Here is a 230,686-nt window from a genome sequence, read left to right as displayed (position 1 = left end):
GCAGTCGCCTAGACGGCCCGAGGGGACGTGGGGGTATGTGCGCACGGAGCACATGAGAAGACCGAGGCAAGGAAGCAAGTCCGGTAGCGGTCATCTGGGACGGCGAGTACGCACATACCCCCGCGGCCCCGCCCCCACGACGAACCCAAGGCGCCCCCGCCCCCACCGAGCCCCGCGACCCCGCCCCAAAACTCATGCAAGCACGCTTGCTTGTTTCGGGGTGCGCTGGCATGCTCCCAGGCACACCGCCGTCCCCCGAGGGGAGCGTCCCGTGTCCGATGTTCTGCCTGTGCTCGTCGACTTGCGCCGTGAGAGTGAGGAACTCGACCGGCTCGTAGGCCAGTTGCCGCACGAGCGATGGGCGGCAGAGACCCCCGCCCCCGGCTGGACCGTCGCGCACCAGATCGCCCACCTCGCCTGGACCGACCGCGCCGCACTCCTCGCCGCCACCGACCCCACCGCCTTCGCCGACGAAGTCGCGAAGGCCGCCGCCGCCCCCGACTCCTTCGTGGACGACGGGGCCGAGGAGGGCGCCGCCCTCCCGCCCGCCGAGCTCCTCGCCCGCTGGCGCGCCGCCCGCGACGACCTGTGGAACGTCCTCAGCGAGGCCCCCGCGGGCACCCGCCTGCCCTGGTACGGCCCACCCATGGCCGCCCCCTCCATGGCCACCGCCCGCCTCATGGAGACCTGGGCCCACGGCCAGGACATCGCCGACGCCCTGGGCGTGGCGCGCGAGCCCACCGACCGCCTCCGGCACGTGGCCCGCATCGGCGTACGGGCGCGCGACTTCGCGTACGCCGTGCGGGGACTGACCCCGCCGCAGGAGGAGTTCCGGGTGGAGCTGACGTCCCCCGTGACGGGGGAGACCTGGCAGTACGGACCCGCCGACGCACCCCAACGCGTCACGGGCCCCGCCCTGGACTTCTGCCTCCTCGTCACCCGCCGAGCCCACCGAGCGGACCTCGGCGTGCGAGCCCAAGGGCCGGATGCCGACCGGTGGTTGGACATCGCTCAGGCGTTCGCAGGGCCGCCGGGGGCAGGTCGCCCTCCGCGTAAGGGGGCCGCCCAGTGACCCCTGCCCCCGCCCCCCTCCGCATAGGCAACGCCTCCGGCTTCTACGGCGACCGCTTCGACGCCATGCGCGAGATGCTCACCGGCGGCCCCCTGGACGTCCTCACCGGCGACTACCTCGCCGAGCTGACCATGCTGATCCTCGGCCGCGACCGCCTCAAGGACCCGGCGCGCGGCTACGCGAAGACGTTCCTGCGCCAGTTGGAGGAGTGCCTCGGACTCGCCCACGAACGGGGAGTCAGGATCGTGGCCAACGCGGGCGGCCTGAATCCGTCCGGACTGGCCGCGGCGACAAGGGAGTTGGCGCGCAGGCTCGGCATCCCGGCCGAGGTGGCGTACGTGGAGGGGGACGACCTCACCGACCGCTACCCCGGCGCACTCACCGCCCACGCCTACCTCGGCGGAGCCGGAATCGCCGAGTGTCTGCGCGCGGGCGCGGACATCGTGGTGACGGGCCGCGTGACGGACGCGGCCCTCGTCACGGGACCGGCGGCCGCGCACTTCGGCTGGGCGCCGACGGACCACGACCGTCTGGCGGGGGCGGTGGTGGCGGGCCACATCCTGGAGTGCGGAACGCAGGCCACCGGAGGCAACTACGCGTTCTTCGCGGAGCGGGACCCCCGCGACCTGCGCCACCCGGGCTTCCCGCTGGCGGAGATCCACGAGGACGGCTCCGCGGTCATCACGAAGCACGACGGCACGGGCGGTTTCGTCGACGTGGGCACGGTCACCGCGCAGTTGCTCTACGAGACGCAGGGGGCGAGGTACGCGGGCCCGGACGTCACCGCGCGGCTCGACACGGTGACGCTCACGGAGGAGGGGCCGGACCGGGTGCGGGTGACGGGCGTACGGGGTGAGGCGCCGCCGCCGACGCTGAAGGTGGGCCTGAACCGTCTGGGCGGCTTCCGCAACGAAGTGGTGTTCGTGCTGACGGGGCTGGACATCGAGGCCAAGGCGGCACTGGTCAAGGCGCAGGTGGAGGACGCGTTCGGAAGAGTGAAGTCCCGTCCACATGACGTGAGTTGGGAACTGGCCCGTACCGATCAGGTGGACGCGGCGACCGAGGAGACGGCGAGCGCCCTGCTGCGGCTCGTGGTGCGTGACGCGCGGGAGGAAGCGGTCGGCAGGGCGCTCAGCGGCGCGGCGATCGAGCTGGCGCTCGGCAGCGTTCCCGGCTTCCACGTGACGGCCCCGCCGGGCAAGGGCGCGCCCTACGGGGTCTTCGAGGCGGCGTACGTGGAGCGGGGCGCGGTGGAACACGTGGCCGTGCTGCCGAGCGGCGAACGCAGGCCCGTCGCCGAGGGGGCGTCGGGCGGCACATCGGGCGACCCCCTCGTACCGCGCGAGCTGCCCACGAAACCCTCGCTCCCCGAACCCCTCCCCCCAGGCCCCACCCGCCTCGCCCCTCTCGGCCGCGTCGCGGGCGCCCGCAGCGGCGACAAGGGCGGCGACGCCAACCTCGGCGTCTGGGTGCGCGATGACGACGCGTGGCGGTGGCTGGTCCACGAGCTGACCGTCGACAGGATCCGCGAACTCCTGCCCGAGGTGAGGGGCTTGACCGTCACGCGCCACGAGCTGCCCAACCTGCGCGCCCTGAACTTCGTCGTGGAGGGGCTGCTCGGCGAAGGCGTCGCCGCGCAGGCCCGTTTCGATCCGCAGGCCAAGGGCCTGGGGGAGTGGCTGCGCGCCCGCCACCTGGACATACCGGAGGTTCTGCTGTGACCGTCCTCGCCTCCTCGCTCGACCCCGCGAGCACCGAGTACGCCGAGCATCGAGAGGCCATGCTCGCCAGGCTCGACGAGCTCGGCACCGAGCAGGCCAAGGCCCTCGCGGGTGGGGGTGAGAAGTACGTCCAACGCCACTACAAGCGCGGCAAGTTGCTGGCGCGCGAGCGCATCGAGCTGCTGCTCGACCCGGACACGCCGTTCCTGGAGCTGTCGCCGCTGGCGGCCTGGGGCAGCGACTACCCCGTGGGCGCCTCGATGGTCACGGGCATCGGCGTCGTCGAGGGCGTCGAGTGCCTGATCACCGCCAACGACCCGACCGTACGCGGCGGTGCGAGCAACCCGTGGACGCTGAAGAAGGCGTTCCGGGCGCATGAGATCGGGCACGCCAACCGGCTGCCCTCGATCCACCTCGTGGAGTCCGGCGGCGCCGATCTGCCCTCGCAGAAGGAGATCTTCATCCCGGGAGGCGCCCTCTTCAAGCACCTCACGCAGTCGTCGGCCGCCGGGATCCCCACCGTCGCCGTCGTCTTCGGCAACTCCACGGCGGGCGGCGCCTACGTGCCCGGCATGAGCGACCACGTGATCATGGTCAAGGAGCGCGCGAAGGTCTTCCTCGGAGGGCCGCCGCTGGTGAAGATGGCGACCGGCGAGGAGAGCGACGACGAGTCGCTGGGCGGCGCCGAGATGCACGCCCGCACCTCGGGCCTCGCCGACTACCTCGCCGAGGACGAGCACGACGCGCTGCGCCAGGCCCGCAGGGTCGTATCGCGCCTCAACTGGCGCAAGGAGTACGCCGATCCGGACCCGGTGTCCGTGGCGGAGCCCAAGTACGACCAGGACGAGCTGCTCGGCATCGTCCCCGGCGACCTGAAGAAGCCCTTCGACCCGCGCGAGGTGATCGCGCGGATCGTCGACGGCTCGGACTTCGACGAGTTCAAGCCGCTGTACGGGCCGAGCCTGGTCACGGGCTGGGCCGCGCTGCACGGCTACCCCGTCGGCATCCTCGCCAACGCGCAGGGCGTGCTCTTCAGCGAGGAGTCCCAGAAGGCGGCGCAGTTCATCCAGTTGGCCAATCAGCGGGACATCCCGCTGCTGTTCCTGCACAACACCACCGGCTACATGGTCGGCAAGGAGTACGAGCAGGGCGGCATCATCAAACACGGCGCGATGATGATCAACGCGGTCAGCAACTCGCGGGTGCCGCACCTGTCTGTCCTCATGGGCGCCTCCTACGGCGCGGGGCACTACGGCATGTGCGGGCGCGCCTACGACCCCCGCTTCCTCTTCGCCTGGCCGAGCGCCAAGTCGGCGGTGATGGGCCCGCAGCAGCTCGCGGGGGTGCTCTCCATCGTCGCCCGCCAGTCCGCCGCCGCGAAGGGGCAGCCCTACGACGACGAGGCGGACGCCGCGCTGCGCGCCATGGTGGAGCAGCAGATCGAGTCCGAGTCGCTGCCGATGTTCCTGTCCGGGCGGCTCTACGACGACGGGGTCATCGACCCGCGCGACACCCGCACCGTCCTCGGCCTGTGCCTGTCCGCGATCCACACGGCCCCCTACGAGGGCGCGCGCGGCGGCTTCGGCGTCTTCCGGATGTGAGGGCTCCCATGACTTGTGAGGAACTGCCCATGATTGCCTCCCTGTTGGTCGCCAACCGGGGCGAGATCGCCTGCCGCGTCTTCCGCACCTGCCGGGAGCTGGGCATCGGCACGGTCGCCGTGTACTCCGACGCGGACGCGGACGCCCTGCACGTACGCGAGGCCGATGCGGCGGTACGGCTGCCGGGGGCCGCGCCCGCCGACACGTACCTGCGCGGCGAGCTGATCGTGAAGGCCGCGCAGGCGGCCGGCGCGGACGCCGTCCACCCCGGCTACGGCTTCCTCTCCGAGAACGCCGACTTCGCGCGCGCCGTCATCGACGCGGGCCTGGTCTGGATCGGCCCGCCGCCCGAGGCGATCGAGGCCATGGCGTCCAAGACGCGCGCCAAGGAACTGATGGGCATCGAGCCGCTCAAGGACGTCACCGAGGGCGACCTGCCCGTCCTGGTGAAGGCGGCGTCCGGTGGCGGCGGACGCGGCATGCGTGTCGTGCGAGAACTGTCTGCTCTGGAAGGCGAGTTGGCGGCCGCGCGCGCCGAGGCGGTCAGCGCCTTCGGGGACGGTGAGGTCTTCGTCGAGCCGTTCGTCGAGGGCGGGCGGCACATAGAGGTGCAGATCATGGCCGACGCGCACGGCACGGTGTGGCCGCTCGGCACCCGCGACTGCACGCTCCAGCGCCGCCACCAGAAGGTCATCGAGGAATCCCCGGCGCCCGGACTGCCCCCGGAGCTCGTCGAGGAACTGCACGCGCAGGCCGTGCGGGCCGCGCGCGTCACGGAGTACCGGGGCGCGGGCACGGTGGAGTTCCTCGTCGCGGAAGGCCGGGCGCACTTCCTGGAGATGAACACCCGGCTCCAGGTCGAACACCCCGTCACCGAGGCGGTGTTCGGAATCGACCTGGTGGCGGCGCAGATCCGGATCGCCGAGGGGCACCCGCTCGCGGCGGAGCCGCCCGTCGCGCGCGGGCACGCCGTCGAGGCCCGTCTCTACGCCGAGGATCCGGCGGCGGACTGGGCCCCGCAGACCGGAACGCTGCACCGCCTGACCGTGCCCGGGGTGCGCCTGGACACCGGGTACGCGGCGGGTGACAGCATCGGCGTGCACTACGACGCCATGCTCGCCAAGGCCGTCGCGCACGCCCCCACCCGCGCCGAGGCCGTGCGCAAGCTCGCCGGGGCGCTGGAACGGGCGGCGGTGCACGGTCCGGTGACAAATCGCGACCTGCTCGTACGCTCCCTGCGGCACCCCGAGTTCACCGGCGCCCGCATGGACACCGGCTTCTACGACCGGCACCTCGCCGACCTCGCGGCCGCCGCCCCCGACCCGCACGCGCCCCTGGCCGCCGCCCTCGCGGACGCGCACGGCCGTTCCCGGTTCGGCGGCTGGCGCAACCTCCGCTCACAGGGCAGCGTCAAGCGCTACCGCAGCGAGCCCGACGGCACCGAGCACGAGGTCCGCTACGACCACACGCGGGACGGCCTGACCGCCGAAGGGGTGCGGGTCCTCGTCGCGACATCGGCTCGCGTCGTGCTCGAAGTCGACGGCGTACGACGGGAGTTCGAGATCGCGCGGTACGGCGAGGGCGGTGACGACCGCGTCCACGTCGGCACGCCCCGAGGCGTCACCGTCCTCACCGCGCTGCCGCTGCTCCCCGAGCCGACCGCCCGCCGCGAGCCAGGATCGCTGCTCGCCCCGATGCCCGGCACCGTCGTCCGCGTCGCCGAAGGGCTCACCGAAGGGGCGCGGGTCACCGCCGGGCAGCCCCTCGTCTGGCTGGAGGCCATGAAGATGGAGCACCGCGTCTCCGCTCCCGCCTCCGGAACGCTCACCGCCCTGCACGCCGCCCCCGGCCATCAGGTCGAGGTCGGCGCGCTGCTCGCCGTCGTACAGGAGGAAGAGTCCGTATGAGCACCGCACGCAGCGCCACGCGAAACACCAGCCGCGGCACGGTCCTGGAAACCGAGGAGCACCAAGCCCTGCGCGCCGCCGTCGCGGCTCTCGGCAAGCGGTACGGCCGCGCGTACATGACCCGCGTCGTCCAGGAGGAGGGGCACCCCGACGAGTTGTGGGCGGACGCCGCCAAGCTCGGCTACCTGGGGGTGAACCTGCCCGAGGAGTACGGCGGGGGAGGCGGAGGAATCGCCGAACTCTCCATCGTCCTGGAGGAGTTGGGTGCGTCCGGCGCTCCCCTCCTCATGATGGTCGTCTCGCCCGCGATCTGCGGCACGGTCATCGCCCGCTTCGGCACCGAGGAGCAGAAGCGGCAGTGGCTGCCGGGGCTCGCCGACGGCTCCCGCACCATGGCCTTCGGCATCACCGAGCCCGACGCGGGCTCCAACTCGCACCGCATCACCACCACGGCCCGCCGCGACCCCGACACCGGCGACTGGCTCCTGACCGGCCGCAAGGTCTTCGTCTCCGGCGTGGACATCGCCGACGCCACGCTCATCGTCGGGCGTACGTCCGACGCGCGGACCGGCAACCTCAAGCCGTGCCTGTTCATCGTCCCGCGCGAGGCCGAAGGCTTCCAGCGGCGGCGGATCGAGATGGAACTCCAGGCCCCGGAGAAGCAGTTCGAGCTGACGCTCGACGATGTCCGGCTGCCCCCCGAGGCGCTCGTCGGCGACGAGGACGCGGGCCTGCTCCAGCTCTTCGCGGGCCTGAACCCCGAGCGGATCATGACCGCCGCGTTCTCCCTCGGCATGGCACGCTACGCGCTGCGCCGCGCCACCGAGTACGCCAAGGAACGCACCGTCTGGAAGGCCCCCATCGGCGCCCACCAGGCCATCGCGCACCCGCTCGCCCAGTCCCACATCGAGATCGAACTGGCGCGTCTGATGATGCAGAAGGCCGCCGGGCTCTACGACGCGGGGGACGACGTCGGCGCGGGCGAGGCCGCCAACATGGCCAAGCTCGCCGCGGCGGACGCCTGTGTGAAGGCCGTCGACCAGGCCGTGCACACGCTCGGCGGCAACGGCCTCACCAAGGAGTTCGGGCTCGCCTCGCTCATCGTGGCGGCGCGGGTGGCCCGGATCGCGCCCGTCAGCAGGGAGATGATCCTCAACTACGTGTCCCACCAGACGCTCGGCCTGCCCAAGTCCTACTGATCCCCCTGAGGAGATCCCCCATGAGCCTGTCCGTCTCCTCACCCGCGCGCGGCGTCCCCACGCTCACCCTGGACCTGCCCGAGCGGCGCAACGCGCTCTCGGCGGACCTGGTGGGGGCCCTCGCGGAGGCGCTCGGCGCGCTGGGCGAGGACCCCGGCGTACGCGCGGTCCTGCTCACCCACACCGGCACGACGTTCTGCGCGGGCGCCGACCTGAAGGACCCGCCGGACCCCGCGGCCTTCGTGGCGCTGCTGCGACAGCTCGTCGCACTGCCCAAGCCGGTGATCGCCCGGGTGGACGGGCACGTGCGGGCGGGCGGGCTCGGTCTCCTCGGCGCCTGCGACATGGCGGTCGCGGGCCCCGCGTCCTCCTTCGCGTTCACGGAGGTGCGCATCGGGGTCGCGCCCGCCGTGATCTCCATGCCGCTGCTGCCCCGCCTCGACCCGGGCGCCGCGTCCCGCTACTTCCTCACGGGGGAGCGGTTCGACGGCGCGGAGGCGGCGCGGATCGGCCTCGTCACGGCGTACGCGGCCGAACCCGACGGCACGGTCCAGGCCCTCCTCGACGGGGTGCGCGAGGGCGCCCCCGTGGCCCTGGCCGAGACGAAGAAGCTGCTCACGGCTAGGGTGCTCGACGCATTCGACGACCACTCGGACGCCGTCATCGCCCTGGCCGCGCGGCTCTTCGGCTCCGCCGAGGCCCGGGAGGGGATGGCGGCGTTCCTCGAACGACGGGAGCGCCCATGGGCGTTGTGACCGCCGCCGACCGCGCGCCCAAGCAGGACCGCAGCCGCGCCACCCGCCTCAAGCTCCTGGAGGCCGCGGTGTCCTGTCTCGCCGAGCACGGCTGGACGGGCTCGACGGTCTCCGTGGTCGCCGAGCGCGCGGGCGTCTCGCGGGGCGCGGCCCAGCACCACTTCCCGACGCGCGAGGACCTCTTCACGGCGGCCGTGGAGTACGTCGCCGAGCAGCGCTCCACCGCGCTGCGGGAGCTGCCCGCGCAGGACAGGGCTGCGGTGGTCGCCGCGCTCGTCGACCTCTACACGGGCCCCCTCTTCCGCGCCGCGCTCCACCTGTGGGTGGCCGCGTCCAACGAACCCCAACTGGGCTCGCGCGTCACGGAACTGGAATCCCGCGTGGGCCGCGAGACGCACCGCATGGCGGTGGAACTCCTGGGCGCGGACGAGTCCCGCCCCGGCGTCCGCGAAACGATCCAGGGCTTCCTGGACATGGCGCGGGGCCTGGGCCTCGCGAACCTCCTGACGGATGACGGGGCGCGCAGGGAGAGGGTGGTGACCCAGTGGACAAAACTCCTGGACTCGGCCCTGTGACCTCTCTGACCCCTCTGGCCCCTGTGATCCCTGTGAGCCCGCTGACCTCTCTGTCCCCTCTGACCCCTCACCCCGATCCACCCACCCGGCTCGTCCACCCTCTGAGCCCCCTGAACCGGCAAGGCCCCCGAGCCCGCGCCCACCGGACCTGGCACGGCCCTCTGACCCCCCGCCCTCGGCCCCGCACCGCAGGCGCCTCCTCCCACCCGCCCGCCCCCTCCCGTCGTGCCTTCACGCCACCGGCTGCTGGGCGCCAGCCCGGGGCGGGCGGGTCTGCGCCGACAGGATGCTGGAGCCACCCGGCCTCTCGGAGCGCGTCAGTTCCGGTCGGGAAGCAGAGCGGGCCGCGCCACACCAAGCAGAGGGCACTGGTTCACGCATCACGAGTGGGCCCCACCGCGCGTGCTGCGCCACGTTGCGTGTGGGCTCTACCGTGCGTGGTGCTCCACGTTGCGTGTGGGCTCTACCGCGCGTGCTGCGCCACGTTGCGTGTGGGCTCTACCGTGCGTGGTGCTCCACGTTGCGTGTGGGCTCTACCGCGCGTGCTGCGCCACGTTGCGCGTGGGCCCCACCGCGCGTGCTGCGCCACACCCCACCTCGGCCGCACCGGCCGCGCCGCCCTTCACCCGCGACCCCCGCCCCGCGGGTCGACGCCGACCGGCCGCCCCGGAGGTGAGGCGGCAGGGTCCGCGCCGGTGGGCGCCTTACCCTTCGGCTCCCCTTTCGTCGCTGCGCGGAACTCCGCCACCACTTCCGACAGAGCCGGGCGGTCGTACGGCTCGTAGCTCAGCATCCGGTCGACCATGACGCCGAAGGACCCCGGTAGGTCGAACGGGCGTCGCTTGTTGTCGACGACGGCCTGCCGTTGTTCCTCGCGCTCCGCGTGGTCCGGGTACTCCATCGGCCTGATGCCGGTGGCAGAGATCAGCAGGGACGCCCCCAGGGCGTACACGTCGGCCGCTGGGGACGGTGTGGCCGTGCCGGTGGCCAGCACGGCGCGGGAGATCTCGGGTGCCTCGTAATGGACGAGGCACCCCGGATACGGGAAGTCGTAGCGGGAGTTGACCGAGCCGCCGTGTGCGAACGCGAGGTCGATGAGGTGGACGATGCCGCCGTCCGCGATCAGGTGGGCGGGTTGCATGTCGCCATGGACCCAGCCGTCGCTGTGGAGCCGGTTGAGGGCTTCCGCGCACTGAGCTGCGGTTTCGTAGTCGATGGGCGCCTGGGGGCCCTTCCTCCGGTACTCCCAGAGAGGCCAGAGGGCCACCCCGTCGTACCAGGGCTGCACGCTGAACGTGCCCCGCTCCCATGTGCCGTAGGCGATGTGCGGCCTTCCCAGGGCGCGCAGAACGGATGCCTCGCGAGCGGGGGCGAGAGCTGTGTACCCGCGCTTCCCGTCGACGGCGTACCCGACCTTCACCGCTACCCGGCCGTGAGGCGACTCGGCATCCCACACCATGGAGCCGCGCCGGTCGGCAACGACCCTCATGGCCCTAGGCCGCACGACCGCCTCGACCTCCGACGGCAACTCCGTGAGGGTGTCAGCCATTGCTGTCCTTCCTGGGGAAATCGGGAGACGGGGAAACGGGAGACCTCCGCAGACCGGCCCTCGGCGCGAGGACCGGTCCCGGCGCAGCTCCTAGTAGGGGCGTCCGTCGTCGGAGTCGCACTGCGAGACCCCGCCGTCGACGTGCGCCCAATACTTGTCCTCGACGACGAAGCCCCCTCTCGGGGTGCGGCTTGTGGTGCAGGAACCTGACGGCGATGCGGTCGAAGAGCGCTGCGGCGTCCCTGGTGTGCAGGTAGACGCAGTAGATGCCCCGGTCCACCGCGTCGGACGGCATGAGCGGCAGGCCGTCGTGTACGGCCACCGTGCCGAAGTAGGCCAACGCCTGGTCCACGATCCCGGGAGCATGCCGGGGGTCCTCTCCCATGTCGTTGATCAGGAAGAGCACGAAGCGCCCGAACGTCTCGTCGTCGACGAGTGAAGCGCCTGTCCTGTACTCCACTGCTGTGGTCATGCCCGTACCTCCGTCAGTTGGGGGGAACATGCCTGATGGTTCCGCTGTCTGCCGGGTCACCGCGACGTCATGTCCGGTGTCCGACCGACGTCGGTTGAAGGGCGTCAACTCGGTGTCATTCAAGGGTGATTGGGGCTAGCGTGCATCACATGACAGCCACGGACACGGAGCCGAACGACACCCTGCGCGCCGTCCGCATCGGCATGCGCATGAGCCAAGAAGATCTGGCCCGGGCCCTGCGTCGGGCAGGTGAGGAGACGGGGGAGGCCAACGAAGCCAGCAAGCGGCTGGTGCAGCGTTGGGAGGCCGGAGTCAGCCGATCCCCCCGGGGCGTGTACGTGAGGGCCCTGGAGCGCGTCACAGGACGCTCCATCGAGGAGCTCGGGTTCACACTGGCTGTCATGGCGCGAGTGCACGACGACGGAGCTGGGGGACACGACCTGGAACCCGGTCCGGAAGGCGTGGCCGCAGCGTCCGGCGGCACCGATGCGGTGACCGAGGCTCAGGGGCAGTACGGGGGAGTCTGGCTGTCCAGGTACGAGTACTACTCGTCCGGCCGGGACCGTTCGTACGAGGGCAAGCACTACGTCGTGCTGGTGCAGTCCGGCAACCGGCTCACGGTGCGGAGTCTTCCCGGGGCGTCCAGCAATCCGGACAGTCCGCTCTCCATCGACCTGACGGTGGACCAGTCCGTCGTCACCGGATCGTGGACGGAGCAGACGGCTCCTGGTGGCTACTACCAGGGAGCCCGGTATCACGGGGCCGTCCAGCTCCTGGTGGAGCCGACCGGGCGCAGGATGGCCGGGAAGTGGGTCGGGTTCGGGAAGGAGTTCGATGTGAACACCGGGCCGTGGGAGCTGCTGCTCATGGATCCGTCGACCCGCAAGGCGACGCTGGAGCGCTACAGCCGACCCCCTGAGTAGGGCCAGCACGTTGCCCCGTGAGCACAGAAGCGGCCCGGCCACCCCTCGGAGTGGCCGGGCCGCTTCAGCGGTGTGACCTGAGCTGACCTGAGCTGACCTGACCTCTGTCAGCCCGTGGCGTGGGGCCAGGCTTGGAGGGGGCGGGTGGGTGGGGTGAGGCGTCGGCGGGGCGGGGCCGAGGGCGAGTGCCCCCGTCCCGGCCCCACCCCGCACAGCTCAGCGCGCGATCTCGTCGTACCCCTCGATCGCCTGCGGCCCCCGCGACGAGGGGCCCATGTACCGGGCCGAGGGGCGGACCAGGCGGCCCGTCCGCTTCTGTTCCAGGATGTGTGCCGACCAGCCCGCGGTCCGCGCGCACGTGAACATCGACGTGAACATGTGCGCGGGCACCTCGGCGAAGTCGAGGACGATCGCCGCCCAGAACTCCACGTTGGTGGCGAGGACGCGGTCGGGACGGCGGGCGTGCAGCTCGTCAAGGGCCGCCTTCTCCAGCGCCTCCGCGACCTCGAAGCGGGGCGCGCCCAGCTCGCGGGCGGTGCGGCGCAGGACCCGTGCGCGAGGGTCCTCGGCACGGTAGACGCGGTGCCCGAAGCCCATGAGGCGCTCGCCCTTGTCCAGGGCCTGCTTCACGTACGCGACCGCGTCCCCCGTGCGCTCGATCTCCTCGATCATGCCGAGGACCCGCGACGGGGCACCGCCGTGCAGCGGTCCGGACATCGCGCCCACGGCCCCGCTCAGCGACGCCGCGACATCGGCCCCCGTGGAGGCGATGACGCGCGCCGTGAACGTGGAGGCGTTCATGCCGTGCTCGGCGGCCGAGGTCCAGTACGCGTCGACGGCCTGGACGTGCTTGGGGTCGGGCTCCCCGCGCCAGCGCTTCATGAAGCGCTCGACGACCGTGTCGGCCTTGTCGATCTCCCGCTGCGGGACCATCGGCAGGCCCTGGCCGCGCGCGGACTGGGCGACGTAGGAGAGGGCCATGACGGCGGCGCGGGCCAGGTCGTCACGGGCCTGCTGCTCGCTGATGTCGAGCAGCGGACGCAGGCCCCACACGGGGGCGAGCATCGCGAGCGCGGACTGGACGTCGACGCGGATGTCGCCGGAGTGCACCGGGATCGGGAAGGGCTCGGCGGGCGGCAGGCCGGGGTTGAAGGCGCCGTCGACGAGCAGGCCCCATACGTTCCCGAAGGAGACGTGGCCGACCAGGTCCTCGATGTCGACGCCCCGGTAGCGAAGGGCGCCGCCCTCCTTGTCCGGTTCGGCGATCTCCGTCTCGAACGCGACGACTCCTTCAAGTCCGGGTACAAAGTCGGACATCAGGCGGCTCCTCGTGATGTGTTCGACAAAATGGTTTCGAGAGACGGGGTGCGATCAGCTCGTGACCATGTGTCAGATGTGGGCAATATCGGTCCGGTTCCGCGGTCGATTGCGTCGAATTGGCCGACTCGCGGTCCGGAACGGTCATCCCGGTGATGCCCCGTGAGGCTGGTGGTCACCCAACCGATTCGGCAGCAGGACGATATCCCTTGGTGCCACCTTTGGCGATGGAATGCGGCACTCAGTGCCACACGTCACCTCTTGTTGGCGCAGTGCGCCCCGTCGAGCGCCCCTTCGTATACGGCAAGTACGGCAAGATGACCGCGTGACCGACTCCAGTGCCCCCGTTCCCGAACCGGCCTTCATGCGCGAGCAGTACGTCACCGACGGGCTCGCCGAGACCGGGCTGCCCGGCGATCCCCTGGAGCAGTTCGCGCTCTGGTTCAAGGAGGCGGCGCGCGAGACGGACGCCATCCACGAGCCGAACGCCATGGTCGTCTCCACCGCCGACGCCGAGGGCAGGCCCAGCTCCCGCACGGTGCTCCTGAAGGGCTTCGACGAGCGCGGCTTCGTCTTCTTCACCAACTACGAGTCCCGCAAGGCCCGCGAGCTCACCGCCAATCCGTACGTCTCGCTGCTCTTCCCCTGGCACCCCATGGCCCGCCAGGTCATCGTCTCGGGCACGGCGGCGCGCGTGGGCCGCGAGGAGACCGTCGCCTACTTCCGCACCCGCCCGCACGGCTCCCAGCTCGGCGCCTGGGCCAGCGCCCAGTCCTCCGTACTCGCCTCACGGGTCGAACTCGACCGCGCGTACGCGGATTTGGCGGCCCGCTACCCCGAGGGCGAGCAGGTCCCCGTCCCGCCGAACTGGGGCGGCTTCCGGGTGACCCCGGCCGCGGTGGAGTTCTGGCAGGGCCGCGTGGACCGCCTGCACGATCGTTTGCGGTACGTGCGGGAGGAGGAGGGACGGGGATGGCGTGTCGAGCGCCTCAGCCCCTGAGTGTCGAGCCCGCCCGGCACGTATCCCGCCCGTCCCGGCACGTACCCAGCCCGTCCGGCACGTACCCAGCCCGTCGCCCGACACGTATCCAGCCCGTCCGGCACGTACCCAGCCCGTCGCCCGGCACGTATCCAGCCCGTCCGGCGCTTGAGGACGAGTAGGCCGAAGGCCACGACAGACACCGCCCCCGTCACGGACCAGCCGCACTACCCCGTCAGGACCCCGTCCAGAAACGGTTCGATCGCCGCGCGCCACGCCTCCGGCTGGTCGTAGTGGACGAGATGGCCCGCGTCCACCACTTCCGCGTACTCCCCGCGCGGCAGCACCCGCACCATCTCCTGCGACTCGGCACGGCCCAGCTCGCCGTCCAGGCCGCGTACGACCAGGGTGGGGCAGCGGACCTGGATCAGCTCCTCCCAGTGCGCGTCGTGCACCCACGTCTCGCGGGACTTGAGCATCTGGGCGCGGTCGAAGACGGGCCGCCAGCCGTCCGGGCCCTCCGTCATCACCTCGGCGAAGAACTCGCCGCGCGCGGGGTTGGGGCGCTCCACCCAGGGGTCGTCCTCGCCGAACCACCTGCGGACGTCGGCGAGGGTGGCGAAGGGGACGGGCCAGGACTTGAACCAGTCCTCCCACTCGCGCTGCGAGGCGGCGCCGAGGGCGGAGGCCCGCATGTCGCAGATGATCAGGCCCCGGACGAGGTCGGGGCGGCGCGCGGCGAGCTGCCAGGCGGTGAGCGCGCCCATGGAGTGGCCGATGAGCACGGCGGGCGTGAGGCCGAGCTGGTCGAGGGCCGCCTCGGCGTCGTCCACGTAGGCGTCGCGGCTGTAGGGGCCCTCGGGGGGCTTCTCGCTCTGCCCGTGGCCGCGCTGGTCGAGTGCGACCGCGCGGTGCCGTTCGGAGAGCCAGCGGGCGGTGGCCGCCCAGTGGGACGCGCGGCCCATGAGGCCGTGCAGTAACAGCACTCCGCCGGACGAGCCCTCGGCCTCCCTGAGCTTGGGAGGGTCGGCGTACTCCCAGGCGGCGAGGCGTACGCCACCCGCGCCCGTCACGTCGATGCGCCGCACCATGATTCCTGGCACCCCCCTTGATTCCGCTCGGGTTCCACGCCTGGTCCTGCTCCGCACCCCCGCACGCTATCGAACTCCTTTTCGAAAGCGCCCGGATCGGCGATAACACCCCTCGTTCGGGTGACCGGCCTCAAGGATTGGCCGGCGCTGCCGAGGGGAGATCTTCATCGGGGGGCGGGCCGCTCGGGGAAGCCGGTCCGAGGGGAATGACCTTGAGAGCTCGGGGCTCCAGGTCAGCACAGGGGAGGACAGGCCCCGGCGCTTCAGGGCGCCGGGGCCCTCTGCTGGTCCGCGGGTGGTACGCACCCGCCCATCCGACGGACGTTCGTGCTCACCAGACGGGCACATCCTCTGCCCCCTCTCCGGCCGTGCGGCCAGACCCGGTGCCGACACGGTCAAGAGCCCTCAGGTCATATGCCTCTCGCGACAGCCTTGCACGCAAAACGCTCGGGCGCTGCGATTCCACACACTGAATCTTGGACTCCGAGAGATCTCGTGGAGATCTCGGGGTCTTGCCAACTTCCTCTCCGGTAACGGAAGTTGACCTCAGTGCCCGCATCCGGCGACGTACGCCCCAACGGCCGGTGGCCGCCGCCCGACGCGGACCCCTCAGCACGCGGTCGGCGCCATGGTCGGCGCCATGCTCGTCGCCGTGGTCAGCGCTTGGCGACGAAGACGTGCGAAGCGATGTCCGAGGCCAGCTCCGCGGCCTCACCGCTGCTGCCCACGAGCACACCGCCCGCGGACTCCGTCACGCTCACCACGGAGCCGGGCTGCACGCCCGCGCGCCGCAGCGTGTACATCAGCTGGGCGTCCGTCTGGATCGGCTCGCCGATGCGGCGGACGACGACGGTCTTGCCCTCGGCGCCCGGATCGAGCTCCGTCAGCGAGACCATGCCCTCGTCCAGGAACGGATCCGCGCCGTCCTTCTCGCCCAGCTCCTCCAGGCCCGGGATCGGGTTGCCGTACGGCGACTCGGTCGGGTGGCGGAGCAGCTCGAGGACACGGCGCTCCACCGCCTCACTCATCACGTGCTCCCATCGGCACGCCTCGGCGTGCACCTGCTCCCACTCCAGCCCGATCACGTCGACGAGCAGGCACTCCGCGAGGCGGTGCTTGCGCATCACACGGGTGGCCAGGCGGCGGCCCTCCTCGGTGAGCTCCAGGTGACGGTCGCTCGCGACCGCCACCAGGCCGTCGCGCTCCATGCGCGCCACGGTCTGGCTCACCGTCGGTCCGCTCTGGTCGAGCCGCTCGGCGATCCGGGCGCGCATGGGGACCACACCTTCCTCCTCCAGCTCGAGGATGGTGCGCAAATACATCTCAGTGGTGTCAATCAGCCCCGACATGGGTGCCCCTCAGAATTCGCTCGTGCGCTGGCCCTGCCCTCAATTCTGACGCATACCACTGACAACCGTGCCGCGCCGGTGGAATTCCCGCCGCTGAGGGGCCTGCGACAGTGTTGACAGGGCACAGGTCCAGACCGCAACGTGATGCGAATGAGCTCCAAGAGCGAGAGCAAACTGGTCGAGCGGTACTTCGACGCCACCGTGGGACTGCTCCAGCGCGTCCGCGACGAGGAGTCCGGGAACATCGCGGAGGCGGGCACCGTCCTCGCCGACGCCGTCGAGGCGGGCGGGCGGCTCTTCGCCTTCGGCGCGGGGCACTCCTCGCTCGCCGCGCAGGACGTCGTCTACCGCGCGGGCGGCCTCGCCCTGATGAACCTGCTCGCCGTGCCGGGCGTCGTCGGCGTCGACGTCATGCCCGCCACGCTCGGCTCCGCCCTGGAGCGGGTCGACGGGCTCGCGGGCGCCGTCCTGGACTCGTCCCCGGCCCGCTCCGGCGACGTACTCGTGATCATCTCGCTCTCGGGCCGGAACTCGCTGCCGGTGGAGATGGCGATGAACGCCCGCGCGCTCGGCCTGCGGGTCATCGGCGTCACCTCCGTGGCGTACGCCACGGAGACCAGGTCGCGGCACGTGTCGGGGACCTTCCTCAAGGACCACTGCGACGTCGTGATCGACTCCAAGATCGCGGTGGGTGACGCGGAGCTCGCCCTCGACGGGGTCGATGCGCCGTTCGGCCCCGCGTCCGGTGTGGTCGCGGGCGCGCTGATGCAGGCGATGATGGCCACCGCCGTCGAGGAGCTCGCCGCCCGTGGTGGGCAGCCGCCGGTGCTTCGTTCGGGGAACGTGGAGGGCGGGCACGAGTGGAACGGGCGGGTCTTTGAGGAGTACGGGGACCGGATCTTCTATCGCCGATGAGCGTCGCGCTGCGCTTGGCTTGAGCGGTGTGGGCTCGTGGGGCGGTGCGGGTTCGTTGTGGCTGGGCGCGCAGTTCCCCGCGCCCCTTACGGGGCGCACCTGATCCGCGCCGTAGCCCTTACGGGGCGAAGCTGATCCGCGCCGTAGCCCTTACGGGGCGAAGCTGATCCGCACTGTCAGGCCGCCGCCCGCCCCGTTCGCCTCCGCCGTGGCCTGCGCCCCGTGTGCCCGTGCGATCGCCGCCACGATCGACAGGCCGAGCCCCGCGCCCTCCCCGCGCGCGTGGGTGCGCTCGTTCAGGCGCCGGAACGGTTCGAAGAGGTGCGGGACGGTCTCCGGGGGGACCTCGGGGCCCGTGTTGGTGACCTCCAGGGTGCCGTCCCCCTCGACCCGGACGGTGACGGTGCCGTCCGGCACGTTGTAGCGCACCCCGTTGGCCACCAGGTTGTGGACGAGGCGGTCCAGGAGCACCCCGTCGCCCTCCACCGTCAGCGGCTCGGCCTCCACCGTCACGGTGACGTGCCAGGCGGCCGCCTCCGCGCCGAGGCCGTCCGCGACCGCGTGCGCGAGGACGTCGAGCGCGACGGGCTCGCGCCGCTCCAGGCCCTGCTCCGACGCGGCGAGCAGCAGCAGCCCCTCGATCAGCTCCTCGCTGTCGTCCGCCACGGAGATCAGCTTCTTGCGGATCATCGCCACCCGTTCCGCGTCGGGCTCACCCGCGAGGCCGATCTCGGCGGCCGCCCGCTGCACGGCGAGCGGCGTGCGCAGCTCGTGCGCCGCGTTGGCCGCGAACCGCTGCTGCGCGCCGACCAGACGCTCTATCCGGTCCAGCATCTCGTCGAAGGTGTCGGCCAGCCGCTTCAGCTCGCCCTGCGGGGCGTCCAGGGCGATCCGCTCGTGCAGATTGGCCCCGGAGAGCCGCCGCGCGGTGCCGGTGATCACCGCGACGGGGCGCAGCACCCGGCCCGCCATCCACCAGGCGAGGGCGATCGACACCACGGCGTACGCGGCGAAGACGATCACGGAGACGGTCAGGAGGCGGTTGAGCGCGGCCTCGCCCGCCAGGTCGCTGATCTTCGTGACGGCGATCGCCCCGGTGTCGTCGTCGGCCTTCTCCAGGGGTTTCGTGCGCTGGGCGGGGACGGCGGTGACGAGCGGCAGGGGAGTCGACCGCCACGGCGGCACGGGCCCGCGCGGCACCGCGGTGGTCACCGCCGTGCTGATCGACGAGTAGAGGCCCTGCTGCACGAGCAGGTACACCACCCCCGTCAGGAGCGCGCCCGCGAGCAGGAGCAGCCCGCCGTACAGCGCGGTGAGCCGGGACCGCTCGCTGCTCATCCCCATCGACGAAAGGCGCCCGCGCCCCGGCCTCACAGGGACCGTCCCGTGATCCGGTATCCGGCGCCGGGCACCGTCTCCACCACCGTCGGCTCGCCCAGCTTCGCGCGGAGCTTGGAGAGGGTGACGCGGACCGCGTTGGTGCGGTAGCTGGTGTCCTCCTCCCAGACCTGTTCGATCAGGTCCTCGCCGCTGACCACCGCGCCTTCCGCCCGCAGCAGCGCCTCGAGGACCGCGAACTCCTTGCGGGACAGCGCGAGATGACGCCCGTCCCTGCTGGCCTGGCGGCGCGCGGTGTCCAGGACGAGCCCGGCCCGTTCGAGCACGGGCGGCAGCGCGGGCCTGGCGCGGCGGCCGAGCGCGATGACGCGGGCGAGCAGCTCGTCGTACGCGAACGGCTTGGTCAGGTAGTCGTCGGCGCCGAGGCCGAGCCCGGCGACGCGGTCACGGACCGTGCCCGCCGCCGTCAGCATCAGGACCCGGGTGAGCAGCCGCTGCTGTACGACGCGGCGGCACACCTCGTCGCCGTGCAGGCCCGGCAGATCGCGGTCCAGGACGAGCACGTCGTACTCCCCGAGCTGCAGTTTGCGCAGCGCGGTCAGGCCGTCGGAGGCGATGTCGACGGCCACCGCGTCGCGCCGCAGCCCCTCGGCGATCATCTCGGCCAGGAAGTCCTCGTCCTCCACCAGCAGTACGCGCATGCCGACCTGTGTACCGGAGAGTGACCTTTCGTCGGTGTAAGCGTCCCCGTGGAGAGAAACGAAACCCCGCTTCCCGCCAGCCTGTGGCCGTCACGCACGCCCCACGTGAAGGGAAGCCACGTCATGAGCCACGCCATGAGGAACCGCAGGCGCTCAGCAGTCCTCGCGTCAGGATTCGCCGCCCTCGCCCTGTTCGCCAGTGCCTGCTCGGGGTCGGACGGCGGATCCGATCCCGAGAAGAACAGCGCCGACGGCGGGAAGGGCGCCGACGCCGACAAGGCGTTCAAGGAGCGCGAGTGCCTGCGCAAGCACGGTCTGAAGGTCGCCGAGCCCAAGTCCGGCAAGGACGCCGCGGGCATCACCATCGGCGGCGACATGACCAAGGAGAAGATGCAGAAGGCCATGAAGGACTGCGGCCTGGGCGCGGGGACCAAGGGCGGCGGCACCTCGCAGGCCGACAAGGACAAGATGCTCAAGTACGCCCAGTGCATGCGCAAGAACGGCTACAACATGCCGGACCCGAAGTTCGACGGCGGAGCCATGCAGGCCCAGCCGATGCCCAAGGGTGCTGAGGCCAAGAAGATGGAGAAGGCCGCCAAGGCGTGCAAGGACATCTTCGGATGAGGCGGCGCACCGCCGTCGTCGCGACGGTCGTGGCCCTGCTCGCGGTCACCGGCGGCGGCATCGCCGTCACCGCGCTCGCCGACGCGGGCGGCAAGGACGACTCCCACCGCAGGGACGCGGACCTGCCCGCCGCCACCGCGGCCGTCGAGCGCGGCGACCTCACGAGCGGCACCCAGGTCGACGGCACCCTCGGCTACGCCAAGGAACGCAAGGTCAACGCGGGCGCCACCGGCACCCTCACCTGGTCCGCGGAGACCGGCTCCACGGTGGGCAGGGACGGCCGTCTGTACGAGGTGAACGGCGCTCCCGTCCGTCTCATGTACGGCACCGAGCCGATGTACCGCACGCTGAAACCGGGCGACAAGGGCAACGACGTACGGCAGTTGGAGCAGAACCTCGCCGCCCTCGGGTACGGGGCGTGGCTCACCGTCGACGACACCTACACCGACGGCACCGCGGCCGCGGTCAAGCGGTGGCAGAAGGCCCACGACCGCAAGCAGACCGGGCGCGTGGGGCCCGAGCAGATCTCCTTCCAGCCCTCCGCGGTCCGCGTGAAGTCCGCGGAGTCCACGGTCGGCGACCAGGTCGCGCCCGGCAAGCCCGTGCTCTCCGCGACCGGTTCCGAGCGGGTCGTGCGCGTCCAGCTCGACGTCGCCGAGGGCAAGCTCGCGAAGAAGGGCGCCAAGGTGAGCGTCACGCTGCCGGACGGCACGACCGTCGACGGCGAGATCGCCTCCGTCGGCAGGACCGCCAAGCCCGGCGACGACCCGGGCGACAAGAGCCCCAAGGTTCCCGTCACGGTCACCTTCGCCGACCCCGGCGAGGTCAAGGGCTTCGACCAGTCGCCCGTCACCGTGAACCTCACCGGCGAGAAGCGCGCGGACGTCCTGTCCGTGCCCGTCAACGCGCTCCTCGCGCTGCCCGGCGGCGGCTTCGGCGTCCAGGTCGTCGAGGGCGGCCGCACGCGCGAAGTGAAGGTCGAGCTCGGCATGTTCGGGCAGGGCAGGGTCGAGGTGAGCGGTGGGAGGCTGCGGGCCGGGATGAAGGTCGGGGTGCCGAAGGTATGAGTACCGAGCTTACGTCCGTGGCGAGCGACGTGGGTCAACCGCCGCCGCACGTAGTGGAGTTGAAGGGCGTCACCAAGGAGTACCCGGGTGGCGTCGCCGCCCTGCGTGGAGTCGATCTGACCGTCGCGCAGGGGGAACTCCTCGCCATCGTCGGGCCCTCCGGGTCGGGGAAGTCGACGCTCCTCCACATCGTCGGCACCCTCGACCGCCCCACCGCGGGCTCCGTCGCCATCGCCGGACACGACGTCGCCGCCCTCGCCGACCGCAGCCTGTCCGCGCTGCGCGCCCGGCACATCGGCTTCGTCTTCCAGGCGTTCCACCTGGTGCCCGGCATCAGCGCCCGCGACAACGTCGCCGAGGGGCTGCTCTACTCGGGGCTGCCGCGCGCCGAACGCCGCCGCAGGGCCGCGGACGCCCTGGAGCGCGTCGGGCTCGCCGACCGCATGAGGCACCGGCCGCACGAACTCTCCGGCGGCCAGAAACAGCGCGTCGCCATCGCCCGCGCCGTCGTCGGCGAACCGGACCTGCTCCTCGCCGACGAGCCGACCGGCGCGCTCGACTCGGAGTCCGGCGACGCGGTCATGCGCCTGCTGCACGATCTGAACGCGGAGGGCGCGACCATCGCCGTCATCACCCACGACTCGGAGATCGCGGGACGGCTGCCGCGGCAGGTGCGGATCAGGGACGGGCGGGTCGTGTGATGCGCGGTCGTAGTGAGCGGTTGAAGGCAGCCAGGCTCGGGCCCCGGGACGTGCTGCACGTCGGCTCCGCCGGGCTGCGCAGTCGGCCCGTACGCGTGGTGCTGTCCGCCCTCGGGATCGCCATCGGCATCGCGACCATGGTCGCGGTGGTGGGCATCTCGTCGTCCAGCCAGGCCAAACTCATGCGGGAACTCGACGAGTTGGGTACGAACATGCTGGTCGCCGCCCCCGGTGAGCCGATGTTCTCCGGGGAGAAGGTGACCCTGCCGCGCGATGCCGTCGGGCGGGTCGGGCGGATCGACGGGGTCCAGGACGTCGGCGCCACGGGGGACCTCGAACGGTCCGTGCGGCGCAGCGAGAAGATCTCCGAGGAGGAGACGGGGGGCATCTCCGTGAAGGCGGCCACGGAGGGGCTGTTGAAGGTGCTGCGCGGGGAGATGGCGCGCGGCACCTGGTTCAACGCCGCCAACAGCCGCTATCCGTCGGTCGTCCTGGGCGGCGTGGCGGCGGAGCGTCTCGGCATCACGTCGCCGGGGCAACAAGTGTGGCTCGGCGACCGGTACTTCACCGTCATCGGCATCCTCGGCCCGCTGCCGCTCGCGCCGGACGTGGAGCGGTCGGCGCTGACGGGCTGGGACGCGTCGAGGAAGCTGCTCGGCTTCGACGGCCATCCGACGTCGGTGTACGAGCGGTCGACCGATGCGTCGGTACGTGACGTGCGGAGCCTGCTCGCTCCCTCGATCGACCCGGAGAACCCGCGCAACGTCCAGGTCACCGATCCCTCGTCGGCGCTCCAGGCGAAGGCGGCGACGGAGGGCGCGTTCTCGACGCTGCTGCTCGGTCTGGGCGGGATCGCGTTGCTGGTGGGCGGTGTCGGTGTCGCCAACACCATGATCATCTCGGTGCTGGAACGACGCTACGAGATCGGCCTCCGACGCTCGCTGGGCGCGACGCGGGGGCAGATCCGGATCCAGTTCGTCACGGAGTCACTGATGCTGTCCGGGCTCGGGGGCCTTGCCGGGGTGGTGCTGGGTGCGGGGGCGACGGCGGTGTACGCGGTGTCGGGCGGGCTGCCGTGGGTGGTGCCGCCGTGGTCGATGGCGGGGGGCTTCGGGGCGACGCTCCTGATCGGCACGGTGGCGGGTCTGTACCCGGCGGTGCGGGCGTCGCGGTTGTCGCCGACGTTGGCGTTGCATGCGGTGTGAGGGGGGCGGGGGGGTGCGCCTTGGGTTCGTCGTGGGGGCGGGGCCGTGGGGGTATGTGCGTACTCGCCGTCCCAGATGACCGCTACCGGGCTTGCTTCCTTGCCTCGTTCACTTATGTGCTCCGTGCGCACATACCCCCACGTCCCCTCGGGCGCGCTCGCGGCCGCGGGCCGGTGGGGGTGGCTCCGCCTCCGACTCCCGCCGCCCTCGCACGCTTGCGACTGCGGGCCGGTGGGGGATCACCCCCACCGGCCTGCAGCCGGTGGGCGACGGGAGGGGACGTGGCGGTATGTCCGCCCGGAGCACTCGCGGCCACCTGCCGAGGTGCCTGACCGCGGCGGTCATCTGGGACGGCGAGGACGGACATACCGGCGCGGCCCCGCCCCACAACCGGACGGCAACCGCCAGACGCGGACGGAAGGAGCCCCCACCCACCCCAGCAGCAACGCGACGGGGGCCCCTTCAGGGGCGCGGGGAACTGCGCGAAACCCCGTCTGCCACCACACCGAACGCGGGGAAGACGCCCCGGTGCCGAAAGAGGCGGTCGGTCAACGTGGCAGGGCCTGGGCCAAGTCCAGCGCCGCCGCCACCCGCGCCGTCACGCTCTCCGCATACGTCGCGTCGGGGCGTTCGAACGCCACCCGCCCCGGCCCCCGAAGAAACGTCACGACGCCCAACGTCCGCCCCCTGCTCCGCAGCACCGCGCACAACGCGTGGACCGACCCCTCGGGCCACTGCCGCACCGAGGCCCAATCCGTCACCCCCGCCCCCGCGCTGGCCCGCACCGAACCCACCCGCGCCACACACTGCGGCGCGGGATGGCCCTCGGGATAGCGCACCGGAATGCCCGCCTTGCTGACCGGCAGGCACGGCCCCGGCGCCCCCGCGGGCGTCGCCGCGACCCGGACCAGGCGGACCGGGTCCTCGCCCGCGAGCAGGTCGACCAGCGCGTGATCGGCGAAGCCCGCGAGGGCGAAGTCGAGGTGGACCGTGGCCGCCTCCATCGGGTCCTCGCACTCGGCGGCCGCCCGCGCCGCCCGGTGCAACTGTTGGGAGCGGAAGCGCAGTTGGGACGCCTCCTGCTCCGTCTGCTTGGCCTCGGTCACGTCCAGGAAGAGCCAGCCGACACCGAGCGGCACCGGCTCCTCGGCCAGCGGCGAAGCCAGTCGTACGAAGCCACTGCGCCAGCAGCGCCGCTCGAAGCCACCGCCTTCCTTGTCGGCGGCGGCGCGTACGGAAACCCACAGCTCGGCGGGCGCGGGCGGTGAGCCCTCGCCCAGGACGTGGGCGAGCGCGCTCTCCAGCTCCTCCACGCCCTGCCCGAGCAGATCGGCGAGCGGCCGTCCGAGTACGGCGGTGCGGCCGACCCCCAGCGCGCGCGCCGCGTGTTCGTTGACGACGGCGGGCCGCAGGTCGGCGTCGACGAGCACGACGCCCCAGGACGCGTGCTCGAAGAGGGCCTCGCTCAGGGCGATGGACCGCTCCAGGTCTATCTGCGCGTGGACCTCGCTGAAGGCGCAGTACACCCCCGCGGGCTTGCCGTCCCCGCCCCGTACCGCGGCGGACTGCATCCGCACGAGGACCCGCCCGCCGTCCTTGGTGACCAGCGCGAACTCGTGCACCTGCCGCCCGGGGGCGTCCATCGCGGACAGCAGCCGCCCCTGGATCTCCTCCGCGTCGGCGGCCCGCACCGCCCAGCCGGAGAACCCCTGCCGCCCGACGGCCTCCGCCGCCGTCCAGCCGAGGATCCGCTCGGCCTCGCGGTTCCAGTGCGTCACCACACCGTCCGCGTCGAGCGCGCACAGCGCCGCGTCCATGCCGTCGAGCAGCGCCGCGAGCAGCTCGGCGCCGCCGGGATCGGGCTCTTCGGGGCCCAGCGCGTCGGTAGTTCCGCTCCGTCGGGAAGCACTCACCCGGGACCCCCTGCAGGCCGTGTCCTCGTCCTCATGAGCCGCCTGTACTGCATGAGCCGTGCCCACTGCGTATACCGCACGTCAGATCATTCAACTCGAACGTGACGCACCCCACAGGGAGTTCCCGGAAGTTGGAGGGAAATGAGGGAAACGGAGGGAAGTTCGGGGCGGCGGACCGGAGGAAATTAAATCGGTTGAGCGTCGCAGGGCCGCTTCCTAGTGTGTACACCACTCGACGAAAGGAGGTGATCCGGCAGTGATTTCATTGCGGACGCGAGAGGTGGCTGCGGGCTAGCGGCCCGTCACCACACCGAGTGCGGTGCCGGACCAGTGCGCGATACGAGCGTGCGGCCGGCCCAATCCCAAGCAGTCACCCGACCCGCGAGCCGCCGGTACGTCCGGCCGGCTTCCGCCCGTCTCGTACGGGCGGAACCACATGGCTCGCGGGTCGCCTGCGTGTCGGCCCCGCTGACCGCCGACGTGTCAGCCCTTGCTGACCGCGGCGAGGATCTCCGGAAGCCGCCGCGCGAGGCGGGGCGCCGCGAGCCGCGCGCCTCCCTCGGTGATCGCCGCTCCGTAGACCGCGCCCACGGGGAGCAGCAGCCAGCTCCAGGACGCCGAGCCCGAGGCGTGCAGCCAGATGGCGAGGGCGATGACCGGGGCGCAGAGCAGGGCAGCCGCGACCATGCCGCCGAAGATCGAGATCCAGGCCAGGCCCGCCTGACCGGGGGCCACGTTCTTGTAGCCCTCCTGCGGGATCGAGTAGGGGAAGCGCGCCGAGGACCACGCGCCGGTCGCCAGCATCGCGCCGAGCAGCGCGAAGGAGAGCCCGAGCACCTCGGGCAGGGCGTGCCACTCGCCGAGCAGCGCCGTCGTGAGGGCCGAGACCAGCGTGGCGTACGGCAGGGTGATCAGGAGGAGCGCCAGGGCCCGGCCCCTGAGCTCGACGTACGCGTCGCGCGGCGACGAAATCGTCATCGCGACCATCCAGAACGCCGAGGTGTCCTGGCCGAACTGGTTGTACATCAGGATCCCGAGCATCCCCGCCGCGAAGCACGCGAAGTAGACGGACCCGGTGCCCTGGAGCGCGTTGAACAGCGGCACGATCAGGCCGATGGCCAGGGACGTCACCCAGGCCGCCTTCGTCTTCGGGTCGCGCCACACGTAGCGCAGGCTGCGCTCCATGACGGTGCCCGTGCGGCCCTGGGGGAGCAGCGCGCCGAGGGCGCCGGACGTCCGTGACGTGCCCTTGTCCGGCTCCGCCGCCAGCGTTGAGCCGTCCGGTGTCGTCATCAGGCGCGTCAGGCTGCGCTGCCAGAGGGCGAGGAGGGCGAACAGGGCGAGGGCGGAGAGGACGAGTTGGGCCGCCCCTTTCGCGTACGACCCCTGGCTGACCGAGTCGACCGCGCCGAGCGCGGCGGCGGGCGGGATCCAGCGCACCACGTCCGCCGCGGGGTCGAGCGTGTCGAGCCCGGACGAACCGAGCTTCTGCGCACCGAAGTTGACGACCTGAGCGCCCACCGCGATGACCAGACCGCTGAGTACGGCCAGGTCGCGGCCCTTGCGGCTGGTCAGCAGGCGGATGTTGGCGGCCGCGACCGCCCGCGCGAGCGCCACGCAGACAAGGACCGTCAGGGCGACGGCGAGCACGGCGACGAAGGACGCCGCCGCGCCGTGCGCGAGCGCGATCGCCGCACCGAGCGCCAGACAGAGTGTGAACAGCGGCCCGATGCCCACCAGCGAGGCCACGAGCAGCGCCCGCACGAGCGGCTGTGGACGCAGCGGCAGCATCACCAGACGCGTGGGGTCGAGGGTCTCGTCGCCGCTCGGGAAGAACAGGGGCATCACCGCCCAGCCGAGCGCGAGGAGCGCGACGAGCAGCACGCAGACCGTCGCGGCGTGCTCGTTGCCGCGCAGCGCGATCAGGCCGAGGAGTTGCAGCGCGGCGAAGAGCAGGGCGACGGTGACGGACGCGATGTAGGCGGCCCGGCGGCCCGCCGACTGGCGCAGGCCGTTGCGGAGCAGGGACAGCTTCAGGCGTACGAAGACGGGGGTGATCCCCGGGGCGGCCGCGGCGCTCATCGGGCGCCGCCGCCCAGCCAGTCGAGGTCGGAGCCCGCGTCGCGCCCGTGCGCGCCGACGAGTTCGAGGAACGCCTGTTGCAGGGACGGCGCGGCGCCGCGCACCTCGGCGAGGGTGCCCTGCGCGCGGATGCGGCCCGCGGCCATCACGGCGACCCAGTCGCAGAGCGATTCGACGAGCTCCATGACGTGCGAGGAGAAGACCACGGTGGCGCCGGACGCGGTGTAGCGCTCCAGGACGCCGCGGATGGTCTGGGCGGAGACGGGGTCGACGCCCTCGAACGGCTCGTCGAGGAAGAGCACTTCGGGGTTGTGCAGGAGCGCCGCGGCGAGGCCGATCTTCTTGCGCATGCCCGTCGAGTAGTCGACGACCAGTTTGTGCTGGGCGCCCGCGAGGTCGAGTACGTCAAGGAGCTGGGTGGCGCGCTTGTCGACCTCGGCGCCCGGCAGTCCGCGCAGGCGCCCGGTGTACCCGAGCAGTTCGCGCCCCGAGAGCCGTTCGAAGAGCCGCAGGCCCTCGGGGAGTACGCCGATGCGGGCCTTGACCTCCACCGGGTCGCGCCACACGTCGTGTCCGACGACCTCGACGGTGCCCTGGTCCGGCCTGAGCAGTCCGGTGGCCATGGAGAGCGTGGTCGTCTTGCCCGCGCCGTTCGGGCCGACCAGACCGATGAACTTGCCCGCGGGCAGGCTCAGATCGATCCCGGCGACCGCGACCTGCTCGCCGAACCGCTTCCAGAGCCCTGCCACCCGTACCGCTGGTGCTGCCTCGGTCACGCCTCTGCCCCTCGTCCGTCCGGCCCGTGCTCGGCACGATACGTGGGGCTTCCCGACGTCGACTCCCGGCTGGTCCGCACCGGGGGCTGTGCCCACCCGTTCCGCCCTTGCGGAACGCCTGCCCACAGCAGGGGCGGTGCGCCCCGTCAGGGGCGCGGGGAACTGCGCGGCCAGCCACCGCCGGCCCGCAGCCGAGGTACGAGCAAGGCGCAGCCCGACCGCGGAGCGCCTAGCGTCGCGCTTCCCTGCCGCAGGCGTACGCCAACGGAGAGATGATCTCCTCGGCGTCGGGAAGCCACCGATTGGCCGCGGTCGGGCGACAAGCCCACTGCACCGCGCCCGACGCCCCGAAGCGGGTCGGCGGCGCCGCCACGTACGTGCCCTCGCCGAGGGTGACCAGATCGATCGCGGCGGGCGGCCAGCCCAGCTTGCGGACCAGGTCGGGGACCTTGGCCGTGGCGCCGGGGAGCACGAAGAACTGCATGCGCCGGTCGGGCGTGCAGGTGACGGGCCCGAGCGTCAGCTCCATGCGCTCCATGCGGGCGAGCGCGAGGAACCCGGCGGTCTCGGGCACGTCGATCGCGTCGAAGGTACGTCCGGTGGGCAGCAGGATCGACGCGGTGGGCTGCTTCTGCCACAGCCGCCTGGCCACCGTCGCGCTGCCGGTGGCCTGCGTCGCCCAGTCCTCGCGCGCCGGGTGCGCGCCGGGCGAGGCGCACGCCGTGTCCCCGCACGAGCACTGCTCGGCGCCCTCGGCGGACTCCAGCCAGGTGCCGGGGAACACGTCCCAGTGACGCTCTTCCGCGTATCGCACGGCCGTGTCCAGCAGGGCTTCTCCGCGCTGCTTCGGGATCTGCGCGGCTGACGTGACTCCGATGGTCTCTTCCACGGAGTTCTCAACTCCCGCCGCCACCTCGGGTTACGGGCGCACGCGAGGGCGGAGGAGGAGCATCGATCCTGCGAACGGGGCGCATGGGTGCACGGGCGGGGGCGCGCAGGGGAAATGGCTTCCATGTGCGGGTAGCCAGGTCAGGGGCAACCAGAGGACGCCCGGGTTTGCACTTATCGCCCGTTTGTGGCGCATCTTCCGTTTGCTCCAAGGGCATTGATCATCGAGAAACGGTCCACGGTGGCCGTCCGGTTCGATGGTCCCGGTGCACACAGGGGGTACGCCATGGCCGCCAGGCCACTCGTCGCGCGGCAGCCCAACGAAAGGCTGCAAGCGCTCATTCAGGAAGCCGGCTGCTCCAACGCCGGACTGGCCCGCCGGGTCAACATGTGCGGTGCGGAGCACGGTCTCGACCTGCGCTACGACAAGACATCGGTGGCCCGCTGGCTGCGCGGGCAGCAGCCGCGCGGGCGGGCGCCCGGCATCATCGCGGAGGCGCTCGGCCGCAAGCTCGGCCGCACCGTCACCATCGACGAGATCGGCATGGCGAACGGCAAGAACCTCGCCTCGGGCGTGGGACTGCAGTTCTCGCCCACCGTTCTCGGCGCCATCGAGCAGGTCTGCGAGCTGTGGCGCAGCGACGTGGGCCGCAGGGACTTCCTCTCCGGCTCGTCCGTGGCCGCCTCCGCGCTCGTCGAGCCCAGCCGCGACTGGCTGATCTCCTCGCCGGACCCGCAGGTCGGACGCACGGCGGGGCCGCGCGTCGGGCTCTCGGACGTGGCGGCGGTCAAGGCGATGACGGAGGCGCTGACCCAGCTCGACCACCAGTTCGGCAGCGGCCATGTGCGTCCCGTCGTCGTCCACTACCTCAACTCCGTGGTCTCCGGTCTGCTCGCGGGCTCCTACCGGGAAGCGGTGGGCCGTGAACTGTTCGCGGCCGTCGCGCGGTTGACGGAGCTCGCCGGTTACATGGCCGTCGACACGGGCCAGCCGGGACTCGCCCAGCGCTACTACATCCAGGCGCTGCGCCTGGCCCAGGCGGCCGGGGACAGGGGGTACGGCGGGTACGTGCTCGCCGCCTCGATGAGCCACCTCGCCGCCCAGCTCGGCAACCCGCGCGAGATCGCGCAGTTGGCGCGCGCCGCGCAGGAGGGCACGCGCGGCCGGGTCACGCCCCGCGCGGAGGCGATGTTCTACGCCGCCGAGGCACGGGGCCACGCGCTGCTCGGCGACGCGCGCGCGACGCAGGTGGTCGCGGGCCGCGCGGTCGACGCGATGGACCGGGCGTCCGGCGAAGCGGGGTCCGGTGACGATCCGGTGTGGATCCGGCACTTCGACCACGCGTATCTGGCCGATGAAATGGCGCATTGCCACCGTGACTTGGGGCAGGCCGACGCGGCGGCCCGCAGCGCGCAGGAATCGCTCGAAGGCCACCCGGAGACCCGGGCGCGGCGCCGCGCGATCGGCCTCGTGCTGCTCGCCACGGCACAGGTGCAGCGGCGCGAGGTGGAACAGGCCTGCCACACGGGCCTGAAGGCCGTGGAACTCCTCGGCACGCTGCGGTCCAACCGCGGCGCGGAGTACCTCGACGACTTCCAGCAGCGCCTGGAGCCCTACCGGGAGGAGCCGGTGGTACGGGAGTTCGGGGCGCGCGTCGACCTCCAGGCGGCGTGAGGAGCTGACCTCGCGCCCATAGACAGCGTCGGGGCGCGAGGTTTTGTTACTGCCGGCACCGAGCGGAAGGCGGCGTTCTGAGCTGCGTGGCAGAGGGATGTGGCGACCCGGTAGCGTGACCCGACGGTTCCGTAGGTCCCCCATATGTAGGAGTCCCGGTGACGCAGCAGAGCGGTCAGGGCGCTGCTTCCTCCGATCCGCAGCAGCCCGCGGACCGGCCCGCCCACGAGGGCGTCGTGCTGCCCGCGGACGGCAGCGAACCGCTGCTGCCCGGGTCCGCGGGCCGCCACAGCGCCCCGGCGGGCGGCAGCCCCTGGGGTCAGCCCTGGGGTCCCGAGACGGCGGGTCCGCCGCCCGGCCACGGCCAGGGCCAGGCATGGGGCGCGCCCGAGTCCCCGCAGGGACAGGCGATGCCCCTCCCTCCGGAGGGCGCGGCTCCGTCCGCCGACCCGTACGCGTCGCAGCAGGGTGGCTACGCCCCCGCGGCGAACACGGGCTACCCGGGGACCACCGATCCTTCGTACGGCTACCCGGCCCAGGCCGCCGGGCAGGGCTCGTACGGCGGGCAGCAGGGCCAGGGCGCGTACCCGGCGCAGCCCGCGCACGGCGCGCACGCCGGTCAGCCGGAGCAGGCCCAGGGGGCGTACGGCTACCCGGCCCAGGCTCCCGGCCAGGCTCCGTACGGTGAGCAGCCCGCCCAGGCCGCGTACGGCTACCCGCCCCAGGCAGGGCAGGGCTCTTACGGCTACCCGCCCCAGGCCGGGCAGGACCCCTACGCCGCCCAGCCCCAGCCCCAGCCCCAGCACGGCGCCCACGCCGCCCCCGCCCAGCCCGGTCACGGGAGACACGGGGCGGCCGGTCAGGAGCTGCCCCCGGTCGCGCAGGCGCAGCAGTTGCCCGCCGCCGGAGCCCCGCAGAGCATGCCGCTGCCGCCCGTCGCCGCGCCCGGAGCCGGGTCCGACGCCGACGCGACGCAGTTCATCGCCCCCGTGCCCGCCGCTCCCGGCGGCGACGAGGGGGCCACGCAGTACATACCCCCGGTGGGACCCGGCGCCCTGCCGCCCGAGGCTCCCGCCGCCGACGCCACGCAGTTCCTCGGCCGCGCGAACACGCCCGCCGCGCCCGCGCCCGGCGCCCCGCTGTCCGACAGCGACCCCACCCAGTTCATCGCGCCCGTCCCCAGCGGGAACACGCCCCCGCCCGAGCCGGGCGCCGCGCCCTACGGCATCCGCCCCGGCGCCCCCGGCGACCGCCAGCCGCCCGCCGAGTTCGACAGCCTCTTCCGCACCGAGTCGGCGGCCGAAGGCCCCGCCTCCACGCAGCAGATGCCCCGCGTCCAGGCCCCGGACCACCCCGCGCCCGTCCCCGCCCCCGAGCCGGGCGGCAGCGGCGGCGGCCGGGGCGGCGGGCGTCGCGGCGGCACCGGCTCGAAGGTGCCGCTCATCGCCGCCGTCGGCATCGGCATCGCCGTGCTCGGCGTCGGCGCGGGCGCGCTGCTGAGCTCCGGCGGCGACGACGACGAGAAGAAGGACGACGGCAAGCCGGTCTCCGCGTCCGCCCCCGCCGACGACAAGCCCTCGCCGACCGCCGACCCGGCCAAGGAACAGGCGGTCGCCCTCGACAAGCTCCTGGCCGACAGCAACAACAGCCGTGACTCGGTCATCGCCGCCGTACGCAACGTCGGCAAGTGCCAGAACCTCGGCCCCTCGGCCACCGACCTGCGCAACGCGGCCAAGCAGCGCAACGGCCTCGTCAGCAGGCTCGCCGGGCTGAAGGTCGACAAGCTCCCGGCCAACGACCAGCTGGTCAACTCGCTCAACAAGGCGTGGAAGGCGTCGGCGGCCGCCGACAACCACTACGCGGCGTGGGCGCACCAGGTGGCGGGCAAGAAGGGCTGCAAGAAGGGCCACGCCCGCACCACCTCGCAGACCGTGGCGGGCAACAAGCAGAGCAACGCGGCGACGACGGCCAAGGAGCAGGCCGCCAACCACTGGAACGCGATCGCCCGCAAGTACCAGCTGACCGAGCGGAACAAGACCCAGCTCTGAGGCGGCTCGCCGCTACGCCGTCTGTTCCAGCGTCTTCTCCACGTTCACGAACCCCTGGCGCGCGGGGACGAGCCGTCCGTCGCGCACCACCTGGAACGTGACGTCGGAGTTGATCAGGCGCGGGAACTCGCTGGCCGCGAGCATGTCCTCGAAGCGCCAGCTCAGCGTGGGCGTGAGGCCCCCGGTCTCGACCTTGAGCCCGTCGTCGAGGGCGCGGCGCAGCGTGGCCGCGGTGACCTCGCCGCCGTCGAGCGACTCGACGACCTGCTTCAGGACGGTGTACGCGATCCAGGTCGTCTGCACGCCCGCGTCCGCGGGGTCGACCCGGTTGTCGCCGAACGCCTGCTCACGGACGACCTTGCGCATCTGGGACCACCGGGGGTCGCCGGACGCGGGGTACCAGCCGGTGACGTACGCCCCTTCGTAGGGGCCCGTCGCGCCGCCGGTGCGGTCGATGAGGGACTGGTCGACGCTGCCGAGCACCGAGGAGATCCGTACCGGCGGATAGTCGTCCTTGGTGCGCCGGAACGAGTCGTAGAAGGTGTCCGTGCGCGCGCCGAGCGCCGCCGTCACACAGCCGTCGGCCGCGCCCGCGTGGCGCAGGGCCTGCTCGGCCTGGGGCGTGAGGTCGGTGCCGTCCTCGGGCGCGCGGATGTCGGCGACCGGCTTGTGGTGGCCGTCGGCGAGGCCGGAGTTGAGCAGCTTGGGCAGTTCGTCGCCGGCCAGGGTGTCGGGGCGTACGAGGGAGACGCGGTCGCAGCGGGCGGCGAGCTGGCGGCCGTTGCCCGCGAGGAGCGCGGGCTCGCCGCCGTTGACGGGGTACGAGAGCGGGCTGCTGAACTCGTCGTCGGTGATCCCGTAGCCGCCGATGTAGGGGATGCCCGCGACTTCGAGGGGGGAGAGGAAGGACCGGCCGTGCTGGCTGTAGGCGCCGACGACCGCCGCCACGTCCTTGTCGACGGCCTCGCGCGCGCAGTCCGCCGCGCCCGCCGAATCGTTGTGGTCGTTGCAGGTGAGAACCTTCAGCTCGCGGCCGTCGAGGCCGCCGTGCGCGTTGACCCAGCGGGCGTACGCCTGGGCCATCGCGGGGACGCCGGGTTTGTTGGTGGCCTTGGTCTTCTCCGGCGCCCAGGTCATGACGGTGATGGGGTCTTCCCTGGAACCCCCCGTGGCTCCAGGGATGACCCCGCACCCGGCTGTGAGCGTCGTACACGCCGCCGCCACGGCCGCGGAGAGCGCTGCGGTTCGGAAGGGGCGGGGGAAGGAGGTGCGTCGCCTGCCGGTCATGGGTATGCACGATTCCGGTGGCAGCCCAACCGTGGCGTGACGCGTTCCCAACGGACAGTGACATCAACGTGAACGTGCGGGGGCCGGTTCGAGTGCAGAGAGTGGGAACGTACGATCGATGACCGTGCAAGGTTCGGAGAAGTCTTCCCGTCGCGGCCGTCGCTCTAGCACCATGGGCGGCATGCCGACCAACGACATGCCGTGGTGGCGCTGGCGCAGCAACGTGCGCTCGGCGCTGCACATGCTCTCCGACCCCGAATTCCAGCGCGAGTGCTGGCTCGCGGGGCGCGAGGAGTACGGGGACGTGACCGATGCCGTGTACCGGCTCGTCGAGGACACGTGGCTGGACAACTGGTCCGCGGAGAAGTACGTGGGCACGATCTTCCGGGACGCGCAGGAGGCGGCGCTCGTCGACGCGGCGGTGCTGCGGGTCCTGCGGATCATGCACGAGGTCGGGCCCGACGCGCTGGTCTCCGTCTATCTGGAGCACCCCGGGTGGCCCGAGGCGGTGCACGCGGCGCGCGAGGCGCACGTTCGCCTGGCGGTTGGCGATGGGGAGGATCCGGATGTGGCTCCCCGGACCCTCGAGGTGCTGCGGATTCTGACCCGGTCCGCCTGAGCTGGGGCGGGACGCGGCCCGTGGCGGGCGGCGTGTGTGGGAACCTTGGGCGCATGAACGAGCAGTCCGCCGCCCCCGTCGCGCCCGCTGACCAGTACGTCCTCACCCTTTCCTGCCCCGACAAGCAGGGCATCGTGCACGCCGTGTCGAGTTATCTCTTCATGACCGGATGCAACATCGAGGACAGTCAGCAGTTCGGCGATCACGACACCGGGCTGTTCTTCATGCGGGTGCACTTCTCGGCCGAGGCTCCGGTGACCGTCGAGAAGCTGCGGGCCAGCTTCGCCGCGGTCGGGGACTCCTTCCACATGGACTGGCAGATCCACCGCGCCGAGGACCGGATGCGGATCGTGCTGCTCGTCTCGAAGTTCGGGCACTGCCTGAACGACCTGCTGTTCCGCTCGCGGATCGGCGCGCTGCCGGTGGACATCGCCGCGGTCGTCTCCAACCACACGGACTTCGCCGAGCTCGTCGCCTCGTACGACATCCCCTTCCACCACATCCCGGTGAACAAGGAGAACAAGCCGCAGGCCGAGGCGCGGCTCCTGGAGATCGTGCGCGAGGAGAACGTGGAGCTCGTCGTCCTCGCCCGCTACATGCAGGTGCTCTCGGACGACCTGTGCAAGGCGCTCAGCGGCCGGATCATCAACATCCACCACTCGTTCCTGCCGAGTTTCAAGGGCGCGAAGCCGTACCACCAGGCGCACGCGCGCGGTGTGAAGCTCATCGGTGCCACCGCGCACTACGTGACGGCCGACCTCGACGAGGGGCCGATCATCGAGCAGGAGGTCGAGCGGGTCGGCCACGACGTGACCCCCGACCAGCTGGTCGCGATCGGCCGCGACGTGGAGTGCCAGGCCCTGGCCCGCGCGGTGAAGTGGCACGCGGAGCACCGCATCCTGCTGAACGGGCGCCGCACGGTCGTCTTCGCGTAACCCCCGCCGGTCTACCTCTACATCCGGCTCAGCGAGGCCGCCGCGAACAGCACGTCGCGGATGGCCTCGCGGTCGCCGTCCTGACCCGCGGCCGCCTCCTCCGGCGAGACGTGACCCGCGGCCAGGCGGCAGAACTCCACGCCGTCGAGCGCCACGTGCGCCACTTCCTGCTCGGCGGACGCGCTCGCGGCGGGGGAGTCCAGCGGGATGAACCACTCGCCGCCGCCGAGCCCCTCGATCTCCAGGCGCAGACTGCGGCCCGGCGCGCCCGCCGCGACCAGGCCGCGGGACGGGGCCGCGAGCCCCGAACGGCGCCGGTCGGCCAGCGTGCCGGGGAGCATCCGCGCGGCGAGGTCGATCATGCGGTGCAGATGGCGCGGCGCGGGCGGCGCGTACGGGTAGTCCACGGCGTCGGCGATGTCGCCCGCGTGGATCCAGCACTCGAAGGCGCGGTCCACCATCGAGTCCCGCAGCGGCAGCTCGACCTTCTGGACCCCGTCGGCTCCCGCGTCCGAGTCCGGGTCGGGTCCTGGCAGGGCGACCGTCCCGTACGGCACGGGGAGCCTTCCCGAGCCGCCGCCCGCGAACGACACCGTGCGGATCACCTCGTGGGTCTGCTCGCGCCAGGGGCCGCGCACCGCGCGCGTGGGCGGGAAGTACGACGCGCGCCAGTACGCCTCCGTGCGCTGGGACGGGTCGCGCGGGCTCTTGGTGTCGGGGCCCAGCGGGTCGTCGAGGCCGAGGGCGAGGCCGACCAGGCCGTCGACGGCCAGGAGGTGCGCGATGACTCCGGCCACGGTCGTCTTGCGGCTCACCGGGCCGTTCTCCTCGAACCAGCGCAGCCGCACGGGAGCGTGCCACTCCGAGTCGCCGATGTCCTGGAGGAGGGCGTCGAGCCGGGCGGTCTCCGCGTCGTAGGGCACGGCCCACTCGGGCACCGGGATGCGCGGCGGACGGCGGCCCAGGCAGCTCTCCAGGACCCGGGTGCGCAGACCCGGGTCGAGATCGAGGCTCTCCTCGGGGTGCAGCAGGCCGACGGCGTCGCGCAGCCGCAGCGCCTCCTGCGCGCAGGGGCCGCAGTCGCCCAGGTGGTCCTCGACGGCCGCGGACTCCTCCGCGGAGCACGCGGCGAGCGCCCAGGCGCCGAGCAGGGACTTCAGGACGCGGTGCTCCAGGACGAGCGGCACCACGGGCTCCGGGGGCGGCGGGTCGGGCAGGGGCTCTCCGGTGTCCTCTATCGAGGAGCGCGGCATCGGTATGCGCGGCACGGCCGCGCCCTCCGGAGTGCCGGTGCCGGCCTCCTCGGGGTGGTCGGGGTGCTCGGGGCGGTCCGGACCTTCGAACGGCTCGGGGGTGTCGGCGCCGCTCACAGCGCCGTCCCGTATCCGGACGAGGTGCCGGGCGGCGTGCCGTGGGCCAGGCCCGCCGACGCGTCGCCCGCGTCGTTCGCCGTGGACAGGAGTTGCAGGCCGAGGCGGAGCCTGCGCCGGGCCTCGTCCTCGGTGACGCCGAGGTCGGCGGCGGCCTGGCGGTAGTCGCGCCGCTGGAAGTACGCGAGTTCAAGGGCGGCCCGCAGCGGGGTGGGCATGGCCGTGACGATGTAGTCGGCGCGGGCTGCGGCGGAGGCGCGGCGGACCTTGCGCTCCAGGTCCTCCTTGGTGCCCTCGCCGCCGCGGGCGAGGGCGGCCGACTCGGTCTGGCGGAGCCTGCGGACGGCCTGCTGGTGGGCGAGCGTGGCGATCCAGGAGCGCAGGGGGCCCTGCTTGGGGTCGTACGCGTCGGGGTTCTCCCAGACGTGCGAGAAGACCTCGCGGGTGATGCGGTCGGCCGCGCTCTCGTCGCCGAGGACGCGGTGGGCCAGGCCGTGCACCAGCGAGGCGAAGCGGTCGTACAGCTCGCCGAGCGCGGCGGCTTCCCCGTGCGCGAGCCGCTGCTGCATCCTGCGGTCCCAGCGCCGCGGCGCGTCCTTCGGCATGCGGCCCCCTCCTGCGTACCGTTTCTGACCCTCACTCGAATGTAGTCGGCGCCGCTGACAGCGCACTCCTGTTTACGGCAAAGCGCGCCCCCGGCAGGCACCGGATGATAGTGACGGTGACCTGCTGGTGTTTCATGGGAGACAGGTGGGGCAGCCGAAGCAGAACGAAGCGTAGGAACTGCTTCCGGATCAACGTGCTGAGCAGGGCGGACAGACCGAGTCGGCAGAGCAGGGCAGGGCGAGCGAGAGGCGTGACGCGTGACGCTCAAGGTGACGACGGACGAGCAGGCGGGCTGGGCCGTGCTGTGCGTCTCCGGCGAGATGGACCTGCTGACCTCGCCCGTGGTGCGTCAACACGTGCACGACTCCGTGGCGGAAGGCCGCCGCAGCATCGTCCTCGACCTCTCCGAAGTGCTGTTCTGCGACTCCAGCGGCGTCGGCGTACTGATCGCCACGCGCCGCCTGATCCGCTCCTGCCAGGGCAGGCTGCGCCTGATCCTGCCCGCGCGCGGCGCGGAGGACGGCTCGCACGTGAACCGCGTCCTCGCGGCCCTCGGCGTACGACGGCTCTTCGAGGTCTATCCGGACGTGGGGTCGGCACTGGACGAAGAGGCCGCGCCGCTCTCCGCGTGAACGGTCACACGTGCCGTGTGAACGGTCACATGTGCCGTGTGAACGCTCACACGTGCCGCTTGGCCGTCGCCACGAAGGAGTTGATGGCGTCGCGCGAGACCCGGCGCCGCTCGGCGAGCGCGTCCCTGTCGGCCGCCTTGTGCACCTCGGCGACGTGGTCGAGGGCCTCCGCCGCCTGCCGCACGAGCGCGTCGTCCGCGGTCAGCAACTGCACCCGGAACAGCGCCTCCTGGGCCTCGGAGCGCAGCTCGTAGGACTGGAAGCGCGCCGCCTCGCTCTCCTCGATGCGGTTCTCCTCGCGCCGGAACCAGCGGTCGACGAGGAGCCGCCGGTAGCTGACGAGCGCGCCCGCGTACGCGCAGTACGCGTCGATCCGTTCCTGCCGCAGTTTCTCGCCGCGCGTGAACTCCTCCGTCCGTTCGATCGCCCGCCGCTGAAAGGAGTGCGTGACCCCCGCGCCGAGCAGGGTTCCCAACACCGCTATGACACTCGCCGCAACCGCTTCCACGCGGAACAGTGCAGCACATCACGGCTGTGCCACACCCGTGTCGCAGAATTTCCGCGGTCTTGGCACAAGCGCCGGTTTCCCGCCTCCCGGGCGTCTGCGAAGACGTACGCTCGCTGCGAGAAGTACCAGGCAGTACCCGGAAGACACCCCCCAACCGCGGAAGTGAGGCGGCCCGAAGATCATGGACAGTGCCGAGTACGAGCGTAGGATCGCGGCCCGGTTCGCCACCTTCGACCAGGACGGCAACGGCTACATCTCCCGTGAGGACTTCAGCACGGCGGCGGCCGCGCTGTGCGCGGAGTTCGGGGCCACGGCGCGGTCCGAGAAGGGCCAGGCCCTCTACATCGGGGCCGAGGCGTTCTGGCAGGGCATGGCCGGGATCGCGGACCGGGACGGGGACCAGCGCATCACCCGGGACGAGTTCGTGGGCGGCGCGGTGAAGCGGCTGCGGGACAATCCCGACCGGTTCGCGGAGCTCGCGCGCCCCTTCCTGCTCGCGGTGCTGCGCGTCGCGGACGGCGACGGCGACGGCGCGGCGAGCCCCCAGGAGGCCCAGCGCGCGCTGAAGGCACTCGGCGTGCCCGAGGACGTCGCGGCCGCGGCGGCCGCCGCGCTCGACTCCGACGGCGACGGCCGGGTCTCCGAGGAGGAGATCGTGCGGGCCTTCGCGGCGTACTTCACGGTGCCCGAGTGACCCGCCGCTGAGCCGCACCGCACCGGCCCGGCCCGGCCTAGGGCCGTGAGAAGCGTTCCCGCAGGCGGTACTTGAGTACCTTGCGCAGCGTCTCGTTGCGCGGGAGGGCCTCCACCACCTCCAGTTGCTCCGGCAGCTTGTAGGTGGCGAGGCCCTCCCCGCGCAGGTACGAGGTGACCGCCTCCAGCGTCAGCTCCGGTGCCCCCGGCGGCTGTTCGACGACCGCGCAGACCCGTTCCCCGCGCTCGGGGTCGGGCAGCCCGATGACCGCCGCGTCGCCGACGGCCGGGTGCTGGTGGAGCAGGTCCTCGATCTGCTTGGCCGAGATGTTCTCGCCCTTGCGGATGATGATGTCCTTGGCCCGTCCGGTCAGGACCAGGTGGCCGCTCTCCTTGACGTGCCCGAGGTCGCCGGTGATCAGGAAGCCGTCCGCGTCGAAGACGTCCGCGCTCTGCCCGGGGTCCAGATAGCCCTGGCAGACGGCCTCTCCGCGCAGCCGCACCTCGCCGTCCGTCCCCGGCGGCAGCTCCGCGCCCTCGGCGTCCGTGATCCGGATCCGCATGCCCTCGGGCGGCAGCCCCTCGGTCGTCGCGAGGTTCTCCGCCGTGTCGTCGGGCGCGCCCATCGTGATCATCGGCACTTCGGTCATGCCGTAGCCGTGGGTGAGCTGGCAGCCCATCTCGCGTACGACGGAGTGGTAGATCTCCGGAGGCTTGGGCGCCCCGCCGCCCGCGAGGAGGCGCAGCGTCGGTATGAGCCGTTCGCCCGGCGGCAGTTGGCGCTGCTGGGTGAGGAACATCGAGTAGAACGCGGTCGAGCCGCCCGCCACCGTCACGCCGTGCCGCCGGTAGCCGTCGAGCGCGTCGGGCAGCGCGAACCGCTCGAACATCACCGCGGGGAAGCCGTAGAGCAGCAGCATCACGGTGTAGTCGGGGCCCGCGATGTGCGCGAAGGGGAACGCCATCGAGCCGACGTCGGAGGAGGTCAGGTGCAGCGCGTGGGCCAGGCACGAGCCGCCCGCGATCAGCGAACGGTCGGTGTGGAGCACGCCCTTGGGGTCGGAGGTGGTGCCCGACGTCCAGTAGATCCAGCGTACGGACGTGCCGTCGGCGGGCGGCGCGGGCAGCACCGAAGGGTCGCCGTCGGGCAGCTCGTCGTACGCCTCGAAGACCGTGAATCCGCCCTGCTCGGCGAGGCTTCGGGCCATCGCGGTGTGGTCGAAGCCGCGCCAGACGCCGGGCACCGCGAAGAACTCGGCCTTCGACTCGCGCAGCGCGAAGCCGACTTCGCGGTCGCGGTGGAAGGGGATCACCGGGGACTGGACCGCGCCGACGCGGGCCAGCGCGAAGGAGAGCAGCGCGGTCTCGATGCGGGTGGGCAGCTGCCAGGCGACGACCGTGCCGGGGCGTACGCCCTTCGCGTACAGGCCCGCCGCGACGCGTTCGGCGCGGTCCCTCAGCTCCCCGAAGGTGAGCGTGCGGTCGTCGGCGGGGTCGTCGGCCGACTGGATGAGGACGGGGGCGTCGGGGGTGAGCGCGGCCCGGCGCTCGATGAGCTCCCAGAGGGTGCGGGAGGCGCCCAGTTCGTACGCGGTCTCGTTCTCCGAGGTCCTCATGCGCTCCAGATCCCCTCGTGAAGAGCTGAACTGACGGCTAGTCAGATTAGGTCGAGAGCGTAAGCCTCGGTGCCTTGTCGGTCCAGGGGTGCGGGGCTAGCCTGACTTCTGACGGGTCATCAGATAGCCCGGTGGGGCTGTGGGAGGTAGGCGCCGCGTGGACCTCACGTACACCGCGGAGGAGGACGAGTTCCGGGCGCGCCTGAGCCGGTGGCTGGCCAGGACGCTGCCCGAACTGCCGCCGCCCCCCGACCCGCTGGACTGGCCGGGGCGGCGCGCGTACGACACGGGGTGGCAGCGCAGGCTGTACGACGCCGGGTACGCGGGCCTGCACTGGCCCGTCGACGCGGGCGGGCAGGGCGCGACGCCCACGCAGCACCTGATCTTCCTGGAGGAGACGGAGAAGGCGGGCGCGCCCTACGTAGGGGCCAATTTCGTCGGGCTGCTGCACGCGGGCCCGACCATCGCCTCCGAAGGGAGCGCAGAACAGCGCGCGCGGTGGCTGCCGCCGGTGCTGCGCGGCGAGGAGGTGTGGTGCCAGGGCTTCAGCGAGCCCGACGCCGGGTCCGACCTCGCGTCGCTGTGCACGCGCGCGTGGCGCGACGGCGACCACTACGTGGTGAGCGGCTCCAAGATCTGGACCTCGCACGCGGAGGTCGCCGACTGGTGCGAACTCCTGGTGCGCACCACCCCGGTGAGCGGGTCCGTCCCCAAGCACCGCGGCATCTCCTGGCTCGCGATGCCGATGGACGCGCCCGGGATCACCGTGCGCCCGCTGCGCACGCTCGCCGGGTCCACGGAGTTCGCCGAGATGTTCCTCGACGAGGTCAGGGTGCCGGTGTCCCACCGCGTGGGGGACGAGAACGACGGCTGGCGCGTGACGATGGTGACCCTGTCGTACGAGCGGGGCACCGCCTTCGTGGGGGAGGTGGTGGCCTGTCGGCGCGTCCTCGGCGAACTCGCCCGCGAGGCGCGCAAGAACGGCCGCTGGGACGACGCGGTGCTCCGCCGCAGGCTCGGGCACCTGAGTGCGGAGTTCGCCGCGCTGTGGCGGCTCACCCAGTGGAACGTGAGCGAGTCCCAGCGCACCGGCGGGGTGCCCGGCGTCGGCGGCTCGGTCTTCAAGCTGCACTACTCGCACGCGCGCCAGGAGCTGTACGAAGCGGCCGCCGACGTGCTCGGACCCGGCGCGCTCGACCTCGGCCACCCGTGGAACCACGACCGGCTCTCCTCGCTGTCCTACACGATCGCCGCGGGCACCTCGCAGATCCAGCAGAACATCGTCGCCGAGCGGATACTCGGCCTCCCGAAGGGGCGGTGAGGACCGTATGGACTTCCAACTCACCGAGGATCAGCGCGCGTTGCGGGACGGCGTGCGCGACCTCCTGGAGGGGCGGTTCGACCGGACGGCGCTGCGGGCCGCCGTGGACGCCTCCGAGCGGGCGGGGGCCGCCGCGCTAGACAGGGAGCTGTGGCGTGAGCTCGGCGCCGCCGGGTTCTTCTCGCTGGCCCTGCCGGAGGCCGACGGCGGCGTCGGGCTCGGGCTCCCCGAGGCGGTGCTCGCCTTCGAGGAGGCGGGGCGGGCGCTGCTGCCCGGACCGCTGGTCGCCACATTCCTCGCAGCCGGGGAGATTCCGGGCGCCGCGTCCGGCGACGTGATGGTGACGGCCGCCGACGGGCCGCTCGTCGCCTGGCTCGACGAGGCCGACGTGGTGCGCGGGGACGTGGCGGGCGCCGTCCCCGCCCGGTCGGTCGACCCGCTGACCCCGCTGCACCGGCTGCCCGCCGATGCGCCCCGGGAGGACGGCGGCCCCTTCCTGGACGGCGCCGGTGCCCTGCTCACCGCCGCCGAGCAGCTCGGCAGTGCCGCGCGCACCACGGAGATGGCCGTTCAATATGCCCGCGAACGCGTACAGTTCGGACAGTTGATCGGTGCCTTCCAGGCCGTGAAGCACCTCTGCGCACAGATGCTCGTACGCGCCGAGATCGCCCGCGGCGCCGTCTACGCGGCGGCCGTCACCGGCGACCCGCTGGAGGTGTGCGGGGCCAAGCTGCTCGCCGACGACGCCGCGGTGCGCAACGCCAGGGACTGCCTCCAGGTGCACGGCGGCATGGGCTTCACCTGGGAGGCGGACGTGCACCTGCATCTGAAGCGGGCCTGGGTGCGGGCCGGTACCGGGCGCTCGGCGGGCGACGCGGAGGAGGCGCTGGCCGCTGCGCTGTGACCGTGCGACGTGACGCTACGGAGCGTCGATATCGGGTTGTGTCCTACGCGTGACTCGTCACGGCACGGAGTCGGTGTCCGCCTCGGGTACCTTGTGTGAGATGCGAGTGGTTCTGAGCCTGAGCCATCCCGGTGTTGCCCCTGAGGCCGCGCCGGACCCGGCAATGCGCGCCGCTCGCAGGGCGGGACGCGGATCCGTGCCTGCCTGTTCGACCCCCCGCGGCGCGCGTCGCACAGTATGCAGCACGCGTACTCCTTCGCGCTGGAATATGCCCGAAGCGCTTGTTGGGGTGACTGAACGTCAATCATGCTGTCTCCCAAGGGGATCACGTTCCGTGACCCTGTGGAGTCGCGAGGCGATGTGTCCGCCGGTTCGGATGGTGTGAGCGGTGCAGGTGCTTCAAGTTCAGCTGGAGGTCGGGGCCGACCCCGCAGAGGTGGGACGGGCCAGGCGTTGGGCCCGTTCACGGCTCGCGGGCTCGGGGATACAGGCGGACGAGCCGGTGGCCGAGACGCTCATCCTGCTGATCTCGGAGCTCGTCACCAACGCCGTTGTGCACACGGGCTGTCCGGCCGTTCTGCGCATGCTGCTCCCCGGCATGCCCGGCCCCGCCGACGCGCCGGGCACGGTCCGGGTCGAGGTGGCCGACCGCAGCGCCCGCCCGCCGAGGCCCCGGCACGCCGAGGGTGACGACACCAACGGCCGCGGCCTGGAGCTCGTCGACGGCCTCGCGGACCGCTGGGGCTGGCAGCACGAGGGCGCGGGCAAGAGCATCTGGTGCGAGATCGACCGGTGCGACGCGGGCGTCGCCGCGACCACGTTCGACGGGACGACCTACGACGACGCCGACGCGGATGCCGCGTACGAGGCGGTCTGAGCCCCCTGCCTGGACTTCTGCCCCCGTATGCGCCGTCACGTGCCACGATGCGCGCGCCCGTGCGCGGGTAGGCCAAAGCGTGCATAAGCCACTAATTGCCGAGCGGGTATTGACGTAGCGTGTCCGATTGATCACGCTTGTGACAGCGATTCGCCGCGAGGGGACGTCGAGGATGCTCAGTGACGGGAGAGTCCTTGACGAGATGTGGGTCGTGATCCGGCGTCAGTCCCTTCGGGGTCGCGAGGGCCCTCCGGGGCCACGAGGGTCCTTCGGGGTCGCGAGGGGCAGGGCCGAGCGCCGGAGCCGGATGGGCGGCGCGCGCGGCATCGCGCTCGGGGCGGAAGCCGACGCGCCGCCTTCCGGGAGGGCCTCGGGGCCCGCTACAGGACGGCGACCGGCGCCACCGGAGTCCCCGTACCGCCGATGAACGGCTCGGGCATCGCCGAGAGCAGGAAGGCGTAGCGGGATTCTTCCGCACAGGCTGTGGACAACTTTTCCAGATCCCAGTTCTGGCCCTGGAGCATCCCCATCTCGACCAGGTCGAGCGCGTGCACGGGCAGCCACAGGTTCTCGATCTCCGGCGGGAAGATCTCGAAGGTCAGGGTGTCGTTGGCGACCGCCGCGACGTCGTGGGCGTGGAACCACTCGGGCGTGCGCAGCGAGAGCCCCGGCGAGGGGTAGGCGTACGCGTGTTTGTCGCCCGCCAGGTAGACCTGGAGCTGCCCGGTGCGGACGAGCGCGATGTCTCCCGCCCGTACCGTCACGCCCCCGAACTCCGCCGCCTCGTCCAGGTCTTCGGGCGTGACCGCGTGGTCGCCGGGCAGCCGGTCCAGGCCCTTGGCGCGCGCGACGTCGAGCAGGACGCCGCGCGAGACGACGTAGGGCACCTTGTCGATGCCGCTGTGCCGGGCGCCCGCGTGTGCGGTGATGGTGTCGGCGGGGCGGCCGTTGTAGATCCTGCCCGAGTGCGAGACGTGGGTGAGCGCGTCCCAGTGGGTGGCCGTCTGCAAGCCCATCGTGACCGCGTCGTCGCTGGTGGCGACCGTGCCGGGGCCGAAGATCTGCTGGTTGATCTGCACCATCGTGTGCAGCGGGTTGACCCGCCCGGGGATCATCCCGGTCTGTACGCCGTCCTCCTTGAGCGGCAGCGCGAGCGGCACGCGCCGGCCGCTGCGGACGGTCGCGGCGGCCTCGCGCACGACCTCGTCGGTGACGAGGTTGAGCGTGCCGATCTCGTCGTCGGAACCCCAACGGCCCCAGTTGTTCACGCGCTTGGCGATGTCGTGGAACTCCGGCGGCAGGCCGCTGGGTGCCGCGTCCGCGCCTGGTGAGTCTGACATGAGTCCTCCCCGGGGCTTGTCTTTCGGTATCTGACGGGTCATAGAATCTAACGGTCCGTCAGAAACCGCGGGAAGGGGCCGGACGTGGGGAACTTCTTGGCAGGCAAGGTGGTGGCCGTGACCGGTGCCGGGCGCGGCATCGGCAGGGCCGTCGCGCTCGCCGCGGCAGCCGAGGGAGCGAGGGTCGTCGTCAACGACTACGGCGTCTCCATGGAAGGCGGCGAGCCGACCAGCGAGATAGCCGACGCCGTGGTCAAGGAGATCCAGGCCGCGGGCGGCGAGGCCGTCGCCGTCGCCGACGACATCTCCACCATGGCGGGCGGGCAGCGCATCGTCGACGTCGCGCTCGCCGAGTACGGGCGCGTCGACGGCGTCGTCTGCGTCGCCGGGATCCTGCGCGAACGCATGCTCTTCAACATGTCCGAACAGGAGTGGGACCCCGTCGTCGCCACCCACCTCAAGGGCACCTTCACCGTCTTCAGGGCCGCCTCCGCCGTCATGCGCAAGCAGGGCGCCGGCACGCTCATCGGCTTCACCAGCGGCAACCACCAGGGCTCCGTCGCGCAGGCCAACTACAGTGCGGCCAAGGGCGGGATCATCTCGCTGGTGCGCAGCGCGGCGCTCGGCCTCAACAAGTACGGCGTGACCGCCAACGCCGTCGCGCCCGTCGCCCGTACGCGGATGTCGGCGAACGTCCCGATGGAGCTCAAGGAGATCGGCGAGCCCGAGGACGTCGCCGCCCTCGTCACCTATCTGCTCAGCGACCGGGCCCGCGAGGAGAAGATCACCGGGCAGGTCTACACGATCGCGGGCCCCAAGATCGCCGTATGGGCGCAGCCGCGCGAGCTGCGCGCCGGGTACGCGGACGGCGCCTGGACGCCTCAGAAGATCGCCGACTTCCTGCCGGGGACGGTCGGCGTCGACCCCATGCCGATGCTGGCGCACCTGGAGGCCATGGCCAAGGCGGCGGCCGCCAAAGACCGGCCGAACGCGTAGGCGGGGCCGTGGAGTTCGGCTTCTCCGCCGCCGACGAGGAGTTCCGCGCCGAGGCGCGGGCCTGGCTCGCCGAGCATCTCACCGGCGCCTTCGCCGCATCGGTCGGCCGTGGCGGCCCCGGCAGCGAACACGAGGACGGCACCCAACGCCGGGCCTGGGAGCGCGAGTTGGGGCGCGGCGGCTGGATCGGCATCGGCTGGGACTGTGACGCGTACGGGAACCGGCGGGCCACCCTGACCCAGCAGGTCGTCTGGGCCGAGGAGTACGCGCGCGCGGGTGCCCCCGGACGCTACGGACACATCGGCGAGAACCTCCTGGCGCCCACCCTCATCGCGCACGGCACCCAGGAGCAGCGGGACGAGTTCCTGCCGCCCATCGCGCGCGGGGAAGCCCTCTGGTGCCAGGGCTACAGCGAGCCGGGCGCGGGTTCCGACCTGGCGGGGCTGCGTACGGCCGCCGTGCGGGACGGGGACACCTACCGGATCAGCGGTCAGAAGGTGTGGACGTCGCTCGCCCACGACGCCGACTGGTGCTTCGTCCTCGCGCGTACGCGGGAGGGCTCCCAGGGGCACCACGGCCTGTCGTTCCTGCTCGTCCCGATGGACCAGCCGGGACGGATCGAGGTGCGCCCCATCCGGCAGTTGACGGGCACGAGCGAGTTCAACGAAGTCTTCTTCGACGGGGCCCACGCGCGCGTGGCTCACGTGGTGGGCGGCGAGGGCAACGGCTGGCGCGTCGCCATGGGGCTGCTCGGCTTCGAGCGCGGGGTCTCCACGCTCGTCCAGCAGATCGGGTTCGCCGAGGAGCTCGCTGGCGTGCTGCGCGAGGCCGTCGCGGGCGGGGCGGCCGACGATCCCGTGCTCCGCGACCGTCTCGTACGGCAGTGGGCGCAGCTGCGGGTGATGCGGTGGAACGCGCTGCGGACGCTGGGGGGTTCGGGAGCCGGTGGGGCCGCCGACACGGGGGCGCCGAGCGTCGCCAAGCTGCTGTGGGGGCGCTGGCACCAGCGGCTCGGGGAGCTCGCGATGGGGGTCAGGGGCGCGTCGGCCACCGTCGGGCCCGCGGACTGGTCCGAGGCGTCCCCGTACGAACTCGACGCCCTGCAACGGCTCTTCCTCTTCACCCGCGCCGACACGATCTACGGCGGCTCGGACGAGATCCAGCGGAACATCATCGCCGAGCGCGTGCTCGGTCTGCCGAGAGAGGCCAGGGGGCCTCGGTGAGGGGTGCGTGGTGAGGGGTGTCGTCTTCGATGGCAAGCGCGTCGAGGTCGTGGATGACCTGGAGATACGTGATCCGGGTCCCGGCGAGGTCCTGGTCGCGATCGCCGCTGCCGGGCTCTGTCACAGCGATCTCTCGGTGATCGACGGGACCATTCCGTTCCCGCCGCCCGTGGTGCTCGGGCACGAGGGGGCCGGGGTCGTGGAGGCCGTGGGGGCCGGGGTGGGCCACGTCGCGCCCGGCGACCACGTGGCCCTGTCGACCATCGCGAGCTGCGGGGCCTGCGCGGAGTGCAACAGGGGGCGGCCGACCATGTGCCGCAAGGCCATCGGCAGGCCCGACAAGACGTTTTCGCGCGGCGGGCGGCCGATCTACCAGTTCGCCGCCAACTCCGCCTTCGCCGAACGCACGATCGTCAAGGCCGTGCAGGCGGTGAAGATCGCCGATGACATTCCGCTGACCTCGGCCGCGCTGATCGGCTGCGGCGTGGTCACCGGCGTCGGCGCCGTGCTCAACCGGGCGAAGGTCGACCGGGGCGAGTCCGTGGTGGTGATCGGCACGGGCGGCATCGGGCTCAACGTCCTGCAAGGGGCGCGGATCGCCGGTGCGACGCGCATCGTCGCGGTGGACGCCAACCCCGAGAAGGAGGCCGTGGCACGGCAGTTCGGGGCCACGCACTTCCTGCGCTCGACCGAGGGCGTCAAGGAGATCCTGCCCGATGGCGCCGATCACGCCTTCGAGTGCGTGGGCCGCGTCGAGCTGGTGCGCGAGGCGATCGACCTGCTCGACCGGCACGGCCAGGCGGTCCTGCTCGGCATGCCCGCCGCCACGGCCGAGGCGTCGTTCGTGGTCGCGTCGATGTTCCTCGACAAGTCCATCCTCGGCTGCCGCTACGGATCGGCGCGCCCCCAAAGGGACTTCGCGCTCTACGCCGAGCTGTACCGCTCGGGACGGCTCATGCTGGACGAACTGGTCACCGCCACCTACCCGGTCGAGGACTTCGCCAAGGCCGTGCAGGACGCGGAGGCGGGGCGGGTGGCGCGCGGGGTGCTGACGTTCTGAGGCCGGTGGCGAGACGGCTGTGGATAAATCCGTGGGCGATGTCAGTGCCGTCCCCTAGCTTCGGAACATGAGCTATCGCGAGGTCATGACCAAGGAGGTCGTCCGCTGGGGCGTCGTGGCCGTCGGCGCCCGGATGCCGGTGGCCGCGGCGCCGCTCGCGGTGGTGTTCCTCGTGCGCGAGCGGCCGGGCGGCTATGCCCTGGGCGCGGTGCTCGCCGCGGTGTACGTGATCGGGGAGATCATCGGGGCCCCGCTGCTCGGCGTGCGACTGCGGGCCGAGCGGGCGCGGCCGCAGCTGGCCGTCGGGCTCGCCGTGGGCGCGCTCGGGTTCGCCGCGCTCGGCGCGCTGCCCGCCGCGCACCCCGTGCTGCTCGGGCTCTTCGCCTTCGTCGCGGGCGCGGCGCCCGCCGCCGCGACCGGCGGTCTGCGCGCGCTCCTGAACAGCGTGGTGCCGGAGAAGGCCGTCGCGCAGGCGCTGTCCGTCGAGTCGATGCTGACCTTCGGGATATGGGCCGTCGCGCCCGCCGCCGTCACCGGACTCGCCCTCGGCGTCTCACCGGCGCTCCCGCCGCTCTTCGCCGCCGCGCTCATGGCGTCCGCCGTCGCGGGCCTCTGGCTGCTGCCCGTCGGCTGGGATTCCGACGCGGACGACCGGGGCGGCGAGCCGATGACGCGCATCCTCGTGCGGGCCTGGCCGATCTACGTCACGGGGGCGGCCAGCCTGTCCATGCTCGCCCTCGCCGAGCTGGTGCTGCCCGCGCTCCTGGAACAGCGCGGCATCGGCGTCGGCTGGGCGGGCCCGCTCCTTGCCGGGCTCGCGGTGGGCTCCGCGGTCGGCTCGTTCGTCTACGGACTGCGCTCCTGGCCGGGGCGGCTGCGGACGCAGAGCATGGTGCTGATGTTCGCCGTCTCGGGCTGCCTCGCCCTGGTCGCCCTGCTGCCGTCCCTCGGCTGGCTGTTCGCCGCCCTCGGCGTCGCGGGCGTCCTGCAGGCGGGCGCGATGCTCACCCGGAACCTGTCGCTGCGCGAGGCCCTGCCGCCGAGCGCGCTCGCCGCGGGCTACTCGGTGATGTACGCGGCCGTGGGCGCGGGGTACGCGGCGAGCGGGTCCCTGGCGGGCGCCCTGCTCAGCGTCGCGTCGCCGTCGACGGCGATCCTGGCGGGCGTCGGCCTCAGCGTGGTCCTGACGGTGGCCGGGCTGCTCGGCGAGGTGCGGCCCGCACCGACGACGGCGCCGGTCATGTCCTCCGGGGGCGGTGCCGCGTCGGCTTCAGCGGACGCCGTCGGCGTCCGGGCCGACGACATCGCGGAACGTACGGCGATACGTGGTGGGGGTGACACCGAGCGCGGCCTGTAGGTGCTGGCGCATCGACTGCGCCGTGCCGAAGCCCGCGTCCCGCGCCACCTGGTCGACGGTGAGGCCACTGGACTCGAGGAGGTGCCGCGCCCGCTCCACGCGCTGCTGGGTGAGCCACTGGCCGGGGCTGATGCCGACCTCCTCGCGGAAGCGGCGGGTGAAGGTCCGCACCGACATGGCCTCCTGCTCGGCCAGGTCCCGCAGTTGGAGCGGCCGGTCGAGGCGGTCGAGCGCCCAGGCCCGCGCGGTGCTCGTGGTCGCCAACTGGGGCTCGGGGACCGGGCGTTCGATGTACTGCGCCTGGCCGCCGTCGCGGTGCGGGGGTACGACGGTGAGGCGGGCCACCGCGTTGGCGACGGCGGTGCCGTGGTCGCGGCGCACGATGTGCACGCAGAGGTCGACGCCGGAGGCCACGCCCGCCGACGTCAGGACGTCGCCGTCGTCGATGAACAGCACGTCCGCGTCGACCTTGATCTTCGGGAAGAGCCGCTGGAAGTGCTCGGCGGAGCGCCAGTGCGTGGTCGCGGGGCGGCCGTCGAGGTATCCGGCGGCGGCCAGCACGTACCCGCCCGTGCAGATGGAGATCAGCCGGGTGCCGGGCCTGACGTGCGCGAGCGCCGAGGCGAGCTCGTCGGTCAGCCGGCCCTCCTCGTACACGGGGCCCAGTTCGTACGAGGCGGGCACCACGACGGTGTCCGCCTCGGCGAGGGCCGCCGGCCCGTGCTCGACGAGGATCGCGTAGTCCGCGTCCGTCCGCACCGGCCCGGGTGGCCGGACGGAGCAGGTCACCACCTCGTACAGCGGGTAGCCCGCGGCGTTCCTCGCCCGCCCGAAGATCCGCTGGGGGATGCCCAGTTCGAACGGGATGACGCCGTCGAGGGCGAGGACGACGACGCGGTGGCGCCGTACGGCGGACGGGTCGGGGCCAGTGGCTCGCTCGGGGCTTTCGGTGGCCATGGCCCGATCCTAGCGAAGGATGACCCTCCGGCCACTCGTTCGGACCGGACCATTTCCGGATCCTGATGACGTGACCCAGACAACCGAACCCGCGGAGCTGATCCCCGAACCCGGGCAGGAGCGCCGCACGCCGCGCGCACGCCGCGCGTCCCGCATCCACCGCGCGTGGTTCGTCGCCGCGGTGACCTTCGTGACGATCATCGGCGCGGCCGCCTTCCGCTCCCTTCCCGGGCTGCTCATCGATCCGCTGAACGACGAGTTCCACTGGTCGCGCGGCACCATCGGGCTCGCGGTCTCCATCAACCTCGCGCTGTACGGTCTGACCGCCCCGTTCGCCGCCGCGCTGATGGACCGCTTCGGCATCCGCAGGGTCGTCGCGGTCGCCCTCGTCGTCATCGCGTTCGGCTCGGGCCTGACGGTCTGGATGGACTCCGCCTGGCAACTGCTGCTCTGCTGGGGGCTGCTCGTGGGCCTCGGCTCCGGGTCGATGGCGCTCGCCTTCGCGGCCACCGTCACCAACCGCTGGTTCACCGCACGGCGCGGCCTGGTCACCGGCATCCTGACGGCCGCCTCCGCCTCCGGCCAGCTGATCTTCCTGCCGGTCCTCTCCTGGATCGTCGAGAAGCACGACTGGCGCCCCGCCGCGGTGACGGTCGCGCTCGCCGCACTCGCCGTGGTCCCCTTCGTCTGGCTGCTGCTGCGCGACCACCCGGCCGACGTGGGCCTGAAGCCGTACGGCTCCCAGGAGTTCGTGCCGAAGCCGCCGCCGGTCACGGGGGCCGCGCGGCGCACGGTCGGCGTGCTGGCCAAGGCGGCGCGCACGGGCCCCTTCTGGCTGCTCGCGGGCACCTTCGCGATCTGCGGCGCCTCCACGAACGGCCTGGTCCAGACGCACTTCGTGCCCGCGGCGCACGACCACGGCATGAAGATCACGACGGCCGCCTCGCTGCTCGCCGTCATCGGGGTCTTCGACGTCGTGGGGACGATCGCGTCCGGCTGGTTCACGGACCGCTTCGACGCCCGGCGGCTGCTCGCCGTCTACTACGCGCTGCGCGGCATCTCGCTGCTGTTCCTGCCGATGCTCCTCATGGAGACCGTGCATCCGCCGATGATCTTCTTCATCGTCTTCTACGGCCTCGACTGGGTGGCGACGGTCCCGCCGACGCTGGCGCTGTGCCGCGAGCAGTACGGCGACGACAGCGCGATCGTCTTCGGCTGGGTCCTGGCATCGCACCAGGTGGGCGCCGCCCTGGTGGCCTTCCTCGGCGGTCTGGCGCGGGACACCTTCGGCTCGTACGACGTGGTCTGGTACGCCTCGGGCGCGCTGTGCGCGGCGGCGGCGCTGATGGCGCTGGTGATCCGGAGCGGCGATCAGCCGAAGGCGCTGCCCGTCAGCTCGTGAAGCGGCCGAACCTGCCCCGGTGGAAGAGCAGCGGCTCGCCGTCGGCCTCGGCGGCCCCGGTGCCGAGCGCGTCGACGCGGCCGACCACGATCAGGTGGTCGCCGCCGGTGTGCACGGCCTGGACGGTGCAGTCGATCCAGGCGGGCGCACCGGCAAGGCGCGGCGCACCGGACACCGGGGCCGCGTCGTAGGCCACCCCCGCGAACTTGTCGGCGCCGCTCACCGCGAAGCCGCGGCAGAGTTCGCCCTGGTCGGCGCCCAGGACGTTCACGCAGAAGACGCCCGCGCGCGCGATGCGGGGCCATGTCGTCGAGGTGCGCGCCACCATGAAGGAGACCAGCGGCGGGTCGAGGGAGAGCGAGGAGAAGGACTGGCAGGCGAAGCCCGCGGGACCCGGCTCGCCGTCCGCGGCGGGTGCGGTGATGACGGTCACGCCCGTCGCGAAGTTGCCCAGCACGCGCCGGAATTCACCGGGGTCGAGCGGCGCCCGCTCGTCGTCGCCGACCGCGCGCAGTCGGGGGCGCGGCGGGCCGTAAGGACCGGCCGCGTCCTGGTGAGCTTCGACGGGTCCCGTGGTGGGGGCCCCGACCGACCTGAGGTATCGGACGGCGGTGGCCGCCATCCCTGCGTGTCCCATCACATCCCCCATTGAAGCTGACGGGGTGTCAGATGGGAAGGGTGCTGCCGGACCTCACCGGACCCTTGCGTATCTTCAGGCCCATGAACTGGGGGAACGCCGTCAGAACCGCGTCGCGCGGCGGCACCGGAGACGTCCGGGGCGGCACGGGAGACGTCTGGGACGGCAGCACCATGACAGCCGCCGCGGCCGCGTGCGCGGCGCAGTTGCCGGTGGCCGGATTCCTCGCGTACGTCCTGTCGCTCGACAACGACGACTACGGAGCGGGCGGCGGCCCCTACCTCGGCCTCGCCTGCGCGATCGTCTTCGCTCCGCTGCTCCTGCCGCTCGCCGGCGTGGTGCACTCCGCGCTGCAGACGCTGCCCGCGATGGCACTGGGGCGCCTCGCGGACCGGTGGCGGTGGCGGCGTCCGCGACGGGGCGGGGGCCGGGAGCGGGCCTGGTCCCTGGGGCTCGCGCTGGCCGCGCAGGTGCCGGTCGGCGCCGCGTGGGCGGCCTTCTTCGCCCTCTTGGGCGGCCCGTTCGTCGCGCTGACGCTGGGTGCCGCGGCGAGCGGCGTGGTGCCCGTCCTCGCGGTCGCGTACTGGCGGCGACAGGGCGAACGCCTCGGCGGCATGCCACGACGGCGCAGGATCTGGCTCCGCTCGGCCCTCGCGTCCGTGGTCGTCGGCGTGGCCGTCGTGGGGCTCGCGGTACTCGCCACGGTGACGGGCCTCATCAAGGAGTACGAGCCGCCGCAGCCCTCACCCCGGCAACTCGCGGGAACCTGGCTGTCCGACGACGGGAAGACCGCGTTCACGCTGGGGGACGACGGGCGAGCGGTGGTGCCACGCGCGCGTGGGGAGTGCGGGGGCGCCGGAACGTGGACGGTGAGCACCGACGAGCCGATGAACGGCGCGCCGCCGCGCCCGACGGTCGTGATCGAGGTCGACGGGTGCGAGGGCGCCCGGTCCTGGATGATCGGCGGCACGGAGGACGACCTCGAACTCTTCGTGGTGAACGGGGACATGGACGCGCCGGACGTGGAGAAGCTGCATCGGGGATAGGACGGATCGACGGCTGGGGGGGGGAAGGGGGCGTCAGTACGCTCCGTACGTATCTGCGCGGTCCGTCCGCAGCGGTCGTCAACGCCTCACCTGCGTAGCAGTCGTCACGCCCCACCTACGCAACAGTCGTCAACGCCCCACGTACGGAGCCGTCTTCAGCGCCCTTCGTACGAAGGTGACCGGCGCTCCACGAAGCTCGCCACGCCCTCGTTCGCGTCCGCCGTCGTCATGTTGATCTCCTGCGCCGCGGCCTCGGCGGCGAACGCCGTGGCGCGGTCCGACTCCAGCGCGGCGTTGACCAGGTGCTTGGTCATCGCGAGCGCGCGGGTGGGTCCGGCGGCCAGGCGCTCCGCCCACTCCCGGGCCGTCTTCTCCAGCTCCTCGGCGGGAACGACGCGGTTGACGAGTCCAAGGCGCTCGGCGTCCGCCGCGGACACCGCGTCACCGAAGAACATCAGCTCCTTGGCCCGCTGCGGCCCGATGAGCCGGGGCAGCAGATAGGCGCCGCCGCCGTCCGGCACCAGGCCGCGGCGCACGAACACCTCGATGAACTTAGCGGGTTCGGCGGCGATGACCAGGTCGCAGGCGAACGCCAGGTGGGCGCCGATCCCGGCCGCGGTGCCGTTCACCGCGGCGATCACCGGCTTCTCGCAGTCGAGTACCGCGGCGATCAGCCGCTGCGCGCCCCGCTTGATGGTGCGGGCGACGTCGCCCGGCACGCGCTCGCCGGTGGCGGGCGCGCCGCGCAGGTCGGCGCCCGCGCAGAACCCCTTGCCGGTGGCGGTGATCACCACGGCCCGCACTGCGGGGTCGGCCGAGGCGTCGGCGAGTAGCGCGATGACGCGTTCGCGCTGGTCCCAGGTGACAGCGTTCATGGCGTCGGGGCGGTTGAGCGTGATCCACGAGACGCCGTTGTCAGTGGTGTGGAGTATCAATGAGTCGAGGGGATCACGGGGATCGCGGGGGGCTTCGGGGGAGGGTGTCATGGGGGATCGGCTCCGTTTCGTGCGGACGGTGGCGCGGCGGCGACGCGGGCCGGGCGGGCCTGCGCGCCGGGTGGAAGGACTGGTGGGGCGGGCCGTCGGCGCGGTCCGTTCAGCGGCAGACGGCGAGCGCGTCGAGGGCCACGGCGCCCTGCCCCCGGGGCAGCACCATCAACGGGTTGATGTCGAGTTCGGCGAGGTCGTCACCCAGTTCGAGGGCCATCCGCTGCACCCGCAGGACGACTTCGACGAGCGCGTCGACATCGGCGGGCGGCGCCCCCCTGACCCCGTCGAGCAGGGCGCGCCCGCGCAGTTCGGACAGCATCGCCTTCGCCTGGTCCTCCCCGAAGGGCGGCACGCGCACGGCCGCGTCCCTGAGGACCTCGACGAGCACGCCACCGAGCCCGACGGTCACCGTGGGTCCGAACAGGGAGTCGTGGGTGACGCCGACGACCATCTCGACCCCCGGCTCGACCATCTGGCAGACCAGTACGCCGTCCAGCGCGATGCCCTCGTAGCGGGCGATGTCGGTGAGCTCCCGGTAGGCGTCGCGGATCTGGCTCGCCGAGGTCAACCCGACCTTCACCAGGCCCAGTTCGGTCTTGTGCGCGAGCTGCGGGCCCGACGCCTTCATGACGACGGGGTAGCCGACGAGCCCGGCCGCACGGACGGCCGCCGCGGCGCTGGTCACCAACTGCTCGCGCGGTACACGAATCCCGTACGCGCGCAGCAGTTGCTTCGCCGCGTGCTCGCTGAGCTGCTGGCCCGGCCGCATCAGGGCCTGGGCCTTGCGGAAGGAGGGCGAGGGGGAGCGCGGCGCCTCGTCGAAGGGCGAGCGGTAGGCGGCCGTGAAGCGGTGGTGGTCGAGATAGGCGCCCACCGCCGTGATGCAGTTGGCGAACGTACGGAAGGTGGCGACGCGCGAGGAGCCGAGCAGCGTGTGGCGGTACGCGTCCTCGGTGCCGACCGGCGAGCCCCACACCACGCACACCAGCTTGTCCGTCTGCTCCGCCGCGTCCACCAGGTCCTGCGCGAGCTTGTCGCTCATCGGCGGGAAGGGCCCGGTGATCGGACAGATCAGCACCCCCACCTCAGGGTCGTCGAGGAGGGCGTCGATGATCTTGCGGCCGCGCCAGTCGCCGACCGGGTGGCCGCCGTTGTCGACGGGGTTGGCGACGTTCAGGTACTCCGGTATCCACTGGTGCAGTTCCGCCTGCTTGGCGTCGGAGAGCGTGGGAAGCCGAAGCCCGCGCTCGCTCGCCAGGTCGGAGAAGTGCGCGCCCGTGCCGCCCGAGATCGAATAGACGACGACGCCGTCGGCGCTCGGCCTGCGCGCCCTCGCCAACAGGGCGGAGGTGTCCTGGAGTTCGTCGAGCCCGTCCACGCGGATCACGCCGAACTGCCGCATCGCCGCGTCCACCACCGTGTCGGCGCCGGTCAGTTTGCCGGTGTGTGAGGCGGCCATGCGGGCGCCGGTCTCGGTGCGGCCGACCTTGACCGCGACGACGGGCACCCCGCGCCGGGCCGCCCGGTCGGCGGCGAGCAGGAACGAGCGGCCGTCCTTGAGGCCCTCCACGTAGCAGGCGATGGCCCCGACCTCGGGGCGCTCGGCGAAGTAGGAGATGAAGTCGGCGGTCTCCAGGTCGGCCTCGTTGCCGGTGGGTGCCCAGTGCGAGAGGCGGACGCCGAGTTCCTGCATGGTGAAGACCGGGCGGCCCTGGTGTCCCGACTGGGTGATCAGCGCGATGGCGGGGCCTTCGAGGTCGTCGCGGAAGTGCTCGAAGGCGTTGAGGTTGGTGTTCGGCCCGAGCAGCCTGAGCCCGGAGCGTCCCACGGCCGCGGCGAGCCTGGCCTGGGCGGCCGCGCCCTCCTCGCCGGTCTCGGCGAACCCGGAGGCGAAGGCGACGGCGAAGCGCACCTTCTCCTCGGCGAGCTGCTCGATCACGGGGCCCGGGTCGCCGACCAGCAGAACGGCCAGGTCGACCTGTTCGGGCAGGTCCGCGACGGAAGGGAAGCAGGGGATGCCGAAGACGGACTGACGGGTGGGGTGCACGGGATGCAGTCGCGCGCCGACCCGCTCGGCCCAGGCGATCAGTTGCCGGGTGATGCCGGTGTTGGGGCGGCCTTCGGCGTCCGACGCGCCGATGACGGCGACGGACTCGGGCCGGAAGAAGCGGTCGAGGTCGGGTACGTCGGCGTGCAGCGGTCGGCCGCTGACGTCCAGGTCGTCCGCCGTGGCGGCCCTGCCGTGGACGGCGGGGGGTGGGAGTTCGCCGCAGGCCACAACATGCGCGCGGCGGGGGTCGGTGGTGAAGGTGCCGTGAGTCGATCCAAGCATCGGTCCGCCCGCTCCTGTGTGACAGCATTTAACTGACGCACAGTCAGATTACTGAACTGACGCTGTGTCAGGAACAGGGCTGCAGGCAAAGGCTGGCGGGGGCGCCTTGGGTGGGGGCGGGGTGGGGTGGTGCGGTGCGGCGCTGTGCGGGGTGGGTGCGGGCTCGTTGTGGTTGCTCGCGCCGTTCCTCGCGCCCCTTGCGCCGTTCCTCGCGCCCCTAAAAGACTGCGCAGTTCCCCGCGCCCCTAAACGGCTGCGTCGTTCCTCGCTTGTTCCTGGGTGGCCGCGTCGTTCCTCGCGCGGATCAAGGATTGCGCAGTTCCCCGCGCCCCTGAGCGGGGGGAGGGGCTAGGTGTGGTGGCGGCGGGCTATTGCCTTGGCGATCTTTTCTGCGTCTCGGGAGAGTTCGCGGAGCATTCCGCTGATGGGGTTGGTGAAGCCGGTGAAGTAGAGGTCGGGGGACTGGGGGGAGGTGCGGGGGCCGTGGGTGGTGGGGCGGCCCCGGGCGTCCAGGGGGGTGAGGGTGCCCACCAGGGGTTCCAGGGCGCGGCGGTAGCCCGTCGCGGCGATGACCGTTTCCGGGGCGATGAGCGTGCCGTCGGCGAGGGCCACCTTGCCGTCCTCGAAGGACTCCACCGCGGCGACCGGCTCGACGCGCCCCGCGCGCACCGCGTCGATCAGGCCCACGTCCTGGACCGGGATCGCCCCCTCGTTGGCCCGCGAGTACAGGCCGGTCTCGGGGCGGGGCAGGCCCTTGGCCGACAGGTCGGGGACGCTGATCCGGGCGAGCGGGCCCGACAGGCGGTCGACCAGGGCGACCGGCAGCCGCCGGCACAGGATGCCCGTGCGCTGCGCGGGCCACCCGGCCGTGGACCTGCGCACGATGTGCGGCGCCGTGCGCACCGCGAGCCGCACCCGGGACGCGCCGCCCTCGACGAGGTCGACGGCGATCTCGGCGCCGGTGTTGCCGACGCCGACGACCAGGACGTCCTTGCCCGCGTAGGGGGCGGGGTCGCGGTAGGCGCTCGCGTGCAGGAGTTCGCCGGAGTAGGTCTCCAGGCCGGGCCAGTCGGGGAGGTGCGGGGTGTGGTTGTAGCCGGTGGCGACGACGACCGCGCTGCCCGTCAACTCCCGCCCGCCGGTGGCGTGCAGGAGCCAGCCGGTGCCGTCGGGGGCACGTTCGAGGCCGGTCACCTCGACGCCGGTGACGACGTCGAGGCAGTGGTACTCGGCGTACTTCTCCAGGTAGCGGACCACGTTGTCACGTGCCACCCAGCGACCGAACGACCTGGGGATGGGCAGGCCGGGCAGGCCGGAGAGCCGGCGGGTCGTGTGCAGCCGGAGGCGGTCGTAGTGGCCGCGCCAGGAGGCGCCGACGCGTTCGGACTTCTCCAGGACGACCGCGCGTATGCCGCGTGCGCGCAGGGCCGCCGCCACGGAGAGCCCGCCGGGACCGCCGCCGATGACGTAGACGGGGCGGTCCTGCTGGGTCGTGAGCGGAGGTGTCGAGTCGGCCATGACTGGAGAGTAACCGCGCGATTACTTGATGGGTGACGGTCAAGTCCGGAACCGGTTGCGAATTGATCACGGGGTGTGCGCGGCTCCGGCCCCTTGCGCACCGGCCTTCCCTTGCGCTGAACTGACGTACCGTCAGAAACGCGTGACCGCCGACCGACGTGCGCGTACCCGTAAGCCGAAGGAGAAGAGGCCACGGCATGGACTCGATCTGGCTCACCGGCGCCGAATGGCTCGCCGTGCTCCGCATAGGTCTCGGCCTGTGGTGGCTGGAGGGCTGGCGCCACAAGGACAAGAAAGGCTGGTTCGAGCGGGGTACGGGCATCGCGTGGGCGTCCGACGTGGCCGCCGAGCACCGGTGGAACGCGGTCCGCAGCGGCTTCGACACGGTCGTCGCGCCCCGGCCGAGGACGATGGCGTACGTCGTCGTCTATGCCGAACTCGCCCTGGGCCTCGGCCTGATCGTCGGCTTCCTCACCCCGATCGCACTGATCGGCGGCCTGCTCCTCAACCTCATCTATCTCGTCCTGATGATCCACGACTGGGCCGAGCAGGGGCAGAACGCGATGATGGCGCTCGCCTCGCTCGTCGCCCTCCTCGCCATGTCCTGGCAGAGCTGGTCCCTCGACAACACGATCGGACTCTTCTGATGGGCGGCGGCATGGGTACGGACGGCATGCGGTTCGATCTTCCGGAGGCCGATGCCTTCACCCGCCCCTACTGGGACGCGGCGGCGGAGGGCCGACTCCTGATCCGCCGCTGTGGGGCGTGCGGCGCGGCGCACCACTATCCGCGCGAGTTCTGCCCGCGGTGCTGGAGCGAGGACGTCACCTGGGAGCGGGCCAGCGGCCGGGCCACGCTCTACACGTGGTCGGTGGTCCACCGCAACGACCTGCCCCCCTTCGGCGGCCGCGTCCCCTACGTCGCCGCGGTCGTCGACCTCGCCGAGGGCCCGCGCATGATGACGGAGATCGTCGGCTGCGCGGTGGGGGAGGGGCAGGGAGAGGGAGAGCTGCGGGTCGGGATGGCGGTGGAGGTGGCGTTCCGGGAGGTCGGGGACTACGTGGTGCCCGTGTTCGAGCCCCCGGGGCGCGTGGGGCGCGGGTAGCGAGCGACGGGGCGGGGGCTGGGGTCGGCGCCGGGGTGGTGCCTCGGGCGACCGGGCCGGGACACGTCCCCGAAATGCTTTTGTGCGGGTGGAGACGCTCCGTGCACCATGGGCCATGCCCTCCGAACCGCATCCCGCCTGGCAGTTGACTACCGATCTCGACGGGTTCCTCGCGCACGCCGAAGCGTTCCTGCACTCCGCGCCCGCCCCGCACACCGCCCTGCTCAGCGTCACGGACACCCTGCGCGCGCGGGGGCTCCAGGCGTACGGGAAGGGGGCGCCGCTCTTCGGTACGTACGCCGGTGCCGACGGCGATGTCCGTGGCGCCTTCGTGCGGACCCCTCCGCACCGCCTCTGCCCCAGTCCGCTCGACCCCGAGGCCGCGGAGGCCCTCGCCCGCCAGCTCGCCGACGTGAGTCCGGACCTGCCGGGGGTCGCCGCCGATGCCGCCACGGGGGAGGCGTTCGCCCGGGCCTGGGAGAAGCAGACCGGGGCCACCGCGTCGGCCGTGATCCATCAGCGGCTCTACCGGCTCGGCACCCTCACCCCGCCCGAGCCCGCGCCGCCCGGCCGCGCCCGCGTCGCCACCGGGGCGGACCGTGAGCTCCTGTCGCGCTGGCACGAGGAGTTCGGCGAGGCGGTCGGTGAGCGCCCGGCGATGGGCCCCGGCGCGTGGGTCGACTCGCGCCTCGCCTACGGAGGCATCACCCTCTGGGAGACCCCCGACGGCACCCCCGCCGCGATGGCCGGTGTCACCCGCCGCACGGCGGGCCAGGTCCGCGTCGCCCCCGTCTACACCCCGGCGGCGCTGCGCGGCCGCGGCTACGGGGGCGCCGCCACCGTGGCGGTCAGCCGCGCCGCCCTCGACGCGGGCGCGTCCGAGGTCCTGCTCTTCACCGACCTCGACAACCCGACCAGCAACAGCCTCTACCAGCGCATCGGCTACCGGCCCGTCCGCGACTACATCCAGTACGAGTTCACTTCCTAGGAGGGAGTCGGCGGCGACGCTAGGGCCACAGCAACTCGCGCACCCAGGCGCCGTGTTCGGTGGCTTGGTCAGCGTCCCACCGGTAGCGCAGCCGCACGTGCCGTCGCCGCGCGTCCCCCTGGAAGTACTCCACCTCGACCGGGTCGAGCACGTACAGCGTCCACGACGCCGCGTCCGCGTCCGGCTCGGCGGCCGCCCGCTCCCAGGCGTCCGCCGAGGCCCGCGCCAGCTCGTCCGAGGACGACAGGACTTCGCTCTGGTGACCCACGAGCGCCGCCGCGAGGGCGCCGGTCGAGCGGGCGTGCAGATCCGCGATCCCCTCGTGGTGGGGGGCCTCGGTCACCCTGCCGCGTACGCGGATCTGGCGGGCCAGCGCGGGCCAGTAGAAGTGCAGGGCGGCGGCCGGGCGGGCGGCGAGCTGGCGCCCCTTCGCACTGCTCGCGTGCGAGGCGAAGTGCCAGCCGCGCCGGTCGGCGTCGTGCAGCATCACCGTGCGTACGTCGGGCAGCCCCGCCTCGTCCACGGTCGCAAGGCCCATGGTGTGCGGCTCGGTCTGCCCGGCGGCCACCGCGTCCGCGAACCACGCGTGGAAGAGGGACAGCGGCTCCGCCGGTGCCGCCGCCGCGTCGAAGGCGGGCAGGTCGATGTCCCAGACCCGCTGCTCCCGCAGGAGCCGCTGGAACTCAGAGGATGACGTCATGGGCCGATTGTGACGCGTGAGGATCCGCTGTGACGTGTGAGGATCCGCCGACCGCGCCCCGGCCTGCCGAGTCCCTTCCTCTCACCCCCGCCCCAACACCACCGTTCCCGAAGAGCAGAACCACCCACCCGTCCCCGAAGCCACCGCCAGCTTCGGCAGGTCTCCGTCCGGGCGCCGCACCTGCCCGTCGCCCGCCTGCCCCCGCAGTTGACGTACCGCCTCCACCATCAGGAACAGCCCCCGCATGCCGGGGTGTTGGGCCGACAGGCCGCCGCCGTCCGTGTTGGTCGGGAGTTCGCCGTCCCGGAGGAGTCTGCCCTTCTCCACGAAGGCGCCGCCCTCGCCCTTGGCGCAGAAGCCGAGGTCCTCCAGGGTCACCATCGTCATGTAGGTGAAGGCGTCGTAGATCTGTGCGATGTCGACGTCGGCGGGACGCACGCCCGCGCGTTCGAACGCCAGGCGGCCGCTGACCGCCGCGGGGGAGACCGTGAAGTCGTCCCACTCGGACATCGTGGTGTGCGAGACGTGCTCGCCCGCGCCGAGGACCCACACCGGTTCGGACGCGCAGTCCGGTACGTAGTCCTCTGCGGCGAGCAGCACCGCGCAGCCGCCGTCGGAGCGTATGCAGCAGTGCAGTTTGGTGAACGGGTCCGCGATCATCGGGCCGCTCAGGACGTCGTCGACGGTGATCGGGTCGCGGAACATCGCGTCCGGATTGGTCGCCGCGTTCGCCCGCGCCTGGACCGCCACCGAGGCGAGCTGTTCGAGGGTCGTGCCGTACTCGTGCATGTGGCGGCGCGCGGCCATCGCGTACTTCGCGATCAGGGAGTGCCCGTAGGGGACTTCGAACTGCAACGGGCCCCGCGCGCCGAACGACAGGTTGGACGTACGCCGTTTCGCCTTGATGTCCGCGCGGGCCGTCGAGCCGTACACGAGCAGAACGGCGTTGGCGCGGCCCGCCGCGATCGCCTCCGCCGCGTGCGCCGCCATCACCTCCCAGGTGGCTCCGCCGACCGACGTCGAGTCCACCCAGCGGGGTTTGATCCCCAGGTACTCCGCTACCTCGACCGGTGCGAGCGTGCCGAGGCCCGCCGACGCGATGCCGTCGATCACGTCGCGGCCGAGCCCCGAGTCGGCGAGCGCGCGACGTGCGGCCTGGGCGTGCAGGGCGTAGGGCGTGGCCTCGTCGACCCGGCCGCAGTCCGAGAGGGCCACGCCGACGACGGCGACCTTGCGGGAGGTGGAGCGGGTAGCAGTAGCCATGAATCTGACGGTACATCAGATATGGGGTGGTGGAGGAGGGGCGGGATCGCCCCGCCGACCCGTGGTGGGATCCCCCCCCCCACGCGGGCGCTCGACCCGTCGCCGCTCTGTGCATATCGCCGCCACCGTCCTAACATGACGGCCCGTCAGATCCGGGTCCGGGCCGTCCGGCGCCCGGGGGAGGAGCCTGCCGATGGACGCCGCCTTCAGCGCGGAGCAGGGCGAGATCCGCCGCACCCTTCGCGAAGTGATCACCAAACGCTGCGGCCCCGACGAGGTCAAGGCCGCCGTGCGCACCCCGGCCGGGTACGACGGCGCCCTGTGGGCCGCCCTCGCCGAACAGCTCGGGCTCCCGGGGCTCGCGCTCCCGGACGCGTACGGAGGCGTGGGCTGCACGGCGGCCGAACTCGCGCTCGGGTGCGAGGAGTTGGGGCGAGCCCTAGCGCCTTCTCCGCTCTTCGCCACCGCCGTGCTCGCCGCCCCGCTGATCCTCGCGCTCGGCACCGAAGAGCAGCGCGCCGAACTGCTTCCCCGCATCGCGTCGGGCGAGCTGACCGCGACGCTCGCCGTGCCCGGCACCGGGCTCGCCACGGCGCTCGGCCTGGTCGGCGACAACACCGGCGACTGGGCCGGTGGCGGGCGCGCGGGCGGGGTGCAGGCCCGGCTCTCTAAGGGCGCGTGGCGGCTCTACGGGCAGGCCGAGCAGGTCCTCGACGGGCACAGCGCGGGCCTCCTCGTGGTGGCCGCGCACGCGGGCGGCTTCGCCCGTTCCCGTACGCTCCTCTTCCTCGTGCGCGAGGGGGCCGAGGGCATGGCACGGGCGCGCCGGACCGCGCTCGACGAGACCCGCACCCAGGCCCGGATCGAACTGCGCGACGTGGCGGCCGAGTTGCTGGGCGGCGACGGGGCCGACGTGCCCGCCGCGCTCGCCGCCGTCGGTGACGTCGCGGCCACCGTCGTCGCCGCGGAGGCCGTCGGCGCCGCGGACCGGGTCATGGAGCGGACCGTCGAATACGTCAAGCAGCGCGAGCAGTTCGGGCGCGCGATCGGGTCCTTCCAGGCGGTCAAGCACCGCCTCGCCGACGTGTACGTCCAGGTGCAGGCCGCCAGGTCGGCCGCCTACTACGCGGCGTGGGCCGCGGGTGCCGAGGCCGCGGGCTTCGGCGGGCAGGGCGCCGAAAGGGCCGGTGGGCTCGCCCTCGCGCAGGGCCTCGACGCGCTGCGCACGGCCGCGTCCGAGGCGGTCCAGCTGCACGGCGGGATCGGCTTCACCTGGGAGCACGAGGCCCATCTGTACTTCAAGCGGGCGTCGAGCGACGAGCTGCTCTTCGGCCCCGTGCACCGGCTGCGGGCGCGCGCGGCCGAACGCGCGGAGCTGTTCGAGGAGGGCGTACGGCAGGAGGCGGCCGATGTCCACGCCGCCGCCGACCTGGGAGAGGCCGTCTGATGCCGCCGGGCATACGCCTGATGCAGAAGGTGTCGTCCACCCGGACGTTCGCGAAAGTCGCGCCGCGTTTCATCCCCGCGATGGACCGCGCGGTGCACCGCCTGACCCGGGGCAAGGTGCTGCTCAGCGCGAAGATGCTGCCGGGGGTGATCCTGACGGCGCGGGGGGCCAGGAGCGGCCTTCCCCGGCGTACGCCACTGGCGTGCATGCCGCAGGAGAGCACGGGCGGCTGGGTGCTCATCGGGTCCAACTTCGGGCGGCAAGGACACCCGGCCTGGACCGCGAACCTGCTGGCCAACCCGGACGCCGACATCAACTGGCGGGGCGCGGACATCCCGGTGCGGGCGCGGCTGCTGGAGGGGGAGGAGCGGGCGGCCGTGTGGAAGGAGGCGCTGGCGTTCTGGCCGCCGTACGCCGCGTACCAGTCCCGGATCGAGCGGGAGATCCGTCTGTTCAGGCTGGAGCGCCGCGCCTGAGGAGTACCGAGCACGGAGACCACAGCGGCGGATCACCTCCATGAGGCTGATCCGCCGCGGGGCTGACAGGAATTGTGTGCTACTTGGTCGGCTTCTTGCCGGTCACGCCCAAATGCACCAACAGTGCCAGATTCGGCTTCAGTTCGGCCTGCTTCACGCCCCAGGTCTGGAAGCCGCGCTGGTGCGAGGCGACCGCGGCGAGCATCGCGACCAGGGAACCGGCCATCGCCGCGGGGCTGACGTCCTTGTCGACCTTCCCCTTGGCCTGGAGCTCCTTCACCGTGTCGGTAAGGGAGTTGTTGACCGAGTTGAGGATCTTCATCCGGATCTTGTAGAAGCGCTTGTCGCCCTCGGCGGCGCCCAGGTCGACGACGCGCAGGATCGCGTCGTTCTTGCGCCAGAAGTCGAGGAATCCGTCGACCAGGTCCTGGGAGGTCTGCCAGCCGGCCTTGCCGACCCAGGATCGGCCGTCGAGCAGCTGGGTCAACTCGGCGCCCTCGGCGGCCATTTGCTCCGCGATCTCCAGGACCGCGCCCTCGACGTCCGGGAAGTACTGGTAGAACGTCGCGGGTGAAGTCCCCGCCTTCCGGGCGACGTCGATGACTTTGACGTCCCGGTAGGGCGAGGAGCTGAGCATCTCGCTGAGGCAGTCGAGCAGTTTCTGACGTGTCGCCTGACCACGTCGACCGGCCACACGGCCGTCGACGGTACGTACCTGTCCTGTCATGCCGTCAGCTTACCGAGGGGTGATCGGAGCGCGATTCGGCCGAGTGCAAATGGGGTTGGGGCGCGTGGGGGCGGCCCTCGGCGCGCTCGGGAATAATTGAGCAAGTGTTCGAATCTGGGTGGAGCGGGGGCGGGGATTTGTCCTTAGACACCCCGATCCCGCCCCGGGTTCGCCACGACCGGCTCGGACAGGAAGAATCAGGGTGCGTGCCGCCGTAGCGGCTCGGTGGTGAGACGCTGCACGGGGCTGCCTTGTACGGCGGTCGCGTACGGGGAGGTGGCAGGGCAAGTGGTGGATCAGCTGACGCAGCACGATCCCAGGCGGATCGGCCCGTTCGAGGTCCTCGGCAGGCTGGGCGCCGGAGGCATGGGCCTGGTCTATCTCGCGCGTTCCGCGTCGGGACGGCGCGTGGCGATCAAGACGGTGCGGACCGAGCTCGCCGAGGACCAGCTGTTCCGTGTCCGCTTCACGCGCGAGGTGGAGGCGGCGCGGGCCGTGTCCGGCTTCTACACGGCGGCCGTCGTGGACGCCGACCCGCGCGCTGCGGTGCCGTGGCTGGCCACGGCGTACGTCCCCGCGCCCTCGCTCGAGGAAATAGTGAATGAACACGGGCCGCTGCCCACCCAGGCGGTGCGCTGGCTGGCGGCGGGCGTGGCCGAGGCCCTGGAGTCCATCCACGGCGCGGGCCTGGTCCACCGTGACCTCAAGCCGTCCAACGTCCTCGTGGTGGAGGACGGGCCGCGCGTCATCGACTTCGGCATCGCGTCCGGCGTCTCCAACACCCGGCTGACCATGACCAACGTCGCCGTGGGCACCCCCGCGTACATGTCGCCGGAGCAGGCCAAGGACTCGCGCAGCGTGACCGGCGCCAGCGACGTCTTCTCGCTCGGCTCGATGCTCGTCTTCGCCGCCACCGGGCACGCGCCCTTCCACGGCGCGAACCCCGTCGAGACCGTCTTCATGCTGCTCCGCGAGGGTCCTGACCTGGAGGGACTGCCGGACGAGCTGCGTCCGCTCATCGAGACGTGCATGCAGATGGAGGCGCAGCTCAGGCCCACCCCGGCCGACCTCCAGGCCCAGCTCGCCCCCCACCTCTTCGCCTCCGAGAGCGCCGACGGCGACGACAGCGGCACCGCGTCCGCGTGGCTGCCCGAGCGGGCCGTCGCGCTCATCGAGGCGCGCAGGGGCGGCCGCCCGCCCGCGCGGGCCGCGGTCACCGGCGCGCGCAGCGGCGGCCGTGGCGCCGCCCCGGTCACCGCGCCGCCGCCCCCGCAGCAGCCCCCGCCGCCCGCGCCGTCCCAGGCGCCGTTCGCGCCCGCGCCCGACGCCGGGCCCGTGCGGCTCGCCGGGGCGAAGGTGTCGATCGGCCCGGGACCGCGGGTCGCCGCGGCCCGCTCGGCCCCCGGGCCCGGCGACACCGGGCTCGCCGCCTCCTGGTCGCGCTCCAAGGTCGCGGCCAACGGCATCGCCCCCGCGGCGCCCGCCCCGGTGCCCGCGCCCGCCCCGGCCCCGGACGCGACGTCCTGGCGGCCGTGGCGCTTCCGCATGTCCAACGACGTGTGGGGCACGCCCGCCGTCGCGGGCAACCTCGTCTACGTCACCTCCTTCGAGGTGCACGCCCTGGACGTCTCCACCGGCCGCCGCAGCTTCAAGACGCGGGACGTCGCCTGGTCCCTGTCCGTCGCCGACGGCCGCATCCACGCCTCCGACGGCCCCACGCTCTACGCCCTGGACGGCACCGACGGATCCGACCTGTGGCGCCTGCCGACCGACGCCTGGGTCTACTCCCTCCAGGCCGACAGGGGCACCGTCGTCACCGGCACGCGCGGCGGCGGCGTCCAGGCGTGGGAGGCGGCCAACGGCGAGAAGCTCTGGGAGATCACCGGGGCGCAGACCGACTTCGAGACGCCGGAGGCCGGGCCCGCCGTGTTCGACGGCACGGTGTACGTCTGGAAGGACGCGCGCCTGCGCGCCCTGGAGGCACGCACCGGCGAGGAACGCTGGTCGTACCCCGTCGGCGACGCGGCCTCCTGCGGCGGCGTCCCGGTGCGGCTCACCCAGGCGCAGGACGGCTACGTGTACGTGGCCGCGGGCAGCCGCGTCCTCGCGATCGACGTGGCGGGCGGCCACGTCCGCTGGCACTTCGAGGCGCCCGCCGCCTTCCTGTGCCCGCCCGCGTTCGCGCCGGGGCCCGCCGTGACGGGTGGCGGCGTCTACCTCGCCGACTACCTGGGCACGGTGTACGCGCTCGACGCGACCGACGGCCGCGACCGCTGGCGCATCGCCACCGAGTCCCGCTCCTCCATCGAGCCCGTCCTCGTCGCCGACGGCCACGTCCACGTGGGCAGCGGCAAGGGGCTCTACACCCTGGACGCGGTCACGGGCACGCCGAAGTGGCGGTTCCAGGCGGGCGGCGAGATCGTCGGCGCGCCCGTCGTCGCCGACCGGCGCATCCACTTCGGCTCCACCGACCACCTCCTGTACACGCTGAAGGCCGACGACGGCCGACTGCGCTGGAAGCTCGCCACGGGCGGGGAGATCACCGGGGCCCCGGTGGTGCGGGACGGGGTCGTGTACGCGTGCAGCAAGGACCGCTGCGTGTACGCGCTGGACGCGGAGCGGGGGACGGGGACGTCGCCTCGGTCCTGACCTGGTCGCCCCGGTCCTGACCTAGGGGGTGCGCGGGGGCCAGCCGTCGCCGTCGAGCGTCGGGGCCGTGGAGGTCGGTTCCGGTGCCGGTTCCGGTGTCGGTTCCGTACGGCGGGTGCGGCGGCCGCGCCCTGCCATGACCGCCGCGCCGAGCAGCAGGAAGACACCGCCGCCGAGGCTGTTCAGGAGCCCCTGACCGAGGCCCGAGCCGTCGCCCGCCACCGTGAGGCTGCCCTCGGCCTGGCCCTGGCGGACCATCCACAGCACCGTGAAGCCGAGGACGAGCACGCCCGCGAGCGCCACCAGGAGGCGAGCGCGCAGGACGACGCCGACCAGCGCGAGCAGCGCGGCGACGGCGAACGGCAGGAACACGGAGCCGAGGAGCTCGGCCTTCGCGTCCGTGATCCCGGCGCCCGAGAAGAGCTCGTCGAGGCGGAAGTACCGTCCGTGACGGCCGTCGTACCAGGCTTGGAAGGGGCTCCAGACGGCGGCCGTCGCTCCGATGAGAGCGAGGATCGACCCGAGGACGTTGCGGACCATGGCGGGCCTCCTCGTGGGTGTCTCTCAAGATCGACGCTACGCCGGGTGCGTGACCCCCGCCAGATGACGACACTTGCCCCATGGACCCGCACTCGCGCGCCTGGTGGGCGCACCGCCAAGGGCTCGACGGCACCCTGCTCGGCGCCGCGCCCGCCGACGTGCTCGCCCGTACCGGCTGGGCCCGCTCCGTCGGCGGCTCGGGCCCCTATTTGGGGCTGCGCGCCCGCTGCGGCGCCTCTCGCGAGGAGATTGACGCGGCCGTCGCCCGCCTGGAGATCCACGAGCTGCCCGCCGCCCGCGGCTGCGCCTACGTCCTGCCGGCGGCCGACTACGCCCTCGGTCTCACCGTGGGCGCCCACGCCCCGCAGGCCGAGGCCCGGCAGGCCGCGAAGCACCTGGGGGTGACGGAGGCCGAGGTGGAGGGCCTGTGCGCCACCGTGCACGACGCGCTCGGCGACGTCCCCCTGGACCCCGCGAAGATCAGGGCCGCCACGGGCGACGCGGTCAGGAGCCTCGGCGCCGACGGCAAGAAGCGGGGCCTGAGCACCACGCTGCCGCTCGCGCTCGGGCTGCTCCAGGCCCGCGGTCTGATCCGCCGCGTCCCGGTGAGCGGCCGCCTGGACCAGCAGCGGTACGGGTACGTCCGCTGGGACCTGGACCTCGGCTCCCGCACGGCGGAGGAGGCCCGCGCGGAGCTCGCCTCGCGCTACTTCGGTTGGGCGGCCCCGGCGACGCTCGCGCACTTCCGCTGGTTCTCCGGGTTCACCGTGGCGGCGGCCAAGGAGGCGGTCGCCGGGCTCGGGCTCGTCGACCTGGGGGAGGGCCTGCTGATGCCGCCGGAGCTCGTCGACGACTTCAGGGCGTACACACCGCCCGCCACCCCTTCGTACGCCCTGCTCGCCGGGCTCGACGGCATCCACCTGCTCCACCGCGACCTCGCAAGGATCCTCGAACCGGCCGACGCCGAGCGGGAGTTCGGCGGCAGGAGGCTCGGCGGGCTCGCGGACGCGCCCGCGCACGTCATCGTCGACCGGGGGCGGATCGTCGGGCTCTGGGAGTACGACGTGGCGGCGCGGGAGGTGGTCTGGCGCGTGTTCGACGGAGTCGGCGATCGCGGGACGGCGGCCGCCGCGCTGCGGGCCGCCGTCGCCGACACCGAGGCGTTCGTGCGCGACGAACTCGGTGACGCGCGCGCCTTCAGCCTCGACTCCCCGAAGAGCAGGGAGCCGCGGGTGGCCGAGCTGCGCGGGTGATTCAGCGGGTGCGGAAGCCACCGCCGCGCCGGGTGCCGAAGAGTTCCGCCTGCCGGTCGGGAGGCAGGTTCCCGAGGGCGATCAGGTGCGGCGCGTGCGCGAGGGCCTGCGAGCGGGCCGCCTCCTTCGCCGACCAGAGCGCCCGGACCGTGCCCTGCACTGCCTCGGTCGGGTACGAGGCGATGACCTCGGCGGCACGGGTGGCCGCCGCCAACGCCCCGCCGGGAGCGGTGAGTTCGGAGACGAGCCCCGTCTCGTGGGCGCGGCGCGCGGAGATCCGCTCGGCCGTGCCCATCAGCGCCATCCTGGCCACCTCGCCGAACGGCATGCGTTGCGCCATGTGGATGGTTTCGAAGGCGCTGACCATGCCGTACGTGGTGTGCGGGTCGAAGAACGTGGCGTGCTCGTCCGCGACGACGAACTCCGCCTCGCCGATGAGGTAGAAGGCGCCGCCGCACGCCATGCCGTTGACGGCCGCGATCACGGGCTTCCAGAGGTCGTTGGTCTTCGGCCCGATCGCGATCAGCGGATCGTCGATCGTGTACGGGGACGCGGGCTGCGGCACGTCGACGCCGCGGTCGATCCCGGTGCAGAAGGCCCTGTCGCCCGCGCCGGTCACCACGATGGTCCTTACGCTCTCGTCGAACCTGAACTCACGCCAGGCGTCCGCCAGTTCGCCCGCCGTCTCCAGGTCGATCGCGTTGTGCCGCGCCGGGCGGTCAAGCGTCAGGGTGGCCACGCCCGTGTCCTTGTCGATGGCCTTGCGCAGCGCGCTCACGGCCGCTCCAGGATCCAGCGCGGAACCGTGTGGCCGTCGTCCAGGGTGGTGAAGGCGACCTGCACCTTGGCGCCGATGCGGAGCCGTTCGGGGGCGATGGAGTTCAGAGGGGCGTCGGGGGCGGTGACGAGGTTGCCGACCAGGCGGATGCGGGGGGCGTCGGCCAGCTCGACGACGATCGCGTTGTAGCCGGGCTGCGCGGCGTAGGCGGGCAGCAGGGGCGGGTGCGGGAAGACGTACGACCAGATGCGGCCCCGGCCGCTCATCCTGCGCCACTCGCTGTCGAAGGACTGGCAGTGGGGGCAGCAGGGCCTGGGTGGGAAGCGGAGCTCGGCGCAGGCGGTGCAGGCTTGTATCCGTAGTTCGCCTCGGGCGGCGTACTGCCAGAAGGGGGCGCCGTCGTCGTCGACGGTGGGGGTCAGAAGGGGTTCTTGTTCCGTCGTCGCGTCTGCCATGTGAGTGTCCTTTTGACGGGTGCGGGACTCGTTGTGGTTGCTCGCGCAGTTCCCCGCGCCCCCTACGGGGCCCTCAGCAACACCGCTGAAGTGGGGACCCCCTCGCCCGCCGTCACCAGGCAGGTGGACGCGTCCGGGACCTGGGCCGTGCTCGTGCCCCGTAGTTGCTTCACGCCCTCGTTGATGAGGTTGAAGCCGTGGACGTACGCCTCGCTGAGGCCGCCGCCGCCCGTGTTGATGGGCAGGCGGCCGCCGCTCTCCAGGGCGCCGCCCTCGGTGAACGCGCCGCCCTCGCCACGGCCGCAGAAGCCGTAGCCCTCCAGGGAGAGCGGGATGAGCGGGGTGAACGCGTCGTAGATCTGCGCGACGTCGACGTCCTGTGGGCCGAAGTCCGCCTGTTTCCACAGGTGTCGGGCCGCTGTCCAGGCCGGGCCCGAGAGCGGGTCGTCGTTCCAGTAGTTGACCATGCCGTGGTGCTGGGCGGGCAGGCCCTGGGCGGTGGAGTGGACGTAGACGGGCTTCTGGCGGCAGTCGCGGGCCCGCTCGGCGGAGACGATGACGCACGCCAACGCACCGTCCGTCTCCAGGCAGTTGTCGAAGAGGCAGAGGGGCTCGCTGATCCAGCGCGAGGTCATATACATGTCGCGGGTCAGCGGGCGTTCGTACATCATCGCGGCCGGGTTCTGGTTGGCGCGGTTGCGGCAGGCGAGGGCGACGTTGAAGAGGTGGTCGCGGGTCGTGCCGTACTCGTGCATGTGGCGGCGGGCCAGCATGGCGATCTCGTCGGCCGGGCGGAGCAGCCCGAAGGGCCGGGTCCACTGGGCGGGGGTGGGGAGTTGGACGGCCGTGTTCTTCCAGGGGCGTGGGCCGCTGCCGCGCTTGCGGGAGCGCCAGGCGATGCCGACGCTCGCCTGTCCGGTGGCGATCGCGGCGGCGAGGTGCGCCACCGTCGCGCACGAACCGCCGCCGCCGTAACCGACCTTGCTGAAGAAGGTCACGTCACCGGCCCCGATGGCCTTGGCGACCTCGACCTCGTCGGTCTCCTCCATCGTGTACGAGGCGAACGCGTCGACCTCGGAAGGGGCGATGCCCGCGTCGTCGAGCGCGGCGATGATCGCCTGGCACGCCAACGTCTTCTCGCTGTCGGGAAGTTGTTTCGCGAAGGGGGTCTGGCCTATCCCGACTATCGCTGTAGCGTCCTTGAGTGAAGCCATGGGCAACGGCACCTCCGCCTTGTCGCGCGTGTCACCACTGCTGACAGCGCGTCAGGCTACAGCTAATCTGACGGATAGTCAGCTACTGATGTGGGAGGGCTTGCGATGCGCGGCGACCTGGAATGGGACAGCATCCCGGCACTGGTGCGGGCGGCCGCCGCGCGGTACGGCGACCGGGAAGCGGTCGTCGAGGGCCGCACCCGACTCTCGTACCGGGAACTGGGCGAGCGCGTGGAGCGGGCCGCCGCCGCGTGCATGGCCGAAGGAGTCGAACCGGGCGACCGCGTCGCCGTCTGGGCCCCCAACACCCTCGACTGGATCGTCTCCGCCCTCGGCGCGGTCTCGGCGGGCGCGGTCCTCGTCCCGCTCAACACCCGCTTCAAGGGCGCGGAGGCGGCCTACGTCCTGGACCGCAGCCGCGCCAAACTCCTCTTCATCACGGGCACCTTCCTCGGTACGTCCTACGTCGCGTCCCTGCGCCGCGCGGCGGCGGAGGGCCCCGGCAAGGGTCCGCTGCCCGGCCTCCCGCACCTGGAGCAGGTGGTCGTGCTCTCCGACGACGCCCCCGAGTCCTTCCGCACCTGGAAGGAGTTCCTGACCGGCGGCGACCGGGTGCCGGGCGACGCGGTCCGCGCGCGGGCGGACTCGGTCGGCGGGGCGGCGCCCTCGGACATCATCTTCACCTCGGGCACCACGGGGCGTCCCAAGGGCGCCGTCATCACCCACGCGCAGACCCTGCGCTGCTACGACGTGTGGGCCGAACTCGCGGGCCTGCGCGAGGGCGACCGCTATCTGATCGTGAACCCGTTCTTCCACACCTTCGGCTACAAGGCCGGGATCATCGCCTGCCTGACGCGCGGCGCGACGATGGTCCCGCAGCCCGTCTTCAACGTGGACACGGTCCTCGCCAACGTCGCCGCCGAGCGCATCTCCGTACTCCCGGGACCCCCGACCCTGCACCAGTCGCTCCTCGACCACCCGGCGCGCGACCAGCACGACCTGTCGGCGCTCCGGCTCGTGGTGACGGGCGCCGCCGTCGTACCGCTCCAGCTCGTCGAACGGCTGCGCAGCGAGCTGCGGGTGGGCACCGTCCTGACGGCGTACGGACTTTCCGAGGCGAGCGGCATCGTCACGATGTGCCGCAGGGGCGACCCCCTCGAGGTCATCGCGGCGACCTCGGGCCGCGCGATCCCCGGGACCGAGGTCCGCGTCGTATCCCCCACGGGCGAGACGCTCCCGCCCGGCCACCCCGGCGAGGTCCTCGTGCGCGGCCACCACGTGATGCGGGAGTACTTCGAGGACCCGGCGCAGACCGCCCTCGTGATCTCCCCGGACGGCTGGCTGCGGACCGGGGACGTGGGCGTGCTCGACGAGGCGGGCAACCTGCGCATCACCGACCGGATCAAGGACATGTTCATCGTCGGCGGCTTCAACGCCTATCCGGCCGAGATAGAGCAACTCCTCGGCGTCCACCCGGAGGTGGCGGACGTCGCGGTGATCGGCGTGCCCGACCCGCGGCTCGGCGAGGTGGGCAAGGCGTACGTGGTGCGGCGCCCCGGCGCGCTCGTCACGGCGGACGACCTGATCGCCTGGTCGCGGCGGGAGATGGCGAACTACAAGGTACCGAGGGCGGTCGAGTTCGTGACGGAGCTGCCTCGGAACGCGAGCGGGAAGGTGGTCAAGGGGGAGCTGCGGGGCGCTGCGCGCTAGGCGTTGGCGCCCGCTTCGTCGGCTTCATCGGCTACGTCGGTGGCCTCGGCGGCCCCCTGCTCGGCGGCCCCCTGCTCGGCGGCTCGCTGCTCGGCGGCGATGATGGCGGCGCGCTCGGCCGCTCCGCACTCCACGCAGAACTCGTTCCCCTCGGGGTCGGCGAGCGTGACCCAGCCTCGGCCGTTGGGTCCCGCAAGGAGGACCGCTTCCTCAAACCGGGCACGTACGCGGAGGCGGGCATCACCTACTACTGGCGCGTCGAGCGGGGTGAGGAGGACATCCCCGTCGTCCACGAGTTCTGGCACCACTACGAGGCCGGGGTCTACGCCCCCAGCCCGGAGCAGCCGACCCACCTGGGCAAGCTCACGACCGAGGTGCCGTTCCCCCTGGACATCGACCTGCGCGGCCTGATCGAGATCTGACCGCGCACGGCTGCCACGATGGGGCGATGCACAACGATCCTGCTCAGCCCCGCGTCCTCTTCGTCACGGACCTCACCTACCAGGCCAAGGGCCGCCGCTACTGCGACGAGGACATCTACCTCTCAGGCCGCCTGCGCGAGGACTTCGACGTGGCCCTGTGCCATCCGCTGGACGCGGCGGCCCTGATGGAGACGGGCGCCTTCGACGTGGTGCTCGTCCGCAACAGCGGTCCGGTGATCAACTACCAGGCGGTGTGGGACGACTTCAGGGAGCGCGCGGCGAAGTGCGGGGCGCTTGTGTGCAATCAGCTCACCGGGCGGGCGGACATGGTCGGCAAGCAGTATCTGCTGGAGCTGACGGCCGCCGGGTATCCGGTCATCCCCACGGTCGACGACGCGGGGGAGGTCGACAGGCTTCCGGCGTCGGAGACGTACGTGGTCAAGCCGAAGCTGGGCGCGGACTCGATAGGACTGGAGTTCCTGTCGAGGCAGGACCTCGCGGAACTCGCCCCCGGCCCCTCGGACCTCCTGATCCAGCCGCGCGTCGACTTCGCGTACGAGGTGTCGTTCTACTTCGTCGACCGCGCTTTCCAGTACGCGCTGTACGCCCCCGACCCCGCGCGGCGCTGGCACCTGGAGCGGTATGCGGCGACCCCCGACGACCTGGCCTTCGCCCAGCGCTTCGTGGACTGGAACACGATCGACCACGGGGTCCAGCGGGTGGACGCGTGCCGGGTGCGTGGGGGTGGGCTGTTGCTGGTGGAGCTGGAGGATCTGAATCCGTACTTGTCGCTTGAGCTGGTGGGTGAGGAGGTGCGGGAGGGGTTCGTTGCGGCGCTGAAGGAGTCCTTGGCCTCCTGGCAGGCGCTCTGAGCCAAGCGGCACCGGCTCTGCGGCCGCCCCGGCGCGATGGGGCCCGAGCGGCAGCCCGGCCCCCATCGCTACGGGTCAGTCCTGCGGACCCGAGGGGGTGTGGCCGTCACCGAACGGCGCGGACGGCGTGTGACCGTCGCTCGGCGGTGCCGGGGTGTGGCTGTCGGCGAGTGCCGGGGCGGTGGCACCCGCCGCGGCGGCCGCCGCGATGGCGACGGTGACCAGGATCTTCTTGGCGCGAGTCATTCCAACTCCTCTGGTGGGACGGAACATCTGACGTCACGTGACCCTAGTGACGAGGCGCCTGAATGTTCGATTCCATGGTGCCCCGCCGCGTGGCGGGCCCGGACATGCGTCGGCCGCGACGGCTCCCCCTCCGCGCCGCCGCGGCCGATCGCCCCCGTCGGGATATGAGGTCTGTGTCAGTCCTTGGGCGGGGCGGGCGTGTGGCCCTCGCCCTGCGTGGTGACGCCGCCGTCCTTGGGCGGGGCGGGCGTGTGGCCCTCGCCCTGCGTGGTGACGCCGCCGTCCTTGGGCGGCGCGGGCGTGTGGCCCTCGCCCTTGGTCGTGATCCCGCTCGTCTTCTTGGTCTCGCTCATGAGTGACAACTCCTATGGAATTGACGGGGTCCAGATAGCGGATACGCCCGCTCGGCAACTCCCCCGAGGGTCGCCGAACGGGCGTTTGGGCCGCTCACTTTATCCGTAGGGCCCGTGCGACCCGTCTGCCCCCCGACGCGACGGATCGACTCCATGAGAGTGGCAGTCCGCCATAAACGTTCGATGAACGCCCGCTGGGATGTTCCGCTGAATCCCCGTCAAAGCCTCAGGCCGCCGCGACCGGCTTGAGGAGTTCCCGCAGTTGAGCGGCTTCGGGAGCACCACCCGCCTCATGAATGGCCAGTGCCTCGCTCCAGCACGCCTGCGCGCGGTCCACCTGGCCGAGGGCTCGCAGGGCCCTGCCGAGGATCGTCAGGACGTTGGCGCGCATCCAGTCGCCGCCCACGCAGCCGGTGCTCAGTGCTTGCTCGGCGTGCTGCGCGGCCTGCGTGACGCGGCGGTCGGAGAACGACACCTGGGCGATGCGGTAGTGCGTGGTCCCCTGCCACAGGCGCTGGCGACTGTCCCTGAAGATCTCCAGGGCGTCCGTCAGCTGGTCGAGGGCCTCCGAGTGGCGCCCGGCCTGGCTCAGCGCGAGCCCGAGGGCGTACTTGGCGTTGGCGAGCCGGAAAGTGACCCCGAGCTCGCTGTAGATGGCCATCCCCTGCTGGGCCAGCTCGATCGACTTGTTGGTGCGCCCCATCGCGAGGAGCGCCCGGGAGAGGTTGCACAGGGCGCTCGCCTCGCTGTGCCGGTTCCCGTCGGCGCGGAAGGCACTGATCGCCTGGAGGAGCTGCCCCTCGCCGACGGCCGGCTGGTTGATGCAGTTGTTGACGATGCCCTGTTCGTTGAGGGCGTTCCCGTGGGTCCACGGGTCGCCGGACTCCAGCGCGAGCTGGACGGCGAGCTCCAGCTCGGCGTAGGCGTCGTGGAACCGCCCCAGCTTGTTGAGCACCTGGGCGAGACTGACGCGCGCCCGCCCCTCGGCGTACGCGTCCCCCGTGGCGGCCGCGACGTCGCGCGCCGCGCGGGTCACCGCCTCATAGCGGTGCGAACTCGCCCCCGACTCGGCCAGGTTCTTGGCCGCCAGGATCAGATCGACCGCGCGCCGCAGGCTGTTGGGCGCGAGGGACTGCTGGACGCAGGCGAGGATGCAGGCGGCTTCCGCGCGCAGCCAGGAGAAGGCCGTGGCCGCGTCGTCGAATTCGAGCCCGAGGTGGTGGGTGACCTCCAGGTGGCTCACCGTCCGGTCCCCCGGCCGCTCGATCGCATAGACCCGCGCCGCCGAAGCCAGATAGAAGTCGAGGAGCCGCGACATCGCCGCGTCCCGCTCGCTCGGCGGCTGCTCGTCGCGTTCCGCGCACGCACGCGCGTAGAGGCGTACGAGGTCGTGATAGCGGTAGCGGCCCGGTGCCGCGGACTCGATCAGGGAGGTGTCCACGAGGGCCTCCAGGAGGTCCTCCGTGTCCTCCAGGGGCAGGTCGAGGACCGCCGCGGCCGCCGCCAGGGAGAGGTCGGGGCCGTCCGCCAGGCCGAGGAGGCGGAACGCGCGGGCCTGCGCGGGCTCCAGCTGGCCGTAGCCCAGTTCGAAGGTGGCCTTGACCGCGAGGTCACCCGCCTGGAGTTCGTCCAGGCGCCGCCGCTCGTCCGCGAGCTTCGCGGCGAGCGTCGAGACGGTCCAGGTGCGGCGGGCCGCCAGGCGCGACGCCGCGATGCGGATGGCCAGCGGCAGGAAGCCGCACGCCGCGACCACGTCGAGGGCCGCTTCCCGCTCGGAGGTGACCCGCTCGTCGCCGACGATCCGGGTGAAGAGGAGCAGGGCCTCCTCGGGGGACATGACGTCGAGGTCCACGAGGTGCGCGCCCGCCAGGTCGACCATGCGGACCCGGCTCGTGACGAGCGCCGCGCAGCCCTCCATGCCGGGCAGCAGCGGCCTCACCTGGGCCGCGTCGCGCGCGTTGTCCAGGAGGACCAGGACCCTTCGGCCGTCGAGGACCGAGCGGTAGAGCGCGGCGCGCTCCTCCAGGGATTCCGGTATCGCCGAGTCGGCCGTGCCGAGGGCGCGCAGGAAGGCGCCGAGGACGGTCTCCGGCTCGGCCGCCCGCGCGCCCGCGCCCTGGAGGTCCACGTACAGCTGGCCGTCGGGGAAGTGCGTGCGGGCGACGTGCGCCACGTGCACGGCGAGCGTCGTCTTGCCCACGCCGCCGATGCCCGCCAGGGCGGAGACCGCCATGACGCGTCCCTCGGCCGTGGAGAGGATGTCGCTGAGCTCGTCCACGAAGGACTTGCGGCCCGTGAAGTCCGGCACCGTCGCGGGCAGTTGCGCGGGGCGTACGACCGTCGTCGCCGGTTCGGGGTCGCCCGCGGAGGGCTCCGAGAGGGCCGGGTCCGCCTGCAGGATGCGCTGCTGGAGTTCCTTGAGTCCGGTGCGCGGGTCCACGCCGAGCTCGTCCGCGAGCAGGCGCCGCGTGTCGGCGTACACGGCGAGGGCCTCGGCCTGGCGACCGCTGCGGTAGAGGGCGAGCATGAGCAGTTCCCGCAGCCGCTCCCGCAGGGGGTGCGCGGCGGTCAGGGCGGTCAGTTCCGAGACCGCCTCCGCGTGGCAGCCCTGTTCCAGATCCATGTCGAGGCGGGACTCCACGATCTGGAGCCGCCACTCCTCCAGGCGGGTGCGCTGGGTCTCCGCGTAGGGGCCGGGGACGTTGGCCAGCGGCTCGCCGTCCCACAGGCCGAGCGCCTTGTTGACCAGCGAACGCGCCTGGCAGAGGTCGCCGACGCCACGGGCCTTCTCGGCCGCGGCCCACAGGTCCTCCGCCGCGGTCAGGTCCAGGGCGCCCTCCGTCACCCGGACCGCGTACCCGCCCGACTCGCTGAGCAGGACGCCCGGGGGCAGCACCTTGCGCAGCCGGGACGCGTACGTCCGTACCGCCGCCAGTGCCTGCGAAGGCGGCTCGTCGCCCCAGAGGGCGTCGATCAGCTCGGAGGCCGTCGCCGTGCGGCCGTCCCGCAGGAGGAGGGCCGCGAGGAGGGCCCGCTGCATCGGGGACCCCGTGTTGAGCTGTTCCGTGCCGTGCCACGCGCGCACCGGTCCGAGCACGCTGAAGCGCGACGCCTGGACCTCGGGAAACTCCCCCTCGGTCCGCTCCTCGGGGGTGTTCCCCGAGGCCGGACGCCACTGCTCCGGTACTCGCGGTACATCGACCATCGCTCCCCCTGCCGCCCTGCGGTTCCCAATCCTGCCGGTCGCGGTGCTGCCCCGACCGCACTGAAGCACCGGTCGGTCGTGCCTCGGTCCTGCGTCGGTTCCTGCTCCCCGCCAGTTTGCCTTGTTCATGGCGGATGCGTCAGCCGTGGGAGACGGCTCTCACAGGGTCCTCGCACCAGGTTCCGCATCGCGCCGCGCCCCCGGGGCGGGCGATCCGTCACCGTACGACTTACTGACGGACCGTCAGATCGGCGCTACCGTGGACGACATGGAGACCATGGAGACCTTCCCGAAGATCATCTCGGTGGACGACCACACGGTCGAACCCCCACACGTCTGGCGGGACCGGCTCCCGTCGAAGTACCAGGACAGCGGCCCCCGGATCGTCCGCGCGCCCCTCAAGGAGATGAGCTTCCTCGGAGGCAAGTTCGCCCCCGTGATGGGGGCGAAGGGGGACGAAGGCCCCATCGGGGACTGGTGGGTGTACGAGGACCTGCACCGTCCGCTCACCCGCCTCGACACGGCTGTCGGGTACGACAGGGACGAGATCAAGCTGGAGGTCATCACGTACGAGCAGATGCGGCCGGGATCGTTCAGCGTGCCCGACCGCCTCGCCGACATGGACGTCAATCACGTCCAGTCCGCCCTCTGCTTCCCCACCTTTCCGCGCTTTTGCGGACAGACCTTCACCGAGGCGAAGGACCGTGAGCTCGGGCTGCTCGGTGTGCGGGCGTACAACGACTGGATGGTGGACGAGTGGTGCGGGCCCGAGGCGGGCGGGCGTCTCATACCGCTCACCCTCATCCCCCTCTGGGACGCGGAGCTGGCCGCGGCGGAGGTCCGGCGCAATGCCGCGCGGGGCGTGCGGGCGGTCGCCTTCTCCGAAATCCCGCCGCACCTCGGGCTCCCCTCGATCCACACGGACGAATGGGACCCCTTCCTGCGGGCCTGCGACGAGACCGGCACGGTCATCGCCATGCACATCGGCTCCTCCAGCAAGATGCCGTCGACGTCACCGGACGCGCCGCCCGCGGTCGGCTCCACCATCACCTTCGCCAACTGCTGCTTCTCGATGGTGGACTGGCTGATGAGCGGCAAGTTCGAGCGCTTCCCGAATCTGAAGATCATGTACGCGGAGGGGCAGATCGGGTGGATCCCGTACATCCTGGAGCGGGCGGATGTGGTCTGGGAGGAGAACCGGGGCTGGGGCGGGGTGGCGGAGAAGGTTCTCCGACCTCCGTCGGAGCTCTTCGCCGACCATGTCTTCGGGTGCTTCTTCGACGACGCGTTCGGCTTGAAGAACCTCGACTCCATCGGGGTCGGCAATGTCCTCTACGAAACGGACTATCCGCACTCCGATTCGACGTGGCCCAAGTCGCGGGAGGTGGGGGAGTCGCAGATGGGGCACTTGGCGGCGGATGTGGTGGATCGCATCGTTCGCCGTAACGCGATTGATCTTCTTGGGCTTACGTCGGAGGGGCTTTGGGAGGGGGCTGTGTAGGTCTGTGTGCCGGTGCCTCGCGTTCGGTGCGGTGGCACACGGGGGTTTTTGCGCAGTTCCCCGCGCCCCTGAAGGGGTCCCCCCCGGTGGTCCGGTGCGGCTCCGTAGGGGCTGGGGTCGCGCCTCTGGTTCGGTCGTGGGGCGGGGCCGCGGCGGTATGTCCGTCCTCGCCGTCCCAGATGGCCGCCACACTCCGGGCACCTCTCCCCGTAGCCACATGTGCTCCGGGCGGACATACCGCCACGTCCCCTCCGGTCGAACGGCGACTGCGGCCCGTTGGGGGCCGGGAACCCCCACCGGGGGACGGTCGCGAGCGCGCGCGAGGGGACGTGGGGGTATGTGCGCACGGAGCACATAAGTGACGGGGGCAGGGAAGCAAGTCCGTTGGCGGTCATCTGGGACGGCGAGTACGCACATACCCCCGCGGCCCCGCCCCCCGACGAACCCAAGGCGACCCGCACCCAAGACGACCCGCACCCAAGACGCCCCACAGCCCAACCCCTTGCCTGACGCACCGTCAGCTATCACGATGTGTCCGTCGGCGTATATGACGTACCGTCAGATCACGGTGAGGAGTGGGGTTCCCCATGAGTGCCGAGGCACAGGACATTCCGCAGGGGCGGCTGGTGTACGGGATGCAGCTCCCGGTCCAGTCCCAGAGTTCGCTCTACGTCGAGTCCTGGGAGGCCACCGCCACCCCCGACGACCTCGCGGAAATCGCCCGCACCGCCGACCGCACCGGCTTCGACTACCTCGCGGGCTGCGACCACGTCGGCATCCCCCGGCACCTCGCCGAAGCCATGAGCACCATCTGGTACGACCCCGTCTCCACCCTGTCCTTCCTCGCCGCCATCACCGAGAACGTCCGCCTGATGAGCCACGTGGCCATCGTGGGACTGCGTCACCCCCTCCTCTCCGCGAAGCAGTACGCGACGCTCGACCACCTCAGTGGTGGCCGGCTGATCCTCGGGGTGGGAGCGGGGCACGTGCGGGAGGAGTTCGAGGTGCTCGGCGTCGACTTCGACCGGCGCGGGCCGGTCCTCGACGAGACGATCGACGCGTTGAAGGCGGCGCTCGGGCCGGAGGAGTACCCCGAACATCACGGTGAGCGCTTCGAGTTCGAGGGGCTGGGGCAGCGTCCACGCCCGGCGCAGCCCCACGTTCCGCTCTGGGTCGGCGGCTCCTCGCCCGCCGCCGTACGCCGCGCGGCCACCCGCGCCGACGGCTGGCTGCCGCAGGGCGACCCGAGGGACAAGCTGCCCGCGCAGATCGCGAAGCTCAAGCGGCTGCGGCGGGAGGCGGGGATCGAGGAGCCGATCACGGTCGGCGCGATCACGGAGGCGCTGCACATAGGAGAGCCCTCCTGGCATGTGGGGCACAGGACGCTCACCGGGAAGCCGGAGGCCCTCGCGGAGTCGCTCAGGGAGTACGGCGCGATGGGCGTGGACCAGATCCAGGTGCGCTTCCGCAGTCGGAGCCGTACCGAACTCACCGATCAGATGGCGGCGTTCGCCGCGGACGTGGCTCCGCACCTCAACGACTAGGGAGTGACCCATGGGCAACGGCACGGGCAAGCTGGACGGCCGCGTCGCGATCGTGACGGGCGCGGCGCGCGGGCAGGGCGAGCAGGAGGCGCGCCTCTTCGCCGCCGAAGGGGCGCGTGTCGTCATCGCGGATGTGCTCGACGACCAGGGCGAGGCGCTGGCCAAGGAGTTGGGGGAGGACACCGCCAAGTTCGTGCACCTGGACGTGAGCAGCGAGGCGGACTGGCAGGCCGCCGTCGCCGCCACCAAGGACGCCTTCGGGAAGATCGACGGACTGGTGAACAACGCCGGGATCCTGCGCTTCAACGAATTGGTCAGCACCCCGCTCGAAGAGTTCCAGCAGGTGATCCAGGTCAATCAGGTCGGCTGCTTCCTGGGGATCCGCACCGTCGCGCCCGAGATCGGCGCGGCGGGCGGCGGCACGATCGTGAACACCGCGTCGTACACGGCGATGACGGGCATGGCGTACGTCGGCGCGTACGCCGCGACCAAGCACGCGATCCTCGGCCTCACCCGCGTCGCCGCGATGGAGCTGGCGGCCAGGAACATCCGCGTCAACGCGGTCTGTCCGGGCGCGGTCGACACCCCGATGACGAACCCCGCGCAGCTGGACCCGGCCGCCGACCCCGAGGAGGCGGGCGCGGCCGTGGCCGAGCTCTACAAGAAGCTCGTGCCGCTGGGACGGATCGGGAAGCCGGCGGAGGTGGCCGCGCTCGCGCTCTTCCTGACCGGCGACGACTCGGCGTACATCACGGGCCAGCCGTTCGTCATCGACGGCGGCTGGCTGGCGGGGGTCAGCATTATCTGACGGGACGTCAGTATGCGGGCCCGCGGGTATTGACGGTCCTCGCGGCCGGTGGAACAGTCGACCCATCAAGATCTGACGATGCGTCAGAAACTCACGAGGACGGTGAACCTCCTTGGAATTCGGTCTCTTTGTACAGGGATACGTGCCCGCCAAGCGGGCCCAGGTCGACCCCGAAGCGGAGCACAAGGCGCTGATAGAGGAGACCGAGTACGTCATCCAGGCGGACAAGTCCGGCTTCAAGTACGCCTGGGCGTCCGAGCACCACTTCCTGGAGGAGTACTCGCACCTCTCCGCCAATGACGTCTTCCTCGGCTACCTCGCGCACGCGACCGACCGCATCCACCTGGGATCGGGCATCTTCAACCCGCTCGCGCCCGTCAACCACCCGGTGAAGGTCGCCGAGAAGGTCGCCATGCTCGACCACCTCTCCGAGGGGCGCTTCGAGTTCGGCTCGGGGCGCGGCGCGGGTTCGCACGAGATCCTCGGCTTCATGCCGGGCATCACGGACATGAACCACACCAAGGAGATATGGGAAGAGACGATCTCCGAGTTCCCCAAGATGTGGCTCCAGGACGAGTACGTCGGCTTCCAGGGCAAGCACTGGTCCCTGCCGCCGCGCAAGATCCTGCCCAAGCCGTACGGGACGTCGCACCCGGCGATGTGGTACGCGGCGGGGTCACCGTCGTCGTACGCCATGGCGGGCAAGAAGGGGCTCGGTGTCCTCGGCTTCAGCGTGCAGAAGGTCTCCGACATGGAGTGGGTGGTCGAGTCCTACAAGTCGGCGGTCAAGGACGCCGAGCCGATCGGCGACTTCGTCAACGACAACGTCATGGTGACGTCCACGGCGATCTGCGCCGAGACGCACAAGAAGGCGGTCGAGATCGCGGTCAGCGGTGGGCTCAACTACCTCCAGTCGCTGCTCTTCCGCTACCACGACACCTTCCCGCGCCCCGAGGGCATCCCCGAGTGGCCCGAGCTGCTCCCCGAGTACAGCGAGGAGATCATCGAGCTGCTCATCGCCGAGGAGCTGATGATCTGCGGCGACCCGGACGAGGTGCTCACGCAGTGCAAGCGGTGGGAGCAGGCCGGGGCGGACCAGCTGAGCTTCGGGCTTCCGATCGGGATCTCGCCCGAGGACACGAAGAACACGATCAAGCTCATCGGTGAGCATGTGATCCCGAAGATCGACACGGATCCGGTTCACCGGACGTCGCGCTTCCGGCAGGCCGCGGGGGCCTGAGCCTCTCGGAGCTGCCCCGGCTTCCCCTCCCGGACGGAGGCCGGGGTCCTACCGGACGGGGGCGGGTCCCACGTGGCTGGTGTCGCGGGGGCCCGCCCCCGGACCCCCGTCCATCGCCCTTCGGGCTCGTCCTCAAACGCCGGACGGGCTGGAATTCGCTCGCCTGGGCCCGTCCCGGAACGCCGGACGGGCTCTGGAATTCGCTCGCCCGGGCCCGTCGTCGAACGCCGGACGGGCTCTGGAATTCGCTCGCCCGGGCCCGTCGTCGAACTTCGGACGGGCTGGAATTCGCTCGCCCGGGGCCGTCCCGGAACGCCGGGCGGGCTCTGGAATTCGCTCGCCCGGGCCCGTCGTCGAACCCCGGACGGGCTGGAATTTGCTCACCCGGGCCCGTCCCCGAACGCCGGGCGGGCCGCACATCCCACTCCGAAAGGGGACCTCCTCGTCATGCTCGACCACCTCATCAAAGGCGCGACCGTCGTCGACGGGACCGGTGCCCCCGCGCGCGTCGCCGACGTCGGGATACGGGACGGGCGGATCGCCGTCGTCGCGGAGCAAGGGACCGTCGCCGAGGAGGCGCGGACCAGTGAGGACGCCCAGGGGCGAGTCCTCGCGCCGGGGTTCGTGGATCCGCATACGCACTACGACGCGCAGTTGTTCTGGGATCCGTACGCGACGCCGTCCCTGAATCACGGGGTGACCACCGTGGCGGGCGGCAACTGTGGGTTCACGCTCGCGCCGCTCCATCCGGACCGGCCCGGCGACGCCGACTACACGCGGCGGATGATGTCCAAGGTCGAGGGCATGTCGCTGGTGGCGCTCGAAGAGGGGGCGCCCTGGTCGTGGAGTTCGTTCGGGGAGTATCTGGACGCCCTGGAGGGGCGCGTCGCCGTCAACGCGGGCTTCATGGTGGGGCATTGCGCGCTGCGCAGGTACGTCATGGGGGCGGACGCGGTCGGTGGGCAGCCCACCCCGGGGCAGCTGGAGGAGATGCTGAACCTCTTCCACGAGGCGATGGACGCCGGGGCCTGGGGGCTCTCCACCACGCAGTCCTCCACGCACTCGGACGGCGACGGGCAGCCCGTGGCGTCCCGGCACGCGCAGCCCGCCGAGCTGCTCGCGCTCAGCAGGGCCGTCGCCGAGCACGAGGGGACACAGCTCGAAGCGATCGTGGCGGGATGTCTCGACCAGTTCAGCGACGACGAGATCGACCTGTTCGTGGAGATGAGCGCGGCGGCCGGGCGGCCGCTGAACTGGAACGTGCTGACCATCGACTCGGCCGTACCCGAGCGCGTGCCGCGTCAGCTCGTGGCCAGTGAGCGGGCCCGCAAGGCGGGCGGCCGCATCGTCGCGCTGACCATGCCGATCCTCACGCCGATGAACATGTCGCTCGGCACGTTCTGCGCCCTGAACCTCATCCCCGGATGGGGCGAGATCCTGGGCCTGCCGGTGCCCGAGCGGATCGCGAAGCTGCGCGAACCCGACGTACGGGCGGAGATGCTGCGGCACGCGGCCAGCAAGGAGGCGGGCGTCTTCCGGCGGCTCACCGACTTCGCGCGGTACGTCATCGGGGACACGTACTCCGAGGCGAACGAGGGCCTCACCGGGCGCGTGGTCGCCGACATCGCGGCCGAGCGGGGGCAGGAGCCCTTCGCGTGCCTGGTGGAGATCTGCGCGGCCGACGAACTGCGCACCGTCCTGTGGCCGATGCCCACCGACAACGACCCCGAATCGTGGATGCTGCGCGCGGAGACCTGGCAGCACGAGGACGTCATGCTGGGCGGCTCGGACGCGGGCGCACACCTGGACCGCATGTGCGGCGCCCCGTACACGACGCGCTTCATCGGCGACTGTCTGCGCGGCCGCAAGCTGGTCGGTCTCGAACAGGCCGTGAAGATGCTGACGGACGACCCCGCCCGGCTCTTCGGGCTGCGCGAGCGGGGCAGGATCGCCGAGGGGTACCACGCCGACCTGGTCCTCTTCGATCCGGAGCGGATCGACGCGGGCAAGGCGACGCTCGTCCACGACCTGCCGGGCGACAGTCCGCGCCTGGACTCCAAGGCGATCGGCGTCAACGCGGTCTGGGTCAACGGCGTCGAGGCGATCCGCGAGGACGTGGTGACCGGGGCCGTACCGGGGAAGATCCTGCGCTCGGGCCGCGACACGAAGACGGTGAGCACCAAATGACGCGTACGGAGCGGCTGTTCATCGGCGGCGAGTGGGTCGAGCCCGACGGCGGGCACTACGAGGTGATCGACCCGGCGACCGAGGACGTCGTGGGGCTCGCGCCCGAGGCGAGCCGCGCGCAGGTGCACGCGGCGGCGTCAGCGGCCCGTGCGGCGTTCGCGAGCTGGTCCCGCACGACGCCGGAGGAGCGGGCCGGGGTACTGTCCCGCACGGCGTCGATCCTGCGGCGCGACACCGCGGCGCTCGCCGGACTGGCGCAGGCGGAGACGGGCGCGACGACCGGCACGGCACACGGCATGCAGGTCGCGGTCGCGGTGGCGCGCTTCCAGCGGTACGCGAAGGGGGCGCTGGAACCGGTCGAGGAGGCGTTGGCGCCGCAGATCAACGAGGCGGGGCCGATGGGGAAGGCGGGCGTCATGGGCGCGGTCGCCGTGCGGCAGCCCGTCGGCGTCGTCACCTGCATCACCTCGTACAACAATCCCTGGGCGAACCCCGCGGGCAAGGTGGCGCCCGCGCTGGCCATGGGCAACACGGTGGTGGTGAAACCGGCGCCGCAGGACCCGCTCTCCGTGTTCCGGATGGCGGCCGCGCTGGAGGAGGCGGGGGCGCCGCCCGGTGTCGTGAACGTCGTCTCCGGCACGGACGTGGCCGTCGGCGAGGCGGCCGTGGACTCCCCGGACGTCGACATGGTGAGCTTCACCGGTTCGACGGCCGTCGGGCAGCGCATCGGGGAGGTGTGCGGGCGCGATCTGAAGCGGCAGTTGATGGAGCTGGGCGGCAAGGGCGCGGCGATCGTCCTCGACGACGCCGATCTGGACGCGGCGGCGGCGGGCATCGGCACGACGTTCTCCTTCTACAGCGGCCAGATCTGCACGGCGCCGACGCGTGTGCTTGTCCAACGCTCTGTCTACGACCCCCTGTTGGAGAAGCTGACGGCCTACATCGGCTATCTGAAGGTCGGCGATCCGCGGGAGAAGGGGACGATCGTCGGCCCGGTGATCTCGGCGGCGCACCGCGACCGCGTCGAGTCGTACGTCGAACTCGGGCGCAAGGAAGGCGCACGTGTCGTCGCGGGCGGTGAACGTCCCCCGTACGACAAGGGTTTCTACGTCACGCCGACGCTCCTTGCCGACTGCACCAACGACATGCGGGTGGTCAAGGAGGAGATCTTCGGGCCGGTGGTGGTCGTCGTGCCCTTCGACGCGGACGGCCCCGAGGCGGCCGAGGAGACGGCGATCGCCCTCGCCAACGACAGCGACTACGGCCTCATCGACTACGTCTTCTCCGGCGACGTGGCCCGCGCGTTCCGGGTGGCACGGCGCCTTCGGGCCGGGGGCGTTGGCGTGAACACGATCGGGCGCAACATGGAGGCGCCGTTCGGGGGCTTCAAGAAGAGCGGGGTGGGGCGTGACGTCGGGTCGTACGCGCTGCACGCGTACAGCGAATTGCAGTCGATCGTGTGGCCTGGCTGAGGGGGGGGGGCTGGCGCCGCCTGTGTCGTCCACGTGGGCTGGCGCCGCCCGCCCAGGCGCTGCCCTCTCCCACCCGCCCAGGCGCTGCCCTCTCCCACCCGCCCGCCCCCACCCAGCGGATCCTGGCGTCACCGGCTGCTGAGCGCCGATGGAGGCCCGACAGGGCTCGCCCCCCGACACCGTCTAGCTACTGCCTCCTCCCACCCGCCCGCCCCCACCCAGCGGATCCCGGGCTCACCGGCTGCTGAGCGCCGACGGGCGCTACCCGGCCCGCGACGGGCATGACGTCTCCCGGCGCCGTTCGTGCCGACCGGGCGAGCCCTTCCGGACTGCGGATGTCCCGGCCGATCGGCCCGCCCCCCCGGCACCGATCCGCAGATGTCTTCTCCCGCCCACCCGCCCCCACCCAGCGGATCCTGACGTCACCGGCTGCTGAGCGCCGACGGGTGCTGCTCGGTCCGCGACGGGAATGACGTCTCCCGACGCCGTTCGTGCCGACCGGGCGAGGCCCTTCCGGACTGCGGATGTCCCGGCCGATCGGCCCGCCCCCGGCACCGATCCGCAGATGTCTTCTCCCACCCGCCCGCCCCCACTTAGCAGACCTCGCTGCCCCCGGCTGCGCTACGTCCTCCGGTTGGGGCTGAGCCGCCAGCCGCGCCTGTGCGCGTCCCGGTCGAGTTGTTCCAACTGCGGATGGGCTTCCGGATTTTCGGCTCCGTAGAGCTCAAGTAGCAATCGCACATCGCCGGGTCGGGCAGCGATGTGTCCGGCGGGCGTGCGGCCCCGTGACGAGGGCAAGACGGTCTGGGTGCACCTGGATCTTCAGGGGGCTCCGGAACGGCCCCATGAGCGTGCTGTCTGTCTCGTCGCGCCCCGGTCGGCAGCTCCCGGCAGGTGACGGCAGATCACGCTGAGAGGGGGCGGGTGGGGTGTGGCAGGGAGTTGGCGGCGCCGGTCGGCGCGGTGGTGGCGTCAGGCGTCCCGCGCCGCCAGCGCCGCCACCGCCGGAATCGCCGCGAACGCCTCGCGCATGTGGCGGAGGAGTGCCGGGCGGTCCTGTCGTGCGGTCTCCGGTGCGGTCCACGCCTCCAGGGCGCAGCGCCACGCGGCGAGCATGAGGTCGAGCAGCAGGCGGAGTTCGGTGCGGCCGGGGGACCGTTCGGCCAGGCGGTCCGCCATGATCCGGACGGCTTCCGCGGAGACCTCCGAGCAGTGGCGCAGGCTGTGCGCGCTCAGCGCGGGGGTCCGGTCGGCGAGGCTGCGGCTGGCCAGGAAGCGCTGCTCCCAGCCGTCCGCCGTCTGCTCCAGCGCCGCGAACAGCGCGTCCTTGTAGGCGCCGAGCAGGTGTTCGCCGTCCAGGGGGCGCGTCTCGATGTCCGCGAGGTAGGCGGCCCAGAGTTCCTTCTCCGGGGCCAGGGCCACGTCTTCCTTCGAGGTGAACGTGCGGAAGAAGGTGCGCTTGGAGACTTCCACCGCGTCGACGATCTCGTCCAGCGTCACGGCGGTGAAGTCCCGCGCGGTGAACAGTTCGAGGGCTGTGTCGACCAGGGCCTGCCGGGTCCGCAGCTTCTTGCGCTCGCGCAGCGGTAGTTCCGGCGGGATCGGCCGGACCGGTCGCCCCGGTAGTTCCTTCGCGGTCGTCTTCACCCGGCAGAGCCTACCAATCGCGATTGCCCCTTGTTGCCTAATGCCACTCAGTGGCACTATCTGTCGTCATGAAGGCACTGACGATCGACCACTCAGCCCCGGGACACCTCGCGCTCACCGAGGTCGCCGACCCCGAACCCGCCGCCCACCAGGCCCTGATCCAGGTCCACTCGTTCTCCCTCAACGCGGGCGAGGTCCACCACGTGGTCCCCGAGGGCGAAGCGGGCACGGTGCCCGGCTGGGACGCCGCGGGCGTGGTGGTCAGGGCGGCCGCCGACGGCACCGGCCCCGTGGCCGGTACCCCCGTCGTGACCGTGGGGGCCGAGGGCGCGTGGGCCGAGCTCCGCGCCGTCGACACCGGGATGATGGGCACCGTGCCCGAGGGCGCCGATCCCGGACCCATCAGTACGCTGCCGGTCGCGGCGGGCACCGCCCTGCGCGCCCTGCGCCGTATCGGCCCCATCCTGGGGCGGCGCGTCCTGGTGACCGGCGCGGGCGGCGGCGTCGGCCGCTTCGCCCTCCAGCTCGCGGCCCTCGGCGGCGCCCACGTCACCGCGCTGACCAGCGACCCGGCGAAGGCGGAAGGACTGCGCGCGCTCGGTGCCCACGAGGTCGTCACCGACCCGGCCGCGCTCGCGCACCTGGAGCCGGTGCACGGCGCGGTCGAACTGGTCGGCGGCGCCCACCTGGTCGCCGCGCACGGCGCCCTGACCGAGAACGGCGTGCTGGTCGCCGCGGGCCACTCATCCGGTGACGGCGAGCGGTTCCCGTTCGGAGCCCTCTTCGGAAACGACCGCCGCCACAACCGCCAGATCGTCACCTACTACCTGCTGGACGATGCCGTGGGCCTCGGCGCCGACCTCACCTGGCTCGCCGCGCTCACCGCCAGGGGCGATCTCGACCCGCAGGTCGCCCTGCGCACCGACTGGACGCGGGCGGCGCACGCGGCCGCCGAACTGGCGGGCCGCCGCGTACCGGGCAAGGCCGTCCTGGACATCCGCTGAGCAGGACGAGGACCGCGGGACGAGGGCTCAGGCGCGGCCCAGGAAGATCGGGTTCGTGAAGGCCGACAGGGCGCCGGGCAGGCCGGGCACCGCGGGGGCGTGGCGGACCTCCGCGCGCACGTATGCCGCGTACGACGCGGTGGTACGCCACTCCAGCGTGCCCGCGCCGGACGCGGGAAGCGCCGGGCCCGTGTGCAGGACGCCCTGGTCCGTGACGAAGCGGGGCGTGCAGCCGGGGGCGCCCTTCACGTCCAGGCGGACGGTGACGGGGGCGTCGCGGTCGACGGTGAGGCGCTCGCCGATGCCCGCGTGCTTGCCCCGGCCGCCCGCGGCCGAGAAGGAGAGCTCCACGGACTTGGACTCGGCGATGTAGGAGCGGCCCTTGCGGATGCCGTCCTGGATGGCGTCGCGGGTCAGGTCGTCGGCGAGGACGACGGTCTGGGGGCTGCCGACGGGGTCGGGGTCGCGGTGCGCGTCGCTGTTGCCCATCGCGGGGATCCACGGCTTTCCGCCGCGTACGGAGGCGACGAGCATGCTGTCCCAGTCGGCGAGGGAGATCTCGTCGTCCGGGGTGTACGTGCCGTTCCACACCTCGACCGCGTCGGCCTCGCCGAAGCCGAACTTCCAGTTGCAGCCGACGCAGGTGGCGTGCGGATGGGCGGGCACGACGAGGCCGCCCGAGTCGCGGACCTTGCGCGCGTACCTGCCGAACCGGTTGTCGCGAGCCCGGTAGCGCCAGTCGATGAACGTGCCGGGGTCGGTGCCGAGCGCGACCACGTGGCCGTTGCGGGTGGTGATCTCCTCGCCCAGCATGATCAGCAGGTCGTCGCCCGCGAGGTCGGCCCAGTGCGGGTGCGCGGAGTGCGTGTTGTGCTCGGAGGAGTTGATGAAGTCGAGCCCCGCGGCGCGGGCGGCCGCGGCGATCTCGGCGAGGGTGCGCTTCCCGTCGGAGTACACGGAGTGCAGATGGCAGTCGCCCCGGTACCAGGCGCGGCCGCGGCCCTTGGCGCGATCGGGCGGGTAGACCGGCTTCGGGGTCCGCCCCGGCGCGCCGTACGTGAGGGTGATCGTCACCTCGTACGGCAGCCCCTCGGGGGCGACCGTGTACGGGCCGAGCGCGATGTTCCACGTGCCCGCGCGGACCCGGCCCGCGATGTAGCCGGGCGTTGCCTCGTCGGCGCGGATGAAGAACTCGGTGCGGGCGCCGCCCGACCAGCCGCGGAAGCCCTTGCCGCCGAGCTCGGTGCCGCGCTCGTCGAAGACGCCGATGTCCAGGGCGTTGCCCTGCGTGCCGGCGGGGACCGGCGGCTTGGTGTAGGTGTACGCGACGCGGAGTTCGCTGACACCTTCGGGGATCTCCACGGGCAGATAGACGAAGTCGGGCGCCCCAGGGGGGAGGGTCCCGCGGACGGTCCTCGTCTCGCGGGTGCCCGCTTCCTTGCCGCTGTCCTGCCCCGGCTGCGGGGCGCGCCGCTCGGCGCCACTGGCGAAGCTCACGCCGTTCAACGTAAGCGCGGCGGCGGCTCCCGTCACGAACAGTCCGCGTCTGTTCAGCCCTCTGCTGGCTCCCCCGTTGGTTCCCGTGCCGGTTCCCTCGTGCTGCGGGTGGTCCTCGCACATGCTGCGGCTCCCAGGGTGTCGGTGCTGACGTGGGTGGTGCGTGCAACCCTGGTATTCAGCCGTGAACTGTGCGGCAAGGGAAGAAGATTGACGGACTTACGCCCGGTGTCCGAGGTGTGCCCGGTGCCCGGGGCGCGGCCTGCTACGGCGCGATGACCTCGGCGACGACGTCGTACAGGCCGGGGTTGGGCGTCACCGCTCGCCCGGCCTCGTCGAGTGCCGCCCGGGTGCGTGTCGAGAACTGGGTGTCGGCGATGGCCGCCTCGTACAGCGCCTCGCTCGTCCAGTGCGAGATGTTGACGAGCTGGAAGCGGGTGTCCGTGGAACGGGCCCTGTGCAGACGGGAGTCGACGAACCCCGGCTTGGCCCGCATGAGGTCGACCCGCTTCTCCCAGCCGGAGACGAACTCGTCGAGGTCGACGCCGTCGATCTCGAAGACATTGATGAAGGTGACGGGCGAGCCGCCCGACGTGTCGTGGTGCTGGCTGTCTGTCGTCATGCCACGCAGCCTAGACGGGGCCTGTGCCGCGCGGCGGAGGCGGTGTGGCCGACGTCGGACGTGCGGGGAGGGGGAGTCGATCAGGATCGGTGGTGGGGGGGCAGCTTCTACGTCGGCGACAAGAAGGGCGACAAGAAGGGCGGCAAGGAGGGCGGCAAGGAGGGCGGCAAGAAGAGTGGTGCGCCCAGCCGCGTCGGGATCGACGCGGGCAACGAGGAGGGCGAGAGCCGATGCTGGCCAAGTGCATGGCTCCGGCCGCCGGTTCCGAGGTGACCGAGGGAGGTTACGTACTCAAGGACAAGCTCCCCGTCCGCTAGGCCGTCTCCACCGCCCCCGCCCCCACCAGCACCGCCTCCGTCTCCGGATGCGGCCCGGAAGCCCCCTGCCGCGCCCAGCGCAGCGGTGTGCTCCCGGTGCCGTGGTCCTCCCTGAGGTTCGGGTCGGCGCCGTGCGCGAGCAGTTCGCGGACCGTGTCGGCATGGCCCCACGCGGCGGCCCCGCACAGCGGCGTGCCGTCGGTCAGGCCGGTGCTCTCGGTATCGGGCCGCGCGCCCGCGCGCAGCAGGACCCGGACCGTGTCGGCGGCGCCGTGCACGGACGCGGCGTAGAGCGCGGTGGTGCCCCAGGCGTCGGGCAGTTCGGGGTCGAGACGTCCGGAGCGGAGCAGGGATCTGACCGCGCCCGTGTCGCCGAGCATCGCCGCGAACACGAGGCGATTCGTCAGCTTCTTCCGCATACGTCTGGTCACATGTGTCAGGGTAGTCAGCCCTTGGCCATGGACCAACCGGGTTTCTGGGGATAGGAAGTGCTCCACGGCGGTACCGCCGCAAGCCTCGCCCACGCCTCCCCGGAGGAAACCGTGCGCATCTCCGCGACGCTCTACATGACCGACGGGACGATCGGCCCCGTACGCCTGGCCGGAGAGTTGGAGGGGCGGGGGTTCGACGGGCTCTATCTGCCCGAGCACACCCACATCCCCCTGCCTCGCGAAACCCCCTATCCGGGCGGTGAACTCCCGCCCGAGTGTGCCCGGATGCTCAGCCCCTTCGTCGCCCTCGCGCAGGCCGCAGCCGTCACCGAGCGGATCACGCTCGGCACCAACATCGCCCTGGTCGCCCAGCACGACGCGATCGACCTCGCCAAGCAGATCGCGACGCTCGACCACCTCTCCGGCGGCCGCGTCACCCTCGGCATCGGCTACGGCTGGAACCGCGAGGAGGCCGCCGACCACGGCGTGGAGTGGCCGCGCAGACGGGCCGTCGTCCGGGACAGGATGGCGGTCATGCGGGCGCTGTGGGCGGAGCAACCCACCGAGTATGAAGGCGAGTTCGCGAGCGTGCGGCCCAGTGAGGTGTATCCGAAGCCGCTGCTCGCGCCCCGCAAGCGGCTCGGCAAGGGCCCGCTGTTCGGGCCGCGCACGCTCATCGGGGGCGCGGCGGGCCCCGGGCTCTTCGCGCACATCGCGGAGTACGCCGACGGCTGGATGCCGATCGGCGGCAGCGGCCTGCGCGAGGCGCTGCCCGTGCTGCGGCAGGTGTGGGCGGACGCGGGGCGGGATCCGGACGATCTGTACGTGGCGGTGACGGCCGTGCGGCCCGAGGCGGGCAAGCTCGCGCACTACGCGGAACTCGGCATCGACGAGGCGGTCGTGCAGCTGCCACCGGCGGGTGTGACCGAGGTGTGCGCGGCCCTCGACGCCCACCAGCGCCACCTGCGGTGACAGGCGACGGAAGGCGGGCGCTGACCCGGAATCGGGCAGCGGGAGAGGCGGGGACCGGTGAGCGGAAGTATCTGTAGGAGTCACGTGTTGTCGCTCGTATGCTCGGAGACATGACCAACAGCGCGCAGCCACCCGAGGCCGGACGACCCACCGCCAACGCCATGCGGCGCGCGCTCAGGCGGGCCAGGGACGGTGTCGCGCTCGACGTGACGGAGGCCGCCGTGCTGCTCCAGGCGCGCGGCGAGGACCTCGACGACCTCACGGCGTCGGCGGCGCGGGTGCGCGACGCGGGACTCGAGGCCGCGGGCCGCCCGGGCGTCATCACGTACTCGAAGAGCGTGTTCATCCCGCTCACCAGGCTCTGCCGCGACAAGTGCCACTACTGCACCTTCGTGACCGTCCCCGGCAAGCTGCGCCGCGAGGGCCACGGGATGTTCATGTCCCCCGACGAGGTCCTCGACATCGCGCGCAAGGGCGCCGCACTGGGCTGCAAGGAAGCGCTGATCACCCTCGGCGACAAGCCGGAGGACCGCTGGCCCGAGGCGCGCGAGTGGCTGGAGGCCGAGGGGTACGACGACACCATCGCCTACGTCCGCGCCATCTCGATCCGCATCCTCGAGGAGACGGGCCTGCTTCCGCACCTCAACCCGGGCGTGCTCACCTGGACGGACTTCCAGCGGCTCAAGCCGGTCGCGCCCAGCATGGGGATGATGCTGGAGACCACCTCCGAGCGCCTGTGGTCCGAGCCGGGCCAGCCGCACTACGGCTCGCCCGACAAGGAGCCCGCCGTACGCCTGCGGGTCCTCGAGGACGCGGGCCGCTCCTCCGTGCCGTTCACCAGCGGGCTGCTCATCGGCATCGGCGAGACGTACGAGGAGCGCGCCGACTCGCTGTTCGCGCTGCGCCGCGTCGCGCGGTCGTACCACGGCGTCCAGGAGCTGATCATCCAGAACTTCCGCGCCAAGCCGGACACGGCGATGCGCGGCATGCCCGACGCCGAACTCGACGACCTCGTCGCCACCGTCGCCGTCGCCCGGCACATCATGGGCCCCTCGGGCAACATCCAGGCCCCGCCGAACCTCGTCGACGGCGAGTACCAGCGCCTCATCGGCGCGGGCATCGACGACTGGGGCGGCGTCTCGCCCGTCACCATCGACCACGTCAACCCCGAGAAGCCGTGGCCGGGCATCGACGAGCTCGCCGAGCGGTCGGCGGCGGAGGGCTTCACGCTCCGGGAACGCCTCTGCGTCTACCCCGAGTTCGTACGACGGGGCGAGCCCTGGCTCGACCCGCGCCTCCTGCCGCACGTGCGGGCCCTCGCCGACCCGGAGACCGGCCTCGCCCTCCCCGACGCCACCGTCGAGGGCCACCCCTGGCAGGAGCCCGACGAGGGCTATGTCGCGGCAGGCGGCCGCACCGACCTGCACCGCACCATCGACACCACCGGGCGCACCGCCGACCGGCGCGACGACTTCGACGAGGTGTACGGCGACTGGGACGCGCTGCGCGAGCAGGCGGCGCCCGGCATGGTGCCCTCGCGCATCGACGGCGACGTGCGCACCGCCCTGAAGCAGGCCGCCGACGACCCGACGAAGCTCACCGACGACGAGGCGCTCGCGCTGCTTCACGCCGACGGGCCCGCGCTCGACGCGCTGTGCGGCATCGCGGACGACATCCGCAAGAGCGTCAACGGCGACGACGTCACGTACATCGTCACGCGCAACATCAACTTCACCAACGTCTGTTACACCGGCTGCCGCTTCTGCGCCTTCGCGCAGAGGAGGACGGACGCGGACGCCTACACCCTCTCCCTGGACCAGGTCGCCGACCGGGCCGCGCAGGCGTGGGACGTCGGCGCGGTCGAGGTCTGCATGCAGGGCGGCATCCACCCCGACCTGCCGGGCACCGCCTACTTCGACATCGCGCGTGCGGTGAAGGAGCGCGTGCCCGGCATGCACGTGCACGCCTTCTCGCCGATGGAGGTCGTCAACGGCGCGACCAGGACCGGGCTCTCGATCCGCGAGTGGCTGACCGCCGCCAAGGAGGCCGGGCTCGGCTCGATCCCCGGCACGGCCGCCGAGATCCTCGACGACGAGGTGCGCTGGGTCCTCACCAAGGGCAAGCTGCCGACGGCCACCTGGATCGAGGTCATCAAGACCGCGCACGAGCTCGGCATCCGGTCGAGCTCGACGATGATGTACGGGCACGTGGACCAGCCGCGCCACTGGCTCGGCCACTTCCGCACCCTGGCCGAGATCCAGCAAGAGACCGGCGGCTTCACGGAGTTCGTGACGCTGCCCTTCATCCACACCAACGCGCCGGTCTACCTCGCGGGTATCGCACGTCCGGGCCCGACGACCCGCGACAACCGCGCGGTGACCGCGATGGCGCGCGTCCTGCTGCACCCGCACATCCCCAACATCCAGACCAGCTGGGTCAAGCTCGGCCAGGAGGGCGCCGCCGAGATGCTGAGGTCGGGCGCGAACGACCTGGGCGGCACGCTGATGGAGGAGACCATCTCCCGCATGGCGGGCTCCAGTTACGGCTCGTACCGCTCGATCGAGGACCTCATCGCCATCGCCGACGCGGCGGGCAGGCCCGCGAAGCCGCGTACGACGCTGTACGGCGAGGTGCCGCAGGAGCGGCAGCGGGCCGCGCTGGCGTCGGACGGGCACCTGCCGGACCTGCTGCCGGTGCTGGACAGCTGAGCGGGGGCGCCCCCGGCGGGACACCCCCGCCGGGGGCGCGCGGGTCAGTGCCCCAGCGGCTCGCCGAACAGGGCCTGCTTCTCCGGCACGCCGACCGCGGCGGGCCCGAAGGACGTGATGCCCGTGACGGTCAGACCGCCCGCTGAGCCCCGCAGGTGCCACGCGGCGCCGGAGTCGGCGTACGCCCCGTCCTCGTAGGGAGCGGTCGCCGTCAGGTCGGCCTTGCCGTCCTTGTTCGTGTCGGAGAGCAGGACCTCGCTGCCGAAGCGGTCGCTCTCCTCGGAGGCGCCGGGCACGCCCGTCGTGGACTGGTGGAACGCCTGCGAGCCCGTGCCGGTCAGGCCCGCGCGCGAGCCCTTGAGGAGGACGGTGCTGCCCGCGTTGACGACCGACTCGATGTCCTCGCCGGGGATGCCGACGGCGACGTCCGCGTAGCCGTCGCCGTTCACGTCGCCCGCGCTGATCGCGGCGCCGAACTCGTCGCCCTTCTCGCCGACGCCGGGGACGCCCGCCGTGTCCTGGGTGATCTTCGCGGTACGGGTCGTCGAAGGCCCGGTCGCGGTCCCGTACTTGATGAGGATCGTGCCCTTCTGGTAGGGCATGTCCTCGAAGTTGCCGCCGATGTCGCGGACGATCAGGTCGCCGTAGCCGTCCTTGTCGACGTCCGCGATCGCCCCGCCCATGGAGGGCGCGAGCCGCTGCGAGGTGGTGCTGACGCCGTCCTTGCCGCCCTTCCAGAACTGGCTGGCGTTCGCCATCTCCTCGAAGCCGTGGTTGCTGACGATGTCGTCGGCGCCGTCGCCGGTGAGGTCGCCGGTGACGAAGCCGCCGGGGCCGTAGGTCTGGCTGGTGACGATCTGCTGGGTGCTCGCGGGCTTGCCGTCGCGGGTGAACGGGCCGTACGAGAGGGTCATGCCCTGGTCGTCGTTGTCCGGGTCGTCGCTGCGCGGGTAGTCGGCCGTGACCAGGTCGCGCTTGCCGTCGCCGTTGAAGTCACCGGCGGCGACGCGCGCGCCGATCCAGGGCAGTTCGGCGCTGCCCTCGCCGGTCAGGCCCGCCGCGGAGCCCCACAGGACGACCGCCTTGCCGTCGTAGCCGTTGACGACGAGGTCGGTGTAGCCGTCGCCGTCGAGGTCGGCGGTGGCCGTCCCCTGGCCGAACCGGCCGCCGCTCTTGGGCTCGCCCGGCACGCCAGGGGTGGCGCGACTGATGGTCTTGGCGTGGGCGACGTCGGGGCCCTTGACCGAGCCGTAGACGATCGAGACGTGGCCGGGGGTGTTGCTCTCGGGGTCGCCGATCGCGGAGATCGCGAGGTCGGCGTAGCCGTCGTGGTTGAAGTCGGTGACCGGGGTGCGCGGCGGCACGGGCGCGGCCGACGCGGAGCCCGCGGTGGCGACGAGCGCGAGCGGCGTGGCGAGCGCGGCGGCCGCGACGGCGGCGATGAGGGAGCGACGCACTGATCCTCCAGTGTCAGAAGGTGTGTGAGAGCTGAGGTCGGTGTGGTTCAGCCGGTGACGCGGTAGCCGAACCGGGCGGTCTTCTCGGGTGCGCCGAGCTTGACCGGGCTGAGCGTGGCCGCGCCGGTGGTGGTGAGGCCGCTCGCGGAGCCGAAGAGGTGCCAGGTGGCGCCGGAGTCGGCGTACGTGCCGTCCTCCAGGGGCGCGCCGACGGACAGGTCGGCCTTGCCGTCCTTGGTCAGGTCGGTGAGGAGCACCGAGCGGCCGAAGTCGTCGCCCGCCTCGGAGGCGCCGGGCACTCCGGCGGTGGACTGGTTGTAGGCGATCGCGCCCTTGCCGGTCAGCCCGCCGCTCGCCTTGGCCGCGCCCTTGAGCAGGACGACGGCGCCGGTGCCCGTGGCGTCGCCGAGGCTCTCGCCGGGCACGCCGACGGCGAGGTCGGCCTTGCCGTCGCCGTTCACGTCACCCGCGCTGAGCGAGGCGCCGAACGCGTCGTCGTCCTCGCTGGCGCCGGGAACGCCCTCGGTCGCCTGCGTGATGACCTTCTTGCGCGCGGAGGGGCCTGTCGCGCTGCCGTACTGGATCTGGATGCTGCCGGGGGAGCTGTCGGGGACCTCGGAGACGCTGCCGATGTCGCGCAGGGCCAGATCGCCGTAGCCGTCGCCGTCGAAGTCGCCGACGGTTCCGCTGATCGCCGTGGTCAGCGCCGTGGAGGTGCCGCTGACGGCGGTCCTGCCGCCCTTCCAGAAGCGCGCCTCGTGCTGCATCTCCTCGAAGCCGTGCGTACTGACGATGTCGTCGATGCCGTCGCCCGTGAGGTCACCGGCGATGAAGGACCGCAGGCCCGACGGGCCGTCGCTGGTCACGATCGACTGCTTGCCCGCGGGCTTGCCCGCCCGCGTGAACGGGCCGCGCAGCACGGACATCCCGGCGACGTCCGGGTCGTCGCTCGGGTAGGAGCCGACGACGAGGTCCCGCTTCCCGTCGCCGTTGAAGTCGCCCGCCGCGTAGTCCGCGTAGTGGTAGGGCAGGACCGTGTCCCGGCCGGTCAGGCCGTCCTTGGAGCCCCACAGGACGGTGTCGTCCGCGCCGTCGCCGCCGCTGGTCACGACCAGGTCGGTGTAGCCGTCGGCGTCGAGGTCGGCGGGGACCGTCTGCGCGCCGAAGGCGTAGGTGCCCGCGACGTCGCCGGGCACGCCGGGTGTCGCGCGGCTGATCAGCTGGTGGCGCGCGGCGTCGGGGCCCGTGGCCGAGCCGAGGACGACCGAGACGTATCCGGCGCCGGCGGAGCCGTCGACCGTGCCGTTCGGCGCGGCGATCGCCAGGTCGGCGAAGCCGTCGCCGTTGAAGTCGACGACGGGGGTGCGGGGCGGCACGGGCGCGGCCGCCGCGGTGCCCGCGGTGACGGTGAGGGCGAGCGGCGTGGCCAGGGCGGCGACCGCCACGGCGACGATGATCTTGCGGCGCACTGATCCTCCTGTGGGGAACTGCTGTGGCGTAGGGGGAGACGGGCGGCCCGCGGGGATGGTTGTACACCGCGCGGTCTCTTGTACGTGGTGTGGGTGTTCGGTGCCTTTCCGTCACCGTTCACCTGGCCGACGCCCGCGCGCGGTGGCACGCATGCGCGAGACTGGGGTCCAACGGGCGGCGGCGGAGGGGCTGATGGCGCGGGCAAGGGTGTCGATGCAGGGGCTCATCCGACAGCGGCGGCGGGCCGGTTTCGTGGGGCGACGCGACGAACTGGGCGCGTTCGGCGACAACTTCGAGCTGCCGCCCGAGGACGACCGCCACCGCTTCCTCTTCCACGTGCACGGCCCCGCGGGTGTCGGAAAGACCTCACTCGTGCGGGAAATGTGCCAACTTGCCACAGGGCGTGGCGCTTTCGTCGTGTACGTCGATGAGGCCACGGTCGACGTCCCCTCCGTGCTGGCCGAGGCCGGTGCCCAGTTCGCCCAGCAGGGACGCATGTTGAAGACACTGGAGCGCGCCCTCGCCACCTACCGGCAGCGCGCCCACGAGGCCGTCGTCGCCGCGGCCCGCGAGCCGGGGCCCGACGTGCCCTCGGCGGGCAGCGTCGCGCTGGCCCGCGCCGGCGTCGTCGGACTCGGCATGGTCCCGGTGGTGGGGGCCTTCGCCGGGGTCGTCGACGCGGACCGGGTCGCGCACGGCGCCGACCGGCTGCGGGCGCGCTTCCGCAGCCAGGAGGACGCCCGCCTGGTCCTGGAGCCCGAGCGCGTCCTGACCCCCGTGTTCCTGGACGAGCTGGCGGACGCCGCCGACGCCGCGCCGTGGCTCGTGCTGTTCTTCGACACCTACGAACGCACCGCGCCGTTCCTGGACCGCTGGCTGCACGAGGTGATGACGACCGACCGGCACGGCGAACTGCCCGCCAACGCCGTGGTGGTGACCGCGGGGCAGCGCCCCCTGGACCCGGCCCGCTGGGACGGCGCCGCGGACTTCGCCGCCGAGCTGCCGCTGCGGCCCTTCACCGAGGCCGAGGCGCGCGACCTGCTCACCGCCAAGGGCGTCACCGAGGAACCGGTGGTCACGGAGGTGCTGCGCCTCTCGGGGCGGCTGCCCGTGCTCGTCTCCACGCTCGCCGAGACCGGACCCGCGGCCCCCGGCGACGTCGGCGACCCGAGCGCCACGGCCGTGGAGCGCTTCCTGAAGTGGGAGCAGGACCCGGTGCGCAGGGCCGTCGCCCTGGACTGCGCGCTGCCCCGGCGGCTCGACGAGGAGATCGTGCGGGCCGCCGTCGACGGGGGCGGCGAGGTCCCCGCCGAGCTGTACGGCTGGCTGCGCGCCCTCCCGTTCGTGCGCGCCGACCGCACCGGCGTCGCCCGCTACCACGACGTCGTACGCACCCCGATGCTCCGCCTGCGCCGCACCACCGAGCCCGCGCTGTGGAGTTCGGGCCACACCCGCGTCGCCGAGCTGTACGGGCGCCGCCGCGCCGCTCTGGAGGAGGAGCTGCGGGGCGAGGCGGGCCGTCCCTGGATGCGGCCGCCGTGGCGTGCGCTGCGCGTCGAGGAGCTGTACCACCAGCTGTGCGCGGGGCCCAGGGCCGCGCTCCCCGGCGTGCTGCGCGAGGGCATCGAGGCCTGCCGCGCGGGCACCGCGACCGCCCGCGAATGGGCGGGGGCGGTCGCGGACGCCGCCGAGGACACGGACGCGGAGCACCTGCGGGTCTGGGCGGATGACTGCCGTGCCGCGCTCGCCGACGAACGCACCGGAGCCCTCGACCTCCTCGATCTCTTCCTGGCCCGTCCTGGCCTCGACGACGCGGGCCGGGTGGCCGCGTACAACGTGCACGGGCTGCGGCTCTTCCACCTCGGCCGGCTGCGCGAGGCGCTCGGCGACCACGAGCGCGCCATCGCGCTCGACCCCGCCGACCCGTGGGGCCACCACGGCCTCGCCGTCACCTACCGGGCGCTCGGCGAGTACGAGACGGCGCTCCACCACCTGGACGCCGCCGACGAGGTGGTGCCGGGCGCGGAGTGGGTGGCGCGCGACCGGGGCGAGACCTACCGGCGCATGGGCCGCCCGGAGGACGCCCTGCCCTGGCTCGACCGCGCGCACGCCATCGACCCGAGCGAACCGCTGACCCTGGGCAGCCGGGGCCAGGTGAAGTTCCTCCTCGGTCACCCCCACGAGGCCCTCGCCGACCTGGACCGCGCGCTCGCCCTGTGGCCCGACTACCCCTGGGCGCTCGCCCGCAGGGCCCACATCAGACATGCCGTCGGCGATGTCCCCGGCGCCCTCGCCGACCTGGACCGCGCCGAGGAGCTGGACCCGGACGGCGCGCGCATCCTCGGCGAGCGCGGCGACGTGCTGCGCTTCGCGGGCCGCCACGACGAGGCCGTCACCGCCTACGACGCGGCGCTCGCGATCGACCCCGGCTACGCGTGGGCGTGGGGCAGCAGGGCCATGGCCCTTGAGGCACTCGGCCGTACGGAGGAGGCGGTGGCGTCACTGGACGAGGCGCTGCGGATCGACACGGAGTACGCGTGGGCGCGCGAGCAGCGGGAGCGGATCACGGGACGAACCGCCTAGCCACGGTGGAGAGTTCGTCCGTACAAGGGGAAACTGGTGGCCGTTCCGGCCAGTGCTGGGCAGTGGGTGACGGGGGAGGGGCGATGGCGCAGGCCGACGAGGCGGAGCCGTCCATGCAGGAGCTGATCCGCCGCAGGGGCAGGGCCGGATTCATCGGCCGCCGCGGCGAACTGGCGGCGTTCCGCGAGAACTTCGACGTGCCGCCCGCCGATCTGCGCCACCGTTTCCTCTTCCACGTCCACGGCAACGCGGGCGTCGGCAAGACCTCCCTCGTGCACGAGATGGAGCAGCTCGCCCGCGAGCGCGGCGCCCTGACCGCGTACGTCGACGAGTCGGTGGGCAGCGTCCCCGAGGCGATGGCGGCCATCAGCGCCGAATTCGCGCGGCAGGGGCGGCGGTTGAAGGAGCTCGACCAGATCCTCGCCACGCATCGCGAGCGCCGCCACGAGGCGGAGTCGGCCCCGGCGGTACCGCCCGCCGGTGCGTCGGGGGCGCCGGGTGCCGAGCCCGCCCCGTCCGCGGGCAGCATGACGGCGGCTCGCGCGAGCCTGGTGGGGCTCGGCCTCGTGCCGGGCGTCGGCGCGTTCGCGGGCGCCGTCGACCCGGCCCAACTCGCCCAGGGCGCCGACCGGTTGAGGGCCAGCCTCAGTGCCCGCTTCCGCAATCAGGAGGACGTCCAGCTGGTCCTGTCCCCCGAGCGCGTCCTCACCCCGGTGCTCCTGAGGGAACTGGCGGGGGCCGCGAAGGCGGTGCCGTGGATCGTGCTGCTCTTCGACACGTACGAAAGGACGTCGCTGTTCCTCGACGGCTGGCTGCACGAGGTGATGACGACCGAGCGGCACGGCGCGCTGCCCGCCAAGGTCGTCGTGGTCACGGCGGGCCAGCGGCCCTTCGACACCGCCCGCTGGGGCGGCTACGCGGACTACGTCACGGACGTGCCGCTCGGACCCTTCACCGAGGAGGAGTCCCGCGGCCTGCTCGCGGGCAAGGGCGTGGTCGCCGAGCCGGTGATCGAGGAGGTGCTTCGCCTCTCCGGCGGGCTCCCCGTCCTCGTGTCGACCCTCGCGGAGAACCGCCCCACCGACCCCGACGACGTGGGCGATCCGAGCGTCACGGCGGTGGAGCGGTTCCTGAAGTGGGAGCAGGACCCGGTGCGCCGGGCGTCCGCGCTGGCGTGCGCGCTGCCGAGGCGGCTCGACGCGGACGTGGTCGGGGCCGCGGTGGCGGGAGTGTGCCAGGAGGCCGAGGTGCCCGGCGTCTTCGCCTGGCTGCGCGGCCTGCCGTTCGTCAGCGACCGGGGCGACCGGCTCCAGTACCACGACGTGGTGCGCGCCCCGATGCTGCGCCTCCAGCGCCACCGCTCGCCGCGCGGCTGGGCCGAGCTGCACGGGCTCCTCGCCCGGACGTTCGAGCAGTGGCGCTCCGCGGCCGCAGGGGGCCGCGACCTCAAGGAGCTGTGGATGGACGAGGCGTGGCGCGAGCTGCGTATCGCCGAGTCCTACCACCTGCTGTGCGGGGCGCCGAGGACGGCGCTGCCGACCGTCCTGGCGGACGTCGTCGAGGCGTGCGACGTGGGCAGGGGCGTGGCCCAGCGGTGGGCGAGGCTCCTGGTGGACGCCGGGGAGGACGCGGAGTCCGAGGCGGTCGGCGCGTGGGGCCGCGACCTCCTGGCGGCGCTCGGGGAGGGCGCGGGGCCAGCGGCGCTGCAACTGCTGCTCGACCGGGCGGGCCTGGACACGGCGTGCCAGGCGGTGGCGCGCCTGGTGCGGGCCCGCGACCTCAGGGAGAGCGGCCTGCACGCGGAGGCCCTCGCCGAGTACGACCGGGTCTTCGCGCTCGACCCCGACCTGGAGCGCACCCACTACGGCAGGGGCGTCACGTACTGGTACATGGACGACGAGGCCGCCGCCCTCGCCAGCCTGGACCGCGCCGTGGAGCTGGGTCCCGACCTGGCGAGGACGTACTCGATGCGGGGCGAGGTCCACCGCAACAACGGGCACTACGAGGAGGCGCTGCGGGACCTCGACCGGGCCGTCGAGCTCGACCCGACGGACGAGGAGGCGCTGGCGAGCCGGGGCTGCCTCCACCACACGCAGGGGCGGCACGACGCGGCCCTCGCCGACCTGGACCGCGCCATCGCGCTCGCCCCCGACTACGTGTGGGCGCTGGTCCGCAGGGGCATGACGCGGGTCGACCTCGACGAGTACGACCGCGCTCTGGTGGACCTGAACCGCGCGGTGGAGCTGGCCCCCTCGCTGGGCTGGGTGGTCTGCGACCGGGGCAACGCGCTGCGCGTCGCCGACCGCGACGAGGAGGCCCTCGCCGACTACGACAAGGCCATCGACATCGCCGCCGACAACTGGGCGGCGTACGCGGGCCGGGGCGTTTCGCGGAGCAATCTGGGGCGGCGCGACGAGGCGCTCGCCGATCTGGACCGGGCCCTCGAACTCGCCCCGGACTACGCGTGGGCGCGCGCCCACCGGGCCAGGATCCTCCACGAGATGGGCGAGCACGAGAGGGCGCTGGCGGACGCGGACCGGGCCAAGGAGCTCTCGCCCGACACCGACTGGATCCTGTACTACCGGGCGGGCGCGCTCTACTCCCTGGACCGGTACGAGGAGGCCCGCGCGGATCTGGACCGGGCCATCGAGCTGGACCCCGAATACCACACGGCGCTCTGCCGCAGGAGCCTGGTGCTGCGCCAACTGAACCTCTACCACGAGGCGTTCGCCGATCTGGACCGGGCCCTCGCGCTCGAACCCCGGTCGGGCTGGGCCCTGCGCCTGCGGGCCGGGCTCGCCTCGGCCACCGGCAGGACCGAGCGGGCGCTCGCCGATCTCGCCGCCTACGCCGAGTGCGGCGCGGAGCCGGAGTGGGCACGCCGCGCGCGGGCCGACGTCCACCTGTGGCGGGGCCGTCCCGACCTGGCACTCGACGACCTGCGGCCCGACGCGGACGCCGGGGGCGCCGACGGCGCGGAGGAGCTGTCCAAGGCGTACCTCAGGAGGGGGGAGTGGGCGCTGGCGCGCGCCGCGGCGGAGCGGCTGGGCGCCGAGGACGCGGAGACCGCCGCCATCATGGTCGCCATCGTGGTGACCTGCGCCGAGGGCGCGGCCGCCGCGGCCCCGCTCTGGCGCCGGGTCGAGCGGCTCGCCGGGGAGTCGGGCATCGACTCGGTGTGGCTGGACTTCCTGTACGCCGTGATCGCCGTGGCGCGGGGCGACTGGGCCGAGCTCGACGCCCGCATCGCCGGCGTCCTGGGGCCGCGCCTCCCCACTCTCGAATGGGACGACCTCGCGGAGATGGCCGGGTTCCTCACGGACCTCCTGAACGCCCCGGGCGCTGACCGCGCCCGCCTCGGCCCGCGGCTCGCCCGCATCGCCGCGGCCAGGGACGACTTCGGCGCGCGGTACGCGGAAGGGGCTCCGGCGGCGGCTCGGGCGTCCGGCTCTGCGGACGTCTGACCGCCCGGTTCTTGGACGTCTGATGAACATGGTTCGCGGACTCCGTGAACGTCGTTCAAAAGCGACCTCAGGGGCGACTCGTCGCATACCACTTGGCGCCTGAACCGATCGTTCCCGGTCGATTACAGTGCTGCGCAGTCGCAACCGGTCGAGCCACGGAAGGGGGCCAGGTGGGGACCGCAGCAGCCACCGGTGTCTGGGGCCGCGCCGAGCAGCAGGACTTCCGCAGCAGGGTGCGCGGCACCCTGCTCGGGTCCGCCGTGGGGGACGCCTTCGGGGCGCCCGTGGACGGCCTCTCCCTCGACGCGATACGCGAGGCGCACGGCGCCGAGGGGCTCACCGAACCCGCCCCCGCGCACGGCAGACGCGGCGCCGTCACCGCGGCCACCCAGCTGACCCTGTTCACCGTCGACGGACTCATACGCGCCCAGGTGCGCCGCGACACCGGCGCCTGGCACCCGCCGACCGACCTGCACCGCGCCTACCGCCGCTGGGCCGCGACCCAGAGCGACTGGGGCCCCGACGAGCGGCGCGAGGAGGACGGCTGGCTGGCCCGCGAGGAGTGGCTGTACGCGCGGCGCGACCCCTCCCGTGCCTGTCTGCTCGGCCTCGCCGACGAGGTGATGGGCACCCTCGAAGCGCCCAAGAACCCCGACGCGCTCGGTGCGGAGGCGGTCACCAGGTCCGCGCCCTTCGGCCTGCTCGTCGGCTGGGAGCCGGGGCTCGTCCTCCAGCTCGCCGTCGAGTGCGCCGTCCAGACCCACGGCCACCCCACCGCCTATCTCGCGGCGGGCGCGCACACCGTCATCGTCCACGGCCTCGCCCGGGGCGAATCCCTCGACGGCGCGATCCAGCGGACCCTGGCCCTGCTCGCCGCGAGGCCGGGACAGCAGCCCGTGTCGGACGCGCTCCGGCACGCGCTCGGCGCCGTACGCCAGGGCATGCCCACCCCGGCGCGCGTCGAGGAGCTCGTGGCGGACGGCACGGCCGAGGGCGCGCTCGCCGCCGCCGTGTACTGCGCCCTGGTCGGCGAGGACATCCGGCACGGGCTGCGGCTCGCGGTCAACCACGGCGGCGCGTCGGCCGCGGCGGGCGCGCTCTGCGGGGCGCTGCTCGGCGCGCTGCACGGCGAGACGGCCCTGCCGCCAGGATGGCTCACCGAGCTGGAGGGCCGCGCCACCATCCTGGAACTCGCGGACGACTTCGCGATGGAGATGACCCAGGGGCCCGCGCTGCACGGGCCCGCCCTCTCCTCGCCGGGGTGGCTGGCCCGCTATCCGCGCGCCTGAGGCTCCGCGGGGGAGGGCACGGCGGCCGCTCCCTGCGAACCGTCGTCGTCCGTGTTGATCTTCTCGATGAGCGCGTCGCGCTCGGGGGTGTCCTCCGGCTTCACGAAGCCGATGACGACGTAGAGGACGAGCGAGACGGCCAGCGGGATCGACACCTGGTACTGGAGCGCGACGCCGCCCTCGACCGCGTCGTCGATGGGGTAGTTGACCAGGTAGAAGGCGAACAGCCCGGCCGCCCAGCTGGTCAGCGCCGCCGTCGGCCCGGACTTGCGGAACGTGCGCAGCAGACCCAGCATCATCGGGATCGCGATCGGGCCCATCAGCCCCGCGACCCACTTGATGACGACCGTGATGATGTCCTTGAAGGTCGGCGAGTTCACCTGCGTGGCCACCGCCATGGACAGGCCGAGGAAGACCACCGTGGTCAGCCGGGCGGCGATCAGGCCCTTGCGTTCGGTCCAGGCCCTGGCCTTCGCGGAGAACGCGGGCGCCACGTCCCGGGTGAAGACCGCGGCGATCGCGTTGGCGTCGGAGGAGCACATGGCCATGGTGTGCGAGAAGAATCCGACGATCACCAGGCCCAACAGGCCGTGCGGCAGGAGCTGTTCGGTCATCAGGGCGTACGCGTCGGAGCCGTCGGGCTTCTTCGCGTCGACGAGCAGCGGGGACATCCACATCGGGAAGAAGAGCACCACGGGCCAGACGAGCCACAGGGCCGCGGAGAGCTTCGCGGAGCGCGCGGCCTCCTTGGCGTTGGCGGTCGCCATGTAGCGCTGCGCCTGGTTGAGCATGCCGCCGTTGTACTCGAAGAGCTTGATGAAGAGGAACGCGAGCAGGAACACCGTGCCGTACGGGCCGACCAGCGGCTTGCCGTGACCGGCGAGTTCGGGCTCGTCCCACACGCCGAAGAAGCCGCCGTGCGGACCGAGCTTGCCGACGACCGCGACGAACATGGCGATGCCCGCGAGGAGTTGGATGATGAACTGGCCGAGCTCGGTGAGGGCGTCGGCCCACAGTCCGCCGATGGTGCAGTAGATCGCCGTGATCACGCCGGTGATGAGGATGCCCTGGTTGAGCGAGACCCCGGTGAAGACGGACAGCAGCGTCGCGATCGCGGCCCACTTGGCGCCCACGTCCACGATCTTGAGCAGCATGCCGGACCAGGCGAGCGCCTGCTGGGTGCCCAGGTTGTAGCGGTTCTTCAGGTATTCGAGCGGGGAGGCCACGTGCAGCCGTGAGCGCAGCCGGTTGATGCGGGGGGCGAAGAGCCGGGCGCCGATGGCGATGCCGAGCGCGATGGGGAAGGACCAGGTGACGAAGGACGTCACGCCGTACGTGTAGGCGATGCCCGCGTACCCGGTGAACATCACCGCGCTGTAGCCGGACATGTGGTGCGAGATGCCCGAGAGCCACCAGGGCATCTTGCCCCCGGCGGTGAAGAAGTCGCTGACGTTGTCGACCCGCTTGTGGGACCACACGCCGATCGCGACCATCACGCCGAAGTAGCCGATGAGCACGGCCCAGTCGAGACTGTTCATATGGCCCTCCAGGGGTCCGCCTGGTGAACTGCGCATAACTGGCTCGCACTTCGCCAGAACCGGCCGACGAGCCCGGGAACGGCCCGCGAGTGCCCGCTCATCGTGGGTTCGGCCGGACACCCCGGACAACCGCCCGATGAGTCAAGAGCGAGTAAAATCGTTCGCTTTACTGACCTACGTTCATGGATGTGATCAGAGCATGGCATGCCCCGAACACGCAAAAGCCGCACGGGAGTTGATTCCCGTACGGCTTCGATGGGGGCCGGGGGGTGCCACGTAACGGGCGCGGGGAGCCGCGCGACAAGCCACAGGCGGCCCGCGGTGTGAAGCGACGTCTCAGCGCATCAGTTCCCCGGCGTTGACCAACAGGGACTGCCCTGTAATGGCACGGGCTCGATCGGACGCGAGGAAGACGACGGCGTCGGCCACGTCCCCGTCGGTGGCGAGATCGGGCAGCGCCATCCGGGAGGCGAGGCGCTCACGAACCTCCGCCTCCGCAACGCCCTCGGTATGCGCGGTGAACTGGACGTACGCCTCCACGGGCGGCCCCCACATCCACCCCGGCAGTACCGTGTTGACCCGGATCCGGTCGGGCCCCACCTCGTGCGCGAGCGAGTACATCGCCGAGGTCAGCGCCCCCTTGGACGCCGCGTACGCGGCCTGTCGCACCTGGGAGGGCGCGGCGATCGCCGACTGCGTCCCGATGAAGACCACCGAACCGCCCCGCCGCTCCCTGAGCGCGGGCAGGCACGCGCGCGTCATCCGCAGCGTGCCGAGGAGGTTGACGTCGACGACCTGCCGCCAGGTGTCGAAGTCGGCGTCCTCGATCCCGCCGAAGTAGCTGTCCCAGGCGGCGACGTGGACGACCGCGTCGATCCCCCCGAACCGCTCCCGCGCGAGCCCGGCCAGCGCCTCGCACTGGCGCGCGTCGGTGATGTCGGTGGCGAGGTAGGCGGTGTGGGCCCCCTCGGGGTCGATCTCGGCCGCGGACTTCGCGAGGTTCGCCTCCGTGCGCGCCCCGAGCACGGCACGACCGCCGTCGCGCACAACGGCCGCCGCGACCTGGTGGCCGAGCCCGGCGCCGACGCCCGAGACGACGACGGTCTTTCCTTCGAGGAGCGACGACGGCATGGGGCGCCTCCCGGCTCTGGCAGTTTTGCTGACGGGGCGTCAGAGTATGGGCGTCCACCGGAGGAAGGAAGGGGAGAGACGTGAGTGATGACCCCAGCGCGGCCGCCCGCGAGAGCACCCGCGAGGACACCCGCAGCGACACCTACGCGGAGCTGGCCGCCGTCGGGCCCTACGGCGTGCACCCGGGGCACGCCCTGATCACCATGGTCGAGCCGCACCCGGGCCACGAGTTCGCGTACAACCGCTGGTACGAGGACGACCACTACTACGCGGGCGCGATGGCCATGCCCTGGATGTACGCGGGGCGCCGCTGGGTGGCCACGCGCGCGCTCCAGCGTCTGCGCTACCCCGACAAGTCCGCGATCGCGGAGCCGGTCACCGCGGGATGCTACCTCTCCACGTACTGGGTGACGGACGGGCGCTACGACGACCACATGAAGTGGACCGTCGGGATCAACAAGCGGCTCAACCGCGACGGCCGCGTCTACCAGGACCGCACCCACGTCTTCACCTCCTTCCAGGACCACGAGGCGACCGTCTACCGGGACGGCGCGGCGGGCCCGCGCGACTTCCACGCGCTGGACCACCCGTACAAGGGCCTGGTCCTCGAAGTCGTCGACGCCGAAGGTCCGGCCGAGCGGGCCGAGTTGCTGGAGTGGCTGCGCTCGCGGCACCTGCCGCGCGCCCTGGCCGGGTCGCCCGCCGCGATGGTGACGCTCTTCAGGCCGACGCCGCTGCCGGGGGACCGGATGACGTACGTGAAGCAGGTCGAGGGAGTGGACACCAGGCTGACGCTGCTCTGGTTCCTCCAGGAGGATCCGCGGGAGTGCTGGGAGGCGCACTTCGCCGCGCGGGACGCCTCGGTGGCCGAATCGGGCCTCGGCCGGGTGGAGCTGGTGGCCCCGTTCATTCCGACGGTGCCGGGCACCGACCGGTACGTGGACGAACTGCGCTGAGACATGGCCGAGCCCCCTCGGCCGGGACGGCGGGCCAGTCGAGAGGGCTCATTCGGTACTGCTCGGTACTGCTCTGTCCGGTGCTGCTGTGTGCGGTTGTCGTGGGTCGAGTCCAGGGCTATCACCCGAGGTCGGCGGCTCCCCGGCTCACCTCGGTGACGAACGCGTTCCACGAGGCGGTGGGGAAGGCCAGGACCGGGCCCTCGACGACCTTGGAGTCACGCACCGAAATCCCCTGTCGCAGCGGGGACTTCACCTCCACGCACGCGCCGTTTCCGGTGGAATAGGAAGACTTGACCCACGAATTCGACGCGCCTTGCTGAATTGCCATGTCTGCTCCGGTTTGCCCAGTTGTCGAGTTGCTGTCGCCGCAGAGTGCGGTGTGCGCCAACGCTTTTGCTCGATGGCGTGAATGACGCTACTCGCCAACATCGGTGCGTGAAGGGATCGTTCACTCAACCGGATGGCATATTCCAGGGGGGTCTTCCGCCCCGGCGCGGCAAGGGTGTACCGTGCGGCACTTTCCGCGCCGGGCTGGCTCGTACGGCATCACGCGCGCCGGATACCGATAGCTGGAATAAATGATTCCGCACGTCAGGGGCGTCTCCGGAGACCGCGGAGGTCAGCGGGCGTACTCCTTGGCGATGTCCGCGATGAGCTGGCGCGATTGATCCACGTTCAGGGCCTGTGCTCGCAAATGCTCGTACATGACGCTGTATTGCTGGACATCGTTCGCCTTCTCCAAGTACAGATCGCTCGTGACGCCCTCGATGTAGACCACGCTGGAATCGGCCGCGTCGGGGAACTCGAGAATCGCGTACTGCCCATTGAGCCCGGGATGCGCGCCCATGTCGAAGGGGATCACCTGGACCGTCACGTGCGGCAGTTGGGACTGCTCCACGAGGTGCTCCAGCTGGTCGCGCATCAGGTGCCGGGAACCCACGACGCGGCGTAGCGCGGACTCGTCGAGAACGGTCCACAGGCGCAGCGGATTGTCCGGCGCCGCGATGCGGTCCTGGCGGCGCATGCGCACCTGGACACGCTTCTCGATGTCGGTGGGCGTGGTCTCCGGGAGCGCGCCGGTGATCAGCGCCTCCGCGTACGCGCGGGTCTGGAGCAGACCGGGGACGACCTGCGGGTCGTACACGCGCAGCGAGGCGGCGTCGGTCTCCAGACCGATGTACACGCTGTACGGGATGTCGCCGAAGGAGTGCCACCAGCCTTGCTGGCGCGAATCCTTGGCCATCTGCATGAGGGAGTCGACGATGCGGACGTCCTCGACCTCGTAGACGCCGCAGAGATCGCGGACGTCGCGCTGGCTGATCGACCGGCGGCCGTTCTCCAGGCGGCTGATCTTCGACTGCGAGACGAGCAGGCGCTCGGCGACCTCCTCGGCCGTCATGCCCTTGAGCTCGCGGAGCCGACGGAGCTCCTGGCCCAACCGGCGTCGCCTGACGGTGGGATTGACATTGGACGCCACGGGACGTGCACCTCCGGCTTACATGCCTCTACTTTGCGTATCTGCTGCTCAGCAGAGTGCCACCAACGGGTGTGGCACCGCTGGGAAACAGCGGATGTGCGAACGAGAGGGCGGTCGCGAAAGGGGTGCGTGCCGTCCCTGCGGCGCCAAGGGGTGTGCGGCCGCGCGGGGTGGTGCTACCGGGGCGTCGTCCGGACGTCCGGTACCACTGCCCCGCGCGGCCCAGCGGCTCCCGAACCGGGTCTGGGGGACTGCGGTGCGGCGCTGGTGGTGCGTGGTCGTGCGTGATGGTGCTGAGCGGTACGGAGTGGTGCTGGCGGTGCGGGTGGTGCGGGTGGTGCGGGTGGTGCGGGTGGTGCTGAGCGGTACTCGGCGTCACCTGACGGTGCCGATCGGTGTGTGCCGGGTGGTGCTCACGTGGTGCTCAATGGGCCACGGCGCGTGCCATGGATCCTCGGCGAGGCTGCATCGGAACCCCCGCGGGGTCCGGTGCCGACCTGGCCGGCTGCCGACCGCTGGGTCCCGCGGGGCCCGCCGGTGCGGCGCTGCGGCGCGGCTGAGCGGCCACGCCGTTCTGGACGTCCATCACGGCGTGTGCCACGAGGCCGCCCATGGGGTCGTGCCTGATGAGGTCCCGGAGGCGTGAGCGTGATGAACGCCCTTCGTTCCCCGGGTACAGATGCTTGCCGAGACCGACCGCGTGGGCCAGTGCGGCGAGCGCCGCGGTCCGCGGGTCCGGCGGTACACCGGTGCGGATCGCCGAGTCGAGCCGGGACCTGATTTCCCGGCTGATCGCCGTGTCCGTCGCTTGGTAGCGAGTCGTCGGCAGTACCCCGCACATCTGGCCCGCCACGGCATGCACCATGCCGCATCGCTCCAGGTGCGAGAGGTACGTCTGGCGAAGCCCCAGTCGGGGTCCGCCGATCCAGTGGACCGCCCGAACCGGGCTGCCGCGCCTGCGCAGCAGTTCCAGTGCGGAGTCCAATGTCGGATCTCCGGTCGGCCGTGGCATCACCACGGCGATACGATCCCCGTCAGGGGCTATCCGTCCGGCCAGCGCCAGCTCCACTAGCTGTGCTCCGGCCAGACCGAGGTCGAGCGACTGCGGCTGCGCTGTGGTACCCGTGGCCGGGTCCAAAGCGAGCAGCAGAAGCTCCTCCGGAATTGTTCTGCGGCTCCTGCCCATCCATGCCTCCCCGCGTGGATGAATGACAGGGTGACCCCTCTCACATTCATCTGTCGAGAGTGCCTGACCGGTAAGTACGGGAACCAGTAGGTATGTCGTTCTCGTCTACCACGGGGGTTAAGCCCTCACACAGGACACTGGTACACGGTTCGGACAGTGGGGTCCGGCCGGATTTTGGCGCACGGCAAGCATTCACCAACGGCATACGGCATGGCGTACGAGGAGGCATCGGTGGCGGGCGAGACCCCCGACAGGTCGGAGCAGCGGAAGTCGTCGGGGAACCCGACTGCGGAGTCCTCGGCGCCGACGCCTGAGGAACGCGACCCGCGCCTCGCGGTGGCGCGGGATACGCCTTCGGCGCGGGAGGACCGGGCGACGGCGGTCTTCTCCACGAAGGCGGTCACCGAGGACGACTCGTCGTCCGAGGAGGCGGGCGGCCCGGCGAACGGCGACGCGCGGCTGCGCGCGGCGGTCGCGGCGTGGGTCGCGGGCGACGAGCCGGACGGGGATTCCGGTAGGGGCAACGATTCCGCTGACGCGGGGGTTTCGGCCGTCGAAGAGGGCGGTTCGTCCGGGGCGGCGGCCTCGACGGGGGACGGTGCTGGTGCTTCGGCCACGGGCGGTGCCGCCCCGGCCGAGGGAGACGGAACCCTGATCATGGGCGGTGCCGCTTCGGCCAAGGGCGACGACGCGACGTCGGCCGCGGGCGACGGTGACGCCGCTTCGGCCACGGGCGGTGCGTCGGGCAAGGCTGATGGGGCCGACGGTTCCGGCATAAGCGATGAGCCCGGCAAGGGCGACGCCTCCGGCAGGACCGATGCGGCTGGCGCGGGCGACGCGTCCGGCTCGGGTGATGTGCCTGGTCAGGGCGACGCCTCTGGTAAGGCCGATGTGCCTGCCAAGGGCGCCGAGTTCGGCGACGGCGACGTGTCTGGCAAGGGCAATGTGTCCGGCTCGGGCGATGTGCCTGGTCAGGGCGACGCCTCCGGTAAGGCCGATGTGTCCGTCAAGGACGCCGAGTTCGGCGGTGACGACGTGTCCGGCAAGGCCGACGCGCCCGCCAAGAACGACGCGCCTGGCAAGGGCGGCACGTACGGCAAGGGCAACGCGTCCGGCACGGCGGAAGCGCCTGGTGCGGCCGATGCGGCAGGCAAGACCGGCGCGTCCGCCAAGTCCGACGCCCCCGGCAAGGGTGAGGCCCCCGGCAAGGTCGGCGCGTCCGCCGCGGCCGATGCGCCTGCCAACGGCGACGCGCCCGGCAACGACGACGTATCTGGCAAGTCCGAGGCATCCGCCAAGAGCGAGGCCCCCGGCAAGTCCAATGCCTCCGGCAAGGCCGATGCGCCTGCCAAGGCCGACGCATCCGCCAAGAGCAGCGCCCCCGGCAAGGGCGACGCGCCTGCCAAGGCCGACGCCTCCGCCAAGGCCGACGCCCCCGCCAAGGGCAGCGCACCTGCCACGAGCGAGGCCCCCGGCAAGGGCGACGCCTCCGCCAAGGCCGACGCCCCCGCCGTCGACCAAGCCACCGCCGTCTTCAAGGCCCTCTCCCCGAAGTCCGGTGACAAGTCCGCCGGGCAGGGGGTCGACCAGGCCACCACCATGCTCAAGCTGAGCGACCTCGCGAGCCCGGAGAAGGGGGAGGGGAAGGGGTCCGGGCCCGCCGACGGCGATCGTGCTAAGCCGAATGCAAAGGGTGCTGCAAAGGCCGAGGGGGAGGCCGAGCGGACCAGTAAGTTCGTGGCGCTCAAGCCTCTCGACGCGCCTGCGGGCAAGCCCGCGGCCAAGGCGGAGCCCAAGCCCGCACCGGCCGCGCCCGCGAAGGGCACCGGTGCCACCGCGGCCACCCCGGACGGGCCCCCCGCGCCCCCGCCGGTAGAGCGGACGACGCAACAGCCCCTGCCGCCCAAGCCGCCGATCGACCTGCTCGCCGAGCTGACCAACACCCCGCCGCCGCCGGAGACCCCGGTCCGCACCGCCGTGCGCAGGGTCAAGATCTGGACGCCGCTGGTACTGCTCCTGGTGGTCGTGTTTGCGGTCGTACAGGCCGTGCGGCCGCTTCCGACGCCGACTCTCGAGCTGACCGCACGGGAGACCGTCTCCTTCGAGGGCGGCAAGCCCTCCGTGCCGTGGCCGGGTGAGGGCCAGGCGGCGATGGACGTCAACGGCATCGGGACGTTCGGTACGTCGGGCGAGCAGAAGCCCGTGCCGATCGCGAGCATCGCGAAGGTCATGACGGTGTACCTGATCCTCCGTGACCACCCGTTGAAGAAGGGTGAGGACGGGCCGAAGATCCCGGTCGACGCCGCCGCGCAGAAGCACTACGAGACGGGCAAGCCCGCCAACGAGTCGGTCGTCAAGGTCACCGAGGGCCAGAAGCTCTCCGAGTACGAGGCCCTCCAGGCGGTCATGCTGCCGTCGGCCAACAACGTCGCCAAGCTCCTTGCCCGCTGGGACACCAAGAGCAACTCCGAGGACGAGTTCGTCGCGAAGATGAACAAGACCGCCAAGGAGCTGGGCATGAAGAACACCCACTACACGGACCCCAGCGGCCTGGACAAGACGACCGTGTCCACCGCCGAGGACCTCGTGAAGCTCGGCCGGGCGGCCATGGAGAACCCCGTCTTCAACGAGATCTCCCGCCAGCCCAGCTACACGGACCTCAACGGCGACAAGCAGAAGAACTTCTTCGGCCTCATCCCGACGGTCGCCATCGGCATCAAGACCGGCACCACCACCGCGGCGGGCGGCAACATCCTCTTCGCCGCGGAGAAGGTGATCGACGGCAAGCGCCAGACGATCATCGGCGCCACCCTCGGCCAGTACGGCGACAACGGCGTGGCCAACATCGACGAGGTCACCCGGGTCACCAAGGAGCTCATCGAGGCCGGTCAGGGCGCGCTCAAGTCCAAGACCATAGTGAAGAAGGGCGACGTGGTCGGCCAGGTCGACGACGGGCTCGGCGGCACGACCCCGGTGGTCGCCACCAAGGACGTCGCCGCGGTCGGCTGGTCGGGCCTGACGGTGAAGCTGGAGCTCGACGCGGAGAAGGGCAAGACGCTGCCGAACTCGGCGAAGGCCGGGACCAAGGTCGGCGTGCTGAGCGTCGGCGACGGCAAGGGCAGCGCCGTCGAGGTGCCCGTGGCACTCCAGAAGGATCTGGCCGAACCGTCCTTCGGCGCGAAGCTGACCCGCGTCGGCTGAGGGACCGGGGACGGAACCGGCGGGGGCGGGCCCAGCGACTGGGCCCGCCCCCGCCGGTGCGTGCTAGCGTCAGAAGTTCGGGGAGTAGTACGCCGGGGCTGAGGACGGGGTGTTCCGGGACGGACCCCTCGTCGGCTCGACCCCATGGACGGGAACGACACGGGGAGAGCCTCCAGTGGCAACAGCGGAGCCGACGCGCGCCGACGACGACGCCGGGCCGGACAGCACCAGCGGGACGGCCGGTACCGGTGCGCGAATAAAGCTGCCCGCGCAGCGCCGCACCCCCGTCTCCCCTTCGCCGGCCGAAGCGTGGCCGAAGCGGTTCCTGCGCCATCCGGTGACCATCACGACGGTGGTCGCCGGCGTGCTGCACGTCGTCTGGTTCTTCACGTTCGCCAACAGCGGCGGTGACCTCGCCGCGCAGGACGCCTGGGCGGAGTTCGTCGGACGGCATCCCGACTCGGCGTACAACCTTGCCTGGTACGGCGGCATGCACCCGGTGTCGTACAGCTTCGTCTCGCCGTACCTGATGTCGGTGCTCGGCGTGCGCTCGACGATGATGATCGCCGGGACCGTCTCCGCCGCGCTGCTCACGCTGATCCTGATGCGCAGCCGTGCGGTGAAGGGGCTGTTCTGGCCCGTCGCCGTGGGCGTCTTCGCGCTGGTGTGCAACGCCATATCGGGCCGCGTGACCTACGGCCTCGGGCAGATGTTCGCGCTGGCCGCGGTCGCGGCCGTGTTCTGCTGGCCGCACCGCTGGCGCTACAAGCGGTGGGCGAAGGCCCTGGTCGCCGCGCCGTTCGCGGCGCTCGCGACGATGGGCAGCCCGGTGGCGGGGCTCTTCGTGGGGTTCGTCGCCGTCGCGCTGTTCCTCAGCAAGCGCTACCCCGGCGCGTACGCGCTGGGGCTCGCGCCCGCCGCGGTCGTCGGTCTCTCCGCGTGGCTCTTCCCCTTCTCCGGCACGCAGCCGATGGGGTTCGGCTCGGCGTCGCTGCCGCTGGTCCTGGCGGGGGCCGTCTACTACGTCTCGCCCAAGCAGTGGAAGACGGTGCGGATCGTCGCGCTCGTGTACGCGGCGTTCGTGCTCGGCGTCTGGGTGATCAGCTCGCAGATCGGCTCCAACATCACCCGCCTCGCGATGTCCTTCGCGGGCGTCGCGCTGCTCGCCGCGCTGCCCTACGTCGTACCGAAGTCCCGCAAGTGGTACGCGCTCGTCCTGGCGCTCGCCGGGTTCACCGGCTGGCTCGGGTACAAGACCGTCGACGACATCGTGCACACCTCGCCCACCGCCTCGTGGACGCGTGAGCTGGCTCCGCTGGTGAACGAGTTGCAGGAGGTCGGCGCCGTGAAGGGCCGCGTCGAGGTGATCCCGGCCCGCAGCCACCGCGAGGCGTCCGCGCTCGCCCCGTACGTGAACCTCGCGCGCGGCTGGAACCGCCAGGCGGACATGGAGCGCAACCCGCTCTTCTACGACGACACCCTGAACTCGGCGAACTACCACGAGTGGCTCCAGCGCTGGGCCGTGCACTACGTGGTGGTGCCCAAGGGCGAGCCCGACGGCGACGGCGGCAAGCGCGAGGCGGCGCTCGTCGAGAAGGGCCTGCCCTACCTCAAGCAGGTGTGGGTCGACGAGAACTGGCAGCTGTACGAGGTCACCGACCCGGCGCCGCTCGCCGAGCCGAACGCCGTCGTCCAGCGCGCCGAGCAGGGCGAGATGACGCTCCGGGTGACCAAGCCGGGCCGCGTCCTGATCCGCATCCCGTACTCGCCGTGGCTGAGCATCGTCGACTCCCGAGGCAAGGGCGTGGAGCGTCCCAAGGAGACCGAGGAGTCCAAGAGCCGCAGGGCGGACGACGACTCGAACCCCAAGGAGTTCGCGAACGTCAACGGCTGTCTGGTGGAGGCCGCGGAGGACGGCGAGGGCGACAAGTGGACGGAGCTGATCGCTCCGAAGGCGGGCACCTACCGGCTCGGCGCGCCCTACCAGCTGCCGCGCGGCACGGCCTGCCCGGAGGGGCTGCGCTGAGTCCTGGCGGGCTCAGCCGCCCGGGGGCGCGCAGACGCCCGACTCGGGAGGACCGGCCTGTCCGGCACCGGGCGCGGTCTGCTCGCGCACGGTGTCGAGTTCCTTCAGGAGCGTGTCGAGGCGGGCGCCCGCCGGGTCCTTGAAGTACTGCAGGACGGCGCGGTGGAAGGCGTCGCGCAGTCCCGGCGGCATCACGTCCGAGGCGTCGAAGCAGAGCGTGCGGGCCTGTTCGGTGAGGATCTTCGCGATGCGTCGGCCGGTCGGGTCGGTGGGCTGCGGGTCGGTGGCGGCGGGGAACAGCGGCCGCAGTTCCGGCGCGGCCTCGGCCCGCCACAGGGAGCGCGCGGTGCCGCCCGACAGGCGCTCGACGAGTTCGCGGGCCCGGGGGTCCTCGCTGAACACGGCCGCCATGTCGCCCGCCACCTCGTAGGCGCCGTCGTGGGCGGTGGGTCCCGGCAGGAAGCCCGCCGACGGGTCGACGCGGACCTTCCGGTCGGCGTAGACGTACCGGATGAAGGCGCTCTGGTGCTCGTGGGTGCAGCGCGGCGAGAGGGAGCCGAGCAGCCCGCGCGGCTCTCCGCCGGGCTTCGCCGGGTCGGGTGTTCCCACGTACGACGTGGTCAGGGACTGGTCGACGGACGCCTGGGAGCGCTTGCCCAGCAGCTGTGCCCAGGTCGTCCAGGCCGCGCGGACCCGGGGGTCGCGCCAGCTGAGCCGCCCGGTGGCCCACCGGGCGTAGGCGCCGGGGCCCGAGCGGTGCAGCAGGATGTCCTCGATCCAGTCGGTGCCGGGCCAGCCGGAGGTGGCCTGCGATGCCAGGCCCACGCACCAGTCCGGGGACGCGGCGGAGCGGCCCTCGTCGCTCCACACCAGGCTCTTGAGGTCGACCTTCAGCGGCACCCAGTAGGTGTGGCGGGCGCCGTCGAGGTCGAGGGCGGGCGCCCAGGGCGGATAGGCGCGGGCGGCGGCCGCGGCGGCGCCGTCGTCGAGCGGTTGGAGACGGTTGGCGCGGGCGTACTCGGTGAGCTCGCCGATGCTGTTGAGGATCGCCACGTCCGGCGGGGCGTCGGCCTCCAGCTGGGCGACGAGCGTCTCGCGCAGGGAGCGGGTCCCCTCGTAGGCGTACCGCTGCCCCGTGCCGTCGTCGAGCCGGTGCAGCATCGCCTCGAAGGCCTCGCCCTCGGGCCCCGTCCACGGCCCGAGCACGACGAGGGTCTCGGGCCGCTCCCCGCCACAGGCCCCGGCGGTGACCGCGGTGACGGCGAGGAGACACCCCGCGAGGAGGCCACGCAGCGCCGAACGGCCGCGCCGCCTCATGCGGTGGCTCCCGAGCGGGTGATGAGGGTGTATTCGCGGCGGTGGGTGTGGAGGGTGGTGGCTGTGGGGGCGGTGGTGAGGGGGTCTGCGGGGAGGGTCCGGGGGGTGGTGTTGTCCGGGGTGGATGGGCGCCCGGTGGTGGGCTGGTGGTAGGGGTGGCTCGTGAGGGGGGTGCGGCGTTCCGCGCGGGTCCGCCTCATGCGGTGGCTCCCGAGCGGGTGATGAGGGTGTATTCGCGGCGGTAGGTGTGCAGGGTGGTGACGGTGAGGGCGGCGGTGAGCAGGCCCGTGGGGAGGATCCAGGGGGCGGCGCCGTCCAGGGCGGGGAGGCGGCCGGTGGCGAGTTCGTGCTGGGCGCGGCTCGCGAGGGAGTCGATGAGCAGGGGGTGCGGGCGGCCGAAGGGGCGCTCGTCGCGGGTGCTCTCGATGCGGGGCGACGTCCGCTCCGACAGCTCGTCCGCCACGTCGGTGACGCGCTGCTGCGCGCGCTGGGCGAGCACCGCGTCGGTCGTCAGGAACGGCACGGCGAGCAGCGGCGCGGCCGCCACCAGGAGCGGGACGCTGACCCGCAGCCGGAAGCGGTGGTGGAGGAAGAGCTGGGTGCGCCACAGGCCGCACCCGAGCAGCGCGAGGGCGAGCGCGGCGACGAACCCGGCCACGAGCACCCGGGCGCCGGGCGCCGCGCGGTCCGCGAGCCTGCCGCGCAGGCTCCGTTCGAGCGTCGCGATGCGGTCCACCACGGCGGTCGCGTCGGACCCCGTGGTGTGCGGGCACGGCGGATAGCCGCCGGGCTGCCGGTTCCGGCCCGTCGGTGCCGTCGTCGCGGGCGCGGAGCAGAGCATGCTGCGGGCGTACGAGAGTCCGGCGTCCCGCAGCGCCGGATCGCCGACGTTGCTCTGGGCGAACGCGATCCAGTTGCCGTAGTCGACGACGAGCCCGGAGATGACGTCGAGGTCCTGGCGCTCCGCGGTGGTCAGGGCGCCGCTGCGGGCCACCTGGTTGAGGCTCTGGGTGGCGCGCGCGGTGCGGGTCCGGTACCGGTCGCTGAGCCCGCCGAGCCGCACCGCGTCCCCGGCCGCCAGGCTCTGCCCGGCCTCGCGGTCGGCGATGCGCAGGGACATCTCGGCGTCGGCGAGGGAGACGAGGGCGGGCGTGAGGCTGTCGCGCAGGGCCGCCGAGTCCGCGCGGACCTCGGCGTAGGCCCAGCCGAAGGAGGCGGCCGCGACGACGGTGAGCAGCGGAAGGGCGATCATGCGGTCGCGCAAGTAGGCGCGGTTGCGCGGCTGTTGGGTGAGCTGCGGGGGCCACACGTAGCGGTGCAGCCTGCGCAGCACGTCGGCGGCGATCAGCCGGGTGGTGCCCAGGGGGCCGGTGCGCGGAGGGCCGGTGCGCGGGGAGCCGGTGCCGGTGTCCTGAGGGCCCGTCACCGCGCGCCGCCGGGCCGCCGGGCGCGGGCGCCGCGGGCCCCCGGCAGGACCGTGGTGCTCGACTGGATGCGCGCGGACTCGACGTCGAACTTGGCGATGTGGTCGCGGAGTTCGACCTCGCCGCGCGAGGCGTCGCGGACCCGGACGAGGCGGCGCAGATGGTCCCGCATCGCCGTGTCGCCGGCCGCGTCCGCGAGCCGCCAGGCCGTCCCGAGCAGCGCCTCCGCGGCCTTCCTGTCGTCGCGCTTGAGCGCCCTGCACGCCTCCTCGAACGTGCCGTGCAGTTCCTCCAGGTGCTGGTAGTGGGAGACCTGCGGGTCCAGGCGGCTGTACAGGTCGGCGTCGTCGGTCCAGCGCATCAACACCTGGACGGGCGGCGGGAGTTCGAGCCTGTCCGGCCGGTCGGCGGTGACCTCGACCTCGGTGAGCAGCAGCTCCTTGCCCAGTTGCGCGGGGTCGTAGGGCGCGCCGACGCCGATGAGGTAGGCGCGGGTCTCCGTGCCGCACGGCGCCAGCGCGTACTCGTGGACGGGGCCGCCCGCGCCCGCCCCGACACCGGCGAGGTCGACGTGGGCGGGCGCGAGCGCGGCCCGGGTGGGATGGACCTGCTCGAACAGGTGCGGGCGTGCGCCCGCCCGGTGGGTCAGGCGCAGCCGCAGTCCGGTGACGTCGCGCTCGGCGGCCCGCCCCGCGAGCGCCGCCAGCTCGTCGGGCAGCCGCGTCAGGTCCTCGACGGCGCGGGTCCGCCCGCCGAGCGCGCCCGCGATGAGCAGGAGTTCGTCGGTCTCCCAGGCGTCCCCGATGCCGACCACGTCGCAGTCGAAGGCGCCCGCGCACCGCTCGACGCGTCCGCGCAGCTCGTCGGCCGTCTCGTAGCCGGGCTCGTTCCTGCCGTCGGTGAGCAGCAGCGCGTGGCGTACGTACGCGGGGGACGCAGCGGACGCGGCCGCCGGGAGCTCGCGGAAGAGGCGGGCGGCGCGCTCCAGCCAGGTGCCCATCGCGGTGCCGCCGCCCGGGGTGCACTCGCGCAGCGCGGCCTCGGCGGCGGCCCGCGATTCGGCGCCCGCGACGGCGAGCCCGGGGCGCCTCGGGTAGATCATGGTGGCCCGGTCGGCCCCGGCGACCAGGGCGAAGAACGCCCCGTCCGGGATCCGGGCGAGCGCGCTGACGGCGGCGGCGCGGGCGGCGGCGAGCCTGCTCGGCGGGATCACCATCGAGGACGAGTGGTCGATGAGCAGGACCTCGGCGAGCCGGGGGCCCGGGACGGGATCGCGCGGGGCGGGAAGGCGCGCGGCGGGGGCGGCGCGCGCGGCGTCCGGTCTGCGGACCGTCACCGTCACGACCGCGTACATCCGCGCGGCCTCCTCGGTGTGCGGGGCGCGCGGGCGCGGCAGTTCGACGACCTGGCTCACCTCCAGGTCGATCGCGGCGCGGGCGTGCTCGCCCTGATCCAGTTCCTGATCTTCGTGCCAAGCCATGGGGTGTCCCTGCCGTGACGGGAGTGCCGGAGTGCGAAGGGGCGTACCGCGTAGGCGCGGTCCAGGAGGAGTTCGGCGAGCGGCGCGTCGCCGTCGGCGTCGGCGGGTGGGGCGTCCCTGGCCGCCTGATGGGCCAGCGCCAGATAGAAGCGGGACAGGTCCTTGCGCAACTCGCCCGCGTCGCCGGGGAATTCGAGCCGTGGGTCGGCGGTCGAGGCGAGGGCGCGCAGCTCGTCCGCGCCGCGCAGCCGGTGCGCGGCGTCCCACGCCTCCGTCTTCATGCGGACGCGCGCCTGGTCGTCGGTCAGCCCGTGCGCGGAGAAGAGACCGGCCAGGCGGCGCAGTGCCGTGCCGAGCCCCTGCGCGTCGCGGGCGTGGCCGATGTGGACGCGGACGGCCGCGGTGCGGGCCGCCGTGCGGTGCCGGGAGTGCTGGGGCACCGCGTCGAGCGCGGCGATCGCGTCGGCGAGGGCGTCGGGCCCGCCGAGCGCGAGCCGCGCGCGTGCGGCGCCGAACGCGGCGCTGCCGAGCGAGGGGTTGCGCAGCCGTACGGCCTCGTGGAACGTCAGCGCCTCGTGCCAGCGCCCCAGGTGCTCGGCGCAGTGGCCGAGGGCCAGTTTGGGCGCGTACTCGCCGGGGATCGCGGCGTAGACCCGGTCGAAGTGGTCCCTGGCCTCGGTCACCCGGGAGCGGGCGAGCGCGAGCAGGCCGCGGTGCCAGTCGAGCCGCCAGTCGTGCGGCGCGTCGGCGGGCCCGATGGCGGCCTCGGCGAGGGCGAGCGCGGTCCCCGCGGCCGTCAGGTCGCCGTCCGAGCGCAGCGCGGCCCGCAACCGCAGCCTGCAGCGCAGGAGATGGACCTCGGGGGAGTCCCGCCAGTCGCCGGTGTGCTGGAGCAGCGCCTCGGGGTCGTCGTCGCTGAGCCTGCTGAGCTCGCCGTGGTGGTCGTCGTCCGGGTCGGGGCGCGGCACGGGCAGGCCCTTGGCGACCTCGGGCGGGTCGGGGGCGGTGCGGTGGGGCGCGGAGGGCGGGGCCGCCGCCCAGTGCGAGACCTCGGGGGCGGCGCCGAGGCCGCCGTCCAGGGCGTACGCGGACTGGTGGAACAGCGGCGACGGCTCGAAGGTCTCGGCTCCGGTGCGCAGCGAGCGCAACTCGCGGAACACGCCGCGCAGTTGGTCGGCCATCTCACCGGCCGTCGCGTACCGGTCGGCCCGCGCGGTGCGGGTGGCGCGGCGCAGCGCCCTGGCGAGGGAGACGGGGCCGAGTCCGCGCGGGTCGGCGCCGGGGCCGTTCAGCGGATCGAGCGCGGCGAGGTCGGCCAGGTCGTGCCGGTCCCTGCCGAGCCCGCACAGGGTGCGCAGTGTCTCGCCGAGGCTGAACAGGTCGTCCTGCGGGGTGGATTCACCGCGTTCGCCCACGCTCGGCGCGCGGTAGAGGGAGGTGGTGAGGCCGGGGGCGCCCGCGCGGCGCACGCTGCCCACGTCGATGAGTTTGGTGGTGGAACCGTCGTGCATGACGTTGGACGGCTTCAGGTCGCCGTACACCTTGCCGCGTGCGGGCGCGTGCAGATGGGCGAGCGGCGCGAGGATCCGCACCCCGTAGGCGAGTGCGAACTCCAGGAGGCGCTGGTGGCCGAACTCCTCGGGGTGTTCGCGGGCGCGGTCGCGCACCTCTTCGAGGGTGAGCCCGTCGACGTACTGGAGGACGAGGAAGTCCCCGATGCCGGTGTGGTGGCCGTAGTTGAACACCCGGATGAAACCGTCGTGGTTGAGCTCGACCAGCTCCTTGCGTTCGCCCTTGAGCAGGCTGTACGAGTCGGCGGCCAGCTCGGCGTGGAGCATCTTGATGGCGACGGCGCGGTCGTCGACCTTGGTGTCGCGGGCCAGGCACACCTCGCCGAGGCCGCCGTAGCCGAGCGGCCGCACCAGGCGGTACTGGCCCGCGAGCAGGGTGCCGGGCGGCAGCGGCAGTTCACCGGGCGCGACGGCCGCGCCCTCGCTGTCGGCGCGGTCCAGGAGCGTGATCGTGGGCAGGACGGTGGGGTCGGGGTTCTCCGGGGGGAGTTCGACGCGGGCGGGGCGCGGCGGGGCGGGGGCGCCGACGCCGGGGTCGACGATCCAGTGCTGGGACGACTCGTCGGAGGCGTCGACGGCGGGTGGCGCGGGCGCCGCCGAGTGCAGGCCGGTGTCCGGGTCGACGCGCTCGCCGCTCGCCAGGCAGTAGCCGGTGGGCGTGAGGGTGCCCGCGCAGCCGGGGTGCGGGCAGCTCGCGCCGGGGGTCACGCGGCACCGTCCGGCTCCGCGAGCCGCCGCACCACCCGGGCGAACGCCTCCACCGCGCGCTCGGCGTCGGCGAGCGGACAGGGCCCCGCCATCAGGAGCCGCTGCGCCTCGCGGTAGGGGCCGACCGCTTCGGGGTGCTCGGCGAGGCCGCGCCTGGCGAGCCTGGCCTGGTGGTCGCGGAGCAGCGCGCGCAGCCGCAGGTGGTCGTCGAGCATCCCGCGCAGCTCGTACTCGATGCCCGTGGCCCGCAACAGGTAGGTGTCCACGGCCTGTTCGGCGTGGCTGAGCTTCTCCAGGAGGCGCGGCCCGCCCCGTCCCGCGGGCGGCCGCAGTTCGGTGCTGAGCTGCACCGTCCACAGCGCGGCCCGTGCGGCCAGGCTGGTGGCGGCCGGCGGGTCCACGACGTGCGGCTCCACGCGCTGGAAGAGCCGCCTGGCCCGGCGCTCGGTGTCGGCGAGCGCGTCGACGCGGGTGCCGATCCGCTGGAGCCAGTGCTGCGCGTGGTCGACGGGCAGCAGGTGCTCGGCGGCCGCGTACGAGAAGCCGTGCGCGCTGTCCCGGACCACGAGCAGCAACCGGGCGCCGGAGGTGGCCAGTTCGCGCAGGATGCGTACGGCGGTGGCGGGCTCGGTCTCGGACCGGTCGGCGAAGAGCACGGCGACGGCGGGGTGCCGTCGCGGGGCGTGCCGCAGTTCGTGCCGGAGCACGGCGAGCGCCTCGCGCAGTTCGGGTACGCCGGGGTCGTCGAGCGCGACGCCCTCCAGGTCGAGGACGAGGCCGATGCTGCCGACGCGGGGGGAGATGCCCGCACGGGAGAGCAGCGGGGTGCCCGCGGGCGGGGGCGGCCCGCCTGGCGACGCCGGTTCGCCCGGAGTCGCCAACTCCATGGGAGTGACGGCCAGTTGGGGGGACAGCTCCCGGTCGGCCATGTTCAGGACGACGTACAGCGCCTGCCTGGCCCGCTCGTCCTTCTCCGCGATGAAGAGGATCTCGGTGTCCCAGGCGTCCGCGTCGCCGTTCAGCCAGCGCGTCACGGTGCGTTGCAGGCCGTGCGGGCGGGCGGCGCGGGCGGCCTCCGCGGAGACGACGCGGTGGCCCGGGACGGCGTGCGGTCCGGTGACGTACCGCTCGGCGAACCTGCGGAAGTACTTGGCGACGGTCGCCGCCGGGATCATGTACCCGTGCGTGCCGCTCTCGTCGGCCTGCGCGACGATGCCGAGCAGCCGGTCGGTGCCCTCCTCGCGGACCCCGGCGCCGCTGAAGCCGCCGCGCAGCCCGCCGGGGGCCGTGACGTCGATCTGCACCCGCTCGTCGCCCTCGCCGCCGGGCCCCATGCAGGCGCCGGTCAGCCACTGGCCGCCCGAGCGGTACTCGGGGAAGCCGTCTATCAGGACCGGCGCCCCCCGGTAGTCGAGGGTGCGGTGCAGGGTGACGGGCGAGGGTACGGGCGCCGCCTCGTCCAGGACGAGCACCGCGAGGTCGCCCTGCGCCTTGCCGAAGGGCGGCACCCAGTGCCCGGCCGCCACGGTCGCGGTGCGGCGCGGGGTGCGGGGCAGGCCCTGGAGCGCGGGGAACTCGACCTGGACGCGCTCGGGGCGCAGCCCGGTCTCGGGGTCGAGGATCACGTGCGCGCAGGTGAGTACGCGGTCGGTGCCGAACAGCACTCCGGCGCCGAGGACGTCACCGCTGCCCGACGCGGCCCACCGGCGAAGGCGCACGCGCCAACTCGCGTGATCCATAGGAGAGTCGACGCCCCCGTCCCTCGTCCGCGCATCCCCCTCCATGCTTCCTCAGGATAGGTGCGGGGGCGGGCGATGGCGCCTGGGCTGCATGGGGAGGTCGTGGGGGGAAAGGGGCCGGACGGAACCGCCCGGCCCCAGGGGCATCACCCCGTCACACGCGTCGCGCTGTCACTCCCGTGGCGCCGTCAATCGCGCCGCGCGACCGGGAACGCCACGTCGCAGACCTCGTCGTCGGGCCCGGTCGTCGACCAGTCCACGAAGTACACCTCGCGGCAGGGTCCCGTGACGGTCAGGCCCTGTTCGGCGATCCAGGACTCCACGGCGTCGAACGCCGCGATGATCTGCGGATAGGAGACCTGCGCCTTGGTGATCCTGGTGTAGGCGAGCCGGTGCGCGGGCTCCACCCTGACCTTGACCTCCGAGCCCCTGCCCTGGCGCTGCGCCCAGGCGCGGGCGGCCTCGGCGTCGGCGACCGGCACGCAGGACTCGGCGGGCCCGTCGCTCTCCTCGGTGACCTCCGCGTGGTAGATGACGTAGTGCGGGCAGGGCGAATCGGGGATGCCCCCGCACTCGTCCGCGGCGGCCTTCTCCAGGCGCTCGGCGCTGCCGCCGATCCAGGCGGGCAGCTCCTCGGCGCGCACGTGCCGGGTCTCGCTGATGACGTGCCGCTCGGGCACGTCCACGGTCTTCACCTCGAATGTCGCGTACAACTCGGTGTTCCTTCCCGAAAGTCGTCCACGGAGGTAGCGCGCGAGCGTCCGCTGTTCGGCGAAGCGCTCCTCGACCCCGGCCCAGTACGCGTCCAGCTCCTCGGCCGCCCGCGTCCCGCCGAGCCGCACCACGTCCGCGATCCCCGCGAGGGGCATGTCGAGGCGGCGCAGCAGGGCGACCGTGCGGGCCGCCTCGATCTGGCCGACGCGGTAGAAGCGGTAGCCGCTGGCCGCGTCGACGTGCGCGGGCTTCAGGAGCCCGAGCCTGTCGTAGAGGCGCAGCGCCTTCGGTGAGAGCCGCGCGCGGGCGGCGAAGGCACCGATGGGGAGCAGCTCTTCGTCCGGTTCGTGGTGCACGGGATCATCCTCCGTCACCGGGCCCGGTGGCCCGGTGACAGGGACGATGGGGCCTGCCCCAGGGGCAAGGTCAACGCGTCGCCGCCGTCCGCCGCCTCAGGGCCTGGCGTACGCCTTCCAGATCCGGGGCGGGAACACGTTGCCGCGCCCGGACTCGGCGCCGCCCACGCCCGACATGGGCAGCAGCTGGGGCTCGCCAGTGCGGACGCGGAACATGGTCACGGCCGTCGACATGTCCTCGGTGTAGCCCGCGAACCAGGCCGACCTGAGCCGGTCCTGGTCGCCGGTGCGGCCCGCCGCGACGTCCACGCCCGCGTGCTTGCCGCCGGACCGCAGCGCGCGGGTCACCTCGTGGGCCACCTGCGGGTCGAGGGCGCGGCGCGACACGGGCTTGTCGAGTCCCTCCAGTTCGGCGCCGTTCTTGACGACCTTGGTCACCGAGTACGGGTCGTGGCGCACGCCCTTGTTGGCGAAGGTGCCGTACGCGGTGGCCATGCGGATCGCGCTGGGCGTCGACGTGCCGATGGAGAAGGTCGGCTCCAGGCGGGCCATGCTCTGCCGGAGCAGGCCCGCCTCGACGGCGGTGTCGCGGACCTTCTCCCTGCCGACCTCCTTGCCCAGGCGCACGTAGGTGGCGTTGCCGCCTCGCGTCAGGGCCGTGCCGAGCGTGGGGTGGTCGGGGTCGGGGGCGCCCGCCATGATGCTCAGGCTGCCGTCGGGGGCGTAGGCGCTGTCGGCGGTGATCGGCGTGCGTACGCCGCGTGCCGCGTGGAAGCCCACGTCGGCGATGGTCGGCCGGCGCTGGGTCACCCCGTGCTGGAGGGCGGCCGCGAGCACGAACGGCTTGAACGCGGAGCCCGCGGGGACGCCCGAGGTGTCGGCGTTGTTGGAGAAGTGCGTGGTGGCGTCGGGCCCGCCGTACAGCGCGAGCAGCGCGCCGTCGGAGGGGCGCACGGACGCGGCGCCGACCTGCACGCCCTTGTCGGCCGCGCGCTTCTCGGCGTCGATGTCCTTGCCGATGACCTGGCGCACGGCGCGCTCCAGGCGGTGCACCTTGGTCCGCTCGAAGGTGGTGTGGATCCGGTAGCCGCCCGCCGAGAGGTCCTTGTCGGTGAGTCCGATGTGCTGGCGCAGGTACCTGTTGGCGACGTCGACGAGGTAGCCGGTCTGGCCGCCGAGGCTCCTGGAGCGCGACTGTTTGCGCGGCTCGGGGAAGGTGCGGTACTTGGCGCGTTCCTTCTTGGTCATCAGGCCCACGTCGACCTGCCGGTCGAGGATCCAGGCCCACCGCCCGCGCGCCCGCTCGCGGTTGCCGGGCCCGCCGGAGGGGTCGTACAGCTCGGCGCCCTTGAGCATCGCGGCGAGGAACGCGCCCTGGCTGGGGTTCAGCTTCCGCGCGGGGATGCCGTAGTAGGCGTGGGCGGCCGCCTCGATGCCGTTGGCGCCGCGCCCGAACCAGCTGGTGTTGAGGTAGCCCTCGAGGATCTCGTCCTTGCTCTTCTTGCGGTCCACCTTCAGCGCGATGACGAACTCCTTGACCTTCCGCGTGACCGTCTGGTCCTGCGAGAGGTAGGTGTTCTTCACGTACTGCTGGGTGATGGTGGAGCCGCCCTGGGTCTCCTGGCCGCGGACCATGTTCACGCCCGCGCGGAGCAGGCCCTTGGGGGAGACGCCGGAGTCCCGGTAGAACGACGCGTTCTCGGCGGCGATCACCGCGTGCACGGCGGACGGCGCGATCTGGTCGAGCTCCACGTTCTGCCGGTCGACCTCGCCGGTGCTGACCATCTGGGTGCCGTCGGCCCAGTAGTAGACGTTGGCCTCGCGGCGGGCCGCCGCGTTCTCGTCGGGGATGTCCACGCTGGCGTACACGCAGACGAAGAGCGTGCCGACGGCGGTGAGGAGGAAGGCGAAGGAGCCGAGCCACTGGCGCCAGGAGGGCAGCCAGCGCCGCACTCCGGAGCGGCCGGAGCGCGGGTAGTCGACGAGGCGGCGCCGGCCGCGTCGCGGCGCCTTCGTCCTCTGAGCACGAGAGTGTGTCCCCATGCCGGAGGAGAGGGCTCCGCGCGCGGCCGGGTTGGTCAGGAACCTGTTGTGAACCTGTTTGCCGTACGTAACAGCGGCTCGGGCAGCCGGACTTGGGGCCGCCGGGTCAGCGGACCTTGGTCAGCGCGCCCTCGTCCTTGAGCACGGCGATGCCGCGGGCCCAGATGCTGTTGACCCGCTGCCGCTCCTGGGCGTTGGGGTAGGCGTTGGTGCAGGACGTGCCGGGGCCGCCGCCCGACATCAGTTCGCTGCACGGGCCCGAGTAGTGGTCGGGCAGGCCGAGCACGTGGCCCGTCTCGTGGGCCGTCACGCGGGTGGAGTTGTACTGCTGGTTCTGCCGGTAGTCCAGGAAGATGTAGCCGTGGCCGCGCCCGTCGGTGGAGGCGTACGAGCCGCGGGAGTCATTGCCCTCGCGGTACTGGAAGTCGCCGCCCGACGTGGTCTCCTGGAGCTTCACGTTGCTGACGGAGGAGTTCCAGATCTGCGTGCTCTGGGCTATCTGGCTGCGGAAGCTGGGCGCCCGGCCGGTGTTGTAGGTGACGGTGACGGCCTGGATGCCGGGCTTGGCGGCCTGCTTCTTCAGGGCCGACTTCATGACGGCCTCGAAGAACCGCTGGTTGGCCGCCTGGTCCTCGGCCGAGGACGCCGAAGGGGCGTACGTCGAGGTGCGGAACGTCGGCGCTGCCTTCTCGGCGGTGGGGGCCGGGGCCGCGAACGCCGCGGGGGCGGTCAGGGTGGCGACGAGCGCCGCCGTGCCGAGGGCCGCGAGGACGCCGGTTCTGGTTCTGTTCATGGGGGTGTGTCCCTTCCGGGATGGAGACCTGCGGGGTAGGTCTCCGTTCGGGACGAGTATCGGGAGCGCGGGCCGGGTTGGACCGATGCCATTCGGCGATAACGTCGCGGCATCAACTACTGGGCACGGAAAGTCTGTTGACGCGGTGGATGTCGCGTACGCAGAGGTTGAGCACGGTGGCGGCGACCACGATCCCCGCGCACACCAGGAGCATCGCCCGCCCGTCCCAGGCGCCCGCGGCGAGCGCGACGACGAGATAGCTGAGCGGGATCGCGAGCCGCTCCCCGACCTGGTTGAAGGAGCTCATCCGCCCCAACTCGGCGCTCGGCACGTGCTGTTGGAGCGCGGTGACCCAGGTGACGCCCGCGACGTCCAGACAGACGCCCGCGAGCGCGGTGGCGAGCAGCAGCCAGGGCAGCGGCAGGGTGAGCGCGAGCGCGGCCAGTGGCAAGGCGAGGCCACCGGCGGCGGCGACCGCGACGCCGAGCAGCCGGTGCGGCTTCCAGCGCAGGCACACCACGGTCCCGGCGAAGAGCCCGAAGGAGAAGGCGCCCTGTACGAATCCCCAGGTGCGGGCCCCGTCGTACTCCTCCTGCGCGGTCACAGGGCCGAGCAGCTGATAGCCCGCGAGGAACGCGGCGACGAGTACGGTCCCTGCCGCCGTGTACGTCCACAGCCAGGTCCGCGACCAGAAGCCCCGCCACCCCGCGCGCAGATCGGCGAGGGCGCTGCTCGCGACGACCGGGGCGTCGAGCCGGAGCCCGAGCAGGAGCAGCGCGGCGACGGCGAAGGTCCCCGCGTCGAGCCCGAGTGCCCAGGCGGGTCCGCCGAACGCGACGATCAGCCCGCCGGTCACCGGGCCGACGACCTTGACCGCGTTGGTCGGCAGCCGCATTAGGGCGTTGGCCTGCTGGAGTTGGCCCGGCGCGACGAGCTGGGTGACCACGCCCTGGGCGGCGGGCGTGGTGAAGGCCACCGCGATGCCGGAGACGAATCCGCACGCGGCGATCGAGGCGGGCGTCGCCCGCCCGCCGGCCACCACGACGGCGAGCCCGCCCTGCGCCACCGCGGCGAGCAGGTTCCCGCCGAACAGCAGCCTGCTCCGCGAGACCCGGTCGGCAAGCACCCCGCCGACCAGCAGGAACACCACGGTGGGCACGGTATTGGCGGCAAGCACCACGCCGAGCGCCCCGGCCCCACCGCCTGCCTCGATCACGGCATAGGCGAGGGCGAGCGGCGCCATGGCGGAGCCGGTGGCGGAGATGAGGTTGGCGAGCACGAACCTGCGGAAGGCGGGGATGCGGAGGGGCGAGGTGGGTCTCGGCTCCGTCGGCCCCGTGCCCTCGTCGAGCCGGGTGTTCCCCCGCTGGTCCATGGTTCCCCTCCCCGGCCCTCGGCCAGGGGCCCGGCCTTGATCGTGGTCGGCCCGAAGCCTAGGCGTGGCCACGGGCGGAGGTGGGGGGAGGGGCAGCGGTACGTGCGGAACGAGCCCCATCGGCTCGGTCAGGCGGGCGTGGCCCCCTCCGCCCCGTCGCTGTCGTTCAGCGTGCGGACCGCACCGCGTCGAGCGCGGGAGCGATGACCGCGAAGGCCCGGTCCATCAGGTCCGCCGGGTCCTGCGCGCCGTCGCTCGCGCTCCAGTGCCGGAGGACGGAGTCGAAGGCGGTGAGCGCCATCCCCGCCGCCATCCGGGGATAGAGGTCGGTGTCGGCGTCCAGCTCAAGTCGCCGGGCGAGCTCGGCGGCCAGGTCCTCGCGCCACTGCGCCTGGCGCTCCAGGAACCGGGCGAGCAGCGCGGGCGTCCGCAGGATGAGCTGGACCACGGGCAGCGCCCGCTCCGACTGCTGTCCGCAGGCGTCCATGGAGACCCAGATGGCGTGCTGGAGCGCCACGGAAGGGCGCTCGTCCAGGGGCCTGCCCGTCAGCTCCGCGTGGATGCCGGTCCCCATCTCGCCGAGGAACTGGACGACCACGTCCTCCTTGGACGCGAAGTACCGGAAGAAGGTCCGCTTGGAGACCCCGGCGCTGGTCACGATCTCGTCGACGGTGACCGCGTCGAAGCCCTTGGACGCCAGCAACTGCAGCGCCGCCTCGGTCAGTTCGTCGGCGACGAGCTGGCGCTTGCGCTGGGCCAGGCTGCTCTGGGGGCGGGAGGTGGAGGTCACGGGACCATCGTAACGCCCTGCCGTCTCGCACTGCCTCGCATGGCACTCGGTAACTTCTTGACACTAAGTGCCATCGGGGGCAGCCTGTGCCGCATGACGCAGAAGCAGCGCTGGACCGCCGAACACATCCCGGACCAGACCGGGCGCCTGTCCGTGGTGACGGGGGCCAACAGCGGCCTCGGGCTCGCCACCGCCCGGGCCCTCGCGGCCCACGGCGGGCAGGTGATCCTCGCCGTGCGCGACCAGGACAAGGGGCACCGGGCGGTGAAGGACATCGCCGCCGCGCACCCGGGAGCGGAGGCCCGGCTCGACGTGCGCGGGCTCGACCTCGCCGACCTCGACTCGGTCAGGGCCTTCGCCGACCGGCTGCACGCGGAGCGCCGGAGCATCGACGTACTCATCAACAACGCGGGCGTGATGGCCCCGCCCCGCACGCTGAGCCCGCAGGGCCACGAGCTGCAGTTCGCCGGCAACCACCTCGGCCACTTCGCGCTCACCGGCCTCCTCCTCGACCTGCTGAGCCGCGGCCGCGACCCGCGCGTGGTCACGGTGACCTCGGTCAACCACCGCAAGGCGAGCATCCACTTCGACGACCTCACCGGCGCGCGCCGCTACTCGCCCATGGGCTTCTACGACCAGTCCAAGCTGGCCAACGCCGTCTTCGGCCGGGAACTCCACCGCCGTCTGACCGCCGCGGGCAGCCCCGTGCGCAGCGTCCTCGCCCACCCCGGCTACACCGCCACCAACCTCCAGACGAACGGCCCGACCAAGCTGGTCTCCCTCCTCTTCGGCCGCCTCCTGAAACCCCTCGCCCAGTCACCCGCCGACGGCGCCCTGCCCCAGCTGTACGCGGCGACCGCCCCCGAGGCCGACGGCGGGCACCTCATCGGCCCGGACGGCAGGGGCGAACTGCGCGGCGCGCCCGCGCGCGTGGAGCTCGGCGCGCCCGCGAAGGACCCGGCGACGGCCCGCCGCCTGTGGGAGGTGTCGGAACGCTCCACGGACGTCCGCTTCGTGATTCCGGCATCTGTCTGACTTTCACGAAGTCGCCACCGGAGGCAACCTTTTGAGCCCCGTCGCGGTTGTCCCCTCCGAGTATGATTCCCGCGCTCGACGGCGCCGGAACGATGACGAGGGGACTCGATGGCACAGGGGGGCTGGGGCCCGAGCAACGCCCCGGGACAGGGAAACGGCACGAATCCGTACGGGGTGCCTCAGCAGCCGAATCCGTACGGCCCCCCGCCGCCGAACGGCCAGTACCCCTACGGGCCCCCGCCGCCCCACCCCTACCCCCAGCCGTACCCGCCGAGGCCCCAACCGGCCGTCAGGCGCCGCCGCCTGGGCTGCGCGGGGCTCTTCGTCTCCCCGCTGATCCCGGTGATCCGCTCCTCCCGCCGCCACGCCGAGTCGATCTTCAACCAGCCCGGCGGCGGCCGCGTGGAGGACCGGATCGTCTCGCGGGTGCAGCTGTGGCGCGCGATCGTCGGCGCCGCCGCCAGCTTCGGTCTGATCTACGCCTACGGGGCGGACGACGGCTGGAGCGGCGTCGCCAACGACGGTGTGGTGAAGCTGCTCCTCGCGCCGATCCTCCTGATGATCACCGGACCGCTCGCCGTCCTCGCCTTCATCGGCCTGGCACCCGCCGCCCAGCGCCCGGTGCTGCGGTCCCGGCTGCGCGCCCCGCTCAAGGCCGTCGGCTGGTACGTCGGCATCTTCGCGGGCACCGTGGGCGTCATGATCGGCGCCGCGCTGCTGCTCAAGCAGAACTACGGCACGCTCCTGAACGGCCTCGTGGCGCTCGCGCTGCTCATCGGCCTGATCTGGCTGCTGCCGTTCATGCTCTTCTCCTCCGCCTACGCGGCCAGGTACGCGTTCAACACGGCCAACGTGCACGCCGCGCTCCCGGCCGCGCTCACCGTCGTACTCGTCTGGGAACTGACCGTATGCAGCATCGCGTTGGACGGCGGACTGCCGCACGGCCCACCGGCCGCGCAGCTCTGCGCGGTGCTCGGCGGGCCGCTGTCCGTGACGGCGGTGGCGCTGTGGGAGCTGCACCGCATGCGGACGCGGTACGGGGTGCGCGTCCGGGGCTGAGGGGCCGCTACCCGGCGTCGCGCGGGCTGACCGTCATGCGGATGTCGTCGGCCGCCCACAGCACGAACCGCTCGATCGGCGTCACCTCGTGGCCGGGCGCGGGCCGGAACCGGAAGCGCTTGAGCAGCACGGCCAGGACCAACTCTGCCTCGATCATGGAGAGTTGGGCGCCCTCGCAGCTGCGCGGGCCGACGCCGAAGGGGATGTAGGCGAGCCTGGGCCGCCCCGCCGCCTCCTGCGGCGTGAACCGCTCGGGCCGGAACGCCTCGGGCTCGGGCCAGTACCGGGGGTTCATGTGGACGGCCCAGAACGGATAGAAGATCGTGGCGCCCGCCGGTATCTCGTACCCGCCGAGGGTGAGGGGCTCGGTCGCCTCGCGCGCGCCGTACGGACCCGGCGGGAAGAGCCGCATCGACTCCTTGACGACCATGTCCAGATAGGTGAGCCGGCGCAGGTCGGCGTAGTCGGGCGCGGCACGGTCGCCGAGCACCCGGTCGAGCTCGTCGGCGACGCGCCGCGCCGCCTCGGGGTGGCGGCCCAGCAGGTGCAGGGTCCAGGAGACGGCCACGCCCGTGGTGTGGTGGGCGGCGAGCAGCGTCAGCATGACGGTGTCGCGGATCCGCGCGGGCTGCTGGCCCGCGGCGACGAGCGCGCCGATGAGGTCGCTGCGGTCCGTGCGCCCGTGGGAGCGGTGGGCCGCGATCAGGCGGTCGACGATGGCGCGCAACTCGCCCAGGGCGTCGTCGACGCGCTCGGCCCGCGCCGCGGCCGCCGCCGCGTCCTCGGTGTCGTCGGGGACCTGGTAGAGCCGCCCCAGGTGCTCGGTGAGCACCACCTCGAACGCGGCGACGGCCCGGTCGGGGTCCGTGAGGCCCTCGGCGCCGCCCAGCGCGTACGCGGCGATCATCCGCAGCGACAGCTCGGTGAGTTCCTTCTGGAGCGCGACGGGCGTGCCGTCCGCCGTCGCCGCGAGACGGTCCGCGAACTCCGTGGCGAGCGCGGTGAACTGCGGCAGGTGCCGCTCGTGGGACGGGCGGCCCGCGAGCACCGAGAGCAGGATGCGCCGCCAGGGGCCGTGCTCCTGGGCCCCGAGCACCTGGAGGTTCTCGGCCTCGCACAGCGGGGAGAGGAACGCGAAGAGCTCCGCGGGCCGCTTGTCGATGTGCGCGGTGGCTTCGAGGAGCACGGGATCGGCGACCGACACCGCCCGCTCCACGCCGGGCAGCTGGAACTCCACGACGGGCCCGTACTCCCGGTGCAGCCGGAGCTGGTAGGTGTGCAGGCCCCCGGCGGCGGCGATGGCGCCCGCACCACCGTCCGGCCTCGGCTCGGGTCCAGGAATGCGCATGCGGTGATCCCTCCGTTTTTACGACGCGGCCCCGTTGGCGTCGATCACCCCGCCGATGACCAGCAGGATGACGGGAAAGGCGATCAACAGGAAAGCCATGGTCCAGCCCATCTTCGCCGTTGTCCTGTTCGCGACCTTCTTGCAGAGCAGGGCCACGGGCACCAGGTAGAGGAGCGCGGCGAAGAGGGCCATGTACAGAAAGCCCATGAGGCGTTTCTCCCTGACGTGCGTGAGGGAGGGGGACCGGCCGGTGTCGGCCGGTCCCCCTCCCTGCTGCGGATTACCGGGTGAGGTTCTCCGTGAACTTGTTCGCGGGCTCGTCACAGTGCACCACACTGCCGGGACGGTTCCCCGGCCCGTCCCCGAGGAACGGAACGGGAGCGTCCACGCCCCACGGATTGCCGCCGCTGCCCCGGTGGTAGGCGGAGCAGGAGGCGAAGGCGTTGCCGTTCGGCGCGGTGGCGGGGAAGTTGGAGAAGTTCCGCCAGTCGCCGCCGCTGATCCTGCGGTCCGTCGGACGGCCCAGGTTGTCGGTCAGCTTGTCGTCGACGTACAGGTAGAGGTCGGGCATGTAGGACTGGAAGACGATGCCGTCGGACGGCTTGGCGTCCTTGTTCTTCTGCAGGTGGGTGGGCTTGATCGAGCCGTCCGCGCAGAAGGCCGCGGCGATGTCCTGCCAGATGGGCGGCGCGTTGCCGATCATCGAGCCGAACATGTTGTTGTTCCAGGACCCGGTGTTCTTGAAGAACATCGAGTAGACGTCACCGGCGAACCGCCGCACCGTGTGGTTGGTCTCCAGGTCCGCGTTGACCTGGTCCACCCACTTCTTGACGTTGTCGTTCACGGACTTGTGGCCGATCATCGCGCGGTAGCCGTGCACGCCGCCGCCGACCGCGCGGAAGTCCACGCACTGCTTGGAGTCGTCGAGGCGCGCGCCGCGGAAGTGCGGGAAGTACGCCTGACCAGGTGTGTCCCCGTCCTTGTAGGGGTGGGACGTGTGGACGTTGCCGTACTCCAGGGCGTCCTGCGTGGTGTAGTCGATGTCCGGCGCGGGGATCCCGTAGTCCGCCTCGATCGTCTGCATGATGTCCGTGACGAAGGTGGGGAGGTGGGCGTTGCCGACCCGGGCGCGGTGGTCCGAGCCCACGCTGCCCTCGACGATCTTCCCGTCCTCACCGACCACGAACGTCACGTTCACATCGGACTTGATCTTGTAGCTGTTCGGGTCCGCGTACGCCTTGGAGGCGGGCGTCTTCGGGTCGGGGCGCGCGTTGGACATGGCCATCCACTTCGGGATGGACATCGCGGGCGCCGACCCGTCGGCGCGCGGCTTCCAGCCGCCCGCCCTGATGTCCTTGGCCCACCTGGCGGCCGCGTCGTACGTCTTCTGTCCTGTGCACTCGCCGACGGCCTTGGCCGAGGGACAGCGCGCCTTGGAGGACATGCCGACGGCGTCGGCGCCCTCCGGGTTGTTCCACAGCGGACCGTGGTCGGCGAGGCCGAGGCCCCAGTCGTAGAGCGCCTTCATCGACTGCACGGGCGAGTTGATCTCCGAGGACACCGGCCAGTTGGAGTTCAGCTCCTGGTTCGGGTCGAAGATCGCCGCGGCGGTCAGGGAGCGGTGGACGAACTTGCCCTTGATCGGCTTGAACGCCACCGAGTTCCAGGCGAGGTCCCGGTCGGCGGTGCCCGTCTTCGTGTAGTTGCTCAACTTCACCTTCGGTGTGCCGGTGAACTTGTAGGCGCCGAGCGGCACCCACTTGCCGTTGTTCGCGTTCTGGTCGACGAACCGCTCGTAGGGACCGCCGGACGCGCCCTCGACGACGTACTTCGCGTGCCGGGTCTGGGCCCCGGTGTCGGGGACGTACGCGTACACGGCCGCCAGGTCGTACTTCTTGCCCGCCGTCCACTCGCCGTCGATGGTCATGCGGTTGCCGGCGCCGCCGAGGTGGTCCTCGTTGCGGGTGTGGGTGTACCAGAAGTGGCCGCCGTGGCCGCCGCCGATCGAATGCAGGTCGGCCTTCGCCTCGTAGTGCTTGTCCCAGTCGGGATGGAAGGTGAACCGGAACGATCCGGTCGAGGACGCCTTCCCACAACTCGACCACGTGGGCGTGCCGTTGGGGACCGAGGCGACGACGTCGGAGCCCGCGGGGGCGCCGCCGCACACCGGGTCACCGTTCTTCAGCCGGTAGCCGCGGCCCGGTTCGGCGCGCAGGGTGACGTACTTGATGCTCTCGTGCCCGCACGTCTGGTCGCAGTCGGGCTTCCACGTCGCGTTCTCCTGCGTCCACCAGAACTGCCGGTAGCAGGCCTCGTCGGGGCAGTCGACCGGGTTGGCAGGGTCGCAGTTGTTCTTCTTGTTGCAGAAGGTGTCGAGCGGCGGGCTGACCCGGGAGCGGTCGGCGATGCTCGCCCACCATGCGGGACGGAAACCGGCGGTGTTGAACCCGGAGTCGCCCTTCCAGTCCTGCCGCCCGTCCGTGCCGTAGGAGAAACCGGTGTCGATGGACCAGGCGGACCAGCCCATCACCTTCTCCTCGTACGGCCAGTCCTGCGGGTGCGCCGCGTCGCGGATGTTGTTCGCGTTGAGGCTGACGTCCATGAACGGGTGGTCCCAGGCACCCTTCTTGTACATGGGGTTGGCCGGGTTGTTGTACCAGCCGAGGCCCCAGTTGCCGCCGTTCTTGCCGGACTCCGACCTGGGGTTGAAGCCCAGGTTGTAGTTCCAGGCGGCGGTGAACCAGTTCTCCATGCGGGACGGGTCGTCGTTGTTGACCGTGATCTTCTGGCCGTCCTTGTGCACCTCGTTCCACTTGTCGGCGAGGATCTGCATGGAGGCGGCGATGTTGGTCGCGTAGTCGACCGCGATGATCTTCTGGAGCTTCGGGTCGAGGCTGGTCTCGCCCTTCTTCTCGTGCCCCTTCAGACGCATGCCGTCGGTGACCTGCCCGACGCCGTAACCGCAGTCGGACTTGTCCCAGTTGATGCGCCAGTAGCCGAGCAGCGTGTCCTTCGCCTTGTGGCCGTAGTAACCGTCCACGGCGGCCAGCGGATTGCCCATCTGGCCGGGGATCGCGCCGGACTCGGCCTGCCACAGGTTGGACTCCTGCGCCAGGATGCCGAGCAGGACGCTGGCCGGGATCCGGCCGCCCCCGTTCAGCTTCGGCAGCGGGAACAGGCCCTGCGGATCGATCGTGCCGAGCCCCGCCTGGCCCCGGTAGTCGCCCTGGCGGATCCACTTGGACCGCAGCTCGCCGCGTACGGCCAGGTCGACGGCCCACTCCACCTGGTTCGGCGTCGGCTGGAGCGCCTGCGCGCCCATGTCGTTGCGGGAGACGGAGCACCAGCGGTCGGTGTCGACGGGGTCGTGCGAGACGGGCGCGTCGGCAGCCGCCGCGGGGGTGGCGGACGCGGACTTCACGGCGGACGCGGGCTGCACGGCGGACGCCGACGTCACGGCGGACGCGCGGGTCAGCGTGCGCGGCTTGCTGTCGCCGGTCAGCGCGGGGGAGAGGCCGCCGATGGTGCGCGGGGGCGCCGAGGCGACCCGCTGCTCGACCTCCTCGCCCGTCGTCGTGGCGGTCGACGTCACCGTGATCGTGGTGGCGTCGTCCGCCGTCCCCGGGGCCTGCCCGGACCGTGAACGCACGCCCGCCTCGGGCTCGTTCGCCTTGTCGAAGCCCTTGCCCGCGCCCTTGATGCGGGTCAGTCCTGCGCGGACGCCGGGCGTGAGGACGGGCTCGACGGCGAGGCGGCCGTGCGAGGAGAGGTCGGTGTCGGCCGGGGCGTCGACCCGGGTGACCCCGCTGCCCCGCACCTGCACGTCCTTGGCCTCACCGGTGAGGAAGGCGCGGCCCTGCGCGCCGGATTCCAGGCCGAGCTCGCCGAGGCGCCCGGTGGCGATGGTGCGGGTCCTGCCGCTCCCGCCCCGCTTGCCGCTCCCGTCGTACACCTTCGCCTGCGCCGTCTTCGTGCCCTTGCGGTCCACGAAGCCGACGCGGTCGCCCGCCAGGGGACGGACGTCGAAGGGCACGCTGTCGGCATCGGCGACCTTGCGGACCTTGCCCTTGCCGTCGATGTGGACGAGACCGCGGCCCAGACCCGCGACCACACCGTCCTTCACCGGGGCCGCCGACGACACCTGGCCGCGCAGCTCGCCCGTGGTCGCGACGGTCTTGCCCGCCGTGTCCACCGTGATCACCTGGGTCTTCACCTGCGACGCGTCGTTCATGTCGCGGTACTGGGTGAAGGCTGCGGTGTGCGTGGCGGTGTTACAGGTGGGGTCGAAGTAGGCGAGCGTGCCGGTGAACGGCAGCTTCGTCACCGCCCCCGTCTTCGTGTTCACGATCGCGGTGAACGCGCCGCCCTGCATCAGGTCGGGCTTGTTCGTGAACGCGCGGGGCGCGTACACGGCGGCGACGTGGGAGTCGTCCATGACGCACTGGTTGCCGATCCACGAATCGGCGGGCATACCGGGCTCGTTGAGGACCGCGGCGGTCTTCCACGCGTACGCGTCCTGTGACGCGGCGGCGAGGATGCGCAGCCCGTCGGAGTCGGCGGCGGCGGTGACGGCCCGGTCCTTCGAGGTGTCCCAGTCCTTGCCGAGGCGCTTGTCGGGGTCGGCGACGCGCCCCGAACCCGGCTCGCTCCCGGCCGACTTCGACCCGGCGGCGGCTGACGGGTCGTCGGGCGCGGCGTGCGCCGCGCCGGTCTGGATCAGCCCGGTGAGGACCGCCGTGGCCGCGAGGCCCGCGATCCCGGCACGGGCCGATCTCCGTATGTGCGATCTCAACTCATGCTCTTCCTCTCACAGTTGGCGCATGGCAAAGCAGCACCGATGGTGCGTTGCCGGTCAAGCCGTGAGGTGTGGGGGAAATGGGATTGATCATCGTAAGGCGTAGATAAGGACGGCTTGACGACGTGTCATGACCTGCTTGATCGCCCCGTGAGTTGATCTTGATACGGCTGTAACCCCTCGCCGTACAACCATGCTTAACGCCACAGATGGGATGGGTGGCACTTGTCGTCTTTAAGCGGATTCATCCGCAAGATGGGTGCCCGGTTCACGCAATAAGTTCCTTGATCGGATCCGAGCCCCGGCGAACCCGGTCGGCCACGGATCCGCGCTCCACCCGCACAAGCCGTCTTTCTGGGGACCACCCATGCACATAAGCGCCCGTACCACCGTGGCCGCCGCCGCTCTCGCCCTCGCGACCGCAGGCATCGCCGCCGCCCCCGCCTTCGCCGACACCTCCCTCCCCGAGGTGCCGGGAGCCGTCTCCGGCACGTCCACCGCCGAGGAAGAGGCGCAGGTCCGCCAGGACGTGGAGAACGCGCCGAAGGTCGAGATGTACTACCACGGCGAGAAGATCGACTCCCGGTCGAACGACCTCGGCGGCGCGCAGGTCTGCGCCGAGGTGTCGCAGGACGGCACCATGGAGTGCTTCGACGACCAGGAGGAGGCCAACGCCTTCCTCGCGGAGCGCGCGCCGACTCCGGAGTCGCGCGAGGGCGCGGCCGTCCAGGCCGCGCCGAAGGCGGCCCGCGCCGCCGCCCTGCGCAGCGGCTACCAGGACTGCCCCAAGAGCTGGGTGTGCCTGTGGCAGGACAAGGACTTCAAGGGCCGTCGCCTGCAGTGGCCGACGTACGACACCGCGAAGACCCGTCACCTGGACCAGTACAGCCCGAGCTTCCGCGACAAGGCGTCCTCCGCGTACGTCAACCGCCCCCAGCGCGGTGTGGAGCTGTACGACTTCCGCACCGGCATGCCCGACCCGCACCTCTTCCTCGGGGCCGGATACACCCGGTACCCGGACTTCACGAAGATTTCCTACGCTTACGGCGGCAACTGGAACGACAAGGCCGACGCGATCAAGTTCTGACCGGCCCGAGAAGCGCGAAGCCTGAGAAGCCCGAGAAGCCTGAGAAGGAGGAACGCCTGATGCGCACCCGGTCGAACCGATCCGCGGCCCTCGTCCTCGGCGCCTGCCTCGCCGTCGGTCTCACCAGCGGCTGCGAGTGGACCGACACCACGGCCCAGGGCGCGCCCAGCGAGCAGGAGAAGCTGCCGACCGACACCGACGAGAAGCAGTCGAAGAAGCACGCCGACGACTTCCGCGCGTGGGTCGACGCCCACGGCACCCGGGAGCAGAAGAAGGCGGCGTCCCGCGTGCGCCGCGTCATCGGCGAGTGGGACGACAAGACCGGCAACGCCTACATCTCCACCGACATCAACGGCGGGACCAAACCGGTCAAGGACCCCATGGCCACCGCCCGCGCCCTCGCCACCGCCTTCGACGACTGGAAGGACGCGAAGGAGGGCTACGTGTCGGTGTACGACGTGTACGGCAACGCGCTGGTGATGAACGAGGCGTTCTGAGTCGTTCGGGGCGCGGCACGGTGATTCTTCACCGTGCCGCGCCCCGAACGTCAATCGATGTCGGTCCTGATGTCGGCCCTGGGGTCGGTCCTGGGTCGGTCCTGGGTCAGTCCTGGCGGACGATGTCGCGGCCGGGACCGCCGGACAGGACGTCCTGGCCGGAGCCGCCGAACAGCCCGTCGTCGCCGCTGTTCCCGTAGATGGTGTCGTTGCCGCTGTCGCCGTACAGGACGTCGTTGCCCTTGCCGCCGTACATGAAGTCGGCGCCGGAGCCGCCGTGGAGCTCGTCGTCGCCGTCGTCACCCTTCAGGTGCTGGCGTCCGGCCCCGCCGTGGATCTCGTCGTCGCCCGCGCCGCCCTCGACGATGCTCTCCTCGCCCTCGGCGTAGATGACGTCGTTCTGGTTGCCGCCCGCCGCGATACCGTCCTGCTCGATGCGGATGGTGTCCTTGCCGTCGCCGCCGGCCGCGGTGCCGTAGTTGCCCATCGTGAGGGTGTCGTCCCCGGTCCCGCCGAGCACGGCGTTGCCGTCGTCACCGCCGATGTGCTTCCAGGTGTCCTTGCCGGGGCCCAGGTCGGCACGGGCGAAGTAGTAGGTCTCGTCGCCCTTGTTGTCGTAGCCGACGGTGTCGTTGCCGTCGCCGAGGTTCAACAGGAGGGTGGCGTAAGGGTCCTGGCTCTCCAGGGTCTCGACGGAGCACGACACCTTGGTGTGGTCGGCGCTGTCCGGGTAGGAGCACTTCTCCCCGGCCTTGATCGAGACGGCGTCGTCGATCAGGTAGCTGACCTTCCCCGTGCTCTTGGTGGCGGTGACGGTCACCTTGTTGGTCTGGCCGGGAGCGGCCGTGTAGACGATCCCGTGGTCGGACGAGCTGAACGCGGCGGTGGCAGGGGCGGCGGACGTCGCGGCCCCGGCGCTCCCGGCGAGCAGAAGCGGCGCGGAAATCCCGGCGCTGATGGCAAGTGCCGCGGCCGACACGGTCCGCAAAGCGCGACGTCCGGTGAAGTTCGATGACATGGAAAAACCTCCAGATGTGTAGGTGCTCCTTGCAATGAGGTGGGACATCCGAGGTTTGCCCTTGGTTGCAGGAAAAGAAGTTCCGAGATATCCGAAGCCGATCCCTCCGTTCCCCTGAAACGCCTGCTGAGCTGGCCAGTTGGCGGTTGGCTCGACCGCCGGACGATCGCTTTTAAGGCGCGGTTAAACGTAAATTCATGAGTTCACGGAGCCGAATCGGCCGGACTCTGGAATGCGCGCGTCGGGCCGAATGGGCAAGGAGTTGCCCGAATGGGCATCGGGATGGGCACCGGGATGGGCTTGGATACGATCCGAATGGACATCGGGCGCGAAGGGAAACCATTCATCTACTCGCCCCCGGCGGCGTAGATCGCCCGCATCTTCTCCTGGAGATAGTCCCCCGCGCGTACGGCCGGGTAGGGCGTACGTCCCACGGGGGCGGGCAGCGACGCGATGCTGGTGTCGGGCGCGCAGGCGTGGAAGTACACCAGGGAGGTGAGCTCCTCCTGCGGTGCGTCGGCGGGCGGGGGCAGCACGCGATGGCGCCCCGAGCGCCAGCGGTCACCGCTCCAACGGGCCATCAGGTCACCGATGTTGAGGGTGATCGCACCGGGCTCGTACGGGGCGTCCCGCCAGCCGTGCTCGTCGTCGTGGACCTGGAGGCCGCCCCGGCCGGCCTGCCGGTCGAGGAGGGTGACGAGCCCGAAGTCGGTGTGCGGCCCGATGCGGAACTGTCCTGGCGCCGCGGGCCCCGTCTCCTCCGCCGCCGGGTACCAGTTGACGGTGAAGTCCCAGTTCGGGTCGGTGGTGTGGCGGGTGAAGAAGTCGACGGGCCGGTGCAGGGCCGTCGCCATGACCTCAAGGACGGTGTCGGCGAGACCGCGCATCCGGTCGGTGTACTCGGCGATCAGGGGTCGCAGGGCGGGGACTTCGGCGGGCCAGCGGGTGGGCGTGGCGGGGTCGGCCGCGCAGGACCAGACCTCGAGCAGGTCCGGCGGCGTCTCGGTCCCCTCGGACCGCCCGGTGACGACGCGATCCCGCCCGGTCCATCCGCGCAGACCGGCACGCTGGGCGTACGCGTCCTTGACGGCGGCCGGGAGGTGGAAGAACTCGCGTGCCGCGTCGCGGAGTTGACGGGGCAGACCGGGTGCGATGCCGTGCCCGGTCACGAGCAGGAACCCGGTGGTCCGCAGGGCCCGGTCGACGTGGTCCGCGAGGTGCTGGCGGTCGGCGGTGCCGACCGGGTCCGCGTGCCAGGGGCCGAGGTCGATCACGGGGATTCGGGCGTACGTCATGGGGTCTCTCTTCTGGTGGAGGGCGGACGCGCCTGGGGCGGGAAGCGTCTGAGCCAGAAAGCGTCTGAGCCCGGGAAGCCTCCGAGCCGGGAAGCCTCTGAGTCGGGAAGTCTCCGAGCCGGGAAGTGTCTGAGTCGGGAAGCCTCTGGGGCGGGTCCGGATTCTGGGGCGGGCGGACCGCACCAGAATCCGGACCCGCCCGCCCCCGCCCCAAGCCACGCCCCTCCATCCGGAAGGATCAGGCGCCGAAGGGCCGCCTGCCGGTGGATTCCAGCACGGCCCTCGTCCTCGTCCCCGTCCCCATTCCCGTCCCGCGCGTCCTCACCGCGGCGGCGTGCGGCTGCCGCGGGCGCTCAGCGCGCGGATCGGCCCGATCAGCGCCCGGTAGGCGGGCCGCACCACACGGCCGGGAAGACGGCGGTGGCGTTCCTCCTGCCAGACCCTCGCCCTGGGGTGCGAAGCGATGGGCGACCACCGGTCGGTGAGCGGCGGCGCGGAGGTGTGGAACTCGACGCGGCACAGGTGCTTCGTACTGATGAAGCCGTACTGGCGGGGACTGACCAGCCGTACCGGGGCACCGTGGTCGCCGTCGAGCGGCAGCCCGTCGAGGCGGTCGGCGACGAGCACGTCGTCGGCGAGGGCGTCCTGGAGCAGGACGGTCGACCGGAAGCCGTCGAGCCCCACGAAGACGACGTGGGTGACCGGCGCCCCGCACGCGAGCAGCGGGGCGACCCGCTGGTGGTAGAGGGCCCCGAACGGCGCGCCTTCCCACCGCAGTCCGGTCGCCGACCACCCGGCGACACAGTGGAAGTCGGCCGCGAGCTCGCGCCGGGTCAGCTTCGCGAGGTCGGCCACGGACAGACTGAAGGGCTCGGCCAGGGAGGCTCCGCCGAACTCGATCACGGGGTCGGCGGGGACGGGCGGGGGCGGGTGCTGGAGATGCGTGCCGAAGCGCGGGAACCCGTCGACGGCGCGTTGGCCTGGGGGCAGCGTCATGTCGGTCCTCCATGAGGGACGGCCTTCGGGCCGCTCCTCCGTACGCTAGGACCTCCACCGCACGGGAGATGCAAGGGGACGGGATGGACGTCACTTGGTCGATCGGGGAACTCGCCGCGCGTGCGGGCCTTTCGGTGAAGGCCATCCGCTACTACACCGACATCGGGCTCCTGCCGACGGCTCCGCGCAGCGCGGGCGGCCACCGCCGCTACCGCCCCGAGGCGCTCGAACACCTCACACTCGTACGGCAGTTGCGCGCACTGGACGTGCCGATCGCGGCGATCGCCGGCGTCGCGACGGGCGAGGGCGGTCTCGGTGACCTGGTGGCCGAGCAGTTGGCGGGCACGCGGTCACGTCTGGCCGAACTCCGCTGGCGCGAGGCGGCGTTGCAAGCGCTTGACGACTGCTCGGGCCCGGAGCGGCTGCGGCGACTGCGCGTACTGGCCGGGGTGCGGAGCCTGCCGCAGGCCGCCGCGGACCTCGCCAGGGCGTGGCAGCGCGTCCTGCCCGCGGGCCTGCCGCCCCGCCTGGCCGACGACATCACCGCGCAGGCGCTCCCCGAGCCGCCGCGCGACCCCACGCCCGATGCCGTACTGGCCTATGCCGAACTCCACGTCCTGGTGGCGGATCCCGCGTTCCTGGACTACTGCGCGGCGTCGCCCGTCCGGGACAAGGCGTCGATGTACGCGGCGCTCATGGACGCGTCGATCGCCGTGGCCCCCGCCGTCGCCGCCGGGCACGCCCCGCACGGGTGCGAGGCGCTGGACGCCTTCTGCCGCGCCTGCGCCCGCGCCCGCGACACGGAGGACTCACCGGCCTTCCGCGCGTTCATGGCGGCGGACATGCGCGTCACGGTCCCCCCGTTCCGCCGCTACTGGCAACGCCGCGACACCCTCTCCACCGACCCGCGCCCGAGCCTGGGCAGGACCCACTGCTGGTTGGTGGAGGGGGTCATCGCGGAGTACGGCGAGGACCGCCCGGCCTGCTGAACGGGCACGCCACCTTTCCCGGCGCGCGGGTCAGCTGGAAGACCGGGGCAGCTGGACGACCGGGGCAGCCGGAGGAGCGGGTCAGCCGGAGGAGCGGGTCAGCCGGAGGAGCGGGGCACGATGCTCACAGCCCGGTAGTCGTACCCGTCCTGCTTGAACCCGGGCGCCTCCCAGGTGAGCTCCACTTCCTGCCCGGGCGACAGCGTCCGGAAGCCGGGCCCTTGGATGTCGGAGAAGTGCGCGAAGCACCCACCGGGAGTCTCGGGGGAGTCGAGAACTCCCCAGCCCTCTTCTTCGTGCCACTCACGAACGGTCGCGGTCACCATGGGCGAATCCTAGGACTGGAGCCGAGGAGACACCCACTCGTGTGCCCTCCCCGCCGTGTCTCCCCGTGCTCCTGGAGGGCCGGGCCGACAGACCGCACCCTGGGTGCGAGCTGACGAGAGGACTGGTGCGAGATGAGCGAGGCCCACAAGGCCGAGGGCCGCAAGGTCGACGCCCACAAGGCCGAGGGGGCCGGTCGCCCCCGGGCCGAGGGACCCCCGACCGCGGGGCGGGCGGCAGGCTACTGCTGGGACCGGAACCCGGCCGGACCCGGCCGGTGCACATGGCCGCCGGACCACGGCAGGGACGTGGGGCACAAGGACACGTACTCCAAGACGGCGTGGCCGTGCGCGTAGTCGGCGCGGCCCGTACCGGAGGCCCACCGCCGAGACGAGCCGAACATCGCCCGCCTCCTGAACACGTTGCGCGACGCCTCCTAGCCCTCCTCCTCTGGCCCTCCTGCCGCCCGACCTGCCCCGGCACTTCTCTCTCCACTTCACGCCCCGTGTGAACGGAACGCAGCCATGTGCCGCCTGCACACACTCCCGCCCCAGGGGGTCGTCGGTGTGAGATGACCCCAGAACCCGCACCTCGGCACGCTGCCCGGCCCCCGCAGCCCCGAGACCACCGCCCACCATCGCGGCCTCCCCGCGCGGGCGGCGGGTAGGTGGCCCTGCGGCGGTGGCGATTGCCGCAGGGCTGCGGGGTCAGTGGCCGTGGGGCACGCCAGAAGCGCCATCGAGCGTCGGCCTGTACGAGGGGTGCCTACGGTGCGGTTCGATCAGGTTCTCGCGACTGCCCGGGTGTGCGGCTCAGCTCGGGGAAGGCGGCTTCCCAGACGTCGCGGAGGTCCCGGCTGATCAGGGTGCGCAGGGTCGGCCACAGGCTGATGAGCAGCTCCTGGTCGAGATGCTGGACGAGGTCGTCGTGGAGGCCTTCGGCCAGGACGACGCGGTAGCAGCTCATGCGCAGGCGTGGCTGATCGAGATCGAACTCGGTCAGCCCGGACCAGGCGAGGTGCAGCGGCAAGCTCACGGTCCCGTGGGCGGGACCGGCAAGCGCCGCGAGTTCGGCGGGCAGCCGCCGGGCGAACTTGGCTCGGCGGAGCTCGGGGAGGTCAGGGAGGTCGGGCGGGAAAGGGCCTTTCGCCATGCCCGCAGTCAGCTCGCAGCCATTTCGCTCGCGCTATCGGCAAGCCATCGAGGACCGTCGCGATCGATGGCCCGCATCACCTCGCGAAGGCGCTTGCGGTGGCGGGACGAGGCCACGTTCCGCAGGAGCGGACCGAGCCGCGCGAGCGGCTCTTCAGCCTCGTGCCAAGCCCCGAGACGCACTAGGGCATCCAGCTCAGCGGTGGCGTAGTACAGGGCCCCTCGCCCTCTGGGGTTGATCTTCTGGACCAGTTCGCGGGTCGGCTCGAAGCGAGACACCGCACGGTCAGGCTCCGCCAGCAGCAGAGCCACCTCCGCCTCATGCCCGGTCACCTCGAGGTCGTTGACCCACCAGGACCACCGGGGATCGCGGGGGTGCAGTGAGTCGTCCAGGCTGGTGCGTGCCTTGGCGATGGACTGAAGGGCCCGCGTGCGGTCGCCTACGGCGGCGAGAGCGCGGCTCCGCCGGAGTTCCGTCAGCAGCGTCACGCGCGGCGGTACGCCGCTGCCGGTGATCTCCGCGCAGAGAGCGAGCGCCTCACCAGGGCGGCCGCTCTCCGTGGCCTCCATGGCCAGCAGGTCCATGGCGAACCACTGCATGCCACGATCCCCGGCGGCCCGCGCGAGGTGCAGTGACTCCATCCAGGCGGCGCGGGCCTGTTCGAAGCGAGCCGCGTCGAACAGCAACCACCCGGCGATCTCGGCGAGTTCGGCTACCACGGCAAGCTGTCCCTTGTCGGCGCCCGAGATCTTGGACCGCTCCGAGCGCCACACTTGGATAGCTGCGTCTGCCACGTGGTCGCCGCCGTGCGCGTTGTCGTGGTCGAGCAGCCAACCCGCCCGCTCGACCACCACCGAGTGCGGATGATCGTCCTGTGGTTCTTCTCCTTCGCCCCGCGCTACCGCAGCCGCCCGCTTGAGACCTTCACGTGGCACGGCGAGCACGGTGGCCAGAGGAGCGAGCCACGCATCCGGCAGGCGCGCTCCGCGCTCCCACCGGGAGATCTCGTTGCGCGTGAGCGTCGCGGTGCCGCTGACCAGGCACAGGCGGGCGGCGAGCTGGGATTGCGAGAACCGCGCCCGCTTGCGCAGGGCTGCGAGGTGCGCCCCGAAGGTACGCCGTGCCGTCTCCGCGTCGTCCATGCAGGGGCCTCCTCCCGGCAACGCTACTCGTCAACTGGCCCCTAGCTGGCCCCTAGCGGGGCCCCTCCGCCCTCAACGGTGACGCACTTCGATGGGAGAACAGCACCCCGGCGACCGTGTGACCGGCCCCGGGGAATGGCCGACTGGTGAGGAGTCGACATGGCCGACAGTACGGGCCGAGCCCTCAGCGCGGAACACAGCGCATCTCCCGAGCTCGTGAGCGCCGTTACCGACTGGTTCGCGCGCGCTCACCAAGCGCCCGGACAAGCACGGCACGAGTGGTCCGACACGGGCGTCGCCCTGCTGCCGCTCGGCAAGCGGTTCGACGCCGTCCGCATGCCCGACGCCCTCGTCCACGCCGCGGTGGGATCCACCGAGCCCGACACCATCGCCGCGCGCCTCGGACAGTCCCTTCGCGGCCCCGTGATCTACGACCGCACCCTGGGAGGCACCTACTACGCGCTGACGCGGCCGACCGAACGGAGCCGGTGGCGGTACCAAGACATCGCACCGCGGCTCGGGGTGGCCACGCACCTGGGCGTGCCCAGGCTCACCCGCACCGAACCGCCCGGCACCTACTGGGTGGTGCTTCCTCAGTTCGCGGGCGACCTGTGCGAACTCTCCGCCGTCGAGGGCCTCGTCACCGCCGACAGCGCCGCCCTCAGCGGAGCCGATCAGTGAGCGCGCGGGCCGAGTGCGCGGAGGAGCGCCGGGCACGGGAGGCTTACGGTGCCCTGCTCCGGCACTTCGACGAGTGCGAGCCCTGCAGCGTCGAGAACTACTGCGACACGGGGACCCGCCTCCGCCGCGCCCACCGAGCCACCCGCGAGGCCCTCACCCACGCCGCGCACCCCGGCCTCGACTCTGTGCCCCTGGTCTGGGGGACCTGCGGAAACGCGTAGATCATCTAGGAGGAATCTGGGAGATCACCTCTCGTGGTGAGGGTGTGGCGAGGCGGCCCGAGCGTGTAGCCGGAGCGCACACAACGAAGGCCCAGGACCGGAAACTTGCTCCGTGACCTGGGCCTTAGCCGTTCTGACCTGGTGCCCCCGGCAGGATTCGAACCTGCGACACCCGCTTTAGGAGAGCGGTGCTCTATCCCCTGAGCTACGAAGGCGGGGATCTGTCGGAAAACGTGTCTGAAATTTGGCCGGATGCGGACAAACTCCATGCGGCTGGGATCCCGACAGGGTTGCAGTGGTGCGGCCAGGGAAGGCTGCGCCACCGCAGACAGTGTAGCGGGTGGCGCGGATGTGGCAGTCGGCCGTGGGCAGGGGAAGGTTGGTCGGCGCGAAGGAGTAGGGCAGGTGCGGCGGCTGGCCTGAGGGGGAGGCAGGAGTCGCGGGGCGGGGAGGGCGGCTGGCTCTGGTCGGTCAGGCTGCGGCGGTCGGCGTGGGGCGGCTGGTGATGGCGCGGGCGATGGAGTTGCTGAGCCAGGCGTATCCGATGTAGATGAGCAGGGCGCCGTTGTCACCATACGCAGGGACGCGCTTGTGCGGGTATGCCTGGTCGAATCGCGAATGCTGGGATTCGCTGTCCTGGCGGAATCCGTGGATACGGCGTCCTGCGTATGTAGCGGGCGGGATCTGCCTCAGGTGTTCGGTTCGGTTGAACCGTCTTCTTTTGGTGGAGGGGGCGATCGCCCGGTCTTCCTGTGTTTCGTCCGCACGGATTCGGTGGGTGTGGTCAGAGCGGGGACAGGGGATGGTGATGCGGTGGTAGAAGCGTGTGGCCTGGTTGCCTTTTCGGCGTTCCAGTTCCTGCTCCGGTAGTGGTGTGTAGAGGGTTGTTCCATCGACGGTGATGTGGCGTATGCAGATTCGTCCTTCGGCGGCGTAGAGGTCGTGGGTGCAGTTCCCTTCTTTGTCTTTGTATTTCTGGAGTGCTTGTGGTTCGTTTCCCTCGTGATTCGGAGTGAAGACGACGAGGCCCTCGTCGTTGGTCGGGGCCCGGTGAACGCCTCGGATTGCTGTGTCGTAGGTGAGGGCTCGGATTCCGGGGGCTTTGGTGAGGAGGTGTTTTACGAGCCTGACGAGGGCTGTGCCCTCGTCGTCGCGGTGGGGGGGCGTTTGCGGGATTTGTGGCGGATGGATTCGAGGGTCAGAATTACCCGGCTGTGCGGGGTATTGGCCAGGCGGGTGGCGATGGACCGGAATTTGTTTCCGTAGACTTTCCGTCCGCCGCCTTCGGTGGTGCAGCTGGCATCTTCGTCCACACGGTGGTAGCGAATCTCTCCCGTTTCCTTGTCGGTGGTCTTGCGCTTGGTCTGGTCGGATGGCGGGGCGGCGACGGTGGCGTCTCCGTGGATAACCTGATCGCGGTCAGGGTAGATCCAGCTGCCTCGCGAATTCACTTCCGACATCAATCCCATGGCGAGGGCCTGCTGGATCCACAGATCGCTGCTGATATCGCGCAGCGCGGGGATATTCTCCTTCAGATATCTCTTGAAGTAGTAGTTCCATTTGCTCCGGTTGGGCCCGACGGGTGCCAGCGCGTCGGCTTCTGCGGGGCCGACGAGTTCTCGGACGGCGCCCCACCACAGGGGGCGCTGGAGGTGGTGGGCGGTGCTGCGGGCCGAGCCGAAGACGGAGATGGCGCAGAGGAAGATGACGTAGACGAAGGGTGGGTAGGACAGCATGCGCCCGACACTGCCCGGTTCGCGGGCGGGCAGCACCTCGCGGGCCACTGCGTAGAGGTCGGGGTTGGTGATGAGGAACTCGAACCGCTCGTCGATGGACAGTGGTGGCGCTTCGGGACCGCGGGGCGGGGGAGGGCCGCTGGGCGAGCCGAAGGCGTCGTCTGGGGCGGGGCCCACGATGTAGTCCTTGGCCTTGGAGGCCCTCTTGGCCGGGCGGCTGCGCTTCTTCGGGGTGCTCATGCCGCTTCGCCTCCCTGCCCGTCAGTGCGCCACTGGAGGCCGGCCATGGCGGTGGCCGAGTCGAGGGAGGGCAGGCCCAGGCGGCGGGCCACCTCGGAGAGCTGCCCGGTGTCGTCGAGGATCTTGCGGGCCGCGTAGCGGGTGACGTCTTTGGGCTCGACGCGACGCTGGGTGGTGGCCAGTCCGCTGCGGCGGGCGATGTCGCCGAAGCCGGAGCAGAGGCTGGCCTGGGAGCGGTAGGCCGAGGATGCGGTGGGCACCAGGCGCCGGGGCACGTCGGGGAATGACGCCCCCGCGCCGGTCGCGTCCGGGTGCCGTGATGAAGCCCTGTGCGAGGGAGCCGGTGATGTCGTCGAGGCGGGTGACGTCGTGCGCGGCGGCGAAACGCAGCAGGCGCTCGGCGATCTGGATGTACAGCGCGGCCGTCTCGTAGCTGAGCTGTCCGGTCGCCGCCTGCTGCTGCCAGATGCGGGCGATGCGCACCAACGCGTTCTTGAGCGTGACTTTAGCCATGGCAGCGCCCCCCGGTGCGGGCGAAGCCCCGGGTGAGGGCGGCGGGATTGACGCGGGAATGTGGGTGGGGCGCGCTACGGTGGGTGGCGCCCCTCGCAGAGTCGGAGGCCACGACACACCCATCGGACTTCCTCACCCGGTGTCAGACGTACTGATGGCCCACACGCAGCCATCCGTATCTCGTGCGCACAGTGAGAGCGTAAATCCATTTAAGCAATTCACGGGCCGGGATCGTGAAGTCGTCGCAGCGTGTTCAGGGTATCGCTTGAGGCCGTGGACAAGTGGCTGGCGGGAGGCTATGCGACGCTGGTGGCCCGGCCGCAGGGGGCGACCGGCGAGCCCCAAGTCCTCGACGAGGCCGGGCAGTGAGCTGTTCGGCAGGACGTGCTGGGGCACCGGCGAATCTGGGCCTTGCAGGCCAGCTGGGATCTGGAACCGGCAGCGCAGGCACTTGGAGCTGGAGATGCTCACTCCGGTCAATACGAACTGCGTGCAACACCTGTAGCGTAGAACCAAGTGACACGGCTCCGCACAACTCGGGGCAGGCCGATTCGTCGGCACGGTCGTTGATCTCGCTTCCCCTCGGCCTATCATCAACGTCGCGCGTCAGGCTGCGGTCAGAAGTACGGGCAGCCGCTCAGGGCCATTGACGACGATGGAGCTCAGCAGGGTCGGCTCGCCGTTGGGCTCGATGCGGATCGACCGGGTGAGCAACTCGTTGTAGAGGTGCTTCAGTTCGACGCGGGCGAGCATGCTGCCGACGCAGAAGTGCTCGCCGAACCCCAGCGCCAGGTGGCGGTTGGGGCTGCGGCGGACGTCGAAGCGGTCGGGGTCGGAGAACACCGTCTCGTCGCGGTTGGCCGAGGGCAGCCAGAACGTGACGCGGTCACCAGCGGCGATCTGCCGGCCGCGGATCTCCACCGGCCGCGTCGCGGCGCGCATGATGTGCGTCGCGGTCGAGGTCCAGCGCAGCACCTCCTCGACTGCGGTGGGCAGCAGGGCCGGGTCGTCCCTGAGGGCCTGCCACTGGTCGGGGTGGCGCAGGAACGCCAGCATGCCGCCGGAGGCGGCGATGCGGGTGTTCTCGGTGCCACCGACGAGCAGGTTGTCGCAGTTGAGGATCACGTCGTCCGCGCTGAGGCGCTCGCCGTCGATCTCGGCCGTCGCGAGGACGCTCACCAGGTCGTCGGAGGGGTTCTTCGCCTTGTCCGCCTGGAGCGCGTCGAAGTAGCCGAGGATGTCCAGATGCGCGAGGCGCTGCGTCAGCGGGTCGCCGCCGCCGAACGCGTCGCTGGTCAGCGTGAAGAGCCGCTCCCAGTCGGAGTCGGGGATGCCCATCATCTTGCAGATCACGTAGAGCGGGACGCGCGCCGCGATGTCCGTGACGAAGTCGCAGGCGCCCCGTTCGAGGGCCTCGCCCACCACGCGGTGCGCGACGTCCTGGATGTCCTGCTCGATGGCCCGCACCGACCTGACCGAGAACCACTCGTCGACGAGTCCGCGTAGCTGACGGTGGCGTGGTGGGTCGGTCAGCGCGAGGGTGCGTCCGCCCCCGGGGTCGGCGCCGTGGCTTTCGGGACGCAGGAGGATCCCCTGGGCCGAGCTGAAGGTGGCCGCGTCCCGGTACGCCGCACGGACGTCGTCGTACCGGGTCAGGGCCCAGAAGCCGGGGAGGTCGGTCGGCTCGTGCCAGTACACGGGCTGGTGGGCCCGGAGCCACTGCCACTGGACGAACGGGTCGCCCTTCGCGTACAGCTCGGGATCCACCAGGTTGATGTGCGGCTGCTCGGCCGGTTCGGTCGATGCGGTCGGCTCGGTCGGCATGCGGGTGTCTCGCAATTCTCCTCGGCGCTGCTTCGGTTCGGCGCTGCTTCAGTACGACACGAGGCCGAGGCGCTCGTCGGCCCGGCTCTCCACCGGCGTCGTGTCCCGGGAGACCAGGAAGGCGGGGCGGGTGGGGCGCGCGGGGGAGTTGGTGACGGCGTTGTACGTGATGAGCAGCAGCGCGCGGCCGTCCTCCGACACGTTGTTGGACGAGGAGTGGACGATGCTCGGGTGGAAGGCCTGGATGGAGCCCCGCGGCCCCAGGAAGACCTTCCGTCCGCTCGCGTCGGCCAAGGCCTTGGCACGGTCGCCGTTCACGGTGTACGCGAGGTCGGCCGACACATGGGTGCGCCAGTCGGACTCCGCGCCGTCAGCGGCGCGTTCGGGAAGGTCGAGCAGGCCGAGGCGGTGTGAGCCGGGTATGGCCATGAGCGGCCCGTTGCCCTCGTGCACGTCGTCCAGCGGGACGGCGATGTTGACGGCGTCCGGGCTCGGCATGCCGTCCTCCTCGTGCCAGAACGCGAAGTCCTGGTGCCACGGCCAGGCCGCTCCTTCGTGCGCCTGCTTCAAGTTGACCTTGAACTGATAGACGTACACGGGCCCGCCGGCGAGTTCCTCGGCGAGCTCCACCAGCTGGGGCAGGCGGACGAGGGCCGCGCACACCTCGTCGAAGTTGTGGCAGCCGTGAATGGCGCGGACGACGCCGCTGTCCTTCTCGTGCACGACCTCGGGCCTGCGCTCACGGCTGATGGAGAGCACGCGCTCCCGGATCAGCGCGACGGCGTCGTCGTCGAAGCGGTACGGCGGCTCGCACCAGCCGTCCCTCTGGTACGCGGACTTGAGATCGGCGAGCGAGGTGGCGGTGGTGCCGGCCGCGGTGCTGGCCATGAAAAGGAACCTCCTGTGCGGCATGTGCGACATGGGGGAAGAGCGCGGCTTCGGGGCGCCGGCCGCGTGTGCGGCCGGTCGGTTCAGGTAGTTCAGACAGCTCAGGCAGAGGTGAGGACGAGGGCGGCGTTCTGGCCGCCGAAGCCGAAGGATGTGCTGAGCGCCGCGGCCGCGAACATGTCCCTGGGCTTGCCGGTGACCAGATCGAGCCCGGCGGCCGCATCATCCACCCGGTCCAAGTTGGCGGTGGGCGGCACCTGTTGATTCTCCAGCGCCAAGAGCGTGAAGGCCGCCTCCAGAGCGCCGGCTGCGCCCAGAGTGTGCCCCGTCAGGCTCTTGGTGGCGGTCACCGGCGGGCTGTGCGGGAACACGCGGTTGAGCATGCCTGCCTCCGCGACGTCACCGAGGGGCGTCGCGGTGCCGTGGGCGTTGATGTGCCCGATGTCGGAGGCTGCGAGACCGGCGTCGGCGAGGGCGGTGCGCGTGGCGAGCTCCGTGCCGCGGCCCTCGGGGTCGGGCGTCGTGTAGTGGTGGGCGTCGGCGGAGGCCCCGTACCCGGCGACATGGCCGCGTACCCGCGCCGAGCGGGCCCGTGCGTCATCGGCCCTCTCCAGGACGAGGATGCCCGCGCCCTCGCCGAGCACGAACCCGTCCCGGTTCGCATCGAACGGACGGGACGCCTCGGCCGGGGCCGTGCCGCGCGTCGACAGCGCGCTCATGCGGCTGAAGCCGATGCTCGCGATCCTGGCGCGGCCCGACTCGGCGCCACCGACGATCGCCACGTCGCAGCTGCCTGCCCGCAGCAGGTCCCTGCCGAGGCCGATGGCCGTGGCGCCGGAGGCACAGGCCGTGCTCACGCTCAGGCTGGGGCCGAGTGCCCGCAGGTCCGTGCTGATCTCACCGGCCGTGATGCCGGTCAGGCAGCGCGAGATGAACAGCGGCGACACGCGTGAGTGGTTCTCCGCGGCGAAGTGCTTGGACTGCCTGTCCCAGTGCTGGGTGCTCGTGCCGCCCACGCCGAGAATGACCGCGACCCGCGCTCCGTCCCAGGACTCCGGATCGAGGCTGGCGTCGGCCACCGCCTGCCGGGCCGCGACGAGGGCCATCTTCGCGTAGGGCTCCAGGCGCCAGGAGAGCGCCCGGCCGAGCAGTTCGTCCCCGTCGAAGCCGGGTACGGCGCAGCAGAAGTCGACGGGCAGGCCTTCAAGAAGCGAGTCGGTGGCGGCAGTTGAGACACCGGCGAGCAGCCCGTCCCAGGTGGCCTCGACGCCGATGCCGAGCGGGGAGACTAGGCCGAGGCCGGTCACCGCCACTGCGGGGAAGGCGGTCACGAGGAGGCCTCGGTCGGCGCGCCGAGCGCGGCGTCCACGAGGGCCACGGCATCCCCGATGGTGCTGTCCGGCGTTAGCTGCAGCGGCGGAACGCCGTACTCCTCGTCGAGGATCACCGAGAACTCGACGAGCGCCAACGAGTCGATCTTGAGCTCGACGAAGGTCACGTCGGGGGTGATGAGCGACTTCTTGATGCCCAGTGCATCCGAAAGCCGCTGAACGATCTCGTCATGAAGGCTGGACATCGGGAGTTCCTTCCAAGAATGGCCGGGCAGGGCGCGCGTCATTGCGTTCCGGTGCGTTCGAGTACCGGTTGGGATAATCGGCGGAACTCCGGGGATTCGAAAGAAGCAGTATGTGGCCTGTTCCGAGGTATTCCTTGCGGAAGTTGCCGGAGTTTTCGCGCACGTGGAAACGCTGTGACCCTAGGCCACGGATCTCCGCCGTGGCAAGCGGCAGCGTGCCGAAGTATCAGGGCTTATCGGTCGACAGGCCCCTTCGGTGCGTGTATATCGGCATCCTGGCCTCTCGGGTTTCACTCATTGATATATGAATGAAAACGAAGCGATAGATGACAGGTCCATCGTGGCGTGTGGTGAGCTGCGACGGGGAGATTTCAATGATGCAGAATTCCAGAGACGTACTCGAGGAGCCGCCGGTCGGTCCTCTGCCCATTCCCTGCGATCCCGACGACACATCTCCCGTTCGGTGGGTACACATGCCGAACGGCGTGGGGGTCTGGGCGGTGTCGGATTACCGCCTCGCCCGCCAGGTCCTTGCCGACCCGCGGTTCAGCCGCGCGGCCGCCGTCGCGCCGGACGTGCCGAACCTGGCCAGCATCGACCCGTCGCCCGACTCGATCGTCAGCCTCGACGGCAGGGCGCACGCCCGGCTGCGCAGGATCGTCGCCGGTGCCTTCACGGAGCGCCGCATCAGCGCTCTGCGCCCATTCATCGAGGCGCGCGCGACCGAGCTCCTGGACGCGCTGGCCGCGGGGGAGCAGCCTGCCGACCTGGTCTCCGGGCTCGCCGCGCCGTTGCCGCTCAGCGTGCTCTGCCACATGCTCGGCATTCCGGACGCCGACCGCGAGAGCTTCCGGGAATGGGTGCCCGTCCTCTTCGATCTCGACGGGGAGAGCGCGGCCAGCCGGACCAAGGCGTTCCGCATCGCCGAGTACATGACGAGGCTCATCAACCGCAAGCGTCGCGAGGCGGGCGACGACCTCATCAGCGCGCTGATCCAGGCGGCCGACGACGAGGGCAAGTTGACCAACCGCGAACTCGTCACCCTCTCCCTGGCGTTGCTCATGGCCGGGTACGACTCCACCGCCGACCAGATAACCCTCGCCTTCCTCAGCCTCCTGCACGACCCCTCCCGCGCCGCCGCCCTGCGCGCCGACCCCGGCCTCGTCCCCGCCGAGGTCGAGGAAGTGCTGCGCGCCAACCCCTCGGCGCCCGTCAGCTTCAGCCGCGCGGTCACCGAGCCCGTACGGCTCGCGGGCGTCACCATTTCCCCGGGCCAACCGGTCCTGGTATTCCTCATGGGCGCCAATCGCACCCAGCACGATTCCGGAAATCAAGCCGGAAACCCTCATCTGACCTTCGGTCACGGCGTCCACCGCTGTCTGGGCGCCTCCCTGGCCCGGCTGCAACTGGCCACGGTCATCCACCTGACCCTGGACCGCTTCCCGCACCTCGCGCTCGCCGACGGTGTCGATGACCTGCGTTGGAAGCCGGCCGCGGCGACCCGGGGCCTTGCGGCTCTGCGCGTGCGCTGGTGACCGGGATGCCGAACCGTCCGCGCACCCGCGAATCCCCCCGCTCTCCCGCATGAACGGCATGCCTATAGTGATCCGGTAGTTCCACTTGCGACGGGGGTAACAGGGTGGATTTGGGGGATGATTTGCATGGCTTCCTATGATGCCGAGTACGAGACTTCGCGCGAAGCCACGCACGAAAGACGCGAAGCCGTGCACGAAAGTATCGCGATAAGAGCTCTGGGCGCGCTGTCGGCGACAGTCAATGGACGCCCTGTCGTGATAGCGGGACCGCGGCAGCGCACCATCCTCGCCACGCTCGTGCTGGCATGGGGCCGTGCCGTCTCCGTGGACAGCCTCGTGGACGCGGTGTGGGGGAACCGGCCGCCCAACACGGCCCGCACCCAAGTGGCCATCTGTGTCGGTGCCCTGCGAAAGGCGTTCCGGGCGGCGCACATCGAGGGCCCGGTCATCCAGACCACCCACCCCGGATACCGCCTCCTGACGCAGGTGTGTTCCCTCGACGCCCGTGACTTCGCAGCCCTCACCGGGGAGGCCGCCGAGGCCATAAGACTGGGGCGCGAGGACGAGGCCGTCGGGTTGTACCGTAAGGCCCTGTACCTGTGGACCGGCCCCGCGCTGTCCGGTGTCGCCGGGCAGGCGGTCGAGGACGAGGCGACGCGCCTCGAGGCAGAGCGCCTCGTCGCCTACGAGGCGCTGTTCGACGCGGAACTCGCCCTCGGCAGGCACCAGGAGGTGTTGCCCGAGCTGTCGGCGATGGCGGACGACCAGCCCCTGCACGAGAAGCTGCGACACAACCTGATGCTCGCTCAGTACCGGTGCGGACGGCGGGCGGAGGCGGCAGAAGGCTTCCGGACCTGGCGCAAGCGGTTTGTCGACGAGATAGGCATGGAGCCGAGCGCCTCGATCCACCAGCTGCACCGCGCCATACTCCAGGACGCTCCCGAACTCTCCCTCCGGGGCGAGGAGCCGCCCAGGCCCGGACGGCGCGTCGCGCCTGTGGAACTGCCCGCCGGCGTAACGGACTTTCTGGGTCGTGAAGCGGAGCTCGCCGCGCTGGACGCGCTGTTGACCGAGCCGGCCGATGGTCGGCACCTCGCGGGCGGCACCCCGCCGCGCATGGCGATCATCGCGGGCCCCGCCGGAGTCGGCAAGACGAGTCTTGCTGTGCACTGGGCGCACCGTGCCGCGCGGCACTTCCCCGACGGAAGCCTCTACGCCGACCTCTCCCAGTACGAGTGGACTCAGGGATCCGCCACCGTGCACGCGCTGCTGAGCCGCTTCCTGCGGGTCCTCGGCGTCGCGGCGGAGCTGGTCCCTGACCGCCTCGACGAGTGCGTGTCGCTGTACCGCAGTCTGCTCGCGGAACGGCGCGCCCTCGTTGTACTGGACAACGTCCACGCCCTGGCGCACATCCAGCCGTTCCTGCCCGGCTGCGGCCGCTCGCGGGTCGTCGCGACCACCAGCGGGCGCCAGGACCCGCTTGCTGTGGGCCGCGGGGCGGTCCGGGTGGACCTCGACCCGCTGCCCGCCGCGCAGGCTGCGGAGCTCGTGGCGGGGATCATCGGGGAGCGGCGGGCCTTGGAGGACCCGGCGGCCGTACACGAGTTGGGGCGGCTGTGTGACCGGCTTCCTCTCGCGCTGCGCGCCGCGGCGGGCCGCCTCGTAGCCAAACCCCACTGGTCCGTGCGGCGGCTGGTATTCCGCCTGGCCGACGATCGCCGTCGCCTCGACGAACTCAGCGCGGGCGGCCTGGAGTTGCGGGCCGGGTTCTGGCGCGGCTACCGCGGCCTGCCCGATGCGGCGGCCCGGATGTGCCGCATGCTGGGCCTGCTTGACACGCCGGTGTTCACCGCCCGCGTCGGGGCCGCCCTGCTCGACGTGGACCACGTGGAGGCGGAGGACGCGATGGAGCAGCTCTTCGACGTCCATCTGCTGACCGCGGTCGGCGCGGACTCCGGGGGAGAACTGCGCTACGCCTTCCCCGAATTGGCGCGGCTCTTCGCTCACGAGCGGGCATTGACCGAGGAATCCGACGAGACGCGGCAGGCCGCTCTCAGCCGTCTCCTTTGGACACAGCTGGCGAGCATTTAGCCGGGCTGGAGGCTGCTGAACGATTGCCCACCGATATCTGGCTGATAAGTGAGGCGCTTAGCGTCCTGTGTGTCATGGGAAAGGCGCGGCCGTTCCATAGCGGCGACGGCTGTTCCGTAGAAGTGGCTGTGTGTAGGAGAGGTGCTGGTGTGGAGACTGCGCCATCGGCGTTTTGGCAGCGCGTGCTCACAGGCGGCGGTTTCACGCCGCTGCCCCGGTGGCCGGAGTGCTCGGCGGAGCCCGTCGGCGTCGTCGGCCACCCCGTGCGGCACGACTCCCCCGGCGCGACGGCCGCATGGCAGGCGGCGGTGCCCGAGCGCACGGCGCGGGCGCTGCGGAGCCTGCGCGAGAGGTCAGGGGTGTCCCTGGACACCGCGGTCCTCGCCGCATACGTCAAGATCCTTGCCCAGGTCACCGCCGACCCGGTGGTGACGTTCGGCTGCCTTCTTCCCCCGGCCTTCGGCGCGGAAGATCCCGTGCCCTGCCGGATGTCGGTCGGCCACGGCACCTGGGCCCGGCTCCTCGACGACATGGACCGGAACCAGGCCGACGTCGTACGCCATCTGGACGCCCTTCCGACGGAGCGCGGGACCGGCGGGGCAGGCCCGCTCCACGACGCCCTCTTCGTCACCGGCCGGGCTCCCCGGGCGGCGGATCTCGCGGCGGACACCGTACTCGCCGTCGGCCTGGACCAGGACGGCGACGAGCCGACGCTCGTGCTCCGCCACCGACCGAAGGCCGTGGGCCCCGACCAGGCGGGCCGCTTCGCCGGGTACCTGCTCGCCGCCCTGGACGCGCTGAGCGCAGAGCCCGACGCGGACCACTACTCGTGGAACCCCCTCACTGCCGCCGAAGTGACCCACCAGATACGGGCCTTGGCCGGGCCGGACAGGGAACTGCCCGACCGGCGTGTCCACGAACTCATCGAGGAGCAGGTGAGGCTGCGCCCCGACGAGGTCGCGGCGGTCCACAACGGCACGTCGTGGACGTACCGGCAGCTCGACCAGCGCGCCAACCGCGTCGCCCACGCCCTGATCGGCGCGGGGCTCCGCGCCGAGGACGTGGTCGCGGTGGTCACCGAGCGCGACCTGGAGTGGCTCTCGGCCGTGCTCGCCGTCTTCAAGGCGGGCGGTGTCTATCTCCCGGTGGAGCCGCAGTTCCCCGCCGATCGCGTCGCGGACATGCTGGAGCGCAGCGAGTGCCGCCATGTGCTCACACGCCGGGGCGTCTCCCGAGGCCTCGACGAGGCGGCGGCCAGGATGCCCGACGTGCACGTCGACGACCTCGACCGCCTCGCCGACCCGGCCGCGGGCCCGGACACTGCCCCCAAGGTGCCGGTGGCGGCGGGCCAGAGCGCGTACATCTACTTCACCTCCGGCTCGACCGGCACGCCCAAGGGCGCCGTGTGCGAGCACGCGGGCTTCCTCAACCACGTTCTCGCCAAGATCGACGACCTCGGCATCGCGGCGGGCGGGACGGTGGCACAGACAGCGCCCCAGTGCTTCGACATCTCCCTGTGGCAGCTCGTGGCCGCGCTCACGGTCGGCGGGTGCACCGTCATCGTCGACCAGGCGGCTGTCGAGGACGTCGCGCGCCTCGTCGACACCCTCGCGACGGAGCACGTCGAGGTCCTGCAGATCGTGCCCTCCTATCTGGAGACAATGCTCACCGAACTGGACCGCACACCGCGCCCGTTGCCGCGGCTGCGCTGTGTGTCGGCGACCGGCGAGGCGCTCAAGAAGGAGCTGGCCGAGCGCTGGTTCGCGACCTTCCCCGATGTGGCGCTGGTCAACGCGTACGGACTCACCGAGACCTCGGACGACACGAACCACGAGGTGATGCGGAGCGTCCCGGACGCCGCGTCGGTACCCCTTGGTCGGCCCGTCGCCAACGTACGCGTGTACGTCGTCGACGAGTCGCTGCGGCCCGTCCCGCTCGGTTCACCGGGGGAGATCGCGTTCTCCGGCGTGTGCGTGGGCCGCGGGTACGTCAACGATGAGGAGCGGACCCGCGCCGCTTTCGTCCCCGACCCGCACGTCCCCGGAGCGCGCCTGTACCGCTCGGGCGACATCGGGCGCTGGCTGCCCGGCGGGCGCCTTGAGTTCCTCGGGCGCCGCGACGCGCAGGTGAAGATACGGGGCTTCCGCATCGAGATCGGTGAGATCGAGAACCGGCTGCTGCAGGTGCCCGGCGTGCGCGACAGCGCCGTCGTCGTGGTCGGCACCGACGGTGCCAAGCAGCTCGCGGCCTTCTGGACCGGCTCGGCGGAGCTGTCCGCGACCACGCTCTCGGCGGCTCTCGGCGAGACGCTGCCCGCCTACATGGTGCCGTCCCACTTCCACCGCCTGCCCGAGCTGCCGCTCACCGGCAACGGCAAGACCGACCGCAAGGCGCTGACCCGGATCGCCGCCGAAATGGGTGCGGGCCACGGCGAGTCGGGCGCCGACAACCCAGCGGGCGAGGTGCCGAGCACGGGGGCCGAGCGGCGGCTCGCGGCGCTGTGGGCCGAGGTGCTCAAGGTGCCTGCCGAGCGGATCGGACGCGACTCGGACTTCTTCGGCCTCGGCGGCACCTCACTCACCCTTGTCCGCCTGGCCATCGCGCTCGACCGCACCGTCTCCCCGCGGGAACTGCAGGAGACCCCGCGGCTCGCGGACCTCGCGGCGCTCCTGGACGGCCGCGGCACCGAGGCCGGGGCACACGATGCCGCACCGGCGGCGCCCGACAGCACGAGGACGGTCGACTGACCCCATGACAGACACCACTTCGCCCTCCGAGGCGCTCCCCGACGGCTCCCGCCTCATCCTCGACAAGGGCCGTACGCCGCTGCTCGTGCCGCCCGGCCAGGACGTGCCCGCCAAGGACGTACGGGAAGCACTCACCCGGCACGGCGCGGTACTCGTCCGCGGCCTCGGCCTCACCGGCGACGCAGGCCTTGCCGCCGTGGCGCAGGCGCTCGACGTGACACCGATGCGCGAACGCGAGAGCTTCGCGCCCCGCAAGGACCGGGGACACGGCGTGTACTCGGCCTCGCTGTGGCCGGTCGACGAGCCGATGTGCATGCACCACGAGCTGAGTTACGCCGCCGAGGTCCCCGGTATCGCCCTCTTCGGCTGCCTGCGGGCACCCCGGCGTGGCGGCGCCACCGGAGTGGCCGACGCGCGGGCCGTCCTCGAAGCCCTGCCCGCGCAACTCGTCGAGGGTTTCGAGCGGGACGGCTGGCTGCTGGCCCGGCACTACGGAGACGTCGGCCTGGGCTGGGCGGAGGCGTTCGGCACCCGCGACGCCGACGAGGTATCGGCGTACTGCCGGGAGCACGCCGTCGGCCACCGGTGGCTGCCGGACGGCTCGCTGCGCACCGTGCAGCGCAGGTCGGCCGTCGTCCGGCACCCCGCGTCCGGGGAGCGCCTCTGGTTCAACCAGATCGCGTTCCTCAACGAACTGACGATGGACCCGGCGGTCAGGGAGTATCTGCTCTCCCTCTACGGCCCGGACGCGCTGCCCTTCACCACCCGCTACGGCGACGGCAGGGCCATCCCGGAGTCCGTGATCCAGACCGTCAACGACGTCTACACGGCGGCCACTTCGAGCGAGCCGTGGCAGGCGGGCGACGTGCTCGTCGTGGACAACCTGCGCATGGCGCACAGCCGCGAGGCGTACGAAGGAGAACGTGACGTCGTCGCGCTCTTCGGCGACCCGACGCGGCTGCCGGGACACGCGTGGCCCGCGACGACCGACTGACACTCCAGGAACCCCCAGGGAGCCTTTCCATGCCCGAGCAGTACGCGGCACCTTCGTTCTCCGTGATCTCCGGAGCCCAGGTGCAGCACGTCCTCGACGGCCGGCACCGGGAGGTGGTCGACCTCATCGAGGCCGCCTACCGGTGGCACGGCGAAGGACAGACCGTCAACCCGCCCTCGTACTTCCTGCGGTTCCCTGACCGTCCGTCGTCCCGCATCATCGCCCTGCCCGCGTCGGTCGGCGGCGATGCCCCCACCGACGGCCTGAAGTGGATCTCCAGCTTTCCGCCGAACGTCGAGCGGGGCATACCCAGGGCATCCGCGGTCCTCATCCTCAACGACCACGACACCGGCTATCCGCTGGCGTGCCTGGAGAGCTCCATCATCAGTGCCGCGCGCACCGCGGCATCCGCCGCGCTCGCCGCGGACCGGATCGCGGCGGCCCGCGGCGGCCGTCCCGCCCGGATCGGCTTCTTCGGCGTCGGCCTGATCGCCCGCTACGTCCACGCCTATCTGGCGGGCACGGGCTGGTCGTTCGACGAGATCGGCGTGCACGACCTCTCCGCGGAGCACGCCGCCGGGTTCGAGGGCTACCTGCGCCGCGCCGGCGAGCCCGGACCGATCACGGTGCACGACGACGCGGAGTCGTTGATCCGCTCCTCGGACCTGGTGGTGTTCGCGACGGTGGCAGGGACGCCCCACGTCACCGAGCCCGCCTGGTTCGCGCACAACCCGCTGGTGCTCCACCTGTCGCTGCGCGACCTGGCCCCGGAGGTGGTGCTCGCGGCCACCAACGTCGTCGACGACATCGACCACTGCCTCAAGGCCGACACCTCCCCGCACCTGGCCGAACAGCAGGTCGGGCACCGGGAGTTCATCGACGGCACGCTCCACGACGTACTGACCGGAAAACTGCGTCTGAGCACCGAACGGCCCGTCGTGTTCTCGCCGTTCGGCCTCGGGGTGCTCGACCTGGTGCTTGGCAGGCACATCTACGACACCGTCGACGCGGCCGGTGAACTGCACGTCGTCGACGGCTTCTTCCACGAGATGCGACGCTACGGCTGAGGCGGGGAGGCCCACGTGCCGGTCATCTCGGCACCCCACGAGTTCAACCAGGACGACTTGTACGTCGATCTCGGCGCCGTGCTCGACATGCCCCTGTTCCTCAAGTGCGAGGGCTTCAACTTCACCGGATCCGTCAAGCAGAAGGCCGCCGTGGAGATGGTGGAGGCCGCCGAGCGGGACGGTCTGATCGAGGCGGACTCCGTCCTGGTGGAGTCCTCGTCGGGAAACCTCGGCATCGCGCTGAGCGTCATCGCGGCCGCCAAGGGCTACCGCTTCGTCTGCGTCACCGATTCCCGCTGCAACCTGGCGGCCAAGCGCCTCATGTCGGTACTCGGCGCCACGGTGCACACCGTCACCGAGCCCGACGCCGACGGCGGCTTCCTCGCCGCGCGCATCAATCACGTACGCGGCCTGTGCGCCGCTGACGACCGGTACGTGTGGCTTAACCAGTATGCGAACGAGGCCAATTGGCGGGCGCACTACCGGCACACGGCGCCGGCCGTCGACCGGTCCTTCCCGGACCTCGACGTGCTGTTCGTCGGGGCGGGCACCACGGGCACGCTCATGGGGTGCGCGCGCTGGTACCGGGAACACCGCCCGAACGTACGCATCGTGGCCGTGGACAGCGTGGGCTCCGTGGCGTTCGGGCACCCGCCGGGCCCGCGCATGATTCCGGGGCTCGGCTCCGGCGTCCGGCCGTCGCTGCTAGACGAGGAGTTCGTCGACGAGGTGATTCACGTGCCGGAGCGGGAGACGGTACGGATGTGCCATCGCCTGGCCGGAAGCGGATTCGTCTTCGGTGGGTCCACCGGAACGGTGGTGAGCGGCGCCGGGCAGTGGCTCGACGCGACGCCCCGGCGGACCGGACTCACCTGCGTGGCGATCTCGCCGGACATGGGCGAGCGCTATCTCGACACCGTCTACCAGGCGAACTGGGTGGAGGGGGTCTACGGCCGCGAGGCGCTCGGCCCGCCGCGGCCGGATCCGACGGGACGTCAGATCAACCGGATCTGACCTCGCTCGATCTCGCCGAGGGCGGCCGAGTAGCAGTACGAGGCGCGGCCCGTGGAGAGCAGCGGCGCGTCACGCACCCCCGCGACGTAGGAGGAGTGGCAGGCCGCGAGGACCTCCGGCCCCTCGATGTGCCGGTCCACGGACCTGGCGTACAGCTTGCCCGCCGACGCCGCGTCCTGCGGGGTCAGTTCCAGCAGTTCGACGCCGCGGCCGAGCAGGTTCTGCACCGCCGTGCCGACGCCGGACTGATGGGATTTCGTACAGTATTCGTCCCAACAAGTGCGCATGGCACAGGAAACCGCGAAGGTGACCGCGGGTATCACGAGGCGGAATTCTCCGGAGGACATGGCCGCCTTAACGCAGTTGGCGGCCGATGAGTGGCCGACCGCGATCTCGTACAGGGCAAAGGAATCGGGTACTGCGCACCCATCTGATGTTCCCAGAAGGTCTTGCAGCTTCACTGATGCTCCCCTCGGTCTCAGGGCAGTTGCGTGATGGAGGGTAAAGGATAGCTTCCGGAGGCGGTGCGATGACCAGCGAAGGCGAGAGGGGGATCCGGGAATCACCGGGCGATAAGGAAGTGATGAAAGCCCGTGATGGGATGGGTTCAACGGGCTTGTGAGCACTGCCGAGCCAGGTGCGGGGCTGCCTTCCCCGCACCGCAGGACCCATTATCGAAATCGAGGTTGTGGTGTGACGAACCCCTTTGAGAACGCCGAGGGAAAGTTCCTTGTCCTCATGAACGACGAGGAGCAGTACTCGCTGTGGCCCAGCTTCATCGAGGTGCCCGAAGGATGGCGGACCGTACTTGAAGAGACGGACCGGCAGACCTGTGTCGACTTCATCGAGAAGACCTGGTCCGATATGCGGCCCAAATCCCTCAGGGACGCAATGGACGCGCACGCCTGAGGAAGGCATGTCGAGCCATGGCGGGTCACCCATGGGGTGACGCCCGCCCTGGCTCGATTCCCTTTCTTCCAGCCTCCGGATTCTTCGCCTCCCGTTCTTCCCCGCCTTCCGTTCCTCCCGTTCCCCTTTCCGTCGTTCACAACTCATGGGGCAGGTAGCAGGTGTCTGACGCTCAAGCCGCTCGTCGACCGTTGTCCGCTGCGCAGCACGGTGTCTGGTTCGCCCACCAGCAAGGGCTCACCGACCTCGACTTCAGCCTCGCGCAATGCATCGACATCCGCGGTGCGGTCGACGCGGACCTCTTCAGGGCCGCCGTCACCACGGCCCTGAACGAGGCCGAGGCCCTGCGCGTCCGGTTCACGGAGGACACCGACGGCGTGTGGCAGACGCCCGTGCCCGTCCCGCACGACGCCCTGACGCTCCATGACGTCTCCGCGGAGCCCGACCCGGCCGGGACCGCCCTGCGCTGGATGCGCGAGGACCGCGCCCGCCCCGTCGACCTCCTCGCGGAACGGCTGTACGACATATCCCTGTTCCGCTTGTCGCACGACCGCCACCTCTGGTATACGCGTGCCCACCACGCCGTCATCGACGGCTACGGCGCCAACCTGTTCACCCGCCGCGTCGCGGAGAACTACACCGCGCTCGCGGAAGGCCGCCCGTGCGGCGAGTCGACCTTCGGGACCCTCGGTGATCTCCTCGCGGAGGACGAGGAGTACCGCTCGTCACCGGAGCTCGCCGATGACCGGGCGTACTGGGAGGCCCAACTCGCCGACCGCCCCGAGCGGTTCAGCCTCTCGCGGCGCACCGCCACCTCGCGCGGCTCGTCGCTGCGCGCCACCACCCGCCTTGCCACCGCGCTCAACGACGACCTCGTCGCCGCAGCCCGCGCCGCCCGCACCCACTGGTCCGTGGTCCTCACGGCCGCCGTCGCGCTCTACGCGCACCGCATGACAGGCGCCGCCCGTGTCACGATCGGCTTCCCCGTCACCGCACGCGTCACCCTCACCGCCCGGCGCACCCCCGGCATGACGGCGAACGTCGTGCCGCTGCGGCTCACCGTGTCCGCGGACGACGACTTCAGGCAGATCGTCGGGCGCACCACCCAGGCCGTCAAGGAGGCGCTGAGCCACCAGCGGTTCCGCCAGGAAGACCTCCAGCGGCACTTCGCCCCGTCCCCCGACGCCTCCGGCTCCTTCGGCCCGATGGTCAACATCATGGGCCTGGAGGACGGCCTCACCTTTGGCGAGCACCACGGCAAGGTGCTCAACCTCGGCAACGGGCCCCTCGACGACCTGGCCTTCGACGTCTACGGGACGGCACGCGGCGAACAGCTCGTCATCCACCTCGACGGCAACGAGACCCTCTACACCGACGACGAACTCACCTGGCACCTAGACCGGTTCGAGCACACCCTGGCTGCGGCCCTTGCCGATCCTGGCCGCGCCGTCGGCGACCTGGACGTGCTGCCGGCCCAGGAACGACAGCTGCTCCTCGGCGCATGGAACACCACGGCCGCCCAGGAGCCGTACGTGGCGCTGCCGGAGCGGATCGAGGAGCAGGCGCGGCGTACCCCGCACGCCCCCGCGGTGATCGCGGAGGAGCGCGTCCTCTCGTACGCGGAACTGAACGCCCGCGCCAACCGGGTCGCCCGGCTCCTCATCGAGCACGGCGCGGGTCCGGAGCGTACCGTCGCCGTGACAGGGGTCCGGTCCGCCGAGTGGCCCGTGGCCGTGCTCGCGGTGGCGAAGGCGGGCGCGGCGTGCCTGCTCCTGGAACCGGACGCCGACGCGGACTTTGGCGACCTGGCGGGGGTGCACCCCGTGTGCGTGCTCACCCCGGCCCCCGCGCACAGCGCGGTGGTGCGGGCCCTGCCCCGTGTCGGCCTGGGGGAGCCCGGCACTGAGGAGGCCCTGGCCGACAGATCGGACGCCGACATCACCGACGAGGACCGCACGGCGCCGCTGCTGCCGTCCCACCCCGCGCACGTGAGCCACCTGACGGGCCTGATCACCACGTACGCGGCCCTCGCGAACCAGGCCTCCTGGATGCGAGATCGCCACCCGCAGAGCCCCGGCGACCGCGTCCTGCTCGGAACCGCGTCGCTGTGGGAGTGCCACTGGGCGCTGGGCGACGGGGCGGCACTCGTCGTGCCCGCCGACGAAGCGGCCGTGCGCGATGCGGCCCCGCGCGGAGCGGGCCTTGCCGCCGCCGAACTTGCCGCCGACCTCGCCTCGGACATCACCACCCGGCGGATCTCGGCACTGCGCACCACTCCGACGGTGCTCGCGTCCCTCCTCGCCCACATCGACGAGCCGGGCGACGAGCGGGGCGCGGCGTCATACGCTTCCCTGCACACCGTGGTCTGCGACGGCGAGCCCCTGTCGGCCCACCTCGCCGCTCGGTTCCGTGACGCGCTGAGCGGTGCGGCCCTGTGCACGGCGTACCTGCCGACGGAAGGGGCCGTGCACGCCACGGCAGGGGACGGCGAGACGGCGGCGGAGCCCGGCGGCCCCTCGATCGGCAGGCCCGTGGGCAACACCCGGGCGTACGTCCTCGACGCCTCGCTCCGCCCGGCGCCCGTCGGCGCGACCGGGGAACTGTACGTGGCGGGAGTGCAGTTGGCGCGTGGCTACGCGGGTCGCCCCGGGGCGACCGCCGAGCGCCTCGTCGCCGACCCGTACGGTGCACCGGGGGAGCGGATGTACCGCACCGGTGACCTCGCACGGTGGCGCGCGGACGGCACCCTCGAACTTGTCGCCGGTGCCACGGATCTCGGTGCCGTCGAGGCCGTCGTGGCCACGCACCCCCACGTCGCCCAGGCAGTGGCCGTCGTCCGTGCAGGCGCGGATGGGACCACCACAACGACCGCATACGTTGTGCCGGCGGCCGGAGCCGCAGCCGATCCGGAGGCGATCCGGCGCCACGCGGCCGAACGGCTTTCCGAGGCGCAGGCGCCGACGGCCGTCATCGTGATCGGCACGTTCCCCGTCACCGCCGGACACACCCTGGACCGCTCGGCGCTGCCCCTGCCGACCTCGGCATCCGCGCCGGCACGGCGCACCGCGCGCACCCCGCGCGAGGAGGCGCTCTGCCGCGCGTTCGCAGAGGTCCTCGGTGTCGACACGCCTGGCATCGACGACAGTTTCTTCGACCTCGGTGGCCAGTCCCTGACGTCGATCCGGCTGCTGAGCCGGGTCCGTACGGAACTCGGCGTGGAATTGCCGATCCGCGTGCTGTTCGAGGCCCCCACCGTGGCCCGCCTTGCGCGGCGCATCGACGAGGCCGAACAGGCCACCCGTGTCGGCCTGGTACCGGCTGAGCGCCCCGAACGGCTCCCGCTCTCCTTCGCGCAGCGCAGGCTGTGGTTCCTCAACCGCCTCGAAGGGCCGGCGTCGACCGCGTACAACATGCCGTTCGCCGTGCGGCTCACCGGCGCCCTGGACCGGGATGCGCTGTCGGCGGCCCTGCGGGATGTCGTCGCCCGGCACGAGAGCCTTCGCACCGTCTTCCCAGAAGGGCCGGACGGCACACCCCACCAGAAGATCCTGGACGCCGACGAGATACCCGCCGACCTCCTGGCCACTGCCTCTGCGAGCGCCGACGAGTTGGCGGAGGTGCTGGCCCAGACCGCCGAGGAGAACTTCGACCTCGCCAACGAACTCCCGTTGCGGTCCTGCTTGTTCACCCTCGCTGCGACAGAGCACGTCCTGCTTCTGGTGCTGCACCACATTGCCGGTGACGGCTGGTCGATGGTCCCGCTGGCGCGGGACCTGGTCGCGGCGTACGAGGTGCGCGTCGCGGGTGAGTCACCGGACTGGAAGCCCTTGCCGGTGCAGTACGCGGACTACACCCTGTGGCAGCACCGCACCCTCGGCGGCGAGAGCGACCCGCACAGCCAGATCTCGCGCCAACTGTCCTACTGGGCAACGGCATTGGAAGGCATTCCGGAAAACCTCGACCTCCCCACGGACCGGCCCCGCCCGGCGGTGGCCTCCCACCGGGGCGAGAGCGTGCCGGTCGAGATCCGCCCCGAGACGCACAAGGCCCTGGCCGCCCTGGCGCAGGAGAACGACGCCAGCCTCTTCATGGTGATGCAGGCGGCGTTCGTGGCGTTGTTGTCGCGGATGGGTGCGGGCACGGACATTCCAATCGGTACGCCGATTGCGGGTCGTACGGATGAGGCGTTGGACGATCTGGTCGGCTTCTTCGTGAACACCCTCGTGCTGCGCACCGACCTGTCTGGTGATCCGACGTTCCGTGAGCTGGTGGAGCGGGTGCGTGAGACGGATCTGGCGGCGTACGCGCATCAGGATGTGCCCTTCGAGCACCTGGTGGAGTCCCTCAATCCGGCCCGCTCGATGGCATCCCACCCGCTGTTCCAGGTGATGCTCGCCTTCCAGAACAACGCCGCGCCCCACTTCGAACTCCCCGGCCTAACGACGGACATCGACCAACTCGGTACCCAGACAGCCAAGTTCGACCTGCTCCTCAACATCACCGAGGAGCACGACGGTGCGGGTGAGCCCGCCGGGCTGACGGGAGTTCTGGAGTTCGCCGTCGACCTGTTCGACCGCGCGACCGCCGAGAACCTCATGGAGCGGTTTGGTCGTGTGTTGGCGGGGGTGGTGGCTGATGCCGACCGGCGGGTCGGCGAGTTGGAGGTGCTGTCGTCCGCGGAGCGGCGTGAGCTGTTGGTGGGCCGTAATGCGACGGGTGTTGAGGTTCCGTGGGTGTCGTTGCCGGAGGGGTTTGAGGCGCAGGTGGCGCGGTCGCCTGAGGCGACCGCTGTGGTGTTTGAGGGTGTGGAGCTGAGTTATGCGGAGGTGAATGCGCGGGCGAATCGTTTGGCGCGGTTGTTGGTGGAGCGGGGTGCTGGGCCTGAGCGTGTGGTGGCGTTGATGTTGCCGCGTTCGGAGTGGTTGCCGGTGGCGTTGTTGGCGGTGGTGAAGTCGGGTGCGGCGTATGTGCCGGTGGATCCGGAGTATCCGGCGGATCGGATCGCGTACATGTTCCAGGACGCCGATCCGGTGTGTGTGCTGGGCTCGGAGCAGACGCTGGGCCGGTTGCCCGAGGAGCTGTCCGGTCGTGGCGTGGAGGTCACGGGCGAGGCGCTAGCCGGGTATGCGGATGGTGATCTGTCGGTGGTGGAGCGGGGCTGCGTCCTGCTGCCCGATCACCCTGTGTACGTGATGTATACGTCGGGGTCGACGGGCCGGCCGAAGGGTGTGGTGTTCCCCGCCGGGGCGATGGTGAATCTGTTGGCCTGGCACGCTCAGGTGCTGTCGGGTGGTGTGGGTCGGCGGACGGGTCAGTTCGCGGCGTTGGGTTTTGATGCGGCGGCGCATGAGATGTTCTCGGCGTTGTGGTCGGGCAAGACGTTGGTGGTGCCGCGGGATGAGACGCGGCGGGGTGCCGCGGAGCTGGTGCGCTGGTTTGCCGGGCGGGGGGTGGGGGAGTTGTTCGCCCCGATGCCGATGGTTGAGGCGGTCGCGGAGGCGGCGGCCGAACTGGGGCTGGAATTGCCCGAGTTGAGGGACATCGCCCAGGCGGGCGAGGCCTTGAGTGTGCATGGTGCGGTGCGGGAGTTCTTCGGTGCGGTGCCGGGGCGGCGGTTGCACAATTACTACGGGCCGACTGAGACACATGTGGTGACGGCACTGTCCCTGACAGGAGACCCCTCGGCGTGGCCGGTGCTGCCGTCGATCGGGCGTCCGGTGGCCAACAGCCGCGTCTATGTCCTGGACGGAGCGCTGCGCCCGGTCCCGGTCGGTGTGGCCGGTGAGCTCTACCTGGCGGGTGCGCAGTTGGCGCGGGGCTATCTCAACCGTCCCGGGCTGACGGCGGAGCGGTTTGTGCCGGATCCGTTCGCGGGTCCGGGTGAGCGGATGTATCGCTCGGGGGATCTGGCGCGTTGGTGTGCGGATGGCACGGTGGAGTTCCTGGGCCGGGCCGACTTCCAGGTCAAGATCCGTGGTTTCCGTGTGGAGCTCGGTGAGGTCGAGGCGGCTATCGCGACCCACCCTGATGTCGCGCAGGTCGCGGTGGTGGCCCGTGAGGACCAGCCCGGCGACAAGAGGCTCGTCGCGTACGTAGTGCCTCGCGATGGCGAAGAGGCAGACGGAACCGAGATACGGAGCTACCTGAGCGGTCGTCTGCCGGAGTTCATGGTCCCGGCCGCGGTCGTGGTCCTGGAGGCGCTGCCGTTGACGGCGAACGGAAAGCTGGACCGGCGTGCCCTGCCCGCCCCCGACTACGCCGCAGCCTCGGCTTTCCGTGCGCCCCGCACCGAGCGCGAGCACGCGCTCTGCGAGATCTTCGCCGAGGTACTGGGAGTGGAGCGGGTCGGTATCGACGACAGCTTCTTCGACCTGGGCGGGCACTCCCTGCTCGCCACCCGTCTGATCAGCCGCATCCGCACCCGCCTCGGCGTCGAGCTGCCCCTGCGCGCTCTGTTCGAGGGGCCCAGTGTCGTCCAGCTCGGTGAGCGGATCGCGGCCGACGGCACGGCCGCGCGTGCGGCGCTGGCCCCCGCCGATCGCCCCGCCGAGGTGCCGCTGTCGTTCGCCCAGCGGCGCCTCTGGTTCCTCAACCGCTTCGAGGGGTCGGCCACTTCGACGTACAACCTGCCCATCACGCTGCGGCTGACCGGCACCTTGGACCAGGACGCGCTCGCCGCAGCCCTGGGGGATGTCGTCGCCCGGCACGAGAGCCTGCGCACGGTCTTCCCCGAAGGCCCCGACGGCACCCCCTACCAGCGCATCCTCGACACCGACCAGGCCACCGTGGCACTGGGCGCAGTCCGGACAACTCCGGAAGAACTGCCAGCGCGCGTGGCCGAGGCCGCGAGCTGCGGGTTCGCGCTGACCGACGAACTGCCCGTACGTGCCTGGCTCTTCACGCTCGACGACACCACGCACGTCCTGGTGGTGGTGCTGCACCACATCGCTGGTGACGGCTGGTCGATGGCGCCGCTGGCGCGGGACGTGGCGCAGGCGTACGAGGCACGCGTCGACGGTCGCGCCCCGAAGTGGCAGCCGCCGGCGGTGCAGTACGCGGACTACGCGATCTGGCAGCGGGAGCTGCTCGGTGACGAGAACGACCCCGACAGCCTTCTGAGCCGCCAACTCGCCTACTGGACCGCACAACTGGCCGACCTGCCGGAGCAGTTGGCGCTCCCGACGGACCGCCAGCGCCCCGCCGTAGCCTCCTACCGTGGTGACAGCCTGACCTTCGCGCTGGACGCGGAGCTGCACAAGGGCCTCGCCGAGCTGGCCCGTGCGTCGGGCGCCAGCGTGTTCATGGTGGTGCGGGCGGCGTTCGCGGCGCTGCTCTCGCGGATGGGCGCGGGGACGGACATCCCGATCGGCTCACCGATGGCCGGGCGTACCGATGAGGCGCTCGACGACCTCGTCGGGTTCTTCGTGAACACCCTGGTGCTGCGCACCGATCTGTCCGGCGACCCCACCTTCCGTGAGCTGGTCGAGCGGGTCCGCGAGACGGACCTGGCGGCACACGCACACCAGGACGTCCCCTTCGAGCACCTCGTGGAGGTCCTCAACCCGGCCCGGTCGATGGCGTCGCACCCGCTGTTCCAGGTGATGCTGGCCTTCCAGAACGTCGAGCAGCCGCGGCTGCGGCTCCCCGGCCTCACCGTCGCCGCCGAATCGGGGGCCGCTCCGGCCGCCCGCTTCGACCTGTGCGTCTACCTCGACGAGCTGCACACGGACACCGGTGCCGAAGGGGGCCTCGCCGGCGTCCTGGAATTCGCCACCGACCTGTACGACCGGAGCACGGCCGAGGAACTGGTGGCCCGCTTCGAGCGCGTCCTGCGCGGCGTGGTCCGCGACCCGGACCGGCCCGTCACGGCCCTCGACGTGCTCTCCCCGGAGGAGCGGCGGCGGATCGTCGAGGAGTGGAACGCCACCGACACCCCGGTGCGCCAGGCCCCTCTGCCGGTCCTGTTCGAGGAGCAGGTGGCACGCACCCCGCACGCGACGGCCGTGGTCCACGGGGGCGTGGAACTCACCTACGCGGAACTCGACGCCCGCGCCAACCGGATCGCGCGGCTGCTCGTCGAGCGGGGCGCGGGTCCTGAGCGGCTCGTCGCACTCGCCCTGCCCCGCTCCATTGACCAGGTCGTGGCGGTGTACGCCACCGTGAAGGCAGGGGCCGCCTACCTTCCGGTCGACCCCGAGTACCCGGCCGACCGGATCGCGTACATGCTCGACGACGCCCGACCGGTGTGCGTCCTCACCTCGGCCGACACCGTGGACCTGCTTCCGGGCACGCTGCCCGCCGTCGTCCTCGACGCTCCTGGCTTCGAGGCGTCGCTCGCCCGCTACCCGGACACCTGCCTGGGTGACGCCGACAGGACCGCGCCGCTGAGCCTGTCCCATCCCGCGTATGTGATCTACACCTCCGGGTCCACCGGCCGACCCAAGGGCGTGCTGATCCCGCACGACGCCATCGTCAACCGGCTCGCGTGGATGCAGGCCAAGCACCCGCAGGGAGCCGGAGACCGCATCCTGCAGAAGACACCGACCGGCTTCGACGTCTCCGTATGGGAGTTCTTCTGGGCGCTTCAGGTCGGAGCGACCCTCGTGGTCGCCGACCCGGGCGGGCACCGGGACCCCGCCTATCTCGTCGAGGTCATCCGCGCCCAGCGGGTCACGACGCTGCAGTTCGTGCCGTCGATGCTCGCCGTGTTCCTCGCGGAGCCGACCGCCTCCACGTGTACGACGCTGCACACGGTGATCCTCGGTGGCGAGGCCACATCCCTGGAGCTCGCCGAGAAGTTCCGCGACACCCTGGACTCGGGGCTCTTCAATCTGTACGGGCCCACGGAGGCGTCCATCGACGTCACCCGATGGGTGGTCCGCCACGAGCCCGGCGCCCCGAGCGTGCCGATCGGCGCCCCCGTGTGGAACACCCGCGCCTACGTCCTGGACGACCGGCTGCGCCCCGTCCCGGCCGGTGTGCCCGGCGAACTCTACGTATCGGGAGTGCAGTTGGCCCGCGGCTACGTGGGCAGGCCCGACCTCACCGCGGACCGGTTCGTGGCGAACCCGTACGGCCCCGCGGGGCAGCGCATGTACCGCACCGGGGACCTGGTGCGGTGGCGGTCCGACGGGAACATCGAGTTCCTCGGCCGTACCGACTTCCAGGTGAAGATCCGCGGATTCCGTGTGGAGCTTGGCGAGGTCGAATCGGCTGTCGCCGCACACCCGGCCGTCGGACAGGCCGTGGTCACGGTCCTCTCCGGTGACGGCCGCGACACCCGCCTCGTCGCCTACGTCGTGCCGGCAGCCGGCTCCACCGTCGAGCCGGGAGAGCTGCGGCAGTTCGTGGGCGCCCGCCTGCCGGAGTTCATGGTGCCCGCCGCCGTCGTCGTCCTGGCCGCGCTGCCCGTGACGGTGAACGGCAAGCTCGACCGCAAGGCACTGCCCGTGCCCGACTTCTCCGCCCCGGCCCGCGGCAGGGCGCCGCGCACCGCGCACGAGGAAGTGCTGTGCGGGCTGTTCGCCGAGGTGCTCGACCTGGAACGGGTCGGCCCCGAGGACAGCTTCTTCAACCTGGGCGGCCACTCGCTGCTCGCCACCCGCCTGGTGAGCCGCGTCCGTACGGTGCTCGGCGTGGAGCTGCCGCTGCGCGCCCTGTTCGAGGCGCCGAGCGTGGCCCAGCTGGCCCAGCGCGTCGCCGACGCCGACGGCGCACGCGCGGTGCTGGCGCCGATGGACCGCCCGGCCGATGTGCCCCTGTCCTTCGCCCAGCGGCGCCTGTGGTTCCTCAACCGCCTCGAAGGCGCGACGGCCGCCACGTACAACATGCCCATCGCGCTCCGCCTGACGGGCGCCCTGGACCGCGATGCGCTCGCCGCAGCCCTGGGGGACGTGGTCGCCCGGCACGAGAGCCTGCGCACGGTCTTCCCCGAGGGCCCCGACGGCACCCCCCGGCAGCGGATCATCGACACCGCCGCCGCCCGCGTGGAGCTGCCGCTGACCCGCGTCACCGAGGCCGCCCTGTCCGCCGCCCTGGCCCGGGAGACGGCCCGCGGATTCGATGTGACCTGCGAACTCCCGTTGCGGGCCGTGCTGTTCACGCTGAACGACAACACGCACGTACTGTTCGTGGTGCTGCACCACATCGCGGGCGACGGCTGGTCGATGGCACCGCTGGCGCGGGACGTGGCGGCTGCGTACGAGGCGCGGGCCGACGGTCACGCTCCCGAGTGGGAGCCGCTGCCGGTGCAGTACGCGGACTACGCTCTGTGGCAGCGGGAGCTGCTCGGCGAAGGATCCGACGCGGAAAGCCTGCTCGGACGGCAGGTCGCCTACTGGAGCCGCCAACTGGCAGGCCTGCCCGAACAGTTGGAGATCCCCACCGACCGGCCCCGCCCTGCCGTGTCCACCCACCGGGGCGGACACGTGGGGATCCACCTCGATGCACGGCTCCACCAGGACCTCACCGACCTGGCGCGCGAGACGGGCGCCAGCGTGTTCATGGTGGTGCGGGCGGCGCTCGCGGCGCTCCTCTCCCGGCTCGGCGCAGGGACGGACATCCCGATCGGCTCACCGGTGGCGGGCCGCACGGACGAGGCGCTGGACGACCTGGTCGGGTTCTTCGTCAATACGCTGGTGCTGCGCACCGACCTGTCCGGCACCCCCACCTTCCGTGAACTGGTCGAGCGGGTCAGGGAATCGGACCTGCGGGCCTTCGCGCACCAGGACGTGCCGTTCGAGCACCTCGTGGACGTACTGAACCCCGCACGTTCCATGTCGCGGCACCCGCTGTTCCAGGTGATGCTGGCCTTCCAGAACACGAGCCCGCCCCGCCTCGAACTCCCCGGCCTCGCCCTCACCGGCGAGCCGGCGGAGCTGGCAGCGGTCAAGTTCGACCTGTCCGTCAACCTCGACGAGGCCTTCGACGCGGACCGGAAGCCCGACGGCATCACCGGTGAACTCACCTACGCGGCCGATCTGTTCGACCGGAGCACCGCCGAGGGCATGGCGCGCCGGTTCGAGCGCCTGCTGCGGGAGTTCGTCGCGGATCCGGAGCGCCCGGTGGTCGCGGCGGAGCTGCTGTCGCCGCGGGAGCGGCGTCTCGTCCTGGACGAGTGGGCGCCGGGAGCGGACGGTGGACCGTCGGCCGGCACCACGGCGCTCGACCTGTTCGCGGAGCAGGTGGGGCGGACGCCTGACGCGGTGGCCGTGGAGTGCGGCGACACCACGCTGTCGTACGCGGAACTGAACGCGTGGGCCGCGGACTTGGCGCGGCTCCTGGCGGCGCAGGGTGCCGCTGCCGAGCGCGCGGTGGCGGTGGCCCTGCCCCGCTCGGTGGAGTTCGTGGTGGCGATGGTGGCCGTGTGGAAGGCGGGAGCCGTCTTCCTGCCCGTCGACGAGGAGTACCCGGCGGAACGGGTGGCTCTGATGTGCCGGGACATGCGGCCCGTGTGCGCCGTGACGACCGCACGGACCACGGCGGCCTTGCCGGGCGACCTGCCGCGGGTCCTCGTGGACGGCCGGGCGGACGAGAGGGTGGATGACAAGGCGGTCGGTACGGGCACCGCCGGTGCCGCACCGCTGCCGGAGCACGCGGCATACGTCGTGTACACCTCCGGCTCGACGGGGCTCCCGAAGGGCGTGGTCGTCGAACACCGGTCGCTGGCCAGGTACTTGACGTGGGCTCAGGCAGCCCACCCGGAAGCGTCGGATGTGGTGGCCTGGCAGTCGCCGGTCACCTTCGACATGACGATGGCATCCGTGCTGCTTCCCCTGGTGTCGGGTGGCCGCGCCCGCGTGGTCGACCTCCTGCGGATGCCCGAGACCCCGGGTGCCGAACGGGAACGGCACTCCCCGTCGTTCATGAAGGCGACACCGAGCCACGTCCCTCTGCTGCTGACCCTGCCGGAACAGGTCTCGCCGACCGGTGAACTGGTCCTTGGCGGCGAGGCCCTGGCGGGCGCCGATGTCGCGGAGTGGCGGCGACGCCACCCGAGGGCGGTCGTCGTCAACGCCTACGGGCCTACCGAGACGACCGTGAACGTCACCGAACACCGGGTGGAGCCGGGCGAGGCGCTGCCTTCGGGCGGAGTGTCCGTCGGCCGCCCGCGGGGCGAGAACCGCGTGTACGTCCTGGACGGCGGCCTGCGCCCGGTGCCGGTGGGCGTGGTCGGCGAACTCCACGTGGCGGGCGTGCAGGTGGCCCGCGGGTACGCGGGGCGGGCCGGCGTGACGGCGGAGCGGTTCGTGGCCTGCCCGTTCGGGGCCGGCGGCGAGCGGATGTACCGCACGGGCGACCTCGTGAAGTGGCGGGCGGACGGCACCCTCGACTATGTGGGGCGCGCCGACGCCCAGATCCAGTTGCGCGGCTTCCGCATCGAACCCGGCGAGATCGAAGCCTCGCTCACGGAAGACCCGGGCATCGACCGCGCCACGGTCCTCCTGCGCGAGGACCAGCCCGGAGACAAGCGCCTCGTCGCCTACGTCGTCCCGGCGGCCGGTGCGACACTGGAGACGGACACGATCCTGAAGTCCCTCAGCGGACGGCTCCCGCAGCACATGGTCCCGGCCGCGATCGTGACCCTCGCCGAACTCCCGCTGACCGCGCACGGAAAGCTCGACACGCGGGCCCTGCCCGCCCCCGAACTCAACGGCTCCCAAGGCTCCCCGGGCTCCCAGGGCGGAACGAGCCGGGCCCCCCGGGACGGGCGCGAGGAAGTCCTGTGCGCGGTCTTCGCCGAGATCCTCGGCGTCACCACGATCGGCATCGACGACAACTTCTTCGACCTGGGCGGGCACTCGCTGCTCGCCACCCGCCTGGTGAGCCGCGCCCGCACGGTGCTCGGCGTCGAACTGCCCCTGCGCGCCCTGTTCGAGGCACCGACGGTGGCCCGGCTCGCGGAGTGGCTGGCACAGGCCGGCGACGCGCGTGCGCCGCTGGCGCCGATGGACCGCCCGGCCGAGGTGCCGCTGTCCTTCGCCCAGCGCAGGATGTGGTTCCTCAACCGCTTCGAAGGCGCCACGGCCGCCACGTACAACATGCCTGTCGCCCTGCGGCTCACCGGAACCCTGGACCGGGTGGCGCTGCGGTCCGCGCTGCGGGACATCGTCGTCCGGCACGAGTCGCTGCGCACCGTCTTCCCCGAGGGCGCGGACGGCGTGCCGTTCCAGGAGATCAGGGAGGTCCACGAGACCGCCGACGGAGAGGGAACCTGGCCGGCCCTCGACGTGACCCCGGCGACGGAGGAGGAACTCCCGGACCTGGTGGTCGAGCAGGCCGAGCGCGGCTTCGACCTGACGGTCGACATGCCGCTGCGCGCCAGGCTCTTCGCGCTGGTCGAGGACGTGCACGTGCTGGTGGTGGTGCTGCACCACATCGCCGGTGACGGCTGGTCGATGGTCCCGCTGGCGCGGGACGTGGCGCAGGCGTACGAGGCACGGGTCAGTGGTGGCGCCCCGGTGTGGGAGCCGCTGCCGGTGCAGTACGCAGACTACGCGCTGTGGCAGCGGGACCTCCTCGGCGACGAAGCCGACCCCGAAAGCCTGCTGAGCCGCCAGCTCGCCTACTGGAAGCAGCAACTGGCCGCCTTGCCCGACCAGTTGGAGCTGCCGACGGATCGTCCGCGCCCGGCGGTGGCGTCCTTCCGCGGCGAGCAAGTGGCCTTCGAGGTGGACGCGGAGGTCCACGCGGGCCTGGCCGAACTCGCCCGTACGTCGGGTGCGAGTGTGTTCATGGTGGTGCGGGCGGCGTTCGCGGCGTTGTTGTCGCGGATGGGTGCGGGTACGGACGTTCCGATCGGTACGCCGGTCGCGGGTCGTACGGATGAGGCGTTGGACGATCTGGTCGGGTTCTTCGTGAACACGCTGGTGCTCCGTACCGATCTGTCGGGTGATCCGACGTTCCGTGAGCTGGTGGAGCGGGTGCGTGAGACGGATCTGGCGGCGTATGCGCATCAGGATGTGCCGTTCGAGCACTTGGTGGAGGTGCTGAACCCCGAGCGGTCGATGTCGCGGCACCCGCTGTTCCAGGTGATGCTCGCCTTCCAGAACAACGAACAGGCCGAACTCCGCCTTCCGCAGCTCACGCTCACCGGAGAGCTGGCGGAAACCGCGTCGTCCAAGTTCGACCTGCTCCTGCGGATCACCGAAAGGGAAGCCAACGCCGGAGGCATGGACTGCCTCCTGGAGTTCTCCGTTGATTTGTTTGATCGGGGGACGGTTGTGGGGTTGGTGGAGCGGTTTGGTCGTGTGTTGGCGGGGGTGGTGGCTGATGCGGACCGGCGTGTGGGTGAGTTGGAGGTGTTGTCGGCGGTAGAGCGGCGTGAGCTGCTGGTGGGCCGTAATGCGACGGGTGTTGAGGTTCCGTGGGTGTCGTTGCCGGAGGGGTTTGAGGCGCAGGCGGCACGCACGCCGCAGATGACCGCTGTGGTGTTTGAGGGGGTGGAGCTGAGTTATGCGGAGGTGAATGCGCGGGCGAATCGTTTGGCGCGGTTGTTGGTGGAGCGGGGTGCTGGTCCTGAGCGTGTGGTGGCGTTGATGTTGCCGCGTTCGGAGTGGTTGCCGGTGGCGTTGTTGGCGGTGGTGAAGTCGGGTGCGGCGTATGTTCCGGTGGATCCGGAGTATCCGGCGGATCGGATCGCGTACATGTTCCAGGATGCCGATCCGGTGTGTGTGCTGGGCTCGGAGCAGACGCTGGGCCGGTTGCCCGAGGAGCTGTCCGGTCGTGGCGTGGAGGTCACGGGCGAGGCGCTAGCCGGGTATGCGGATGGTGATCTGTCGGTGGTGGAGCGGGGCTGCGTCCTGCTGCCCGATCACCCTGTGTACGTGATGTACACCTCGGGGTCGACGGGCCGGCCGAAGGGTGTGGTGTTCCCCGCCGGGGCGATGGTGAATCTGTTGGCCTGGCACGCTCAGGTGCTGTCGGGTGGTGTGGGTCGGCGGACGGGTCAGTTCGCGGCGTTGGGTTTTGATGCGGCGGCGCATGAGATGTTCTCGGCGTTGTGGTCGGGCAAGACGTTGGTGGTGCCGCGGGATGAGACGCGGCGGGGTGCCGCGGAGCTGGTGCGCTGGTTTGCCGGGCGGGGGGTGGGGGAGTTGTTCGCCCCGATGCCGATGGTTGAGGCGGTCGCGGAGGCGGCGGCCGAACTGGGGCTGGAATTGCCCGAGTTGAGGGACATCGCCCAGGCGGGCGAGGCCTTGAGTGTGCATGGTGCGGTGCGGGAGTTCTTCGGTGCGGTGCCGGGGCGGCGGTTGCACAACTACTACGGGCCGACCGAGACGCATGTGGTGACGGCGCTGTCGCTGGAGGGGGATCCGGCGGGCTGGCCGGTGTTGCCGTCGATCGGGCGTCCGGTGGCCAACAGCCGCGTCTATGTCCTGGATGCCTCGCTGCGGCCGGTCCCGGTCGGTGTGGCCGGTGAGCTGTATTTGGCGGGTGCGCAGTTGGCGCGGGGCTATCTCAACCGTCCCGGCCTGACGGCGGAGCGGTTTGTGCCGGATCCGTTCGCGGGGCCGGGTGAGCGGATGTATCGCTCGGGGGATCTGGCGCGGTGGTGTGCGGATGGCACGGTGGAGTTCCTGGGCCGGGCGGACTTCCAGGTCAAGATCCGTGGTTTCCGTGTGGAGCTCGGTGAGGTCGAGGCGGCCATCGCCACCCACCCTGATGTCGCGCAGGTCGCGGTGGTGGCCCGTGAGGACCAGCCCGGCGACAAGAGGCTCGTCGCGTACGTCATCCCGTCGAGCACCGACTCCACCGAGCAGGCCCGCGACCCGGAGCTGGTGAACAGGGAGCTGCGCCGGTACGTGGGCGAGCGTCTGCCGGAGTTCATGGTCCCGGCCGCGGTCGTGGTCCTGGACGCGCTGCCGTTGACGGCGAACGGAAAGCTGGACCGGCGTGCCCTGCCCGCCCCCGACTACGCCGCGGCTTCGGCCTTCCGCGCCCCGCGCTCGGAACGCGAACGAGCCCTGTGCGAGATCTTCGCCGAGGTACTGGGAGTGGAGCGGGTCGGTATCGACGACAGCTTCTTCGACCTGGGCGGGCACTCCCTGCTCGCCACCCGCCTGATCAGCCGCATCCGCACCCGCCTCGGCGTCGAGCTGCCCCTGCGCGCCCTCTTCGAAGCACCGAACGCAGCCACGTTGACCGAACAGCTGGGAACCGCGCAGAAGTCGCAGCGGCCCGCACTGCGGCGCATGCCGCGCCCCAAGGAGAACTGATGATCCCTCTGTCCTTTTCCCAGCGTCGGCTCTGGTTCCTCAACCGCCTGGAGGGCACCGCGGCCGCCACGTACAACCTGCCCATCACGCTGCGCCTGACCGGCACCCTGGACCGGGACGCGCTCGCCGCGGCGCTGCGGGACGTGGTGGAGCGCCACGAGAGCCTGCGCACGGTCTTCCCCGAGGGCCCCGACGGCACTCCGTACCAGCGCATCCTCGACACCGACCAGGCGTGGGCCGGCATGAAGTCGGTGTCGACGGGCGAGGGTGAGCTCGACGCCGCCGCCTGGGCCTTCCGGAGCCAAGGCTTCGACGTCACGGTCGACGCCCCCATGAGGGCACGCCTGTTCGTGCTCAGCGAGGACGTGCACGTGCTGGTGGTGGTGCTGCACCACATCGCCGGTGACGGCTGGTCGATGGCGCCGCTGGCGCGGGACGTGGCGCAGGCGTACGAGGCACGGGTCGGCGGTGGCGCCCCGGTGTGGGAGCCGCTGCCGGTGCAGTACGCCGACTACGCGCTGTGGCAGCGGGAGCTCCTCGGCGACGAGAGCGACCCCGAAAGCCTGGTGAGCCGTCAAGTCACGTACTGGAAGGGCGTCTTGGACGGTCTGCCGGAGCAGCTGGAGCTGCCCGTGGACCGCATCCGGCCCGCCGTCGCCACGTACCGGGGCGACAACGTCGAGTTCACGGTGGATGCCGCCGTGCACCGCGGTCTCGCCGCCCTGGCGGGGGAGTCGGGCGCCAGTGTGTTCATGGTGGTGCAGGCGGCGTTCGCCACGTTGCTGTCGCGGCTCGGCGCGGGCGCGGACATCCCGATCGGCACGCCGGTGGCCGGGCGCACGGACGAGGCGCTGGACGACCTCGTCGGCTTCTTCATCAACACGCTCGTACTGCGGACGGACATATCCGGCGATCCGACGTTCCGTCAACTGGTCGACCGAGTGCGTGAAGTGGACCTCGGTGCCTTCAGCAACCAGGACGTCCCGTTCGAGCACTTGGTCGAGGTGATCAACCCGACCCGGTCCATGTCGCGCCACCCGCTCTTCCAGGTGGCACTGGCGTTCCAGAACCAGAGCAGGCCCGAACTGCAGCTGCCCGGCGTCGCACTGAGCGTCGAGTCGAACGACAGTGATGCGGCGAAGTTCGATCTGTCGTTGGGGCTTTCGGAGCGGTTCGACGGTGAGGGTGTGCCGGCTGGTTTGGAGGGTGGTTTCGAGTTCGCGACGGATCTGTTCGACCGGGTGACGGTCGAGGAGATCGCGGAGCGGTTCGGGCGGCTGCTGTCCGCTGCGGTGGCCGACCCCGACCGGCCGGTCGGCGAGCTGGAGGTTCTGTCTGCTCAGGAGCGCGAGGATCTGCTGGTCGGTTGGCAGGGCTCCAAGGTGGACGTCCCTTGCGTGTCGTTGCCGGTGGCGTTCGAGGGGCAGGTGGCGCGGACGCCTGAGGCGACGGCGGTGCTGTTCGAGGATGTTCGGCTGACCTATGCGGAGTTGAATGCGCGGGCGAATCGTCTGGCCCGGTATCTGGTCCGGCAGGGTGTGGGTCCGGAGGCGCGGGTTGGGTTGGTGTTGCCGCGTTCGCCGGGGTTGTTGGTGGCGATGTTGGCGGTGCTGAAGGCGGGTGCGGCGTATGTGCCGGTGGATCCGAAGTATCCGGCGGAGCGCATCGCGTACATGCTCGACGACGCCCGGCCCGCGGTCGTGCTGACGAGCAAGGCGGTTCACCACGTCGTACCGAAGGGGCTGCACGCACAGCCCCTTGAGGACGTCGCGAATCTTGCAGCGGGTGAGCCGGGCACGGATCTGGTGGATGGGGACAGGTGTGTCCCGCTGCGGCCCGATCACCCGGCGTATGTGATCTATACGTCGGGTTCGTCGGGGCGGCCGAAGGGTGTGGTGGTCGGTCATGCGGGTGTGGTGAATCTGGCGAGGGATCACATCGCGCGTCTGGGGATCGATGGTGGGAGTCGGCTGTTGCAGTTTGCTTCGCCGAGTTTTGATGCGGCGGTGGCGGACATGTGGCCGGCGTGGCTGGCCGGTGCGGCGCTGGTGTTGGGGTCGGCGGAGCGGTTGACGCCTGGTTCTCAACTCTCCGAGCTGATGGCGGAGTGCGGGGTGTCGCATGCGACGTTGCCGCCGGCGACGTTGCCGGTGCTGGCCGAGGCGGGGGGTCTGCCGGAGGGTATGACGCTGGTGGTGGCCGGTGAGGCGTGTTCGGCGGAGGTGGCCCGCACCTGGTCGCGTGCCCGCCGGATGGTCAACATTTATGGTCCGACCGAGGCGACGGTCGCCTCGACGTCGAGTGAGCCGCTGTCGCCGGAGATGGCAGGGGTGCCGCCGATCGGGCGGCCGGTGTGGAACACCCGGGCCCATGTCCTTGATGAGCGGTTGCGTCCGGTGACGGTGGGCACCCCCGGCGAGCTCTACCTGGCGGGGGCCCAGTTGGCGCGGGGCTACCTCAACCGCCCCGCCCTGACAGCCGAGCGCTTCGTCGCCGACCCCTTCGGAGCCCCGGGGGAGCGGATGTACCGGACCGGGGATGTGGTGCGTCGCCGCCGGGACGGTCAGCTGGAGTATGTCGGGCGTGCGGACGAGCAGGTCAAGGTCCGCGGCTTCCGTATCGAGCTGGGTGAGATAGAGGCGGCGCTTCTGTCGCACCCGGATGTGGCGCAGGCCACGGCGATGGTCCGCGAGGACCGGCCCGGCGACAAGCGCTTGGTCGCCTATGTCGTGCCGTCGACGCCCGGTGATTCCGTGGACACGGGTCAGGTGCGTCAGTACGTCGGTGAGCTGCTGCCGGAGTTCATGGTCCCGGCCGCGGTCGTCACCCTCGCCGAGCTGCCGCTGACCGCGCACCGCAAGGTCGACCGGCGTGCCCTGCCCGCCCCCGACTATGCGGCGGTCGTGGCCTTCCGCGCTCCGCGCACGGAACGTGAACGAGCCCTGTGCGCGATCTTCGCCGAGGTGCTCGGCGCGGAGCGCGTCGGTATCGACGACGGCTTCTTCGAGCTCGGCGGCCACTCCCTGCTGGCCACCCGAGTGATCAGCCGCATCCGCACCGTCCTGAACGTGGAACTGCCCCTCCGCGCCCTCTTCGAAGGCCCCACCGTCGAGCAGCTGGCGCGCCGCGTCGAGGACGCCGCGGCCGCCCGCACGGCGCTGACGCCTCGGCCGCGCCCCGCGGAGATCCCCCTGTCACCCGCCCAGCGCGGGCTCTGGCTCCTCAGCCGGATTCAAGGTCCTGCGGCGGCCACGTACAACGTGCCCATCGCGCTGCGCCTCGTCGGCGAACTGAACAGGGAAGTGCTCGGACTCGCGCTCCAGGACGTGGTGGAGCGGCACGAAAGCCTGCGGACGCTGCTTCTGGAGGGTGCCGAAGGCACCCCCTACCAGAAGGTCCTCGCTCCCGAAGAGGTCAGCCTGCCGCTGCCCGTCGCGGAGGTCGCCGAAGCGGAGGTCCCTGCGGCCGTCGCGGCCGTGGCGAACCAGGGCTTCGACCTGAGCACCGAGATCCCCTTCCGGGCCCGGCTTTTCGCGCTGAAGGAGGACCAGCACGTCCTGGTGGTGGTGCTGCACCACGTCGCGGGCGACGGCTGGTCGATGGCGCCGCTGGGGCGGGACGTGGCGGCGGCGTACGAGGCACGGGCCGAAGGCCGGGCCCCGGAGTGGGAGCCGCTGCCGGTGCAGTACGCGGACTACGCGATCTGGCAGCGGGAACTGCTCGGCGACGAGAACGACCCCAAAAGCCCGATCAGCCGTCAGCTCGCATACTGGACGGCACAACTCACCGACCTTCCCGAGCAGTTGGAACTCCCCGTCGACCGGCCTCGCCCGGCGGTGGCGTCACACCGTGGTGACCGGCTTGTCTTCGAGGTGGGCACGGAGGTTCACCAGGGCCTGGTCGACCTCGCGCGCGAGTCGGGCGCGAGCGTGTTCATGGTGGTACGGGCGGCGTTCGCCACGCTGCTCTCGCGGCTCGGGGCCGGGACGGACATCCCGATCGGCTCGCCGATCGCGGGCCGTACGGACGAGGCGCTCGACGACCTCGTCGGCTTCTTCATCAACACCCTGGTACTGCGCACCGACCTGTCCGGTGCCCCCACCTTCCGTCAGCTGGTCGAGCGGGTCCGCGAGACGGACCTGGCGGCGTACGCCCATCAGGATGTGCCGTTCGAGCACCTGGTGGAGGCCCTCAACCCCGAGCGGTCGCTGTCGCGCCACCCGCTGTTCCAGGTGATGCTGACCTTCCAGAACAACGAACAGGCCCAGTTCCAGCTCCCCGGACTGACCTTCACGAGCGAGTCGACAGGGGACGGTGCCGCGAAGTTCGACCTCCAACTGGGTGTGCACGAACAGCACGGGCACGACGGCTGTCCGGCGGGGCTCGTCGGCGCCTTCGAGTTCGCGACTGATCTGTTCGACCGGGTGACGGTCGAGGAGATCGTCGAGCGGTTCGGCCGGCTGCTGGCTGCTGTAGTGGCGGATCCCGATCGCCTGGTCGGGGAGTTGGAGGTTCTGTCTGCCCAGGAGTGTGAGGATCTGCTGTCGGGTTGGCAGGGTGAGCGGGTCGAGGTTCCGTGGGTGTCGTTGCCGGTGGCGTTCGAGGCGCAGGTGGCGCGGACGCCCGAGGCGACGGCCGTCCTGTTCGAGGATGTTCAGCTCACCTACGCGGAGCTGAATGCGCGGGCGAACCGACTGGCCCGGGTTCTGGTGGGTCGGGGTGTGGGACCCGAGGACTTGGTGGCTTTGGTGCTGCCGCGTTCGCCGGAGTTGTTGGTGGCGATGCTGGCGGTGTTGAAGGCGGGTGCGGCGTATGTTCCGGTGGACCCGAAGTACCCGGCGGAGCGCATCGCGTACATGCTGGACGATGCGCGCCCTGTGGTCGCGCTGACCTCGCAGGCCGTCCGGGACGTCGTGCCAAGTGGCGTGGAAACGCTGTTTCTTGAGGAAATCGCGGATGCGGTGTCTGCCGCCTCGGGTGCGGATCTGGTGGATGGGGACAGGTGTGTCCCGCTGCGGCCCGATCACCCGGCGTATGTGATCTATACGTCGGGTTCGTCGGGGCGGCCGAAGGGTGTGGTGGTCGGTCATGCGGGTGTGGTGAATCTGGCGAGGGATCACATCGCCCGTCTGGGGATCGATGGTGGGAGTCGGCTGTTGCAGTTTGCTTCGCCGAGTTTTGATGCGGCGGTGGCGGACATGTGGCCGGCGTGGCTGGCCGGTGCGGCACTGGTGTTGGGGTCGGCGGAGCGGTTGACGCCTGGTTCTCAACTCTCCGAGCTGATGGCGGAGTGCGGGGTGTCGCATGCGACGTTGCCGCCGGCGACGTTGCCGGTGCTGGCGGAGGCGGGGGGTCTGCCGGAGGGTATGACGCTGGTGGTGGCTGGTGAGGCGTGTTCGGCGGAGGTGGCCCGCACGTGGTCGCGTGGTCGCCGGATGGTCAACATTTATGGTCCGACCGAGGCGACGGTGGCCTCGACGTCGAGTGAGCCGTTGTCGCCGGAGATGGCGGGGGTGACGCCGATCGGGCGGCCGGTGTGGAACACCCGGGCGTATGTGTTGGATGCGTCGTTGCGTCCGGTGCCGGCCGGGGTGGCGGGCGAACTGTATTTGGCAGGTGCGCAGTTGGCGCGCGGCTATCTCAACCGCCCGGCTCTGACGGCGGAGCGCTTCGTGCCGGACCCGTTCGCGGGTGCGGGGGAGCGGATGTATCGGACCGGGGATGTGGTGCGTCGCCGCCGGGATCGTCAGCTGGAGTATGTGGGGCGCGCCGACGAGCAGGTCAAGGTCCGCGGTTTCCGCATCGAGCTGGGCGAGATCGAGGCGGTGCTCTTGTCCCACCCGGATGTGGCGCAGGTGGTCGTCGTGGCTCGCGAGGACCGTCCGGGCGACAAGCGCTTGGTCGCCTATGTCGTGCCGTCGACGCCCGGTGCTTCCGTGGACACGGGTCAGGTGCGTCAGTACGTCGGTGAGCTGCTGCCGGAGTTCATGGTCCCGGCCGCGGTGGTCCCCCTGGCCGAGCTGCCGCTGACCGCGCACCGCAAGGTCGACCGGCGTGCCCTGCCCGCCCCCGAGTACGTCGAGGCGCGGCGCGTGCGCGGCCCGCGTGACGCTCGCGAGGAAGTGCTCTGCGCGATCTTCGCCGAGGTGCTCGGCGTCGAGCGCGTGGGCATCGACGACAGTTTCTTCGAGCTGGGCGGCCACTCCCTGCACGCCACCCGTGTGATCAGCCGCATCCGTGCGGTGTTCGGCATAGAGGTGCCGCCCCGGGCGATGTTCGAGGCACCGACCGTCGCCCAGCTGAACGCCCGCATGACGGACGCGCAGGGCGCCCGCGCGGCGCTGGCTCCAGCGCACCGCCCTGCGGAGATCCCCTTGTCGTTCGCGCAGCGCAGGCTGTGGTTCCTCAACCGCTTCGAGGGCCCGGAATCCCCCACGTACAACATGCCCATCGCGCTGCGGCTCACCGGGCCGCTCGACCGGGAGGCCCTGCGCGCGGCCCTGTGCGACGTGGTCGTACGCCACGAGTCGCTGCGCACGGTCTTCCCCGAGGGCGAAGACGGCGTGCCCGTCCAGCGTGTCCTCGCCGCGGCAGACTCCATGGTGGAGATGCCGGTGCGGGAGATCCGTGAGGAGGAGGTCCCGGACGCGGTCGCCCGGACCGCGCGGCGCGGGTTCGACCTGACCGTCGAAGTCCCCCTGAGGGCTGCCCTGTTCGAGCTGGACGGCACCACGCACGTCCTGGTCGTCGTGCTGCACCACATCACGGGCGACGGCTGGTCGATGGCACCGCTGGCGCGTGACGTCGCGCTGGCGTACGAGGCGCGCATCACGGGCCGGGCGCCGAGTTGGGAGCCGTTGCCGGTGCAGTACGCGGACTATGCGCTGTGGCAGCAGGATGTGCTCGGCGACGAGTCCGACCCCGAGAGCCTGATCAGCCGCCAGCTCGCGTTCTGGAAGCGGCAACTGGCCGCCTTGCCGGACCAGTTGGAGCTGCCGACGGACCGTCCGCGCCCGGTGGTCGCCTCGTACCGTGGTGGCACCGTCCCCGTGACCGTCGACGCGGAGGTCCACGCGGGCCTTGTCGCCCTCGCGCGTCAGTCGGGTGCGAGTGTGTTCATGGTGGTACGGGCGGCGTTCGCGGCGTTGTTGTCGCGGATGGGTGCGGGCACGGACATTCCGATCGGTACGCCGATTGCGGGTCGTACGGATGAGGCGCTGGACGATCTGGTCGGCTTCTTCGTGAACACGCTGGTGCTCCGCACCGATCTGTCGGGTGATCCGACGTTCCGTGAACTGGTGGAGCGGGTCCGTGAGACGGACCTGGCCGCGTATGCGCATCAGGATGTGCCGTTCGAGCACTTGGTGGAGGTGCTGAACCCCGAGCGGTCGATGTCGCGGCACCCGCTGTTCCAGGTGATGCTCGCCTTCCAGAACAACGAACAGGCCGAACTCCGCCTTCCGCAGCTCACGCTCACCGGAGAGGTGACGGAGACGCGGTCGTCCAAGTTCGACCTGATTCTGAACGTCACCGAGCTGCGTGATGCCGACGGCGAGCCCGCCGGCCTGGCAGGAGTCCTGGAGTTCTCCGTTGATTTGTTTGATCGGGGGACGGTTGTGGGGTTGGTGGAGCGGTTTGGTCGTGTGTTGGCTGGGGTGGTGGCTGATGCGGACCGGCGGGTGGGTGAGTTGGAGGTGTTGTCGGCGGTAGAGCGGCGTGAGCTGTTGGTGGGCCGTAATGCGACGGGTGTTGAGGTTCCGTGGGTGTCGTTGCCGGAGGGGTTTGAGGCGCAGGCGGCACGCACGCCGCAGATGACCGCTGTGGTGTTTGAGGGGGTGGAGCTGAGTTATGCGGAGGTGAATGCGCGGGCGAATCGTTTGGCGCGGTTGTTGGTGGAGCGGGGTGCTGGTCCTGAGCGTGTGGTGGCGTTGATGTTGCCGCGTTCGGAGTGGTTGCCGGTGGCGTTGTTGGCGGTGGTGAAGTCGGGTGCGGCGTATGTTCCGGTGGATCCGGAGTATCCGGCGGAGCGGATCGCGTACATGTTCCAGGACGCCGATCCGGTGGCGGTAGTGACCGGGGCGCCGCTGGATGAGGCGGTGGTGGGCGGCGCTTCGCAGGTGGTGCTGGGCGAGGCCGCGGACCTGCTGGGCGGGCCGTCGGATGTCTATGCCGAGGGTGATCTGTCGGTGGTGGAGCGGGGTGGTGTGCTGCTGCCGGATCACCCTGTGTACGTGATGTATACGTCGGGTTCGACGGGCCGGCCGAAGGGTGTGGTGTTCCCCGCCGGGGCGATGGTGAATCTGCTGGCCTGGCACGCTCAGGTGCTGTCGGGTGGTGTGGGTCGGCGGACGGGTCAGTTCGCGGCGTTGGGTTTTGATGCGGCGGCGCATGAGATGTTCTCGGCGTTGTGGTCGGGCAAGACGTTGGTGGTGCCGCGGGATGAGACGCGGCGGGGTGCCGCGGAGCTGGTGCGCTGGTTCGCCGGGCAGGGGGTGGGCGAGCTGTTCGCCCCGATGCCGATGGTCGAAGCCGTCGCGGAAGCAGCGGCCGAACTCGATCTCGATCTGCCGCAGTTGATGGATGTGGCACAGGCGGGTGAGGCGCTGTCCGTGCACGGCCCGGTGCGGGAGTTCTTCTCATCGGTGCGGGGGCGGCGGTTGCACAACTACTACGGGCCGACCGAGACGCATGTGGTGACGGCGCTGTCGCTGGAGGGGGATCCGGCGGGCTGGCCGGTGTTGCCGTCGATCGGGCGTCCGGTGGCCAACAGTCGCGTGTATGTCCTGGACGGAGCCCTGCGGCCGGTGCCGGTGGGTGTGGCGGGTGAGCTGTATTTGGCGGGTGCGCAGTTGGCGCGCGGTTATCTCAACCGCCCTGGCCTGACGGCGGAGCGGTTCGTGCCGGATCCGTTCGCGGGTCCGGGTGAGCGGATGTATCGCTCGGGGGATCTGGCGCGGTGGTGTGCGGATGGCACGGTGGAGTTCCTGGGCCGGGCGGACTTCCAGGTCAAGATCCGGGGCTTCCGTGTGGAGCTCGGTGAGGTCGAGGCGGCTATCGCGACCCACCCTGATGTCGCGCAGGTCGCGGTGGTGGCCCGTGAGGACCAGCCCGGCGGCAAGCGCCTCGTCGCCTACGCAGTGCCCCGCGAAGGAGCGGAGGTCGACGGCACGGAGATTCGGCGCTACCTGAGCGGCCGTCTTCCGGAGTTTATGGTCCCGGCGGCGGTGGTGGTCCTGGAGGCGCTTCCGTTGACGGCGAACGGCAAGCTGGACCGGCGTGCCCTGCCCGCCCCCGACTATGCGGGGGCCGTGGCGGGGCGTGGTCCGCGTAATGGGCATGAGCAGGTGTTGTGTGCGGCCTTCGCCGAGGTGCTGGGTGTGGAGCGGGTCGGCATCGACGACAACTTCTTCGATCTGGGCGGTCATTCCCTGTTGGCGACCCGTCTGATCAGCCGTATCCGCACGCGCCTGGGCGTGGAGCTGCCGCTGCGTGCCTTGTTTGAGGGTCCCAGTGTGGTTCAGCTGGCGGAGCGGGTGGTTGAGGCGGGGGTGGCGCGGGCGGCGCTGGTGCCGATGGCGCGTCCGGCCGAGGTGCCCTTGTCGTTTGCTCAGCGCCGACTGTGGTTCCTCAACCGTCTGGAGGGCGAGTCGTCATCGACGTACAACTTGCCGATCGTTCTGCGGCTGACGGGCGTACTGGACCGGGAGGCGCTGGGTACGGCGCTCTTCGATGTGGTCGAACGTCATGAGTCGCTGCGTACCGTCTTCCCCCAGGGCGCGGACGGCGTGCCGTTCCAGTCGGTCGTCGACAGCGAACGGGTCTCCGCGTCCCTGTCCCTGGGTGTCAGCGAGGCGTCGGAGGAGACGCTGGCGGAGCTCATTGCGGCCGAGGTGACGTGCGGGTTCGACCTCACCGCCCAAGTTCCTTTGCGCGCCCGGCTGTTCGCGCTGAATGATGCCACGCATGTGCTGGTGGTGGTGCTGCACCACATCGCGGGTGACGGCTGGTCGATGGAGCCGCTGGCGCGGGACGTGGCGGCGGCCTACGAGGCGCGGACCGCGGGTGGTGTCCCGGCGTGGGAGCCGCTGCCGGTGCAGTATGCGGACTACGCGCTGTGGCAGCGGGACCTGCTCGGCGACGAAGCCGACCCCGAAAGCCTGCTGAGCCGCCAGCTCGCCTACTGGAAGGAGCAACTGGCCGAGCTCCCCGAGGAGTTGCAGCTCCCCACGGACCGTCGGCGCCCCGCCGTCGCCTCCTACCGTGGTGACAGTCTGACGTTCACGCTCGACGCGGAGCTGCACGGTCGCCTCAGTGGGCTGGCGCGTGAGTCGGGTGCGAGTGTGTTCATGGTGGTGCAGGCGGCCTTCGCGGCACTCCTTTCGCGACTCGGTGCGGGCACCGACATCCCCATCGGTTCACCGGTGGCGGGCCGTACGGACGAGGCGCTGGACGATCTCGTCGGGTTCTTCGTGAACACCCTCGTGCTGCGCACCGACCTCTCCGGCGACCCCACCTTCCGCGAACTGGTGGAGCGGGTCCGCGAGACGGACCTGGCCGCCTACGCCCATCAGGACGTGCCCTTCGAGCACCTCGTGGAGGTCCTCAACCCGGTCCGGTCGATGGCCCGGAACCCTCTCTTCCAGGTGGCTCTCGCCTTCCAGAACCAGCGCCAGTCCGACCTGCGGCTCCCCGGTGTCTCGCTGAGCACGGAGCAGAGCGACGGCGCCGCGGCGAAGTTCGATCTGTCGTTGGGGCTTTCGGAGCGGTTCGACGGTGAGGGTGTGCCGGCTGGTTTGGAGGGTGGTTTCGAGTTCGCGACTGATCTGTTCGACCGGGTCACGGTCGAGGAGATCGTCGAGCGGTTCGGCCGGCTGCTGGCTGCTGTAGTGGCGGATCCCGATCGCCTGGTCGGGGAGTTGGAGGTTCTGTCTGCCCAGGAGTGTGAGGATCTGCTGTCGGGTTGGCAGGGTGAGCGGGTCGAGGTTCCGTGGGTGTCGTTGCCGGTGGCGTTCGAGGCGCAGGTGGCGCGGACGCCCGAGGCGACGGCCGTCCTGTTCGAGGATGTTCAGCTCACCTACGCGGAGCTGAATGCGCGGGCGAACCGACTGGCCCGGGTTCTGGTGGGTCGGGGTGTGGGACCCGAGGACTTGGTGGCTTTGGTGCTGCCGCGTTCGCCGGAGTTGTTGGTGGCGATGCTGGCGGTGTTGAAGGCGGGTGCGGCGTATGTTCCGGTGGACCCGAAGTACCCGGCGGAGCGCATCGCGTACATGCTGGACGATGCGCGCCCTGTGGTCGCGCTGACCTCGCAGGCCGTCCGGGACGTCGTGCCAAGTGGCGTGGAAACGCTGTTTCTTGAGGAAATCGCGGATGCGGTGTCTGCCGCCTCGGGTGCGGATCTGGTGGATGGGGACAGGTGTGTCCCGCTGCGGCCCGATCACCCGGCGTATGTGATCTATACGTCGGGTTCGTCGGGGCGGCCGAAGGGTGTGGTGGTCGGTCATGCGGGTGTGGTGAATCTGGCGAGGGATCACATCGCCCGTCTGGGGATCGATGGTGGGAGTCGGCTGTTGCAGTTTGCTTCGCCGAGTTTTGATGCGGCGGTGGCGGACATGTGGCCGGCGTGGCTGGCCGGTGCGGCACTGGTGTTGGGGTCGGCGGAGCGGTTGACGCCTGGTTCTCAACTCTCCGAGCTGATGGCGGAGTGCGGGGTGTCGCATGCGACGTTGCCGCCGGCGACGTTGCCGGTGCTGGCGGAGGCGGGGGGTCTGCCGGAGGGTATGACGCTGGTGGTGGCTGGTGAGGCGTGTTCGGCGGAGGTGGCCCGCACGTGGTCGCGTGGTCGCCGGATGGTCAACATTTATGGTCCGACCGAGGCGACGGTGGCCTCGACGTCGAGTGAGCCGTTGTCGCCGGAGATGGCGGGGGTGACGCCGATCGGGCGGCCGGTGTGGAACACCCGGGCCCACGTCCTTGACGACCGACTGCGTCCGGTGCCCGTGGGCACTCCCGGCGAGCTCTATCTGGCGGGTGCGCAGTTGGCGCGCGGCTATCTCAACCGTCCGGCTCTGACGGCGGAGCGGTTCGTCGCCGACCCGTTCGCGGGTGCGGGGGAGCGGATGTACCGGACCGGGGATGTGGTGCGTCGCCGCCGGGATCGTCAGCTGGAGTATGTCGGGCGTGCGGACGAGCAGGTCAAGGTCCGCGGCTTCCGTATCGAGCTGGGTGAGATAGAGGCGGCGCTTCTGTCGCATCCGCAGGTGGCGCAGGCCACGGCGATGGTCCGCGAGGACCGGCCCGGCGACAAGCGCCTGGTCGCCTACGTCGTGCCCGCCACCGAGGCCTCGCCCATCGGCCAGGCCGAGGCGCGCCGCCATGTCGGCGAGAAGCTGCCGGAGTTCATGGTCCCGGCCGCGGTAGTCACCCTGGCCGAGCTGCCGCTGACCGCGCACCGCAAGGTCGACCGGCGTGCCCTGCCCGCCCCCGAGTACGGCCTGACAGAGCCGGGACGTGGCCCGCGCACGGAGCGGGAGCATGTCCTGTGCGCGATTTTCGCCGAGGTGCTCGGCGTCGAGCGCGTCGGTGTCGACGACGGCTTCTTCGACCTGGGAGGCCACTCCCTGCTGGCTACCCGAGTGATCAGTCGTATCCGCACCGTCCTGAACGTGGAACTGCCCCTCCGCGCCCTCTTCGAAGGCCCCACCGTCGAACAGCTGGCGCGCCGCGTCGAGAGGGCGGACACGGCTCGGGCCGCGCTGCGCCCCGCCGAGCGGCCCGAGCGGATACCCCTGTCGTTCGCTCAGCGCAGGCTGTGGTTCCTCAACCGTTTCGAGGGCGCTGAGGCGAGTACGTACAACATCCCCATCGCCCTGCGGCTCAGCGGGGCGCTCGACCGGGACGCTCTGCGCGAGGCCATCAACGACCTGACGGCCCGGCACGAGACCTTGCGCACCGTCTTCCCTGCAGGCGCCGACGGGATGCCCTACCAGGACGTACGCGTCGCCACCGAGGCCGAGCTGCCGACCCGGCGGATCCGCGAGGACGAGATCGCCGAGGCGGTCGTCCAGGCGGCGCGGCGCGGCTTCGACCTGACCACCGAACTCCCACTCCGCGCCCAGCTGTTCGTTCTCGACGACACCACCCATGCTCCGGACGCCACCCATGCTCCGGACACCACCCACATCCTGGTCGTCGTCTTCCACCACATAGCCGGTGACGGCTGGTCGATGGCCCCGCTCGCGCGCGACCTGGCCACGGCCTATGCGGCCCGTACAGCCGGTGCCGCCCCGGGGTGGGAGCCGCTGCCGGTGCAGTACGCCGACTACGCCCTGTGGCAGCGTGACACCCTCGGCGAGGAGTCGGACCCGGAGAGTCCGCTCAGCCGTCAGCTCGCCTACTGGAAGGCGCAACTGGCAGGCCTGCCTGAGCAGTTGGAACTCCCCACCGATCGTCCCCGGCCCGCAGTCTCCACCAACCGCGGCGGGCTCGTGCCCTTCGCGCTGGACGCGGATCTCCACCGGGGGATCACGGAGTTCGCCCGCTCCTGCGGCGCCAGCGAGTTCATGGTGGTGCGGGCGGCCCTCGCCGTGCTCCTTTCGCGGCTCGGGGCCGGGACGGACATCCCGATCGGCTCGCCGATCGCGGGCCGTACGGACGAGGCGCTGGACGACCTCGTCGGGTTCTTCGTGAACACCCTCGTGCTGCGCACCGACCTCTCCGGTGATCTGACGTTCCGTGAACTGGTCGACCGCGTGCGCGAGACCGACCTGGCCGCGTACACCCACCAGGACGTGCCCTTCGAGCACCTGGTGGAGCTGCTCAACCCCACCCGGTCGACGTCCCACCACCCCCTGTTCCAGGTGATGTTCGCCTTCCAGAACAACGAGCAGGCCGAGCTGAGCCTGCCGGGGCTCACCGTGTCCGCCGCCGCGACATCGCTGGACGTCATCCAGTTCGACCTGGCCGTCACGCTCGGCGAGGCGCACTCGGACGACGGCGGTGCCGCCGGGCTCGTGGGTGGATTCGCGTACGCCACCGACTTGTTCGACCAGGAGACGGTCGAGGCCATGGCCGAGCGGTTCCGCGGCCTGCTCCAGCAGCTCGTCGGCGATCCCGGGCTCCGGGTCGGCGCGGTCGACGTGCTCCGTGCGGGCGAGCGGGAGCGGCTGCTGCACGAACTCAACGACACCGCCGCACCGGCCCCTGACCTCACCGTGCCCCGCCTCTTCGCGCTGCAGGCCGCCATGACGCCGCACGCGATCGCCGTGGTGCACGGCGAAGTGTGCTTGTCGTACGCGGAGTTGAACGCCCGCGCCAACCGGGTCGCCCACTGGCTCATCGAGCGCGGCATCGGAGAACCCGGCACCGGACCGGAGCAGCGCGTGGCACTGACGCTGCCCCGGTCGGTGGACCTGGTGGTGGCCATGCTCGGCGTGCTGAAGGCCGGGGGCGCCTATGTGCCGATCGACAGGGACCACCCCGCCACGCGCGTGGAGTTCATGATCGAGGACTCCGCCCCGCAGTTGGTGCTGGGCCCGGACGAGATGGCGGGCGGCTTCGCCGGCCACTCGGACGGCGAACCCCCGGTGTCCAGCCCTGCGCCGGGTGACGCGGCGTACGTGATCTACACCTCGGGCTCGACGGGTACGCCCAAGGGCGTGGTCGTCCCGCACGCGGCACTGGCCAACCAGCTGGTCTCGGTGCGCGAACGGCTTCCCCTGACACCGCAGGACCGCGTACTCGGCGCGGCGACGGCCGCGTTCGACATGGCCACCATGGAGGTGCTGCTGCCGCTGATCTCGGGCGCCCGCCTGGTGCTTGCCGAGAAGGAGGAGGTGTCCCGGCCCGCGGCGCTGGGGGAGCTGATCCGCGGTGCCGGAGTCACCCTCATGCACGCGACGCCGTCGCTGTGGCAGACACTGGTGGCGCACGACCCGGGCATGGTCCGTGGCGTGCGGGCGGTGGCCGGCGGCGAGTCGCTGCCGGTCGGCCTCGCCGACACCCTGTGCGAGCACGCCGCCGGCGTCGTCAACGAGTACGGCCCGACCGAGGCCGCCATCGTCTCCACGCTGACCGAGGTGACCGTCGGCACGGGCATTCCGTCTATCGGAACCCCGCTCGCGAACACCCAGGTGTACGTCCTCGACGCGTCGCTGCGGCCGGTACCCGTCGGCACCACCGGAGAGCTGTACATCGCCGGGCACGGCCTGGCCCGCGGCTACCTCCACCGCCCGGCGCTCACCGCCGAACGCTTCGTGGCGAACCCCTACGGGCCGCTCGGGTCGCGGATGTACCGCACCGGAGACCTCGCCCGCTGGAACGGCGAGGGCAGCCTCGAGTACGCCGGACGCGCGGACGGCCAGGTCAAGATCCGCGGCTTCCGCATCGAGCCGGGCGAGATCGAAGCCGCCCTGACTCGCCACCCGAGCGTCGCCCGTGCGGCCGTGGTGGTCCGCGAGGACCGGCCGGGCGACCGACGCCTTGTCGGGTACGTCGTGCCCGCGCGCGGCGAAGTCCCTGTGCACCCCGGCGAGTTGCGGCGCTCCGTCGGCGGGCTGCTGCCCGACTACATGGTCCCGGCCGCGGTGGTGCCCATGGCCGAGCTGCCGCTGACCCCCAACGGCAAGCTCGACAGGCGCGCGCTGCCCGAACCGCGGTACATGGCCTCCGACCGCGGCCCCCGCGACGCCCGCGAGGAAGCCCTCTGCGCGATCTTCGCCGAGACGCTCGGCCTGGACCGGGTCGGCATCGACGACGGCTTCTTCGACCTCGGCGGCCACTCGCTCCTCGCCACCCGCGTCGTCAGCCGGGTCCGCACGGTCCTGGGAGTGGAGGTTCCGCTGCGGGACCTGTTCGACGCACCGTCGGTGGCGCGGCTCGCGGAGCGCATCGCGGGCGCAGGAACGGCACGGCGGGCCCTGGCGCCGACGGCACGCCCGGAGACGGTCCCCCTGTCGTTCGCCCAGTCGCGACTGTGGTTCCTCAACCGGTTCGAGGGCCCCGCGTCCGCCACGTACAACGTGCCCCTCGCCTACCGCCTGTCGGGCGCGCTGGACCGCGAGGCGCTGAGGGCCGCACTGCGCGACGTCGTCGTCCGGCACGAGTCGCTGCGCACGGTCTTCCCCGAGGGCGCGGACGGTGCGCCCGTCCAGCACGTCCTCGCCGCGACGGACACCGCGGTGGACATGCCGGTCCGGGAGATCCACGAGGACGACATCGCCGGCGCGATCGCGGAGGCGGCCGGGCGAGGCTTCGACCTCGGGTCCGAACTGCCCTTCCGCGCCGCCCTGTTCGCCCTGCCCGACGGATCCCACGCGGTGGTCGTGGTCCTCCACCACATCGCGGGTGACGGCTGGTCGATGGCACCGCTGGCACGCGACCTGGCGGCTGCGTACGCGGCGCGGGCCGACGGTTACGCTCCCGAGTGGGAGCCGCTGTCGGTGCAGTACGCGGACTACGCGATCTGGCAGCGGGACCTGCTCGGCGACGAAGCCGACCCCGAAAGCCTGCTGAGCCGCCAGCTCACGTACTGGAAAAACCAACTCGCCGACCTGCCCGACCAGTTGGAGCTGCCCACGGACCGCCCCCGCCCGGCGGTGGCGTCCTTCCGCGGCGAGCAAGTGGCCTTCGAGGTGGACTCCGAGGTCCACGCGGGCCTGGCCGAACTCGCCCGTACGTCGGGTGCGAGTGTGTTCATGGTGGTGCGGGCGGCGTTCGCGGCGCTCCTCTCCCGGATGGGTGCGGGCACGGACATCCCGATTGGCTCGCCGATCGCGGGCCGTACGGACGAGGCGCTGGACGACCTCGTCGGGTTCTTCGTGAACACCCTCGTGCTCCGCACTGACCTCTCCGGTGATCCGACCTTCCTCGAACTGGTGGAGCGGGTCCGTGAGACGGACCTGGCTGCGTACGCCCATCAGGACGTGCCCTTCGAGCACTTGGTGGAGGTGCTGAACCCCGAGCGGTCGCTGTCCAGGCACCCGCTGTTCCAGGTGATGCTGACCTTCCAGAACAACGAACAGGCCCAGCTCACCATGCCGGGCCTCGACGTGAAGTCCCTGACCGCCGAGGGCTCCGCCAAGTTCGACCTGTTCCTCAGCGTCGCCGAGCGCAATACCTCCGACGGACGGCCCGACGGCCTCACGGGCGTCCTGGAGTTCGCCGTCGACCTGTTCGACCGCGCGACCGCCGAGAACCTCATGGAGCGGTTCGGTCGTGTACTGGCGGGGGTGGTGGCCGATGCCGACCGGCGGATCGGCGAGTTGGAGGTGCTGTCGTTCGCGGAGCGGCGTGAGCTGCTGGTGGACCGTAATGCCACGGGTGTTGAGGTTCCGTGGGTGTCGCTGCCGGAGAGCTTCGAGGCGCAGGCGGCACGCACCCCGCAGATGACCTCCGTGGTCTTCGAAGGGACGGAGCTGAGTTATGCGGAGGTGAATGCGCGGGCGAATCGTCTGGCGCGGTTGTTGGTGGAGCGGGGTGCTGGGCCTGAGCGTGTGGTGGCGTTGATGTTGCCGCGTTCGGAGTGGTTGCCGGTGGCGTTGCTGGCGGTAGTGAAGTCGGGTGCGGCCTATGTCCCGGTGGATCCGGAGTATCCGGCGGATCGGATCGCGTACATGTTCCAGGACGCCGATCCGGTGTGTGTGCTGGGCTCGGAGCAGACGCTGGGCCGGTTGCCCGAGGAACTGTCCGGTCGTGGCGTGGAGGTCACGGGCGAGGCACTGGCCGGGTACGCGGACGCCGATCTGACCGAGGCGGAGCGGGGCTGCGCTTTGCTGCCCGACCACCCCGTCTACGTGATGTACACCTCGGGCTCGACGGGCCAGCCGAAGGCCGTGGTGTTCCGGGCAGGGGCGATGGCCAACCTCCTGTCCTGGCATCGCCGTGACCGCGCGACCGGCGTGACGACCGCCCACTTCACCTCCATCAGTTTCGACGTCGCGGCGCAGGAGATCTTCTCGGCCCTGTGGTCGGGCGGAACCCTCGCGCTGCCCCGGGACGACATCCGCAAGGACCCCGCGGAGCTGGTCCGCTGGCTCGACCGGCGCGGTGTGAACGAGCTGTACGCACCGAACCTGGTGATCGATGCGGTGGCGGAGGCGTCCCTCGAACTCGGTCTCGAACTCCCCGAGTTGACGGATGTCGCCCAGGCGGGCGAGGCCCTGATCGTCCACGGCCCGGTGCGGGAGTTCTTCTCATCGGTGCCGGCGCGGCGGCTGCACAACCACTACGGGCCGACTGAGACGCATGTGGTGACAGCGCTGACGCTGGAGGGGGATCCGGCCGGCTGGCCGGTGCTGCCGTCGATCGGCCGTCCGGTGGCCAACAGCCGCGTCTATGTCCTGGACGGAGCTCTGCGGCCGGTGCCGGTCGGCGTGGCCGGTGAGCTCTACCTGGCGGGCGCCCAGTTGGCCCGCGGCTACCTCAACCGCCCCGCCCTGACGGCCGAGCGGTTCGTGCCGGATCCGTTCGCGGGTCCGGGTGAGCGGATGTACCGCTCCGGCGATCTGGCGCGCTGGCGTGCGGACGGCACGGTGGAGTTCCTGGGCCGCGCCGACTTCCAGGTCAAGATCCGCGGCTTCCGCGTGGAACTCGGCGAGGTCGAGGCAGCCATCGCTGCGCACCCCGACATCGCCCAGGCCGCCGTGGTGGCCCGCGAGGACCGCCCCGGCGACAAGAGGCTCGTCGCGTACGTCGTGCCCCGCGAAGGGGAGGCGATCGACGGCGCCGAGACGCGCGGCTTCCTGAGCGGACGTGTCCCGGAGTTCATGGTCCCGGCTGCGGTCGTGGTGCTGGATGTGCTGCCGTTGACGGCGAACGGGAAGCTGGACCGGCGTGCCCTGCCCGCCCCCGACTATGCGGGGGTGGTGGCGGGGCGTGGTCCGCGTAATGGTCATGAGCAGGTGTTGTGTGCGGCCTTCGCCGAGGTGCTCGGCGTGGAGCGGGTCGGTATCGACGACAGCTTCTTCGATCTGGGCGGTCATTCCCTGCTCGCCACCCGCCTGATCAGTCGTATCCGCACCCGCCTTGGCGTGGAGTTGCCGCTGCGTGCCCTGTTCGAGGGTCCCCGTGTGGTTGAGCTGGCGGAGCGGGTGGTTGAGGCGGGGGTGGCGCGGGCGGCGCTGGTGCCGATGTCGCGTCCGGTCGAGGTGCCTTTGTCGTTTGCCCAGCGGCGGTTGTGGTTCCTCAACCGTCTGGAGGGGGAGTCGTCGTCGACGTACAACTTGCCGATCGTCCTGCGGCTGACGGGCGTACTGGACCGGGAGGCGCTGGGAGCGGCGCTCTTCGATGTGGTCGAACGTCATGAGTCGCTGCGTACCGTCTTCCCCCAGGGCACGGACGGCGTGCCGTTCCAGCACGTCCTGAGCGCCGACGCGGCCTGCCCGACCCTGATGGCCGTGCCGGTTTCCGAGGCGGAGCTCGCCGAGGTGGTGGTCGCCGAGACCTCACGCGGTTTCGACCTGACCTCCGAACCTCCGCTGCGTGCCTGCCTGTTCGCCCTGGACGACACTGCACACGTCCTGGTGGTGGTGCTGCACCACATCGCGGGTGACGGCTGGTCCCTGGCCCCTCTGGCGGGGGATCTGGCGGCTGCGTACGAGGCGCGAGCCGACGGTCACGCTCCCGAGTGGGAGCCGCTGTCGGTGCAGTACGCCGACTACGCGCTGTGGCAGCGGGACCTGCTCGGCGACGAATCCGACCCCGAAAGCCTGCTGAGCCGCCAGCTCGCCTACTGGAAGGGACAACTGTCCGCCCTGCCGGAGCAGTTGGATCTGCCCACCGACCGGAGCAGGCCCACGGCGGCTTCCTACCGGGGCGACCTCGTGGAGTTCGCGCTCGACGCGGAGGTGCACGGTCGCCTCAGCGGCCTTGCGCGTGAGTCGGGTGCGAGTGTGTTCATGGTGGTGCAGGCGGCCTTCGCGGCGTTGCTGTCGCGGCTCGGTGCGGGTACCGACATCCCGATCGGTTCACCGGTGGCGGGTCGTACGGATGAGGCGCTGGACGATCTCGTCGGTTTCTTCGTGAACACCCTCGTGCTGCGCACCGACCTGTCCGGTGACCCCACCTTCCGTGAACTGGTGGAGCGGGTCCGGGAGACCGACCTGGCGGCGTACGCCCATCAGGACGTGCCCTTCGAGCACCTCGTGGAGGTCCTCAACCCCACGCGCTCCACCTCCCGGCACCCCCTGTTCCAGGTGATGCTGACCTTCCAGAACAACGCACGTGCCGACATGCTGCTGCCCGGCCTGACGCTGGAGCAGGAGGCCACGCCCGCCGACACGGCGAAGTTCGACCTGTCGCTGAGCGTCCAGGAGACGGAGGGCGTGGACGGCGGGGCGGCGGGGCTCGCCGGTGCCTTCGAGTTCGCGGTCGACCTGTTCGACCGGGCGACGGTCGAGGGGATCGCCGAGCGGTTCGGACGGCTGCTGTCCGCCGCGGTGGCCGACCCCGACCTGCCGGTCGGCGAGCTGGAGATCTTGTCGGGCCAGGAGTACGAGAAGCTCCTGACCGGCTGGCAGGGCGCCCGCGACGACATCGCACAGCGGTGCCTGGCCGGCCTCTTCGAGGAGCAGGCGGCACGCACCCCCGCGGCCCCGGCCGTGGCGTTCGAGGACACCGAACTCACCTACGCGGAGCTCGACTCGCGGGCGAACCGCCTGGCCCGCCACCTGATCGCGCAAGGCGCAGGCCCCGAGGACACGGTGGCCCTGGTGCTGCCACGCTCGGCGGACGCGGTCGTGGCGATGCTCGCAGTGCTGAAGGCGGGTGCGGCCTACCTTCCGGTGGACCCGCGGTACCCGGCAGACCGGATCGCGCACACGCTGGCGGACGCCCGGCCCGTGGTGGTGCTCACCACCACGGCGGAGCGCGACCGTGTGCCGTGTGCGGCGGTGGTGCTGGAGGACGTGGCCGCGGCCGTCGCCCGCGAGTCCGCGTGGGACGTGTCGGACGCGGACCGGCTGCGCCCCCTGCTGCCCGCTCACCCCGCGTACGTGATCTACACCTCGGGCTCCACCGGCCGGCCGAAGGGCGTCATGGTCACGCACGGAGCGGTCACAGGGCACCTGCGGTGGATGGCCGATGAGTATCCGCTCGACGGCACGGACCGGGTCCTCGCCAGGACCGCGTTCAGCTTCGACGCGGCCGTCTGGGAGACCTGGCTGCCGCTCGTGACCGGCGCCTCCGCGCACGTGGTGTCGGACGAAGTTGCCACGGACGCACTTCAGTTGGCCGATCACATCAGCGATCACGGCATCACGGTCGCCCAGGTCGTGCCCTCCTTGCTGTCCGAGCTGTGCGCGGCCGCCGTCGCGGCGGGCGGCACATCGTCGCTGCGGCGGCTGTTCGTGGGCGGCGAACCACTGCCCGCCGCCCTTGCGGAGCTCGCCCAGGACGCCTGGGGCGTACCGTGCGTCAACCTGTACGGACCCACCGAGTCCACCGTCCAGGTCACCCACCACGAGGTGCCGCTCGGCACCTGGGGCGACGACGGGCGGAGCGACGCGTACCTGCCCGTAGGACGCCCCGTGCGCAACGTCCGCGCCTACGTCCTCGACAGCCGGCTGCGACCGGTGCCCGCGGGCGTCCCCGGCGAGCTCTACCTGGCCGGGGACCAACTGGCACGCGGATACGTGGGCCGCCCCGACCTGACGGGCCAGCGGTTCACGGCCGACCCCTACGGGCCGCCGGGCGCCCGCATGTACCGCACAGGTGACCTCATGCGCCGTCGCGGCGACGGCGGCCTGGAGTTCCTGGGGCGCGTCGACGAGCAGGTCAAGCTGCGCGGCTTCCGGGTCGAACTCGGCGAGGTCGAGGCAGCGTTGACGGCGCAGTGGCAGATTGCGCGCGCGGCCGCCGTGGTCCGCGAGGACCGGCCCGGCGACCGGCGTCTGGTCGCGTACGTCGTGCCCGCCGACGGCGCGCCGCTCGACCTCGACGAGCTGCGGGGGCGCCTCACGTCCGCCCTGCCGGACTTCATGGTGCCCTCGGCCTTGGTGGCCCTGGACGCCTTCCCCCTCACGCCGAACGGCAAGCTCGACCGGCGGGCCCTGCCCGCCGCCGACGTGGCCGCGGGCACCGGACGCGCCCCGCGCAACCCTCAGGAAGAGGCCCTGTGCGGCCTGTTCGCGGAGACCCTCGGTGTGACAGGGGTCGGGATCGACGACAGCTTCTTCGACCTCGGAGGCCACTCGCTGCTCGCCACCCGCCTTCTCACCCGCATCAGAACGGTGTTCGGCGTGCGGGTCTCGCTGCGGGCGCTGTTCGAGGCGCCCACCGTCGCGCGCCTCGTCCAGCGGTTCGACGGCGACGACATAGGGGACGGCCTGGCCATGCTGATGCCGCTGCGCGCCGACGGCACTCGGCCCCCGCTGTTCTGCGTCCACCCCGCGAGCGGCCTCAGCTGGGCGTACGTGGGCATGCTGCAGCACCTGGGCCCCGACCAGCCGGTGTACGGCCTGCAGGCGCGAGGTATCGCCGACGAGCAGGAGATGCCGAGCTCCCTGGAGGAGATGGCGGCCGACTACGTGGCGCAGATCCGCACGGTCCAGCCGTCGGGCCCCTACCACCTTCTCGGCTGGTCGTTCGGCGCCCTCGGCGCCCACGCCGTGGCGACCGCCCTCCAGGAGCAGGGCGAGACCGTCGCGCTCCTGGCGCTTCTCGACGGATACCCGGGCGAGGGAGAGGAAGGGGAGACGGACGAGGCGGACGCGCTCGACGAGGTGACCATCCTGCAGGGCCTCCTGAAGGACATGGGCATCGGCGACGACCTGCGTGACGACACGATGCCTCCGCTCGTTAAGGCCGCGGCTCTGCTGCGCAGCCAGGGCGGCGCCCTGGCCGGCCTCGACGAAAAGACGCTCGCCAGGGTGGCGGCCGCCTGCGCCAATAGCATGCGGGTCTCCACCCGCTTCCGCCCGACGGTCTTCCGCGGTGACGTGGAGTTCTTCACGGCCGCCGATGGCCGCCCCGACCGGCTCGACGCCCACACCCTGTGGGGTCCGTACGTGGAGGGGAACATCATCGACCACCCCGTGAACTGCGCCCACTTGGACATGGTCAGGTCGAGTGCGCTGAAGGAGATCTCCGGGGCGATCGCGGCGAAGCTCGACGAGCTCGCGGGGAAGCGCGACGATCTCGCCGGGAACGAGGGCGGCCGGTGACGCTCTCCGCCCAGCGGCGAGGACCGCGCCGGACGGGCGAGCCGGGAGCGCCCGGCTCGCCCGTCCGACGCCTCCTCGGCTGCTGCCGCCGCTACCCCCGCACCATCGCGCTCACCCTCGGGGCCACCGTGGCCGCCATCGCGGCCGCGGCGGCCGTGCCGCTGATCTCCCGCGCCGTCGTGGACCGGGTGATCCTCGCGGACGAACTGCCCCTGCTGCCCTGCCTGTTGGTGCTCGTCCTCGCGGGTCTCGCGCGCTTCGGCGCCGGCATCGCACAACGCTGTCTGGCCGCGCGGCTCTCCTGCGACGTCCAGCACGACCTGCGCATGCGCACCTTCGCGTCCCTGTCCCGGCTCGACGGCGCGGGCCAGGACGCACTGCAGACGGGACAGATCGTCAGCCGGTCGATCTACGACCTGTCCATGGCACAGGGCCTGCTCGCGATGCTGCCCAACATCCTCGGCAGCGTCCTGCTGCTCGTCCTGTCCCTCGCGGTCATGGTGGCCCTGTCGCCGCCGCTCACCCTGGTCATGCTGCTCGTCCTGCCCCCGCTGCTGTACACGGCCTGGCACAGCAGCAGACGCCTCTACCCGGCCACCCTCGACGCTAGGCAGCGCGAGGCGGCCATCGCCTCCGTCGTCGACGACGCGGTCACAGGGGTCCGCGTCGTCAAGGGGTTCGGCCAGGAGGAGCGCGAGCTGCGCCGGCTCGGTTCCGCCGCGAACGCCCTGTTCACCGCGCGGCAGCGAGTCGTGCGCCTCAACTCCCTCTACGGGTCGACCCTCCAGGCCCTTCCGCTGCTCGGCCAGGTCGGCATCCTCGCCACCGGCGGCTGGATGGCCTCGCGCGGCGACATCTCCCTCGGAACGTTCGTCGCGTTCTCCGCCTACGTGGCGCAGATCGTCTCGCCTCTGCGCGGCCTCGCCACCGTGGTCACCGGCCTCCACCAGGCGCGGGCCAGCGTCGTCCGCGTCTTCGAGGTGATCGACACCCGCCCCCGGGTCACGGAACGGCCCGACGCGCGGCAGCTGCCGTCGGGACCCGTCGGCCTCGAACTGGCCGACGTGACGTTCGGATACGAAGGACACGCGGCGGGAGAGGGGCAGGCGGAGGTCGAACGGCGCACAGAGGGCGCGGACGAGCGGGCCGCGCTGCGCGGACTCTCCCTCACCGTCCGGCCGGGCGAGACGCTCGCCCTCGTCGGGGCGCCCGGCTCCGGCAAGTCCACGGTCTCGCTGCTGCTGCCGCGCTTCTACGACGTCCAGGACGGCACTGTGCGCGTCGGCGGCAGCGACGTACGGGATCTGACGCTGGACTCGCTGCGGTCCGCTATCGGCCTGGTGCCCGAGCACAGCTTCCTGTTCTCCGGCACCGTGCGCGACAACATCGCGTACGGCCGCCCCGACGCCACGGACGCACAGGTCACCGCGGCGGCCGCGGCGGCAGGCGCCGACCGCTTCATCCGCGAACTGCCGCACGGCTACGACACCACCGTCGGCGAACGCGGCTTCACCCTCTCCGGCGGGCAGCGCCAGCGGGTCGCACTGGCCCGCGCCCTGCTCACCGACCCGCGCGTCCTCCTGCTCGACGACGCCACCTCGGCCGTGGACCCCCGCACCGAGGCGGAGATCCACGCCACGCTCCGTGAGGTCATGAGCGGCCGGACCACCCTGCTGGTGGCCCGCCGCCGGTCCACCCTCGAACTGGCCGACCGGATCGCGCTCCTGGTGGACGGCCGGGTCGCCGACATCGGCACGCACGACGAACTCGCGGCACGGTCGGCGGCGTACCGTGCGCTGTTCGCGGCGGCCGGACCCGCCCCGGACGCCGCGGCGGCCGAGCCGCGCGAGCAGACGGCCCTCATGGACGCGCCGTTCGACATGACGCTCACCCTCGAAGCCCGCCCAGCCCCGACCGCGGAGTCCCCGGAGGCGGCCACCCCGCCGCACCTCGCGACCCTCGCCCCGACCGCCACAGCGCCCGCCCCCGATGCGGAGCCCGGATTCGGCCTGCGCGCTCTGCTGCGCCCCTTCCGCCGCGCACTCGTCCTGGGCGCGATGCTCGTCCTGCTCGACGCGCTGGTCAGCGTGTTCGTACCGCTACTCATCCGCACGGGCATCGACGACGGCATCCAACAAGCAGCGTCCCGCGTGGTGTTGGTGACGTCCGTCGCCGCCGTCGCCCTGGTGCTCGGCGGCTGGGCCGTCAGCATGGCCCAGATGAGGACGAACGGCCTCCTCGGCGAGCGCATCCGCTATGTGCTGCGCCTGCGCGGCTTCGCCCACCTGCAGCGCCTCGACCTCGCCTACTATGAGCGCGAACTGTCCGGCCGCATCATGACCCGGATGACGGCCGACGTGGAATCGGTCGCGGCGTTCGCCCAGACCGGCGTCGCCACCGCGGCTGTCAGCCTCATCTCCACCGTCTCCGTGCTCACCGTGCTCCTCGTCCTCGACTGGCGGCTCGGCCTGGTGGTGTGCGCGGTCCTGCCGGTCCTGGCCGGCGCGACGTTCCTGTTTCGGTGGGTGGCCGCGGGGGCGTACGGAGCCGCACGCGACACGTCCGGCGCGGTCAACGCGGAGCTGCAGGAGCACGTCGCGGGCCTGCGCATCGTCCAGGCGTTCCGGCAGACGGAGCGCGGCGCGGGACGGTTCGCCGACAAGAGCACCGCCTACCGCACCGCGCGGCTGCGCGCCCAGCGCCACGCGGCGGGATACTTCGGCTTCGTGGAGTTCCTGCCCGGCGCCACCGCCGCGTGCGTGCTGGCCTTCGGCGCGGACCGGGCCAGGGACGGCGCCCTCACCGTGGGCCTGCTTGTGGTGTTCCTCCTCTACGTCGACGTCCTGTTCTCCTCAGCCCTGCAGCTCTCCCAGGTCTTCGACGGATACCAGCAGGCGTCCGTCGGGCTCAGCCGCATCCTGGACCTCTTCGGCACCCCGACCGGCACACCACGAGCCGAAAAGGCCCGGCCTGTCGACCAGTTGAAGGGGGCGATCGAATTCGAGGACGTGCACTTCCGCTACTCCGGAGCCACCCGGGACGCGGTGCGCGGAGTGCGCCTGAGTATCCCGGCAGGACGGACGGTGGCACTGGTCGGCGAGACCGGCGCGGGCAAGTCGACGCTGGTGAAGCTGGTGGGGCGGTTCTACGACGCCACGGCGGGCACCGTCCGCGTGGACGGACACGACCTGCGCACCCTGGAACTCACGGACTACCGGCGCCGCCTCGGCATCGTCCCCCAGGAGACACACCTGTCGGGCGGCACGGTCGGCGACGCCATCGCGTACGGCCGCCCCGGCGCGGGCACGGCCGAGGTGGAGGCGGCCGCGCGCGCCGTGGGCGCCCACGAGCTGCTCTCCCGGCTCCCCGGCGGATACCTGCACCCCATCGGTGAGGGCGGCCGCAACCTGTCCGCGGGCCAACGCCAGCTCATCGCCCTGGCACGGGCCCGGTTCGTCGACCCGGACGTGCTCCTGCTCGACGAGGCCACATCCGCCCTGGACCCGGCCACGGAAGAGACCGTCTCCGGCGCCGTCGCCCGCCTCACCGAGAACCGCACCGCTCTGATAGTCGCCCACCGCCTCACCACGGCGGCCCGCGCGGACCACATCGTTGTACTGGCGGACGGTGCCGTCGCTGAGGAGGGCAGTCACATGGAACTTCTCATTCGCGGCGAACACTACGCACGCCTGTGGCGTGCAGCACTCCCCAATGACGATCGAGGGAAGCTGGCGATCGACCGATGACTGGAGGCGCATGCGGTAGAGCCTCGGAACTGGGAATGTGGGGAACCGTGGATCGGCGGGAGGGGCGTGGGCGCTGAGGTGCGCAAGACGACAGTCCGCAGAGGGGTCCATCCACAGTGGACGGGACCCTCTGCCGCTCGGCGGATATCACTACGGGCGTGAGGTGTCGCTCGTAGAGCGAGTGCCAGTGCAACGAATCATGGCTGGACAGTTCAAGGTCAGGCTAGCGGGTAGCTTATATATAGGGACGGTGGATGGATTGCGTGACTTGATATCGAGGGCCAGCAAGGCTCCTGTGTTTTTTAAGGGCGTTGGCGAGTGAAATCAACAGCGCAACGATCAGGAGCCCTGCCGCCTCACGAACCCCTCAATCACCCTAAATCCTCAGGATGAGAAGGGTTCAGTAAAGGGAAACAGGGCCGTCCGGAATCCAGCCCTCGAGGTACCCTGTGGCAATCAGAACGATTCCTTATGGGTAGATCAGACGTCTTCGGCGCCTTAGTTCTTCCAGCCTCCATCGAACGTGCGACGACGACGCCTGTGTGATAGCGACATCTTGCTCGTCGCTGATGCGGACAAGGGAAACGCGTGAAGCCGTAACGCGATCGAATTCCCAGATGTATCCCAGTCGGGACTGATGGACTCCGTATGCGGCCCCGAAGCGTGGTTCAGTCACGTGGAAGTGCTCGGCCAGGAAGCGGGTTGCGAAGCCGCGGAAGTCGGCGCCGGCGTTTATGTGCACCTGTGGGACCGTCCACGTGCCGCAGCAGTCGCCGCACAGGAGGAGTCGGTGTTGGTCGTCCAGTAGCAGGAGGTAGGCGCGGCGGTCGAAGCGCGGCCACGGGATGCGAGAGGCGGGCACACTCACGAAGGCAACGAAGGCGCGCCCTGTGCGGAACGTGATGGTGGGCTCTGAGTGAGATCACCTGCACATAGCGCAAGGCACCGGGCAGCTTTGGTGAGCAGCCCACCACAGCGTAGCGGATGGGGCGGACGCGGTGGGAGGAGGTCGGCTTCGAGAGGGTCGGCCTGCGTGGGGCGGGGGAACCGTGCCGCGGATCGCCGTGGACCTCAGGGGTCGCAGAGGCAGACGCGGACGAGGAACGAGGCGACCTCGGCGCGGTCGAGTTGGATGAGGGAACGGTGGGTGCGGGCGTCGCTCAGGGTGAACAGCAGGGCGAAGCCGACGGGCTGGACGGTGACGCCCTTGGCGGTGACGGGGTTGGTCAGGCCGTCGAAGAGCGCGCCACGGGAGAAGCTCCATGCGGTGATCTCGCGGGCCTCCTCGTCGATGCAGCGCAGACGTATGAACCAGGGCTCCTCGGGAGTGCAGGAGGCGGTCACCAGGACTTCGACGGGGTGCTGCCCGGGCAGCGTGCGATGGCCCAGGAAGATGGCGTGCGCGGCTGCGGTGTGCATGACTGTTCTTCCTTTTGCGGAGGGGCGACCGCGTACGGACGGATGGGCGGACGGACGGGTGTCGAGGGAGGCCCCGGAGTCAGTGGGGCGTCCAGACCTCGGCGGGGAGGTAGCGCTTGGGCGCGTTCATGGCCTCCGAGGGGAGGAACACAGGCCGGGTCAGCAGACGGTCGCCCGCCCGCTGGGCGCAGACCACCACGCCGAGGCTCGCTGATCCGGGTTCACCGAGGTTCACGTAGAACAGCTCGGAGAAGGGTTCGCGGATTTCGGAACGATCGACGATCCACTGTTCGAGCTCCGAGGGCGCGCGGCCGACGAGCGCCATGCCGTCCGCGTAGACCTGAGGGCCTTTCAGCGCGTCGACCGCTATGCCCCGCAGCCGTTCCTCCAGGCCGTAATAGAACGTCAGCCCCAGCCCCCAGCACTCCCCCTTGACCGTGCCGTACCGGTTCTCCGGCAGAGCCGCACGCGTATGGAGCTGGGGGCTCCGCGCGATGCCGCCGAGTGCCGTGGTGACATCGACGGGCCGCATCCCGAAACGCAGCGGGCCCACACTCTCGAACGGTTCCAGCGACCAGCGCCGCCGCCCGCTGTCCGGCAGTACATCCCACACACCCCACCGATCGAACATTCACGCAATCCTTCATCGATGATCCGGTTCGGCGGGCCGTCGCGTCGCCAAAGGCCCGGCGACTCCGCGGAGTTGTCCTTCGGTACTCAGGGGTGGGTGCGGCGGCGCCGGTTGGCCGTCGTGGCCAGAGCCGTGCCCAGGGCGATCGACACGCCGCCGGCCCCGAGCATCCAGCCGGCGGCGGCGTCGCTGCCGGTCTCGGCCAGGGAGGCGCCCGGGGCGGCGGTGTTGCGGGTGGTGTCGGCGGCCGCGCCGTGGTCCTCGGCGACCGGCACTGTGGCAGCGCTTCCGCCCTTGGGGGCAGCGGGAACGGCGGGACCTGCGGGACCTGCGGTGTCGCCGCCGTCGTCGCCGTTCATTTCCCCCGAGCCCGAGTGACCGGCGCCAGGCCCGTGACCGCTTCCGGGCTTCGGATCATCACCGGATTCGTGACTGCTGTCCTCGGGCTTCTCGTCGTCCCCAGGCTTCTGCCCGTCCTCGGGCTTCTCGCCGTCGCCAGAGTTCTGCCCGTCCTCGGGCTGCTCGCCGCCCTCTGACTGCTCGCCGTCTCCGGGCTTCTCCCCGCCCTCGGCAGGAACGACGATCTTCGACCACACCCAGTAGGCGTCGTCCGACTGAACCTCTTCGTCATAGACGCGTGAGCCGACGAAGAAGTCGATGAGCGGGGCGTCCGCCGCGGCGCGGATGCGGAGGGGGACGGTGGTCCGGCCCATCGGCAACGAGAACTCCACCAGCAGATCGAGGTCGTAGTTGCCGAGGTCAGGGGGGCTGGAGACCACGGCGTCGTGCCATGTGCCATCGACCTGTACCTGCACTCGGAGGTCGTCCCCGTACAGCTGAGCGCCGTCGGTGTTGATGGCCATGTCGAGGTTCCAGACCTGGCCTTCGTCGTGGGGGTTGTCGATGACGACGGAGAAGTTCGCCCAGTCGCCGCCCGCCTCGAGGGCTTCCGGGAGCCCCTCCAGTCTGAGGCCCGGGACTCTGGAGTCACGGGCCTTCGCACTCCGGGGAGCAGGGGAGGCGCTGGGAGCCATCGGCGCTGCGGCGGGGGGCCCGCCACCGGTCGTGGGCTTCGCGTTCGGCTCGTCCGCCACCGGGGCGCTGGGTTCCGCGCTGGGCTCCGCGCCGGGCTCGTCAGCTTTGGCGACCCCGTCGACCTCGTCGGCCGGAGGCGCAGCGCCCTCCGTCGCATCCTCGGGCAGAGCCGTGGACTCCTTGTCCGAGTCTTCCGCCGCGCTCCGGTCGGGCGCGGCCACAGCCGCGTCGACGGTTTCGGCCGCTGCCGCAGGCGCGGCCCCGAGGAACGCCGGAGCCATCGCGGCGGCGGTGGCGATCGCGGCCATGTACTTCAGTTTCACTGCGTCATCCCTTGCGTGCTGTCGTGCGGCGGTGCTGGGCCCAGCTTCAAAGCCGACGGCGCGCGGGAGTAGAGGTGTCCGATTGATGCGCCCATAAGCGACATCTATGACTCTGGCGGTGGACGTGAGGGAGGGGATGGAGTGGGAGAGGCCCGTCGACCCCGCCGACCCCGCCGACCCCGCCGTCCGCCGCCGCCCGGTGTCAGGCGGGCTGCGGGGACGGGACCGGCCCCGCCGGAGCGGTCGCCGTCTTGCGGGTCTCGCGCATGAGCAGCAGGCCGTTCGCCACCATCGCCAACGCGGTCAGGCAGTGGACGCCCAGGGCCGTGGCCACGGAGCCGTCGTGGGTCAGCACCGTGGTCATGTCGCCGAACGCGGCTAGGGACTCCACCAGCAGTACCCAGCCCAGCGCCCTCCGGTGGCCTGTCACCAGCAGGATGGCCAGGACCAGGGCCAGGACCACGTCGCGGATTCCCTTGATGACCAGGAAGCCGCCGCCGTCGCCCGACGGCCAGGTCGGCAGGCCGAAGTCCGGTGCCGTCGTCCCCGGGCTCAGGATGAACTCCGTCCCGAACCAGAGGATGAAGAGTATGAAGGCGGCGGTCAGGATGGTGTTGATCTTCTTCAGCGGAGTCGGTGGCGTCGGCGGCGTCGGTGACATCGGTCGCGTCGGTGACATCGGTCTTCTCCTTGCGGGGCTTCGGCGGATGGGTGACGGTTGGGCGTCGGGACGGCTCAGGCGAGAGCCGTGACCAGCAAGGTGAAGGCGGCGATGATGACCGCGACTCGGACGTAGTGGTAGCGGTTCCAGCGGTTCATCTGCTCCTTCCAGTCCTCGGGGCGGTTCTCGGGCGTCCACGTCTTGTTCCGGTTGTTGATCGGGACCAGCAGCAGGATCGACATGACCACGCTGAGGGCGAGCAGTGCGCCCGCGGTGACGACCAGGCCCGCGCCCTCGTGGTGCCATCCGGCTACGGCCCAGGCCGCGACCAGGGCGAGCGAGCCGATGTACCAGACCGGCATCACGGCGCCGAGCATCCGGCCCCCGTGGGCATGGCCGAGTTGGCCGCTGTCCTCCGGGAGTGCGTTGAGGATCGGGTTCATGACGAAGGCGACGGAGAACTCCACCCCCACCATCACGCCCACGATCACGGTGGTGACGACCTCAAGTGCGTTGAGCATGACGGTCCCTTCAGGGATGAGATCTAGCGCTGCTAGGTGTCGAAGCAACGCTAGTACTGCTGACGCTCGGATGTCTAGCGGTGCTAGGATTTGAATCATGTCGGTACAGGAACGCAAGGAGCGCGAACGGGCGGAGCGTCAGCGCCTCATCGTGGCGACGGCCCGCGAACTCGCCGAGCGGCAGGGGTGGGACGCGGTCACCACCCGGCGGCTCGCCGAGCGCATCGAATACAGCCAGCCCGTCCTCTACAGCCACTTCCGGGGCAAGCGCGAGATCATCGGCGCCGTCGCCCTCCAGGGCGCCGCCGAGCTGGCGTCGGCGGTGCGCACCGCGGCCGCCGGTGCGAGCGGGCCGCGCGAGCGGGTCGCCGCCCTCGCTCACGCCTATCTCGACTTCGCCGAAGGCAACCCGGCGGTGTACGACGCCATCTTCCAGCTCGACGGCGGCCTCGCGTTCGCGCAGGAGGACACGCCGGAGCCGCTGAAGGACGCCTTCGCCGCGCTGCTGGAGAGCCTCGGCGAGGTCGCGGGGGACGGGGTTCCGCCGGGGCTGTTCACCGAGACGTTCTGGGCCGCCCTGCATGGGCTCGCGACGTTGACCCGGGCGGGGCGGCTGCCGCCGGAGGACACCGGGGCGCGGGTGGAGCTGTTGGTGGATCGGCTCGCTGTGGTCTGACGCGCAGGTCCGGTGGGGAGGGGGAGCCTCTACAGTCGCGTCAGTCGCGTCAGTCGCGTCAGTCGCGTCAGTCGCGTCAGTCGCGTCAGTCGCGTCAGTCGCGTCAGTCGCGTCAGCTGCGTCGGGCTCTCAGGCCGTTCCGGGCTCTCCGCTCCCCCCCCGTACGGCTACTCCTCGTCCCCCTCGTCTTCCTCGCCCTCGAAGAAGTCCCCCACCTCGTCGACGACTTCGGCCGCGACCATGCCGCCGACGACACCGACTGCGAGCCCGGCCGCGCCCGCCGCGACCGCCGTGCCCATGCCGGGGCCCGAGCGGCGGTGACCCTCGTGCCCGTGATGGTGGTCGCCGTGGCCGTGGCCGTGGCCGTGTCCGTGTCCGGCCCCGTAGGGGTCCCCGTGGCCGTACGAGGCATGCGATCCGTACGACGCGCGGTGCTCGACCAGTTGCTGGATCCAGCCGTCGACCACGCTGTTCCAGTCCTGGTGCTCGACGCCGTCGTGGCCGACGGTGAAGCGGGTGACCGTGTCGTGGCCGCCGGAGAACAGGCCGCCGCGCTTGTCGGCCTCCAGGACCACCTCCATGCCGCCCGGGTGGGAGAGGAAGGTCAACTCGATCTCCGTCACGGCGTGGGCGTACCGCGGGGCCGGGGAGAGCTCGATCTCCTGGTAGAAGGGGAGTTGCTGCCCGGTGCCGCCGATGCGGCCGTACTCCAGGTCGGCGGACTTGAAGCCGAAGCCCAGCTGGCCCAGTGCCTCCAGGATCGCTTCCTGCGCGGGCAGCGGGCCCACCGCGAGCTGGTCCAGGTCGCCCTTGTCCTTCGCGCCCGCCACGGAGAGCTCGGTGCGCACGCCGAGGACGACGCCGAGGGCCTGGCCGTACAGCTCGGTGACCGGGGTCTCCCAGGGGAGCGTCACGCTGAACGGCACGCCGCGCTGCTCGCCCTCGGCGAGTCGGAACCCGCCGCCGACGGTGAACCGTTCGAAGGTGACGGTGCCTTCGCTCTCGCCGTCCTCGTGCTCGGCCTCCACCCTGGCCACCAGCTCCAGCGTGATGTGCTCGATGTCGAAGTCGGCGCTGCCGCCCTTGAGTTGGACCTGGCCCGACAGGATCCCGCCGGGCAGTGCCGCGCCCGGATCGAGGATCGTGTCGACGGTGGGACCGCCCACACCGAGCGAGCCGAGCAGCCGTTTGAACACCATCGTGGCGTTCACTCCTTCTGTGCGTGTGCTTCTCTCTACAGGCGAGTAGAAGCATAGGGCTGTCGCAGACGGCATGGTCGGACCCGCCTGCGACACGCCTCGGGTGAGCGCACAAGTCCCGGTTTCCTTGAGTCAGTACGCCCGCCCCGTGACGTCGACGCGGCACCGCGGCGGCAGTTGACCCACCGCTGGGTCGAGTGAGCCCGCTCTGAGCCCGCGCCCACCGGAGGACAACCACCCAACTTCTACGCTCAAATAGCGGAATGCCGTATTCGCGCCAAGAGCCGCGCACGAGTGCGCCATGATGGTCCGGCTATGTCGGCCAACCTTGAGCGCGACCACCCCGGCCCGGGCCACCGCCCGCCCGCGAGCGGCACCGCCGTCCGTGCGGTCGCTCTTGCCCTGGTGGGCGCCGCGCTCGCCGTCACCGCCGTACAGACCTTGGTGCCCGGCTGGCTGGGGCTGACCGTCGCGGACATCCCCGCGGCCCGGCCGGAGGGCCACGCGCGGCTCCCGGCCGCCTGGCACCATCACCCCCTGGCCATGGCCGCGTTGAACGTCCTCGCGGGCCTCGCCCTGGTCCACCTCGTCCGCGGCACGGGCCACTCGCCCGCGCCCCACTGGCGGACGCCCCTGCTGTACGCCATCAGCCTCGTCCTGCACCGCACGGACGATGCGCTGCCGAAGCCCGGCCGGGCGCCCCGGCCGACCGCGACGCTGCCGAGACCGCGCGCACTCGTGGTCCTGCTCCACCGCGCACAGCCCTGCGCCCCGTAGGGCCAGGGCACTTCACCGCACCACGTCATCACGCACGCCCGTGACTTCGGCGTGCTCCCAGGCATGACCAACCGTTGTGAGACGTGCCCGACGAGGGCACCAGGGAGGGGAACCCCATGTGGAAATCAGGGATCAAGAAGCTCTTGGGGCGCGCCGGATACGACATCGTGCGCAGCATCGACAACCGGGGTGGGGTGGACGACTTCCTCCCCTTCGAGGCGACGATGCGGGCCGCGCGGGCGGCCGGTCTGTCGGTCGGCGACTACCTCGACGAAGTCATGAACGGCACGCCCGGCGCCACCCAGTCCACCATCGACGAGTTACGCGCTCTCGGCGTGTTCGCCGCCGACCCCGACACGGTCCTCGAGATCGGCCCCGGGTCCGGGCGGTACCTGGAGAAGACGCTCAAGGAGTGCTCGCCGGGGCGTTACGAGATCTACGAGACGGCGGCGCCCTGGGCCGCCTACCTGGTGGACACCTTCAAGGTGACCGCCCGGCCCACCGCGGAGTGCAGTCTCGCCCCGACCTCCGACAACAGCGTCGACCTCGTCCAGGCCCACAAGGTCTTCAACACCGTGACCTTCCTCAGCGCCGCCCGCTACTTCTTCGAGATGGCGCGGGTCACCCGGCCCGGTGGCCGGATCGTCTTCGACGTCATGACGGAGGCGTGCCTGGACCCCGCCACGATGCGCGCCTGGGTGGCGAAGGGCGGCGACGGGCACGACTCCTATCCGGCGGCCATGCCCCGCCAGGCGTGCGTGGACCTCTTCGCGACCCTCGGCTGCGGCCTGGAAGCCAGCTTCCTGGCTCCCGTGGGCTTCGCCTCCACCGAGGTGCTCGTCTTCACGAAGGAAGCGTGATCCTCACGCCCCCTGCGCGAGCAGCGGCACCCACTTCTCCAGGGCGGGCTGCTCCGCCAGGTCCGCGAAGGACGCCGTGACGCCGTGGTCGCGGCGCCAGCGGCCCAGGAGGGTCATCAGGCGTACGGAGTCGAGGCCGTAGTCGACGAGGTTCTCGTCCGCGGGGATGTCGGCCGGGTCCTCGCCGAGGACGTCGGCCACGTCGGCACGGAGCTGATCGAGAGTCAGGGACATGGCTGTCAGCCTTCCTTGGAGGAGTGCGGGGAGAAGACGGTGTCCGCCGTGGTGACCACCGCGCACTTGCCCGCCGCCCAGCGCAGCGCCATCGCGTGGTCGTCGGCGGAGAAGTCGGCCACCGCGTCGGCGACGACGAACGCCTGGATGTCCTGCATCCACGCGTCGCACGCCGTCATCAGTACGCCGATGTGGGCGTAGACACCCGTGATGACCAGCTGGTCGCGGCCCTGCTCGCGCAGCCGCTCCAGGAGGTCGGTGCGGACGAAGCCGCTGTACTTCCACTTCGTGAGCACCGTGTCGGCGGGCGCCGGGCCGATCTCGGGCGCGATCGCCGCAGCCTCGGCGTCGTCGGGCAGGCCAGGGCCCCAGAAGTCCTGCTGGAGGCCGCGCTCGGCGGGGGTCTGGCCGCCGGGCTGCGCGGTGTGCACGACCGGGATGCCGAGCCGTGCCGCCTGCTCCTTCAACTCCCGTACGGAGCCGAGAAGTTCAGGGATCGGCGACTGCTCGCGGTCGTACGCCGTCAGGAAGTAGTTCTGCAGGTCGTGGACGAGGAGCACCGCGCGGGAGGGGTCCACGGTCCAGTCGACCCGGTTCGCGGGCAGCTCGTCGGCCGACGGCATCGGGTAGGGGGTGATGGCGGGGAGGGCCATGGGGAGGGTGATTCCGTTCAGGGGTTCAGAGGTTCAGAGGTTCAGGGGTTCAGGATTTCGGGGGCTCGGGGGCTCAGGGGCTCAGGGGCTCAAGGGGCTGGCTGCGCGGACGCCGCCCGCAGGTCCTTCTTGGAGATCTTGCCCACCCCCGTCTGCGGGAACGCCGTCACGAACTCGACGCGGTCCGGCACCTTGTACGCCGCAAGACCCCGCTCCCGTACGAACTTCTTGATGGCGATCGGCTTCACCGGGTCGGCGCCCGCGCGCAGGATCACGTACGCGCAGGTCCGCTCGCCCAGATACGGATCGGGCTCGGCGACCACGTTGGCGTCGTGCACGGCGGGGTGGGCGAGGAGGTGGTTCTCGACCTCCTCCGCCGCGATCTTCTCGCCGCCCCGGTTGATCTGGTCCTTGGCGCGGCCCTCGACGACCAGGTGTCCCGTCGGGGTGAGGCGGACGATGTCGCCGGTGCGGTAGAAGCCGTCGGCCGTGAAGGAACGGGCGTTGTGCTCCGGCGCGTTCCAGTAGCCGCGGATCGTGTAGGGGCCGCGGGTCAGGAGGTGGCCCGTCTCACCGACGGGCAGGTCGTTGTCCTCGTCGTCGACGACGCGGATCTCGTCGTCCGGGGAGATGGGGCGGCCCTGCGTCGTGACGATCGTCTCCGTGTCGTCGTCCAGGCGCGTGTAGTTGACCAGGCCCTCCGCCATGCCGAAGACCTGCTGCAACGTGCAGTCGAGCGCGGGCTTCACCCGCCGAGCCGCCTCCTCGCTGAACTTCGCGCCGCCCACCAGGAGTACGTCCAGGCTGCTCAGGTCGTACGCCGTTTCGGCCGCCGCCTCCGTCCAGACCAGGGCCAGCGGGGGCACCAGGCCCGTGAGGGTGACGCCCTCGGACTCGATGAGCGGGAAGGCGACGTCGGGGCTCGGCTGCGGGCAGAGCACGACGCGCGCGCCCGCGTAGAGCGCGCCGAGCGAACCGGGCGAGGAGAGCGGGAAGTTGTGGGCCGCGGGGAGGGCGACCAGGTAGACCGACGACTCGTCCACCGCGCAGAGTTCGTTGGAGCCCCACAGCGAGTAGATGTAGTCGTCGTGGGTGCGCGGGATCAGCTTCGGTACGCCGGTGGAGCCGCCGGAGAGCTGGAGGAACGCCAGGTCGGAGGGGGCGGGCGGGTCGGGGATCGGCACCGGGTCCGCGGGGACGTCCGACAGCGCCTCGAAGGCGCCGGGGTCGCCGTCCGCCACGAACACGTGTCGCAGGGAGGGGACTTCGGCGAGCACCTTCGTCGCGAGCTCGCGGTAGTCGAAGCCGCCGTGCTCCGCGGGGATGACGTAGGCGGCGGCGCCGGTGAACTCGCAGAAGTAGCGGATCTCCGTCTCGCGGTGCGCGGGCAGCGCGAAGACGGGGAGCGCGCCGATGCGGAAGAGCGCGAAGATCGTCTCGAAGAACTCGGCGATGTTGGGGAGCTGGACGACCACCTTGTCGCCCTTGGCGATGCCGCGGGCGAGCAGGCCCGCGGCCAGCCTGTCGGCGCGGAGGTCGAGGTCCGCGTACGTCCAGCGGCGGTTCGACGCCGGGTCGACGATCGCTGTGCGGTCCGGGTGCTCGGCCGCCCTGTCGCTCAGGAGCTGGCCGAACGTCTCGCCTCGCCACCAGCCCGCTTCCCGGTAGCGGGTCGCGAACTCCTCGGGCCAGGTGGGGGCTTCGATCGCCCCGGGGGTCCGGGACGTGCTCACAGCTCGGGAGGTGCTCACAGTTCCGCCCCCACCGCGTTCAGGAACGTGCGGAACTTCGCGCCCGTCTCGGCCGTCTCCGCCTCCGGTTCCGACGCGGCGACCACGCCCGCGCCCGCGTACAGGCGCAGGCTGCGCTCCTCGGCCTCGGCGCAGCGGATCGTCACGACCCACTCGCCGTCGCCGTTGGCGTCGCCCCAGCCGACCATGCCGGTGAAGAAGCCCCGGTCGAACGGTTCCGTCTCGCGGATCACCTCGCGCGCGGTGGCCGTCGGGGTGCCGCAGACCGCGGGGGTGGGGTGCAGCGCGCAGGCCAGTTCGAGCGCGGAGGTGTCGGGCGAGGCGACCGTACCGGTGACCGTCGTGGACAGGTGCCACATCGTCGCCGTACGGATCAGGGTGGGGCGGGCCGGGACCGTCAGGTCCGTGCAGAAGGACGCGAGCGCCTGGTGGACGGCGTCCACCACGACCGCGTGCTCGTGCAGGTCCTTGGCCGACTCCAGGAGCGCGGCGGCGCGGCGCACGTCCTCGGCGAGGTCGTCGCTGCGGGGGGTCGAGCCCGCGAGGGGGTTCGCCACGACCTGGTGGCCGCGGCGCGAGACCAGGAGTTCGGGGCTGGCGCCGATCAGGGTGCGGCCGGGGGCCGTCGGCAGCGCGAAGGTGTAGCCGGAGGGGTCGCGGCGGGCCAGGCGCTGGAGCATCACGGGGAGGTCCAGGGGGGCCTGCGCGGTGAGTTCGAGGGTGCGGGCCAGGACGACCTTGCTGAAGTCGCCGCGCCACATGCGCTCGACGGCGGAGGCCACGCCCGCGCCGTACGCCTCGGGGGAGGGGACCGGGCGGATCCGCCAGTCGGTGGCGTCCGGCGGGTCGGCGGGGAGGGCGATCAGGGGGTCCGCGGTCAGCGGGGGCGCGGTGCGCAGGGCGCGGGGCACCGCCAGGGCGGCCGGGGCCGTGTGGTCGAACGGGATCGCGCCCACGACGTACGGCTTGGCCGGGCCGGTGCGGCGGGCGTCGGCGAGGGTTGCCGCGATGCGGTGCGGCAAGGGTCTCTCGTCGTGCGGGACGTGCGCGTGGACGCCCTCGGTGAGCAGGGTGCGGGTCGGCGTCGCGAGGAACCGTTCGCCCGGGGTGTAGGCGTCGAGGAGGGCGGTGGCCGCTCCTACGGCGGGGTGGGCCTGTTCGGCCGTCGTCACGTGTGTGGCGACCTCGGGTGCCGTCGACACGGGGGCTCCAATTCTCGGGTGTTCTCGGGGGTGGGTGCGATCGCGGCTGGGGGACGCGTTCAGCGCAGGGTCGCGCCGCCGTCGACGTACAGCTCTTGGAGGGTGATGTGGCGTGCTCGGTCCGAGGCGAGGAAGACGACTGCCTCGGCGATGTCCTGGGGATCGGCGATCCGGCCCAGGGGGATGCCCGTGCGGTACGTCTCGGGGTCGCCCGCGATGACGCGTTGCGGGGCCTCGTCGTCCGTCCACAGGGAGCGTTGCATCGCGGTGTCCGTCGAGCCGGGGGCCACCACGTTGCAGCGGACGCCCGTGCGGGCGATCTCCAGGCCCAGGCACTTGGTGAACATCGTGGCCGCCGCCTTGGACGCGGCGTACGCGGCCATGCCGGTGCGGGGGATGCCCGCGGCGTTGGAGGCGACGGTGACGATGCAGCCGGAGCCGCGCGCGGTCATGTGTGCGGCGGCCGCGCGGGAGGTGTGGAAGACGCCGGTGGTGTTCACGGCGAAGGTGTCGGCCCAGTCGGCGTCGGTCAGTTCGGCGACGGGGGCGGCGCGGAGGATTCCCGCGACGTTCACCAGGAGGTCGAGGGAGCCGTGTTCGCGGACGACGTCGTCGACGACCGCGGTGACGGCCAGGGGGTTCGTGACGTCCATGACGCGGGGCGTGATCGCGCCGCGGTGGGCGGCGGCCAGTTCGTCGATGCCGTGGGCGTCGCGGTCGGTGGCGACCACGTGGGCGCCGCGCGCGGCGAGCGCGGTGGCCACCGCGGCGCCGATGCCCTGGCCCGCGCCGGTCACCAGCGCGGTGCGTCCGGTGAACTCGCCCGGCTCCTGCGGTATGTGCTCTGGCATGGTGTGAGCGACCTCCCCCAACTTTTTAGGTAAGCCTAACCTAACGTATAACCACTGCCCAGAGCTCGCTACCCCGTTCAAACAGTTAGGCTAGCCTCACCTTATGCGCATGCCGAGTGCGGGCACCACAGCCTCCGTCCCCCAACCCGTCGAGCCCGTAGGTGAGTTGGGGCCGGATCGCCCACCTGAGCCGGATCCCGGGCGTTCTTCCGCCGGGCGGTCCGTCGCGCTCGCCGTGGCGGGGTTCGTGGTCGCCCTGGTGCTGCTCGTGGGGCTCTCGCTCTGTGTCGGCGCGGGTGAGGTCGGCGCCAGTGGTGTGCTCGACTACCTGCTCAACCGCGGTGGCGCGCGCGGCGACTCGCGCCTCGACCTCGTCGTCGGTGATCTGCGCATCCCGCGCACGCTCACCGCGGTGCTCGTCGGCGCCGCGCTCGGCGTCGCCGGATGCCTGTTGCAGGCCGTGACGCGCAATCCGCTCGCCGAGACCGGGCTGCTCGGCGTCAACGCCGGTGCCTCGCTGGGCGTCGTCGCGGGCATCGCGCTGCTCGGGCTCGATTCCGGATACGCCTACCTCGTCTGCGCGTTCGTGGGCGCCGTGGTGGCGAGCGGCCTCGTGCTGCTGATCGCCGGACGCAAGGGCGGCGGCTCGCCCATGCGGCTCGTCCTCGCCGGGTCCGCGCTCGGCGCCACCTTCGGCGGGCTCACCAGCGTCATCGTCGTCAACTCCGCCGAGACCTACGACAAGTTCCGCTTCTGGGTGCTCGGCTCGCTCGCCGGGGTCGAGGGGTACGGGGAGCTCGGGCGCCTCGCCCCCGTGCTCGCGGTGGGCTTCGTGGTGGCGCTGCTCGTCGCCAGGCCGCTGTCCGCCCTCGCGCTCGGCGACGATCTCGCACGCAGCCTCGGGCACCGGCCGCCCGTGATCCGCACGGTCGTCGCGGTGGGCGTCACGCTGCTCACCGCGGCAGCCGTCGCGCTCGCCGGGCCCATCTCCTTCCTCGGCCTGCTCGCCGGATTCCTCGCCCGCGCCATCGCGGGCACCCGGCTGCCCGCGCGGCTGCTGCTCGCCGGGCTCATCGGGGCGTGCGTGCTCACCGTCTCGGACGTGGCGGCCCGGGTCGTCTCCCGGCCGTACGAGGCACCCGTCTCCGTCATCGTGGCGCTGATCGGCGCCCCGGTCCTCATCCTGATCGTCCGGTCCAGGCAGCTCGCCACGATGGGGATGACGGACCCCGCGGACGAGGGGCGCGGCGCCGAGAAGAAGAAGCGGCGTCTCACTCTGCGACTGCCGGGGCGTGCGGCGGCGCGGGCGCCCCGGGTGCGGCCCGCCGACACCTTCGTGCTGCGGCGCGGGCCCCTCTCGTTCCTCGTCGCCCGGCGCGCGACCCTCGCCTCGCTGCTGCTCGCCGCGCTGCTCGTGGTCGCCGTGGTCCTGTCCGCGTACGCGGGCCAGAGCGACATGAGCGTCAGCCGCACCTTCCGTGCGGTCTTCGGGTACGGCGACCACTTCGACGTCCTGCTCGTGCAGAAGTTCCGGCTCGGGCGCATCGTCGCCGGGCTCACCGCGGGCGCGGCCCTCGGGCTCGCCGGATGTCTCACCCAGACCCTCGCCCGCAACCGCCTTGCCACACCCGAGCTGTTGGGCGTGAACGACGGCGCCACCGCCGCCGTCCTCGTCTCCGTCACCTTCAGCGCGTCCGGGTCCTTCGGCGCGTGGTGGGCCGGGCCGATCGGCGCGCTGGTCGCGGTGATCGTGGTGACGGTCGTCTCGGGAGGGCTCGGGCAGCGCGGCTATCGCGTTCTGGTGGTCGGGCTCGCCATGTCCGCGCTCGCCTCCGCCGCCACCCAGGTCGTCCTGTCCCGACGCTCTCTCAACTCGGCAAGCTCGCTGTACGTATGGACGTCCGGCAGCCTCAACGGACGCGGCTACTCGGTGGCCGTGCCCGTCCTCATCGGCCTCGCCGTCCTCGTGCCGCTCGCGCTCGCCGTCGCCCGCCACCTCGGCGTGCTCCGCTTCGACGACGCCACGGCGGCCTCGCTCGGCTCCAACGCCGGTCGCACCCGCCTGATCTGCCTGCTCCTCGCGGTCGCCCTCGCCGGGCTCGCCGTCGGGATCGCCGGGCCCGTCGGCTTCGTCGCGCTCGCCTCGCCCGTCATCGCGTCCCGCCTCGCCGGGCCGCTGCGGGTGCCGCTGGTCGGCTCGATGCTGACCGGCGCGCTCCTCGTGGTCGTCGCCGACACGCTCGGGCGGATCGCCTTCGACGGTTCGGAGCTGCCGGTGGGCATCGTCACGACGGTCCTCGGCGGGCCGTTCCTGCTGTGGGTGCTGCTGGGCCGGTCGGCGGCGACCCGCGTCTGAGCCATGGGTGGCTCGGGTGACTTGTGTGACTCGTTCAGAAAGGTGTTCGTCGTGCGCAGTCCGCTGCTCCGTACGCTCCGTCAGGCCGTGCGTGCCGAAGTCCCCTCGGCCGAACGGGACTTCTGGGACCGGGTGGAGGCGAAGGGCACGCCGTTGGTCGAGGCCGACCCGGACGGCGATCCGGCGTACCGGCTCGTCACGTTCTTGTGGCGGGACGATCCGGAGCGGCCCGCCACCGACGTCCTCGCGCTCCTGCACACCGTCACCGACAAGGACCGGCACGCGGGCGATCTCGCGCCGCACCTGACGGAGCGGGTGCCCGGCACCGGGGTGTGGGCGCTCAGCCACCGGCTGCGCGCCGATCACCGGGCCTCCTACCAGTTCTACGTCGCCCGTGGCCCGCGCGAGGAGACGCTGCGCACCGACCGCGCGGCCTGGCTGAAGGTCCTGGACGAGGCCCTGCCCGATCCGTACGCGACGGCTCCCGGGCTGCCGTCCCGCGACGGCCGCAACCCCGCGTCCGTGATGGAACTTCCGCAGGCGCCCGCGCAGCCGTACGTCCAAGGGGGCGCGGTCAGGACCGGGCGGACCCTGTCGGCCGAGGTCGATGGCCGCCGCGTCACGGTCCACCTGCCCGCCGCACCTGCGCTCGCTGTCGCGGTGCTTCTGGACGGCGAGATGTGGGGTCCCGTCCTCGACGCGCCGCGCATGGCCGATCGGCTGCACGCGGCGGGTGCGGTGCCGCCGACGGCGCTGCTCCTGGTCGACACGATGGGGCGGCGGATGGAGGACCTCAGCTGTAGCGGGGAGTTCGTGGACTGGCTCGCCGATGTGCTGGTGCCGTGGGCGGCGCGGGAGCACGGGGTCGCGGTTCCGGCCGCGCGTACCGTCATCGCGGGCCAGAGCGCGGGTGGCCTCACGGCGGCGTACGCGGTCCATCGCCGCCCCGACCGCTTCGGCCGCGCGCTCTCCCAGTCGGGTTCGTTCTGGTGGCCCGACGAGAACGCGCCCGACGGGGCGGGCCCGGAATGGCTCACACGCCAGTACGCCCGCGCCGCGCACCGCCCGGTCCGGATCCACCTGGAGGTGGGCGCCCAGGAGTGGATGCTCCTCGCGGAGAACCGCCGCTTGCGGAACGTGTTGCGGGCGAGGGGCTATGAGGTGACGTATGAGGAGTTCAACGGGGGCCATGACTATGCGTGTTGGCGGGGCGGCCTGATGGGGGGCCTGGCGCGGCTGCTGGGGCCGTAGGCGGGGACGGTTGCTTCGCTGTGCGGGTGGGTGGGGGCTGGCCGCGCAGTTCCCCGCGCCCCTGGCGGGGCGTTGCGTTTCGGTGGGTTGCTTGCCTGCGGGCCGGTGGGGGCTGAGCGCGCAGTTCCCCGCGCCCCTTACGGGGCGCCCCGCCAGGGGCGCGAGGAACTGCGCGACAAGCCACGACGATCCGTGAGACCGCGATCTCGCGACACCCCCCTGCCGGGACGCGGCGTCCTTTAGGGGCGCGGGGAACTGCGCGACAAGCCACGACGCCCCGTGAGACCGCGATTCCGCGACGCCCCCCCCGCCGGGGCGCGGCGTCTTTCAGGGGCGCGAGGAACTGCGCGACAAGCCCCCACCCACCCGCAGCGCGAAGCAACCGCCCCGCCTACGGAAGAGGCGACCCGCCCCCACCCCGCGGCAACCGCGCAGCGAAACCCGCCCCCACCGCCACAAGCCCCGCAGTGACAACGACCGCCACCCGATAGGGCCCCGCCTCAGAGACCCCCGTCCCATGCCCCCCGATAACCCCCGCACACGCCGCGATCCCCAACGCACCCCCCAACGTCCGCACGATCTGGAACAACCCCATCGCCTGCCCCATGTCCGCAGGAGAGACGTCCTCGAACCCGGCGATCTGGATGGTCAGGACGGCCGTGCCGAGGACGAGACCCACCGCGAACATCAGCCCCCGCACCGCCCACGCGTTCTCCGCGACACCCGGCACGGCCAGCGCGGCGAAGACGACAGCCGCGAGCAGCAGCGTCGGCACCGCGAGACGGCGCGGCCCGAGGCGCGGCAGCAGGCGGTCCACGGCCTGCGACGCCAGCATCAGGCCGAGCGCCTCGGGGAAGACGGACAGGCCCGCGTCGAGCGCGGACGCGCCGAGCGCGGCCTGGTAGAGGAGCGGGAAGACGAACAGGACGCCCATCAGGCCCGCCGCGCTGAACAGGGCGAGCGCGGAGGCCGCCCCGTAGACCCGGTCGCCGAGCAGCCGCAGCTTCAACAGGGGGTCTGGCGTACGGAGTTGATGGACGACCGCGGCGACGAGGAGCACGCCTCCCGCGATCGCGCTGATCGCGACCGAAGGACGGGTCCAGCCGTGCGAGGGACCGAATCCCAGGGCGTACGTGAGGAGGCCGAGCGCGGGCGTGGCCAGCCAGAAGCCGACGTGGTCGAAACGTCCCCCGGAATCCCTATCCGAGTCCGGACCCTGACCCGGACCCTTACCCGGGTCCGCGCCCTCTTCAGGCACCGCCCCAGGCTCCCGCAGCGCCAGCACACCGAGCAGCACCGCCCCCGCCCCCACCGGCACGTTCACGAAGAACAGCCAGTGCCAGGAGAGGTGTTCGGTGAGGAAGCCGCCGAGCGGCGGCCCGAGCGCGGGCATCAGCGCGGTCGGCACGATCAGGACCTTGGACAGCTTCACGCGCTCCTCGGGCGGGAACGCACGGAACAGCAGCGTCATGCCGACGGGCGTGAGCAGCCCGCCCGCAAGGCCCTGGGCCGCGCGCGCCACCACGAGGGTGGTGAGGTCGGGGGCCAGGCCGCAGACCGCCGACGCGGCGGTGAACGCGGCGAGGGCGAGCAGGAACACCCGCTTGGTGCCGAACCGGTCACCGAGCCAGCCCGCCACCGGCAGCGCCAGGGCGAGCGCGACGAGGAACGCCGTCTCGACCGTGTTCGCCGCCGACACCGGGCGGCCGAAGTCCTCCGCGATGGTGAAGAGCGCCGGATTGACGATCGTCGAGTCCAGGCCGTTCATGCACATCGCGGCCGTGTAGACGAGGACGACGGCGACCTTGGGGCGTATGCGGGGCCTGACCAGCAGGTCTCCGCCGATCACCGGGACGCGATCCGATCCAGAGCGTCCTGACGCGGGCCCGGGCCGTGCTGCGCCGACCAACCCTCGGGCACGGCGGCGAAGAGCGGCCAGAGCGAGAGTTCGCCGCGTTCGTTGGCGAGGACCAGGAACTCGCCGTCCGCGTCGAAGGGGTTGGCGGGGGCTTCGCTCGTCGTCACTGCTGCTTCTCCAGGTCGGTGTGACCGGCCGTTTCGGCCAGTCGGTCGGCGACCACGCGCGCGATGTGCGCGATCGGCTCGGGCAGGGTCATGTCCTTGTGGGAGCAGGCCACATCGGTGTTGGCGATGCGCCCGGTCACGTACGGAGTCCAGGTCTCCGGCGTCAGGGTGTCGTCGATGGTGTCGACCGTGGCGCGGAAGAACAGCACGTCGCCGTCGAAGCGCCGGTGGTCGTAGGCCCGTACGAGATGGTTGGTGTTGAGGTAGATGTCGCGCAGCGCCTCGAACGTGGCGGGCGGCAGCGCGGCCAGCGGGCTGCCCTCGCGGCGCAGCACGTCGACGACGTTCTCGGTGGTCAGAGCCTTGCCCGCCAGGCTGTCCGGGCCGTAGCCGCCCATGGTCAGGAGGGATTCCAGCGCCTCTGCCTCGTCGGGGACCGGCAGCTCGCGGAAGCCCTCGGCCGGGTAGGCGTCGAGGATCGCGAGGAGCTCCACCTCGTGGCCCGTCTCCTGGAGGTGCGTGGCCATCGCGTGGGCGATGATGCCGCCGGTCGACCAGCCGAGCAGGCGGTACGGGCCCGTGGGCTGGACCTCGCGGAGGCGGGTGACGTAGTGGGCCGCCAACTCCTCAAGCGTGCCCGGGAGTTCCAGGTCCGCCGTGGCCGCGCCCACCCCCTGCGCCTGGAGGCCGTAGATCGGGACGTCGGCGGGGAGGTGGCGGATCAGGCCCGCGTAGCACCAGCTCAGGCCGCCCGCCGGGTGCACGCAGTGGACGGGCGCGGCGTCGCCGGGGCGGGCGGGGCGCAGGGGCAGGAGGACGTCCAAGGGATCCTCGCGGTGACCGGCCCCCGCCTCCAGCGCCGCGTCGAGCGCCGCCGGTGTCGGCGACTGGAAGACCGTGCCGATGGAGACCTCCGCGCCGAAGGCCGCCTTGACGCGGCCCGCGAGGCGCACGGCGAGCAGCGAGTGCCCGCCCAGGTCGAAGAAGTTGTCGTCGACGCCGATCCGGTCGGCGCCGAGCACCTCGGCGAAGATCGCGCACAGTTGCTCCTCGCGCGGTGTGCGCGGGGCGCGGCCCGCGGCGGCCGACGCGGGCCGTTCCGGGGCGGGCAGCGCCTTGCGGTCCAGCTTGCCGTTGCTGGTCAGGGGGAGCTTGTCGAGCAGGACGACGGCCGAGGGGGCCATGTGGACGGGGAGTTCGGCGGCGGTGTGCTCGCGCAACGCGGCCGGGTCGGTGCCCTCGGCCACCGCGTAGCCG

At 71.7% G+C, this 230,686-nt stretch carries 161 protein-coding genes and 1 tRNA gene (1 of these 162 running past the window's edge); 76 read left to right on the top strand and 86 right to left on the bottom strand.

All coding sequences use genetic code 11. The annotated features are described in order from the left end of the window. Window positions 1-271 precede the first annotated feature (271 nt). The 7 genes from KY5_RS18100 (at window position 272) to KY5_RS18070 (ending at window position 8,830) form a co-directional block, all read left to right on the top strand. Complete coding sequence (locus tag KY5_RS18100) at window positions 272-1,072, top strand: TIGR03084 family metal-binding protein (protein ID WP_098243236.1); 801 nt, start codon at window positions 272-274, stop codon at window positions 1,070-1,072. Between the two features lie 65 nt (window positions 1,073-1,137). Then, a complete protein-coding gene (locus KY5_RS18095; RefSeq protein ID WP_234363185.1) occupies window positions 1,138-2,793 on the top strand; it encodes an acyclic terpene utilization AtuA family protein in 1,656 nt (551 codons plus the stop codon). Beyond that, window positions 2,790-4,394, top strand: a complete 1,605-nt coding sequence (locus KY5_RS18090) for an acyl-CoA carboxylase subunit beta (RefSeq protein ID WP_098243234.1) — start codon at window positions 2,790-2,792, stop codon at window positions 4,392-4,394. Before KY5_RS18095 ends, KY5_RS18090 begins: the two co-directional genes overlap by 4 nt. A gap of 29 nt (window positions 4,395-4,423) precedes the next feature. Next, window positions 4,424-6,301 carry an acetyl/propionyl/methylcrotonyl-CoA carboxylase subunit alpha gene (locus KY5_RS18085; RefSeq protein WP_098243233.1) on the top strand — a complete coding sequence of 626 codons (1,878 nt, stop codon included), beginning with the start codon at window positions 4,424-4,426 and terminating at the stop codon, window positions 6,299-6,301. Further along, entirely contained in the window at window positions 6,298-7,500 is a 1,203-nt protein-coding gene (locus tag KY5_RS18080) for an acyl-CoA dehydrogenase family protein (protein ID WP_098243232.1), read from the top strand. The genes KY5_RS18085 and KY5_RS18080 overlap by 4 nt, the downstream gene beginning before the upstream one ends. Window positions 7,501-7,520: 20 nt before the next feature. Continuing rightward, window positions 7,521-8,255, top strand: coding sequence for an enoyl-CoA hydratase family protein (locus tag KY5_RS18075; RefSeq protein WP_098243231.1), 735 nt, complete (start codon window positions 7,521-7,523; stop codon window positions 8,253-8,255). Beyond that, window positions 8,243-8,830 (top strand): TetR/AcrR family transcriptional regulator, encoded by a 588-nt coding sequence (locus tag KY5_RS18070; protein WP_098243230.1) that lies wholly within the window; start codon window positions 8,243-8,245, stop codon window positions 8,828-8,830. The genes KY5_RS18075 and KY5_RS18070 overlap by 13 nt, the downstream gene beginning before the upstream one ends. A gap of 622 nt (window positions 8,831-9,452) precedes the next feature. Here KY5_RS18070 and KY5_RS18065 read toward each other — a convergent pair. Continuing rightward, window positions 9,453-10,379 carry a protein kinase domain-containing protein gene (locus KY5_RS18065; protein ID WP_098243229.1) on the bottom strand — a complete coding sequence of 309 codons (927 nt, stop codon included), beginning with the start codon at window positions 10,377-10,379 and terminating at the stop codon, window positions 9,453-9,455. Continuing rightward, window positions 10,372-10,851: a hypothetical protein gene (locus KY5_RS18060; RefSeq protein ID WP_098243228.1), complete on the bottom strand. Its 480-nt coding sequence runs from the start codon at window positions 10,849-10,851 to the stop codon at window positions 10,372-10,374. Before KY5_RS18060 ends, KY5_RS18065 begins: the two co-directional genes overlap by 8 nt. 149 nt (window positions 10,852-11,000) lie before the next feature. Here KY5_RS18060 and KY5_RS18055 point away from each other — a divergent pair, with 149 nt between their 5' ends. Beyond that, window positions 11,001-11,774 (top strand): helix-turn-helix domain-containing protein, encoded by a 774-nt coding sequence (locus KY5_RS18055; protein WP_098243227.1) that lies wholly within the window; start codon window positions 11,001-11,003, stop codon window positions 11,772-11,774. A gap of 216 nt (window positions 11,775-11,990) precedes the next feature. On the opposite strand, the gene KY5_RS18050 is transcribed toward KY5_RS18055, so the two are convergent. Next, entirely contained in the window at window positions 11,991-13,091 is a 1,101-nt protein-coding gene (locus KY5_RS18050; RefSeq protein ID WP_098243226.1) for a citrate synthase 2, read from the bottom strand. 364 nt (window positions 13,092-13,455) lie between these two features. On the opposite strand from KY5_RS18050, the gene pdxH reads away from it, so the two are divergent. After that, window positions 13,456-14,091 (top strand): pyridoxamine 5'-phosphate oxidase, encoded by a 636-nt coding sequence (pdxH, locus tag KY5_RS18045; protein WP_418952871.1) that lies wholly within the window; start codon window positions 13,456-13,458, stop codon window positions 14,089-14,091. 206 nt (window positions 14,092-14,297) lie between these two features. Here pdxH and KY5_RS18040 read toward each other — a convergent pair whose 3' ends face one another. Then, window positions 14,298-15,161, bottom strand: a complete 864-nt coding sequence (locus tag KY5_RS18040) for an alpha/beta fold hydrolase (protein WP_098243224.1) — start codon at window positions 15,159-15,161, stop codon at window positions 14,298-14,300. A gap of 656 nt (window positions 15,162-15,817) precedes the next feature. Next, a complete protein-coding gene (locus tag KY5_RS18035; protein WP_098243223.1) occupies window positions 15,818-16,510 on the bottom strand; it encodes a metal-dependent transcriptional regulator in 693 nt (230 codons plus the stop codon). 150 nt (window positions 16,511-16,660) lie between these two features. Between KY5_RS18035 and KY5_RS18030 the strand changes: the two genes are divergently transcribed. Further along, window positions 16,661-17,425, top strand: a complete 765-nt coding sequence (locus KY5_RS18030) for an SIS domain-containing protein (protein ID WP_098243222.1) — start codon at window positions 16,661-16,663, stop codon at window positions 17,423-17,425. Between the two features lie 150 nt (window positions 17,426-17,575). Here the strand turns inward: KY5_RS18030 and KY5_RS18025 are convergent, their stop codons facing one another. Both KY5_RS18025 and KY5_RS18020 read right to left on the bottom strand, forming a co-directional pair. After that, the gene (locus KY5_RS18025; RefSeq protein ID WP_098243221.1) at window positions 17,576-18,763 is read right to left on the bottom strand and encodes a sensor histidine kinase; all 1,188 of its coding nucleotides are present in this window, start codon (window positions 18,761-18,763) and stop codon (window positions 17,576-17,578) included. A 32-nt stretch (window positions 18,764-18,795) separates the two neighbouring features. Then, entirely contained in the window at window positions 18,796-19,464 is a 669-nt protein-coding gene (locus KY5_RS18020) for a response regulator transcription factor (RefSeq protein WP_098243220.1), read from the bottom strand. A 123-nt stretch (window positions 19,465-19,587) separates the two neighbouring features. Between KY5_RS18020 and KY5_RS18015 the strand changes: the two genes are divergently transcribed. Genes KY5_RS18015 through KY5_RS18000 form a run of 4 tightly spaced genes read left to right on the top strand, consistent with a single transcriptional unit; the run spans window position 19,588 to window position 23,061 of the window. Further along, window positions 19,588-20,088 (top strand): hypothetical protein, encoded by a 501-nt coding sequence (locus KY5_RS18015; protein WP_098243219.1) that lies wholly within the window; start codon window positions 19,588-19,590, stop codon window positions 20,086-20,088. Continuing rightward, entirely contained in the window at window positions 20,085-21,155 is a 1,071-nt protein-coding gene (locus KY5_RS18010) for a peptidoglycan-binding protein (RefSeq protein ID WP_098243218.1), read from the top strand. The genes KY5_RS18015 and KY5_RS18010 overlap by 4 nt, the downstream gene beginning before the upstream one ends. Beyond that, a complete protein-coding gene (locus KY5_RS18005; protein WP_098243217.1) occupies window positions 21,152-21,856 on the top strand; it encodes an ABC transporter ATP-binding protein in 705 nt (234 codons plus the stop codon). The genes KY5_RS18010 and KY5_RS18005 overlap by 4 nt, the downstream gene beginning before the upstream one ends. Next, window positions 21,856-23,061 carry an ABC transporter permease gene (locus KY5_RS18000; RefSeq protein WP_098243216.1) on the top strand — a complete coding sequence of 402 codons (1,206 nt, stop codon included), beginning with the start codon at window positions 21,856-21,858 and terminating at the stop codon, window positions 23,059-23,061. The genes KY5_RS18005 and KY5_RS18000 overlap by 1 nt, the downstream gene beginning before the upstream one ends. Window positions 23,062-23,609: 548 nt before the next feature. On the opposite strand, the gene KY5_RS17995 is transcribed toward KY5_RS18000, so the two are convergent. From KY5_RS17995 to KY5_RS17980, 4 genes are all read right to left on the bottom strand, one after another. Beyond that, window positions 23,610-24,974, bottom strand: a complete 1,365-nt coding sequence (locus tag KY5_RS17995) for a PAS domain-containing protein (protein ID WP_098243215.1) — start codon at window positions 24,972-24,974, stop codon at window positions 23,610-23,612. 483 nt (window positions 24,975-25,457) lie between these two features. Further along, a complete protein-coding gene (locus KY5_RS17990) occupies window positions 25,458-27,056 on the bottom strand; it encodes a transporter (RefSeq protein WP_098243214.1) in 1,599 nt (532 codons plus the stop codon). Continuing rightward, the gene (locus tag KY5_RS17985; protein ID WP_098243213.1) at window positions 27,053-27,832 is read right to left on the bottom strand and encodes an ABC transporter ATP-binding protein; all 780 of its coding nucleotides are present in this window, start codon (window positions 27,830-27,832) and stop codon (window positions 27,053-27,055) included. The genes KY5_RS17990 and KY5_RS17985 overlap by 4 nt, the downstream gene beginning before the upstream one ends. Window positions 27,833-28,061: 229 nt before the next feature. Next, the gene (locus KY5_RS17980) at window positions 28,062-28,721 is read right to left on the bottom strand and encodes a bifunctional DNA primase/polymerase (protein WP_098243212.1); all 660 of its coding nucleotides are present in this window, start codon (window positions 28,719-28,721) and stop codon (window positions 28,062-28,064) included. Between the two features lie 285 nt (window positions 28,722-29,006). On the opposite strand from KY5_RS17980, the gene KY5_RS17975 reads away from it, so the two are divergent. Together KY5_RS17975 and KY5_RS17970 are read left to right on the top strand one after the other, a co-directional pair. After that, complete coding sequence (locus KY5_RS17975) at window positions 29,007-30,395, top strand: transcriptional regulator (protein ID WP_098243211.1); 1,389 nt, start codon at window positions 29,007-29,009, stop codon at window positions 30,393-30,395. Between the two features lie 158 nt (window positions 30,396-30,553). Continuing rightward, on the top strand, window positions 30,554-32,443 hold the full coding sequence (locus KY5_RS17970; protein ID WP_098243210.1) for a hypothetical protein: 1,890 nt from the start codon (window positions 30,554-30,556) through the stop codon (window positions 32,441-32,443). A 12-nt stretch (window positions 32,444-32,455) separates the two neighbouring features. On the opposite strand, the gene KY5_RS17965 is transcribed toward KY5_RS17970, so the two are convergent. Further along, entirely contained in the window at window positions 32,456-33,730 is a 1,275-nt protein-coding gene (locus KY5_RS17965) for an ABC transporter substrate-binding protein (RefSeq protein WP_098243209.1), read from the bottom strand. Between the two features lie 118 nt (window positions 33,731-33,848). Here KY5_RS17965 and KY5_RS17960 point away from each other — a divergent pair, with 118 nt between their 5' ends. After that, the gene (locus KY5_RS17960; protein ID WP_098243208.1) at window positions 33,849-34,349 is read left to right on the top strand and encodes an SCO4402 family protein; all 501 of its coding nucleotides are present in this window, start codon (window positions 33,849-33,851) and stop codon (window positions 34,347-34,349) included. A 53-nt stretch (window positions 34,350-34,402) separates the two neighbouring features. Continuing rightward, on the top strand, window positions 34,403-35,284 hold the full coding sequence (purU, locus tag KY5_RS17955; RefSeq protein ID WP_098243207.1) for a formyltetrahydrofolate deformylase: 882 nt from the start codon (window positions 34,403-34,405) through the stop codon (window positions 35,282-35,284). Window positions 35,285-35,301: 17 nt separating this feature from the next. Here the strand turns inward: purU and KY5_RS17950 are convergent, their stop codons facing one another. Together KY5_RS17950 and KY5_RS17945 are read right to left on the bottom strand one after the other, a co-directional pair. After that, on the bottom strand, window positions 35,302-36,669 hold the full coding sequence (locus KY5_RS17950; protein WP_418952870.1) for an MDMPI N domain containing protein: 1,368 nt from the start codon (window positions 36,667-36,669) through the stop codon (window positions 35,302-35,304). Then, entirely contained in the window at window positions 36,651-37,259 is a 609-nt protein-coding gene (locus tag KY5_RS17945) for a sigma-70 family RNA polymerase sigma factor (protein WP_098243205.1), read from the bottom strand. The genes KY5_RS17950 and KY5_RS17945 overlap by 19 nt, the downstream gene beginning before the upstream one ends. Before the next feature lie 258 nt (window positions 37,260-37,517). On the opposite strand from KY5_RS17945, the gene KY5_RS17940 reads away from it, so the two are divergent. Next, window positions 37,518-37,892: an STAS domain-containing protein gene (locus KY5_RS17940; protein ID WP_098243204.1), complete on the top strand. Its 375-nt coding sequence runs from the start codon at window positions 37,518-37,520 to the stop codon at window positions 37,890-37,892. A 46-nt stretch (window positions 37,893-37,938) separates the two neighbouring features. Here KY5_RS17940 and KY5_RS17935 read toward each other — a convergent pair whose 3' ends face one another. Further along, complete coding sequence (locus tag KY5_RS17935; RefSeq protein WP_234362777.1) at window positions 37,939-38,370, bottom strand: hypothetical protein; 432 nt, start codon at window positions 38,368-38,370, stop codon at window positions 37,939-37,941. A 211-nt stretch (window positions 38,371-38,581) separates the two neighbouring features. Here KY5_RS17935 and KY5_RS17930 point away from each other — a divergent pair, with 211 nt between their 5' ends. Then, window positions 38,582-39,094 carry an EF-hand domain-containing protein gene (locus KY5_RS17930; RefSeq protein ID WP_098243202.1) on the top strand — a complete coding sequence of 171 codons (513 nt, stop codon included), beginning with the start codon at window positions 38,582-38,584 and terminating at the stop codon, window positions 39,092-39,094. Between the two features lie 37 nt (window positions 39,095-39,131). Here the strand turns inward: KY5_RS17930 and KY5_RS17925 are convergent, their stop codons facing one another. After that, window positions 39,132-40,709 (bottom strand): class I adenylate-forming enzyme family protein, encoded by a 1,578-nt coding sequence (locus KY5_RS17925; protein WP_098243201.1) that lies wholly within the window; start codon window positions 40,707-40,709, stop codon window positions 39,132-39,134. 157 nt (window positions 40,710-40,866) lie between these two features. Between KY5_RS17925 and KY5_RS17920 the strand changes: the two genes are divergently transcribed. The 3 genes from KY5_RS17920 (at window position 40,867) to KY5_RS17905 (ending at window position 43,811) form a co-directional block, all read left to right on the top strand. Further along, window positions 40,867-42,030: an acyl-CoA dehydrogenase family protein gene (locus KY5_RS17920; protein ID WP_098243200.1), complete on the top strand. Its 1,164-nt coding sequence runs from the start codon at window positions 40,867-40,869 to the stop codon at window positions 42,028-42,030. A 7-nt stretch (window positions 42,031-42,037) separates the two neighbouring features. Next, window positions 42,038-42,934 (top strand): acyl-CoA dehydrogenase family protein, encoded by an 897-nt coding sequence (locus KY5_RS17915; RefSeq protein ID WP_098243199.1) that lies wholly within the window; start codon window positions 42,038-42,040, stop codon window positions 42,932-42,934. Between the two features lie 388 nt (window positions 42,935-43,322). Further along, a complete protein-coding gene (locus tag KY5_RS17905; protein ID WP_098243197.1) occupies window positions 43,323-43,811 on the top strand; it encodes an ATP-binding protein in 489 nt (162 codons plus the stop codon). Window positions 43,812-44,191: 380 nt separating this feature from the next. Here KY5_RS17905 and KY5_RS17900 read toward each other — a convergent pair whose 3' ends face one another. Continuing rightward, window positions 44,192-45,151 carry a cyclase family protein gene (locus tag KY5_RS17900; RefSeq protein WP_098243196.1) on the bottom strand — a complete coding sequence of 320 codons (960 nt, stop codon included), beginning with the start codon at window positions 45,149-45,151 and terminating at the stop codon, window positions 44,192-44,194. Window positions 45,152-45,235: 84 nt separating this feature from the next. On the opposite strand from KY5_RS17900, the gene KY5_RS17895 reads away from it, so the two are divergent. The 4 genes from KY5_RS17895 to KY5_RS17880 all read left to right on the top strand — a co-directional run bounded on the left by KY5_RS17895 (window position 45,236) and on the right by KY5_RS17880 (window position 49,787). Continuing rightward, window positions 45,236-46,147 (top strand): SDR family NAD(P)-dependent oxidoreductase, encoded by a 912-nt coding sequence (locus KY5_RS17895; RefSeq protein WP_098243195.1) that lies wholly within the window; start codon window positions 45,236-45,238, stop codon window positions 46,145-46,147. Between the two features lie 8 nt (window positions 46,148-46,155). Next, a complete protein-coding gene (locus KY5_RS17890) occupies window positions 46,156-47,370 on the top strand; it encodes an acyl-CoA dehydrogenase family protein (RefSeq protein WP_098243194.1) in 1,215 nt (404 codons plus the stop codon). A gap of 10 nt (window positions 47,371-47,380) precedes the next feature. Then, on the top strand, window positions 47,381-48,430 hold the full coding sequence (locus tag KY5_RS17885) for a Zn-dependent alcohol dehydrogenase (protein ID WP_098247326.1): 1,050 nt from the start codon (window positions 47,381-47,383) through the stop codon (window positions 48,428-48,430). A gap of 67 nt (window positions 48,431-48,497) precedes the next feature. Beyond that, the gene (locus tag KY5_RS17880) at window positions 48,498-49,787 is read left to right on the top strand and encodes an MFS transporter (RefSeq protein ID WP_234362776.1); all 1,290 of its coding nucleotides are present in this window, start codon (window positions 48,498-48,500) and stop codon (window positions 49,785-49,787) included. Here KY5_RS17880 and KY5_RS17875 read toward each other — a convergent pair. Further along, window positions 49,701-50,744, bottom strand: coding sequence for a GlxA family transcriptional regulator (locus tag KY5_RS17875; RefSeq protein ID WP_098243193.1), 1,044 nt, complete (start codon window positions 50,742-50,744; stop codon window positions 49,701-49,703). The two genes, KY5_RS17880 and KY5_RS17875, sit on opposite strands and share 87 nt — an antisense overlap. A 70-nt stretch (window positions 50,745-50,814) precedes the next feature. Here KY5_RS17875 and KY5_RS17870 point away from each other — a divergent pair, with 70 nt between their 5' ends. Further along, window positions 50,815-52,146, top strand: a complete 1,332-nt coding sequence (locus tag KY5_RS17870; protein ID WP_418952790.1) for an MFS transporter — start codon at window positions 50,815-50,817, stop codon at window positions 52,144-52,146. Here KY5_RS17870 and KY5_RS17865 read toward each other — a convergent pair. Continuing rightward, entirely contained in the window at window positions 52,136-52,783 is a 648-nt protein-coding gene (locus KY5_RS17865) for a flavin reductase family protein (RefSeq protein ID WP_234362775.1), read from the bottom strand. The genes KY5_RS17870 and KY5_RS17865 overlap by 11 nt on opposite strands. An 83-nt stretch (window positions 52,784-52,866) precedes the next feature. Here KY5_RS17865 and KY5_RS17860 point away from each other — a divergent pair, with 83 nt between their 5' ends. Next, window positions 52,867-53,829, top strand: coding sequence for a hypothetical protein (locus KY5_RS17860; protein WP_159072549.1), 963 nt, complete (start codon window positions 52,867-52,869; stop codon window positions 53,827-53,829). Between the two features lie 155 nt (window positions 53,830-53,984). Here KY5_RS17860 and KY5_RS17855 read toward each other — a convergent pair whose 3' ends face one another. From KY5_RS17855 to KY5_RS17845, 3 genes are all read right to left on the bottom strand, one after another. After that, entirely contained in the window at window positions 53,985-54,815 is an 831-nt protein-coding gene (locus KY5_RS17855) for an enoyl-CoA hydratase/isomerase family protein (RefSeq protein ID WP_098243190.1), read from the bottom strand. Window positions 54,816-54,924: 109 nt separating this feature from the next. Next, on the bottom strand, window positions 54,925-57,150 hold the full coding sequence (locus KY5_RS17850; RefSeq protein WP_098243189.1) for an acetate--CoA ligase family protein: 2,226 nt from the start codon (window positions 57,148-57,150) through the stop codon (window positions 54,925-54,927). Window positions 57,151-57,498: 348 nt separating this feature from the next. Continuing rightward, window positions 57,499-58,668, bottom strand: a complete 1,170-nt coding sequence (locus tag KY5_RS17845; RefSeq protein ID WP_098243188.1) for a flavin-containing monooxygenase — start codon at window positions 58,666-58,668, stop codon at window positions 57,499-57,501. A gap of 197 nt (window positions 58,669-58,865) precedes the next feature. Between KY5_RS17845 and KY5_RS17840 the strand changes: the two genes are divergently transcribed. The 3 genes from KY5_RS17840 to KY5_RS17830 all read left to right on the top strand — a co-directional run bounded on the left by KY5_RS17840 (window position 58,866) and on the right by KY5_RS17830 (window position 60,761). Then, window positions 58,866-59,315, top strand: a complete 450-nt coding sequence (locus tag KY5_RS17840) for a DoxX family membrane protein (RefSeq protein ID WP_098243187.1) — start codon at window positions 58,866-58,868, stop codon at window positions 59,313-59,315. After that, window positions 59,315-59,773, top strand: a complete 459-nt coding sequence (locus tag KY5_RS17835) for a Zn-ribbon domain-containing OB-fold protein (RefSeq protein ID WP_098243186.1) — start codon at window positions 59,315-59,317, stop codon at window positions 59,771-59,773. The genes KY5_RS17840 and KY5_RS17835 overlap by 1 nt, the downstream gene beginning before the upstream one ends. A 115-nt stretch (window positions 59,774-59,888) precedes the next feature. Then, the gene (locus KY5_RS17830; protein WP_098243185.1) at window positions 59,889-60,761 is read left to right on the top strand and encodes a GNAT family N-acetyltransferase; all 873 of its coding nucleotides are present in this window, start codon (window positions 59,889-59,891) and stop codon (window positions 60,759-60,761) included. Window positions 60,762-60,780: 19 nt separating this feature from the next. Here KY5_RS17830 and KY5_RS17825 read toward each other — a convergent pair whose 3' ends face one another. Both KY5_RS17825 and KY5_RS17820 read right to left on the bottom strand, forming a co-directional pair. Then, the gene (locus KY5_RS17825) at window positions 60,781-61,461 is read right to left on the bottom strand and encodes a pyridoxine/pyridoxamine 5'-phosphate oxidase (protein ID WP_098243184.1); all 681 of its coding nucleotides are present in this window, start codon (window positions 61,459-61,461) and stop codon (window positions 60,781-60,783) included. A gap of 81 nt (window positions 61,462-61,542) precedes the next feature. Further along, window positions 61,543-62,724, bottom strand: coding sequence for a thiolase C-terminal domain-containing protein (locus KY5_RS17820; protein WP_098243183.1), 1,182 nt, complete (start codon window positions 62,722-62,724; stop codon window positions 61,543-61,545). Window positions 62,725-62,917: 193 nt separating this feature from the next. Here KY5_RS17820 and KY5_RS17815 point away from each other — a divergent pair, with 193 nt between their 5' ends. Further along, window positions 62,918-64,171, top strand: coding sequence for an acyl-CoA dehydrogenase family protein (locus tag KY5_RS17815; protein WP_098243182.1), 1,254 nt, complete (start codon window positions 62,918-62,920; stop codon window positions 64,169-64,171). Next, window positions 64,171-64,647, top strand: coding sequence for a nitroreductase family deazaflavin-dependent oxidoreductase (locus KY5_RS17810; RefSeq protein ID WP_098243181.1), 477 nt, complete (start codon window positions 64,171-64,173; stop codon window positions 64,645-64,647). The genes KY5_RS17815 and KY5_RS17810 overlap by 1 nt, the downstream gene beginning before the upstream one ends. Window positions 64,648-64,726: 79 nt before the next feature. Here the strand turns inward: KY5_RS17810 and KY5_RS17805 are convergent, their stop codons facing one another. Then, the gene (locus KY5_RS17805; protein WP_055544320.1) at window positions 64,727-65,374 is read right to left on the bottom strand and encodes a TetR family transcriptional regulator; all 648 of its coding nucleotides are present in this window, start codon (window positions 65,372-65,374) and stop codon (window positions 64,727-64,729) included. Between the two features lie 288 nt (window positions 65,375-65,662). Here KY5_RS17805 and KY5_RS17800 point away from each other — a divergent pair, with 288 nt between their 5' ends. Next, on the top strand, window positions 65,663-68,023 hold the full coding sequence (locus KY5_RS17800) for a serine/threonine-protein kinase (RefSeq protein WP_098243180.1): 2,361 nt from the start codon (window positions 65,663-65,665) through the stop codon (window positions 68,021-68,023). 21 nt (window positions 68,024-68,044) lie between these two features. Here KY5_RS17800 and KY5_RS17795 read toward each other — a convergent pair whose 3' ends face one another. Further along, window positions 68,045-68,563 carry a hypothetical protein gene (locus KY5_RS17795; RefSeq protein ID WP_324962807.1) on the bottom strand — a complete coding sequence of 173 codons (519 nt, stop codon included), beginning with the start codon at window positions 68,561-68,563 and terminating at the stop codon, window positions 68,045-68,047. A gap of 80 nt (window positions 68,564-68,643) precedes the next feature. Here KY5_RS17795 and KY5_RS17790 point away from each other — a divergent pair, with 80 nt between their 5' ends. Further along, entirely contained in the window at window positions 68,644-69,816 is a 1,173-nt protein-coding gene (locus tag KY5_RS17790) for a DNA glycosylase AlkZ-like family protein (RefSeq protein ID WP_098243179.1), read from the top strand. Between the two features lies 1 nt (window position 69,817). Here the strand turns inward: KY5_RS17790 and KY5_RS17785 are convergent, their stop codons facing one another. From KY5_RS17785 to KY5_RS17775, 3 genes are all read right to left on the bottom strand, one after another. Then, window positions 69,818-70,594, bottom strand: coding sequence for an enoyl-CoA hydratase/isomerase family protein (locus tag KY5_RS17785; RefSeq protein WP_234362774.1), 777 nt, complete (start codon window positions 70,592-70,594; stop codon window positions 69,818-69,820). Further along, window positions 70,591-71,049: a Zn-ribbon domain-containing OB-fold protein gene (locus KY5_RS17780; protein WP_098243178.1), complete on the bottom strand. Its 459-nt coding sequence runs from the start codon at window positions 71,047-71,049 to the stop codon at window positions 70,591-70,593. Before KY5_RS17780 ends, KY5_RS17785 begins: the two co-directional genes overlap by 4 nt. Before the next feature lie 62 nt (window positions 71,050-71,111). After that, complete coding sequence (locus KY5_RS17775) at window positions 71,112-72,263, bottom strand: lipid-transfer protein (RefSeq protein ID WP_098243177.1); 1,152 nt, start codon at window positions 72,261-72,263, stop codon at window positions 71,112-71,114. Between the two features lie 105 nt (window positions 72,264-72,368). Here KY5_RS17775 and KY5_RS17770 point away from each other — a divergent pair, with 105 nt between their 5' ends. Beyond that, window positions 72,369-73,973 carry a FadD3 family acyl-CoA ligase gene (locus tag KY5_RS17770; protein WP_098243176.1) on the top strand — a complete coding sequence of 535 codons (1,605 nt, stop codon included), beginning with the start codon at window positions 72,369-72,371 and terminating at the stop codon, window positions 73,971-73,973. Here the strand turns inward: KY5_RS17770 and KY5_RS17765 are convergent. Continuing rightward, a complete protein-coding gene (locus KY5_RS17765; RefSeq protein WP_159072548.1) occupies window positions 73,970-74,266 on the bottom strand; it encodes a hypothetical protein in 297 nt (98 codons plus the stop codon). The two genes, KY5_RS17770 and KY5_RS17765, sit on opposite strands and share 4 nt — an antisense overlap. 155 nt (window positions 74,267-74,421) lie before the next feature. On the opposite strand from KY5_RS17765, the gene KY5_RS17760 reads away from it, so the two are divergent. Continuing rightward, window positions 74,422-75,267, top strand: a complete 846-nt coding sequence (locus KY5_RS17760) for a hypothetical protein (RefSeq protein WP_098243174.1) — start codon at window positions 74,422-74,424, stop codon at window positions 75,265-75,267. A 75-nt stretch (window positions 75,268-75,342) separates the two neighbouring features. Here the strand turns inward: KY5_RS17760 and KY5_RS42200 are convergent, their stop codons facing one another. The 3 genes from KY5_RS42200 to KY5_RS17750 all read right to left on the bottom strand — a co-directional run bounded on the left by KY5_RS42200 (window position 75,343) and on the right by KY5_RS17750 (window position 79,071). Next, window positions 75,343-75,513 (bottom strand): hypothetical protein, encoded by a 171-nt coding sequence (locus KY5_RS42200; protein WP_199843126.1) that lies wholly within the window; start codon window positions 75,511-75,513, stop codon window positions 75,343-75,345. 176 nt (window positions 75,514-75,689) lie between these two features. Further along, a complete protein-coding gene (locus tag KY5_RS17755; RefSeq protein WP_098243173.1) occupies window positions 75,690-75,866 on the bottom strand; it encodes a sigma-like protein in 177 nt (58 codons plus the stop codon). A 226-nt stretch (window positions 75,867-76,092) separates the two neighbouring features. Then, window positions 76,093-79,071 carry an AfsR/SARP family transcriptional regulator gene (locus tag KY5_RS17750; RefSeq protein WP_098243172.1) on the bottom strand — a complete coding sequence of 993 codons (2,979 nt, stop codon included), beginning with the start codon at window positions 79,069-79,071 and terminating at the stop codon, window positions 76,093-76,095. Window positions 79,072-79,348: 277 nt separating this feature from the next. Here KY5_RS17750 and KY5_RS17745 point away from each other — a divergent pair, with 277 nt between their 5' ends. The 6 genes from KY5_RS17745 (at window position 79,349) to KY5_RS17720 (ending at window position 87,823) form a co-directional block, all read left to right on the top strand. Further along, window positions 79,349-80,572, top strand: coding sequence for an amidohydrolase family protein (locus KY5_RS17745; RefSeq protein ID WP_098247323.1), 1,224 nt, complete (start codon window positions 79,349-79,351; stop codon window positions 80,570-80,572). A gap of 587 nt (window positions 80,573-81,159) precedes the next feature. Next, window positions 81,160-82,116, top strand: a complete 957-nt coding sequence (locus KY5_RS17740; protein ID WP_098243171.1) for a TIGR03619 family F420-dependent LLM class oxidoreductase — start codon at window positions 81,160-81,162, stop codon at window positions 82,114-82,116. 10 nt (window positions 82,117-82,126) lie between these two features. Further along, on the top strand, window positions 82,127-82,924 hold the full coding sequence (locus KY5_RS17735) for an SDR family NAD(P)-dependent oxidoreductase (protein WP_098243170.1): 798 nt from the start codon (window positions 82,127-82,129) through the stop codon (window positions 82,922-82,924). A 112-nt stretch (window positions 82,925-83,036) separates the two neighbouring features. Then, window positions 83,037-84,164 (top strand): LLM class flavin-dependent oxidoreductase, encoded by a 1,128-nt coding sequence (locus KY5_RS17730; RefSeq protein WP_098243169.1) that lies wholly within the window; start codon window positions 83,037-83,039, stop codon window positions 84,162-84,164. Window positions 84,165-84,611: 447 nt separating this feature from the next. Beyond that, window positions 84,612-86,351, top strand: coding sequence for an N-acyl-D-amino-acid deacylase family protein (locus KY5_RS17725; RefSeq protein ID WP_098243168.1), 1,740 nt, complete (start codon window positions 84,612-84,614; stop codon window positions 86,349-86,351). Beyond that, window positions 86,348-87,823 carry an aldehyde dehydrogenase family protein gene (locus tag KY5_RS17720; RefSeq protein ID WP_098243167.1) on the top strand — a complete coding sequence of 492 codons (1,476 nt, stop codon included), beginning with the start codon at window positions 86,348-86,350 and terminating at the stop codon, window positions 87,821-87,823. The genes KY5_RS17725 and KY5_RS17720 overlap by 4 nt, the downstream gene beginning before the upstream one ends. A gap of 972 nt (window positions 87,824-88,795) precedes the next feature. On the opposite strand, the gene KY5_RS17715 is transcribed toward KY5_RS17720, so the two are convergent. After that, window positions 88,796-89,470, bottom strand: coding sequence for a TetR/AcrR family transcriptional regulator (locus tag KY5_RS17715; RefSeq protein WP_234362773.1), 675 nt, complete (start codon window positions 89,468-89,470; stop codon window positions 88,796-88,798). A gap of 68 nt (window positions 89,471-89,538) precedes the next feature. Between KY5_RS17715 and KY5_RS17710 the strand changes: the two genes are divergently transcribed. Next, window positions 89,539-90,474 carry a zinc-binding dehydrogenase gene (locus KY5_RS17710; protein ID WP_098243166.1) on the top strand — a complete coding sequence of 312 codons (936 nt, stop codon included), beginning with the start codon at window positions 89,539-89,541 and terminating at the stop codon, window positions 90,472-90,474. Between the two features lie 27 nt (window positions 90,475-90,501). Here the strand turns inward: KY5_RS17710 and KY5_RS17705 are convergent, their stop codons facing one another. The 3 genes from KY5_RS17705 to KY5_RS17695 form a co-directional block, all read right to left on the bottom strand. Next, a complete protein-coding gene (locus KY5_RS17705) occupies window positions 90,502-92,094 on the bottom strand; it encodes a CehA/McbA family metallohydrolase (protein ID WP_199843124.1) in 1,593 nt (530 codons plus the stop codon). 142 nt (window positions 92,095-92,236) lie between these two features. Further along, on the bottom strand, window positions 92,237-92,593 hold the full coding sequence (locus KY5_RS17700) for an antibiotic biosynthesis monooxygenase family protein (protein WP_098243165.1): 357 nt from the start codon (window positions 92,591-92,593) through the stop codon (window positions 92,237-92,239). 313 nt (window positions 92,594-92,906) lie between these two features. Beyond that, window positions 92,907-93,341: an ankyrin repeat domain-containing protein gene (locus KY5_RS17695; RefSeq protein WP_098243164.1), complete on the bottom strand. Its 435-nt coding sequence runs from the start codon at window positions 93,339-93,341 to the stop codon at window positions 92,907-92,909. Between the two features lie 111 nt (window positions 93,342-93,452). On the opposite strand from KY5_RS17695, the gene KY5_RS17690 reads away from it, so the two are divergent. Continuing rightward, on the top strand, window positions 93,453-94,313 hold the full coding sequence (locus KY5_RS17690; RefSeq protein ID WP_098247320.1) for a TIGR03619 family F420-dependent LLM class oxidoreductase: 861 nt from the start codon (window positions 93,453-93,455) through the stop codon (window positions 94,311-94,313). 110 nt (window positions 94,314-94,423) lie between these two features. Continuing rightward, entirely contained in the window at window positions 94,424-97,021 is a 2,598-nt protein-coding gene (locus KY5_RS17685) for a bifunctional FO biosynthesis protein CofGH (RefSeq protein ID WP_234362772.1), read from the top strand. A 44-nt stretch (window positions 97,022-97,065) separates the two neighbouring features. Here the strand turns inward: KY5_RS17685 and KY5_RS17680 are convergent, their stop codons facing one another. Both KY5_RS17680 and KY5_RS17675 read right to left on the bottom strand, forming a co-directional pair. Next, complete coding sequence (locus KY5_RS17680) at window positions 97,066-98,478, bottom strand: FG-GAP and VCBS repeat-containing protein (RefSeq protein ID WP_098243162.1); 1,413 nt, start codon at window positions 98,476-98,478, stop codon at window positions 97,066-97,068. A 47-nt stretch (window positions 98,479-98,525) separates the two neighbouring features. Continuing rightward, on the bottom strand, window positions 98,526-99,947 hold the full coding sequence (locus KY5_RS17675; protein WP_098243161.1) for an FG-GAP-like repeat-containing protein: 1,422 nt from the start codon (window positions 99,945-99,947) through the stop codon (window positions 98,526-98,528). Between the two features lie 151 nt (window positions 99,948-100,098). On the opposite strand from KY5_RS17675, the gene KY5_RS17670 reads away from it, so the two are divergent. The 3 genes from KY5_RS17670 to KY5_RS17660 all read left to right on the top strand — a co-directional run bounded on the left by KY5_RS17670 (window position 100,099) and on the right by KY5_RS17660 (window position 107,284). Then, the gene (locus KY5_RS17670; protein WP_234362771.1) at window positions 100,099-102,531 is read left to right on the top strand and encodes a tetratricopeptide repeat protein; all 2,433 of its coding nucleotides are present in this window, start codon (window positions 100,099-100,101) and stop codon (window positions 102,529-102,531) included. 83 nt (window positions 102,532-102,614) lie between these two features. Then, entirely contained in the window at window positions 102,615-105,995 is a 3,381-nt protein-coding gene (locus tag KY5_RS17665; protein WP_098243159.1) for a tetratricopeptide repeat protein, read from the top strand. 170 nt (window positions 105,996-106,165) lie between these two features. Beyond that, a complete protein-coding gene (locus tag KY5_RS17660) occupies window positions 106,166-107,284 on the top strand; it encodes an ADP-ribosylglycohydrolase family protein (RefSeq protein ID WP_098243158.1) in 1,119 nt (372 codons plus the stop codon). Here the strand turns inward: KY5_RS17660 and KY5_RS17655 are convergent. Beyond that, a complete protein-coding gene (locus tag KY5_RS17655; RefSeq protein ID WP_098243157.1) occupies window positions 107,269-108,822 on the bottom strand; it encodes a sodium:solute symporter family protein in 1,554 nt (517 codons plus the stop codon). The two genes, KY5_RS17660 and KY5_RS17655, sit on opposite strands and share 16 nt — an antisense overlap. 336 nt (window positions 108,823-109,158) lie before the next feature. Then, window positions 109,159-109,953 carry an SDR family oxidoreductase gene (locus tag KY5_RS17650; RefSeq protein ID WP_098243156.1) on the bottom strand — a complete coding sequence of 265 codons (795 nt, stop codon included), beginning with the start codon at window positions 109,951-109,953 and terminating at the stop codon, window positions 109,159-109,161. 80 nt (window positions 109,954-110,033) lie between these two features. On the opposite strand from KY5_RS17650, the gene KY5_RS17645 reads away from it, so the two are divergent. Further along, on the top strand, window positions 110,034-110,909 hold the full coding sequence (locus KY5_RS17645) for a hypothetical protein (RefSeq protein WP_098243155.1): 876 nt from the start codon (window positions 110,034-110,036) through the stop codon (window positions 110,907-110,909). Window positions 110,910-111,030: 121 nt separating this feature from the next. Here KY5_RS17645 and KY5_RS17640 read toward each other — a convergent pair whose 3' ends face one another. The 3 genes from KY5_RS17640 to KY5_RS17630 form a co-directional block, all read right to left on the bottom strand. Beyond that, a complete protein-coding gene (locus KY5_RS17640) occupies window positions 111,031-111,240 on the bottom strand; it encodes a DUF397 domain-containing protein (RefSeq protein ID WP_055543736.1) in 210 nt (69 codons plus the stop codon). A 291-nt stretch (window positions 111,241-111,531) separates the two neighbouring features. Then, the gene (locus tag KY5_RS17635) at window positions 111,532-112,389 is read right to left on the bottom strand and encodes a helix-turn-helix domain-containing protein (protein WP_098243154.1); all 858 of its coding nucleotides are present in this window, start codon (window positions 112,387-112,389) and stop codon (window positions 111,532-111,534) included. A 424-nt stretch (window positions 112,390-112,813) separates the two neighbouring features. After that, window positions 112,814-113,575, bottom strand: coding sequence for a GOLPH3/VPS74 family protein (locus KY5_RS17630; protein ID WP_055543734.1), 762 nt, complete (start codon window positions 113,573-113,575; stop codon window positions 112,814-112,816). A 210-nt stretch (window positions 113,576-113,785) separates the two neighbouring features. On the opposite strand from KY5_RS17630, the gene KY5_RS17625 reads away from it, so the two are divergent. After that, a complete protein-coding gene (locus KY5_RS17625; RefSeq protein WP_234362770.1) occupies window positions 113,786-116,776 on the top strand; it encodes a D-alanyl-D-alanine carboxypeptidase in 2,991 nt (996 codons plus the stop codon). Between the two features lie 175 nt (window positions 116,777-116,951). Next, window positions 116,952-118,802: an MFS transporter gene (locus KY5_RS17620; protein WP_098243152.1), complete on the top strand. Its 1,851-nt coding sequence runs from the start codon at window positions 116,952-116,954 to the stop codon at window positions 118,800-118,802. 12 nt (window positions 118,803-118,814) lie between these two features. On the opposite strand, the gene KY5_RS17615 is transcribed toward KY5_RS17620, so the two are convergent. The 11 genes from KY5_RS17615 to KY5_RS17570 all read right to left on the bottom strand — a co-directional run bounded on the left by KY5_RS17615 (window position 118,815) and on the right by KY5_RS17570 (window position 133,112). Beyond that, entirely contained in the window at window positions 118,815-120,119 is a 1,305-nt protein-coding gene (locus tag KY5_RS17615) for an extracellular solute-binding protein (protein WP_107645699.1), read from the bottom strand. After that, window positions 120,116-120,319, bottom strand: a complete 204-nt coding sequence (locus tag KY5_RS41805) for a hypothetical protein (protein WP_159072547.1) — start codon at window positions 120,317-120,319, stop codon at window positions 120,116-120,118. Before KY5_RS41805 ends, KY5_RS17615 begins: the two co-directional genes overlap by 4 nt. After that, window positions 120,316-121,545 carry a hypothetical protein gene (locus tag KY5_RS17610; protein ID WP_234362769.1) on the bottom strand — a complete coding sequence of 410 codons (1,230 nt, stop codon included), beginning with the start codon at window positions 121,543-121,545 and terminating at the stop codon, window positions 120,316-120,318. Before KY5_RS17610 ends, KY5_RS41805 begins: the two co-directional genes overlap by 4 nt. Further along, window positions 121,542-123,023 (bottom strand): VWA domain-containing protein, encoded by a 1,482-nt coding sequence (locus tag KY5_RS17605; protein WP_098243151.1) that lies wholly within the window; start codon window positions 123,021-123,023, stop codon window positions 121,542-121,544. Before KY5_RS17605 ends, KY5_RS17610 begins: the two co-directional genes overlap by 4 nt. Beyond that, window positions 122,954-125,302, bottom strand: a complete 2,349-nt coding sequence (locus tag KY5_RS17600; protein ID WP_234362768.1) for a serine/threonine protein kinase — start codon at window positions 125,300-125,302, stop codon at window positions 122,954-122,956. Before KY5_RS17600 ends, KY5_RS17605 begins: the two co-directional genes overlap by 70 nt. Next, window positions 125,299-127,041: a S1 family peptidase gene (locus tag KY5_RS17595; RefSeq protein WP_159072546.1), complete on the bottom strand. Its 1,743-nt coding sequence runs from the start codon at window positions 127,039-127,041 to the stop codon at window positions 125,299-125,301. The genes KY5_RS17600 and KY5_RS17595 overlap by 4 nt, the downstream gene beginning before the upstream one ends. Before the next feature lie 188 nt (window positions 127,042-127,229). After that, window positions 127,230-128,111: a MerR family transcriptional regulator gene (locus KY5_RS17590; RefSeq protein WP_234362767.1), complete on the bottom strand. Its 882-nt coding sequence runs from the start codon at window positions 128,109-128,111 to the stop codon at window positions 127,230-127,232. 96 nt (window positions 128,112-128,207) lie between these two features. Then, window positions 128,208-130,154 carry a transglycosylase domain-containing protein gene (locus KY5_RS17585; protein ID WP_098243148.1) on the bottom strand — a complete coding sequence of 649 codons (1,947 nt, stop codon included), beginning with the start codon at window positions 130,152-130,154 and terminating at the stop codon, window positions 128,208-128,210. A 106-nt stretch (window positions 130,155-130,260) separates the two neighbouring features. Further along, on the bottom strand, window positions 130,261-130,947 hold the full coding sequence (gene snpA / locus KY5_RS17580; RefSeq protein WP_098243147.1) for a snapalysin: 687 nt from the start codon (window positions 130,945-130,947) through the stop codon (window positions 130,261-130,263). Window positions 130,948-131,059: 112 nt separating this feature from the next. Then, window positions 131,060-132,322 (bottom strand): MFS transporter, encoded by a 1,263-nt coding sequence (locus KY5_RS17575; protein ID WP_098243146.1) that lies wholly within the window; start codon window positions 132,320-132,322, stop codon window positions 131,060-131,062. Window positions 132,323-132,488: 166 nt separating this feature from the next. Next, the gene (locus tag KY5_RS17570; RefSeq protein ID WP_098243145.1) at window positions 132,489-133,112 is read right to left on the bottom strand and encodes a TetR family transcriptional regulator; all 624 of its coding nucleotides are present in this window, start codon (window positions 133,110-133,112) and stop codon (window positions 132,489-132,491) included. Window positions 133,113-133,205: 93 nt separating this feature from the next. Between KY5_RS17570 and KY5_RS17565 the strand changes: the two genes are divergently transcribed. Together KY5_RS17565 and KY5_RS17560 are read left to right on the top strand one after the other, a co-directional pair. Further along, a complete protein-coding gene (locus tag KY5_RS17565; RefSeq protein ID WP_098243144.1) occupies window positions 133,206-134,147 on the top strand; it encodes an oxidoreductase in 942 nt (313 codons plus the stop codon). A 108-nt stretch (window positions 134,148-134,255) separates the two neighbouring features. After that, window positions 134,256-135,206 (top strand): hypothetical protein, encoded by a 951-nt coding sequence (locus tag KY5_RS17560; RefSeq protein WP_098243143.1) that lies wholly within the window; start codon window positions 134,256-134,258, stop codon window positions 135,204-135,206. 7 nt (window positions 135,207-135,213) lie between these two features. Here KY5_RS17560 and KY5_RS17555 read toward each other — a convergent pair whose 3' ends face one another. The 3 genes from KY5_RS17555 to KY5_RS17545 all read right to left on the bottom strand — a co-directional run bounded on the left by KY5_RS17555 (window position 135,214) and on the right by KY5_RS17545 (window position 141,346). Continuing rightward, window positions 135,214-136,554 (bottom strand): cytochrome P450, encoded by a 1,341-nt coding sequence (locus KY5_RS17555; protein ID WP_098243142.1) that lies wholly within the window; start codon window positions 136,552-136,554, stop codon window positions 135,214-135,216. An 18-nt stretch (window positions 136,555-136,572) separates the two neighbouring features. Beyond that, a complete protein-coding gene (locus tag KY5_RS17550) occupies window positions 136,573-136,761 on the bottom strand; it encodes a hypothetical protein (RefSeq protein ID WP_098243141.1) in 189 nt (62 codons plus the stop codon). A 73-nt stretch (window positions 136,762-136,834) separates the two neighbouring features. Further along, a complete protein-coding gene (locus KY5_RS17545; RefSeq protein ID WP_098243140.1) occupies window positions 136,835-141,346 on the bottom strand; it encodes a hypothetical protein in 4,512 nt (1,503 codons plus the stop codon). Between the two features lie 370 nt (window positions 141,347-141,716). Here KY5_RS17545 and KY5_RS17540 point away from each other — a divergent pair, with 370 nt between their 5' ends. Both KY5_RS17540 and KY5_RS17535 read left to right on the top strand, forming a co-directional pair. Then, on the top strand, window positions 141,717-142,436 hold the full coding sequence (locus tag KY5_RS17540) for a peptidase inhibitor family I36 protein (protein WP_098243139.1): 720 nt from the start codon (window positions 141,717-141,719) through the stop codon (window positions 142,434-142,436). 59 nt (window positions 142,437-142,495) lie between these two features. Further along, window positions 142,496-142,933 (top strand): hypothetical protein, encoded by a 438-nt coding sequence (locus KY5_RS17535; protein ID WP_098243138.1) that lies wholly within the window; start codon window positions 142,496-142,498, stop codon window positions 142,931-142,933. Window positions 142,934-143,039: 106 nt separating this feature from the next. On the opposite strand, the gene KY5_RS17530 is transcribed toward KY5_RS17535, so the two are convergent. The 3 genes from KY5_RS17530 to KY5_RS17520 form a co-directional block, all read right to left on the bottom strand. After that, complete coding sequence (locus KY5_RS17530) at window positions 143,040-143,951, bottom strand: calcium-binding protein (protein ID WP_098243137.1); 912 nt, start codon at window positions 143,949-143,951, stop codon at window positions 143,040-143,042. A 347-nt stretch (window positions 143,952-144,298) separates the two neighbouring features. After that, entirely contained in the window at window positions 144,299-145,246 is a 948-nt protein-coding gene (locus KY5_RS17525; protein WP_098243136.1) for an isopenicillin N synthase family dioxygenase, read from the bottom strand. Between the two features lie 321 nt (window positions 145,247-145,567). Further along, complete coding sequence (locus KY5_RS17520) at window positions 145,568-146,242, bottom strand: molybdopterin-dependent oxidoreductase (RefSeq protein WP_098243135.1); 675 nt, start codon at window positions 146,240-146,242, stop codon at window positions 145,568-145,570. 83 nt (window positions 146,243-146,325) lie between these two features. On the opposite strand from KY5_RS17520, the gene KY5_RS17515 reads away from it, so the two are divergent. Beyond that, complete coding sequence (locus tag KY5_RS17515) at window positions 146,326-147,231, top strand: MerR family transcriptional regulator (protein ID WP_159072545.1); 906 nt, start codon at window positions 146,326-146,328, stop codon at window positions 147,229-147,231. Between the two features lie 98 nt (window positions 147,232-147,329). On the opposite strand, the gene KY5_RS17510 is transcribed toward KY5_RS17515, so the two are convergent. Continuing rightward, complete coding sequence (locus KY5_RS17510; protein ID WP_098243133.1) at window positions 147,330-147,557, bottom strand: cold-shock protein; 228 nt, start codon at window positions 147,555-147,557, stop codon at window positions 147,330-147,332. Window positions 147,558-147,689: 132 nt separating this feature from the next. Between KY5_RS17510 and KY5_RS17505 the strand changes: the two genes are divergently transcribed. Further along, a complete protein-coding gene (locus KY5_RS17505) occupies window positions 147,690-147,911 on the top strand; it encodes a hypothetical protein (protein ID WP_098243132.1) in 222 nt (73 codons plus the stop codon). Between the two features lie 409 nt (window positions 147,912-148,320). Here KY5_RS17505 and KY5_RS17500 read toward each other — a convergent pair whose 3' ends face one another. Beyond that, on the bottom strand, window positions 148,321-148,707 hold the full coding sequence (locus KY5_RS17500) for a transcriptional regulator (RefSeq protein WP_098243131.1): 387 nt from the start codon (window positions 148,705-148,707) through the stop codon (window positions 148,321-148,323). A gap of 8 nt (window positions 148,708-148,715) precedes the next feature. Next, window positions 148,716-149,849 carry a helix-turn-helix domain-containing protein gene (locus KY5_RS17495; RefSeq protein WP_098243130.1) on the bottom strand — a complete coding sequence of 378 codons (1,134 nt, stop codon included), beginning with the start codon at window positions 149,847-149,849 and terminating at the stop codon, window positions 148,716-148,718. A gap of 159 nt (window positions 149,850-150,008) precedes the next feature. Between KY5_RS17495 and KY5_RS17490 the strand changes: the two genes are divergently transcribed. Next, window positions 150,009-150,530 carry a hypothetical protein gene (locus KY5_RS17490; protein WP_234362766.1) on the top strand — a complete coding sequence of 174 codons (522 nt, stop codon included), beginning with the start codon at window positions 150,009-150,011 and terminating at the stop codon, window positions 150,528-150,530. Further along, window positions 150,527-150,751 carry a hypothetical protein gene (locus KY5_RS17485; RefSeq protein ID WP_098243129.1) on the top strand — a complete coding sequence of 75 codons (225 nt, stop codon included), beginning with the start codon at window positions 150,527-150,529 and terminating at the stop codon, window positions 150,749-150,751. Before KY5_RS17490 ends, KY5_RS17485 begins: the two co-directional genes overlap by 4 nt. A 139-nt stretch (window positions 150,752-150,890) precedes the next feature. Here the strand turns inward: KY5_RS17485 and KY5_RS17480 are convergent. The 7 genes from KY5_RS17480 to KY5_RS17450 all read right to left on the bottom strand — a co-directional run bounded on the left by KY5_RS17480 (window position 150,891) and on the right by KY5_RS17450 (window position 157,528). Next, window positions 150,891-150,966: transfer RNA gene (locus KY5_RS17480), tRNA-Arg, on the bottom strand. Between the two features lie 903 nt (window positions 150,967-151,869). Beyond that, entirely contained in the window at window positions 151,870-152,727 is an 858-nt protein-coding gene (locus tag KY5_RS42540; protein WP_234362765.1) for a hypothetical protein, read from the bottom strand. Further along, window positions 152,724-152,987, bottom strand: coding sequence for a hypothetical protein (locus KY5_RS42535; RefSeq protein ID WP_234362764.1), 264 nt, complete (start codon window positions 152,985-152,987; stop codon window positions 152,724-152,726). The genes KY5_RS42540 and KY5_RS42535 overlap by 4 nt, the downstream gene beginning before the upstream one ends. 859 nt (window positions 152,988-153,846) lie before the next feature. After that, on the bottom strand, window positions 153,847-155,079 hold the full coding sequence (locus KY5_RS17465) for a cytochrome P450 (RefSeq protein ID WP_234362763.1): 1,233 nt from the start codon (window positions 155,077-155,079) through the stop codon (window positions 153,847-153,849). Window positions 155,080-155,112: 33 nt separating this feature from the next. Beyond that, on the bottom strand, window positions 155,113-155,952 hold the full coding sequence (locus KY5_RS17460) for a phytanoyl-CoA dioxygenase family protein (RefSeq protein WP_098243127.1): 840 nt from the start codon (window positions 155,950-155,952) through the stop codon (window positions 155,113-155,115). Between the two features lie 101 nt (window positions 155,953-156,053). Beyond that, window positions 156,054-157,283: a beta-ketoacyl-[acyl-carrier-protein] synthase family protein gene (locus KY5_RS17455; protein WP_234362762.1), complete on the bottom strand. Its 1,230-nt coding sequence runs from the start codon at window positions 157,281-157,283 to the stop codon at window positions 156,054-156,056. After that, a complete protein-coding gene (locus KY5_RS17450) occupies window positions 157,280-157,528 on the bottom strand; it encodes an acyl carrier protein (RefSeq protein ID WP_159072544.1) in 249 nt (82 codons plus the stop codon). Before KY5_RS17450 ends, KY5_RS17455 begins: the two co-directional genes overlap by 4 nt. Before the next feature lie 473 nt (window positions 157,529-158,001). Between KY5_RS17450 and KY5_RS17445 the strand changes: the two genes are divergently transcribed. From KY5_RS17445 to sbnA, 6 genes are all read left to right on the top strand, one after another. Beyond that, window positions 158,002-159,063, top strand: coding sequence for a cytochrome P450 (locus KY5_RS17445; RefSeq protein ID WP_159072543.1), 1,062 nt, complete (start codon window positions 158,002-158,004; stop codon window positions 159,061-159,063). Between the two features lie 255 nt (window positions 159,064-159,318). Further along, window positions 159,319-161,154, top strand: coding sequence for an AfsR/SARP family transcriptional regulator (locus tag KY5_RS17440; RefSeq protein ID WP_159072542.1), 1,836 nt, complete (start codon window positions 159,319-159,321; stop codon window positions 161,152-161,154). 149 nt (window positions 161,155-161,303) lie between these two features. Continuing rightward, window positions 161,304-163,901, top strand: coding sequence for a non-ribosomal peptide synthetase (locus KY5_RS17435; RefSeq protein WP_234362761.1), 2,598 nt, complete (start codon window positions 161,304-161,306; stop codon window positions 163,899-163,901). 4 nt (window positions 163,902-163,905) lie between these two features. Beyond that, window positions 163,906-164,895, top strand: a complete 990-nt coding sequence (locus KY5_RS17430) for a TauD/TfdA family dioxygenase (protein WP_098243123.1) — start codon at window positions 163,906-163,908, stop codon at window positions 164,893-164,895. Between the two features lie 29 nt (window positions 164,896-164,924). After that, entirely contained in the window at window positions 164,925-165,962 is a 1,038-nt protein-coding gene (sbnB, locus tag KY5_RS17425) for a 2,3-diaminopropionate biosynthesis protein SbnB (RefSeq protein WP_098243122.1), read from the top strand. 15 nt (window positions 165,963-165,977) lie between these two features. Next, window positions 165,978-166,976, top strand: coding sequence for a 2,3-diaminopropionate biosynthesis protein SbnA (sbnA, locus tag KY5_RS17420; RefSeq protein WP_098243121.1), 999 nt, complete (start codon window positions 165,978-165,980; stop codon window positions 166,974-166,976). On the opposite strand, the gene KY5_RS17415 is transcribed toward sbnA, so the two are convergent. Next, window positions 166,958-167,323, bottom strand: coding sequence for a hypothetical protein (locus tag KY5_RS17415; protein WP_159072541.1), 366 nt, complete (start codon window positions 167,321-167,323; stop codon window positions 166,958-166,960). The genes sbnA and KY5_RS17415 overlap by 19 nt on opposite strands. A gap of 346 nt (window positions 167,324-167,669) precedes the next feature. Here KY5_RS17415 and KY5_RS17410 point away from each other — a divergent pair, with 346 nt between their 5' ends. The 4 genes from KY5_RS17410 to KY5_RS17395 all read left to right on the top strand — a co-directional run bounded on the left by KY5_RS17410 (window position 167,670) and on the right by KY5_RS17395 (window position 211,004). Further along, window positions 167,670-167,885 carry an MbtH family protein gene (locus KY5_RS17410; protein ID WP_199843120.1) on the top strand — a complete coding sequence of 72 codons (216 nt, stop codon included), beginning with the start codon at window positions 167,670-167,672 and terminating at the stop codon, window positions 167,883-167,885. Between the two features lie 191 nt (window positions 167,886-168,076). After that, window positions 168,077-184,102 (top strand): non-ribosomal peptide synthetase, encoded by a 16,026-nt coding sequence (locus tag KY5_RS42530; protein ID WP_159072540.1) that lies wholly within the window; start codon window positions 168,077-168,079, stop codon window positions 184,100-184,102. Further along, window positions 184,102-207,258 carry a non-ribosomal peptide synthetase gene (locus KY5_RS17400; protein WP_234362760.1) on the top strand — a complete coding sequence of 7,719 codons (23,157 nt, stop codon included), beginning with the start codon at window positions 184,102-184,104 and terminating at the stop codon, window positions 207,256-207,258. The genes KY5_RS42530 and KY5_RS17400 overlap by 1 nt, the downstream gene beginning before the upstream one ends. Further along, the gene (locus KY5_RS17395) at window positions 207,255-211,004 is read left to right on the top strand and encodes an ABC transporter ATP-binding protein (RefSeq protein ID WP_098243117.1); all 3,750 of its coding nucleotides are present in this window, start codon (window positions 207,255-207,257) and stop codon (window positions 211,002-211,004) included. The genes KY5_RS17400 and KY5_RS17395 overlap by 4 nt, the downstream gene beginning before the upstream one ends. A gap of 1,071 nt (window positions 211,005-212,075) precedes the next feature. Here the strand turns inward: KY5_RS17395 and KY5_RS17390 are convergent. The 5 genes from KY5_RS17390 to KY5_RS17370 all read right to left on the bottom strand — a co-directional run bounded on the left by KY5_RS17390 (window position 212,076) and on the right by KY5_RS17370 (window position 215,594). Then, entirely contained in the window at window positions 212,076-212,423 is a 348-nt protein-coding gene (locus KY5_RS17390; RefSeq protein WP_098243116.1) for an SsgA family sporulation/cell division regulator, read from the bottom strand. A gap of 79 nt (window positions 212,424-212,502) precedes the next feature. Further along, window positions 212,503-213,054: a hypothetical protein gene (locus KY5_RS17385; RefSeq protein WP_098243115.1), complete on the bottom strand. Its 552-nt coding sequence runs from the start codon at window positions 213,052-213,054 to the stop codon at window positions 212,503-212,505. 86 nt (window positions 213,055-213,140) lie between these two features. Then, window positions 213,141-214,412 (bottom strand): hypothetical protein, encoded by a 1,272-nt coding sequence (locus KY5_RS17380; RefSeq protein ID WP_098243114.1) that lies wholly within the window; start codon window positions 214,410-214,412, stop codon window positions 213,141-213,143. Window positions 214,413-214,614: 202 nt separating this feature from the next. Then, window positions 214,615-215,091: a DUF4267 domain-containing protein gene (locus KY5_RS17375; RefSeq protein WP_234362759.1), complete on the bottom strand. Its 477-nt coding sequence runs from the start codon at window positions 215,089-215,091 to the stop codon at window positions 214,615-214,617. Between the two features lie 56 nt (window positions 215,092-215,147). Continuing rightward, window positions 215,148-215,594 (bottom strand): DUF1772 domain-containing protein, encoded by a 447-nt coding sequence (locus KY5_RS17370; protein WP_098243112.1) that lies wholly within the window; start codon window positions 215,592-215,594, stop codon window positions 215,148-215,150. Window positions 215,595-215,691: 97 nt separating this feature from the next. Here KY5_RS17370 and KY5_RS17365 point away from each other — a divergent pair, with 97 nt between their 5' ends. Beyond that, a complete protein-coding gene (locus KY5_RS17365; RefSeq protein ID WP_098243111.1) occupies window positions 215,692-216,270 on the top strand; it encodes a TetR/AcrR family transcriptional regulator in 579 nt (192 codons plus the stop codon). Window positions 216,271-216,437: 167 nt separating this feature from the next. Here KY5_RS17365 and KY5_RS17360 read toward each other — a convergent pair whose 3' ends face one another. Then, entirely contained in the window at window positions 216,438-217,469 is a 1,032-nt protein-coding gene (locus KY5_RS17360; protein WP_098243110.1) for a sporulation protein, read from the bottom strand. Window positions 217,470-217,784: 315 nt separating this feature from the next. Here KY5_RS17360 and KY5_RS17355 point away from each other — a divergent pair, with 315 nt between their 5' ends. Both KY5_RS17355 and KY5_RS17350 read left to right on the top strand, forming a co-directional pair. After that, window positions 217,785-218,246, top strand: a complete 462-nt coding sequence (locus KY5_RS17355) for a hypothetical protein (protein ID WP_098243109.1) — start codon at window positions 217,785-217,787, stop codon at window positions 218,244-218,246. A gap of 116 nt (window positions 218,247-218,362) precedes the next feature. After that, window positions 218,363-219,106 carry a class I SAM-dependent methyltransferase gene (locus tag KY5_RS17350; protein ID WP_098243108.1) on the top strand — a complete coding sequence of 248 codons (744 nt, stop codon included), beginning with the start codon at window positions 218,363-218,365 and terminating at the stop codon, window positions 219,104-219,106. Between the two features lie 3 nt (window positions 219,107-219,109). On the opposite strand, the gene KY5_RS17345 is transcribed toward KY5_RS17350, so the two are convergent. The 5 genes from KY5_RS17345 to KY5_RS17325 all read right to left on the bottom strand — a co-directional run bounded on the left by KY5_RS17345 (window position 219,110) and on the right by KY5_RS17325 (window position 223,797). Beyond that, window positions 219,110-219,340, bottom strand: a complete 231-nt coding sequence (locus KY5_RS17345; protein WP_098243107.1) for a phosphopantetheine-binding protein — start codon at window positions 219,338-219,340, stop codon at window positions 219,110-219,112. A gap of 5 nt (window positions 219,341-219,345) precedes the next feature. Then, a complete protein-coding gene (locus KY5_RS17340; RefSeq protein ID WP_098243106.1) occupies window positions 219,346-219,993 on the bottom strand; it encodes an isochorismatase family protein in 648 nt (215 codons plus the stop codon). 89 nt (window positions 219,994-220,082) lie between these two features. Continuing rightward, window positions 220,083-221,726, bottom strand: a complete 1,644-nt coding sequence (locus KY5_RS17335) for a (2,3-dihydroxybenzoyl)adenylate synthase (protein WP_199843118.1) — start codon at window positions 221,724-221,726, stop codon at window positions 220,083-220,085. A 14-nt stretch (window positions 221,727-221,740) separates the two neighbouring features. Further along, window positions 221,741-222,946, bottom strand: coding sequence for an isochorismate synthase DhbC (gene dhbC / locus KY5_RS17330; protein ID WP_098243105.1), 1,206 nt, complete (start codon window positions 222,944-222,946; stop codon window positions 221,741-221,743). Window positions 222,947-223,005: 59 nt separating this feature from the next. Further along, window positions 223,006-223,797, bottom strand: a complete 792-nt coding sequence (locus KY5_RS17325) for a 2,3-dihydro-2,3-dihydroxybenzoate dehydrogenase (RefSeq protein WP_098243104.1) — start codon at window positions 223,795-223,797, stop codon at window positions 223,006-223,008. Window positions 223,798-223,900: 103 nt separating this feature from the next. Here KY5_RS17325 and fhuB point away from each other — a divergent pair, with 103 nt between their 5' ends. Continuing rightward, window positions 223,901-226,153, top strand: a complete 2,253-nt coding sequence (gene fhuB / locus KY5_RS17320) for a Fe(3+)-hydroxamate ABC transporter permease FhuB (RefSeq protein WP_098243103.1) — start codon at window positions 223,901-223,903, stop codon at window positions 226,151-226,153. Between the two features lie 3 nt (window positions 226,154-226,156). Next, window positions 226,157-227,404, top strand: coding sequence for an enterochelin esterase (gene fes / locus KY5_RS17315; protein ID WP_098243102.1), 1,248 nt, complete (start codon window positions 226,157-226,159; stop codon window positions 227,402-227,404). A 391-nt stretch (window positions 227,405-227,795) separates the two neighbouring features. On the opposite strand, the gene KY5_RS17310 is transcribed toward fes, so the two are convergent. The 3 genes in view from KY5_RS17310 to KY5_RS17300 are tightly spaced (each overlapping or abutting the next) and all read right to left on the bottom strand, a layout consistent with a single transcriptional unit that may run on beyond the window. After that, entirely contained in the window at window positions 227,796-229,253 is a 1,458-nt protein-coding gene (locus tag KY5_RS17310) for an MFS transporter (protein ID WP_234362758.1), read from the bottom strand. After that, window positions 229,250-229,429: an MbtH family protein gene (locus KY5_RS17305; protein ID WP_098243101.1), complete on the bottom strand. Its 180-nt coding sequence runs from the start codon at window positions 229,427-229,429 to the stop codon at window positions 229,250-229,252. Before KY5_RS17305 ends, KY5_RS17310 begins: the two co-directional genes overlap by 4 nt. Further along, window positions 229,426-230,686, bottom strand: partial view of an amino acid adenylation domain-containing protein gene (locus tag KY5_RS17300; protein WP_098243100.1) — the 3' portion only. 6,011 nt of this gene lie beyond the right edge of the window; 1,261 of the gene's 7,272 nt are visible here — the last part of the coding sequence; the start codon falls outside the window, past its right edge — the gene reads right to left on this strand; the stop codon is at window positions 229,426-229,428. The genes KY5_RS17305 and KY5_RS17300 overlap by 4 nt, the downstream gene beginning before the upstream one ends.

The organism is Streptomyces formicae (assembly GCF_002556545.1).
Classification (GTDB): domain Bacteria; phylum Actinomycetota; class Actinomycetes; order Streptomycetales; family Streptomycetaceae; genus Streptomyces; species Streptomyces formicae_A.
This window is presented reverse-complemented; position numbering and strand designations above follow the sequence as displayed.

Bases quoted from the DNA above. Each gene is read 5' to 3' on its own strand.
- KY5_RS17650 (WP_098243156.1), bottom strand. From the start codon at position 109,953: ATGCCGTCGTCGCTCCTCGAAGGAAAGACCGTCGTCGTCTCGGGCGTC.
- KY5_RS17390 (WP_098243116.1), bottom strand. From the start codon at position 212,423: ATGCACACCGCAGCCGCGCACGCCATCTTCCTGGGCCATCGCACGCTG.
- KY5_RS17790 (WP_098243179.1), top strand. From the start codon at position 68,644: ATGGACCCGCACTCGCGCGCCTGGTGGGCGCACCGCCAAGGGCTCGAC.
- KY5_RS18040 (WP_098243224.1), bottom strand. From the start codon at position 15,161: ATGGTGCGGCGCATCGACGTGACGGGCGCGGGTGGCGTACGCCTCGCC.
- KY5_RS17535 (WP_098243138.1), top strand. From the start codon at position 142,496: ATGCGCACCCGGTCGAACCGATCCGCGGCCCTCGTCCTCGGCGCCTGC.
- KY5_RS17655 (WP_098243157.1), bottom strand. From the start codon at position 108,822: ATGAACAGTCTCGACTGGGCCGTGCTCATCGGCTACTTCGGCGTGATG.
- KY5_RS17510 (WP_098243133.1), bottom strand. From the start codon at position 147,557: ATGGTGACCGCGACCGTTCGTGAGTGGCACGAAGAAGAGGGCTGGGGA.
- KY5_RS18080 (WP_098243232.1), top strand. From the start codon at position 6,298: ATGAGCACCGCACGCAGCGCCACGCGAAACACCAGCCGCGGCACGGTC.
- KY5_RS17975 (WP_098243211.1), top strand. From the start codon at position 29,007: ATGGCCGCCAGGCCACTCGTCGCGCGGCAGCCCAACGAAAGGCTGCAA.
- KY5_RS17815 (WP_098243182.1), top strand. From the start codon at position 62,918: ATGGACGCCGCCTTCAGCGCGGAGCAGGGCGAGATCCGCCGCACCCTT.
- KY5_RS17775 (WP_098243177.1), bottom strand. From the start codon at position 72,263: ATGGCTTCACTCAAGGACGCTACAGCGATAGTCGGGATAGGCCAGACC.
- KY5_RS17625 (WP_234362770.1), top strand. From the start codon at position 113,786: ATGGCGTACGAGGAGGCATCGGTGGCGGGCGAGACCCCCGACAGGTCG.
- KY5_RS17350 (WP_098243108.1), top strand. From the start codon at position 218,363: ATGTGGAAATCAGGGATCAAGAAGCTCTTGGGGCGCGCCGGATACGAC.
- KY5_RS17925 (WP_098243201.1), bottom strand. From the start codon at position 40,709: ATGAGGACCTCGGAGAACGAGACCGCGTACGAACTGGGCGCCTCCCGC.
- KY5_RS17965 (WP_098243209.1), bottom strand. From the start codon at position 33,730: ATGACCGGCAGGCGACGCACCTCCTTCCCCCGCCCCTTCCGAACCGCA.
- KY5_RS17875 (WP_098243193.1), bottom strand. From the start codon at position 50,744: ATGGCCACCGAAAGCCCCGAGCGAGCCACTGGCCCCGACCCGTCCGCC.
- purU (WP_098243207.1), top strand. From the start codon at position 34,403: ATGAACGAGCAGTCCGCCGCCCCCGTCGCGCCCGCTGACCAGTACGTC.
- KY5_RS18030 (WP_098243222.1), top strand. From the start codon at position 16,661: ATGAGCTCCAAGAGCGAGAGCAAACTGGTCGAGCGGTACTTCGACGCC.
- KY5_RS17750 (WP_098243172.1), bottom strand. From the start codon at position 79,071: ATGGTCGATGTACCGCGAGTACCGGAGCAGTGGCGTCCGGCCTCGGGG.
- KY5_RS17755 (WP_098243173.1), bottom strand. From the start codon at position 75,866: ATGAGCGAGACCAAGAAGACGAGCGGGATCACGACCAAGGGCGAGGGC.
- KY5_RS17745 (WP_098247323.1), top strand. From the start codon at position 79,349: ATGGAGACCTTCCCGAAGATCATCTCGGTGGACGACCACACGGTCGAA.
- KY5_RS17855 (WP_098243190.1), bottom strand. From the start codon at position 54,815: ATGACACCCTCCCCCGAAGCCCCCCGCGATCCCCGTGATCCCCTCGAC.
- snpA (WP_098243147.1), bottom strand. From the start codon at position 130,947: ATGAACAGAACCAGAACCGGCGTCCTCGCGGCCCTCGGCACGGCGGCG.
- KY5_RS17760 (WP_098243174.1), top strand. From the start codon at position 74,422: ATGCACAACGATCCTGCTCAGCCCCGCGTCCTCTTCGTCACGGACCTC.
- KY5_RS18095 (WP_234363185.1), top strand. From the start codon at position 1,138: ATGCGCGAGATGCTCACCGGCGGCCCCCTGGACGTCCTCACCGGCGAC.
- sbnB (WP_098243122.1), top strand. From the start codon at position 164,925: ATGCCCGAGCAGTACGCGGCACCTTCGTTCTCCGTGATCTCCGGAGCC.
- KY5_RS17700 (WP_098243165.1), bottom strand. From the start codon at position 92,593: ATGACGACAGACAGCCAGCACCACGACACGTCGGGCGGCTCGCCCGTC.
- KY5_RS17770 (WP_098243176.1), top strand. From the start codon at position 72,369: ATGCGCGGCGACCTGGAATGGGACAGCATCCCGGCACTGGTGCGGGCG.
- KY5_RS17945 (WP_098243205.1), bottom strand. From the start codon at position 37,259: ATGCCGAAGGACGCGCCGCGGCGCTGGGACCGCAGGATGCAGCAGCGG.
- fhuB (WP_098243103.1), top strand. From the start codon at position 223,901: ATGCGCATGCCGAGTGCGGGCACCACAGCCTCCGTCCCCCAACCCGTC.
- KY5_RS17555 (WP_098243142.1), bottom strand. From the start codon at position 136,554: ATGCGCATTCCTGGACCCGAGCCGAGGCCGGACGGTGGTGCGGGCGCC.
- pdxH (WP_418952871.1), top strand. From the start codon at position 13,456: ATGCGCGAGCAGTACGTCACCGACGGGCTCGCCGAGACCGGGCTGCCC.
- KY5_RS17960 (WP_098243208.1), top strand. From the start codon at position 33,849: ATGACCGTGCAAGGTTCGGAGAAGTCTTCCCGTCGCGGCCGTCGCTCT.
- KY5_RS18025 (WP_098243221.1), bottom strand. From the start codon at position 18,763: ATGAGCAGCGAGCGGTCCCGGCTCACCGCGCTGTACGGCGGGCTGCTC.
- KY5_RS17830 (WP_098243185.1), top strand. From the start codon at position 59,889: ATGCCCTCCGAACCGCATCCCGCCTGGCAGTTGACTACCGATCTCGAC.
- KY5_RS17725 (WP_098243168.1), top strand. From the start codon at position 84,612: ATGCTCGACCACCTCATCAAAGGCGCGACCGTCGTCGACGGGACCGGT.
- KY5_RS42540 (WP_234362765.1), bottom strand. From the start codon at position 152,727: ATGAGCACCCCGAAGAAGCGCAGCCGCCCGGCCAAGAGGGCCTCCAAG.
- fes (WP_098243102.1), top strand. From the start codon at position 226,157: ATGGGTGGCTCGGGTGACTTGTGTGACTCGTTCAGAAAGGTGTTCGTC.
- KY5_RS17575 (WP_098243146.1), bottom strand. From the start codon at position 132,322: ATGGACCAGCGGGGGAACACCCGGCTCGACGAGGGCACGGGGCCGACG.
- KY5_RS17845 (WP_098243188.1), bottom strand. From the start codon at position 58,668: ATGGCCGACTCGACACCTCCGCTCACGACCCAGCAGGACCGCCCCGTC.
- KY5_RS41805 (WP_159072547.1), bottom strand. From the start codon at position 120,319: ATGAGGCGGACCCGCGCGGAACGCCGCACCCCCCTCACGAGCCACCCC.
- KY5_RS17820 (WP_098243183.1), bottom strand. From the start codon at position 62,724: ATGGCTACTGCTACCCGCTCCACCTCCCGCAAGGTCGCCGTCGTCGGC.
- KY5_RS17370 (WP_098243112.1), bottom strand. From the start codon at position 215,594: ATGCTCAACGCACTTGAGGTCGTCACCACCGTGATCGTGGGCGTGATG.
- KY5_RS17915 (WP_098243199.1), top strand. From the start codon at position 42,038: ATGGACTTCCAACTCACCGAGGATCAGCGCGCGTTGCGGGACGGCGTG.
- KY5_RS17500 (WP_098243131.1), bottom strand. From the start codon at position 148,707: ATGGCGAAAGGCCCTTTCCCGCCCGACCTCCCTGACCTCCCCGAGCTC.
- KY5_RS17365 (WP_098243111.1), top strand. From the start codon at position 215,692: ATGTCGGTACAGGAACGCAAGGAGCGCGAACGGGCGGAGCGTCAGCGC.
- KY5_RS17550 (WP_098243141.1), bottom strand. From the start codon at position 136,761: ATGGGCTTTCTGTACATGGCCCTCTTCGCCGCGCTCCTCTACCTGGTG.
- KY5_RS17445 (WP_159072543.1), top strand. From the start codon at position 158,002: ATGCCGAACGGCGTGGGGGTCTGGGCGGTGTCGGATTACCGCCTCGCC.
- KY5_RS18060 (WP_098243228.1), bottom strand. From the start codon at position 10,851: ATGACCACAGCAGTGGAGTACAGGACAGGCGCTTCACTCGTCGACGAC.
- KY5_RS17355 (WP_098243109.1), top strand. From the start codon at position 217,785: ATGTCGGCCAACCTTGAGCGCGACCACCCCGGCCCGGGCCACCGCCCG.
- KY5_RS17345 (WP_098243107.1), bottom strand. From the start codon at position 219,340: ATGTCCCTGACTCTCGATCAGCTCCGTGCCGACGTGGCCGACGTCCTC.
- KY5_RS18005 (WP_098243217.1), top strand. From the start codon at position 21,152: ATGAGTACCGAGCTTACGTCCGTGGCGAGCGACGTGGGTCAACCGCCG.
- KY5_RS17805 (WP_055544320.1), bottom strand. From the start codon at position 65,374: ATGACAGGACAGGTACGTACCGTCGACGGCCGTGTGGCCGGTCGACGT.
- KY5_RS17490 (WP_234362766.1), top strand. From the start codon at position 150,009: ATGGCCGACAGTACGGGCCGAGCCCTCAGCGCGGAACACAGCGCATCT.
- KY5_RS17430 (WP_098243123.1), top strand. From the start codon at position 163,906: ATGACAGACACCACTTCGCCCTCCGAGGCGCTCCCCGACGGCTCCCGC.
- KY5_RS17835 (WP_098243186.1), top strand. From the start codon at position 59,315: ATGGGCGGCGGCATGGGTACGGACGGCATGCGGTTCGATCTTCCGGAG.
- KY5_RS17880 (WP_234362776.1), top strand. From the start codon at position 48,498: ATGAGCTATCGCGAGGTCATGACCAAGGAGGTCGTCCGCTGGGGCGTC.
- KY5_RS18065 (WP_098243229.1), bottom strand. From the start codon at position 10,379: ATGGCTGACACCCTCACGGAGTTGCCGTCGGAGGTCGAGGCGGTCGTG.
- KY5_RS18020 (WP_098243220.1), bottom strand. From the start codon at position 19,464: ATGCGCGTACTGCTGGTGGAGGACGAGGACTTCCTGGCCGAGATGATC.
- KY5_RS17720 (WP_098243167.1), top strand. From the start codon at position 86,348: ATGACGCGTACGGAGCGGCTGTTCATCGGCGGCGAGTGGGTCGAGCCC.
- KY5_RS17375 (WP_234362759.1), bottom strand. From the start codon at position 215,091: ATGTCACCGACGCGACCGATGTCACCGACGCCGCCGACGCCACCGACT.
- KY5_RS17565 (WP_098243144.1), top strand. From the start codon at position 133,206: ATGACGCAGAAGCAGCGCTGGACCGCCGAACACATCCCGGACCAGACC.
- KY5_RS17705 (WP_199843124.1), bottom strand. From the start codon at position 92,094: ATGTGCGAGGACCACCCGCAGCACGAGGGAACCGGCACGGGAACCAAC.
- KY5_RS17735 (WP_098243170.1), top strand. From the start codon at position 82,127: ATGGGCAACGGCACGGGCAAGCTGGACGGCCGCGTCGCGATCGTGACG.
- KY5_RS17900 (WP_098243196.1), bottom strand. From the start codon at position 45,151: ATGTCAGACTCACCAGGCGCGGACGCGGCACCCAGCGGCCTGCCGCCG.
- KY5_RS17415 (WP_159072541.1), bottom strand. From the start codon at position 167,323: ATGTCCTCCGGAGAATTCCGCCTCGTGATACCCGCGGTCACCTTCGCG.
- KY5_RS17530 (WP_098243137.1), bottom strand. From the start codon at position 143,951: ATGTCATCGAACTTCACCGGACGTCGCGCTTTGCGGACCGTGTCGGCC.
- KY5_RS17450 (WP_159072544.1), bottom strand. From the start codon at position 157,528: ATGTCCAGCCTTCATGACGAGATCGTTCAGCGGCTTTCGGATGCACTG.
- KY5_RS17810 (WP_098243181.1), top strand. From the start codon at position 64,171: ATGCCGCCGGGCATACGCCTGATGCAGAAGGTGTCGTCCACCCGGACG.
- KY5_RS17560 (WP_098243143.1), top strand. From the start codon at position 134,256: ATGGCACAGGGGGGCTGGGGCCCGAGCAACGCCCCGGGACAGGGAAAC.
- KY5_RS17850 (WP_098243189.1), bottom strand. From the start codon at position 57,150: ATGCTTGGATCGACTCACGGCACCTTCACCACCGACCCCCGCCGCGCG.
- KY5_RS18050 (WP_098243226.1), bottom strand. From the start codon at position 13,091: ATGTCCGACTTTGTACCCGGACTTGAAGGAGTCGTCGCGTTCGAGACG.
- KY5_RS18035 (WP_098243223.1), bottom strand. From the start codon at position 16,510: ATGTCGGGGCTGATTGACACCACTGAGATGTATTTGCGCACCATCCTC.
- KY5_RS17615 (WP_107645699.1), bottom strand. From the start codon at position 120,119: ATGAGGCGGCGCGGCCGTTCGGCGCTGCGTGGCCTCCTCGCGGGGTGT.
- KY5_RS17495 (WP_098243130.1), bottom strand. From the start codon at position 149,849: ATGGACGACGCGGAGACGGCACGGCGTACCTTCGGGGCGCACCTCGCA.
- KY5_RS17860 (WP_159072549.1), top strand. From the start codon at position 52,867: ATGAACTGGGGGAACGCCGTCAGAACCGCGTCGCGCGGCGGCACCGGA.
- KY5_RS17840 (WP_098243187.1), top strand. From the start codon at position 58,866: ATGGACTCGATCTGGCTCACCGGCGCCGAATGGCTCGCCGTGCTCCGC.
- KY5_RS17505 (WP_098243132.1), top strand. From the start codon at position 147,690: ATGAGCGAGGCCCACAAGGCCGAGGGCCGCAAGGTCGACGCCCACAAG.
- KY5_RS17990 (WP_098243214.1), bottom strand. From the start codon at position 27,056: ATGAGCGCCGCGGCCGCCCCGGGGATCACCCCCGTCTTCGTACGCCTG.
- KY5_RS17385 (WP_098243115.1), bottom strand. From the start codon at position 213,054: ATGTTCGATCGGTGGGGTGTGTGGGATGTACTGCCGGACAGCGGGCGG.
- KY5_RS17325 (WP_098243104.1), bottom strand. From the start codon at position 223,797: ATGCCAGAGCACATACCGCAGGAGCCGGGCGAGTTCACCGGACGCACC.
- KY5_RS17605 (WP_098243151.1), bottom strand. From the start codon at position 123,023: ATGGCTTGGCACGAAGATCAGGAACTGGATCAGGGCGAGCACGCCCGC.
- KY5_RS17930 (WP_098243202.1), top strand. From the start codon at position 38,582: ATGGACAGTGCCGAGTACGAGCGTAGGATCGCGGCCCGGTTCGCCACC.
- KY5_RS18075 (WP_098243231.1), top strand. From the start codon at position 7,521: ATGAGCCTGTCCGTCTCCTCACCCGCGCGCGGCGTCCCCACGCTCACC.
- KY5_RS17710 (WP_098243166.1), top strand. From the start codon at position 89,539: ATGAAGGCACTGACGATCGACCACTCAGCCCCGGGACACCTCGCGCTC.
- KY5_RS17795 (WP_324962807.1), bottom strand. From the start codon at position 68,563: ATGGTCCGCAACGTCCTCGGGTCGATCCTCGCTCTCATCGGAGCGACG.
- KY5_RS17665 (WP_098243159.1), top strand. From the start codon at position 102,615: ATGGCGCAGGCCGACGAGGCGGAGCCGTCCATGCAGGAGCTGATCCGC.
- KY5_RS17520 (WP_098243135.1), bottom strand. From the start codon at position 146,242: ATGACGCTGCCCCCAGGCCAACGCGCCGTCGACGGGTTCCCGCGCTTC.
- KY5_RS17400 (WP_234362760.1), top strand. From the start codon at position 184,102: ATGATCCCTCTGTCCTTTTCCCAGCGTCGGCTCTGGTTCCTCAACCGC.
- KY5_RS17865 (WP_234362775.1), bottom strand. From the start codon at position 52,783: ATGGGACACGCAGGGATGGCGGCCACCGCCGTCCGATACCTCAGGTCG.
- KY5_RS18085 (WP_098243233.1), top strand. From the start codon at position 4,424: ATGATTGCCTCCCTGTTGGTCGCCAACCGGGGCGAGATCGCCTGCCGC.
- KY5_RS18000 (WP_098243216.1), top strand. From the start codon at position 21,856: ATGCGCGGTCGTAGTGAGCGGTTGAAGGCAGCCAGGCTCGGGCCCCGG.
- KY5_RS17685 (WP_234362772.1), top strand. From the start codon at position 94,424: ATGACCAACAGCGCGCAGCCACCCGAGGCCGGACGACCCACCGCCAAC.
- KY5_RS17340 (WP_098243106.1), bottom strand. From the start codon at position 219,993: ATGGCCCTCCCCGCCATCACCCCCTACCCGATGCCGTCGGCCGACGAG.
- KY5_RS17740 (WP_098243171.1), top strand. From the start codon at position 81,160: ATGAGTGCCGAGGCACAGGACATTCCGCAGGGGCGGCTGGTGTACGGG.
- KY5_RS18055 (WP_098243227.1), top strand. From the start codon at position 11,001: ATGACAGCCACGGACACGGAGCCGAACGACACCCTGCGCGCCGTCCGC.
- KY5_RS17515 (WP_159072545.1), top strand. From the start codon at position 146,326: ATGGACGTCACTTGGTCGATCGGGGAACTCGCCGCGCGTGCGGGCCTT.
- KY5_RS18015 (WP_098243219.1), top strand. From the start codon at position 19,588: ATGAGCCACGCCATGAGGAACCGCAGGCGCTCAGCAGTCCTCGCGTCA.
- KY5_RS18010 (WP_098243218.1), top strand. From the start codon at position 20,085: ATGAGGCGGCGCACCGCCGTCGTCGCGACGGTCGTGGCCCTGCTCGCG.
- KY5_RS17460 (WP_098243127.1), bottom strand. From the start codon at position 155,952: ATGGCCAGCACCGCGGCCGGCACCACCGCCACCTCGCTCGCCGATCTC.
- KY5_RS17585 (WP_098243148.1), bottom strand. From the start codon at position 130,154: ATGGGGACACACTCTCGTGCTCAGAGGACGAAGGCGCCGCGACGCGGC.
- KY5_RS17825 (WP_098243184.1), bottom strand. From the start codon at position 61,461: ATGACGTCATCCTCTGAGTTCCAGCGGCTCCTGCGGGAGCAGCGGGTC.
- KY5_RS17595 (WP_159072546.1), bottom strand. From the start codon at position 127,041: ATGGATCACGCGAGTTGGCGCGTGCGCCTTCGCCGGTGGGCCGCGTCG.
- KY5_RS17640 (WP_055543736.1), bottom strand. From the start codon at position 111,240: ATGGCAATTCAGCAAGGCGCGTCGAATTCGTGGGTCAAGTCTTCCTAT.
- KY5_RS18070 (WP_098243230.1), top strand. From the start codon at position 8,243: ATGGGCGTTGTGACCGCCGCCGACCGCGCGCCCAAGCAGGACCGCAGC.
- KY5_RS17670 (WP_234362771.1), top strand. From the start codon at position 100,099: ATGCGCGAGACTGGGGTCCAACGGGCGGCGGCGGAGGGGCTGATGGCG.
- KY5_RS42200 (WP_199843126.1), bottom strand. From the start codon at position 75,513: ATGACTCGCGCCAAGAAGATCCTGGTCACCGTCGCCATCGCGGCGGCC.
- KY5_RS17360 (WP_098243110.1), bottom strand. From the start codon at position 217,469: ATGGTGTTCAAACGGCTGCTCGGCTCGCTCGGTGTGGGCGGTCCCACC.
- KY5_RS17780 (WP_098243178.1), bottom strand. From the start codon at position 71,049: ATGGCAGACGCGACGACGGAACAAGAACCCCTTCTGACCCCCACCGTC.
- KY5_RS17525 (WP_098243136.1), bottom strand. From the start codon at position 145,246: ATGACGTACGCCCGAATCCCCGTGATCGACCTCGGCCCCTGGCACGCG.
- KY5_RS17540 (WP_098243139.1), top strand. From the start codon at position 141,717: ATGCACATAAGCGCCCGTACCACCGTGGCCGCCGCCGCTCTCGCCCTC.
- KY5_RS17630 (WP_055543734.1), bottom strand. From the start codon at position 113,575: ATGGGCAGGAGCCGCAGAACAATTCCGGAGGAGCTTCTGCTGCTCGCT.